We start from the raw sequence: 230,686 nt of genomic DNA on the forward strand, positions 1-230,686 counted from the left end.
GACTTAAATTAATGAAGGTGAACTGATGTATACGTTATTATTAATCATTTTTTCAATGATTGTCAGTTTAATACTTACTCCCATTGTCATAAAGGTTTCCCATAAATTGGGCGTTGTTGACCAACCTAATTTTAGGAAAGTACATAAAAAACCAACTTCTGTCTTAGGAGGTACTGTGATACTACTTTCCTTTTTATTGGGGATTTGGTTAGGGCATCCAATTGAAACAGAGGTGAAGCCACTTGTCATTGGAGCAGTATTAATCTACTTAGTAGGGTTAATAGATGATATCTATGATTTAACGCCAATCTTAAAATTATTAGGACAAGTGATTGCAGCACTGGTTGTCGTTTACTACGGCGTAACCATAGATTTCATCTCATTACCGATTGGACCGACAATACATTTTGGTATTTTAGGTGTTCCGATTACTGTGATATGGATTGTAGCGATTACCAATGCGATTAACTTAATTGATGGATTGGATGGTTTGGCATCTGGTGTAGCAACTATCGCTCTGATGACTATTGGTTTCATCGCAATATTACAGGCAAATATATTTATCATAATGATCTGTAGTGTGCTTATCGGTGCGCTATTAGGTTTCTTATGTTTTAATTTTCATCCGGCTAAAATATTTTTAGGTGATAGCGGCGCATTGCTTGTTGGTTTTATTGTTGGTTTTCTTTCGCTTTTAGGTTTCAAAAATATTACGTTTGTGTCTTTATTCTTCCCGATTGTTATTTTAGCAGTACCGTTCATAGATACTTTATTTGCTATGATACGACGTGTGAAAAAAGGGCAACGTATTATGCAAGCGGATAAATCGCATTTACACCATAAATTACTAGAATTAGGTTATTCACATCGTCAAACAGTAATACTGATATATTCAATCGCGTTGTTATTTAGTCTTTCAAGTATTATTTTGTATTTATCACAACCATGGGGTGTACTCATGATGCTTGTGCTCATACTCATTACGATTGAACTCATTGTTGAATTTACAGGATTAATCGATGATGATTATAGACCGCTCTTAAAATTAATTGAAAATAAAGAGCGACATAAAGAAGATGAATAGATAAACTACCTAATTAGAACCTGAGATATGAATATCTCAGGTTCTAATTTTATATGATTAACAATGATTTACAAAGTCACGACCGATAATACTTAATTTTTCAAATTATACATTCATCACATGCATCAATATATAGAGGTAAGTTTATGTTTACCTGATAATTGTATGATAGTTATGCATTTTTGAAAGGTCATAAACTGAAATGGAAATGGTTCAGTTTGTTGGTATCTCAAATGGTAACTTAATGATAGCTTGCTCATCTAAATCATAGTTACCAGAAGTGATTTTATTTAGAAAAGCAATAAAATCGTCATACTCCGCTTCTACCACGTCTATTTGATAACTCACTTTGTCTGTGTAGCTTGTGTTCCTTAAGAAGAATGATGTTTGCGCTAATTCATATTCAAATTTACCTGTAAGATCATAATCGATAGTGATTGTAGTTGGTATTGCTGAACGCAAAGCAACACGTCCTACTTCATAAATGACATCTCTCACAGCACCACTATATGCTCTTATTAAACCGCCGCCGCCCAATTTTATACCACCGAAATAACGCGTTACTACGACACAAACATTGTGAACTTCTAGTTTTTTTAATATTTCAAGCATTGGTACGCCTGCAGTTCCACTTGGCTCTCCGTCATCATTTGCTTTTTGAATATTCATCTGTGCTCCAACTGTATAGGCTGAACAATTATGTGTCGCTTCCCGATGTTCTGATTTTACCAAGTTGATAAAGTCTTTAGCGTCTGCTTCAGATTCAACAGGTTTGATATGGGCAATAAAGCGTGATTTGCTAATTACATTTTCTATCATATGTTCTTGCTTTATTGTTATGATTGATTCATCCATATTTAAACACTCCAGTCATAGTTTCGATCAATACCTATTATTATACACGGTTCTGAATTCAAGTTTAATGTAAAAATAAATTTTCTTTTAATATAAAATAATGTATCATAGTTGTGAGTATAATTGAGGAGGATTATGATGAAAATTGCTGTATTAACAGATTCAACGAGTTATCTATCTCAAACATTAATTGATAAATATAATATAAATATTGCCCCACTAAGTGTAACTTTTGATAACGGTGAAAATTTTGAAGAAAATGCATCTATTTCAGCAAATGAATTCTACGAAAGAATGAAAGCATCTAAAACAATTCCTACGACAAGTCAGCCGGCAATCGGTGAATTTGTAACTAAATACGAACAATTACGTGATGAAGGCTATACGGATGTCATAGGCGTTTTCCTTTCTTCAGGTATCAGTGGTACTTATCAAACAGCTACACAAGCGGGTGAAATGGTTGAAGGTATTAATGTTCATACGTTTGATTCGAAAATTTCAGCTATGGCAATGGGGAGTTTCGTATTACGAGCAATTGAATTAATTGAACAAAATGAAACACCGCACGCTATCATTAAAGAGCTTGAAGCAATGCGAGAAGTCACTGGTGCGAGATTGATGGTAGACGATTTAAAAAACTTGCAAAAAAGTGGACGTATTACTGGAGCCCAAGCGTGGATTGGTACGATGTTAAAAATGAAACCAGTCTTAAGGTTTGAAGACGGTTTAATTTTGCCAGATGAAAAAATACGTACTAAAAAACGTGCGCTTAAAGAAATTATTAATAAAGTGATTGATATCGTTAAAGATTATGAAGAGGTTACGTTATTAGTTATAGGTGGAGATGTTCAAGAGGATACAGACTGGCTGTACAATGAATTACAAAAAAACTATCCACAATATAAAGTACACCGTTCAAATTTAGGCCCTGTGGTCGCAGCTCATTTAGGTCCAGGCGGTATGGGCTTAGGTTTCACTGGTAGATCTATTCGTATAGACTAAATTATAGATTCAAAAGTATTATTATCATTTTTAAGAAAAGTAGTATTTTTTGCAAGAGATGTATAGTGAAACCAACATTTCGTTCAGTCATCGATGCCAACCATAATATGACAAATGAGTTGTTTAGCATTTAAATTACTGTACGACTAACAAATAAATCATTTATTTTATAGCGGGTCTTTGAAATTAAAGTGAAATTTAATTTTTGACTCGCTTTTTGGTTTGGAGGAAACATACAATTAAATATTATGGAAGAATGATTAATGATAAATCCTTATTAACAGATGAACGTATAAAGCAAACAACGAAAGGTGTGGTATTAGATAATGGCTATTGGACATGTGCGCAATGTCACTCACGCCGACAAACGCATTTTTACAAATATCTATCAACAGTGTTAGATAAGGAGATTGTCTACTGTAGAAATTGTATCAATATGGGTAGAATGGATAATATAACTGAAATCTATATCATAGAAAGTCAGCATGTCATGACACCTTGTCATTATCAATTACCATTCAAATTATCAGAACAACAACAATTTGCATCTGACAAAATTGTATCAGCGATTGCAGGCTTTCGTTCACTATTGCTCCATGCAGTTACAGGTGCAGGTAAAACTGAGATGATATTTGAAGGAATTAAATTTGCGCGGAACCACGGTCATAATGTCGCAATTGTATCTCCTCGAGTTGATGTTGTTTTAGAAGTCAGCATGAGGATTAAAGCAGCTTTTCACGAAGAAAAAATAGATGTATTGCACCAATCATCACAGCAACAGTATAATGGCCATTTTGTTATCGCCACAATTCATCAACTCTATCGTTTCAAACAACATTTTGATGTGATAATTGTAGATGAAGTAGATGCCTTTCCTTTACCTACAGAACCAACGTTAATACAAGCATTGCAGCATGCCTCGAAGTTAAAGCACTGTCATATATTAATGACTGCCACACCAACAAAAGCTTTAATGAAACAAATTAGCAATTTAGAAATTATTCAATTACCTGCGCGTTTTCATAGACATCCTTTACCCGTGCCTCAATTTAAATTCCTTAGAATCAATCCCAATAAAAAGCAATATAAATTATTACGATTTTTACAACATCAAGTCAATCAACGACGATATACGCTAGTCTTTTTCAACAATATTATTTTAATGAAACAACTGTATCAGTTATATAAAGCTGAAATTCCATCTTTAACATATGTCTACAGCAATGATGTATTTCGTTTTGATAAGGTGAAACGTTTGAGAAAGGGGGAACATACCGTTATTTTCACCACTACCATTTTAGAAAGAGGCTTTACTATGGCAAAACTCGATGTTGTAATCATAAACAGTCATCAGTTTGAAACGAGTGCCATCATTCAAATATCAGGAAGAGTTGGAAGAAAAGCAGAAGCACCTACAGGAAGTGTATTTTGTATGCATGAAGGGATCACACTATCTATGATTAAAGCTCAATATCATATAAGGAAAATGAATCAACTTGCACGAAAAAGAGGGTGGATAGATTGACTACGAAATGTTTATATTGTCACATCTATTATTCAGAACCTTTAAATGCATTTACGTTTTACAAAAAGGCTTCAAAATTGTGCGATGATTGCAATCATCTCTGGGAGGTAATGAAATTAAAGACGACGAATCGATGCGCAACATGTTTGAAGTTACGCAATGAAACTGAAATATTATGTTCGGATTGTGCCGAGTTAGCTTCGAAGTTTAAATTAATGAATAAATTGTATTGTCATTACCGATATGACGGTATTGTAAAAGAAATGATTCAACAATATAAATTTCAAAGAGATGTTGCAATCGCAGAAATAATCGCAGAAAAAGTTAAATTGCCTCATTACAAATATGATTACATTATCCCCATACCGTCCCCTTTATTTAGAGATAAAGAAAGAACATTTAACCCCGTACAACTAGTATTAGACATACAAAAAGTTAAGTATTATTGTCTGCTTGCCACACACTCACATATTAAACAATCAGAATTAAGTAAACAAAAACGTATGCAACGACCCAATCCTTTTGTAATGGAACAAAGTGTGGATTTAAAAGGAAAATGTATTTTATTGATCGATGACATTTATACTACGGGCTTAACGGTTCATAATGCGGCACAGCTATTACTTGATAGAAAAATCAGAAAATTCGATGTGTTTACGTTTGCACGCTAGGTTATTCGTGGTATTATAGAAATAAGCACTATTACCAATATAGAGGTTTTAAAGGAGTCGATTACTATGATCAGATTTGAAATTCACGGAGAGAACCTCACTATTACTGATGCGATTCGCAACTATATTGAGGAGAAAATTGGTAAATTAGAACGTTACTTTAACAATGTGCCAAATGCAACTGCACACGTTAAAGTTAAAACGTACCAAAACTCAGCAACTAAAATAGAAGTAACTATTCCATTGAAAAATGTTACGCTAAGAGCGGAAGAACGTCATGATGATTTATACGCTGGTATTGATTTAATTAATAGCAAATTGGAAAGACAAGTTAGAAAATATAAAACGCGTGTAAATCGTAAAAATAGAAAAAATGACGAACAAGAAGCTTTTGCATCATTACCTGAAGAACAAGAAGTAGAAAATCTTCAAAATGATGACAATGATAGTGAAATTGAGATTATTCGTTCAAAAAATTTCAGTTTAAAACCTATGGATTCTGAAGAAGCAGTATTGCAAATGGATTTATTGGGCCATGATTTCTTCATTTTTACAGATCGTGAAACAGATGGTACGAGCATAGTTTATAAAAGAAAAGATGGCAAATATGGGCTAATTGAAACAACTGAATAATTTAATTAAATTAGTATCATATTTATAAAAGTAGTAGCGTCCATGATTGAGTGAAATCATGGACGCTCATTTTTTGCTGTGTTATTATGTAATAATTTGAAAGTGAACATGTATGTTGTGTATATTTTAAATGAGTCAATATTATAATTTGTATTCAAAAACATGTAAGTAAATATAGTATAGATGGCACGATAAACGTAATAAGTGTAAATTTAGGCTTATAAATGATATTATAAATTGTTGTAAACTAAGAGTTATATAGCTAAAGGAGCGAACAGAATGGGTTTTTTATCAAAAATTGCAGATGGCAATAAAAGAGAAATAAAACGCCTTGGTAAATTAGCCGACAAAGTCCTTGCACTAGAAGAGGATATGTCGATATTAACTGATGAAGAAATTAAAGAAAAGACGAAAAATTTTCAAGCGCAAGTTCAAGCAGAAGACGATATTAAAAAGCAAAATAAAATTTTAGATGATATTTTACCAGAAGCCTTTGCATTGGTAAGAGAAGGATCAAAACGTGTATTCAACATGATTCCTTATAAAGTACAAGTTATGGGTGGTATTGCCATTCATGGTGGCGACATTTCTGAAATGAGAACTGGTGAAGGTAAAACGTTAACGGCGACAATGCCAGTTTATTTAAATGCGTTAACAGGACGTGGTGTACATGTTATTACAGTCAATGAATATTTATCTAGTGTACAGAGTGAAGAAATGGCAGAATTATATGAATTTCTTGGATTAAGTGTTGGTTTGAACTTAAATAGTAAAACTACTGCAGAGAAAAGAGAAGCTTACGCATGTGATATTACTTATAGTACCAACAACGAATTAGGATTTGACTACTTACGTGATAACATGGTGAATTATGCAGAAGAACGCGTGATGAGACCACTTAATTTTGCGATTATTGATGAAGTAGACTCAATCTTAATTGATGAAGCACGTACGCCGCTTATTATTTCAGGAGAGGCAGAGAAGTCAACGTCACTTTATACGCAAGCAAATGTTTTTGCTAAAATGCTTAAAAACGAAGATGATTATAATTATGATGAAAAGACAAAAGCTGTGCAATTAACAGAACAAGGTATTGATAAAGCAGAGCGTATGTTTAAAATTGATAACCTTTACGACGTGAAAAATGTTGATATCATCAGTCATATTAATACAGCGTTACGTGCGCATGTTACGTTACAAAGAGATGTAGATTATATGGTGAACAACGGCGAAGTATTGATTGTTGACCAATTTACAGGACGTACAATGCCTGGACGTCGTTTTTCAGAAGGATTGCACCAAGCGATTGAAGCTAAAGAAGGTGTGAAAATTCAAAACGAATCCAAAACAATGGCTTCAATTACATTCCAAAACTACTTCAGAATGTATAATAAATTATCTGGTATGACAGGTACTGCAAAAACAGAAGAAGAAGAATTTAGAAATATTTACAATATGACAGTTACACAAATTCCTACGAACAGACCAGTACAACGTATTGATAAGCCAGATTTAATTTATATCAGTCAAAAAGGTAAATTTGATGCAGTTGTAGAAGATGTCATTCAAAAGCACAAACAAGGTCAACCAGTCTTATTAGGGACTGTTGCCGTTGAAACAAGTGAATATATTTCTAACTTATTGAAAAAACATGGCGTACGTCATGATGTCTTAAATGCGAAAAATCACGAACGTGAAGCGGACATTATCGCAAGTGCTGGCCAACGCGGTGCAGTGACAATAGCTACCAACATGGCTGGCCGTGGTACGGATATCAAATTAGGTGATGGTGTTGAAGAAATTGGTGGTTTAGCAGTAATTGGTACGGAGCGCCATGAATCACGTCGTATAGATGACCAATTACGTGGTCGTTCAGGTCGTCAAGGTGACAAAGGTGATAGCCGTTTCTATCTATCGTTACAAGATGAGTTAATGGTGCGCTTTGGTTCGGAACGTTTACAAAATATGATGAATCGATTGGGTATGGATGATTCAACACCAATTGAATCTAAAATGGTTTCTCGTGCTGTTGAATCAGCTCAAAAACGTGTTGAAGGTAATAACTTTGACGCTCGTAAACGTGTCCTTGAGTATGATGATGTACTGCGTAAACAACGTGAAATTATCTATAGCGAACGTAATGATATTATTGACAGCGATGAAAGTAGCGAATTAATTAACGCAATGCTACGCTCTACATTAGAAAGAAGTATTCAATATTATGTAAATGAAGAAGATGACGATCCAGACTATGAACCATTCATCAACTATGTAGAAGACGTCTTCTTGAATGAAGGCGAATTAAAAGTTGAAGATATTAATGGAAAAGATAATGATGATATTTTTGAGGTTGTATGGTCAAAAATAGAAATAGCATTAAAAGAGCAAAAAGAAAAAATTGGTAGTCAGTTTGATGAATTTGAACGTATGATTTTACTTCGTTCTATTGACACACATTGGACAGACCATATCGATACAATGGATCAATTGCGTCAAGGTATTCACTTACGTTCGTATGGACAACAAAATCCACTACGTGACTATCAAAATGAAGGTCACCAATTATTTGATACTATGATGCAAAACATTGAAGAAGACGTAAGTAAATATATTCTAAAATCAGTGATTTCCGTTGAAGATGACGTAGAACGTGATAAGACAACTGATTTTGGTAAAGCTGAGCATGTATCAGCAGAAGATGGAAAAGAAAAAGCGAAAGCAGAGCCTTATGTTAAAGATGAACATATAGGTAGAAATGACCCATGTCCTTGCGGTAGTGGTAAGAAGTATAAAAACTGTCATGGCGCTTAAGTTTATCTAATATGATACACATGTGAGACAGGATTTCACTATTTGAATTATTTTTATATGTCAGGCATCTTTTACAGTTAGATTGTAGCGTTTAACTGTGAAAGATGTTTTTTTAATAACATAAGCTAGCAGCGATTTGGTGCTTAAGTTGAAATTAACAGTTTATATTTTGTATCATATTTATGATAGTCTAGTAATTAATTTAGTAATTATACTTCATTCGAAAAATTTAGGAGAGATGCATAATGGAATTATCTGAAATTAAGCGTAATTTAGATGCTTATAAAGAAAAGTTAGAACAACTTAGGGGGTCTCTTTGACTTAGAAGAAAAAGAGACAAACATACAAGAATACGAAGAAATGATGGCGGATCCTTCATTTTGGGATAATCAAGATAAAGCGCAAGACGTAATAGATAAAAATAATGCTTTAAAATCTGTTGTCAATGCGTACAGAGATTTAGAAGCAAATATAGAAGATATGGAAACGACACGAGAATTATTGTTAGAAGAAGACGATACGTCGATGAAAGACGATTTAGAAGCGAGCGTCACTCATTTTCAAAACGAATTAAACCAATTTGAACTACAATTATTGTTAGATGGGCCTTATGACGCGAATGATGCAATTATTGAATTGCATCCTGGTGCAGGTGGTACTGAATCACAAGATTGGACAAATATGTTGTTGAGAATGTATCAACGCTACTGTGAGCAAAAAGGCTTTAAAGTTGAAATCGCAGACTATTTACCTGGAGATGAAGCGGGCGTAAAAAGTGTAACAATGATTGTGAAAGGTCATAATGCATATGGTTTTTTAAAAGCGGAGAAAGGTGTACATCGACTCGTACGCATATCACCGTTTGATTCATCTGGTCGTCGACATACATCTTTTGCTTCATGTGATGTCATACCACAATTTAATAACACTGAAATAGAAGTAGAAATCAATCCTGATGATATTACTGTTGATACATTTAGAGCTTCGGGCGCAGGTGGTCAACATATCAATAAAACCGAATCTGCTATTAGAATTACCCATCATCCAACAGGTATTGTGGTAAATAACCAGAATGAACGTTCACAGATCAAAAACAGAGAGGCTGCAATGAAAACATTGAAGTCTAAACTATATCAATTAAAAATTGAGGAACAAGAACAAGAAATGGCCGAAATCCGTGGAGAACAAAAAGAAATCGGTTGGGGAAGTCAAATTAGATCTTATGTATTCCATCCATATGCAATGGTTAAAGATCATAGAACAAACGAAGAAACCGGTAAAGTCGATGCAGTCATGGATGGTGATTTAGGACCGTTTATCGAAGCTTATCTACGCAAGCAAATGAATCTGAATCATTCAGAAAAAGATTAATACTTAAATAGAACAATTATTATTCATAACTTTATGAGTGAGCTAGAAACCAATGTATAACTTATTGTTTTCTAACTTACTCATATTTTTTATAGCAGTATAAAGTAGGCAAGACTGACACGTTCATACGAAACGACTGCTTAATTTATTTCAGTAATTTTTAGATAAACTACTACTTATATGTAAAACACAAACTTAAATATTACAGTTAAAGTTAACAGATATTCAAAGGTGATTAAAACTATTGTGATAAAGATAAGAAAGCTATGATTAAAGCGTTAAAAGGGGATTCATTCAAAAATATCTTTTGCATTACAAAACGATAACAAGGGTAAAAGTATTCAGAGAATATGCTATATTATGATTGATTAAATATTGAATAAAATTAGACAGCAAAGGATTGAAATACATCATGAAGAAAGGCTTAACTTTTTCTGTAACTTCTGCAGCACTGTTTTTTGGAATGAATGGTCTAGCGTCAGCTGATCAAGTACATACAGTGAAAGAAGATACGGATTTATCAAATATAGCGCATGCATTCGCAACAACGACTCATACGATACAATCATTGAATCATATGGAATTTGTGCAGTCGGTTAAGGTTGGGCAAACGCTTGTATTACCTGACGAAGATATTGTAGAAGTTAAAGAAGGCGATACACTTCAAAGTATTGCGAATAAACATCACCTCAGTTTAAATGAACTTTATCAATTAAATCCATTCATTACTGAAACAATTTATCCTGGGCAACTCATTGCAGTTTCTGAAAAAGGATCGTCACATTTAGACAACCAACTACAGAGTGCATACGTACAAAGTGACTCGAATAATGATCCATTCACAACAGGGGTAACAACTGAAAACAGTAATGCTTTCACAAGATTAGCGAACGATTATACACCAGTAAAGCAGCAATCTTGGTCAAATAACAGTGTTGATGCGCGCAATACCACTTCAAATGGTCACAACCTTCACAATAATAGCTATCAATCAAAACACTATGTAGCCGGTGGGCAGAATTATTATGCTTGGGGGCAGTGTACATACTATGCTTTTGATAGACGTCAACAACTTGGTAAATCTATAGGCAATTTATGGGGCAATGCTAATAACTGGGCATCGGCTGCGCGTCAAAATGGTTATGTGGTTAATGCTACACCTGAAGTAGGTGCTATTTTACAGAGTAGCGCTGGAAATTATGGTCATGTAGGGATTGTAGAACGTCAAAACAGTGATGGCTCCATTTTAGTTTCAGAGATGAACATGCAAGGCTTGGGACAAAAATCCTATAGAACGATTTACAATTCAGGACAATATAATTATATTCATTAAAAAATAAAAACTTATATCTAGCAGTTTCATCTGAAATTGTAACAATATTCTTAATGTATAGCCCGGGACATAAACATGTCTCGGGCTTATTATCTTAAAGGTCCTGCATACAGTCTAAACGCCTCAGAGTCAGTATTTTTCACACTTAATATACTTTTCACTAAAATTTATTACAGTCTTATTTTTTTTGAATTTTGTAAAATGAGTAAAACTTGAAAGACAAAAAAGTAAGTTATATTTTAAAATTAGATCGATTTGATGATATTTAACGGCATTAAAAAGACATTTTACATATGGAATGATATTATAAAATCAAGTATAATCAATCATTAAATAAATGAGGAGGCGCTATCATGGGAGTACATCAATATTTTAAACGTTTATCAGACTTAGAAAAATTAATACGATTGCCTGGGAAATTTAAATATTTTGAGCATAATGTTGCTGCACATTCTTTTAAAGTGACTAAAATTGCTCAGTATTTAGGCACAGTAGAAGAATATCACGGTAATAAAGTAGATTGGAAAAGCTTATACGAAAAAGCCTTAAACCATGATTTCGCCGAAATTTTTACAGGAGATATAAAAACGCCAGTCAAATATGCGAGTGGAGAATTAAAAAAATTATTCTCACAAGTAGAAGAAGAAATGGTAGATCATTTTATAAACGAAGAAATACCAGAACAATATCAATCCATATATCGAGAGCGACTGCAAGAAGGAAAAGACGATTCGCTAGAAGGTCAAATCTTATCAGTTGCTGATAAAATTGATTTGTTATATGAAACATTTGGTGAAATTCAAAAACGTAACCCTGAACCACTATTTTTTGAAATATACGAAATGTCATTAGAAACAATCATGCAATTTGATCATTTGAATTCAGTACAAGATTTTATAGAAAATATTATTCCTGAAATGCTTACAGAGCGATTTATACCAAAATCGGAATTACGAGAAACAACGATGTCTATTTTAAATAATAGGAACGGGTGACATGAATGATCTGGTATATACTTGCATCTTTTTTTCCATGCATACTTGTCGTATTGTTTAGCGTACTGACTAGGAGTAAATGGGTAGGTACGATTTTAACTTTGATTTTAATAGGTACTTCAATTGAAAAAGGATTTTTTCATGATGAATGGATTATTTTTATAGATGTTGCTTCATTATTAGCAGGTTACTTAATTATTGACCAACTAGAACTCCATAAAAAAGAAGATGATTAAGTATTAAGCGTTAAGCAACTTAATTGTAATAGCATGATGAAAGGTATATAATTATTTAACTTCATTTTATCTGAATAAAAATTTATGAACGCAAACAAACATGGTATTATACTGTGTTTGTTTTTATTTAGTGAAATATCATTTTCGCGAACAAATGTTTGTATTGAAGGTAATAAATCTGTTAAAATGTAAACTGTTAATAGTATACTTAAGTAAAATATAGTTACAGCCACTATAGTAAGTCGCGTATTAAATGAGATATTTAAACTATGTTCGAACGGATAGAAATATAATAGGAGGCATGTGTCATTATGGAACACTACCCATTTAAATTACAATCGAATTTTGATCCTAAAGGTGATCAACCAGAAGCGATTCGACAAATTGTAGATGGTGTGAATGCGGGTAAGAGACATCAGACTTTACTTGGAGCTACGGGTACAGGTAAGACATTTACAATGAGTAATGTGATTCAACAAGTTGGTAAACCGACTTTAATCATCGCCCATAACAAAACGTTAGCAGGACAATTATATAGTGAATTTAAAGAATTCTTTCCTGAAAATAGAGTCGAGTATTTTGTCAGTTACTACGATTATTATCAACCAGAGGCGTATGTACCATCAACTGACACATTTATTGAAAAAGATGCGTCAATTAATGATGAAATTGATCAATTGCGTCACTCTGCGACAAGTGCACTATTTGAAAGAGATGACGTCATTATAATAGCTAGTGTGAGCTGTATCTATGGTTTAGGTAATCCAGAAGAATATCGGGACTTAGTGGTTAGTGTTCGTGTAGGTATGGAAATGGACAGAAGCGAGTTACTTAAAAAATTAGTAGATGTGCAATACACAAGAAATGATATAGATTTCAGACGCGGTACGTTCCGAGTTAGAGGAGATGTTGTAGAAATATTTCCTGCCTCTCGTGAAGAAATGTGTATTCGCGTTGAATTTTTCGGAGATGAAATAGATAGAATACGAGAGGTTAATTACTTAACTGGAGAAGTGTTGAGAGAGCGCGATCATTTTGCTATTTTCCCAGCTTCCCACTTCGTTACACGAGAAGAAAAAATGAAATCTGCCATCCAACGTATTGAAAATGAACTTGAAGAGCGATTATCAGAATTACGTTCTGAGAATAAATTGCTTGAAGCTCAGCGCTTAGAACAAAGAACGAATTATGATTTGGAAATGATGAGAGAGATGGGATTTTGTTCAGGTATTGAAAATTATTCTGTACATTTGACGCTTAGACCCATGGGTTCCACGCCTTATACATTGCTTGATTATTTTGGAGATGACTGGCTTGTGATGATTGATGAGTCACATGTGACATTACCACAAATTAGAGGTATGTATAATGGTGACCGTGCGCGTAAACAAGTACTTGTGGATCATGGATTTAGGCTACCAAGTGCTTTAGACAATAGACCGTTAAAATTTGAAGAATTTGAAGAAAAAACGAAACAACTCGTATATGTATCTGCTACACCAGGACCTTATGAATTAGAACATACAGATGAAATGGTGGAGCAAATCATTCGTCCAACAGGATTATTAGATCCTAAAATTGAAGTGAGACCTACAGAAAATCAAATTGATGATCTGCTTGGCGAAATACAAACGCGTATTGAACGAAATGAACGTGTTTTAGTAACGACATTGACTAAAAAGATGAGTGAAGACTTAACCACGTATATGAAAGAAGCAGGCATTAAAGTGAATTATTTACATTCAGAAATTAAAACTTTAGAGCGAATTGAAATTATTCGAGATTTACGTGTGGGTACCTACGATGTGATTGTTGGTATTAACTTATTAAGAGAGGGTATTGATATACCAGAAGTATCACTAGTCGTTATTTTAGACGCAGATAAAGAAGGCTTCTTACGCTCTCAGAGATCACTTGTCCAAACAGTAGGTCGTGCAGCCCGTAATAGTGGTGGTGAAGTGATTATGTATGGTGATAAAATTACGGATTCAATGCGCTATGCACTTGATGAAACAGAGCGTCGTAGATCGATTCAACAAGCATATAATGAAAAACATAATATTACACCAACTACTATTAATAAAAAAATTCATGATGTGATCAGTGCTACTGTTGAAACAGATGAAACAAACGAAGCAAAACGTACGGAAGTACCTAAGAAAATGACGAAAAAAGAGCGTGAGAAAACGATTGATAATATAGAAAAAGAAATGAAGCAAGCAGCTAAAGACTTAGACTTTGAAAAAGCAACTGAACTCAGAGATATGTTGTTTGAATTAAAAGCAGAAGGGTGACGAAAATGAAACAACCATCCATTGTAGTTAAAGGGGCACGTGCCCATAATTTAAAAGATGTTGATATTGAAATACCTAAAAATAAACTTATAGTTATGACAGGTTTATCTGGATCAGGCAAATCTTCATTGGCTTTTGATACGATTTATGCAGAAGGTCAACGTAGATATGTAGAGTCATTAAGTGCTTATGCAAGACAGTTTTTAGGACAAATGGATAAACCAGATGTCGATACAATTGAAGGTTTATCTCCTGCGATTTCAATAGACCAAAAAACAACGAGTAAAAACCCAAGATCTACGGTTGCTACAGTTACTGAAATTTATGATTATATTCGTCTGTTATATGCGCGTGTTGGGAAGCCATTTTGCCCTAATCATGGTATCGAAATTGAATCTCAAACTGTGCAACAAATGGTCGATCAAGTATTACAACTTGAAGAGCGTAGTAAGATTCAATTACTGGCGCCTGTAGTAACTCATAGAAAAGGTGCGCACGAAAAATTAATTGATGATATTAGTAAAAAGGGATATGTACGTGTGCGTGTTGATGGCGAAATTATTGATGTTAATGAAGTGCCGAATTTAGATAAAAATAAGAATCATACGATAGAAGTTGTCATAGATCGCCTTGTAATCAAGGATGGTATTGAAACCCGTCTAGCAGATTCTATAGAAACGGCGTTGCAATTAGCTGAAGGTAACTTAATCGTAGATATTATTGGTGGCGATGAGTTAAAATTTTCCGAAAATCATGCTTGTCCCATTTGCGGATTCTCAATCGGAGAATTAGAACCACGAATGTTTAGTTTTAACAGCCCATTCGGTGCTTGTCCAACTTGTGATGGTTTAGGACAAAAACTGATGGTCGATTTAGACTTAGTCGTTCCTGATAAAGAAAAATCATTGAATGAAGGTGCAATCGTTGCCTGGGAATCATCAAGTTCAGACTTTTATCCAACATTATTAAATCGTGTTTGTGAAGTCTATAAAATAAATATGGACAAACCATTCAAAAAATTAACTGAACGTCAAAAGGATATTATTCTTTATGGTTCCAAAGATAAAGAAATTGAATTTACCTTCAAGCAACGAAATGGCCAAACGAGAAAACGTACAATGGCGTTTGAAGGTGTGATTAATAATATCAATAGACGTTATCATGATTCTCCTTCAGAACTTGTAAGAGAAATGATGAGCAAATACATGACAGAACTCACTTGTGAAACTTGCCACGGTAAACGATTAAGCCGTGAAGCCTTATCAGTATATGTGGATGGGAAAAACATTGGTGAAGTGGTAGAACGTTCAATTAAAGATGCATTGTATAACTATGAACATATCACATTGTCAGAACAAGACAGGAAAATTGCCAATCAAATTCTAAAAGAGATTAATTCGAGATTAGAATTTTTATATAATGTAGGTTTAGAGTATTTAACGTTAAATCGTGCATCTGGCTCTTTATCAGGTGGTGAAGCGCAACGCATACGTTTGGCAACTCAGATTGGTTCTAGGCTTTCTGGTGTATTATATGTTTTAGATGAACCTTCTATAGGCTTGCATCAACGCGATAATGATCGGTTAATTAGCACATTAAAAGAAATGCGCGATCTAGGTAACACTTTAATCGTTGTTGAACATGATGATGATACGATGCGTGCTGCAGATTACTTAGTAGACGTAGGACCAGGTGCTGGTGAACACGGTGGTGAAATTGTTGCTAGTGGTACGCCTAAACAAGTTATGGCAAATACAAATTCATTAACAGGTCAATATTTGAGTGGTAAGAAAAAAATTGAGGTGCCAGAATCACGTCGTGAAGTTACGGATAGAAAGATTAGTGTTAAAGGTGCACGAAGTAATAATTTGAAAGATGTTAGTGTAGACTTTCCGCTTTCAACGATGAATGTTGTTACAGGTGTGTCTGGTTCTGGTAAAAGTACATTAGTCAATGAAGTATTGTATAAGTCATTAGCTAAGAAGATTAATAAATCTAAAGTCAAACCAGGAGATTATGATGAAATTAACGGTATAGACCAACTTGATCGTATTATTGATATTGATCAATCACCGATTGGTAGAACCCCACGTTCTAATCCAGCAACCTATACTGGTGTTTTTGATAATATTCGAGATATTTTTGCACAAACGAATGAAGCAAAAGTGAGAGGTTATTCTAAAGGTCGCTTTAGTTTTAATGTTAAAGGTGGTCGTTGTGAAGCATGTAAAGGTGACGGTATCATTAAAATAGAAATGCACTTTTTACCAGATGTTTATGTGCCTTGTGAAGTTTGTGGTGGTACTAGATACAATCGTGAAACGCTTGAAGTAACATACAAAGGTCAAAACATTGCAGATGTCTTGGCTATGACTGCCGAAGAAGCAACAAACTTTTTTGAAAATGTGCCTAAAATATATCGTAAATTGAAAACATTAGTTGATGTTGGTTTAGGTTATGTTACTTTAGGACAACCGGCTACGACATTATCTGGTGGTGAAGCACAACGTGTTAAACTTGCTTCAGAATTGCATAAACGCTCTACAGGTCGTTCTATCTATATTCTAGATGAACCAACCACTGGTTTACATGTTGATGATATTAGTCGATTATTAAAAGTATTAAATAAATTGGTTGATAATGGTGACACAGTTGTTATCATCGAGCACAATTTAGACGTTATAAAAATGGCTGATCACATTATTGATTTAGGTCCAGAAGGCGGTGATGGTGGTGGCACAATTGTTGCAACAGGCACACCAGAAGATATCGCAAAAGTGAAGGGTAGCTATACTGGTCAATATTTAAAACCAGTTTTAGAAAGAGATACTGTTCAAGCATAACGTTATATTGAATAAACTTTGTAATAACATATAAAATATTAGTTACTCCATACAAGTAGACATCATCATATGTCAGAATGTATGGAGTATTTTTTGATACCTAATATTTTAATTTATTTAAACATGTTGGGTGGTCAACGCAATAATTTAAAATGATTTAAAATAAATTAAATGTTTAAATCAGTGACAGTAATTTCATTCATAAATAATATAAGGTATGATGTTTACGATAGGATTTATTTTGGACTTCTGTACTTTTTTATATAGATTATCAGTCCTTTTTGATATGATAATGACATATGTAATTTCAGGAGAAATATTAATAGAGGTGAATCTATGTTAACAACAAAGAGTTTAATTGAACGCTTTAACCTTGAGCTTATAGCTGGAGAGTCAGGCTTAAATAAACAAATAAAAAACACAGATATATCAAGACCAGGATTAGAAATGGCTGGATATTTTTCTCACTATGCATCCGACCGAATTCAGTTGTTAGGGACAACAGAGTTGTCATTTTACAACCTACTACCTGATGAAGAGCGCAAAGGACGCATGAAAAAATTATGCCGGCCAGAAACACCAGCAATTATTGTGACAAGAGATTTAGAACCGCCAGAAGAGCTTGTAGCATCAGCTAAAGAGTTTGATACACCGCTTATCACATCAACAGTTGCAACAACGCAATTAATGAGTCGTTTAACGACTTTCTTAGAACATGAGCTGGCAAGAACAACTTCATTGCACGGTGTGTTGGTAGATGTGTATGGTGTCGGTGTGCTTATAACAGGAGACTCAGGCATTGGTAAAAGTGAAACAGCACTTGAATTAATCAAGCGTGGTCACAGACTTGTCGCGGATGACAACGTAGAAATTAGAGAAATAAGTAAAGATGAATTGATTGGTAGGCCACCTAAATTAATAGAGCATTTATTAGAAATTAGAGGTTTAGGTATTATTAATGTCATGACACTGTTTGGTGCAGGTTCCATTTTGACTGAAAAGCGTTTACGTTTAAATATTCATTTGGAAAATTGGCATAAAGATAAATTGTATGACCGTGTTGGCTTGAATGAGGAAACATTGCGCATCTTAGATACTGAGATTACTAAAAAGACGATACCGGTTAGACCAGGTCGTAACGTAGCAGTGATTATTGAAGTTGCAGCCATGAACTACAGACTTAATATTATGGGCATTAACACTGCTGAAGAATTCAATGAACGCTTAAATGCTGAAATTATGCGTAACGGTAGCAACAATAAGGAGAATCAATGATGTTATTGAATTATATTGATCCAATCGCATTTGAGCTTGGTCCTATTTCGGTTCATTGGTATGGCATTATCATCGCCGCAGGTATACTATTAGGATATTTTATCGCTCAAGAAAGTGTTAAACGCATAGGTTTTGATAAAGATATATTGATTGATATCATCTTTTGGAGTGCGATTTTTGGTTTTATCGCAGCCAGAATCTATTTTGTTATTTTTCAATGGCCATACTATGCACAACATCCAATAGAAATACCAATGATTTGGTATGGTGGTATCGCTATCCACGGTGGTCTAATTGGTGGTTTTATCACAGGTATTTTCGTGTGTAAACAAAAAAATATCAATCCATTTCAAATTGGTGATGTGATTGCGCCAAGTTTGATTTTAGGACAAGGTATTGGTAGATGGGGTAACTTTATGAATCATGAAGCCCATGGAGGTCCTGTGTCTAAATCATTTTTAGAAAATATCCATATACCGGACTTTATTATTGACAATATGTATATTGATGGCCAATACTACCAACCGACGTTTTTATACGAATCTATATGGGATATTCTAGGTTTTGTTATATTAATTTCATTAAGAAAACACTTACGTATAGGTGATACTTTCGCACTATATCTTATCTGGTATTCTATAGGTAGATTCTTTGTAGAAGGTTTGCGCACAGATAGTTTAATGCTCACTGGAGACATACGTGTTGCTCAACTGATGTCTGTCGTGCTTATAGTTGCTGGAATTGTCCTTATGATAGTTAGAAGAGTGAAATATAATGCACCACGATATAAAGATGTTGGCCCTTTAACATGGTCAAAGCAAAAGGTGAAGTGATAGAATATAATGCGTGACTTAAAAAAGTTAAAAGTTGACGGTGAAAATCCGTTGTGGCATATGTATCGTTATATAAGCCGCGTCAAAATGTTTAAGCAAACAGTGATTGTTGAAGTTTGTCGCTACTTACCTAATGTGAAATTAAAGCATTGGATGTATCGCAATTTATTAAATATGAATATAGGTAGACATAGTGCATTTGCATTTAAAGTCGTACCTGATTTATTGCATCCTGAATATATCACGATTGGTGAAAACTGTGTCATAGGTTATAATACAACTATTTTGACGCATGAATTTTTAGTAGATGAATTTCGAACAGGGCATGTTGATATTGGAAATCATACGTTAATCGGAGCCAATGTAACCATTTTGCCTGGTGTAAAAATTGGGGATTATGTGAAAGTTGGTGCTGGTACTGTAGTATCTAGAGATATCCCAAATCACACATTGGCGTACGGAAATCCAATGCAACTGAAACAATGACTAAATACAGGAGGTGAACATGGATGGCGCAAAACAACAATAAAATTATTTCAATGAAGCTTGACAGTCCTTTTTATAGGAAATTAGCGGACCAAAAATATCAACAACAAGATTATAAAAAGGCAGCAGAATACTATGAAAAAGTGCTTGAAATGTCACCCCAGGAATTTGATGTTTTTGAAATTAAAGTAAAATTATCAGAGTGTCTCGCACATCTTGGTTATAACAATAGAGCAGAACATATTTTTTATGAAATGATTGCAAAGCAAGAATCAGTCATGGATAGTTACTATCAACTCAGTCAACTGAATATTACACTAAATGAAGCAAATAAAGCCTTTTTATTTGGAATGAATTACGTCATTTTAGCAGAAGATGATGATTACCAAGAAGAGCTAGAAGAAATGTTTGAAGTTACTTATAACTCAGAAGAAAAGATAGAGATTGAATGTCAATTATTTGCTGTTCAACTCATTTTTCAATATTTATTCTCACAAGGTAGACTACCTGAAGCAAGAAATTTTATTTTGAATCAAAATGAAGCGATTCAAGATCATCGAGTGGTTAGAAATTTATTAGCTATGTGTTACCTTTATCTCAATGAATATGATACTGCTAAAGTAATGTTTGAACGTTTGCTTAATGAGGACAATACTGATGTACATGCGCTTTGCCATTACACATTATTATTGTATAACACTAATGAACAAGAAAAGTATCAACGGTATTTAAATATTTTAAGTAAAGTTGTACCTATGAATGATGATGAATCATTCAAATTAGGTATTGTTCTATGTTATTTAAAACAATATGAAGCTTCCCAAAAATTGTTACAACCTCTTTATAGAAAAGGGAAATTTCTTTCTATACAAATGTATAATGCGTTGAGCCATAATCATTATCATCTCAATCATATTGAAGATAGCAAATTTTTTTGGTCCAAGTTACAAGAAATATCTAAGGTAGATGTAGGTTATGCACCTTGGGTCATTGAACAAAGCAAGTCGTACTTTAACGAGCAAGTGTTACCACTATTATTAAGTGATGATAGTCATCATAGGTTATACGGGATTTTCTTGTTAAATCAATTAAAGGGTCGTGAAGTACTACTCACACAAGATATATGGGCTGTCTTAGAAGATATGAATGATTATGAAAAACTATATTTAACTTATCTTATTCAAGGTTTACAGTTAAATAAGTTAGATTTCATTCATAGAGGCATGTTAATGTTGTATAATATTGAATATTTGAAAAATAACGCAGAATTATTTATTGTATGGATTGATAAAGCAGAGGCAATTATAGCAGAACAAGCAGATTTAACATATGTAGATGATTATGTGGCAGCTTTTGTTTATATGTATTATCGTAGTATGGATGCTAAGATTACGAAGCAACAAGTATTGGAATGGTTTGATATAACAGCTTATCGTTTGAATAAAACGATAGATTATTTGGTAAGCATATAATTTTATGAAATGCAAGAAATCGTATATAATGCGTATAATGAATTAATAAACAGGAGGCAATTTAAATGGCTGAACAAGTGGATTTTGATGTTGCAATTGTAGGCGCAGGACCAGCTGGTATGACTGCAGCCGTATATGCATCGCGTGCAAACTTAAGTACTGTAATGATTGAACGTGGTATGCCAGGTGGACAAATGGCAAATACAGAAGAAGTTGAAAATTTCCCGGGTTTTGAAATGATAACAGGGCCAGATTTATCAACTAAAATGTTTGAACATGCTAAAAAATTTGGTGCAAAATATCAATATGGTGATATCAAATCAATAGAAGACAAAGGTCAATACAAAGTTATAAATCTTGGGAACAGTGAAATTACTGCACGAGCTGTGATTATATCTACTGGTGCTGAATATAAAAAAATTGGTGTGCCAGGTGAACAAGAATTAGGCGGTCGCGGTGTAAGTTATTGTGCAGTATGTGATGGTGCATTCTTCAAAAACAAAAAATTATTTGTCATCGGTGGTGGAGATTCAGCAGTTGAGGAAGGTACATTCCTTACAAAATTTGCTGATAGTGTAACAATCGTACACCGTAGAGATGAACTACGTGCGCAAAAAATCTTACAAGATCGTGCATTTAAAAACGATAAAATCGATTTTATTTGGAGCCATACTCTAAAAACAATCAATGAAAAAGACGGCAAAGTTGGTTCAGTTACTTTAGAATCTACTAAAGATGGTGCTGAACAAACATTAGATGCTGATGGTGTTTTCGTATACATTGGTATGAAACCACTAACAGCACCATTTGAAAATTTAGGCATTACAAATGAAGTAGGTTATATTGTTACTAATGAAGATATGAGTACGAAAATACCAGGCGTATATGCTGCTGGTGACGTACGTGCAAAAGGTCTACGTCAAATCGTAACTGCAACAGGCGATGGCAGTATTGCAGCACAAAGTGCAATTTCATATATTGAAGAATTAAAAGATGTTATAGAAGCATAGGCATAAACGCGTTATTTACTGTAATTAATTAAATAATAACGAGATTCAGACAGAGCTAGAATGTACCAACCTTACACGAATCATGTAGGTTGAGCATTCTAGCTTTTTTACATAATCGCATTTTAGGGTTAAAGTATTCGCTAGTTGTGCGTTTTAGTTTTATTATGCAGATGTATGCGTGATGATTTTTAAAACGTCGTAAAGGGATGCTGTTTTCATAAATGATGTGAATCGAAAAGGAGATAAAGGTCCTTTAACATTTTTGGCAACAACTTTGTTACTTTTAAGTCAGTCTGCAATAGCAGTTAAGGTGAATTAAGTGATAAAACTACTACCAAAGTCGTTTTTCATGTAAAATATAATGTGATAGCATAGTGGTCATAAACTGACTAAGTTAAAACGATTGCGTATATGGATAAAAAATTCCAATACTATAAATGGAATATAAAAAATAATCTTTGGATGGTGTAAAGTAATGCAACGAGAAGAAAAAGAAGTGACTAAAAGTGAATTATTAGTTGTGACTGGTTTGTCTGGCACAGGTAAGTCGGTTGTAATTCAAAGTTTAGAAGATATCGGTTATTTTTGTGTAGATAATTTACCTCCAATACTATTGCCGAAGTTTGTAGAATTAATGGGTCAAGGAAATCCTTCGTTGCAAAAGGTTGCCATTGCCATTGATTTAAGAGGGAAAGAACTTTTCAAATCATTGATTAAAGAAATCGATCAAATCAAAAGCAACTCAGACATTATCGTTGATATGATGTTCCTAGAAGCATCCAACGAAAAGTTGATTTCGCGTTATAAAGAGACGCGACGTGCACATCCATTAAACGAACAAGGCCAGCGCTCATTAATTGAAGCAATTGAAGAAGAACGCAGCTTACTCGCTGAAATTCAAAGTTTAGCAAATTATACGATTGATACATCATTTATGAAACCTAAAGAGCTTCGTAAGCGCATTGGAGATTACTTTAATCAAAGTAATTATCAAACATTTAATATCAATGTAACAAGTTTTGGGTTTAAACATGGTATTCAAATGGATGCAGATTTAGTGTTTGATGTGAGATTTTTACCAAATCCGCATTATGTAGATGAACTCAGACCATTAACTGGTGAAGACGAAGCAGTATATAATTACGTTATGAAATGGAAAGCAACAAATATTTTTTATGAGAAATTAATGGATTTATTAAAATTTATGATTCCAGGTTATAAAAAAGAAGGTAAATCACAACTTGTGATAGCGATTGGTTGTACTGGAGGCCAGCATCGTTCTGTAGCTTTAGCAAAACGTATTGGTGCAGAGCTTAATGAAAATTTTGACTATAATGTATATGTGCATCATAGAGATGCTCAAATTGAAAGTGGCGTGAAACGAAAAAATGAAAAGAATTAAACTTGTACTTATTGGCGGTGGTACAGGTTTATCTGTTTTAGCACGTGGTTTAAAAGACTTCCCGATAGATATTACGACGATTGTCACAGTTGCTGATGATGGAGGTAGTACGGGGAAAATCAGAAATGAAATGGATATTCCTGCACCAGGTGACATACGAAATGTAATTTCAGCACTCAGTGATTCTGAATCAACAATTGAAAGATTGTTTCAATATCGTTTTAAAGAAAATCAAGTTGAAGGTCATTCTTTAGGCAACTTATTGATAGCTGCATTAACGAATATGAATGATGATTTTGGCCATGCAGTAAAAGAATTAAGTAAAATTTTAAATATAAGAGGTCGTGTGATACCATCTACAAATTCTAGTGTACGCTTAAATGCAGTGATGGAAGATGGCGAAATTGTTTATGGTGAATCAAAAATTCCTAAAAAAAATAAAAAAATCGAACGTGTATTTTTAGAACCAGAAAATGTAGAACCTATGGAAGAAGCGGTTGAAGCGATAGAGGATGCAGACTTAATCGTTTTAGGACCAGGTTCGTTATATACAAGTGTAATCTCAAATTTATGCGTTAAAGGTATTGCGGATTCGTTATTAAATTGTGATGCGCCTAAGCTATATGTATCAAATGTTATGACACAACCTGGTGAGACGAATCATTACACTGCCTTAGATCATGTCGAAGCAATACATAATCACATGGGTCGTCAATGTATAAACTATGCTATATGTAGTACCCAAACTTTTAACATTGATGTCTTACAACGTTATAAAGAAGATGGGGCAGTTCCAGTTAAATGCAATATGAGTGATATGGAAGCACAAAACATCAAAGTTTTTACGCACGAAAACTTGGTGGAAGTATCACAAGAAAATTATGTTCGACACAATACAGAGGTCTTGTCTAAAATGATTTACGAGATCGCTATGAGAGAGACAGAAACGATTGAATTTAAACGAGATAAATAAAATCGTAAAAAACTAAGTATTAAACTTAGATAAGAAGGGGCTGAAGATGTATGAGCTTTGCATCAGAAATGAAAAATGAACTGACTAGAATAGAAGTAGATGAAACAAATGCAAAAGCAGAGCTCAGTGCGCTTATACGGATGAATGGTGCACTCAGTCTTTCCAATCAACAATTTGTGATTAATGTTCAAACTGAAAATGCTACGACAGCAAGACGGATATATTCCTTAATAAAAAAAGTGTTTAATGTTGAAATAGAGCTACTTGTAAGAAAAAAAATGAAATTAAAAAAGAACAATATTTATATTTGTAGAATTAAAGCACGTGCTAAAGAAATTTTAGATGAATTAGGTATATTGAAAAATGGTGTCTTTACGCATGAAATAGATGAAGCGATGATTCGTGAAGATGAAATGAAAAGAAGTTATCTACGAGGTGCTTTTCTTGCGGGTGGATCAGTGAATAATCCAGAAACATCTTCTTATCATTTAGAAATATTTTCATTGTATGAAGACCATTCCGAAGGTATTACGAATTTAATGAATGAATATGAACTCAATGCTAAACATCTAGAACGAAAAAAAGGAAGCATTGCTTATTTAAAAGAAGCTGAAAAAATTTCTGATTTCTTGAGTTTAATCGGTGGCTATCAGGCATTACTTAAATTTGAAGATGTGCGTATTGTTAGAGATATGAGAAATTCCGTAAATCGATTGGTCAATTGTGAAACGGCGAATTTAAATAAAACCGTTAGTGCAGCGATGAAGCAGGTCGAAAGCATTCAACTAATCGACCAAGAAATTGGTTTAGATAATCTTCCTGATCGATTACGGGAAATAGCGAAGTTACGCATAGAGCATCAAGAAATTTCTCTGAAAGAATTAAGCGAAATGATGTCTACAGGTACAATTTCTAAATCCGGTGTCAATCATCGTTTAAGAAAATTAAACCAAATGGCTGATAAAATTCGGAGTGGTGAAACAATTGAACTTTAATCATTTGTCTGTAAAAGAAAATGGTGCTTATTACCAATGTTAAAACTAATTTTAAAAATATATTAAAATGTTATTGAAAAAAACTGCTTTTTGATATTATAATATGCTAATTAGATTTATATATGACGCCTCATATGAGGTGTCTTTTTTTAATATGTTTCAAACGGAGTTGTATTTTCTGAAGCATCAATTTACTTTGTTGACACCAAATAGATTATGACGATTAAGCGTATGCTATTGCAGTCTAAGGTTAGGTACAGCTAAGTATCATATTTAGTACAGGTCATGGCAGATAGTCTATGACATGATTAAAATTTAAATGAAATAGAATGGGAGTGAATCAATGACAGCATTAATAAAAAATCATTATAAAAGTATCATCTTATGTTTAATTGGAACGTTTATCAACGCTATAGGTGTAAATTGCTTTTTACTTGGATCAAATTTGGGTGATGGCGGTACGGTGGGTATTGCGCTAGCCTTAAAATACACTTTGGGATTTTCTCCAGCTTGGTCTTCTTTGATTATTAATACCATAGTCGTTTTTATCGGCTGGAAGTATTTAAGTAAAACAATCGCTGTTTATACCGTTATTTCAAACACGGCACTCTCATTCTTTTTACGAGTAACTGAAAATATTAATTTAGGGATAGATGATTTTGTTATAAATTCTGTATTTGGTGGTGCAATTATAGGAATAGGTGCTGGACTTGTAATTTCTACAGGGAGTACCCTTGGAGGCACATCTGTAATTGCTAAAATTATAAGTAAATACTCAGAAATGAAGACATCTCAAGGTATTTTTATTCTAGATGGCATTGTCGTCTTATCATTCTTGATGGTGTTACCATTAAAGAGTGTCTTGTTTACGATTATTATGCTATTCATTACCGAAAGAGCGACTTCATTTATAATTGAAGGCTTTAATCCTAAAAAAGGCGTTACAATCATATCTAATAAGAATGAAATCATCAGTGACAAAATTAATTCCTTTACTGGTCGGGGCTCAACTTTATTAAATGGAAAAGGTGGTTATGCAAAAACGGAAACAACGATATTATATGTTGCTGTGCCGCAATCTCAGGTGACAAGAGTGAAAAAATTAGTCAATGAAGTAGATGAAAATGCCTTTTTAGTTATTCATGATGTGCGAGATGTCTTAGGCAGCACGTTTATCAATGTAAAGTAATAGTGTTATGCTTAAGTTATTAAATATTGATAAATAAATATAAAATCATTTTCACAAAATCTTAAACGCATAAATGTTGAAATTTAAGCGTTTTGAATAACAGCGAGTTTCAAATCTACTGGTTTGGTATTTTTCAAGGTGTGAAAATAAAAAAAGACTTTCATCAACGGATAGTAAATGTCAATGAAAGCCCGAAAACTTCAATGTTCAGTTTGATGGTTTTAAGGAAGATTATCCAAAATATCCCCTCGAAGGGAATCGAACCCCTATTCTAAGAACCGGAATCTTATGTGTTATCCATTACACTACGAGGGGTAAATAACAATAATATTAGTGTACAAATCTTATAAGTGTTGGTCAACAATAATTTATAATGTTTAATGAAATTCTAAGCGTTATTTTTTGACCATATTTGACTTTTAGGTTAAAATAAATTTATCAGTTAGAAATAAGGAGGCAATATTAATGAATTTAATACCTACAGTAATTGAAACTACAAACCGTGGGGAACGTGCTTATGATATTTACTCACGTTTATTAAAAGACCGTATTATTATGTTAGGTTCACAAATTGATGACAACGTAGCCAACTCTATCGTATCACAATTATTATTTTTACAAGCACAAGATGCTGAAAAAGATATCTATCTTTACATTAACTCACCGGGTGGTAGTGTAACTGCTGGATTTGCTATTTATGATACAATTCAACACATTAAACCAGATGTGCAAACGATTTGTATTGGTATGGCTGCATCTATGGGTTCATTCTTACTTGCAGCAGGAGCAAAAGGTAAACGCTTTGCTTTACCAAATGCTGAAGTAATGATTCACCAACCACTTGGTGGTGCGCAAGGTCAAGCAACTGAAATTGAAATTGCCGCTAATCATATTCTGAAAACACGTGCTAAATTAAATAAAATTTTAGCTGAGCGCACAGGTCAATCAATTGAACAAATTGAAAAAGATACTGACCGTGATAACTTCTTATCAGCAGAAGAAGCTAAAGAATATGGTTTAATCGATGATGTTATGGTGCCAGAATCATAATATATCGCGTAAGCTAATAATGACATACAAGTAACAAAAAACAAGTCACGACAATGTACGACCATTTCTAAAATGCATGATGCATATACGATGTGGTTGACATGTGTGGCTTGTTTTTTTAATAATATTTTGAAAGTATGATTAGTGTTTATTTAAGAGATTTTGTTTGCTTTTATAAATTAAAATAATCGAAATGACTAACGTCAATAATCCAATGATTACTAAAGACATAGAAATGACGATCATAATAGCAGGTTTTTCAAATGCCAAAATACCATTGGTGATGAGGAGTAAACCTGCAATGAATAATAAGATATGGCTAATACTATCTTGTTTCATTTTTAAATAGTCCCTTTCTTAATGAACTAAATTTTCTAGTGCTAGTTTCAGATTTGGGTATTTGAATTCAAAATCTAGTGCTTCCAACTTATTAGGTAAAACTTTTTGAGTATCAAGTACAACTGTCGACATTTCACCTAAGATAAGTCTGAGTGCAAATGAAGGTACCCATGTATAGTGTGGGCGATGAACTTCTCTTGCAATGGTATAACCAAACATATTTTGATGTTCTGCAATTGGTGATGTGAAATTAAATACACCGCGTGCTTTTTCATTATTTATGGTATAGAGTATCGCTCTTGTTAAATCTTCAATATGAATCCAAGAATACCATTGTCTACCACTACCTATTTTACCACCGACATTTAAATCATAAGGTAATTTCATCAACGGTAATGCACCACCTTGATTTGATAGTACCATTCCAAATCTGCCAATAATTACTCGTGTGCCTAATGATTCAAATTGACGTGCTAAACGTTCCCACTGATATACCACTTCAGATAAAAAATCAAATGGTAATGTTTGATACAGCTCAGTATATGTACGTGTTAAATCAGGTTTGTAATAACCTACTGCGCTGGCGTTAAAGAATACAGCTGGCTTTTGCTTTCTGTTTTTAAAAAGGTCGTATAGTGCCTGAGTAGATTGTAATCGACTTAACATAATATTTTGTTTATGTGAGGAGGTCCAGCGATTATTTAAGCTAGCACCGGCTAAATTGATCACGATATCAATATCTGAAATTTGGCTTTCCCAATTCGGTTCTGACCAGTTAACATATGTGATTTTAGGATGTGATGTAGCATTGTTTTGTCTTGTTAATATCGTGATTTTGGAATCACTTTGTTGTATTGCTTCGATTAGCTGAGTACCTACTAGACCAGTACCGCCTGTAATTAGATAGTGTTTCATAGTATCACCTCATAGAATTGTAGTATGGAATCGTTCAGGCTTTAAATGCAAGTAAATCTCATAAAGAGTATGACAAAATTTATTCGAATTTTGTTCAAAAATATGTCATTTACTATGTCAAAGATGTATTTAAAATAAAATCATATGTCGTTATAATAAAGGTACCTTCGATATTAATTAATCATCTCTTAATTATTTCGAGTATACCCCATAATATACTAGCGAAGGTAAAATTTTGACTCCCTTTAGTAGAGGCCTATACGATTATCGTGTAGGCCTAATTTTTTATGATTCTTAATATACATCATTGAATCGGCAGAAATTATTTTGATGTCATTATAATAGTGTAATTGAAGTACTACATATTATAAAATAAATAAGCCGATAATGCCAAAAGCGATTAAAAACAAAAATAGCACAAGTATAAAAAGTTTATAGCGCGTTTTAATTGGGATTTTTGATTCATCATTATCATTTACGCTCATCATATGACGCAAATGGGTAGGCTTTTGTTGTGATTGATTTGATTCATTAAATAAGTCGTACTTTTTCAAAATCTAGTCACATCCTGTTATGATATTATTGATAGTAAAAGAATAATTTAAATAAAAGTATTGAAACAATATTCGAAATTAGATTAGTATTAAGTTGAAGCTACAATAAAAGTGTTGTATGTGATTATTTTACTATAGTTTGGAAATCAAAGTAACAACTACATTAAAATGTGGTTAATAAGGTTGTTTAATCAATGAAATAGTGTAAAATATAGTTCTAACATGAAGTTAAATGCCATTTGAAAATGATGATTTGATATAAATTGAAGTGAGGGGAGCATATGCCTAAGCATAATCAAAATAACAATTTTGATGACAAAGATAATAAAAAAATGAGAGGTTTCGCAAAACTCATCAGTGGATTGATTGTCCTATTACTTATAGGTGGGTTAGTTTTTGCAATTTTTGCATTCGTAGATCATTCAAATAAAGCCAATGAACGTTTGGCAGACCAAAAACAAGAAGAAAAAGACAAAAAGAAAGAAAAAACTAAGGAACAAAAAGACAAGAAAAAAGAAAAATCAACTGAAGAAACAAACCAAACACAACAAACCCAACAGACACAGCAAACACAACAAGTTCCTCAGACACAACAGACGCAACAAACCCAACAGACACAGCAACCTAGAACACAAGAAAGAAGAACTACGGAAGAAAAAGATTCACCTGAAAAAACGAAGGAAGAACGTACTACTGAAGAACGCTCAACAGAGGAAAAAACAAGCGAACCTTCAACAGAAGAAAAAACAACAGAAGAAAAGACGAGTGAACCTTCTACTGAAGAGCGCACATCTGAGCCTTCAACAGAAGAGAAGACGAATGAACCTTCTACACAACAACGCAGTACGCAACAAAATACTCAACAACGTTCAACGCAAAATAATAATTCAAACTCAGAAAAAAGTTCGCAATCATCTGATGAAGATTAAATATAAAAAGAAAATTATATTTATAGAACACGCGCTGTCACATACAGTGCGTGTTTTTTTATAAATATTAATGTGAATTAAGCACTAGAATGAAACGCAGATTATCATTCGTAGTAAGAATCATATGAAACAAAGAAAAGAATGATTAAAATAATAAGCTCACTAAATATGAAATGAATGACAAAAGCAGTATGCTTGATAAGCAGCCACCTAAACAACCAAATGGACCTAAATGACAACCAATGTGTTTGTTGTAATTAAATGATTGATATGGATTTTTTTGAGAATGTTCTTTCGTTTGTTTAAAGTAATCGTCATCTTTGTATCTTTTATCTTCTGGGTCTATAACTTCTGGGTGTTTATTGTTAGACATGTATATTCCTCCTGAAAAATAACTCATTAAATTTATATTTATTTTAAGCATAATTGGAGATTGTTTCAAAGAAACGCATGTTGATGATGGTTTAACATATAATTAAAAAATGTCATGTGGAAAATGATTAATAAAAAAAGAAAATGGGTAAAATATTTCTATAGAGAATAGAACTATAAAAGTATAAATTTCACTTTATTTAAGACCGAAGTATTTCTCTTGCTTTTTTAAATGTATAGTAGTATTATAGCAAATATAAGAGGTTATATTTTTTTGTCCCAGTAGGGACGTAAAAAGTCAATCTATGGTTAGAACTTGACCCTTGTATATAGAAACGGAGGAGGTTAGTAGTGAAGAACTTGATAAAAATTCAACAAAAGCTTGTCCCAGAAATTGTTGAAAAGATGTATCGTCGTTTTTCAATACTCACTACTATCGCTCAGTATCAACCCGTCGGTAGACGTAGTTTAAGTGAATATATGGATTTAACTGAAAGAGTGTTGCGTTCTGAAACAGATGTTTTAAAGAAACAAGCACTTATCAAAGTTAAACCTACAGGTATGGAAATCACTGAAGCTGGTGAAACGACAGTACGCCAACTCAATAGTTATTTTAACGTTTATTCAGATGATCATCACCTTGCGCAAATTATCAAAGAAAAATATGGCATTAAAGATGTTTATGTCATTCCTGGTGATTCAGACACTGATAAAACGGTTAAAATTGAATTATCTAAACAAGCCGGACAGCTAGTTGAAGATGTTTTATACGATCATGCAACTGTAGCAGTTACTGGTGGCTCAACAATGGCATACGTAAGTGAAGCTATGCATCGGCAACCTTACGACGTATTTTTTGTACCTGCAAGAGGTGGGCTTGGTGAAAATGTTGTATATCAAGCCAATACGATTGCAGCCAGTATGGCTCAGCAAACAGATGGAGATTATACAACGCTTTATGTACCAGATAATGTCAGTGAAACAACGTATAATACACTTATGTTAGAGCCTTCAGTGATACACACTTTAGAAAAAATTAAAGAAGCAAATATTACAATCCACGGCATTGGTGATGCGCTGAAGATGGCGCGTAGACGTCAATCACCTAGTGAAGTTATTGAAAAACTTCAACATCACAATGCCTCGGGAGAAGCATTTGGATATTATTTCGATGAACAAGGGCAGATCGTTCACAAAGTAAAAACGATCGGACTTCAATTAGAAGACCTTGTATCGAAAAAGTTTATCTTTGCCGTTGCTGGGGGTAAATCAAAAGGAGAGGCAATTAAAGCTTATCTTTCGATTGCACCCCAAAACACTGTGTTAATCACAGATGAAGGAGCGGCAAGTATTATCGCGAATAATAGTAATAAAAAGTGATTCCACTTTTTAAATATCATTTTAAAGGAGGCCATTATAATGGCAGTTAAAGTAGCAATTAATGGTTTTGGTAGAATTGGTCGTTTAGCATTCAGAAGAATTCAAGATGTAGAAGGAATCGATGTAGTAGCAGTAAACGACTTAACAGATGATGAAATGTTAGCTCATTTATTAAAATATGACACTACACAAGGTCGCTTCACAGGAGAAGTTGAAGTTGAAGAGAATGGTTTCCGCGTTAACGGATTAGAAGTTAAATCATTTTCTGAGCCAGATCCAAGCAAATTACCTTGGGGAGACTTAGATATCGATGTAGTATTAGAATGTACTGGTTTATTTACAGATAAAGAAAAAGCAGAAGCACATATCAATGCAGGAGCTAAAAAAGTATTGATTTCAGCACCAGCTAAAGGTGACTTGAAAACAATCGTTTACAACACTAACCATGATACTTTAGATGGTTCAGAAGACGTTGTTTCAGGTGCTTCATGTACTACTAACTCATTAGCACCAGTTGCTAAAGTCTTGAATGATGAATTTGGTTTAATCGAAGGTTTCATGACTACAATTCATGCTTACACTGGTGACCAAAGCACACAAGATGCGCCTCATAGAAAAGGTGACAAACGTCGTGCACGTGCAGCTGCTGAAAACATTATCCCTAACTCAACAGGTGCTGCTAAAGCTATCGGCTTAGTAATTCCTGAAATTGATGGTAAATTAGACGGTGGAGCACAACGTGTACCAGTTGCAACTGGTTCATTAACTGAATTAACAGTAGTTTTAGACAAAAATGTAAGTATCGAAGACGTAAATAACGCAATGAAAAATGCATCTAACGAATCATTCGGTTATACTGAAGATGAAATCGTTTCTTCTGATGTAATCGGAATGACTTACGGTTCACTATTTGATGCAACTCAAACACGTGTTATGACTGTTGGAGATCGTCAATTAGTTAAAGTAGCAGCTTGGTATGATAACGAAATGTCATACACTTCACAATTAGTACGCACATTAGAATATTTAGCAAGTCACGCTAAATAATTTGATGCTCACTTTAGTTTAACAAGTATAGCGTTGTGAAATTGAATCAATAAGCTTAGGAGTAAGCGGGGAGCTCAACGCTTCTCCGCTTATTTTACTTTATTCATCCATCTAAAGGAGGAAGATTACATGACAAAAAAAATTGTATCTGATATCGAGTTAAAAGGTAAAACTGTACTTGTACGTGCAGATTTTAACGTACCTATGAAAGACGGTGAAATTACGGACGACAACCGTATCGTTCAAGCTTTACCAACTATAAAATATATTATAGAGCAAGGTGGTAAAGTCGTTTTATTCTCTCACTTAGGAAAAGTTAAAGAAGAAAGTGATAAAGCAGAATTAACTTTAAAACCTGTAGCTAATGCATTAGCTGAAAAATTAAATAAAGACGTGGCATTTGTTCCTGAAACACGTGGAACACAATTAGAGCACTCAATTAAAGATTTAAATGAAGGTGATGTGCTATTAGTTGAAAATACACGTTTTGAAGATTTAGAAGGTAAAAAAGAGTCTAAAAATGACCCTGAATTAGGTGAATACTGGGCATCTTTAGGTGATGTATTTGTAAATGATGCATTTGGAACGGCACACCGTAAACATGCGTCAAACGTAGGTATTGCAGCTCACTTAGAAACTGTAGCAGGTTATCTAATGGAAAAAGAAATTAGATATATCGGCGGCGTTGTAGAAAACCCAGATAAACCTGTAGTTGCAATTCTTGGTGGCGCTAAAGTTTCAGATAAAATTGGTGTAATCACTAACTTATTGAAAATAGCAGATAAAGTGCTTATTGGTGGCGGTATGTCATACACATTCTTCAAAGCGCAAGGTAAAGAAATCGGCTTATCTTTATTAGAAGAAGATAAAGTAGACTTTGCAAAAGAATTGTTAGAAAAAGCAGGAGATCAAATTGTATTACCTGTAGACTGTAAAGTTGCAAAAGAATTTTCTAATGATGCAAAGATTACAGAAGTTTCCGTCGATAACATTCCTGCCGACCAAGAAGCGATGGATGTTGGTCCGAAAACTGTAGAATTATTCAAAGAAAAACTACAAGGCGCTCATACAGTAGTTTGGAATGGACCTATGGGTGTATTTGAATTCAGTAATTTCGCAAAAGGTACAATTGGGGTTTGTGAAGCAATTGCTGAAATGAAAGATGCAAACACAATTATCGGTGGTGGCGATTCAGCTGCAGCAGCGATTTCATTAGGATATGCTGATGACTTTAGTCACATTTCAACTGGTGGCGGTGCTTCATTAGAATATCTTGAAGGTAAGGAACTGCCAGGTGTCGTTGCGATTGCTAATAAATAATCGTTAATTTACGAGCAAAACTTGATTAAAAATTAATCATAATTTACTAATAGGAGTGTATATAATGAGAAAACCAATTATTGCGGGTAACTGGAAGATGAACAAAACAGTTCAAGAGGCTAAAGATTTTATTAATGAATTACCAGCATTACCAGATACTAAAGAGGTAGAATCTGTCATTTGTGCTCCAACAATTCAATTAGATGCCTTAGTAACAGCAGTTAATGAAGGTAAAGCACAAGGTTTACAAATTGGTGCACAAAATGCTTTTTATGAAGATAATGGTGCATTTACAGGTGAAACATCACCAGTAGCATTAGCTGATTTAGGCGTAAAATACGTTGTTATTGGACACTCTGAGCGTCGTGAAATCTTCCATGAAACAGATGAAGATATTAACAAAAAAGCACATGCCGTATTCAATCATGGTATGACTCCCATTATTTGTGTTGGTGAAACAGACGAAGAACGCGAAAGTGGCAAAGCTAATGAAGTTGTTGGCAACCAAGTGAAAAAAGCTGTTGAAGGATTATCTGAAACACAATTGAAACAAGTTGTCATTGCTTATGAACCAATTTGGGCAATCGGTACTGGCAAATCATCAACTGCAAAAGATGCCAATGAAATGTGTGCATTTGTAAGAGAAATGATTGCAGACTTATCAGGACAATCAGTTGCTGATGCAACACGTATTCAATATGGCGGTAGTGTTAAACCTAACAACATAAAAGAATACATGGCAGAATCAGACATCGATGGTGCATTAGTAGGTGGCGCATCACTTAAAGTGGATGATTTTGTACAATTGTTAGAAGGTGCAAAATAATATGGCTAAACAACCAACTGCATTAATTATTTTAGATGGTTTTGCAAATAGAGAAAGTGAGCATGGTAATGCTGTGAAACTAGCTAATAAACCTAATTTTGACCGTTATTATAATCAATATCCAACAACACAAATCGAAGCGAGTGGCTTGGATGTTGGACTTCCTGAAGGTCAAATGGGTAATTCAGAAGTTGGACACATGAATATTGGCGCTGGACGCATTGTTTATCAAAGTTTAACACGTATCAATAAATCTATTGAAGATGGCGATTTCTTTGAAAATGATGTATTGAACCAGGCGATTCAACACGTAAAAGGCAATCAATCAGCACTTCATATTTTTGGTTTATTGTCAGATGGTGGTGTGCATAGTCATTACAAGCATCTATTTGCTTTATTAGAATTAGCCAAAAAGCAAGGCGTTGACAACGTTTATGTACACGCGTTCTTAGATGGACGTGATGTTGACCAAAAATCAGCACTTAAATATATCGAAGAAACAGAAGCTAAATTCAAAGAATTAGGCATTGGCCAATTCGCATCTGTTTCAGGTCGTTATTACGCAATGGATCGTGATAAACGCTGGGATAGAGAAGAAAAAGCTTATAACGCAATTCGTAACTTTGGCGGAGAAACATTTGAATCAGCTAAAGCTGGTGTTGAAGCAAACTATGCTAAAGATTTAACTGATGAATTTGTCGAACCATTTATCATTAAAGATCAAAATAATGGCGTGAATGATGGAGATGCAGTCATCTTCTATAACTTCCGTCCTGATAGAGCTGGTCAACTGTCTGAAATCTTTACAGATAAAGCGTTTGAAGGCTTTAAAGTAGACCAAGTTAATGACTTATTTTACGCTACATTTACAAAATATAATGATAATGTAGATGCAAAAATTGTTTTTGAAAAAGTCGACTTAACAAATACAATTGGTGAAGTTGCACAAGATAATGGCTTGAAACAGTTACGTATAGCGGAAACTGAAAAATTCCCGCATGTCACTTATTTTATGAGTGGTGGTCGCAATGATGAATTCGAAGGTGAACGTCGTAGATTGATTGACTCACCTAAAGTTGCAACTTATGATCTTAAACCAGAAATGAGTGCTTATGAAGTCAAAGACGCACTGATTGAAGAGTTGAATAAAGGTGACTTAGACTTAATCTTATTAAACTTTGCCAATCCTGATATGGTGGGGCATAGTGGTATGCTTGAACCTACAATCAAAGCGATTGAAGCAGTTGATGAGTGTTTAGGTGAAGTCGTAGATAAAATTATTGATATGGGTGGTCATGCCATCATTACAGCTGACCATGGTAACTCAGATATGGTACTCACTGATGATGAGCAACCAATGACAACACATACGACTAACCCTGTACCAGTGATTGTTACTAAAGAGGGTGAAACTTTACGTGAAACAGGTCGACTAGGTGATTTAGCGCCTACACTATTAGATTTGTTACAAGTAAAACAACCTGAAGACATGACTGGTGAATCACTTATCAAGCATTAAAATAATATAAACACAATATGGTCCAAAGACCAGAAATATAAGGGCGTGTCATTGTTTAAGATTTGCTTAAATGACTGATGGCACGCATAATCAAAATGAAGTAATTAAATTATTTGTATTTATAGTATTTATAGCTATAATAAAGATGAAATTTAATATTTCTAAACTACTTATTTATAAAGGAGATTACAAACATGCCAATTATTACAGATGTTTATGCTCGCGAAGTCCTTGACTCACGCGGCAACCCAACAGTGGAAGTAGAAGTATTAACTGAAAGCGGTGCATTTGGTCGCACACTTGTACCATCAGGTGCGTCTACTGGTGAGCACGAAGCAGTTGAATTACGTGATAGAGACAAATCACGTTATTTAGGTAAAGGTGTAACGAAAGCTGTTGAAAATGTAAATGAAATTATTGCACCTGAATTAGTTGAAGGTGAATTTTCAGTATTAGAACAAGTTTCAATTGATAAAATGATGATTCAATTAGACGGAACTGAAAATAAAGGTAAATTAGGCGCAAATGCTATTCTTGGTGTTTCTATTGCAGTAGCACGTGCAGCAGCTGATTTATTAGGCCAACCACTTTATAAATATTTAGGTGGCTTCAATGGTAAACAATTACCAGTTCCAATGATGAACATTGTAAATGGTGGTTCTCACTCTGATGCGCCAATCGCATTCCAAGAGTTCATGATCTTACCAGTTGGTGCAGAAACATTTAAAGAATCATTACGTTGGGGAGCAGAAATTTTCCACAACTTAAAATCAATCCTTAAAAACCGTGGTTTAGAAACAGCAGTAGGTGACGAAGGTGGTTTCGCTCCTAAATTTGAAGGTACAGAGGATGCTGTTGAAACAATCTTAGAAGCGATTAAAGCAGTAGGTTTAGAACCTGGTAAAGATGTGTTTTTAGGTTTTGACTGTGCTTCATCAGAATTCTTCGAAGATGGTGTTTATAACTATGCTAAATTCGAAGGCGAAAATGGTTCAAAACTTACAGCAGAACAACAAGTTGACTATTTAGAAGAATTGGTTAATAAATATCCAATTATTTCTATTGAAGATGGTATGGATGAAAATGACTGGGACGGTTGGAAAGTATTAACTGACCGTATCGGTGATCGTGTTCAATTAGTTGGTGACGATTTATTCGTTACAAACACTGTTAAATTATCAGAAGGTATCGAAAAAGGTATCGGTAACTCAATCTTAATTAAAGTTAACCAAATTGGTACATTAACTGAAACATTTGATGCTATTGAAATGGCTCAAAAAGCTGGTTATACAGCAGTAGTATCACACCGTTCTGGTGAAACAGAAGATACAACTATTGCTGATATCGCAGTTGCTACAAATGCAGGTCAAATTAAAACTGGTTCATTATCAAGAACTGACCGTATTGCTAAATACAATCAATTATTACGCATCGAAGATGAATTATTTGAAACAGGCAAATTCGATGGTATTAAATCATTCTACAATTTAGATAAATAATGTTTATCTAAAAATGAGTTCACGCGCTAACACGTAAACCCATAGGGTTTACGTGTTTTTTATTGGATAAAAAAACCATACGCTATGCGTATGGTGCAGTTAGGTTATTGCGATACCTGTCGATTTCAGTTATGATGACCAATTGTGTCAGAGAAACATACATATTAATGAAATACAAGATTTACATTGTTTAATTTGTTCATCTTTGTTTGTGAAACTGATATAATTAATAGTGTAAATTATAGAAGGAGCATTGACTGATTATGAAGGCACAACCTAAAACAAAAGAAATTCAAACAGGTCATTTTCTTGCATACACTTCACTAATTATAGCAATACTTTATGCGATTCATTTATTCGTTATTTTAGACGATAGTGTAATAAAACAAATGTTAATAAATAGTAGACAAAAGCCTTCTGAAAACGCAATTGGTGTGATAAAAAACAGTTTCCAATTTACAGGTATCATGTATGTGATTGCTAATTTAACAGGGATTATTGCGATTTGGAATAGGCATACTTATTTGTGGTGGTTTATGTTTGCAGTATTCACTTCACAAATTTTATATAATTTAGTTAATATCAATGCGGTTTATGAAGCGATATTAGATACAAAATCAATGATTAATATCTTACCGTTAACAATTGTATTGATCATGTCACTTATTTTAGCGATATATATGCTGGTTGTTTCAATTAAACGTAAAAGCACTTTTAATAGATAGAAGTTTGCTAAATAAGATAAACGTGTGATATAATGCGGTTCGTATATAATGAATGGAGGACAATTTTTATGCATACATTTTTCATGATCATTTTAATTTTAGATTGTATTGCATTAGTGACTGTTGTATTACTCCAAGAAGGTAAAAGTAATGGACTATCAGGTGCGATAAGCGGTGGCGCTGAACAGTTATTTGGTAAACAAAAACAACGTGGCGTTGATTTATTCTTGCATAGATTAACAATTGTATTGTCTGTCATTTTCTTCTTGTTAATGTTAGGCATAAGTTATTTTGGTTTATAAGGTCCGACAATGTAAAAGTCGGGCTTTTTTATTTATAATGGAAGTATTCGACTTTTAAATGATTCGAAGTAGGGAATATATTTTGAGTACAACTGATATCATAATTATTTTAATAGCTTGGATGAAGGGATTGAGTCACGATGCAAATTAGATTACCAGAACCATTCTTTTTTGAAGAAGGTAATCGTGCTGTATTACTTTTACATGGTTTTACAGGGAATTCTTCAGATGTAAGACAGTTAGGTAGATTCTTACAAAAAAAGGGTTACACTTCTTATGCACCACAATATGATGGTCATGCAGCACCACCAGAAGAGATACTGCAATCTAGTCCATTTGCATGGTATAAAGATGCAATAGATGGATACGAATTCCTTGTTGATAAAGGATATGATGAAATTGTGGTTGCTGGCTTATCACTGGGTGGTTGTTATGCATTAAAAATAAGCTTAGATAGAGATGTAAAGGGTATTATAACAATGTGTTCACCTATGCATATTAAGACTGAAGGTGCAATGTTTGATGGTGTCTTAACGTATGCGCGTAATTTCAAAAAATACGAAGGCAAAGATGAAGCGACAATAGAAAAAGAAATGGATGCGTTTCATCCAACAGATACGTTAAAAGATCTACAAGGTCAGATTCAAAGTATACGTAATCAAGTAGACGAGGTAATGGATCCACTACTTGTTATCCAAGGTGAGCAAGATCAAATGATTAATACCGACTCTGCTAATATTATATACAATGACAGCGAGTCTGATGATAAAGAAATTAAATGGTATGCGAATTCAGGACATGTCATTACAATTGATAAAGAAAAAGAAAAAGTTTTTGAAGATATATACCAATTCTTAGAATCATTAGATTGGTCCAAATAAATTTTTAGTATTTAATTATAGAAAGGAGGGGCATAATGAATTTAAAGCAATCCATAGAAGAAATTATTAAGCAACCAGATTATGAACCCATGTCTGTATCAGATTTTCAAGATGCATTAGGTTTAAATAGTGCCGACTCATTTAGAGACTTAATCAAGGTACTTGTTGAATTAGAACAAACAGGATTAATTCAACGTACGAAAACAGACAGATACCAACGTAAGGAATCTAAAAAATCAAAACAATCGAAATTAATACAAGGTACGCTTAGTCAAAATAAAAAAGGCTTTGCATTCTTACGTCCTGAAGACGATGAGATGGATGATGTCTTTATCCCACCTACAAAGATTAATCGTGCAATGGATGGAGATACTGTACTTGTCGAATTACAAAACTCTAAAGGTGAACATAAAGGTAAGCTGGAAGGTGAAGTAAAATCAATCGAAAAACACTCTGTTACCCAAGTGGTGGGCACGTACAGTGAAGCTCGACATTTTGGATTTGTCTTACCAGATGATAAACGCATTATGCAAGATGTGTTTATACCTAAAGGTCATAATTTAGGTGCGATAGATGGGCATAAAGTATTAGTACAAATCACGAAATATGCGGACGGTACCGATAACCCAGAAGGTCAAGTTTCAGCAATTTTAGGTCATAAAAATGATCCAGGTGTCGACATTTTGTCGATTATCTATCAACATGGTATTGAAATAGAATTTCCAGATAAGGTATTAGAAGAAGCTGAAGCTGTACCAGATGAAATCAAACCATCTGAAATCGAAGGACGTCGTGATTTAAGAAATGAGCTAACTATTACAATTGATGGCGCAGACGCTAAAGACTTAGATGACGCAATTAGTGTCAAGAAGTTAGATAATGGTCATACACAATTGACAGTGAGTATCGCTGATGTCAGTTATTATGTAACGGAAGGATCAGCACTAAATGAAGAAGCATACGACCGTGCAACAAGTGTATATTTAGTTGACCGTGTAATTCCAATGATACCTCATCGACTTAGTAACGGTATTTGTTCATTGAATCCACAAGTAGATAGGCTAACTTTAAGTTGCCAGATGGAATTAGATGAACGTGGTCATGTGGTTAATCATGAAATCTTTGATAGTGTGATTCATTCAAATTATCGTATGACATACGATGAAGTGAATGAAATTATTACAGATCAAAATGAAGATACGCGCAAACAATATAACGAAGTTACACCAATGCTTGATTTAGCTAAAGACTTATCTGAACGTTTAATCAACATGCGTAAACGCCGTGGTGAAATTGACTTCGATATCAGTGAAGCCAAAGTACTAGTCAATGATGAAGGCATTCCAACAGACGTAGAATTAAGAAAACGCGGTGAAGGTGAACGTCTCATCGAATCGTTTATGTTAGCAGCCAACGAAACGATAGCAGAACATTTCGATCGATTAAATGTACCATTCATATATCGTGTACACGAGCAACCAAAATCAGAACGTTTACGCCAATTTTTTGATTTTATTACTAACTTTGGTTTAATGATTAAAGGTACTGGTGAAGAAGTGCATCCATCAACTTTACAAAAAATTCAACAAGAAGTAGAAGGCCAACCAGAGCAAATGGTCATTTCTACTATGATGTTACGTTCAATGCAACAAGCACGTTACGATGATGTGAATCTAGGTCACTTCGGCCTGTCAGCAGAACACTATACACACTTCACATCACCGATTCGGAGATATCCAGATTTAATTGTGCATAGACTTATTCGTAAATATCTTATTGATAAAACAATGGATGGTAAAACACTTAATAAATGGGAAGAAGCATTACCAGAAATTGCTGATCATACATCTCAAAGAGAACGTAGAGCGATCGAAGCAGAACGTGACACCGATGAATTGAAGAAAGCAGAATATATGGTTCAACATATCGGAGAAGAATATGAAGGTATCATCAGCTCTGTAGCTAATTTTGGTATGTTTATCGAATTGCCAAATACAATCGAAGGTATGGTACATGTATCAGAGATGACCGACGATTATTATCACTTCGATGAACGTCAAATGGCAATGATTGGAGAACGCCAAGCTAAAGTCTTCCGCATTGGTGATCCAGTTAAAATCAAAGTTGTTAACGTAGATGTTGATGAGCGTATGATTGATTTCCAAATTGTCGGTATGCCATTACCGAAAAAAGAGCGTAGTCCAAGACCTTCACGTGGTAAGACGATTCAAGCGAAGCCACGCGGTCAATCATTAGATAACTCAAATAATGATAAAAAAGGCAAGAAGAAGCAACGAAAAGGTAAAAACCAACGCAATAAAAACAAACAAGCAAGTGGTAACACCAAACACAAGCCATTTTACAAAGATAAAAAAGTGAAAAATAAAGCTCGTAAGAAGAAAAAATAATTCAACAAAGAGGTGAAACTCAATGCCAAAGAAAAAATCACCAGGAACATTAGCTGAAAATCGTAAGGCCAGACATGATTTTAATATAGAAGATACGATTGAAGCGGGCATTGTGTTGAAAGGGACAGAAATTAAGTCCATTCGTCGTGGCAGTGCAAACCTTAAAGATAGCTATGCGCAAGTAAATCGTGGCGAAATGTTTTTAAATAATATGCACATTGCCCCATATGAAGAAGGAAATCGATTTAACCATGACCCACGTCGTTCACGCAAATTACTATTACACAAACGTGAAATAGCAAAATTAGGAGAACGTACTAGAGAAATTGGTTATTCCATCATTCCTTTAAAACTCTATTTAAAACACGGTCAATGCAAAGTTTTACTTGGTGTTGCAAGAGGTAAGAAAAAACATGATAAACGTCAGGCATTGAAAGAAAAAGCAATGAAACGTGACGTAGATAGAGCGCTTAAAGCGCGTTATTAAGCGAAAATATTGCCAAAGACTTCGATCTTTGGTAATATAATATGTGCTTTCTAAAAAAGATAGATGATTAAATCTACAGAAAGTACATTATATTATTAAGGGGACGTTTTTGGATTCGACAGGGGTCCCCGAGCTAGTTAAGCGTGTCGGAGGGTTGTCTCCGCACCAACACACACAGTTAAAAATTAACTGACAAATCAAACAATAATTTCGCAGTAGCTGCCTAATAGCACTCTGCATCGCCTAACTGCATTTCCTATGTGCAGTTAATGCGATTCAACCTTAATAGGATACGCTAGGCACTGCCGTTCGAAGTCTGCCTAGAAGAGATTAATCGAACTAGCATAATGTCGGCTGTCTATCACCTAACATTATGCGAAATACCTTGATAGACTACACACGTAGAAAGATTAGTATCAGGACCTCTGGACGCGGGTTCGAATCCCGCCGTCTCCATATTTGAGCCTTCAACCCATGTAGTTGTAGGCGTTTTTATTTTTGTTGCCCCAATATTGCCCCAGTTTTGCCCCAAGCATATAAAAAAGGTTGTCCCGAAATCAGGACAACCTCATAAATATTTTATAATTTCTTTTTGAGTGGAAGGGTACAAATGACCATAACGTGATGTGACTTCTTCAGTAGAGGTATGACCTAAACGTTGTGCTACTATCATAGGACTGGCACCATGATTAATGAGCATAGATGCATGGCTGTGTCTCAACTCGTGAATCACAATACGTGGGAATGTTTCACCTTCAGGCAATTCATCATCTAATATTTTAAGAGCGTTATTGAACCATCTATCAATCGTACCTTCACTAAACGCTTTAAAAAATGTTCCAAATAGTACATAATTAGATTTGTAAACATTATTATCTTTATACCAATTTAAATATTCTTGTAATTCGTCCATCATGTGAGTTGGCATATAAATATCACGTATGGACGCTTTCGTTTTTGGGGCTGTCACGATACCGTGATAGTCCGTTTTGTTTATATGGATAAATGCATCATCAAAGTTAATATCGTCCCATGTGAGCGCTCTAATTTCGCCTTTACGTGCGCCACTATAGAATAATAACTTGAAAAATAGTTTTTGTTGGATTGTAGATAATGCATCGTAGAATTGATTGAATTGATCTAACGTCCAATAATTTAACCGTTTCTGTGTCTCTATTTCAAAATTACCGACTAATGATGCAACATTTTGCTTTAGATTATGATACTTCATAGCATGGTTAAGTATAGATACCAAGAACACATGCATCTTTTTCAAATATTCTCCTGAATGAACTTCTTTCATCTTCTTATTCTGAAATTTCATCACATCTTGTGTGGTCATGTTGAAAACGTCCATTGCTTTAAAATAGGGTACTAAATGATTATTTGCATGTGTTTTAAGTGATTTCAAACTTGATGCCTTACGACGTGCAGAATACCATTCAATATATTCTTCCACTAGCTTATCAAATGGTAATTGATTAATCTTGCCTATACCTTCTATTTCGTCCATATAAGCGTTACATGCCTTCACAGCTTCCTTGCGTTGTTTATATCCAGTACGCTTAATTTCTTTGCGTTCTCCCGTTTTCTCGTAGTATTTAATACGGAAGTAATATGTACCACGTTTAGCATCTTTATAAATGTTGTGGGATAGTTTTAGGTCGTGTTGCATGGTGGGTCACCTACTTAATTTTTATATAAGCTTTTAAAAATTTATCAAAATCATTTTTTACATCTTTGTAAGCTTCTATATTATTAGAGTTCTTTTCACTTACAATAATTTGCAATAGAGACGCCATAAATAATACCGTGTTAGTATCTCCTTCATCTTCAATAAAAATCTCGTTATTTTCACCTTCTTCTATTAAAAAAGTATAAACATTCTTTAATAAAATTGTTTGTGGAAAAGTCATTTTATCTGTTAGCAATTCGATATATTTTTCTCTAACTTCGTTTTCATTATCGTTCGCATATTGTTTGAATTTTTTTCGTAATTTATTTAATTCATCTTTTTTGATGTTATCAGGTGTTTCTTTTAACGACACAAAAACTCCAGCTAACCTTGATAGTTCAAAAAAGTCGAAATTATAATATTTAGAAATTTTATTGATAACATCAACTGTAGGCTTTCTTTCTTTTCCTGATCTAGCATCATAACCTTTTTCTAAACTATCTAAATAAGTATGGCTGATTCCAATACCTCTGGCAGCTTTTCTAATTGATTTATCACCCCGAAGTTCTTTAATTTTTTGACTGAAATCATTCATGGTTTATACCTCCATGTATATTTTTATAAATTTTATTGTACTACACGTTTGACAGATTTTCCAACTTGTTATACTATTGTCTTACGAGGAGGTGGAATACATGTATAACAGAGTTAGAGAAACTAGATTATCTAAAAATATGACGGTTTTAGAATTGAGTAATAAAACAGGATTAAGTCGTAACACAATCTATTTATTAGAAGATGAAAAAACTGTACCTAGTTTAGAAACTGTCGCTAAAGTATCTAGTGGATTAGGCGTAAAAGCCGAAAAAATTTTTAACCTAAGTGTAACACAAGTATTACAAGATGGTTGTAAGGAGGAAAATAAATGACAAATTTAGCATATCCGATGTTATACATCGCAAGACGTGAGAAAGGTCACACTCAAAAAGAGGTAGCAAAGAAACTTAGCATTTCGCCACAACGTTACCAACTTAAGGAATCGAACAAAGCGACCTTCACACTACCAGAAGCAAAAATTTTATCTGAGTTATATGAAATGCCTATTGATGAATTATTTAGTAATTCAATCAAAGTAGGACAATAGGAGGCATAACATGAAATACCTATTATACATTTTAACGCTATCAATACTAACTGTATTAGTCGGCATAGCACTAGATATTTTTGTAGCATTTGCAATTTTTATTGTCGCAACAGCATATGGAATTAAATTTACAAATTTGGAGGAAATATAAAATGAATAAATTAAATAAACAGGATTATAAAAATATTGAAAATGTAGTGAGTTACGACCGTATTATTAAAGATAAAAAAGATAATGAGAAAATGACAGAATTATTGCAAAAACGCCATGATAAAGATGCGGCGATTATAAACAAGGAATATCCTAATTTGAATAATGATGAGATTTCAAAAATCCTTGATGATTATAGAATTTATAAAGAATTTGCGCAGGCGACAGAAATTTTTGCAGACTTTGCTATTAATTATGAAGATTCGAATGTACGTCATTTTATTACCGGAGACGATATTGAAGAATTAAAAACAGCTATTGAAGAAATAGAAAATTTTGTAAGAAATTTGGAGGTTGAATAAGATGACAAACCATGAAAATATTCCACAAATAGAAATAGTTAGAGAGTTTAAAAGCAAATACGGCAGAGAAATTGCACTAATGCTTATAAGTGAGCGCATTAATAATAGAGATTTAAGCAAAGAAGATAGAGATGTACATGAGATGCAACTTATTCAAGAGTATATGAAACAGCATGATGTGAATGATAAATATATTGGTGAATTAGACATTTTGGATATGATTCAAGATTTTGAAATGATGATTCAGATGTCAGTATATGCAACAAATATCTTAAAGAAAATGCAAGTTAAAAATTATGATATGTCAAATGAAATTAGTTACTTCTCACGAGAAGATGATTTGAATAATTTGTATCTTGCTAAGCTAGAAATTGAAAAGTTAATCAAAGCGATCGAGAAAAACAGACCAAATTACATTAATTTTTATAAATAAAGGAGTTTTAGAATGAATTGGAATCAAAAGGATTTAATATGTGAATTTGAATTATTGAAGGATAAAATCGATGATGTTGTAACTGCACATGTGTGGCATGGTGATGAGATGTTCACTAAAAGAGATTTAACAACTAAAGATGAAAAAATGCGCTATGCAATAGGTTATAACGAATCTCGTATACAACATGAACATACAACTGAGTTAATGTTAGCGTATCTAAAGCAATTCGAGAAGTTAATCGAAGATTTTAAGGCATTAGACATAGAAAAAGCGTCCCGTGAGAACTTTGACGAGGAATCACGAAACGCATAGAACGGATATTTAACAAAAAATATCTACTTAAAATACTAACATATATGAAAGGTTGATTGTATGGACGAAACAACACTTTATAAACAACATTTTGAATTTCATTCAAATTTAGATTATATCAATACAACAAGTTTATCCAGAATCAAGGAGATTAGTAAGCGAATTAATTTCGCTTCTATCTCTAGTGATAAACAAGTTTTTAATAACAAAGGCAATTTATATCATCGTGAAAAGAATGATATAGGCGATTATATTAATAACTTTACTTTAGATTATATCATAATTCCTAAAGAAATTGGAGTTATTTACGGAATTGTAAATACTAAAATTACAGAAAATGATAATGGTGAAGAAGAAAAGAAGGCAAGTTTCAAAGCAGATGCGTTCAACAATTATGCGAGATTTATTGCAGATCTCATATCAGATAAAGTGATTTATTCAGATGAATTAGATGCATTTTTAATAGTCAAAAGTAACACATATGAAGTAATAGACGACACAAATTTTGCCTTAAATTATCCAGTCGATAATAAGCATCAGATAAACGATTTTTTAGATGTGATGCTTGAAATGTACCGTGAACACCTAAATGTAGAACATGGTTACAATATCCTCCCTTATACCATCGCAGGTAATGATTGGATATACGATTGTAAAAACTTAGAGTTTAGGAAGAAAACACTTAATTCAGATGAATTATACGCTGAAAAATACGAGGTTAATGCGTCAGAGATTGATACAGACACACCTAAACGCTTCTATAATCTAGTTACCGAAAGTGATAAGAGTAAAAATAATTTAATGTTAGTACATGCTTATGCTATGTATCGCAAAATGAATCTCATACAAGCAGAAAAATGGTTTTTAATGAAAGACTTCGGACGTTCAGGTAAAGGGTTATTCATGACAACATTTGATGAATTGTTACAAGTTAATAAAGTAAACTTTGACAGCTTAATTTCAGGTGGATTTGAAGCATCTAACGAATGGATGAATTTTTACGGTGCAGATATTGCACATGCCAACGAAACAGGTGAAATCACAAAAAGTATGATGCGTATATTAAGAAAAATTGCGACTGGTGAAGTGATTTCGGGTCGTGGCATTGGTAGAAACGCATTCACATTCAAAAATAAATCCTTATTAGTTCTAGATACAAATGAAAGTGTTGATACAGGGGAAATTACAGCAAACACGACACGTACAATTAAGATTTCACTTAAAGATAGACCACTTAACGAAACAGATGAAGAACGTTATCAAATATTCAAGCCATATTGGGATTTCGTGCAACCAAACGGTAAAAAGTCAGTAGCAGCTGCAGTTTCATTCTTGATTGCAAGTTTAGAATATCTGAAAGAAATTGGCCAAGAATTTAATTTTAATGATGTGACACTTAAACACTACTTTAGTGAAGATGAATTGACTGAAACACAAGTTTCTTTATTGAAAGCATTATCTAGGCAAAATTTCATATTTGCTGGTGATGAAACATTACAAAAGTTAATTGAACAAGATTATAAAAGTTTACGCTACAAACAAGCTAAAGATGACATGAAAAAAATTGGTATCAGTCTTAATAATCAAAAAAAGATAGATGGTGTAAATACAAGGATTCATGAAGTAGGCAACACAGAACTATTCAATATGGCGTTAAATTTAATCAATAATAAGCGTTACCGTAACTCTTAGGTAACTCTTATAGTAACTCTTAAAACGTTGCAATAACAGTCGGTAACTCTTGTAACGCTAATTTCTATAGCGTTTTTTATAAATGAAATTATCTTTTACTACTATAGAGAAAATAAGGGTTACAAGCGTTACCGTAACTCTTAATTAGGAGGTATTCAATGACAGGTTATCATGTAGCAAAATATTTATTAAAAAAGAATATTCAAGTTATACCTTTAAATCAATATAAAAAACCTAGTGTTACTTTTGCAGATATAGAGATAACTAATGATTTCATTGAATACCATTCAAAAATGTATCATCGAACACATGTATTAGGTGTGCTTACACGAGGCGTGTGGTGTATCGATATTGATGTAAACCATGTTGAAGGTAAAAACGGATTTGAGAGTTTAAAGATGATTCCTTTTTACGATGAAATTGTTACTAATGCACAAAATACATTGGTACAAACAACGCCTAGTGGTGGAAAGCACATTATATTTAGAAAGCATGAAGGTATTGAATACGGTCAAAAAATAGACTACTTACCATCAGTAGATATAAAGGCACATGATAACAACTATTTTGTGTTAGCAAATAGTCGTACTAGGAAAGGCGTGTATCAACATAATGGAAAATTAGTAAGTAAATATGACGGTGAGTTTGAACAGCGTATATTCTCGAAGCACGGTAATTACACACAACAAATATTAGAACCGTATTCTATGAAACATGTGTTATCAGATCATAACTTTGACCACTTAGGCAATGGTAAAGGTGGGTTAGGTAAACAAGCATATCAGCGTATTGTAAACGGTGAAAGTGAATATAGGAATGATGATTTATACAAAGCAGTGAGTTATGCCAAGCAATATGACATAGATATTGAGCCACTTAGAGTATTGATTGGTGATGTGAAGAATGGCGATGAATTTAAGCAAAGGGAATGGGAGGCGACTGTAAGAAGTGCAGGCTACTAATATTGAAGTAAATTATGATGAACAAGCTAAAAAAATAGGGTTAATCGTTGGCATACCAGAAGAAGTGTATTTTTGCACAATCAGTAGAGTATCAGCAGTTTATGTTGAATACATTGATAATAGATGGGTTGCATGGCGTGAAAGTTATGTGCCGAATAGTAATAGGCGCACCAGTTATAAAGTGATTGCGCATGGTGGATTTGAGTTGGTAATGGCACGAATTAAAAACTATTTAGGATATATTAAAAAGAATAAAGGGTGATGATTATGATACACAAAAGGTTATCTCAAACATTCGCACTAAATAAACAAAGACTGAATCATCTGGATATCAATCAGTTAAAGACTAACAATAAACCTATCTGCCATATCTATAAAACTCATGGAAAGTATCAGTATTTAGAAATAGACTTCATCACATGTGACTGGTGTTTATCAAGTAAAGGTCAGGCATATCTTCAATCTAAACTGAATATGGAGCTACTGTTCTTATGGTTAAGAGGATACAACCTTAAGCTCCACTATACAAGCGTAGGACATATGACAATCTTCTTACGAGCAGACATAAAGACAATAGAGTTCCTTATCAATGAATTGAATGTGATGATTAGTAATAATGCATATTGGTATCAGTATCGTATAGGTAATCGTATGCAGCACATCGAGAGGGAAGTAAGTTATGTATCTCCTATTAAACATGTGAAGAACAATATGAACAAGGTCAAAGCGTAAGGGAGTATGACATGTCTAAAGATGAATTGAAAGTATATATTATCAACTATATTAAATACCATACCCATGTAACCTTTGTTGATTTAGAAGAACTCTTTGAATCATTGTGCATTGAGTATCAAGGTGAGTTTACATTCGTTCATGTAGACAATGAGAACATAGTGTTGTGGCATGGGTGGAGTATGGAAGTCATTAATATAGTAGGTAATTTACTAACATCAGAACAACTTGAACTAGAACGAACAGATGTAACAACTTATGCAAGACATGGTATGTATCTAGATCTACCTATTATGACAAATCCATTTGATTGTTCAGATACACGTTGGTTACCTGTGACACTGAAGTTAAGCGATACGATGAACACACTATTACATTAGGAGATGTTGCATGATGATATACAGTAAATTGATAGCACGTTATTTATTATATTGTGAAACATCTGAAAAATTTATTAAAGGGATTAGTTACAAACATTATCTAGATATGAAACATAAGCAATAGCAGGAGTTTTAATACACGCCCCCCATGAAATCAAATTACTGCTTTTTCCAAATAGAGGGAACGGCGAAGGTGTTTCGATCCCGTAATAATTTCGATTTATACACATATAACCCCTATCCCTGTATAAAAGCAACATATCTTGCGCTGACTTTATCAATTTGGTTAACAAGATAAATTTAAATAAAACAAAGGAGGTCGTGTAATGAGTAATATCAATATTTTTGAATGGAATCATGTGAAAAGCAAGATAAAAGAAATTCGTGAAGAAATTGATGATGTGAAACAACAGAATTCAATTGATAAAGCGAAGAATCGACAACTTACTAATGTACTTAGAGAATTAAGCGTAGTTGAGAATATGGTTAACGAACTAATGGATTATCAAAAAGAATATAGTGCAGTAAATAAAATTAAAAATTTAATTAAAAAGAATAAGGAGCGATATTATGGCAAGTAAAACAATCCCAAAACCAACGGTTAAAGAAATTTTCCCAATACATTTAGCAGTGATAAAAGATATGTTGGACCAAAGTAAACATATTAATAACAATGCTTCATATCAGGAGAGTATTAACGTATTGTACAATAAATTAGAAGAAGGAAACTTAAGTACACAAGAATATGAATTAACTTTAAATGAAATAGATGATTTAAGACGTGAAAAAGCTACAAATCCTAATGTGAATGGACAAATTGTAATCAATTTACCGAGTAATATTAAATCGCTAGATCAATTGCAGAAAGTAACACATAGTGAGACTGATAATGCTAATAAGGTTATTAAATCAGTTGAGAAAGAAAATGAAAGTATCAATCAACAAATCAATGAGCTTAAAGCTAAAATTGAAAGCAATAATAATTATATTGGTGAAATTCTCAACCAACAATCGTTAAATGATGTAGCTAAACCAATTATAGAAGGCGAGTCCAATCACTATGATGCAAAAAGATTCTATAGCGATTTTATGTGGCAAAAAGCAACTGGTTTATTGCAAAATAAAACATTCGGTAAAAAGGTGGTTAAATATCCCAATTTAGTATCAAGCAAAAAATAATATTTAAAGGCGTTGACTTTATTGTCAGCGTCTTCCTTCTACCTTTAAATCAAGGAGGTTGACCATGATATTAAAGCAAAGTAAATCAACATTGCATTATATAGAAGAACAAAAAATTTCAGAGTATGAACTGTTACTGAAATATAACCCACTTATTATAAACCGTAAAATTAAATCTATAGAGATGCAAATTGAAGAAAGTTATCATTTAAATGTATCGCACATGACTTGTGATGATGTGGATGGAGTTATCACAGTATCATATCCTCTAGAAAAATTAGTCATTTGGATAATTCAACAAAGAGAAGATTTAGAACGTTTTAAAAATAATAGTTTTAACAGAATAAATTTATTAAAACAGATTATTCATGGATATACAAAACAGGAACAAAAAGAGGTCATGGATTATATGCGCTCTCATGGACGTATAAAGGCATATGAGACGATTGATAAATTACAAAGAGATTTATATAAAATTAAGAATTATAACCATATTAACAGTGCTAGAAAAGATGAAAGAGCTACTGCAGTATAAGGAATGTGATAACTATATGAATTATGATAAAGCGACACTAAGGAAATTTATACTTAACTATCATAGTGTACAGAAAAATGATGAAGTGAGTGATAATAATGATAACTTGGATGATTTCTTTGAAATTAACAATCAAGAAGAAACTAATCTATTTGATGAAAATAATATCGAAGAAGTTATCTTTTATAATGAACTAGAGAACATTGTTGAGCGAGTTGGGACAGATAAAGAGTATTTTATATTTATATTGTTAGCAGAAGGGCATTCATATAAAGAAATTGGAAATGTATTTAATGTAACTGCAGGTAGAATAGGGCAAATGTTTAATAATTTATTGGAAAAGCTATCTTAAGAGGTAGCTTTTATTAATTTAAGGTGATTAGCCAATACATATAGAGCATTATACACGAAAGGAGCATAATAGATTGAATGATTTACAACTAAGCAATAATCTAACAACTATCGAAACTGAAATTAAAAGTTATCAAAACATTGCAGGTCAATCGATATTCGAGATTGGACGAAGATTAAAGCATGTGAAAGAACATGAAATCGCACCAAGAGGTTTTAGTAAGTGGCTTGAAAACATCAACTTTAGTAAATCACAAGCAAGTCAGTTTATTAAAATATTTGAAGAATTTAATGAAGAAAGTTTTCACGTGAAAACTTTAGGCGCTAGTGCATTATATCAAATTGCTACTTTACCCAAAGAAGAAAGAGAAAAAGAACATTTAACAAACAATGGAGAAAGTAAGAAACCAGAAGATATGACTTCTAGGGAATTAGAAAATTTAAAACGCGAATTAAAGCAACGTGACGAAGAAAAATCACAACTCGAATCTCAACTGGAACAAGCTCAACGTTCAGAATCGAAAACAAAGTGTATTTTTCCCAGTACGTTGGGAATCTATCTATATATATTGTTAGATAGGAAAGGTGGTTTTAATCTAACTCAGCTAAAATATGCTATATAGATGAGTGTTGCTACAAATGCGATACCAGCTATTACAAGGAAGAATGCTTCAGTATAAATACGAAGATTAGACATAGGCTCTATATTATAGTGCTTTTTTCTGTAATTATGATATTTGAATGTTATTTGCATACCTATATATGTGTAGACTGGTACAAAAATAATTCCTAATATTATCGCAACAGGTAAGCTCATAGTAATTCTCCTTTGACTTGTTAATTTAAAATTAGTAAAACAGTTCCAACGAGTATAAATAAATAAGCTAAATATGGTTTTGGACCACCTAGTAATTGAACAATTCCTGCACATATTAAAAAGATTCCAATTAATATTTGAGGTGAAAAATGTAACGAATAGATGTTGAATGCTGCACCGATATATATGTATAAACCTAATATTATGGCAAGAATTACAATGATAATGAATAGATATTTTTTCATGAAGAACCACCAATTATAATAGCGTTTTGACAATGATTATATCATTATGAATTAGATAATAAAATATCAATTACACACTCTAAAAACGAACATTAGTTCCGTTTGTGATATTGTGTGATTATGTATAAATATACTGTTTGAAGTCTTTGATGACAGTTATTTAAAGTGCAACAGATTATTAAATTGTCATGGTGGGACGATAACAACTACACAGACAACGTTATAGCTGATGTGATAGGTATAAGTGAATTGACGTTAAGACATGCGAAAGAAGTTATATTAAAGCGTGTTGCAAAGGCCGTAGATTATGTATGAAGTATGATAAAGCAACAGTGAAGGCGTTTATACTGAATTACCACAAGACGATGAATAATAATCATGAATGTGATGAGGATACAACTGTTGATGACTTCTTTAGTGTGAATGAACAAGTGGAAATAGTTTCTATAGACAATAATCATATTGAAGATAGCATATTTTATAATGAGTTAGAAATGTTAGTAGAACAAGTGGCCACAGATAAGGAGTATTGCATATTTTGGCTTTTAGCAGAAGGCAAGACTTATCAAGAAGTAGGGCGTATATTTGAAGTGTCTGCCGAAAGAGTTAGACAGATGTTCAATAAGTTGTTGGATAAAGTCTCATACTAATGATTAAGGTAGATAAAATTTTATGTTTATCCAATTTTTATAATACGTTTTAGCGATATATAAATGGGTTTATTGTAACTTAATAAACATGATAGATATTTTACTTTTTTTAAGTTTGTAGTTTATCCATATGATATTGTGGGAAGTAATAATATATAAGATTTTTGACGACAAGATATTATTATTTATTCCAATTATTTTATAAGACGGAGGGTTACAATGAGAAAAGTTCCATTCATTTTAGGCGCAAGTGTTTTATCTGGTGCATTATTATTTGGAAATGGTGTAGCTGATGCATCTACAGATGAAGAAACATTAAAAGATGATGCTGTTAATATAGTTTCTGAAAAATTTGGCTATGAAGAAGGTGGGCTACATCATACAGGAAAAGTGAACGAAAAAGGCAATTATTATGAAATCGCTGCCTATCAAGATACGGGAGTTGGTGGCTTAAAAATAATTAAGATAAATAAAGAAACTGGTGCTGTACAATACGGAGATAACGATTTAAAAGATTTTGAGTCTGCAGGATTTTTAAATCTTAGTGATTATGAAGACAATTAAATAATTACGAACTATACTTACTTATTTCTAAAATGAAAATAAGGTGAATATTTGCTAAGATTAAACTGAAAGAAGTTTTTCTCTTGCGTAATGAAGCAAACCCACTTGAGACAAGAACAGACAAATACAAAAGTTGTAGACTAATTTGTTATAATAAAACAGATATTATACTACTCAGGGCAGACACTTATGTGCTTGCCCTATTTTTGTGTGTTAGATTATATATAGGCTAAATTATAATTGGTACATATACATAAAATTTGCTAAAAAGGAGGTATACTTTGAAAGTATTTTTGTTTTTCATATACTTTTTTATTTCATTTTTTGTTGTGATATCTCTATTGGATTTAGTGTTGCCAATGGAATTTGATATATATGCAAATTTAATTTCTGCATTATTTTTCGCATTAGTTATGACACCATTTGCTCTTGTGTTAAAAAGTTTTAAAAATAAAAAGTAGAACACGCAATTACACGGAGAAAATTTATTGATTGTTAAAAGTAACGAGGCTCAGTGTCAATAAAACAATTGGAATAAAGTAATAGCTTAGTTTTTGTTAATCTAGTTTTTTATTTACTTTGGGAATGATATAAAAAAGTAAGGTACAGAGAATTAAACCTTGAATTATAAAAGACCAAAGAATAATGTTGTCGTTTTTTGTTATTAAAGCAAACATATCTAAAGCTAGAGGTATTAAAGCAAAATATAAACTATAATAAAAAAATTGCTTTGTGTATATTCCGTAAACAATTTGTGCTTTATCCCAATTTTTTTGGTTTTTCATTGATTTTTTCGTTCGGAATACATATATATGGTTTCTGTTTTTAGGTGGATTTTTAATAAAAATTATCCCTAATAAGATCATAAAAATACTTGAAGGAAATAAAAGCATTAAGTACATCCTTTTTTTTGTGTTTTAGAAACGAGTTTCTTATTGTCTTGATATTATATAATTTACCACCCAAGCATGTCACTAGGCAATTAATTTTTTGCAAACAACCTAGTTATATGTTATGTATAAATAAACACGTAAAAAACGTGTTAGTAAATATCTAAAATTATGAAAGCGACTCCCTTTCATAATGACTCTTTTTTAAATATATTATTTTGCCGCATCTTAATTGATGCGGTTATTTTTATGTCTAAATTCATATGAAGAAACTGGAATGGGCAAGTTAGATTTGAAAGATATTGTAGGTATAAAATAAATAAAAAAACCAAAATGTACAGGTTTGCTATAATTACTAAATTAGTGCATTTTGATTTAATTTAGTCATTCAATCTTTTAATATAGGTTTTAATTTGTATGAGTTAAATAAATTTTGTTTTGTTGTGTGTCTTAATGGGAAAATGTAATTGTAATCAACTTAGGAGGTAATATTTATGAAATCTAAAGGTTTAGCGTTGGTAACAGCATCAGCTATATTATTAACAGCATGCGGGAATGGGTCATCAGATAGTGGTACTAAATCTGAAAGCTCAAATAATAACGGTGATAACAAACAAGTTATTGCGTTAGATAAGATCAAAACAAGCCCTGAAGATGCTATTAAAAAAGCTCAAGATGTATATAGTGGCCAAAATTTAAAAGGTATATCTTATGAGAAAAGTAATGGCGAGTGGGCATATAAAATAGAACAACAAAAACAAGGTGAAGAATCTGAAGTAATTATTTCAGATAAAAATAAGAAAGTGTTAAATAAAGAAACTGAAAAAGAAGATTCAGTTAATAAAAATGATGAGTTTAAATATAGCGATGCGATCGACTATAAAGAAGCGATTAAAAAAGGACAAAATGAATTTGATGGAGACATAAAAGAATGGTCACTGTCAGAAGATGACGGCAAACTTGTATACGACATGGATATACAAAAAGATAAAACTAAACATGAAATCACAGTTGATGCTAAAAATGGAAAAGTATTAAATAACGAAGAAGATAGTTAAAATAAGCCCACCTAAATGTAAAGGTGGGTTGTTTAAAAAAAATATATTCAGCAGTGGTGACTGCAAGAAACCAAATTAATTTATTGGTTCTACTTCATCTAAAATTTCATCTTGTCGTTTTTCCATTGCTTCATACTCACTTTCACTTACATTATCTTCGTACATCTTGTCTGAAAGATCAAAATATTCATCTTGTAGTTTTGCTTCTTTTTCTTCTTGTTGTTTAGCCCACTCATTTTGATCATTAATCCATTTGTCATGAGATGATTGCTCTTCGGGAGTTCGATAAACACCATTATTTTCATAATCATATCTTTTTTCTTGTTGAGTATTCTGCTCTGATTGTTGAATTTGTTGTATGTTAGCGTTAGTTTGTTCTTCAGTGGCAACATGTTGCTCATTGTTTTGATTAGCTACGTTAGATTGTTGGTCATCACTATTGTGTGATTGACTGTCACTGTTAGAAGTCTGGCTTTTGTTATCAGAGTTATCTTCCTTATCGGTTTTCTTATCATTTGATTCCTTTTTATCGTCATTAGATTTCTTTTTACTTGATGATTTAGTTTCTTTCTTGTCATCTGATTTACTTTCCTCTTGGCCACATGCTGCTAAAACTAAAATACTTGTTAATAATAAAAATAAGACTTTTTTCATTTAATATTCTCCCTTAAAAATAATATATTAACTTAATTGTACTACACTTAAAAAATGATAGTGATAACAAAAAGTTATGAATAAAAAGTGTTTTATGTGAATTTGCTTATGCTTAATGATTAATCAAATGATATTATAGAACATCAAACGGACAATTATACGTAAATTAATTTCTCGATGCAGCACAGAGTGAATGTCAGAGTGTTCTTAGATGAAGATATTATAATTATTAAATTTTGTTATGTATAAGTCGAGTTATGTTATCATTTAATAGCAATATATATATAATTCGAATCAATTATTATTAAAGATAATAATATCAAGATAGACAATTGAGTTTTATCAGGGGAGTTATAATGAAGTTTAATTTAATTATGGTTATTAATAAAGATATGAATAAGTTACTATTTTGTTATAGAAAAAAGAAACCGTATAAATATAGATATAATTTTGTCGGAGGTAAAATTGAAAGTCATGAAAATAGTGTAAATGCTGCTTATAGAGAGTTGTTTGAAGAAACAGGTATCTCTATGGGTGAAATAAATTTAAAAAGATATATTGATTTAAATTATTGGTTAGAAGACGTCTTTATTGAAGTGTATTATGGAGTGTTGAAAGAGGACATTGAATTAGTCCCCGAAAAAAATGAGTTATTTTGGATAGATTTAAATCAAAATTTCTATGATAATGATATTTTTGCGGGAGAGGGACTTATTGGTCACATTATTGAACATTTGGAAATCTTAAATAAGTAAAATAATGAAAATATAGAAAGGGGATTAAAAGTGGCAAAATATGATGCATTTGAATTAGATATAAAAGAAGGTCAAATAGCTAACTTAGATAAACTAAATAATAAAAAAAAGAAATTAATAGAAAATGGAAATATAATATATATATATAAGTAATAAGCCTAAAAAGAAATATATAGGTCAAACTAAGCATTTTTTAAAAAGACATAAGCAGCATTTTAATGGAACTGAAGTAAAATTTAATGAAGCGAATTTTAACAAAGTGATAATTCTTACATCTCAATATTTTCATTTATCAGCTTTAAATGACGTTGAAAAACAATTAATTACATATTTTGCAGCTGATTTATCCAAAAACCAAAAATTAAATTATGATGATGACGAAGTGATCAACTTGACTAACGGAAATGCTGTAATTGATTACATAGAGAAAGAAAAAGTTGAAACAGAAGTTATATTACCATTTTGGGAAAATGAATTATATCCTTTATGGGTGAATACACCAACAATTGATAAATTAAAATCTAATGTTTTAGTAAAATATAGCCCTATAAAAACATTGACATTGGAACAGGTTAATTTAATTTCAAAAATATTAAATAAACCACATGAAGATTTTGTTATAAACGGAGATGCAGGTACGGGGAAAACAGTATTACTTACACATATTGTTGCTGAATTATTAGAAAACACAAATAAGAGAATTGCTATTGTGGTACAACCCAATTGGATTGATACGGCAGCGAATATTTTTAAAGTTTATAACTTGAAGAATGATAATTTGAAAGTAACGACATCAACATCACTAATAAATAATTATTTAAGTGAAAAAGAAATGTTTGATGTAGTTATAGTAGATGAGTCACATAAAATGTCTAGAAAGTATTCAAAACAGCATCCAACATTCAACAAAGTTTATCAAGATCAGTTTGAAGAAGCCGAAAATCATTTAGAGTGTATTAAGCAAATTGGAAAACAAATTATTCTAATGTATGATGTGTTACAAGGCATTAGGCCTGCAAACATTCAACGTTCTAAATTTATGGAAGAAACAAAAAATTTCCAAAAAGAATATTTAACAACTCAATTTAGAATTCAAGCACCAGAAGGTAAAAATTACAACTCAGATGATTATATAAATGGTATTAAGTATTTATTATATAAAGATACTGGACTTTTAGATATGACAAATTTTAATCCTGATTTTGATAGGGATTTATTTAGAGATAAAAGTGAAGATGCATATTTTGGTTATTTTGAAAATAAGCCTTTGAATAGTTTAATTGAATGGCTAGAAGATGATTTGAATTATCATCATAATCACGTAAATAGAGTTTTAGGTGGATTAGTTGAACCATGGAAACAAGCAGATGGTAACGACCCTAGTATTACACATTGGCATGAAGATGGTATAAAAAGACGGTGGAATTCTAAGCAAGAAAATTGGATTAATTCTTCTGATAAAGATGCCAAAGAACAAATAGGTTCAGTTTTTGCAGTTCAAGGAATTGATCTTAATAAAGTCGGAGTTTTAATAGGTGATGATTTGCAAGTTGATTCGAATGGTAAATTGTATGGAGAAACTAAGAATTTTTATAATGTAAATGGCGTTTTTCCAAAAAAAGATTTTACTCCTGAAAATGAATTTGAATTTACAATTTTTGTTCTAAATATCTATTACGTATTACTTACTAGAGGAATAGATGGAATTCGTATAGGATTTTGGAAAAATGAGAGGTTTAAGGACTACATGAAGCAAACGCTTGATATTAATTAGGTAGAAATATTTAAGGTGGCATACAAACTAAAAGTATTTTTGTAATTAGAATAATTACATATGTTGCCCCAAAATTATGTTGTTTTTGCAATTTTAACATTTTACACTAAACCATGAAAACAACGTAAACATTGCTATTATAATACTTATAGATGTTTTTAAATGTATAGATAATCGCTTTAATCAACTCCCGCCGTCTCCATATTAGAGCTCTCAACCACAACGGTTGAGGGCTTTTTTCATGTATGAAAATTTTGAAATTTATTGAAAGTTGTTCTAGAAAGATACGTGTGTAATTATCATAATATGGTAGATACTTATAAGAATCTACCTAGTGATATGGATGAACTTCAATATATGAACCTAAAATCGATTGTAGAGGACATTACAGAACTATACAACGATTGTGATATTAAAGTACAACAGATTATTAAATTGTCATGGTGGGACGATAACAACCATACAGATAACGTTATAGCTGATGTAATGGGTATAAGTGAATTAACGTTAAGACACGCAAAAGAAGTGATATTAAAGCGTGTTGCGAAAGCAGTTGACTATGTGTGATGTATGATAAAGGTACTGTAAAAGAATTTATATTAAACTACCATAAAACAATAGATAATAACGATACAAGCTTTGAAGATGTTATATTTTTTAATGAATTAGAGGCTATTGTTGAAAGAGTAGCGACTGAAGAAGAACATAATTTATTCTTATTACTTAGTAATGGTGTGAAATTTGAAGAAACTGGGAGTATATTTGGTGTGCAGTCACAAAGAATTAGGCAGATGTTTAATAGTTTATTGGATAAAATGAAGTAAATAAAAGGGGGCTGAAAACCACCCCTTTTTTATTTATTTTTGTTATTATTCATCTTTTGTCCAATTGTAGTAATTGTAAATACTATTATAAATAGACCAATTCCTATTAAGATAGAACTTAATGTCTGATTGGTAACTAAATTTAAAATTAGCAACGCATACAACGTGGATAATAAGGCTGATAAAAAAACAATTAAAATTTTAATAATAGAAAACACCTCATTTGCTACTGATTTACAACACTATCTACAGTACCATCAACTTTACCTTTAATTATAATGCCATTTTTAGGAACTGCATTACCGCCAAATGCATTAACTAGATACCCTGCAAACGAACCTGTAAAACCACCTGATACACCGCCAATTAAAGCTCCTAACGCACCAGCTGCACCAGACCCTCCAGCTTTTATTATACCTGTTGCTGCACTATGTGATAGGTATAAGTCTACTTTATCCGAATTTTTGCCTTTACCATATACTGCTTTTGTTACTCCGCCTTTCTTAGCGGCATAAGTATTGATACTATTATTACTTTCAGCTGATTCAAAACCGCTAGTATCATATCCTTTTTTATTTAATTCTGATTTTAACTCTTGATCTGAAATATATTTAACGTAGTGGTCTCCTTCTTTTTGTGCATCACTTGGTATGTTATTTATACTCAATTGTTGTTTTTGATGGACATTAATGTTTTCTTTACTCGCTTGTGTGATAGGTGAACCGGCTAAAGATAACGTAAATATTGATGCTAATACAATACTAGTAAACTTCGCATAATTGTTCATAATGAATACCTCCTTTGATTTATATAACTAACATAACAATATAATGTAAAATAAAATGGGATTTTTCATAAGTGTTGCAATATAATTCCAAACTGATAGTATTTACTAAAACCAATAAGTAATAAAATGATTTTAAATTACTAGAATAAGTTTTACCATTCCTTAATAGAGTGCTCTCTAATAATACTGTTTAGGATAGGCAATATGCGCTTTCCCTATTTTTTATGGTACAATATAAATGAGGAAACAGTGTTTAACACTGGCATACTATCATTTGGTTGTATGTTTTATTTTATTACGTGCAGTGGACTTACTTGCGTTTAGTAGTAAGAAGCTAACTGTACCGTTTTGATTTAATCCACCCACACTAGTCACTGGGTGGTTATTTTTTCATTTACATATGCGAACGAATGTTCCTTTGTGTTTAGTGAGGTGATACTATGATGCCAAATAAATATAAAAATGAAACTGACTATCGTAAAATACCACGTGAATATCTTAATCCACGCATACCAAAGGGCAGAGGAATGGTTAAATGGCAACCATTCAAGACGATGCCCGAACAGTACGAAAGATTAGAACAGTATATGAATGACCAAAATAAGATAGACAAGCCCACATTAAGAGACCACCAACTTGCTGATTTAAACGATACACTAATATTTAAAATGTAAAACCAACCATTAATTGATTTACGTTACTTTGAAGGTGGATATATTGAAACAAAAGTGAATTACATACACAAAATAGACCCGTAAACAGAAACTCTACAATTATATGAAGTAACTGGTTTAAGTGATGTTAATTTATTAGATATTGTGGAGATAAAATAAGCCCACCTAATCGTTTAAGTGGGTTGTTTTATAAAAGATATATGCACAAGTAGTGTAATCGTAAATATTATTGACTATATTTATTTTGATAATATTTTAATGCTGCAAGTTTTTGCTCTGCGTCTTCAACTTCATATTGATTATTTTCAATTGCATACATAGTTTGCTTTTCGCCAGATGAAAGACCATCCCCAGTGTTTTTACGCCATTCTTGGTCAGGCATATTCATATATGGATTATTAGGATCATAACCGTTAGCTTGTTGATTGTCTTGTTGCGGTTGTTGTGTGTTAGCGGTGTTTTGTTGTTGGTTAGCATTCATTTGTTTATTTTGTTGGTCTTGTTGATCTGAATTAGCTTGTTGTGTATTGCTAGTAGTTTGATTTTGATTATCTACGTTAGCTTGTTGGCCATCACTATTTTGTGATTGACTGTCACTGCTAGTAGTTTGATTATCGCTATCAGAGTTATCTTCTTTATCTGTTTTCTTATCCTTAGATGCATTTTTATCATCATTTGATTTTTTCTTATCATCTTTTGATGATGATTTTGTTTCTTTTGTATCTTCTGATTTATTTTCTTCTTTATTCCCACATGCTGCTAAAACTAGAAAACTTGCTAATAATAAAAATAAAAACTTTTTCATTTAATACTCTCCCTTAAAAATAAATTATTAACTTAATTGTACTATACTTAAAAAATAATAGTGATAACAAAAAGTTATGATTAACATTACTATTTGTGAATTTACTTATATTACATTTCGAAAAAAGGTAACGTAGTATTATCTATTTAATGTAGAGATTATTTTTGTGTTTATCTATGTTAGAATATTCTGTGAATTAAAAAGGATGTGTATTTATCATAGAACATAAATTAGTAGAATATCATTCACGTTATTGGGAACAAATTAATGAATTGAATAAACAAGAAGGATGGCAAAACCTTGTTGAAAATAAAGATATGTATAGAAAATCTTTAGAAAACTCTATAACAATTGTTGCAGTCGATAAAAGCAGTAATGTTATAGGATTTATTAGAGGCATAACAGACGGTTATACTACTTTGTTTATCTGTGAGTTGCTTATAATAGAACAGAAAAGAGGTAGGGCATAGGTAATGAGCTGATAAATCACTTACATAAAATGTATCCAGATACAAGAATTGATTTATTAGCAACAAACCGTTCAGCAAAATTTTACGAAAAACAAGGTTTTAGAAATTTTCATGGTTATAGAAAAAATTTTAATAACTAAATTTCTAATATGAGGTGATAATGTATGATTCAATCTATAAACCACGTGACTTATTCAGTATCAGATATTAAGACATCTATTGCTTTCTATAAAGATATATTAAAAGCTAAAATTTTAGTAGAGAGTGATAAGACAGCTTATTTTACTTTAGGTGGACTATGGCTGGCATTGAATGAAGAAAAAGATATACCAAGAAATGAAATTCAATACTCCTATACGCATATGGCATTTACAATTGATGAAAGTGAATTTAAAGAATGGTATCAATGGTTAAAAGTTAGAAATGTGAACATATTAGAAGGGCGTACAAGAGATATAAGAGATAAGAAATCAATATACTTCACTGATCCAGACGGGCACAAGTTAGAACTACATACAGGTACATTACAAGATAGGTTAGATTATTATAAAGAAGAAAAGCCACATATGAAATTTTATAAATAAGTAGGTTATATTATGAATGTAGAAACAAGATTATTTGATGAACGTGACTTAAATAAAATCGATGAATTGTTAGTTTTATATGAAGATTTAGGTTATCCAACAATAGAAGAGGATTTAGTTAATCGTTTGAACAAGATATACAGTCATGAAGATTATTATTTGTTACTTTTAATAAAAGATGATGTGATAATTGGTTTAAGTGGTATGTGTAAAATGTTGTTCTATGAAAAAAATGGTGAATATATGCGTTTACTAGCGTTCGTTATTAATTCTAGTTATAGAGGGAAAGGCTATGGAACACTTTTATTAAAAGAGTCAGAAATTTTAGCAACTCAATTAGGATGCAAAGCAATTACTTTAAATAGTGGTAACAGAGAAGAAAGAGATAATGCTCATAGTTTTTATAAAAGTAATGGGTTTGAAAATAAATCATTAGGGTTTTCAAAAAGTATTATATAAATAATGTTTTATAAATTTATGCTGTATTTAAGGGGAAGGTTGTTAAAATATGAATAAAATAATAGTTATTGGGTCGTCTGGATCTGGTAAATCTACATTATCAAGGCAACTATCGAATATTTTAGACATTCCAGTTTATCATTTAGATGCACTATTTTGGAAACCTAATTGGATTATGTCCAAAGAAAATGAACAAATAGATATTCAAAATTCATTACTAGAAAGTAGTGAATAGATTATTGATGGAAATTATACTGGAATTTTAGAAGATAGATTACAGTTAGCTGATACTATAGTATTTTTGAATTTACCAAGAAGAATTTGTTATTACAGAGTTTTCAAAAGGTTATTCAAAAACAAAGGTAAGACTAGATTTGATATGGGAAAAGACTGTAAAAAAAGAATAACTTTCACGTTTTTGAAATATATTTGGAATTACCCTAAATATCGAAAACCATTTTTATTGGATAGATTTAATGAGGTAGAAAAGCATAAAGATATATTTGTTTTAAATAGCATTAAAGAAATTAAGGAGTTTAAATTAAAAATAAGACAGTAGCAAACACCAAACAACTATACATATATTCACTACTCGATGCATCAGAGAGCGAATGTCAGAACTATATAGTTAGTTATTTAATGTAACAAAAGCTATTACTCAAAAATGAGTATGTAACAGTACACGGTCAAAAATGACCACGTACTATTGCTCAAGAATGGACGATAGCAAACGAACAAAATTGTCTGATTGTAGATAAATGAAAATGCAAAAGTAGGATTATTTTTGAACTCATATTGTATTAGTTTGCTTTTTAGAAGATAATTAAGCAAAATTAAAATAATTGAGGTGAAGTTATGAAAGATAAAAAGTTAATTATTATGATAAGCAGTATTTTAGGTGTTATGTTACTACTGTTTATGGTATTTGAAGTAGCAACTATGTTTAATTCTACATTAACTGAAAGTTCAAAGCGTAGTTTAGAAATTTCTATAGCTTTATTTGCAATGTTTGCTACATTTGGTGGTGCTTATCTAGGTGCAAAAATATCTGGGGAAAACGCTTTTAAAGTTGAAAAAGAGAGACAAAGACAGGATAAGTTTGATAAAGTTTATCAATTTAAAAGCTTATTAAAAATGAATTCCTTTCATCTTTACGATTTCCATCTAAAATTATGTGAATCATATAAAATAGACAAAGAGATATTTTTATCAGACCTTCAAAAATTTAGAAGTGAAATCTATGATGGATATATACCTAAAAATCTATATAGTAATGATAATATAAAATTCTTTGATAATCATTCTGATAATATGCGTAAAGAAAAAAAGAAAGTTTACTTTAATAAGCATGATTTAAAAAATATTGAGTATTTTTTAGAAATTATAAATGAGGTTAATATTGGTATATATTATTTTGATTCTGAATTTCAAGAAGTAGTTTTTGGATTAAAACAAGTTTTAAGTAAAATTTATTACAAAGTTGAATATTCTGATCAATACGATTTATATTATATTGATTTGTATGATAGTATGGAGAGATTGATTTTTAAAGCTGATTTTATGTGGCTAAGTCTATTGCATATTGATTTTTCAAAAGATATTACATAATGTAAATAACTTATTTTACAAGCATAAGTGGACGTATAGGAGCATGAAATAAAAATTAAAATAAGAATAAAATATTAGAAATTATATAGAGGAAATGAATACGTATAGAGTGCACAATTTTATGTTGTTTTTGTAATTTTAACATTTTACACTGAATCAGTAAGGCAATGTAAACGTTGATATGACAATGCTTATAGCGACTTTTAAATGTATACATAACTGCTTTAAAGAACTCCCGCCGTCTCCATATCCGAGCTCTTAACCACAACGGTTGAGGGCTATTTTCATGTATAAAAATTTTGAAATTTATTGAGAGTTGTTCTAGAAAGATACGTGTGTAATTATCATAATATGGTAGATACTTATAAGAATAAATCACATGATATGGAAAAAATTCAAGATATGAACTTAGGAACGATTGTAAAAGGTATTACAGCAGTTTATAACGATTGTGATATTAAAGTACAACAGATTATTCAATTGTCATGGTAGGACGTATATTTGAAGTATCAGATGAGAAAGTAAAACAAGTTTTTGATAGGGTAATGGATTGATTATCAAGGATATACACTTATGTGCTAGCCTTATTCTTTGTGTTAAAATAAAATTGATTCGTAGCTCAATGTCAATAAAGCAATTATATTGAAATTTTAAAGAATGGGTGATTTTGTGAAGATAAATCCTGAATTAGACACAAGTTATTTTATATCTATTTGGTTAAATATTTTATTTTTATTTGGTCTTATTTTTATTACACAATTAGAAAATTTGATTATATTAATACCTTACGTTCTTATAATGGGTGTAAATTCAATATACATAGTTATTAAAGCAATGAAAATTAGAAATAATCGTAGTTTATGAATGTTTTGTATAGTTAATTGAATATTTTTGTCTTTCTAATAAGCCATTCACACATGTCAATGGGTGGTTATTTTTTATTTACATATAATAACAAGTGTTCCGTCAATATTTATTGAGGTAATACTATGACTCCAGATAATTATAAAAATGAAACTGATTATCGTAAAACACTACGTGAATATCTTAATCACGAATACTACAAGAACATGGATTAGTTAAATTACATCTTTTCAAGTTTATGCTCGAAAAGTATGAAATGTTAGAATAGTATGTTGAAGATCAGAATAAAATAGTTAAGTCTTTATTTAGCGATAATCAACTATATGAATTGAATAAACTTTAACGTTCGAAATGCTCAATGATTCAGAAGTGATTATTAGTTATTATGAAAGTGGATATATTAAAAATATAGAAGGATATATTCGCAAAGTAGATGACTATGTACAATTGTTTTATTTATATGAATGAAATGGATTAAATAGAATTAGTTTGAAGGATATTGCGGAGTTAAAATAAAAAGGGCATAGTTTAATGCCCATATAAAAATATGTTAAATAGGATTATCAATCATATAATTCAAGATAACTATCCGTAAATTCTTCTGATGAAATTTCTCCATTGTCTCTTTGTTGTTGTAATTCTGCAGCTTTATTCTGAATTTCATCGTACTCTTCACGAGAATATCCTTGATTTTCCATCTCTTCATAATTTGCTTCTTCTTGGTCTTTTTGTTGTTCAGGTGTTAAACAACCACCAACTGTACAATAAGTACCATCTTCTTTATATTCACCAAACATTGCGTCACCAGCAGGTACATTTGATTGCTCTTTATTAGACACTTGTGAGTTTTGTTGTTGTTCAGATTCAGATTGTTCTGCTTTCTCTTGCGACTGAATAGGTTGTTGTGTCATCTGTTGCTTTTGTGTATTCACTTGTTCTTGTGATTGAACAGGTTGTTCATTAATTTCATTTTGTTACTTCATCATTAGAACTATCATTTGATTTGTCTTTGCTATCTTCAGATTGTTTAATATCATTCTTTTCATCATTTGATTTCTTATTACTTGATGATTTTGTTTCCTTACTATCATCTGATTTACTTTCTTCTTTATTGCCACATGCTGCTAATACTAAGAAACTTGCTAATAATAAAAATAAAATCTTTTTCATTTAATGCTCTCCCTTAAAAATAATTATTAACTTAATTGTACTATACCTAAAAAATAATAGTGATAACAAAAGGTTATAGTTAAATTTAATATTTGTGAGTATGCTTATGGTTATTTAATAAAGCGAAAACTATACGTAAATTCATTGCTCGATGTATTACAGAGTAAATGTCAGAAATATATATTAAGTAACTTAATGTATGATGGGTATGTAACGAAAGTTATTAATCTAAAGAAGAATAGCAGATTTAAAAATTGTAATCATTTTAGATAGTGAAAAATAATATGTAAATAATTAATGATAGGAGATTATATTTTTTGAATAACATTATTGTTGAATGAAAGTGAAAGAATGTTACAATATTCTTTGTTAAATTTTAAAACAGTATAAGGAGTAGTAATGAGGATAGAATGGATTTAATTGGAATTTTTACTATGTTATTAATATTACTTATAGGGATCGTTGTTACTGTTGTATTTTGGCTAGTAATCTTTAAAATATTGCATTGGGCTTTGGGTGATACTGGGTGTATTGTGGTTATGGTAATAATTGGTGGACCAACCATTGGATTAATATTATATGTTATATATAAATATTTTGGATATTAATATTTAATTATGTATTTTATGTTAAAAACATCTCTACTAAGTTATATGTACTAGGAATATAGATAAGAGTTTATTGTGAAATTAAAAGTTTGTTTATTTCAGCATTGGTAACTATAATTTTTTTGAGTGGATGTGATTTATAAGTCTGGATGATGTGAGGAATTCAAATGAATCCAATGAAGACCATAAAAAGTCGAATGAAAATGATGAAAGTAATTCAAAACATAACAAACAAAATGTCGATGATAAGTCACATGATTAAGGTGGAAAATTAACTATCAATCAAGCGAAAACAATTGCTAATGAAAAGTTATAAACGGAAAATCAAGTATTTTTTTAATAAGAGTGATTAATACATCACAAAGGCAAAAGTGACGAAAATCACTATTACATAGAAACACCTTTTTATGGTCAAAATGAGGCATCTTAAGCATAAGTAATTGTGGACAAAAATAAAGGAACGACTCTTGAAAATACATAAGAAAAACGTACAATTGGGAAGTCTATAAAAAAAGAGCAACATTCTGAAAATACAACCGATGAAAAAAGTGCTGAGCCAGCTACTCAAGAACGATTTAAAGAAACAGATTAATAACATTATTAAGTATTTAAGTAATTAACTCTTGCATGCGGGAACGAATACATTAAGAGTGCACAAATTTCTTTTGTTTTTGCAATTTTAATATTTTACACTACAGCATCAAGACAATGTAAACGTTGATATAGCAATAGTTATAAAAATGTATAGTTAATCGCTTTAACGAACTCCCAGCGTCTTCATAGCCGAGCCTTCACCCATTGCGGTTGAGGGCTTTTGTTTTATTAAAAATCTATATGCTATGTGCTTGTGCATTATTTTTGAAAGCAATTAAGTTATTGTAAAAATGTATTTCGATTTAGGAATGTATCTAATTTGCAATGCTAAGTAATTAGTTGGATAATTAATTTATAATACTTACACAGGGTGAATATAGATGGACGAAATTTTTGTTTTTAAAATAAAAGCGAGCGATGGAAATATGTTTCGTGAGTATGTAGAAAATATTTGGGAAATTAGTGAAGCATTGGCTTTAAAAAGGTTTGAAAAAGCAATTAAGAAACATGAATACTTTTACTTAAAAGACAGTGGTAGATATATCAATGTGAGTAATATTATTTCAATAGACGTAGAACTTTTGAACTAAAAAGATTAAATTATATAAAATAGAATACTTAAATAAGATTATCAATGTGAAATATAAAAAATATTGATATCATGAGTTGTTTTTCATTGACTTATGCATACAGTTAGACTATAAACTTTCTGTCATAATCAAGTTATAATATCATGAAAATTAGTAATTCAATGTGCCTAACTAATTAAAATGTATATTTGAGAATTTAATATGATAATGTCCAAAAGGAGCTATAAAATTGAAAAAGGTAATAATGTTAATTAGCGTGTATATTGTTGGAAAATTAGCTTCTGCAGTGACAAATTTTGTTAATGATATACGAAAAGGCAATAAAAGTAGTTTTAAACCGAACTCCCAATTTTTTAAAAGAGAAGATGGTTTAGCTGATAAAAACATTCTTTTTTTAGGTTCTTCAATTACATATGGTGCAGCTTCTCATGGGATTTCATTTGTTGAATTTTTAAATATAGAATTTCATATGAACACAACGAAAGAAGCACTTTCGGGTACAAGTTTGGCAGGAACAGAAAAAAATTCATATGTCCAAAGAATAAAAAAAGAGAAGTTAAGTAAAAACAAATTTGATTTGTTGATTTGTCAGTTATCAACGAATGATGGTGGGTTAAATAAATCTGTAGGTGAAATAAAGAAAGAATATGATCATACTGCTTTTGATGTAGAAACAACAATTGGCGCAATGGAATATATTATTAGTTACGCTAAATTAACCTGGGATACGCCTATATTATTTTATACTTGTATTAGAAAAGCAGATCCTTATTATGAATTTTTGGTATATAATTTATATAAACTAAAAGAAAAATGGGATATTGAAATTTTAGATGTTTGGGGCAATCAATGGGCAAATGAACAAATAAAATATGATAATACACTTTTTACTGATGATGCACACCCAACTTTAAAAGGCTATCGCTATATTTATACACCACTTTTTAAAGAAAAGATAAAAAATATATTGAGCAAAGAAATATAAAAATGAACTACTTTTTACGAATCAGAAAAGATAGCAGTTCATTTTGGATTTAATGCAGAAGGATAGGCAAATGAATGCCTATCCTTTTTAATTATCCAGTATTTATTTTTTAGGAAAAATGAACAAAGTAAAAATACTTAAGACAATAGAAATCATAGCTAGATAAACTGGTGCATTCTTAATTTAAGTATTAAAAATAAAGTGCTTTTATAACAGTTAGTCCTAAAGACAATAAAACTGTATTTGAAAATATATTTCACTATATAAATAATAGTAATTTTATTTATAATATTTTGCTATTAACTAAATTTTAAGTGAAAAAAGATAACAATATTGTAAGTACACTTAATTCATATTGATTGATAAAATAATTTTATATAACGAAAGGAATGATTTTAAATGAAAAAGATATTGATTTTAATGCCAGTTGTAATACTAGGTTTAGCAATAATACTAATAGGCATGTACATAGTATCTAATGGAAAAAAGCAAGAGGGAGAAATTGCCGGCATAATCAATCAAATTTAATAAATAATGTAGTTAATAAAAGTAGGTTGCACATTATTCCTTAAATTTTTTTAGCAGTGTGTACTTTACAAATGCATAGTCATAAAGTGATTAATAGATGATGCTTATGTTTCTTTTTATAAAACTAAATTTCAGTAAACAAACGCTCACCCATTGGTGGGCGTTTTTGTAATAAAAACTATTTTTAGAGTGGGTTTAATAGGTTAAGGCTAAATGAATATAATTATATGTATAATTTTAGAAGTAAAGATTTAAGCATGTGCTTTGAGAAGCATTAACTTTTTAATTACAAATTTACTTTTAACAATTTTTTGCGTTGTAATAAGAGATAAGTACGTTTGTCCAAAAAATCATTTAGCATATTAATCTTGTTGAGATCTTAAAATATAAAAATAAAAAACCAAAAATATGATGATTGATGGTGGTAAACTTATAGATATTGTTTTTATAAATTCGTTACTAATCAAAAGCAATGTATTGAAATTAGAAGCGTTCATAATTTCATTTATTTTTGTTTCTGATGGTCTGGTTAAAATTGTGATAAATGTTATTATCAAGAAAAAAATAGTAGAATATTTTAGACTTTTTTTAAATCTCATAAAGCACCTCATTTTGATTTAGCATATCATGATTTTGAAATAACTATGACAAATGAATTATTTGTTCATATTATATAATAATAATTTATTTATGTCACAGTGTTGCTGAATTTTACTATAAAAAGCGTTGATTAAACGAGCTCACAAAAACGGTTTAAAAGTTCATGTGTTTACATTGAATAGTCAAGAAGAAGTAAAAGAAATGAAAAAAATGGGTGTTGACGGTGGTTTTAATAATAACCCATAGATAAAATAATAAATTCATCCCACCAATGATATATATAACCACACTGTGTTTAGGTAGGGACTTGAATCCTTTAGAAGATTAAATTATTAATGAGAATACTAAAATTTAAATTTATATACTTATATACAGGGAAAATTTTTTACATAAATCGTTTATATGTATATCGTTTTGGCTATATTTAAGCATGTCTAAAATTGAAAGGTGTATTGAAATGGAAAAATTAAATCAAGTCATGCTATATGTAGATGATCAGTCAAAAGCTGTTGATTTTTGGAAAAATACCATGGGGTTTGCAGTTTTATCAGAAGAAGCATTAGCGGAGGGATATAAAGCAGTAGAAATTGCTCCCAATAATGAAGTTGAAACATCTATCTCTATTATGGAAAAAGAATTTATAAAAAAATATAGCCCAGGCGTTAATCTGGGAACACCATCACTGATGTTTAAAGCTTCTAATTTTGATGAGCTTTATACAAAATTAAAAGACATGGGTTTAACTGGACATGATATTATTGAAATGTCAGGAACGCGTGTATTTAATTTTCAAGATGGACAAGGTAATTATTTTGCAGTAAGTGAATAGCATTTAGTATTTCTTAAAATAAATAGCTGTGATCAAAAGGACTGAAATCAAGGCGATGAAATTCGTTGGTTTCAGTCTTTTTTAGTAATTGTAAGCATATTTATTATACCTTATAGGGGTATGTGTTATAATCGTTTATGTTAAGAGAATAACGATACACTTTGTAAGGAGGATATAATATGACAAGTTCCAATAATCATGAAGCACATGATAGTCATGAGCATCAGATGCACGAAGGACATCATACACATCATCATGAAGAACATGAAATGCATGAACACCATGGACATCATCATGGTAATTTTAAGCGTAAATTTTTTATATCATTATTATTTGCCATACCAATCATCATTTTATCACCAATGATGGGAATAAAATTACCGTTTCAGTTCTCATTTAATGGTTCTGATTGGATTGTATTAGTACTTGCTACAGTTTTGTTTTTCTATGGTGGCAAACCTTTTTTAACTGGTGCAAAAGATGAACTTGCGTCTAAAAAGCCTGGTATGATGACACTTGTTGCGTTAGGTATTTCTGTAGCATATGTTTATAGTTTATATGCATTTTATATGAATCATTTTAGCAATGTATCAGGACATGTAATGGACTTTTTCTGGGAATTAGCAACATTAATATTAATTATGTTATTAGGACATTGGATAGAAATGAATGCAGTTGGTAATGCAGGCAATGCTTTAAAGAAAATGGCAGAACTTCTACCTAACAAAGCAATAAGAATCATAGATTCAGAACAAAAAGAAGAAGTTTCTATTTCAGAAATCGAAGTGGATGATATCGTAGAAGTGAAAGCTGGAGAAAGCATACCGGCAGATGGTGTGATTATTCAAGGTAGTACTTCTGTAGATGAATCATTAGTCACAGGAGAATCTAAGCAAGTGGTTAAAAATGTACAAGATGAAGTGATTGGTGGTTCAATAAATGGTTCAGGTACGGTAAATGTCAAAGTAACTGCTACAGGTGAAAATGGCTATTTATCCCAAGTGATGGGGTTAGTCAATCAAGCACAAAATGACAAATCAGACGCTGAATTATTATCAGATAAAGTAGCAGGCTATCTATTTTATTTTGCAGTGAGTATTGGTTTAATATCATTTATCGTGTGGATGATTATCCATAATAATTTAGATTTTGCTTTGGAACGATTAGTGACAGTATTGGTTATTGCTTGTCCGCATGCATTGGGATTAGCAATACCACTTGTTACAGCACGTTCTACTTCTATTGGTGCACATCATGGCTTAATCATAAAAAATAGATCTTCTGTTGAATTAGCTCAGCATATTGACTATATTATGATGGACAAAACAGGGACTTTAACTGAAGGTGATTTTTCAGTTAATCATTATGAAAGCTATACACCTCAAAGTGATAATGAAGCAATCCTATCTTTATTTGCTTCATTGGAAAGTAATTCTAACCATCCACTTGCTTTAGGCATCGTGACGTTTGCAAAAAATAAAGGTATCACAATCAAAAATCCTCAAGAAGTAACAAATATACCAGGTGTTGGTTTACAAGGTATAATAGAAAATCAAAAATATAAAATTACCAATGTAAGTTATTTAGAAAAAAATAATTTGAAATATGATATAGAACAGTTTGAAAAACTTGCTAAACAAGGTAATTCAGTTAGCTTTTTAATTCATAATGAAGCAGTCATTGGAGTGATTGCACAAGGTGATAAAATTAAAGAAAGTTCGAGAAAAATGGTTTCAGATTTATTATCAAGAAATATTACACCAGTGATGTTAACAGGTGATAATAATGAAGTGGCAAATACAGTCGCTAAAGAACTAGGTATTAATGATGTTCATGCTCAACTATTACCTGAAGATAAAGAAAAGATTATTCAAGACTATCAAGCTGAGGGACATAAAGTAATGATGGTTGGTGATGGAATCAATGATGCACCTAGTTTAATTCGAGCGGATATAGGTATGGCTATTGGTGCAGGTACGGATGTTGCTGTTGAATCAGGAGATGTGATTCTTGTTAAAAGTGCACCATCAGACATTATTCATTTCCTTACACTTTCTAAAAATACTATGAGAAAAATGGTTCAAAACTTATGGTGGGGCGCTGGATATAACATTGTTGCTGTACCGCTCGCAGCTGGCGTTTTAGCATTTATTGGATTAATCTTATCACCTGCTATCGGAGCAATTTTGATGTCTTTAAGTACGGTTATTGTTGCCATTAATGCGATGACATTGAAATTGAAATAGCACTATAAAAATTTTGAATAAATGTGCGAATATAGTGACTTTGATAAAGTGGAACGACACTATCTTTTTAAAGGTAACGTGTTTGTTCCACTTTTTTTTAATTCGTAAACGAAAAATGAATTATGCTAAACTAGTGTTAATTTAAAGAGAGGGGGATGGCATGTCGTTAACACTAGAACCAATGACGCAACGAACTTTTGATAAAGTTTATGAAAAGAGCATACATGAATATGCACATGAACATATAAAAAGCGGTGTTTGGGAAACAGAAGGAGCTATTGAAAGGGCACGTTCAGATTTTGAAAAATTACTGCCCCACGGATTAGCTACTGATAATCAATATTTATTTACTGTTGTTTATTTGAACGAAACGATTGGATATTGCTGGCTGCATTTTGCGGAAAATAAAAAGATAAATAAGTGTTTTATTTATGATGTACATATTTTTGACAATTATAGAGGGAAAGGATTAGGTGAGAAAACTATGCTTTGTATCGAAGATTATTGTGAAAAAAATAATATACATCGTATCGGTTTATATGTGTTCGGTCATAATAGGCGGGTAGTGTCCTTGTATCATAAGTTAGGGTTTCAAACTACTAATTATAGAATGGAAAAAGTGATAGAGAATGATGATTAACATAAAACATTAATTTAAAAATAAGAGAATAATCTTGCAACTGGAATTTAAAAATTGGTAATCAAAGAAAATGAATACCGTAGTATTTTAGAATGAATTAATGATTGATTGATTTTTAATAGAATGGTGATTGACTGTATCCATAGGGGAAACGTGAACTTGAATTGATTCTCAAAGTTTGCCAAAAGGGTTAATCGTTCAACAGCATATCATTTTTTATAAAACAGAAGAAACGTGAATTTCTATTTCATCTCAATAGAAATTCACGTTTATGTACTCATTAAAAGTTATAAAAGACTAAAATTTTATCAATAGCTCTGATATACGAATGACCAGTATTAGCATATTTAGGACCAGCCAATTAATTGCGCAATTACCAATGTAGCTATAGAAATAAGTCCCCATATAATAAATAGTGGAAAGAAAAACTTGATCCACTTGGTATAAGACACGCCACCAATAGCTAATGCAGCCATGAAATAACCGCTTGTGGGGTAGAATACATGTGTGAAACCATCGCCTAATTGGAAATCCAAAACGGCTGTTTGGCGAGTAATACCTAGCATATCGGCTAAAGGTGCCATGATAGGCATAGTGACAAGTGCTTGACCACTCCCTGATGAGATGATGAAGTTAATTAATACCTGAACGATATACATACCAATGACTGCGACAGTCGGTGCGGCCCCCTCAATAACAGAACCTAATCCATAGACAATACTATCCATAATTTTACCATCTTCAAGAACGACCACGATAGAACGGGCAAGCCCAACAATGATAGCGCCCATCAAAACATCCTTAAATCCGTCGTTAAATGATTCGCAAATTTCACGTGTAGTCAACCCAGTAACTAATCCAACGACAATGCCCATAATGATAAATAAGCCGGACATTTCAACCATAAACCAACCTTGTGTAGTCACGCCATAAACAAGTATGACGAAAAAGGTTAATACTATAGCAATACCGATTTTTTGACGTTGAGTGGCAACCAATAGTTTGTGCTTCGTAATATCTTTATATGTCTGTCTTTTTTCTGTGTCTTCTTGATAAACTAAACTGATATTTGGATTTTGTTTTACTTTTTGAGCGTATCTCATTATAAATAATATTGTTACAAAGAGCACAATGATAAAGAGTGTGAGTCGTAAGCCAATACCAGAAAAAACAGGTACACCGGACAATTTTTGAGCCAATCCAGTGTTGATTGGATTTAATACACCAACTGTAAAACCGACTACAGTACCACATAACGCAATTGCAGTAGCCGTTATAGAATCATAGCCTAAGGCAATAATTAACGGAATGATAACTGGTATGTATACAAGCGAAAGTTCAGCTGTACCAATTAAAGTAGCAATAATTGCAAATACAGAGGTCAATACTGGAATGATAAAGATACTATGATTTAAAAATTTACGCGCGAGTTTATCAACACCAATTTCAATAATGCCAGTACGTCTTAATACCATAAACATACCACCAATAATAAGTGTGAAGAATACGATTTCACCTGCTGCTATGAGTCCTTTAGGAATAATGGATATAAAGTCTATTATATTGACTGGTGTAGCTTTTATGTAATGAAATGAATCTGCATCAACCATTTCTCTGCCTTCAGGTCCTTTAATTCGATTAAACTCTCCGGAAGGAATGAGGTAAGTGGAAATGGTAGCGATGGCACCAAATATAAATAATATGACATAAATATGAGGCATTTCGAACTTTTTTCTGTTTTTATTTGTTGTTTTCCCTTTGTTTTTTTAAAATTTCATTGATACACCCCTTTGAGTTAACAAAAATTTTGAACTAATATCATTATTTTATATAAAATAGAATCTTAATATTCTGAAAAATTATTTTAAACTTAATTATAACAAAATTTTTATAAAAGAATTAAATAAATATGATTTTAGTTGAAGAATGTAGTATGAATTAATGAGAATAAAAAAATCTAGTAAATGAACTTTGCAGATCATTTGCTAGACTTTGTTAGAAATATTGTATCTATTTGATAGTTAAAGACAGTTAAAAGAGCTGTCCTCTTAATAATTATAGGTATATATTACTTTGTTCGGTCAACATTAATACACAATATATTCAAATAACGATGAACATTTTGTGATGTTGTATCCTTTGGTAGAGCGTGGGAAAACGTATGTCCGTTATCCGTTTTAACAGTATAGATTATATCATAGTTACTAATTTTGAAATCAATAATTTTCATAAATATCCCCTTAACAATGGTCATTGTTTTAAAATTATGAAATTGCAAATGAAACTGTGAAATAGGTTGAAGTACAAAACTGACCATTTATATAATTGTACTATACATAAATCTTTTAAGTAATAAAAAGTATAACATATTTATGAAATTAACTTAAATAATACAAATAAAAAACACATTCAAATTTAAGAATATGTTTAATCATTAAGTAAATTTAATATTTCGTCGTACTTTTGTGCACTCAAGGTGCCTAAAGGACTTTGATTAATTTCAAATATTAAAAAATCATCATTTGAATTGAAAGCACTCTTTATATTTTCACAAATGGTATTTTGATCCAAGTCACTTTTTAATAACCACAGTCCTTTATAAATGTACAATGGTTTACCTACAAGATTTAACTTTGATGGTAACTTTTCATATCCATAAGAAATAGAATTTAAATTATAGGATAATATATATTTCGCCATTCATATCGCCCTCCAATATAATCATATCATTAACTAAGATTTAAAGGTTGAAAGAAGGTCGAGGTCAATCACCATTTACGAATTTATGGAATATTATAGGCAGATTAAGTTTGTTTTTAAGTTGAAAGGGGGACTTTAATAGTATAAATAAATTTATTTTTAATACTATGAGGTGAAGTGAAAATGAATTATATAAAATATGTATTGTCCAAAGATAACACGAAACTTTATACAAAAATAAATGAAGTTGAAAAGGCTAAAGCAAATATTATCATTGTCCACGGATTAGCTGAACATCTTGATCGTTATGATGAAATAACTAGTTATTTGAATGAAAATGAATTCAATGTCATTAGATATGATCAACGTGGGCACGGCCGTTCGGAAGGAAAGCAGACATTTTATAGTAATAAGGATGAAATCGTAGAAGATTTGTCTGCAGTGATTGATAAAGTTAAAGAAAATTATGAAGGTAAAATTTATTTAATTGGTCATAGTATGGGTGGATATACTGTAACTTTATTCGGTACACAACATCCGAATGAAGTAAGTGGCATCATAACATCAGGAGCTTTAACGAGATATAATAAAAAATTATTTGGTGAAGTAGACAAACAGATAGATATGAATAGTTATTTTGATAACGTGCTTAGTGAAGGACTATGCTCTGATCAAGAAGTTGTTGAAAAATATGCATTAGATGATTTAAACGCTAAACAAATTTCAATGGGACTAGTATCAACACTCATTGAGGGAATAAAGTATTTAAAAGAAAATGCCTCTAAATTTATTGATTCTACATTAATATTACATGGTAAAGAGGATGGTTTGGTGAGTTATAAAGATTCACTACAATTATTTGATGAAATAGGTTCAGAACACAAATCAATTCATATATATGATGGTTTACAACATGAAATATTTAATGAATCTTCTTTTAATAAGAGTATTTTTAAAGAAATTGTTGATTGGTTGGATAATGAAATGCAGTTATCATAAGTTTTTAAAGTATATTTACAAACTTTTTGTTTATTAAGTCTTCAAATATTTCAAAATGTTTGTTTCAGTAATTTGGAAGATTTATAATAAGAAAATAATTAATACAAAATAATAGAAGGAGACAAATATGTTTATTAAAACTTTGCATATGGAATACGAAGAAAGCTTTGAAGAATTTGATGGACGAGTGAACCAATTTTTACATGAAGTGGATGATAAACAACACTGGGAACTAGTTTCAGTGACACCTTCTGTTACGAACACTGTGGAAGGCGTAGATTATTTTATTACAATTGTTTATAAAAAGTAATGAATAACACTACAAAAAAGAGCCTGAAAATGTTTCAGGCTCAAACAACATACAGACTCTGAACAGTTAGAAAATGGCTATTATTGCATGACTTTCATTAACAATAAACATACATTAACTATCTGTGACTTTGCATGTCGACTAGACGATTTAATAAATGATAGTTGTCTAGTTTATATATAAATAGTGATACATGATAACAATCTAATCAATAATTATATAAATTCAATATTCGTACTAAATTCATATAATTATTGATTAAATGTTTTTTGAGATACGTTGAAATAATCAGCTAGTATTTTAGTGTCATTCTCTGATGGTTCTCTATATCCATGTTCCCAATCCCAAATTTGACATATTCTGTAATTTTTCTCATAACTTTTGTTTAAATTAATCGCTAATTTAGACAAACTTAAATGCTTTTTTTCGCGTAATTCAGTTAAAGCTTCCAAAATTTAAACCTCCCATAATTAAATACATAAGACTTACATTAGTTATTTTAGTACAGATAAAAGGTATGTTCAAATTACTAATAATTTAGTATTCATTGGCATTGTCATTACTAACAACTTTAATATTTTTAATTTAACTATGAATCATTGGTTGAATATTTAAAGTGTCAAGGGACAAGAATTGGGTATAAAAAGAAGACATTAAAAATATTTATAAATAAAGGAGGAAATAAATTGAAAATAATTGCTACGAGTATTTTTGTAGATGATCAAGAAAAGGCAAAACAATTTTATACAGAAAAGCTCGGTTTTGAACTTGTACATGATATGGAGATTGGTGGCGGGTTTAAATGGTTAACTGTAAAAGAAAACAATTCTGACAACCCGGTAGAAATTGTTCTTGAACCTAATGAGAATCCTATAGCAAAAACATATCAAAACGATTTATTTAATGCAGGTATTCCTGTCACAATGTTTGGCGTTTCTAATTTAGAACAAACATATCAGTCATTATCAGATCTAGATGTGAAATTCCACACAGTACCAAAAGAGGTTGAAGGAATTAAATTAGCAATCATTGATGACACTTGTGGTAATTTAATTCAATTGATTGAGCAATAATTATATATTTACGAATAGTTTCCGTAATTTTTTGTTAAGCACTAAATTTAATTTATGTTGATATAAATTAAACTTGATGCTTGTTATTTATTACATCAAAGTATTTTATAAAATGTGATTTCAGTATCAAACATTGTTAAAAAAGCATTATATAATATATAAAGACTCAGTTATGATGCCTAACCAAGCAGTAAAATAACGATGATACTTACGATGTAACCCCTTTGTCCATCGTAAACATCATCGTTCAAAATTTGATTATTTATTTTTTCATTTTATCAATATCCTCTGCAACTATTGTTAATAATTCTTCAGTTTCTGCATCGGTCAATTCGTCAGAACCTTTAATTCTAATAACAGAACCTTTATCGGTTTTAACATGGTAAATTGGTTCTTCGTCTTTATAAACTTTCCGTAATACTTTCATCTCATCACCCTTTTTTTCTATAAAACAATTCACTACAATATAAAATAATGCATAAATAGAAACATTACTTTTATAAGACGAATAAATTATTATTTTATAATTGAAATGATTAATACTTTAACTATAGGATAACTTTTTATTAAATTCTTTTCCACTGGTATGATTCAATTAATTTAATTAACTTGTTGAATCTTATTCAAAACAATGCATTTTTAACTGTTAATTATAATTCATGATAATTTTTTGGAAAAATTAGTTTTTTGTGTTTTTATTTTATAAAGAAGGGTATAACTAACCAAGCACAAAAAGTCCTCCAAACTTTAGTGTGGAATATATTTTCGAGATTGACGTCGCTTTTCGAAGCGGCGTTTTTGTTTTATACTGCATATAGTATAACTATTTATAAAAAGGGATGTATATTGTGAGATTATTGAGTATATTGTCATTTTTATGTAGCCTAGCGATAACGATTGTTGTTATATATGGCGTTATAATGATGGCTGGTGATTTAATGGGGCTAACAACGTTTAATAATCAATTATTAATTGTAGGTTTAGCATTTGTATTATTGAGTGGTTTGTTTGGAAAAAGTAAGCCAAGGCTATCAATGTTAGTGCTACTTATTGGATTTATCATTGTGCTTGTTAATTAATAAATAATAAAAGGAGTGAAAAGGAATCCATATTTTACTGATGGTTTCCTATTTTCACTCCTTTTTGTATGCATACATTTATTCAAAAATCACTAAGCTTTAAAAGATTCAACATTGCCTTGGAGTTTTTGATCCATGTCGTTAGCTATTTTTATTAATAAAAGTTTGTTATCTTTTGAAGTTAATTCATTATCAACAGTAACTTTAATAATTAAGCCTAAATCCGTTTTAATATGGAAAGTTGTACGGTTATTTTCAGATACGCTTCTTAAAATTTGCATCTTAATCACCCCGTTTTCAAATTAAAAAATTAGCGTTTGGCTAAAATGAGACAGAGTTCATGAACTATTTAATGAGAGTGGTGTAAAATGTTAATTATATATTAGTTTAATATATTTAAGAGTAAATGAATAATAATTAGCCTCTGATAAATAGTAATATAATTATTTAATGTATTTAGGTATCATTTTGATGTAGATAAGTTCGCCTAATAATTCACATAATGTTTGCGTAATAATGACAGTAGTTGCAATGGTTACCCAATGGTTTGGTAAACCTAAAGCTAAAGGTAAGACAACAAGTGCATTTCTTGTACTTGAACTAAAAGCTATCGTTCTTTTAGTTTCTTGTGTTACTTTAAATAATTTTCCACATAAAGTACCTATAAAAGGGGATACGATTAAAAAGCAAATATAAATAGGTATTACTGAAAAGACAATATTTAAGTTATAAATAATTTTATTTATTTGTGAACCTACAATTGAAAATAAAACCAGTGCCATGAAAATTTCGGGAAGCCAAGATGTTAACTTTAATATTTGATTTATGCTTTCAGATTTTTCACTGATATATTGTAATAAAAGTGCTGATAATAAAGGGAAAATTATGAACATTAAAAATGACTTTAAGAATGGCAAAATATCTATTTGTGAAAAAATATCAATGTTTAGAAACAACGTAAAATATAAAGGTAATAATAAAATTTGGCCTATAAACAGCAGTGGTGTAGCAAACAACATGAGTTGTTCATTTCCTTTTCCTAAAGCATTAAAAACGATTACGTAGTCAATACAAGGCGTTAGTAAAACAAGGTACAACCCTATGATGATAGGAACATTTGAAACATCAAACAATTGAATTAAACCAAAAACAAATAATGGTATAGCTATAAAATTTGATGTTAATAATGCCAAAATAGATTTTATATTAAGTAAGTTGTGTTTGATGTTAAAAAATGGAATTTGTGAAAACATACTAAACATAAGGATACACAAGCTAGCAGAAATAATAGTTTCTAATATATTAGCAAAAGCATTGGATATTAAGCCAACGATTATTCCACTAAAAAGTGCAATAAAATAAATATAAATTTGGTATTTTTCAATTTTGGATTTTATGTATTGCATAATAACCTCTCGTATATTAATTTTTGTTCTTGGATTTGGTACATACACAGTCAGTGATACAGAATAGTTGAAACAAAAAAAGTGGAGAGAAATCATGTATGACATTTGATTTCTAGTCCCACTTCTTATATGAACAGTTAGTTTAGATTTTATTTTTTGTTTTTATCTTGAACGCTCACTTTATTTTCGATTTTATCATCGTTTGTGTTATCAATACTTAAAAGTAATGCACGAATCACTAAAACGCCAGATATAAGTAGTAACAGATTTTTTAATAGTTTCATCTTTTCACCTACCTGTATGAATTTATATGTTTGTTTCAAAGTAATTATATTTATATATATCATACACTAATCATCGACTAATTGAATAAAAATACGGTGAAGTGAGCTTCTTTCATGTTTGGTTTGTTTAAAGGTCGAAGATATAAAGTGTTAAATTTTCTTCATCGACAGTTACTTTCAATTCATCACTATTATTTTCAATCGTAGTATTAACAACATTGCCTTGCTCAATCGTAAAATAAATTTGGCTTAAAATGCCCATCGCGTATTCATTAATTGGACTTACAAGAGAAATAGATGTTGTATCTTCTTGAATCATAAAATTTTTTTGACTTTGATTTATTATTTGCCATTTAGGTAAATAAGTTAACTTCATATTTTTCTCTCCTTATGATTGTGCTTTTTTTAAGATTTTTCTACAGTAGAATCTTAAATTTTGAATTAATTGAACTCGAAAGGGAATAAGTTCAATAAATATATTGATATGAGGTGATAGCATGATTGTTTTATTATCTATTATATTAGCATTAATTTTTGCTTTTTTAGCAACGATGCCATTTTTATTTATAAATACGAGGTTGCATGAAAATGTCAATCACTCTAAGGAAGAAATACGCCATGAAAAAATCAGAGCGATTAAACGTTTTATATATTTCTTTATATTAATTATTATTCTCTTAATGGTTTTTCATTTTATTACAAACTGAATCGATACGTTCGATACTTAAACATAGGTATAAGCATACCTGATTCGTTTTTTAAATGAGTTAAGGTTTTAGGAAGAAAAATGAACTTTAAATATTATATGAGCGAAAGCTTATACTAAAGCACCACTTATTTAATTTGTTTTAAGTGGTACCTCAAGAAGTTTATAATATCGTTTGGTTTAAGTTAAGCATGTTTGATCGCTACACTTTGCACGTATATTGAAAGTTTTAAAATGAACTAACCGAAAATGATAGTGAAGAGTATACCTACAACACCAAAAATAATTAAAATAACAGTCAGTCCGAGTAAAGATTCTTTTGTTTGTTGTGTACCTTTTAACTTATAGATTATTAAGGAAATAATTCCACAAACTAAAAATATGAGTGAAAGCCAAAATATAATCATGAAATGTAAACTCAAAGTCTTGTCCCTCCTTTGCATTTCATCTTAATTGTACAATTTGATGATTTTATTCAATAACTTAAAAATTAATTGTTTTTAGATTAGTAAGCTAGTTTGAGTCTTATTTTATCATTTATTCATAAGATGCCATAGTATAAGATATTCTAATGCGTTTAGTTTGAAAAGTGTCTGCGCATTAGAAAAGAATAAGCATATAGCATTAAAATTTTAGATTTTATTTAGTATAACATTGTATAATAGTAGTGAATCGAATAAGCAAGGAGATAGAAAATAATGAATGAAGTCAATAAAGTGATTTATATTGTTTTAGCAGTGTTTTTAGGAAGTTTTGGAATTCATAAGTTTTATGCTAGAAAAACCGGAATGGGTCTCTTGTTCCTTGTATTTTGTTGGACAGGTATCCCACAAATTTTAGCTATCATTGGTGCAATTATTACGGTATTCAAACCTGCAGATCAAAATGGTAATGTTTTAGTTTAAAATTATTGTATAAAAAACAGCCTAAGCGAAACAATTTCGCCTAGGTTGTTTTTATATTGTAAAAGAATAATGACTACAATAAAATTTAAGTGAAAAGATATAAAATTTTTATTGCTTTAGTAATGAAACCCATAAACTTTACAATATTTACAATTTTAGTTAAATACTATGGAAACAACAATTAAACTCATCATTTTTAATTTTAAAAATGAACAGTGATAGACAAATAAATATTATTTGTTATGATTATGAAAAGGCTTTAAATAGTAAGACATATAACGATTAAAATTTAAGTAATCGAGGTAATGCTTATGACATTTTATGATTTTATTATTGACTTTGTTAATGACGACACGCCACTTGGTCAACTTGCCTATTTTATAAATAAAGATAACAATTTCCCTAAACATGCAACTGGTTATCAGGAATTATATGCATACTTTAAAACGAATTATAATTACAATGAAGTAATGACATCTGCAAAAAGAGCATTAAGTTTATATCTGAATAATTTAAGTGTCAATTAAAATAAAGATTCAGTGTTCGTAATACCAATTTCTTATTTTTAATGCATGTTTAATGTCTTCAGTTCTAAAGTTAATTTCATTATTTCTTATTGAAAAAGGTTCAATAATATTTTGAGCCATCCATGTATTAATAAGTTCTGTAGGTAAACCATCCAATTCCATGTCACTTTTACTTAGAACAAAACATTCCCAATCGAGAGAAATTTTTGAAGGATTAATATATTTGCACTCATGAATCTGATCCATAAAAACACTCCTTAACATTGTAAATCCGACGTTAAGTTTTACCCAAGTACCCATAAAATAAAACGACAATTTTATGTTATTTGTCTACTTATTGATGAAAAAATAATAAATGATTGAAATTTGTTATTATGCAGTGTTTTAAAGCTTATATTTATCATCGTTAATATATAAATATAAGCACAGTACGAAAAACGTATCATCGACTAATTAACTTGGTGAGGCAAATTATTCATCTCGTATACAAATAAAGCACTCATCCAAACTAAAAAATTGGATGAGTGCTTTTTATATTCAAAAGCTAACGATTTTGTTTACTTTACATATATTCTAGTTGCAAGTTGTGAATTACATTTTACCACGGTATAATTCCTAAAATACAAGCAATTAAAATCATGAATAGACTAGAGCCAACTGCCCATTTTATTACAATACGCTGATTTTGACCGTATTCTATATCTAGCATACCTACAAGTAAATAACCAGCAGCATACAATGGACTTAATACATGTAAGGGTTGACCAAGAACTGAAGCTCTGGCCATATCAACTTTAGAAATGCCAAATTGTTGTGCAGATTCAGCTAAAATAGGTAATACACCATAATAGAAAGGATCATTTGCCATAAAGTATGTAAATGGTCCGCTCAGAATTGCAGTGATTAGTGCAAAGTGGTTACCCATAGCATCTGGTATAATTTGTACTAAGGTATTAGCCATTTCGTTAACCATTTTTGTCCCATTCATTACGCCTGTAAATATACCTGAAGCGAAAACAAGACTAATTACAGAAAGTACGTCGCCAGCATGTTTTTTCACAACAGAATTTTGGATACTTAAATTAGGATAGTTTAGTAAAATTGCAAAGCCAAACCATAGCATAAACATAACTGGTATTGGCATTAAGCCGATAACCAGACAGATGATTAATGAAATTGTAAGTATCGCATTTGGAATAAGCATTTTAGGTCTTTTTAATAAAGATTCTTCTTTTGTATCAGTAGGTTTTATATCGTTTAAATCAATATTTGTATTTGATGTGAGATATCTTTTTGAACGTTTTCCAAGTATGTAAGCAACTCCAAAAGCAAATAATATACCAGCAATCATTGCAGGAATGATTGGTACAAAGACTTCCTCAGTAGTTACTTGCAAAGATGAAATTGCACGTGCAGTGGGGCCGCCCCAAGGTAACATGTTCATAACACCGATAGATAAAAGTGCTAATGTAGATAAAGTATACAGACTCATACCAATTTTTTTATAAAGCGGCATCATTGCAGTTACAGTTATGATGAAAGTAGTGGTACCATCACCATCAAGTGCTACCATTGATGCTAATATTACGGTTCCTATTGCTATTTTTACTGGATCCCCTTTAACGACTTTTATAATTTGATTAATGACTGGTTCAAATAATCCCGCATCTATCATAACGCCAAAATAAAGTATGGCAAAAGTCAGCATAATTCCAGTTGGTGCAACAGTTTCTATGCCATCTAGCATAAACTTACCTAAACCTGAGTAGAAACCACCGATTAAAGCAAAAATGGTTGGTATAACAATTAATGCAGTCAAAGCTGACATTTTACGAGTCATAATTAATACCATAAAGATGATAATCATAATAAAACCGAGAATTGCTAAGTTCATATATTCAATTTTCCCCCTTTGTTTTAATCATTATATACTTTTCAGAAAATTTTTAAAATAAAATTTTTTCTTTTTTAAAAAATGTATATAGAAAAAACACTTCATAACTAAAATGTATAGCTATGAAGTGTTTTGATAATTAAATATTATAAAAAATATGTATTTATAAAATTAAATGAAAAAGTTTATTACATACGATTTCCAAAATGGATAACTTAATAATGCGAATGAAAATAACGATACCAACATTGCAAATATATTAGCAATACGATCCCCACGTAAACATGCATATAAATTAATGAGTAGTACGCCTAAAATGAATAATAGACCAGCTAATAATTGCATGTCTTCTTCTAAAATTTTATTAACAGCTAATAATGGGGTAGTTAATGTAATTAATGACAAGAACAGTGATAATAATGTCGTTGCATATTTCAAATTGTTCAGTCCTCTCTAAGAAATACTTTTATTAATCTAATGTTATAAATGATAGCTTAATAAAATAATATTTGCTTAACAATTTAATTGCAAGTCATTTTTAAATATGTCATAACATTTATTAAAAAGGTTATTAACAAAAATGCTAAATAATCATAGGTAGTGGAACGTATATTGATTGAAAGAGGTGGTTTCAATCAATAGGTCATATGTTATTCGAATAATGTCATATCTTCTCCGTTGAAATAATAAATCAACCAGTGTTCGTCAACATAACCCACTTCATATTTCCGAGCAAATTTTTCTATTGCAAGTAATTCAAAATTTAAATTGCTAAAAAAGACTTTGCCACTAATATTATTTGATATAAGTGAAGTCATTAGAATTTCAATTTGTTTTTTTTGACAGATTTGGAATACATATTCCATTAATTGTTTAGCAAGATATTCTCTAGATTCATGGTTTTCGCCCATAACACACATATTCTCAATAACTGCTTTGTGTGCCAAGCTATAACTCTGATTAAATATAAGTGTTACAGCACCTATCAAAACGCTATCTTGAAAGGCTCCAATGACAATTGATTTATTTGAATTGGTAGAAAGTAAATCTTGTAAATTTAGTTCGGCCAAGCAGCGATCATTTTGCAATTTCCATGCAAATACGTCAAGATCTTCATGAATGCCACGTTTTAATAATGTTCTATAGTTGGATATATCATCGATTGATAAGTAACGTATATTTGTCATTGAGTGCCTCCTAAATTTTATAAACCATTTATATAATAGTTTAATTAATTTTAACGCCGTATTAAATTTGATTTTAAGGGAAAAAGTAAAATTGAGCAACGCTATATTTAATTTTATTCAAAAACATGGAATCATGTTTATTTCGAAAGCCAAAAAAATATAAAATTATTAAGTGTATAATTGTATTTTATTTAATTTTTAAATGACGCGAATGGATAGGATGGTTATGGTATAATATGGTGAGTGATATATTATGAGCGGAGGCACGATAAGTGGAATCTTTAATGACTATTATAGTTTCGCTAATTTTGCTTATCTTGATTTCTTTTGCCATATTAATGATTTACATATGGATTAATTATAAAGATGAAGACAATTAAAAAAAGAGGAAATGATCAAAAGACATCACGACATAAGCATAAGCAGTACTAATTTAACAATAAAAGCCCCCAAAATTCTAATCGAATTTTGGGGGCTTTTATTGTTACTATTCTACTACTTGTACATTTAAATCTACGTCAATATTACCGCGTGTCGCTTTTGAATATGGGCAAAATTCGTGTGCATCTTGTAGATATTTTTCAGCATCTTCTTGTGATAAAACATTTTTAACTTTTGCATCTATTGAAACACTTAATTTAGGGCTTTCTGCATCTGGGTCATCTTCTAAACGTACTGTTAAAGTGACTTCAGGTTCAGCGCCTCTGACTTTGTTTTGTTTAAGAATTAAATCAAATGCACCATTAAAGCATGATGCATAACCTGCTGCAAATAATTGTTCAGGATTAGTACCTTTTTCAGCATCAGCTTGTGCTGGAGGAATGACTGCTACATCAATTGCTTTATCATCTGTTTGCACGTGACCGTTACGACCACCTGTATTCGTTGCTTTTGTTTCATAATTTACTGCCATTATATTACCTCCTAAATTACTTATATAACAACAATACCCTTAAAATTAAATTTAAATCATATAAAAGGTGAATGGATTTTTGTTATTTGTTTAAATGTACGCTTTAAAGATTGTGTAAGTTCTTAAGATTGTTATACAATAATTTTAATGTTGATTGAAAAGGAAGTTTTTAAAATGTCTGAAGTAAAAATTGCGGTAACGATAGAGCCAGAAAATAAAATTTCACAAACTTTTTTACATGAATTAGTAAAATATCAAACTTCTATCGATATAATAGAATTGAGAGTTGATCATTGGGCAACACCAGAGATAAATGATATAGCTAATGTCATTGATAAATTATATGAATTAAATTTAAATAAAAAACTTTTAGTTACGTATCGGACACAATCACAAGGGGGTAAAGGTGATTTGACGTTTGATTCGTACATTAAATTACTTGAAAGAATAATTAAAATAGATCACGTAGATATGATTGATGTAGAATTTGAAATTAACCAACAATCTCAATATATATTGAACTTGATTGACCAAGCACACAAAAATAATATTGAAGTTATATTGTCTTATCATGATTTTCAAAAAACACCAGCACTCACACAGCTAAAACATTTATATTTTAAAATGCATCAAATGAATCCAGATTACTTAAAAGTCGCGGTCATGCCTTTAAGTAAAGAAGATGTTTTAAATTTATTATATGCATTATCAGCAACAGTAGATACAGTTCCGCAACAAGTCATTGGCATTGCAATGTCGAAATTAGGCACCATTTCGAGAACTGCACAAGGTTTATTTGGAGGCGCAGTATCATATGGTTGTTTAGATAATCCTAAAGCACCTGGACAGATTCAAGTTGAAACTTTAAGCGCGCAATTAAAGTTATATCAGTAGTTTGAAAATCTTATCGTCCTGTCTTATAATTGAAAATAGTTATCAATAGTGAAAGGGCGATATTAGATGGAACTACAAGATGCAATAGCTCAACGAAGAAGTATAAAGGTCTTTAGAAGAGATATGAATATAGATGACGATGCTTTATATGAAGCGATACAGCGTGCTACAGATGCACCGAATCACGGTTTGAGAGCACCTTGGAGAGTGGTTCATATCGCAAAAGATAGATTGGGAGATATGAGTAAGCAATTAACTGAAATTGCTTTTCCTAATCTAAGAAAAAAACAGGAAGATCACTATAAAGTTGCTACTAATTTAGGTGGTATGCTTGCTTTAATCGTTAAAGAAGATCCAAGACAAAAAGAAAGTTTAGAGAATAATATGGCATTTGGTGCATTTGCGCAAAATCTCATGTTATTACTTTTTGAAGCAGGTATTGGTACATGTTGGAAGTCTCCGGCTTATATATTTAATCCTGAAATACGTAAAATATTTGGTGTGAAAGATGATGAGCGTTTAGTAGGGTTATTATATTTAACAGATTTGGAAGATTTAGAAAGAATGCCACACAGAGAACGCCAACACAATCAAATCATTGATAAGTTCTAATTATGAAAAAAGGGAGTGGGACTGAAATCTTTTAATAAAAAGATTTCAGTCCCACTCCTAATAATGTCTATTTTAAAATTTTGATTGTTTAAAAGTTAAAATGAAAGAATTAAAGCAAAAATTACTCAAATGTTTCAGCTAAGAATGATTCAACTTGTTCAGGAGATTTTGCATTTGCTGAATGTAAATGTGCTAATTTCTCCCCATTTTTAAAAACTAATAAACTTGGAATACCCATAACGTCATTTTCAGCCGCTGCATCTTCTAATTCATCGCGGTTTACAGTATACCAATTATAATTGTTGTATTTTTCTACAATTGGGTCAATCCACATGTCCATAGCTTTACAATCTGGGCACCATCCTGCTTCAAATTTAACGATGACTGGTGCGTCGCTTTGTATTGTGCTTTTAAATTGATCATTAGTATTAATAGATTCCATAATTAGACTCCTTTATAAAAGATATTAGTATTGACATTATAACTGACAAATTGCAGTAAATAAAAAAATCAGCTTAATAATTAGAGCGTTTTTGTTATAAGTTTGTTATATTAGTGTTAACTAAGCATAGGAGGTTCTGAAAAATGATAAAATTTTACCAATATCCTAATTGTACAACTTGTAAAAAAGCAGCTAAATTTTTACAAGAATACGGGGTAAGTTTTGAACCCATCGATATTGTGCAACATACACCAACTAAAAATGAGTTTAAAGAAATCATAAATACTACAGGTATAGATATCAATAAACTATTTAATACACATGGTGCAAAATATCGTGAACTAGGCCTTAAAGATAAATTGAAAGACCTTTCTGACGAAGAAAAACTAGATTTATTATCCTCAAATGGTATGTTAGTAAAACGACCACTCGCAGTATTAGGGGATAAAGTAACGGTAGGTTTTAAAGAGGAACAATACAAGGAAACTTGGTTGTAAACACACATGCTTTTGCAATTCATTTTTAACAACTTTTGAAAAAAATGTTATATACTTCAGAAAAGTTTTGTGCGATGAATTGTAAAACATGAGAAGTATTGTAAAATCAATTAAATAGTTGATTGTAAGCCTTTCATATGGCATCATGAATATGTAAAAACATTTAGGAGGGGATTCTCGTGGCAGTACCAAGCGAATTAAAATATTCTAAAGAACATGAATGGGTAAAAATTGAAGGAAATACAGTAACAATTGGTATCACTGAGTATGCGCAAAGTGAATTAGGTGATATCGTATTCGTTGAATTGCCTGAAACTGATGACGATATTGATGAAGGTGAATCTTTTGGCAGTGTTGAATCAGTGAAAACAGTTTCAGAACTTTATGCACCTGTTTCAGGAAAAGTTGTAGAAACAAATGATGAACTAGAAGATAGTCCAGAATTCGTTAATGAATCACCATACGAAAAAGCATGGATGGTTAAAGTTGAGTTAAGCGATGAAAGTCAATTAGACGAGTTAATGTCAGCTGACCAATATTCTGAAATGATCGGTGAATAATATGAAATCAAACTCCACGATACGATATATCATGGAGTTTTTATTTTTCTATAACAAAAGATTAAATTTCACTTGAATATATTAATTGATTTTGAAGTATCAAAAACATTAAAAAGTTCAATGGTGACAAATGAATGGTTCAATTATAAGATTTTAATAAGAAACTATAATAAATGTTTATGTTGATAATGTATGGTGTAGAACTAAATATAAAATTGAATTTACTATCACATTTAGAGGTGACTGTCATGGCGATATTAAACCAAGTTATAATTGTCGAAGGTAAAACAGACAAGAAACGGGTGAAGCAGGTGATTGACCAACCGATTGAAATCATTTGTACAAACGGTACTATGGGAATTGATAAGTTAGATGAGATGATAGAATCGTTATACGACAAGCAAGTTTATGTGCTTGCGGATGCAGATGATGAAGGTGAAAAGATACGTAAATGGTTCAAAAAATATTTAAGTGAAAGTAAACATATTCGCATAGAGAAACAATATGGTGAAGTAGCGAGATGCCCTAAAGCCTATTTGTCAAAAGTGTTAGCAAAACATGGTTTTATAGTGAAAGATGAAGAAAAAGTAGCAAAAGCCAAATTAGATTATATTGCTGAAAGGGTCAGTTTATTAACATGAATGTAAAGAATGAAACGCGTGTTAATGTTTTCGAACACGTAGATAAAGAGAAATATCTAATTTTTGGTTATACGCCAACTTGTGGCACATGTAAAGTGTCAGAACGCATGTTAGATATTGCGAATGAAATTTTAAAATTACCAATTACTAAAATAGATTTAAATTTTCATCCTGATTTTAGTCAACAACATGAGATACAATCGGTACCGATACTTATGCTTATGTCTAAAGGTGAAGAACAAAAAAGAATTTATGCATTTCAATCAGTGCCTTATTTGTTAGAAAATTTAAAATAATTATTGACGAATCTTTAGTACAATGGTAGGATTATGGATAATTAAATAATGTACTCTTATCACGAGAGGTGGAGGGATGTGCCCTATGAAGCCCGGCAACCGTCTGTAATAGAAATGGTGCCAATTCACATAAAGTAGATAAACTTTAGAAGATGAGAGAAGCGACATTGCTTTCTCTATTCTTCAGTGAAAAGAGAAAGCATTTTTTAATTGAATGAGCAATACAAGGAGGAAACGACAATGATTGAATTAAATCAAATCGTTAAGAGATACAAGACGAAAAAACACGATGTGTTAGCAGTAGATCATGTTGATTTAAGTATTCAATCAGGCTCGATTTTTGGTGTGGTTGGTTTTTCAGGTGCAGGTAAAAGTACTTTGATAAGACTTTTAAATAATCTTGAACAACCAACTTCAGGAGATGTCATCATTGATGGAGATACGATTGGGAAATTATCAAAATCAGAATTGAGAAAAAAACGTCAAAAAGTGAGCATGATTTTTCAACATTTTAATCTATTGTGGTCACGTAATGTTTTAAATAATATTACTTTTCCATTAGAAATTGCTGGTGTATCACGCAATGAAGCCAAAAAAAGAGCGATTGAACTGGTGGAATTGGTAGGACTAAAGGGTAGAGAAAACGCTTATCCATCAGAGTTATCGGGTGGACAAAAGCAACGTGTAGGTATTGCCCGTGCGTTAGCAAATGAACCTAATGTTTTACTTTGCGATGAAGCTACAAGTGCGTTAGATCCGCAAACAACGGATGAAATACTAGAATTATTGTTAAAAATTAAAGAAGAAAGAAATTTAACAATAGTTATTATCACACATGAAATGCAGGTCATAAGACGTATTTGTGATGAAGTGGCAGTAATGGAAAATGGTCGCGTCATTGAACAAGGACAAGTGTCAAATGTTTTCGAAAATCCACAGCATGAAGTAACAAAACGCTTTGTGAAAGAGGACTTAAATGATGAGTTTGATGAGTCTATTTCTGAATTAATCGAATTAGATGAAACTGCTTATATCGTACGATTGAATTTTACAGGAAATAATACAACTGAACCATTGGTATCATACATAACAAAGACACATAATATAGATGTTAATATTCTTGAAGCAAATATTAAGCATACTAAGGATGGTGCTCTAGGATTTTTAGTATTACATTTATTAGATGTGAATTCTGAAAAATTCGAAAAGTTCAAAAATGATTTAGCAGCACAACATGTTTCTGTGGAGGTGTTAAAGCATGGGTAGTTCATTCGGCGAGATTCTACAGGAAATGCTAACAATGCCTAATGTAAGTTGGGATGAAGTTTGGTTAGCTACATATGAAACAATTTATATGACATTGATTTCTACAATATTTGCTTTTATTTTTGGTTTGATACTTGGTGTGCTTTTATTCTTATCTGCTAAAAGCCAATCACCAGTAGCTAGAGTGTTTTACAGTGTCGTATCGTTTATTGTGAATTTATTCAGAGCAATACCATTCATTATTTTAATTTTACTACTTATACCATTTACGAGTTTAGTACTTGGAACAATTAGTGGTCCAACAGGTGCTTTACCTGCACTAATTATCAGTGCAGCACCATTCTACGCCAGATTAGTGGAAATTGCTTTTAAAGAAATAGACAAGGGTGTTATAGAAGCGGCTTGGTCAATGGGAGCTACAACATGGACAGTAGTTAAGAAAGTGTTGTTACCTGAAGCTATGCCAGCATTAATATCTGGAATAACTGTAACAGCAATAGCATTAGTAGGATCTACTGCAGTAGCTGGTGTGATTGGAGCTGGAGGTCTGGGTAACTTAGCATACCTAACTGGCTTCACACGAAACCAAAACGATGTCATATTCGTTTCTACAATTTTAATCTTAATTATTGTTTTTATCATCCAATTTATTGGAGATCAAGTTACTAATAAAATAGATAAACGTTAAGTTAAAGGGGACAATTATATGAAAAAATTATTTAGTTTAGCTTCAATCATCGCTTTAGCATTAGTATTAGCTGCTTGTGGTAATGGCGGCGGAGGTAAAGATAAGACAATTACAGTTGGCGCTTCTCCGGCACCACATGCTGAAATATTAGAAAAAGCAAAACCAATTCTAAAAGATAAAGGTTATGACTTAAAAATTAAAACGATTAACGATTATACAACACCTAACAAATTATTAGATAAAGGTGAGTTAGATGCAAACTTCTTTCAACATACGCCTTATCTAAATACTGAAAAGAAAGACAAAAACTATAAAATTGAGTCAGCAGGAAATGTACATTTAGAACCTATGGCTGTTTACTCAAAGAAATATAAAAGTTTAAAAGAATTACCAAAAGGTGCTACTGTTTATGTTTCAAACAACCCTGCAGAAGAAGGACGTTTCTTAAAATTCTTCTCTGACGCTGGATTAATTAAAATTAAAAAAGGTGTTAAAACTGAAGATGCTAAATTTGATGACATCGTAGAAAATAAAAAAGATATCAAATTTAATAATAAACAATCGGCAGAATACTTACCTAAGATTTATCAAAAAGAAGATGCTGACGCAGTAATCATCAATTCAAACTTCGCAATTGATCAAAAATTAAGTCCTAAAAATGATTCAATTGTTTTAGAAAAAGCAAAAGATAATCCATATGCTAACTTGATTGGTGTAAAAGAAGGCCATAAAGACGACAAAAAAATTAAAGCGTTGATGGATGTATTACAGTCTAAAGAAATTAAAGATTACATCAATAAAAAATATGACGGAGCCGTAGTACCAGCAAAATAATGTTATATTATGCAAAGAATCCTTTAACCGCAATGGTTTTAGGATTCTTTTTGTTTGGTTTTAATTAGAAAAAGGGCATAAAAAGGGCAGTGTGTGCAAATTATCGAATTTAAAGCATAAAAAATACGCCCAAATTTGAGCGCATTATCCAAGTTTTACCTGTTCAAGTTTGTTCATCATATCCTTATCCATCTGTTCAGTAACGTGTGAATAAATAGATAGGGTTGTACGGTGATCTGAATGGCCTACACGATCCATAATAGCTTTAAGTGATACACCTTGTTGAGAGAGTAATGATATGTGGCTATGTCTTAATATATGTGAAGAAATTTCTTTCTTGATACCAACATCTTTAGCAGACTCCCTAAGTATCTTATTGAATCTTTCTGTTTGCATAGGATTACCTTTGTGATTAGTAAATACAAAGTTTCTATCTAAGTAATTATCGTTCCATTTTGAATCTTTTTTGTTCTCCAGTATCGCTTTCCTTAGAATCTCACAACTTCTGCTACTTAATCCAATTGTTCTATAACTAGATTCTGTTTTTGTCGTATCTTTGATACCGAATCCACCAGATTCATCATGAAACCAATGTATTGTACCATTAATATTTAAACTTTTATTTTCAAAATCTACATCTTCATTTTGAATGGCTAACATTTCACCGATACGCATACCGTTTAACGCTTGAAATTCAGTCATGAGTGCAACGAAAGTATAAAACCGCTTATGAATACCCGAATGAAGTTTCTGTGCTTTTGCATTAATGCCTTTTATAATAGATTTAATTTCATTTACTTCAAGATACTTATTGCGCTTGTTCTTGATTTCATCATACGTTTTGATTTTTTTGTTTAGTGTAATATCTTTTAAGAATTCTAAGTTTTGTAAATTATAAATATGCCTTGCGTACTCAAATACATGTTTAAATATACTTAATGCTTCTTTGTTCACTTGGTACACATAACCTTTATTATCTATTTCATCAAATCCTTGTTGTGTTTGACAGTGTGATTTTATTGATTAAAATATCTTCATCTATAAATTTTTTTAAAGTGTTTAATTTACTCAACTTTGTTTTAATTGTTGTTCGTTTTGATCCAGATGTTTTAACGTAATTTTTAAACCACTCATCGCACGCTTGATGAAAGGTAAGTGTTTTTAGGTCTGTTGGGGTCTTGTCATTTAGTTTGTTCTCTATACGCTCATTTAAGAGCCTCTGAGCCTCTTTCTGCGATTGCACCATTCTTATTAAGAACAACGCTCACTCGCTTCTATTTGTCTGTGTATGGGTCTTTATACTTCTCATAGAAACGATACTTTGTTTGATTATGTTTATTTGTGAATTGTTCATACCACATTTTTTCATCCCTCCTTAAGATATCAAATAAATAGGATAGGCGTACTACCCTAAAAATAGTTTGTTATCATTTTGATTGGTCATTATTGTTGGTCGTCATTTTCAGCGTTTTCTTGAGTAGCCTCTTCTGTTGTTTGTTGTTCGCTTTCACCACTATTTTGTTGGCTATTTTCTTCTGTTGTTTGTTGTTCGTTTTTATCACTATTTTGTTGATCATTGTTAGAATTCTGTTGATTACTTTCTATTTCATTTTCTTTATTGTTTGATTGCTGATTATCTTTATTTTCTTGTTGATTACTTTGTTGTTTATTCTTTTCTGCTAATTCTTTTAACCTCTGTTGTCTTTCTTCTTCATTTTTCTTCAACATACTTTTGTATTCTTCCATTTGTTGCTTATTTGCTAGATTATTAGCTCCTATTTTTTCGCCAGTTTCTCTATTAATGATTACTTCGAATGGCATAGGCGTTGAAATTCCATTGTAATAATATTTTACATGATACTCATCTTGGTTAGTTCTGTCTTTATCTATATGGAAAGAATTCAAATCAATGTTTTGAACATCAATTACATCTCCACTAGGAAAGTCTTTAGCTTGTTCAATTGCTGCAGCTTCCCCTATATCATTTGCGCTGTTATCCGTAGAGGTATTAGTTTCATTGTCTTGATCGTTAGTGTTAGCTGTTTGCTCATTTGACTCTACATTATCTTTTTGGTTTGTGTTATTTGAAGAGGTGTTATTATTTGCACTTGTTTCGTTTTCTGAATTATTCTTCTGTGATTTATTATTAGATTTTTTTTCTGTTTTGTTGTCTGATTTGTTATTAGATTCTTTATCTGAAGAATTATCGTTATTGCATGCTCCTAAAATTAATGTACTAGTTAATAGAAAGATTAAAAACTTCTTCACTTTAAAATACTCCTTTAAATAATAATTGTTTTGTGAAAATACTTAATGAATTATTGCACATACTAAGATTTTTCATTCCACATTGCCCCTTTGTTATATATTATTCTTCTTTCTCTAAGCCTATAATAAGCATTATTACTACTGAAATTAGCATGAATGGTACGAATATAGATGTTACTAGAAAACCAGCAATCATAATTAGATAAAACTCGTCAATCTTGTACTTACCGAATTTCATAATATCCCTCCTATTTACGCTCCTCAAATCCGCATATTAAACAGATTAGAAATGCTACAAAAACTGCTGGTACAAATATAGATACTACTAAAAGTGGTATGGACATAATTAAATAGTTGTAATCGTATTTGTACTTACCAAATTTCATGAAAATCCTCCTTTTGCTATTTATTCTGCTTTTTATAATTCATATACGTATATGCTACAAGCGTCAGCATCGAAGTGAAGATCATTAGACTGAATATAGATAGACATGTAGCAACTACATCATCTTTAGTCAAAATGTTGTGAATAGACAGACCAATGAAGAATAAATGTAATGAAACAGTGATTGGTAACATTGTTTTGAACAATTTTGAATTTGGTTGATTCTTTTTTTGTTTCATAAATATCGACTCCTTTCAACGCTACTCAATTTAAATATTACTATGTATCTCACAACCTTAAAATAGGGCGTACGTGTGCAAAGACACGTAGTGGGTTGCTAATCCTTATTTTTCTTTCTTTCTTTAATAAACTCCTTAGTATACAAGTAACCATCGAGCATTGTGCTTAATATGAAATTTATGACTTTGATTATAATTCCTATAAGTATATCCATAGTAATGCTCCTTTGTGTAGGGGTTATTCATGCTCTGATTGTGGTGTGTCTTTAGTTGATTCCAAATATTTATTGATTCTTTCCAAGTCACTTAAATACTTATCATTCATATATTTTTCAAATAACGATTACAAATGCTTATATCAAGCATATAAAGGGGGTCGTGAAATACGACGTCATGATCTGGGGGGAACGAATCGTTCCTTCCCTAGCTTTTTATATTAGCTCATTATCAAAGAATCTTCTCGGAACGTTGGGAAGATAGAGAGATAGTTAGATCAGCAAGGTGGTTTTAAGCTAACTTAGCTAAAATATGCTATATAGATGAGTGTTGCTACAAATGCGATACCAACTATTACAAGGAAGAAGGTTTCAGTATAAATACGAAGATTAGACATAGGCTTTATATTATAGTGCTTTCTTCTGTAATTATGATATTTGAATGTTATTTGCATACCTATATATGTGTAGACTGGTACAAAAATAATCCCTAATATTATCGCAACAGGTAAACTCATATGAAATCTCCTTTTTGTATAAGGATAGCATTAAAAGTTAAAGTTGTTAACAACTCGAAAACGAACGTTAGTTCTGTTAGTGGTATAGTGTGGTTATGTATGAATATACTGTATAAAGTCTTTAATTGCAGTCTATTGAAGAATGATTAATAGTTTTGAAATAATGTAAAATAACGAACGTTAGTTCGTATTAAACGTGTAATAATGGTATAATTACTGTATAAAGTAAAAAGACTCGAGGTGATTAAATGACAACTTCAACGCCAGAAAAAAGAAGCAAACCTTACCCGATGACCACTTGCAGGTACTCAACGTGATAAGAAATGCTTCGAATAAATATATTACTAAAGAAAAGATATTAAATCAATTAGGTTATGAGATAAATAGTACGAATGAACGATGGATTAGATCAGTAATTAGTAACTTAATTGAACAACATGGATATGCGATTGGGTGTAGCTATAAAAAGGCACAGCGTGGCTATTACATGATTAGTAATAAGGAAGAACAAGAACAAGCTATGCTTAGCATACAAAGGCTTATAGATGGCAGTGTGAGACGATATGAAGCTATTAAGAAACTAGAGGTATAGTAGGTGAGTATTATTATTGATAATCAACCGGAGCTTGTATATGGCACATATGAGCCACCAGTGACATATGAAATAAAAAAAGAAGTTAGTGATTATGAATTACTTACAAGGTTTAATCCTTACTACATCTCAGAAAAGATAAGTGGCGCAGAAGAAGATATAGAAGCGATGTATGACCGTACTTATCCTCACTTAGCTAGTGATGAATACCTACATCAAATCTATTATGAAGCTTTTCCACTAGAGACTTTAGCAATAGAGATAATGGAACAAAAACAGAAGCTTGATAAGTTTGTGCGTAAGAGTCAAAGAGACCTAAAAGCTTTTTATAAGGTGATAGGTAAGTACAAGATTAATGAACAGAATGATATTAAGCGATACATGAAATTTAATGCTACTTATATATCGGATATTATAAATAGATTAAAGTTAGAATTATATGAACTAGTAACAGATGAACGCACAAAAAGAAATGAACTAAGAGAAATCAAACGACGTGAACGTAATGAAGCACATGCTAAACAAATTAAAGAAGAGGAGCGAGGTAGAATTGAACACAAATTACTTATCTAATGAACATTTAAATGAAATGATAGATGAACTAGAACTTACCGATATACAGCAATACCGATTAAATAAATTTACAGAAAAGAAGCAAGCAGAAATTGAAGAGCAAAAGAAACAGAATCCGAATGATCATTTAACTGATATTGAACGTAATGAAAAGCGTGAGAAAATCATGAACATAAAAGATGATAGTGAAAGAACAAACCAAATAGCTCAAAACAGAAAGCTGTTTCAGTATTAGGGAGGGTAATTCATGAAAAATAATGAAGCAATACAAAAAGCTATTCAATATGTATTGGATTATGAACAAAGTATTAAAGCTTTATCAAGAGAATTAGGTGAGCAAGAAGAAGCATTGCAACAATTAAAGAATAAGTATAAAGATTTTGTTGTTAATAATGAGATTGAAAAGTCTGAGGAATTACAAGAAAATCTGCAACAATTAGAAGATGAAATACAACGTAAATCAAGAAGATTTGCAGTTATGATTGATACGTTACCCGAAGTAATTCAAGTACAATCTAAAAAATAGCTAAACATGCACAATTATTGGAGCTTGAGTATCAAGGAAAATATGAAGAAGAAGCAAATACTTTATTGAACATTCGTAATGAATATCGTGAAGCTAAAAGTAAGGTGCTTGATTTAAGAGCGCAATATGATAATTCAATTAATTATGCTGATAGACAGATTAATCGTTTGGCTGATGAGTACAATGTTCAAAAGCAAATGATACATTACGGACAATCAGCAGGAAATACGCCATTCTATCACGAACTTTATACACCAACAGGCGAAGAAATTAAAGTATAAATGAGGTGATTAAATGAGCGAATTAAACCCAAGACAAGAGAAATTTGTATCTGAATATCTAAAGACTCTAAACTTAACGCAGTCGGCTATCAAGGCAGGGTATAGCCCACAGAGTGCCCACACACAAGGCCATAGGTTACTTAAGAATAAAAAGGTAGCAAACTATATAAATGAGGTTAAAAGCAAGGTTATAGATGATAACGTGCTTTCTGCAAACGAGATACTACATCTACTATCTAATGCAGCAATAGGGGAAGAAACAGAAATGAAAGAGGTCGTCACAAAACGTGGTGAATACGTTAAGAATCCAGATACAGGCAAGTACAATATTATTTATAACGAAAGTGTTGAGATGGCGGAAGTACCGATTAAAATAAGTGACCGTTTAAAAGCGCGTGATCTACTTGGCAAATACCATACACTATTTACAGATAAGCATGAACTCACTGGTGATACACCGGTAATCATAAATGTTGGTGAGTGGGATGATGAAGTAGAAGAGGAAATGGATAAGAAGTACCCGAATAGAACTAAAATTATAGATGATGTTCCGTTGGAGGATTAGAAAAACAACCACTATTTAAATATTAGTGGTTGTTTTTTATTATTCATATAAATAGGTATGGAATATACCTAAAAATAGGAGTTCATAATCATTTAATGACTGATCTAACATTTCAAAGTAATTTGATGTTGGAGAAGTTAATGGGTTTTTCCAACGTGCTAATCTATTACCGGTTTCTTTATTAGTTATATAAGCCCAATCTCCAATGTTTTTATGTAGTACATATTCAGTATTTAAAATAGCGAAGGTTGTATATTCAGATATTTTAAACCAATGTTTATCATTTATTTGTAAATTAATGGATGTATTATTTTTATCTGTAAATTTAATTGTGAAATTTCTATATTTAAATGGATTCTTCTGCTTTGATATAAAAACTAATTCTTTATTTTTAGTATACAATTTAACATTGTTAAAAAACTTTCCGTCTCCAATTAAATCAATAAGACGAGTGAAAATATTTGAATAATCCTTTTTAATATAGCCAACAATATGTTCTGTATCGTCGTTAATAATTTTTGAAAGTGAGGTGGATAGTTTGTTGTAAATTTTGTATTTATACATTGTGTTGTCCTCTCTAGTTCGATATTTAAGACAATCATGGATTAATTTGCGTCTCTAAAAATTTAATTTATCAACGTATCATAATTTTGGCACAAATATATCCGATTACAAAGACTAAAATGAAAATTACTAAGGGAATAAAAAGTTCGACAACTGTAATATGAGTCACCTCAATATATTTAGTATTAATAAAAAAATAGCATATATAGTATGTTGTAATCAATTGGATTATGAAATTTGATTATCATCAATATATGTTCTGGTGGGTGTTTTGTTGTTGTTACATATAATAATGCTGATAAGACGATTAGGAAGTTAATTTGTACATATAGGCAATATAAGTTTTTTAAGAGTATGTTAGTATGAAATTATATTTTAAGCGATATTTAGGAGGGAAATTATGAAACGAGTATCTAAATATTTAATTTCTGCTATTCTTTTTGCTGTAGGAACATTTATTTTGATAATGATATTTGATCATTTAGAAATGTCTCCTAATGATAGTGGTTTTCTTAATAATCTTAGCAATTTAGAATTAATTGGTTTGTATAACACTCCAGAGTTTAATGGCTTGTATACTTTGTGTTTATTTATTTCTATTTTAATTTTCATAATTGGCCTATTCAGTGCATGGAAGAAAGGATAAAAAATCAAGATCATTTGACCTCGTTACAATAACTATCGTAGTTATCTTCACTATTTTGAAAATCAATAAAACTAAATTGTCTGAGTAGTATTAAGATATTGTAAATAGCGTCGAACAATCTAATAGGGTGTAATACAATTGTATTCATGAAGTTCCTCCAGAACTTCATTCCCTTTTGAGCCATCCCTATGGGTGGCTACTTTATTAGATGATTGAATGTGAAATGATTGGGTACAATATAGTTGTAGTCGTTTAGACTATATTTTTTGTCACTACTTATATTCTATCTAGTCTCCACTAGAGAATACTGCTCGGGTAGGCGCTTATGTGCTTACCCTATTTTTGTTATATTTATATTAGAATTTAGATTAATTAAACTGAAATAAAGTTCACTTAAAAAGGAGGTTGTATTTTGAAGATCTTTTTGTCATTTATATATTTTTTTCTTTCATTTTTTGTTTTGTACTCTCTATTGGATTTAGTATTAGCAATTGAATTTGATATATATGCAAATCTAATTTCTTCATTAATTTTTGCATTCGTTATGACACCATTTTTCTTTGTGCTAAAAAAATTTAAAGATAAAAAGTAGCACACATATTTTTCTTGAAAAATTTATTGATCGTTAAGAGTACAGAGACTCAACGTCAATAAAGCAATTATGTTAATTTAAGAATTGTGGAGGTGTAAGTATTAAGAATAAACTTTTTAAGGCAATTAAAGACGTTATTATTATTATCGTAATTATTTTTTTAGTAGCGACTGTGTTAAATTACATAGATTTGAATATTAGTTTAAAAAAATATTGGAGTAAACTTGGAAATTTAGGATTAATAAATATTTACGAAAATAAAAATTTAAATGGGTTGGTAACATTAGGTTTTATATTAGCTGGATTATCTTTTGTTTACGATATGTTTTTTAAGAAAGAGTCTAAAGAGGTTAAGCAAAAATAAGAGAAGTCTAATTGGTTTTGATTTTAGGTTTTGAAACGATTTTCTTCTTGTCTTGTTATTATATATTAAACCACCCACACACGTCACGGAGTGGGTGGTTTGTGCGCAATACATAATTATTTGAATATATGTTAAAATATATTTGAATTTTACACTATATAACGAAGGGGGTTACAATTTGAGCAACTTCATTAAGTTAGAAAATGCATTTGTATTTATTGTCACGTTATGTGTTTACTTTATTTTTGATTTCTCATTATGGATATTTCTTTTATTTCTATTGTTACCTGATATATCTATGTTTGGGTATATTATAAATAAAGAAGTGGGTAGTAAAATTTATAATATTGGTCATACATATATATTACCTATATTAATCACTTTGTGTTATTTGTTAACTAAAGAGTCTATACTGTTACAAGTATCTTTGATTTGGATAGCACACATTAGTATGGATAGAACAATTGGTTATGGACTCAAATATGCTATTGGTTTCGATAAAACTACTATTCAAAAAGTTTAAGAAGTTGTTGTTCATTAATAATATCAAAGGAGAAAAACATGAAAAAAGCATTGTTTTTATTATTAGATGATTTTGCAGATTGGGAAGGCTCGCATCTATCTTCAATTTTAAATCAAAATGAAAAGTGGTCAGTGAAAACTATTTCTTTAAAAGAAAAAGTAATTTCTATTGGTGGATTTTCAGTATTAGTTGATTATATTATTGGTTTTGAACCTAAAGATTATGATTTGTTGATTTTGGTTGGAGGTAATTCTTGGAATATTAATGATCAAAGACTTTTTAAATTTATTGAAGAATCATTTAATAAAAACATCGTAATAGGAGCTATATGCGGTGCTGTTGATTACCTAGCTAAAAATGGTTTTCTAAATGACTATAATCATACTGGCAATTCAGTTTATTTATGGAAAAATCACGAGTTCTACACATCTGAAGATAAATTTTTGGAAATACAAGCAGTAAATGATAGGGGATTAGTTACAGCCAATGGCACGGCTCCTCTGGAATTCACTAAAGAAATTTTAAAAGAAATTAATTTTGATACACTTGAAAATATTGAAAAAACTATGTATATGAAAAGATTTGGATTTTATAAGTATTGTGAAAAATTTGGAAATCCATTTAATTAATAATATAACCCACTATCTCTGATCTGAGGAGTGGGTTTGTTATATCAACTATAATATTAAATATTTAAATTAGATATATTAGAATTTTTTTGAAGTTTGATTCATTAGTTTTTCGAAATCAGCATCGCTAATGTTTGATTGAGTAAGTGTGATTAAATGTCCGTCAGGATCTTTAATTGTCATTTCCTTAGCATTCCAAGATTGTTCTTCAAGTCTACTCACAACAAATTTTGGAGAAATAGTTTTAGATTTGTTTTCGATGTCCTTAACTAATAAATTTAAGTAAATTGAGTTTCCTACTTCAAAATTATTACTACAAATAAGCATTAAATCTTGATATTTTTCTAATCTTAAATGATTCATAAGTATCTCGCTTTTGTCATTTTTAATTTTAAATACACTTTTGAATCCTAATGTTTTTTCGTACCATTTTTCTGATTTTTCAATATCAGAGACTAATATTTTATTAAACATTGGCATTTGATAAAATTCCATTGTATTACCACCTTTTTTGAATTTATGTTTAGTGTAAAGTATTACGTTACGTTAAGTGCAAGAATAATTTTGGGAAAACATAGATTCTTATGTTCGCTTCTTACAGGTATATAAACAATTACCACTAGCAGAAATGTTGGTGGGTTTTGATTGCTATTTAGATAATACTTAATACCCTTTAATAATAAAATTATTTGAGTTATATTATATATAGAAATGTAAAAACACAATTGGGTTGGTAGTCCCAATGCAAATACGATTATTTGTCAGTAACCTTCCTCCTCAGGTCGTCCATCATTTCTGAATTAATTAAGAGGAGGGATAGCATGGAGCTATCTATATTTCATGACGGACAGTTTTTTATTGGTTTGATTGAATATAAATACGATAATAAATCAAAATTTGCTAAGTATACTTTTGGAACAGAGCCAGACGATGGAGAAATTCTCTGTTTTATTGATAATTATTTGCTAATATTGATAGAAAACACTCAAACTAGTGTCAGAACTAAAAGTCGAAAGCAAAGAGTTAATCCCAAAAGATTACAAAGGCAAGTAGCTAAGGAACAAAAAGCATCCAAAGATTTAACTAAAGCACAATTAGCCTTGAAAGAAGAACAAGAGTTAAAAAAGAAACAAAGTAAGAAGCGAAATAAAGCCAAAATAGATGCTTTCAAAGAGAGAAAAAGAAAAATCAAGAAATACAAAGCAAAAGAAAAACATAAAGGACATTAATTGATTGTGTATAAGGATGTGTGCAATTAGTAGAAAGTGTCTTGATTTGGTATAATAGAAGTGTGTAGTAGCAACCAATGTCTCCCCGATGTTGGTTGCGTTTTTTATAATCCCTATTCCTATTGTGCAAAACGTAATGTATAATTATGTCACTACACATAGAAAGAGGTTAAGGGGAAATGTTAAGAGATATACTAGAAAATGATTATGATGTATATTTATATTTTATATTTGGAAAACGTCTAGATGAAAATAGTACATACACAAACATACCAATAACAGATGCACTATTAAATGATATCAAAGATATTTGTGAGAAATATGTAGAGGAAATTGAACGTTTTGACCGAGTTGAAAATTACAATATTATAGGTGCTGATCAATCTATTATTGAAAGTTATAATTTAAATGAAAATTTAATGAATATACCAACTATAGATGAGCTTTTTACTAATACAAATAAATTAGTTAATATTAATAATGAAGAATTAAAAAATTACAATTATTTCATAATCGACGTGGTTTTAAATAACGAACATTTTTATTTTATTAGAAAACCATTTAAGCCCAACACTTTGAAAAAAGGGAAATTGTTAAGTGAACAAAGAGGGCAATTCGGATGGATTAATGAAACAAATTTGATAGTTTTTGATGATAAAATAGATATGATTATTACTAACGAAACACTATTTATATTTAATAGAACCTCATTCGAACACGCATATAATTTTTCTGAAATTTACGATTATTTGTCATACCAAGTTTTAGAAAATCAAGTATTAAAAGATAATATAGAAAATTTTGAAGAATTATTGATTGATATTGGAGAAACCGAAACTTTACAAAGAAGAGTTGCGAATTTATATGACAAAGAAAATATCTGCCTCTTTTTAGAACAAATTGAAATAACAAAAAAAATAAATGATAATTACAAATTAAATCTAACGTTTAATGGTAATCAAATAGTTTACGAAGAAAAGGCACAGGCCAAACATATAGTAGCTTTTATGCAGGATGCTTTTTATGAAACTTATTTAGGTAAAGAGCAAGGTACAGATACAAGAAGATAGAACAAATAACGATTTTGAAAAAAGGAGGAATAGATATTTATAAAATGAGTTTATATATATCCTCGTATATTCCAATATTTTTAATGATATTTATAAATGATATGGAATCTATCGGTTTTATTCAAATAAAAAATACTTTTTTGAAAAATTGGATTTTTTGGGCGATTATAACAGTAATTATTTTGGTATGTATAGTTGCATTGTGGGATTTTATAAAAGAATTAAAGAAAACTAAAAATAAAAACACCCCACCAGTTAAACTTACTGACAAAGAAATAAAAAGCCATGAAAGTGAAATATTAAACTACTTTGTAACATTTTTGATTCCGATTTTAACATTGGATCCAACTAATTGGCCCTCCATACTTTCTAATGCTATATTAATCTTTTTAGTAGGTATTTATTTTGTGAAAAACAATTTATTAAGTTTTAACATTTTACTAATTATATTAAACTTCAATATATACAAAGATCAATATTCTAATATCTATATAACTAAAGCAAGTATCAATGAAATTAAAATTAAGAAATTAAAAGCGTATCAATATAATCAGACAAATATTTTTTTTATACCTAAATAGTAAAAAATATATTTATTACAATGCTTTTATGTAACTAAGTATTATTTGGTATAGGATATTGATAAGGAGTATACAAACCGAATTAAATTTTATAAAATCAAGGGCAAAAAAAGGGCATAATTTTGATAATAAGGGCAAGGGTATGAACTAAAATTTAACGAAATATGCCAATAAATGCCTTTATAACAGTGTTTTACTTATTCATGAACTTCCTTGATAAACTACTCAATTATTCCAGCAAAATAATGTTAATTAAGGCAAAGAATCCTTTAACCACAACGGTTATGGGGTTCTTTTTATTTGAATTTAGTAAAAGGGCAGTGTGTGAAATTATCAATATAACTCGGAAAATTCGTCCAAACAGTTATATTGATCTAAATTTATTCACTCAAGATGATCATATTTTCTTATCAAAAACTATTTGATGCAAGTAACTTATGAAATATTGCTCTATGGGCTTAATGGTCTACAAAATGGCTTTTAAGTTGAAGCGGTATTCATTTGTTTTGTTTACAAGGTGATTTTATATAGAAAAAGTGCATATTTGAAAATTAAAGTTTTATAGACTAAAATTAAATTATGTTTGAGTGAATTGCTTTAAAGCACGAAAATATTGAAGGCGTTATTCAATATTATATTATCATTCAAACTGTGACAGGGAGAACTTAAAATTGTGCGTAACTTATATCATGATATAGGTTGCGTCATTATATATAAGCGTTCATCATATATCATTTCGCTGTTGATGTATAAGCATGAATGTAAAATAGCCCGGATATGGTATGGATTTGTAACTAAACTACTTAACTAGTTATTGCAACGAATCATTACCATTCCGGGCTTTTAATATTTTAATATGGGGAGAAATCAAATGTTATTACGTGATTTCAAAGTCAAAATCTTAGTAAGCTAGTGATAAATTAATATGATTTCTGCATAGAAGTATTAAAAATCATCACTCGTAATATGTCCTAGTTTATAGCTAATAAAGTAACCTGAAATTATTGTGATAATAGAAATAATCCATGTAGTAACATCGCTTGGTAACCCAGGAAATACTGCATACAGTGATCCTACAACAAAACCAATGATAATGGCATATGTTAAGTATGTGTAATGGTTTAAAAGGTACTGAATCAATTTACTAGAAAATAAGAAACCACAAATAATTCCAATACCTACAATCATTAAGATAGGTACAGCGTTAAAATTTAAAGACATAAATTCTGAAATTGAAAACATTACAGTACCATATACACCGAATACTAATAGCATAAAGGACCCTGAAATACCTGGTAGTAACATTGCACTAGAAGCACAAACACCTGCAATAAAATATTTAATAATAAGACCAGTTGATAATTCAAGTGTTTCTCCTGCATGTTTATCACCATCATTTAATAAGGTAATCACTACAATGATTATAATACCAAGTAAAACGAGTAAATAATGAGAAGTTTGAAATGTTTGTTTAACTCTTGCTGTGTTTAATAAATAAGGTATGATGCCTGCTATTAGACCAACAAATAAAAACATCGTTGGCACGGTATGTTCACTTAAAAGGTAATTAATTACTTTACTTAATAAACCTATGGCAATGACCATCCCTAACCCAATAGGAATCAGGAATTTTAAGCTTTCCCAAAACTTCTTTGAAAATATTCCACTAATAGAGCGTATAAAATCATCATAAATACCTAGAAGTAAAGCGATAGTTCCTCCGCTTACACCGGGTACTAAATCTGATGTGCCCATTGCAAATCCTTTCCATAGATTTGACCACTTAATTTTTGACATATCATAATCCTTTCTATCTAAAATATATTAAAAATGATAGCACAATTTGTCATAGAACTATATTAAAAACAAAAGTTAAAATGAATAAATGATTATAGAATATGCTTTGTTCATAATGAATAATATAGGGATAAATGAGTTGAGAACATCATATCTTATATTATCAGTTAAAGAATTCTTTAATGCACTAACAAAAATCATTGTATTTTGATAACAATTTTAATTTAGTACTTGAAAAGGTTTATATTCCAACACAACTGCGTTATAATTAGAAGGTGTAACAAGGGCTCAGTCTTTTGACTGTAGATTAAAATTATTATAAACTGGATAGGAAAAACATATCATATAATACGGAGGGAATATGTATGCCATCAACATTAGAAATTAAAGACCTACATGTGTCTATTGAAGATAAAGAAATTCTTAAAGGTGTTAATTTAACAATTAATACAGGAGAAGTACATGCAGTAATGGGACCTAATGGTACAGGTAAATCGACGTTATCATCTGCAATCATGGGACATCCTAGCTACGAGGTAACACAAGGTGAAGTATTATTAGACGGCGTTAACATTTTAGAGTTAGATGTTGATGATCGTGCTAAAGCGGGATTATTCCTTGCTATGCAATATCCATCAGAAATTACTGGTGTAACGAATGCAGACTTTATGCGTTCAGCGATAAACGCTAAACGTGAAGAAGGCGAAGAAATTAACTTAATGCAATTCATTAAAAAGTTAGATAAGGAAATGGACTTTTTAGATATTGATCAAGATATGGCACAACGTTATTTAAATGAAGGATTTTCAGGTGGGGAGAAAAAACGTAATGAAATTCTTCAATTAATGATGTTAGAACCTAAATTTGCTATTTTAGATGAAATAGACTCAGGACTTGATATTGACGCATTAAAAGTAGTTTCAAAAGGCATCAATCAAATGCGCGGAGAAACGTTTGGTTCATTAATCATTACGCACTATCAACGACTATTAAATTATATTACACCTGACCATGTACACGTTATGTACGGTGGCAAAATTGTTACTTCAGGAGGACCTGAATTAGCCAAACGCCTTGAAGAAGAAGGTTATGAATGGGTTAAAGAAGAGTTTAATGCTGCAGAATAAGTCTTAATTCATATGAAAAAATATTATAGATGAAGATTTAGGTTTTGATTTATACCGATGAGTTAAATCATACAATCATCAAATGGGAGGAAAAAAGTATGACGACTGAAACTTTGAACATTTCTGAAGCACAACTTGTTGAATATTCACAAGCCCATAATGAACCTTCTTGGTTAACTGAATTACGTAAAGAAGCGTTGAAATTAACTGAAACTTTAGAAATGCCAAAACCAGATAAAACAAAAATCACGAGATGGGACTTTGATTCATTTAAACAACATGAAACAACAGGTAGCGTATATGAGTCATTAGAAGAATTGCCAAGTGAAGTTAGAGAGATAATTGATGTTGAAAACACTGAAAATTTGGTTATTCAACATAATAATACTTTAGCGTTCACAAAAGTCTCTGATTCAGCTCAAAATGATGGAGTTATCGTTGAAGGCTTAGCAGATGCATTAATAAACCATCCAGATTTAGTGAAAAAATATTTTATGAATGAAACTGTTACAGTTGATGAACATAGATTGACTGCACTACATACTGCATTGTTAAATGGTGGCGTATTTGTATATGTTCCAAAAAATGTAGTAGTTGAGCATCCAATTCAATATGTAGTATTGCATGACGATGAAAATGCCAGTTTCTTTAATCATGTCATTATTGCAACTGAGGAAAGTGCTGAAGTAACGTATGTAGAGAACTACTTATCAATCGCCAGTGGAGAAGGCAATCAACTTAACATTGTTTCAGAAGTGAGTGCTGGTGCTAATTCGAAAATCACATACGGTTCAGTAGATTATTTAGATAAAGGTTTCACTGGGCATATTATTCGTCGCGGTGTTACTGAAGCAGATGCCACTATCAACTGGGCGTTAGGTTTAATGAACGAAGGTAGCCAAATCATTGATAATACAACGAATTTAATTGGTGACCGTTCTGAAAGTGAACTCAAATCAGTTGTTGTTGGTACTGGTAGTCAAAAAATTAATTTAACTTCTAAAATTGTTCAATATGGTAAAGAAACAAATGGTTACATCTTAAAACATGGTGTAATGTTAGAAGGTGCGCAAACAGTATTTAATGGTATTGGTTATATTAAACATGGCGGTACGAAATCTATTGCGAACCAAGAATCTCGTGTTCTGATGTTATCTGAGAAAGCACGAGGAGATGCGAACCCTATCTTACTTATCGATGAGGATGATGTAGAGGCTGGTCACGCTGCATCAGTTGGTCGTGTCGATCCTGAACAATTGTATTATTTAATGAGCCGTGGTATTTCACGTCAAGAAGCTGAACGTCTCGTTATTCATGGTTTCTTGGACCCAGTTGTACGTGAATTGCCAATCGAAGATGTTCAACGTAAGTTACGTGAAGTCATCGAATTAAAAGTTAATAAATAATAAACACTGAATACAATTGAACCCGCAGCAAAATAAGATTAAGAGAATGTTATTGAACATGACTATAAAATGCTCAGATTAAATGAAATAATATACGTTAGTTTGTTGTATTTCTTAAATTGCTACGGTTTCTTTATTGATTTTTTAAATTAAGAAAGGTCTGTGGATAATTTGACCCAATCATTAAATGTTAACGAAATATTAAAAAACTTTCCAATTCTCAACCAAAAAGTTAACAATAATCGCCTTGCTTATTTAGATACAACTGCTACTAGTCAAACACCAATACAAGTTATTGATGTTATAGCGGATTATTATAAGCGTTATAACTCTAACGTACATCGTGGTGTACACACACTTGGATCATTAGCAACTGATGGTTATGAAAGCGCACGTGAAACAGTCAGACGTTTTATTAATGCAAAATATTTTGAAGAAATTATCTTCACTCGTGGTACTACAGCATCAATTAATATTGTTGCACATAGTTATGGAGATGCGAATATTTCAGAAGGTGATGAGATTGTAGTCACTGAAATGGAACATCATGCCAATATCGTGCCTTGGCAACAATTGGCTAAGCGTAAGCATGCATCTTTAAAGTTCATTCCAATGACAGATGATGGTGAACTTACAATTGAAAATATAAAAGCAACAATTAATGATAATACAAAAATTGTCGCTATTACACACGTTTCAAATGTATTAGGTACAATTAATGACATTAAGACTATTACTGATATTGCTCATGAACATGGTGCTATCGTAAGCGTAGACGGTGCACAAGCAGCGCCACACATGGATTTAGATATGCAATCATTAGATGTTGATTTTTATAGTTTTAGTGGCCATAAAATGCTAGGGCCTACGGGTATCGGAGTATTATATGGTAAACGCGCCTTGCTAGATGAAATGGAGCCAGTCGAGTTTGGCGGAGATATGATTGACTTTGTTGAAAAATATGATGCTTCATGGGCTGATTTACCTACGAAATTTGAAGCGGGTACACCATTAATTGCGCAGGCGATTGGTTTGGCTGAAGCAATCCGTTATATTGAAAACCTAGGTTTTGATGCGATACAAGCACATGAACATGAGTTGACGACGTATGCTTATGATAAGATGTCTGAAATTGAAGGTATAGAAATATATGGGCCACCAAAAGACAGACGTGCGGGTGTTATAACGTTCAATATGACTGATGTTCATGCTCATGATGTAGCGACTGCAGTGGATACTGAAGGTGTTGCAGTTAGAGCAGGCCATCACTGTGCGCAACCATTGATGAAATGGTTGAATCAATCGTCAACTGCACGTGCAAGTTTCTATATTTATAATACTAAAGAAGATATTGATCAATTAGTAGAATCCTTGAAGCAAACGAAGGAGTTTTTCTCATATGAATTTTAATAATTTAAACCAGTTGTATCGTTCAGTCATTATGGATCATTATAAAAACCCTAGAAATAAAGGGCGTTTAGATACTGGTGCAATGACAGTTGATATGAATAATCCAACTTGTGGGGATCGCATTCATCTTACGTTTGATATTGAAGATGGTTTTATCAAAGATGCAAAATTTGATGGAGAAGGTTGTTCAATTTCAATGTCTAGTGCTTCAATGATGACTGAAGCAGTAAAGGGTCACTCTTTAGCTGAAGCAATGCAAATGAGTCAAGAATTCACAAAAATGATGCTTGGTGAAGATTATGAAATCAGTGAAGCAATGGGAGATATTGAAGCGCTGCAAGGCGTTTCTCAATTCCCAGCTAGAATTAAATGTGCTACTTTGGCTTGGAAAGCTTTAGAGAAAGGTACAGTTGAAAAAGAAGGAAATACAGAAGACTAATCCATGTTGATACGTTGACATTGTGTAAATTTCCATTCACACTAGACATAACACCAAGATTAGTTGTAATACGATGTAACTACAAACGAAGTTGTCTTGACGCGAGTCGTTTTAATATATAAAAGGAGTGATTTAAATGGCTAAAAAAGCACCTGATGTGGGTAATTACCAATATGGTTTCCATGATGAAGATGTTTCCATTTTTAGATCAGAACGCGGTTTAACAGAAAATATCGTCCGTGAAATTTCAAATATGAAAGAAGAGCCAGAATGGATGCTTAATTATAGATTGAAAGCATTAAAACAATTCTACAAAATGCCTATGCCTCAATGGGGTGGCGATTTATCAGAATTGAATTTTGATGATATCACTTATTATGTTAAGCCATCTGAACAAACTGAACGTTCATGGGATGAAGTGCCTGAAGAAATCAAACGTACATTTGATAAATTAGGTATCCCTGAAGCTGAACAAAAATACCTTGCCGGTGTTTCAGCCCAATATGAATCCGAAGTTGTTTATCACAATATGGAAAAAGAACTTGAAGAAAAAGGTATCGTCTTTAAAGATACTGATACTGCATTAAAAGAAAATGAAGACCTATTTAAACAATATTTCTCAACAGTTGTGCCAGCTGGAGATAATAAGTTCTCAGCACTTAATTCAGCTGTTTGGTCTGGTGGTTCATTCATTTATATACCGAAAAATATTAAGCTAGATACGCCATTACAAGCGTATTTCCGTATTAATTCTGAAAACATGGGACAATTTGAACGTACACTCATCATTGCAGATGAAGGTGCTTCAGTTAACTATGTAGAAGGTTGTACGGCTCCGGTTTATACAACAAGTTCACTACACTCAGCTGTAGTTGAAATTATCGTCCACAAGGATGCCCATGTGCGTTATACTACAATTCAAAACTGGGCTAATAACGTTTATAACTTAGTTACAAAACGTACATTAGTACATGAGAATGGTAATATGGAATGGGTTGATGGTAACTTAGGTTCTAAATTAACGATGAAATATCCAAACTGTGTACTTATGGGTGAAGGTGCTAAAGGTAGTACGTTATCCATTGCTTTCGCTGGTAAAGGTCAAGTTCAAGATGCTGGTGCAAAAATGATTCATAAAGCACCTAACACTTCATCTACGATTGTATCTAAATCAATTTCTAAAGACGGTGGTAAAGTAATTTATCGCGGTATCGTACACTTTGGTCGTAAAGCTAAAGGCGCACGTTCAAACATTGAATGTGATACTTTAATTTTAGATAATGAATCAACTTCAGATACAATTCCATACAATGAAGTATTTAATGATAATATTTCATTAGAACATGAAGCTAAAGTATCAAAAGTTTCTGAAGAACAACTATTCTATTTAATGAGCCGTGGTATTTCTGAAGAAGAAGCTACAGAAATGATTGTTATGGGCTTCATTGAACCATTTACTAAAGAGCTACCAATGGAATATGCTGTTGAAATGAATCGTCTTATCAAATTTGAAATGGAAGGTTCAATCGGCTAAAAATTGGTAATCAAAAATTTGGTTTTACAGTAAATGATTAAATATAAAACACGAGTGATACTATTTTGATACCCGTATACTTTTGGGATTCAAATTTGTATCACCTCGTGTTTTTTTATTCGTATTGTTTTGAAAACGTAGTTCTAATAGTTAGAAATGCGTTTATGCATTGTAATATGAGGGAATTGATACATATCGTTTAAAATTTTATAGAATACAAAAAGGAGTTATGCTTATATGATTATTGCTATAATCATACTTTTATTTGCTTCATTCTTCTTTTCTGGTAGTGAAACAGCTTTAACTGCTGCAAATAGGATGAAAATACAAACTGAAGCTGAAAATGGAGATAAAAAATCCGCTAAATTATCAAAACTACTTACAAAACCCAGTGAGTTTATTACTACAATTTTAATTGGAAATAATATTGCGAATATTATTTTACCTACATTGGTGACAGTCTTAGCAGTGGATATTGGCGTGAACGTTGGTATAGCTACTGCAGTGACAACGGTTGCTATCATCATTATTTCTGAAGTAATTCCAAAATCTGTTGCTGCAACTTATCCAGATCGTATGTCTAGATTGGTTTACACGCCAATTGCATTTTTTGTCATAATATTTAAACCAATTACGAAATTGTTAAACTGGTTAACGGATATGATTAATAATTTACTTTCCAAAGGACAAGAAGATCAACAACGGTTATCAAAAGAAGAAATTAGACAAATGGTTACAATTGCAGGTAGCGAAGGTGCATTTAATGAAATGGAACGAAATCGAATCCAAGGTGTTATGGATTTTGAACAATTAAAAATAACCAATATTGATACAACACCGAGGATTAATGTAACCGCGTTTCCGGCTGATATATCTTATGAAGATGCATATGATACTGTCGTGACGAATCCATATACACGTTATCCAGTATATGATGGTGATATCGATCATATTATTGGCATTTTCCATTCAAAATATTTGTTAGCATGGAGTAAAGAAAAGTCAAATGATATTTTACAATATACTTCAGAACCTTTATTTGTGAATGAACATAATAGAGCAGAATGGGTGCTCAGAAAAATGACTGTGTCGCGCAAACATTTAGCGATTGTATTAGATGAATTTGGTGGCACAGATGCCATTGTGTCTCATGAAGACTTGATTGAAGAGATGCTAGGTATGGAAATTGAAGATGAAATGGATGAACAAGAACGAGAAAAATTAGACGCACAAATGCAAGCTTATAATAAAAAATAAAAACTTTAGTAATAAATTTTCAGTGATATTTAGGTTATTGTATTTCAATAAAAGGAGTGTTTTGTATGCACTTTTCATCAAAGGTGACCAAAATGTTGAATATCAAGCTGCCAATCATACAGGCAGGTATGGCAGGTAGTACGACACCGGAATTAGTAGCTTCTGTCAGTAATAGTGGAGGACTTGGTACGATTGGAGCAGGTTATTTTACTCCAGAAAAATTAGATTCTGAGATAACTTATGTGCAAGAATTAACTGACTTACCCTTTGCCGTTAATTTATTTGTTCCAAGTGAACAATTATATATTCCAGAAAATGTAGAACACATGAATGCATGGTTAAAACCTTATAGAAAAGCTTTAAACTTAGAGGAACCTGTGATTGATATTAGTGAAGAACAGCAATTTAACGATGCCATAGATATGGTGATTGAAAAAAGGGTTCCTGTAGTATCATTTACTTTTGGGATCCCAAATCAAAATATTATCAAAAAATTGAAAGCGCGTCAGATTACTGTGCTAGGCACAGCAACCTCTGTTGAAGAAGCGAAAGCCAATGAAAGCGCAGGAATGGATGCGATTATTGCTCAAGGTAGTGAAGCGGGTGGTCATAGAGGTTCTTTCACTGTGACTTCTGGTGAACACACACCATTGGTTGGTACCATGTCATTGATACCACAAATCGTGGATAATATATCTATTCCAGTTATAGCAGCAGGAGGCATTATGGATGGACGTGGTGTGGTTGCAAGTATGGTGCTAGGTGCTGAGGCTGTACAAATGGGAACAGCATTTTTAACTTCAGAAGAAAGTGGAGCTTCAACATTATATAAAAATGCAATACAGCAGAGCAAAGAAACAGATACTGTTATCACAAAAGCCTTTACGGGAAAACCAGCTAGAGGTATCGATAATGAATTTATACACAAGATGGAAAGTTATGTTGATGATATTCCAGATTATCCTATTCAAAATCAATTGACGAATAGTATTCGTAAAACTGCAGCTGATTTAGGTAAGGAACAATGGACGCATTTATGGAGCGGACAAAGTCCAAGGTTATCCCAACCGAATTCAGCTGCTCAATTGATAGCTGATATCGTACAAGAAACAGAACGCATACTCAATGATGATTAATCTTTAGATGTTTTAATAAAAGTTGCTATTTAAAAAATGATAGCAACTTTTTTGATTTTTGTATCTATTGAATCTTTTAAAATGACCGTTGATTTTCTTAACTTTAACCGTTGAAATAATTGAAGAATAAAATTTAATCAAGTGAATCTTATAAATCATCTATGGTATCATGTAACTGGTGATACTATGATAAATATTGGTTTAACAGGTTGGGGTGACCATGATATTTTGTATGAAGATTTGCAACGTAAATCAGATAAGTTGATTACATATGCAAGTCATTTTCCCATTGTAGAATTAGATGCATCATATTATGCGATACAACCCGAAAGAAATATTAGGAAATGGATAAGAGAGACGCCTGAGAGGTTTCAATTTATTGTTAAAATTCATCAGGCATTAACACTTCATGCAGATTATCATGATTTTGCTGAATCAAGACAAATACTTTTTGATCAGTTTAAAGCGATGTTAGCGCCATTAAAATCTGAAAAAAAGTTAGCGATGGTATTAGTACAGTTTCCACCTTGGTTTGACTGCACAGTTCAAAACATTAAATATATTCGATATGTACGAGAACAGTTGAAGGATTTTCCTGTCTGTATAGAATTTAGACATCAATCCTGGTTTAATGATAAGTATAAAGAAGAAACATTAGCTTTTTTAACTGAACATGACATGATACATGCGGTATGTGATGAACCACAAGTAGGCCAAGGTTCTATACCATTAGTCAATCGTATTACAAACGAAACAGCATTTGTGCGTTATCATGGTAGAAACGAACATGGATGGACAAAAAAGGACATGACGGATGAAGCTTGGAGAGACGTTAGATATTTGTATGATTATAATAAGCAAGAACTTAATGATTTAGCGCAAAAAGTGAAATTATTAGAACAAAAAGCTAAAAATATTTATGTCGTGTTTAATAATAACTCCGGTGGTCATGCTGCACAAAATGCTAAAACATACCAAACATTATTAGGCATTGATTATGAAGGCTTAGCACCACAACAATTAAAATTATTTTAGGAGCGGTCAGATATGTTAACAATAATCATTTTGATTTTAATTGGTGGTTTATCAGCCATATTGGGTTCACTTGTGGGCATTGGTGGCGGTATTATCATCGTCCCAACTTTAGTTTATTTGGGCGTAGAAAATGATTTACTACATGGCATCACACCTCAGATTGCCATAGGAACATCTTCATTAATATTAATCGTGACAGGACTATCGTCAACATTAGGTTATTTAAAAACGAAACAAGTTGACGTCAAAAATGGTTCCATCTTTTTATTTGGTTTGTTACCAGGCTCTTTGGTTGGGTCAATTTTAAGTCGTTTTTTAACTTTAGACTCTTTTAATTTATATTTTGGTATTTTCTTAATATTCGTAGCAATTCTGCTTATGATAAGAAATAATATAAAACCAATGAAAATGTTTAATAAGCCTAAGTATGAGCGTACATATGTAGACGGTTATGGAAAAATACATCATTATAGTGTTCCGCCAATTGTGGCATTTATATCAACGTTATTTATAGGTGTTTTGACGGGATTGTTTGGTATTGGTGGTGGTGCACTTATGACACCGCTAATGTTAATTGTTTTTAGATTTCCACCACATGTCGCAGTTGGTACAAGTATGATGATGATATTCTTTTCCAGCGTGATGAGTTCTATTGGACATATTGCACAAGGACATGTAGCTTGGGTATATTCTATTGTATTAATCATCTCTAGCTATTTGGGTGCGAAAATTGGTGTAAAAGTCAACCAATCCATACAATCAAATACTGTGGTTATGTTATTAAGAACAGTTATGCTTATAATGGGACTATATTTAATTATTAAGTCATTTTTATAAACTAAGAGGAGGGTACCAAGGTGAAATTAACTATTTACCATACAAATGATATTCACAGTCATTTGCATGAGTATGCCCGTATTTCCGAATATTTAGCTCAAGAGAGACCAAAATTAAATCATCCCTCGCTCTATTTAGATATTGGAGACCATGTAGATTTATCTGCTCCTGTTACAGAAGCTACTATGGGAATCAAAAATGTTGAGCTTTTAAATCAAGCACATTGTGATATAGCAACTATTGGTAATAACGAAGGTATGACAATATCACATGATGCATTAAACACACTTTATGGCAATGCAGAATTTGATGTAACTTGTGCAAATGTTTTTGACGAACAGTGTGACTTACCTCGAAATATTACATCATCAATCATCAAAGAGATTGAAGGTGTGAGAATCTTATTTGTTGCAGCCACTGCGCCATTCACACCATTTTATAGGGCTTTGGATTGGGTTGTTACGAATCCATTAGAAGCGATTAAAGATGAAATTAGCGCACATCAAGATGCGTATGACTTATTGATTATTATGAGTCATGTGGGTGTGTTTTTTGATGAAAAATTATGCCAAGAAATTCCTGAAATTGATTTAATATTGGGTAGTCATACACATCATTATTTTGAAAATGGTGAAATGAATAATGGTGTGCTAATGGGAGCTGCTGGTAAATATGGTCACTTTTTAGGTGAAGTAACATTAGAGATAGACCAAAAAAAAGTTGTAGATAAACAAGCAGTGATTTATCCAGTAGACACTTTGCCGGAAGTAGAAACACATTTCGAAAAAGAAGGTAAGGCACTGTTAAGTGATCCAGTTATTAATAGACCAGTTGATTTGCCAAGAAGGACAGATGTAATAACAAAGACGTCTTATATGTTAGCTGAAAGTATATTTGAATTTACGAATGCTGACTGCACAATTATTAATGCAGGATTGATTGTAAAAGGTATTTCAGCGGCTCAAGTGACGGAATTTGATATACATCAAATGTTACCTCATCCTATTAATGCTGTTCGCATCCGCTTAAACGGTCTAGAATTAAAAAATATAATCATTAAAAGTCAAAAGCAAGAATATCTAAATGAACATGCACAAGGTTTAGGTTTTAGAGGGGATATATTTGGTGGTTATATACTTTATAATTTAGGATTAATCGAATCTGAAGCAAGATATTTTATCAACGGAGAAGAAATTGAAGACGATAAAAGTTATGTGCTAGGTACTGTTGATATGTATACATTTGGTCGTTATTTCCCAACGCTTAAAGAACAATCTATAGATTACTTAATGCCAGAATTTTTAAGAGATATTTATAAAGATAAATTGCTCGAATATTAAAATATTACATTTTACGTTTTAATTTAATCCGATTTTCGTTATAATGATTACAGATTTGAAATCAGGAGGAATTGTACGGTTATGGCTACTAAAAATGAAGAAATTTTACGTAAACCAGATTGGTTGAAAATAAAACTGAATACTAACGAAAACTACACTGGTCTTAAGAAAATGATGCGAGAAAAGAACTTACATACAGTGTGTGAAGAAGCAAAATGTCCAAACATACATGAATGTTGGGGCGAGCGTCGTACTGCGACATTTATGATTTTAGGTGCAGTTTGTACGCGTGCATGTCGTTTCTGCGCGGTTAAAACCGGATTGCCAAATGAGTTAGATTTAGATGAGCCAGAGCGTGTGGCAGAATCTGTTGAATTAATGAATTTAAAACATGTTGTTATAACAGCGGTTGCACGTGATGATTTAAGAGATGCTGGATCAAATGTTTATGCTGAAACAGTCCGTAAAGTACGTGAGCGTAACCCTTATACTTCAATAGAAATATTACCATCTGATATGGGTGGTGACTTCGAAGCTTTAGAAACATTAATGGCTTCAAAACCAGATATTTTAAACCATAATATTGAAACAGTTCGTCGTTTAACACCAAGAGTTCGTGCTAGAGCGACCTATGACCGTACTTTAGAATTCTTAAGACGTTCTAAAGAATTACAACCTGATATACCAACAAAATCTAGTTTAATGGTAGGACTAGGGGAAACTCACGAAGAAATTTATGAAACAATGGATGATTTACGTGCAAATGATGTAGACATCTTGACTATCGGCCAATATTTGCAACCTTCACGTAAACACTTAAAAGTTGAAAAATACTATACACCATTAGAATTTGGTAAATTAAGAAAAGTAGCAATGGATAAAGGTTTCAAACATTGCCAAGCTGGACCACTTGTGAGAAGTTCTTATCATGCAGATGAGCAAGTGAATGAAGCTGCAAAAGAAAGACATCGCTTAGGTGAAGAACAACTTAACATGGATTCTAATAGTTAAAATATAGAAATTGTATTTAAAGACTTAGTTCAATTAGAGCAATTAACGACGCACGTTAACTCACTTTGGGCTAAGTCTTTTATTAGCAATTATAAAAATAGATTACTAACCTTTTTAAGTCAGACACTGTATGGTTAAATTGAGTAATGAAAATTAGATTAGGTGAGTATAATGATAAAAGTTAATAGTTTTTATTTTGAAATTATAGAAGAATATAGAGAATGTTTTGATGAAACATTATTTGCAAATCGTTACGCAGACATTTTAGATAAATATGATTATATTGTAGGAGATTTTGGATATGATCAATTAAGGTTAAAAGGATTCTATAAAGATTCGAATAAAAAGGCTGAATTAAGTAAGCGCTTTTCGACAATTCAAGATTATTTATTAGAATACTGCAATTTTGGATGTCCGTATTTTATTTTAAGAAAAGTTCCTGAAAGTGAGATTAAATCCCGAATTGAAACAGAGGATGAAAATGCAGAGATACCTTTTGAAGAAAATAAATTACAAGATGTCAAAATCCAACCAACAATTCAAGATACTGAGCATTAAGTTGATGTAGATTTAGAGTTAGTTTCATCTTATTAATAAGTTAGGCTACGATATTGAACCGAGATTTAAGGTTTAGTATCGTAGCCTTTTTCTATGATTGAAATATGGTGCCTAATGAAAAAGGCTGATTATCGTAGGTGATTCAGCCTTATATCAAGCAGTTATTATTGAATGATTCATGACATTGTGACATATCATGTGCATTAATTTCATTAGCAATATTGGATAAACTAATTGCTGACAAATTGAAGTGATTTTATGCAAGCAATATTATCTTAAACATGTGCGTTTATCGTGGTAATTATTGTATAACTTGATTGAGGTATTCAGTGATTTCATTGCCTTCATTTTCAGTTACACCTAAAATATAAGCAATATAGCCTTCTTCTTCTAAATCATCTGTACCAATAATGCCAAATTTATTTGTTTGCATGTTTAAAACCATTGTTTTTCCAAAATGGCGATCAGTTTGTATGAGCATTAAATCATAACGACTATATTCTCCGACGAAACCTACAAATTGTACCTGTGATGATTCATCGTCGTCATAGAGGTACATATCTATCATAATAAACACCCTTTCATCATTGAGTTATTAAAGTTTTTTATCATTCGAATCATTTAATGAAATAAAAAGTCTTAATTTACAGTATAACCATAAATGAATTCGACTGCAAAGGTGTGGTATGATGAGAATGATAGGGGTGACATAGATGTATTTTGTTAATAAAGAAAAGTTAGATAAAAAAATAAATTACTTACAACAATTGGTAAATGATTATCCGAAATATAGAGATAATCACTATGCATTTGAAAGAATTTCACAAATGTTGATCGAATCATCGGTAGATATTGGTAATATGATTATTGATGGCTTTATTTTAAGAGATCCAGGCAATTATAAAGATGTCATCGATATTTTAGAGTTAGAAAATGTAATCACTAAAGATACTCAAAGTAATATTAACCAAACTGTAGATGTTAGAAAACAATTCGTTCATTATTATGACGAGCTCGATACTACAAAGTTAAAACCACTTTTTGATAAAACACTTGATTATTATCAACAATTTATCGATGAGGTAATACAATTTTTGAATAATGAAAATGTGCCTATAACAGCATTTGGACAAAAAGGAGAGAAGTAAGTTTTGATGAAACAGTACAAAGCATATCTCATTGATTTGGATGGTACGATGTACAAAGGAAATGAAAAAATTGATGGTGCAGCGCAGTTTATTGAATACTTAAACAAGCATCAAATACCTCATTTATTTGTTACGAATAACTCTACCAAAGAACCTACAGAAGTAGCAGAAAAATTAAAAGCGATGGGAGTTGATGCTACAGCAGATGAAGTCGTGACGTCTGCTCTAGCAACTGCAGAATATATTGCTGATGAACAACCAGGCGCTTCAATCTATATGTTAGGTGGCTCAGGTTTAGAAAAAGCGTTAACGCAACATCATTTGAAAATAAAAGATGATGAGTATGTAGATTACGTAGTTATTGGTTTGGATGAAGCTGTAACTTATGAAAAATTAGCAACTGCTACGCTAGGTGTTCGAAACGGTGCAAAATTTATTTCAACTAATAAAGATGTATCCATACCCAAAGAACGTGGATTCTTACCAGGTAATGGCGCGATTACAAGTGTTGTGTCAGTCTCTACTGGTGTTGAACCAATATTTATTGGTAAACCAGAACCTATTATTATGAATAAAGCCTTGGAAATTTTAGGGTTAGATCGCTCTGAAGTTGCAATGATAGGTGATTTATATGATACAGATATACTTTCTGGAATCAATGTTGATGTTGATACAATACATGTTCAAACAGGTGTATCAACTTTAGATGATGTTAATCAAAAAGCAATACCGCCAACATATAGTTTTAAAGATTTAAATGAAGTAATCAAAGAACTCGAAATTTAGGAGTGATTGAATGCAAAAAATCGTAGTTAGTAGAAAAATTCCACAGAAATTTATTAAGCAATTAGAGGACATCGGTGAAGTAGAAGTTTGGGATGCGTCATTGACCCCTATGCCACGAGAAAAGTTTTTAACTGCTTTAAAAGACGCAACTGCTTGTTTTGTGACATTAAGTGAAATAATGGATGAAGAAGTGATAGAAGCTGCACCAAATCTGAAAGTCATAGCAAACATGGCAGTAGGTTATGATAATATAGATATTGATTTGATGCAAAGTAAGGGTATTGTTGTGACGAATACACCAGGTGTTTTAACTGAAACGACAGCAGAATTAGGATTTACCTTAATGCTTGCAGTGGCAAGACGTGTAGTCGAAGCGGAAACATATGTTCAAAACGGTGAATGGCAGAGTTGGGGGCCGTATTTATTTGCTGGTAAAGATTTATATCAAGCTAATGTTGGTATTTATGGTATGGGGGATATTGGAAAAGCATTCGCGAGACGCCTAAAAGGTTTCAATACGAATATAATGTATCATAATAGAACCAGACATAAAGATGATGAAGAAGCACTTGGTGCATTATACGTTTCATTTGAAACATTATTAAAAGAGAGTGATTTTGTCATTTGTACGGCACCATTAACTGCAGAAACACGTGATAAATTTGACGATAAGGCATTTAAAATGATGAAAAAAGATGCGATTTTTATCAATATCGGTAGAGGTGCTGTTGTCGATGAAGAAGCATTAGTGAAGGCGTTGCAAAATGAAGAAATTAAAGCATGTGGTTTAGATGTTTTAAGAGAGGAACCCATAGATATGCAACATCCATTACTCTCAATGAACAATGCAACGATTCTTCCACATATTGGTAGTGCATCGGTTATAACAAGAGACCGAATGATACAACTGTGCGTAGATAATATAAAGTTAGTATTAGACGAAAAAGATCCTAAAACGCCCGTTGTATAAATGATTGAAACGAATTTAAGCTGCTTATTACCTGTTTAGCTCGGGTGATTGGCAGCTTATTTTTTAGGAACATTACATTAAATAGCGTAATTTGAACTTACTTAATAAATCGAGGATGCTTACCGCATTTGATAAAAAGGTCATTACGTTCATGTATATTACTATATCTTGGGTTAGAATAGTTAAAATTAATACACAATAAATTCTTTTAAATGAGTTTATTGTGTGTTTTTTTGAATTTTAAAATAATACTCTATTTATTTATATACTATCTAACAATTTTGTTATATATATGCACAAATATTTAATTTTAATGATGTAGAAAAAAATGTATAATTAATTGGTGAAAAAGTTGAATAACTTATATACAATAAGGTGTAAAATATAAAAAATATTTTAATGAAGATGATTAATGTTGAATTTATATAAATTTTAGAGGTGAAATATGCACAAAAACGATAAAGAACATACTGCTTTACAAAAATTCAAGCCATGGTTATTGACAGTAATGTACCTAGCTATATTAATTGCATTATATTTAATTTATGGTACAGGTGATACACACAATAACTTTATTTACAATGAATTTTAATTAAGGAGACTATCATGAAAGACATCATTCAAACTTTAATAGGACATGGAGAAAATTGTCCAAATCAAGTTGCAGTTAAACATAATGACGAAATTTTGACCTATGAAGCACTAAATCGGTTAGCCAACCAACTTGCAATGATATTAAAAGATGCTAAAACACCATTGATTTTATACGGGCATATGTCCCCGTATATGATTGTAGGAATGGTAGGTAGTATGAAGGCAGGTTGTGGTTATGTTCCCCTAGATACTTCTATCCCTCAAGATCGTATGCTATCAATTATAAATAAAATTGAGCCACAATATATATTTAATACTACTGATGAACAAATAGAAATAGAGCATATTTCTTTTATTTCAAAAGATTCATTATCAAGTGTAAAACAAGATGACACCACAGTAAGTAATATAAAAAATTCTGATATTGCTTATACTATTTTTACATCAGGTTCTACTGGAGCACCAAAAGGTGTACAAATCAGTTATGAAAGTCTCAATCTTTTTACAAATTGGATGTTAGAACTCAATCAAGTTGGTTCAAATCAACAATGGCTCAATCAAGCGCCTTTTTCATTTGATTTATCTGTCATGTCCATATATCCGTGTTTAATGACTGCTGGAACCTTAAACTTAGTAGATAAAGTAATGATAAATAAACCAAAATTATTAAATCAAATGTTAGAAGAAGCAAAAATAAATGTATGGGTATCTACGCCTTCATTTATGGAAATGTGTCTTATGCTGCCACGCTTAACGGAAACATATTATAGTAATTTGAAAGAATTTTTCTTTTGTGGTGAGATTTTGGCACATAAAACGGCAGAACTATTGCTTCAACGGTTCCCATCTGCATACATTTACAATACATATGGCCCTACAGAAGCTACGGTAGCAGTCACAAGTATATTAGTTACAGATGAAGTTTTAAATCAATATAATCCATTACCAGTAGGTATTCCTCAACCGGGAACGAAGTTATCGTTAACCGACGAAGGTGAACTTATCATTTCAGGTAAATGCGTAAGTGAAGGGTATGTCAAAGATGACATACGTTCAAAAAAGGTATTTACCAAATTGGATGGTGAGAAATCTTATTATACTGGTGACAAAGCACAATTGATTGATAACCAATGGTTTATTAATGGAAGAATAGATTATCAAATTAAATTAAACGGCTATCGTATGGAATTAGAAGAAATAGAGTTTCAATTGCGAAAGTTAGCAAAAATCAGAGATGCAGTTGTTGTACCAACTTATAAAAATAACAAAGTCATTCATTTAAATGCTGCAGTTATTTTAAGTGATTGCGAAACCCACGAAGACGTTCAAACTTTGACTCATGAAATAAAAACGGAATTAAAACATGTATTGCCCGAATATATGATTCCTAAAAAGTTAATATATATGAAGAAATTACCGCTTACGATGAATGGAAAATTAGATCGTAAAAAGATTGCTGAGGCTATAGAGAAATGATTCCATACGGCGATTTTACATTTTTTCTTATAGCATTTGTTATTTTGTTACCAGTTATTATATTAGGATTTATGGGTAAGCAGAGCAAAATTTATAATGGTTTGAGTACAGCAGTCATGATTATATTAATATTTTCATCGAATAAGCATCATCTATTTGGACAAGCTTTTTTGAGTTTAGAACTGATAAATTTTATCCTTTATTTAATTTGGCAAGTGTTGATTATTATATATTATTGGCATTCTCGGTCTAAAAATAATACAACAGCAAAATTTATATCGGTTATTTTTCTCTCTGTTTTGCCACTTATTGTTGTGAAAGTTATGCAAAGTTCGTGGTTTGGAATGGCACAGTTAAAACTACATGAGAGTAAAGTCATAGAATTTATCGGATTTTTAGGCATTTCGTATGTTACTTTTAAAAGCGTTCAACTATTAATGGAAATTAGAGATGGCTCAATCAAAGAGATTAAATTTTGGAAAGTCGTACAGTTTATATCGTTTTTTCCTACCATTTCCTCAGGACCAATTGATCGTTACAAACGTTTTGTGAAAGATGACAATAAAATTCTGAGTGGAAGTGACTATAATGGTTTATTTGTCAAAGCAATACATTACATTATGCTTGGATTTTTATACAAATATATTATTGCTTATTTGATACAAACATTTGCAATTAATCCATTAATGCTCGATTTTTCTGGTGTTATCACAAAATGGTTATATATGTACGCATACAGTTTATATTTATTTTTTGACTTTGCCGGATATTCACTTTTTGCTATAGCGTTTAGCTATATTTATGGTATTCAAACGCCACAAAACTTTAACCAACCATTTAAAGCTAAAAATATTAAAGATTTTTGGAATAGATGGCATATGTCACTATCATTTTGGTTTAGAGATTGTATTTATATGCGGTCATTATTTTTTATGTCAAAGAAAAAATTACTAAAAAGTCAATTTGCAATGTCGAATATAGCCTTTTTCTTAAACTTTTTAATAATGGGCATATGGCATGGTATAGAACTTTATTACATTTTGTATGGGCTGTATCATGCAGCGTTATTTATTGGATATGGCTATTATGAAAAATGGAGAAAAAAACATCGTCCACGTTGGCAGAACCAGTTTACAACTGCTTTGAGTATTGTTGTAACATTTCATTTTGTAACATTTGGTTTTCTGATTTTTTCAGGAAAACTGTTTTAAAATTAGGAGGAATAATAATGGAATTTAAAGAACAAGTATTAGATTTATTAGTTGAAGTAACTGAAAATAATATCGTGAAAGAAAATCCTGACATTGAATTATTTGAAGAAGGTATTATAGATTCATTTCAAACGGTCGGTTTATTATTAGAAATTCAAAACAAATTAGATATTGAGGTTTCAATTATGGATTTTGACAGAGATGAATGGGCAACACCAAATAAGATTGCAGCGGTATTAGAAGAATTAAGATGAAATTAAAACATTTTATACCAATTATCATCAGTTTATGTTTATTTGGGATTTTCTTAATATTACCTTCTAGTTGGTTTAGTGGATTAATTACTCAGAAAACGTTATATAATCAACGTACTTCACTCTCAGATCAAGTGTTAAAAGGTACGTTAATCCAAGAGCAGATGTTTAAGTCGAATCATTTTTATCCAATTTACGGTTCTAGTGAACTTGGGAAAGATGACCCGTTTAATCCATCTATATTGTTGCGCGATAAAAATATGCATGCTAAGCAACCATTTCTAATTGGCACAGGTGGTTCTACAGATTTAATTAATGCTGTGGAATTAGCCTCACAATATGATCATTTAAAAGGAAAGAAAATGTCACTTATTATATCGCCGCAATGGTTTACAAACCATGGATTAACTAATAAAAATTTTGATGCTCGTATGTCTAAAGCACAGTTGAACCGCTTATTTAAGCAAAAGCATTTAAGCCCAGAACTTAAACAGCGCTATGCCAAACGTTTATTAAGATTTAAAAATGTAGAAAATCGAAACTATTTAGAAAAAGTAGCTAAAGGTAAAATTAGTGACAATGACCAATATGTATCATCATTTAAAATGAATCAATTTGAAAAAATTGAGGCAATAAAGTCGAATTTACCTCTTGCAAATACTGAGTTAGCAGACATTACACCGGTAACTGCAGAAGATGACAGTTGGGGGATGCTTCGCAATAAAGCTGAATACTATGGTGCTAAACATTCACAATCAAATATATTTAAAATTAGAGATGAGTATTGGCAATTAATAAAAAAGCATAAGCGTAAAGTGAACAGAGATTATGAATTTAATAGTAATTCTCCAGAATTTAAAGATTTGGAGTTATTGGTAGATACTATGCGAGAGGCTGGTGCTGATATTGAATATATTAGTCTTCCATCAAATGGAAAATGGTACGATCACATAGGTGTAAATAAAGAAAAACGTCAAAAAGTATATCATAAAATTAAGAACACAGTTATTAGTCGTGGCGGGAAAATTTACGACATGACAGATAAAGATTATGAACCTTATGTTATCAGTGATGTCGTCCATATAGGATGGAAAGGTTGGGTTTATATTAGTGAGCACATTGCTCAGCACATGCGCAAATAACTATTTTCAAATTAACGATGAATGATTTGAATGATGATTAAAATGTTGACTAGGACAAGAAATCGCAACTATGGATTTTCTATCGTGTTTACTGATTTTATTTATCGATTCTGCCTTTAATTAAAAATGAACAGCGTGCTGATTTCGTCAGGAATGACTTGTATAAATTTAAGCAATAAAGTCAAATCACTTCGCTATCATACAATTTTCAATTTTATTTCTGGTTTTAATATAAAAATGCACTTTCATGTTTAAATGAAAGTGCATTTTGTTATAAATCAGATATTTGATGAAAGATTCATAAACGAAGAATTCTATAAAATTTGACGTTTTTGTTGTTTAATTTATTTATAAGTTGATCAACTAGAATACTTGCTCTACTTCTACTACTCCAGGTACTTCTTCATGTAAAGCACGTTCGATGCCTGCTTTTAATGTGATTGTTGAACTTGGGCATGTACCACATGCACCGTGCAATTGAAGTTTAACAATGCCATCTTCTACATCTACTAGCGAACAGTCGCCGCCATCACGTAGTAAGAATGGACGTAGTTTTTCAATTACTTCTGCTACTTGATCAAACATTGTTACGTTTTCAGTTGGCATGGAAATGCCTCCTTTCAAGTATATTATTTCATTTTCTGTCTATCTTTTTATTATAATAGATATATAAAGAAAAATCTATCAATCGAGATAAAAGGGGATAAGTAAAATGAATAAAGTAAGTGTAGTCGTTTATGGTGCAGATGTTGTTTGTGCAAGCTGTGTTAATGCGCCAACAGCGCGTAATACTTTTGATTGGTTGCAACCATTGCTCAAAAGAAAGTATCCAGATATCCAATTTGAGTTTACGTATATTGATATAGAAAAGGATACTGAAAATTTAACTGATCATGATCAACAATATATTGAGCGTATACAAGATGATGAATTGTTCTATCCGCTTGTAACGATGAATGATGAATACGTTTCAGATGGGTATGTACAATTGAGAGATATCACTCAATTTATGGATGCGCATTAATTTAATTATTTTAAAAAAACACGTACCTATACTTTTTACGCATGTTAATAAAGTATAGGAAGACGTGTCTTTATAATTACTGATTAAAATTTATCCATTGTGATATTTGTATAACCATAGCACACCAGATTTTAAGATTGAAGCTAAACGACCCGTAACGGTTCTATCCATGATGTAAGCAAACCCTTTTTTATCACCAAGGGAACCTAAGAAGCCTTGAACTTTGAGTTCTGGCATTTTTTCTGGTAGAGGTTTACCTTGCCATTGTAATTTCATAACATCAGCAATCTGGTCTCCCTGAACTTCAGCAAGTTGTGCACTAGGTGCATGAGGTAAATCTGCACAATCGCCAACTACGTATACATTTTTATAGGTTGGGATTTGATGGTATTGGTTTAGGATGACACGGCCATCTCTGCTAATATCAATTGGTAAATTTCTAACAATTTCCACAGGTTGAATGCCAGCAGTCCATACGATTAAATCCAATGGTTCAGGTACATCGTTATTGAAAATTTTACCAGGTTCCACACGATTAATATCAGAATTTGGAACTACCGTTACATCGTTTTTTTTAAACCAATTTTCTATATAACGACTTAGCTTTTCTGGAAAACGACGTAAAATACGTTCTCCTCGATCATATAAGTATATTTGCAAATCTTTACGGCTTTCGCGAAGTTCGCTCGCTAATTCGATGCCACTTAAACCCGCACCTACAATACCCACTTTTGCTCCATTTGGTAATTCACTGATATGATGAAATGTTTCCCGTGAACTTGATAACGTTTGGATACTGTGTGTGTATTCTGCTGCTCCTGGGACATTATGATATTTGTCCTCGCAACCAAGTCCAATGACTAATTCGTCATAATCTACTTTTGTGTTGCCAACTGAAATAATTTGATCTTCTAAATTAATATCATTGATTTCTCCGTACACAATATTAATACGTTCTGAATCGGGAAAATTCATACGAATATCTTTGTCTGATTTAGTACCAGCAGCTAATTCATAGAATTCTGGTTTTAAACCATGATAAGGCATACGATCAATTAATGTAATAGAATAATTTTCAGGAAGTGCCGATGGTAAAATATGAGACATAATGCGCATATTTCCATATCCGCCACCCAATAGTACTAAATTTTTCATTTATGATACCCCTTTAGTAAAAATATATTGAGCAATTTGATAAAAATACAGTTTATTTTTTGTAAATAAATAATATTTTTATCTCTTGTCGTCAATGTAAGTCAATAAATACAATTTGGTTAAATCATGTTCGTCTTCATTGAACGAAATACCAATTTCATAATAAGCTTACTTAGATATATTATATGCTTTTTTATATACTTCTACAAATAAACGTGATGAATTGTAATTTGTAAACATAAATCTTTAAAAATACAATATGATTATAACAATATAAAAAATTAGTGTGAATGGCATTTTATACGAAAACGTGTTTTGTTTTAATTGAATTGTTACAAAAACAACAAAATGAATGATTAATTCATATAAGCTAGTAAGTGGTCAAAAGTGATGTGATTTTGTTATAATTACTAAACTGATAATTAATTGAGAGGGTGTAATATGAATCCAATAGTTGAGTTCTGCATTTCGAATTTAGCGAAAGGTGGAGATTATGTATATAATCAACTTGAAAATGATCCAGGTGTAGACGTTTTAGAATATGGATGTCTGCAAAATTGTGGCATTTGCTCAAGTGGCTTGTATGCATTAGTAAACGGTGATATTGTTGAAGGAGAATCACCAGACGACTTATTACAAAATATTTATTCACATATAGAAGAAACATGGATTTTTTAGGGAGGTAATTTCAATGGCAGTAGTTGAACTAACAGAAGCGGCAGCATACGAAGTTAAAGATATGATGGAACAGAATGATATGCCAGATGGTTTTTTGAAAATCAAAGTTAATGGTGGCGGTTGCACAGGATTAACGTATGGTATGTCTGAAGAAGCTGAACCTAGTGAAAATGATGAAATATTTGAATTTCACGGCGTCAAAGTGCTAGTTGATAAATATGATATACCAGTATTGGAAGGTACAAAAATTGATTTCAAACAATCGTTAATGGGCGGTGGCTTCCAAATAGACAATCCAAATGCAATTGCATCTTGTGGTTGTGGAAGTTCATTCAGAACTGCAAAAGTTTCTGGTTCCCCAGAAGATTGTTAAAAATTATAAACCGAGTGTTTATGGACTATAGTTCGACTAAATGTGGTTAGAACTATAGTCTTTTATCTGTTTATGTGAAAAAATAAACAATATATGCGTTTCGGCTTGAAAATAAACTATAAAAACTATAAAATTAGTGTTGGATGAAAAATGTCTTTTTTGTGAATTTCTATGTAAATCAGTAAATTATAAAAAGACGATCGCAACAAAAAAATTATGAAAGCTTAGGTGAATGAAATGGCTCAAGAACGTAAAAAAGTTTTAGTTTTAGGCGCTGGTTACGCTGGGTTACAAACTATTACCAAATTACAAAAGCAACTTTCAGCTGATGAAGCTGAAATTACATTAATCAATAAGAATGATTATCACTATGAAGCAACTTGGTTACATGAAGCTTCAGCTGGAACAATTAGTTATGAAGATGTTTTATATCCAGTTGAAAGCGTAATCAATAAGAATAAAGTAAACTTCATTAAAGCAGAAGTTACAAAAATTGATCGCAATGCTAAAAAAGTAGAAACTGATGCAGGAATCTTTGATTTTGATATTTTAGTTGTTGCTTTAGGTTTCGAAAGTGAAACATTTGGTATTAAAGGTATGAAAGATCATGCTTTCCAAATCGAAAATATTTTAACTGCACGTAAATTAGCGCGCCACATTGAAGATAAATTTGCTAACTACGCTGCTTCAAAAAATAAAGATGATAAAGATTTAGCTATTATCGTTGGTGGTGCAGGCTTTACAGGTGTTGAATTCTTAGGTGAATTAACTGACCGTATCCCTGAGTTATGTAACAAATATGGTGTAGATCAAACAAAAGTTAAAATTACTTGTGTAGAAGCTGCTCCAAAAATGTTACCTCAATTCTCTGATGAATTAGTAAACCATGCAGTTAGTTATTTAGAAAGTAAAGGTGTTGAATTTAAAATTGCTACACCGATTGTTGCTGCAAATGAAAAAGGTTTCGTAGTTAAAGTTAATGATGAAGAACAACAATTAGAAGCAAATACAGTTGTATGGGCAGCAGGTGTTCGTGGTAGTAAGTTAATGGAAGAATCATTCGAAGGCGTTAAACGTGGCCGTATTGTTACAAATCAAGATTTAACAATCGATGGTTATAATGATATTTTTGTAATAGGTGATTGTTCTGCATTTATTCCAGCTGGTGAAGAACGTCCATTACCTACTACAGCACAAATTGCAATGCAAGAAGGCGAGCACACTGCTAAGAACATTAAAAATATTTTAGAAGGTCAACCTACTCAAGAGTTTGAATATGTTGATCGTGGTACAGTATGTTCTTTAGGTGCTAACGATGGCGTTGGTGTTGTTTATGGTAAAGATATCCAAGGTAAAAAAGCTGCATTTATGAAAAAAGTAATCGATACACGTGCAGTATTCAAACTTGGTGGTATTGGTTTAGCATTTAAAAAAGGTAAATTTTAATAACTGATAACCAATAGATAAGTATCTATTGACCATAAATATTGAGGCTGAGACATAAATTGTCTCAGCCTCAAATTTTATATATAGTATGATATAATCTATCATTTTTTATAATGATCCGACATTAAAATGATACAATGTGACAGAATAAATTGAAATGAGGGATGTTTGATGAAAACAGTTATAAATAACACTTCTAAGATTGAACAAGAAACAATTATTGTTGGTGTGCCTGAACATTTAAATCAATTAGAGTCGATACGAATTGCTGGAAATGACATAAAAGACTTATTATCCCCTTTAAAAGAACATCATATTTTCAGCACCAATGTTGGAGCGATTTCGAGTACATTTTTTAAAGTAGATGAGAAGGCACATAAACTGATTACTGTGGGCTTAGGAAATACTAAAACATTAGGATATAATGATTATTTAAAAATCTTCGGAAATTTATTTCAAACCTTAAATAGAAAAAGGATAACTAAAGCATCATTGTTGTTTAACACGTTTAAATCTCAAAAAGTAGAAACGGAATTAATAGCAGAAATTCTTGGTAAACAAAGTAAACAATCTATCTATCATTTTGATGGTTATAAAACTAATAAATCAGCGCCTTATCAATTAACAATAGAGATTCACACAGAAGAAGATCACATTGTCGAGTTTATTGAACGAGGAGAGGCTATTGCAACTGCTGTTAATTTAGCACGTGATTATAGTAATATACCACCTAACATATTGACACCAGCTTATTATGCAGAATTGATACAAAATCAATTTAATGACACTAGCGTATCAGTTGATATCAAAGATAATAAAACTTTACAAAAAGAAGGTTTTGGGTTAATTCATGCAGTTGGTAAAGGTTCTAAAAATGGTCCACGCGTAATAACGTTGACTTATAATGGTGGAAAACCAGGAGAAAATCCTATTGCACTCGTTGGTAAAGGCATTACGTATGATTCAGGTGGCTATTCAATCAAATCAAAAACAGGTATGCAGACCATGAAATTTGATATGTGTGGCTCAGCAAATGTAATAGGAATGATTGAAGCTGCTCGTCAATTAGCACTGCCACTAAATATTGTTGGAATTATTGCCGCTGCCGAAAATATGGTGAATGACGAAGCAATGAAACCAGATGATGTTTACACAGCACTTAGCGGAGAATCAGTAGAGGTATTAAATACTGATGCAGAGGGGCGCCTTGTTTTAGGTGACGCTGTATTTTATGCAAATCAATTTCAGCCAAGCATAATATTAGATTTTGCAACGTTAACTGGCGCTGCTGTAGCTGCGTTAGGTGAAGATAAAGCTGCTGTTTTTAATCAAAATGCTGACACTACGTTAAAATCTATTCTACAACAAGCACAAATGATGGATGAAAAAGTCTTTGAATTACCGATTACTGACACAGAACAAGCACTGATAAGAAAAAGTGAAGTGGCTGATTTAGTTAACCATACTAATGGTCAAGGTAAAGCATTGTTTGCAGCAACATTTATCAATCACTTTGCAAGTAATACACCACACTTACATTTTGATATCGCAGGGCCTGCTACTACGAATAAATCAAGTTATAAAGGGCCTGTAGGACCTACAGGTTATCTAATATCAACAATTGTACAATGGTTACGCGTACTATAGGTGTAACAATATTATCATTAAAAACAAAAACTTCAAGTTAATTTTAGTAGATTAACTTGAAGTTTTTTTAAACTTATATCACAAGGTTGGCAGGTTAATGATTCATGTTTCATCTAAATATAAAGAAAGGATTGACAATTTGATAAGCAATTGTTATTATAAATCTCGTGATACTTTAGTTCGATAACGTAATAAAGGAGTTGTGCTTTTGTGATAAATGCAGTTGTTATAGCAGTGGTACTGATGATTGTACTCTGTTTATGTAGATTAAATGTTGTTATAAGCTTATTTATCAGTGCACTAGTTGGTGGCTTAATCGCAGGTATGAGCGTCACAGACATTGTATCTGTATTTGGTAAAAATATTGTTGATGGCGCAGAAGTGGCATTGAGCTATGCTTTACTAGGCGGTTTTGCTGCGTTGATTTCTTATAGTGGTATTACTGACTATTTAGTAAATAAAATTATCAATGCTATTCACGCAGAAAACAGTAAAATGTCACGTATTAAAGTTAAAGTGGTTATTATCGGTGCACTCTTAATTATGAGTGTAATGAGCCAAAACTTAATACCTGTACATATTGCATTTATCCCAATTGTGATACCACCATTAATAAGTTTGTTCAATGAACTTAATATAGATAGAAGACAAATTGCAATTATCATTGGCTTTGGTTTATGTTGGCCATACGTATTATTGCCATATGGTTTCGGTCAGATTTTCCATCAAATCATTCAAAGCGGATTTTCTAAAGCAGATCATCCAATTGAAATGGGCATGATTTGGAAAGCGATGTTGATTCCTTCATTAGGCTATATTGTTGGCTTAATTGCAGGTATTTATTATTATAGAAAACCTAGAAAATATTCTGAACATAAAGATATTAAAGATATGAGTGAAATTGAAATTAGACCATATGTCCTCATAGTAACCATTATTTCTATTATTGCTACGTTTTTAGTACAAATGTTCACTGATTCTATGATATTTGGGGCTTTAGCTGGCGTGCTTGTATTCTTCATCTCACGTGCATACAAGTGGACTGAGTTAGACCAAAAATTTGTAGATGGTATTAAAATTATGTCATTTATAGGTGTCGTAATCTTATCGGCAAATGGATTTGCAGGTGTAATGAATGAAACAGGAGATATCGGTAATTTAGTAAGTGGGCTTAGCGATGTTATTGGTGAGAATAAATTATTTAGTATTATTGTCATGTACATTATTGGTTTGGTCGTAACATTAGGTATCGGTTCATCATTTGCTACAATACCTATTATTGCAACGTTATTTGTGCCATTAGGTGAATCTTTAGGATTAAGTACTATGGCATTGATTGCGTTGATAGGAACAGCAAGTGCATTAGGTGATTCAGGATCACCTGCAAGTGATTCAACATTAGGACCTACGGCAGGTTTAGATGTTGATGGTCAACATGATCATATTCGTGATACATGTATTCCAAACTTTGTTTTCTATAACATTCCTCTAATTATTTTTGGAACAATAGCGGCTATGATATTATAAATCTAAGAATAAAAAAAGAGGTGTCTTAAATGGCAAATATGCTTGATGCTTTAAAGATAAAGGTAGAACGGCAAGAACATGGACTTATGGTTATGTCCATGCCAGTAACAGATGAAGTGAAACAACCCTTTGGCTATTTACATGGAGGGGCGAGTTTAGCGCTCGGAGAAACAGCATGCTCTATGGGGGCTGCTGAAATCATTGACACAGAGCATTATATTCCCCTAGGTTTAGAAATGAATGCGAATCATATAGGTTCGACAACTGAAGGGACAATATTTGCGACTGCTACAATCATACATGAAGGTAGTACGACTCAAGTTTGGAACATAGATATCAGAGACCAAAATGATAGATTGATTTGTGTAATGAGAGGAACCGTTGCTATTAAACCACGTAAACGGCAATGAGCAATTAAAGTATTAGATTAGTGATTTTTATTTTAATGATTAGCATGTATTCAAGATAATTATTATTACATGTAAACTATATATGAGCTTGGGATAAAAACCTAGAAAAATAGCACGCAGATGATTTAATTAATGCATCTGCGTGCTTCTTTGTTATTCAATATTTCGTATGGTTGGCTCGCTTTCTTAGGAGACAGCTTCAGATTGTCTTGTTTCCTCAATCGACACGCCAAAATACAATGTATTCATATGTCATTTCACATTAAAATACTTTAAAAACAAGGTCTTATATTAATCAAAATGATGTTAATAATTATTCTACATGCATACACCAATCTGTATACACTGATCGTAAAATAGAAAAAATGCTTAATAATCGTATCTGAATGATGTAGCTCTCACAAAATCAAACACCTTTTTATAAAACAATGAATCGTTTTAAAGTAAATCTTAAAGTAGATGTCTTATTAGTATCTTTATTTCTTGGTCTTAATGGTATTTAATATGAGCAAAGTAGCAACTCAATGAGTTAATTATTATTTCAATTGAAATTGGCTTTTTCACATGTCCAAGCACTTTATGTCCCAGATTCTTTTGAATATGTTTATTTGTTGTTAAATATATCTTATGTTCAATACGGTTTTTTTGATAATACAGCAGTTGCAATTTTTGCTGCTGCTTCACGGCCACCCATGATGTTGCGAGCAAAGGGACCGAGTTCTAAATCTGCTAGACCACCTGTGACGAATAAATTCGGTAACCATTCTAAATGAGATGAAATAGAAGGCAGTCCCGCGTCTGACACAGGTGCATTAAAATTTTTAACGAGCTGCTTGATAATTGGTTGTTGCATTAGTGTATCTTCGAAACCTGTGGCTAATACTACGCTATCATAGAACATACAATATTGTTCTGTACAAATATGATGATGATGTATATCTTTTAATTCATTGATATGCATTATTAATTTACCTTGCTTTATGTGTTTTTTGAGCCTCAATGCTAATTCTTTAGGCATAGAACCTTTATGGCGCTCTTTTTGAATGATTTTCAGTTTGGTTTTAGAGTCAGTTAATGCACTAAAGTTTGACATTTTTTTGGGACCTAACCAACCTGGATCTGCGTCGAAGTCATGTACGTCAATAACTTTATTTGTCCAAAGATGAATGACTGATTGCGGTTGATGTTGTAGTAATTTTAAAGTGACATGTGCTGCAGAAATCCCACTTCCGACGACATGAGAAGTTTGTTTATGTAAATTTAATCGTGAATCAAAAATATGATATACATCTGGTGTATGTTTAAAGTTATGTGGAATATAGGGTACGTGATTACAACCTGTTGCAATCACCAAGTAATCTGATGTAATCCAATTGTGTTGTGATAATTGTACATGCCATTGTTTTTGGTTGAAGCTGATTTTATTAGCAAAACCGACAATATGGTTCTTGTTCAAATTGAATTTATGTAATAGATGGTGAATATGGTCTATAAATAACGCTCGATTTGGTCTTTTATACGGTCCATAACTGGCATTAATATATTGATGACATTTAGCAAATTGATTTAAATGAAAGGGATTAGGATGTATATGGTGGACACACGGCGAACGTAAATAAGGCATTTGAATGCGTTGAGTATAATCCTCGAATTGCTCGCATAAACTTTGATGTGGATCAATAATTGTTAGTTCGTGGTCTTTGATACCTATGGATTTTAATTTTATTGCGATTGTAATTGCTTGGATACCGCCACCGATTATGGTCCAAGTAGACATATTTTCAGCTCCTTTTAAAACGTAATAATTACGATTTAATATATCATCACACACCGAATTTAGCAATCATTAATTTTATAAAATAAAAAACGCATCCCAGTTAATTGGAATGCGTAAGTTAATGACTTTACAATTTTGTATCTTTTAGGTCTTTTTGTGTATCATCACGTTTTGTTCTTTTGGAAGCGGGTGTTCTCAAATTATATGCGGATTTAATAATAAGGTGACTTGCTAGTGGACCTGTTATCAGAATAAATAATATTCCAATAAGTAATTGCATATTTACGTAACCTTCACGCCCGATGAAATATAAGAAAACACCACTTATAAGTAACATTGCTCCCAATGTAGCGGCTTTACCAGCAGCATGTGCGCGCGCATATACGTCATCTAAACGCAAGAGGCCAATCGCAGCTAGTGCACTTATGAGTGAGCCGAGGATAACTAAGATAAGCGCTATGCTAATGATGATCGTTGTTATCATGTTCAATCACCTTACCTTTATCCATATATTTTGCAAACACTGCGGTTCCTAAAAATGCTAAAATACCAATTAACAAAATAGCAACCATCATATATTTAGTACCTAAGAAAATACTAAATAGTGCTACAATCGCCATTAGTTGGATACCCATTGCGTCGAGTGCCACAACCCTATCCGCAAGAGAAGGGCCGATAATGACACGAACAAGCATACCAAACATAGACAATGTTACGATAACTAATGCCACGATTAATATTACGTTGTAGTTCATTAATATTCGCCTACCTCTCTTACCACTTTTTCAAGTGATGATTTAATACTTTCTATTTCTTCTTCCTTAGTACTAAAATCAATACTGTGAATGTATATTTTTGTGCAATCATCACTAATGCCTAGAACAATTGTGCCTGGTGTCAGTGTAATCAAATTTGATAACAACACAATTTGCCAATCTTTTTTTAAATCGGTCGGATAAGTAAAAAAGGCGGGTTCGTTGTTGATTTTAGGCTTAGTTACGATTCTAATAACATCAATATTTGCTTTAATCAATTCTACTAAAAAGACGATAAATAATTTAATAATTTTATAAATAGTAATAATATAAAATCTACCGGGTAAGACACCGCGCATTAGGAATACTAACAAAAGACCAAAGATATAACCTAAAAGGAAATTATTAAATGTATAACTGCCGGTAACGAATAGCCAAAACACAGATAAAATTAAATTTACTAATATTTGAATTGCCATACTATTTACCCCCCAATACGCTGTCTATATATACACTAGGATTATAGAATGTTTCAGCAGCATCTTTTATGATTGGTTGTAAAAAGTCAGCGGATAGGCCAAATATTACTGATATGGCAACTGCAATGATAGCTACTGTTAAGATACCTTTGTACTGCAGTTTAGGATTGACTTCATAACCTTCAGATTCACCGAAGAATCCTTTTAAGAAAATACGAATAACAGAGTAAAGTACGACTAAACTAGATAGTAATATGATTATACCGCTTAAATAAAATCCTTTTTCGAAAGTAGCTTGAACGATATAGTATTTACCATAAAAACCACTTAACGGCGGAATACCAGCTAAACTTAAAGCAGCGATAAAGAAAGACCAACCTAATACAGGATAATGTTTGATTAAGCCACCATATTTGCGTAAATCGTGTGTTTTGGTGATTTTATACATCACACCAATTAAGAAAAATAGTGCAGTTTTTATCAACATATCGTGTAAAGTATAATAAATTGCGCCCATCATGCCAGCCTGATTCATCATTGCTACGCCTACTAAAATGACACCAACAGCAATCATAATATTATAAATGATAATTTTTTTAGTATCAAAGTAGCTTACTGCACCCACACAACCAAAAATAATTGTAAGTAAGGCTAAGAATAGAATGGTGTACAGCGAAAAATTAGAGGAATCGCCAAAGAAAAGGCTTGCTGTTCTAGCTATTGCGTAAACCCCAACTTTTGTTAATAATGCACCAAAGAAAGCGATAATTGCTATAGGTGGCGCATAATAAGCACCTGGTAGCCAGATATACATTGGAAACACACCAGCTTTTGTAGCAAAAACAAAGATGAACATAATAAATATAATACTGATAATTCCTTTGTCTTGTGTTGATAGTTGGCTTAATTTTTCACTGATATCTGCTAAATTCAATGTACCGACGACAGAATAAAGCATTGCAACGGCTATAACAAAGAAAGCAGAAGATGTCACATTCACAAGCACATATTTTATCGTTTCACTCAATTGAACTTGTGTGCCACCAATAACTAATAAAATATAAGATGCCATTAAAAATACTTCAAAGAATACGAAAAGGTTGAAAATATCACCAGTTATAAATGAGCCTATAACACCTGTGAGCATAAACATTATGGCAAAATAATAATAATATGTTTCACGTTCGATACCTACTGATTGATATGAATATAAGATAATCAACATTGTTACAATTAAACTTGTAATCACAAGTAAGATACTAAAAATATCTGTAACAAAAACAATACTATACGGTGCATCCCATGAACCAAGCTCGAGTTTTATAGGTCCATCTCTGAGAACATTCTTTAGATTTATAAAAGCAAAAATTAATGTAACTGCAGTACCTGTTAATGCAACGTAGCGTTTAATTTTAGGGCGTTTACCAATAAAAATTAATGCAATAATTGTTAACATTGGTATGACAAGTAATGAAATAATAAGATTACTCTCTATCATTATCTAGCACCCCTTTCATGCTTTCTACGTTGTCTGTACCTAGTTCTTTATAGCTTCTAAAAGCCAATACTAAGAAAAAGGCTGTTACTGAAAATGAAATTACAATTGCTGTTAATATGAGTGCTTGTGGAATTGGATCCACATATGAAGTAAACCCTTTTTCATAAATAGGGACTTCACCTTTTTTAAGACCACCCATCGTTATTAAAAATAAATTAGCTGTATGTGTTTGTAATGTAGTCCCAATAATGATGCGTATCAAACTTTTAGAAAGAATGAGATAGACGCTCATTGCAGTGAGAATACCACAAACAAAAATCATCACTATTTCCATTACTCATTCTCTCCAATCGCTAATATTATAGTCATTATTGTGCCAACCACCGCACATAAAACACCTAAATCAAAAAATGTGGCAGTGTGCATTTCTATAGGTTTTAAAATACCTAATGGAATTTCAAAAGGTGTATGCGTAAAGAAGTTTTTATTGTATAGCCAACTCGCCATCGGTGTAGCTAAACAAAAGAACAACCCGATACCAATGAGTTTTTTGAAGTCCCATGGGTATATTTTACGCATCGTTTTAATATCATAAGCAACAGCTACAATCACAAGTGAACTTGATAGTAGTAAGCCACCGACGAAACCGCCACCAGGTGTATAATGTCCTGTTAGAAATAGGTGTAAACCAAACATAACGATTAAGAAGAAAATCACAATGGCAGAGTATTGGAATATTAAATTATTTTTCTGTCTTTTCAATGTGAGTTCCTCCTTCATCATTTGGTTTATTTTTATAACGAAGTTTAATCATTGTGTAAACACCTAATCCAGCAATACCTAATACTGAAGATTCGAATAAAGTATCCGTACCACGGAAATCAACTAGGATAACGTTGACCATGTTTGTACCATGAGCTAAATCATATACATGCGCTTTATAAAATTCTCCAATTGAGCCAAAGTGTCTATTTCCGTATGTGATTAAACCTAATACTGTTACAACAGTACCAGCACCGATGGCAATCAAAATATTCAGCCACTTATATGAAGTGGACTCGTTATGTCGATTTAGATTTGGTAAGTGATAGAAACATAATAAGAACAATGCAGTAGATATAGATTCTACAACAAATTGCGTCAGCGCTAAGTCTGGCGCACCAAAGAAAATAAAGAAGATTGCTACTGCATAACCTACTGCACTTGCCATGATAATACTGAATAGACGTGAGCGAGCAAAAATAATCATTGAAGCTGCCGTAATAATAATGACTACGATGATCAATTCGAATGGTCTGATTTCACTAACATCTTTAAAGTTAACACTGAATGGTGTTACTAATAACGTCACAAGTGTAATTACGATTAAAGACGCAAAAATGATTAATAAGTTATTACGTGTAAATCCAGTAACATAAGTGTTGGTAAATTGACTAGAATAGCCTGGGAATACCGTTCCAACTTTATCATACCAATAATTGATTGTTAGTTTTGTAGGTTGTGCTTTTAATAAACTAATCCAATAACCAAAGCTAAATATTAACAATATACCAGCTACATAAATGCCCAATGTGGAGAAAAAGGCTGGTGTAAATCCATGGAACATATGAAACTCAGCTGTTGCATTTGTATTATTACTGATGGCGTTGACAGCTGGTTCAATAATCGTACCTGTCAATATTGAAGGGAAGAACCCAAAAACAATGACGAGTAGTGCTAAAATACCTGGAGAGATTAGCATTAATTTTGAAACTTCATGAGCTGATTTTGGTAAATTATCTGGTTTATAACTACCTAAGAAAATTTGACCAATAAATCTAACTGCATAAACAAAAGTGAATACGCTACCCAAAATGGCTACGATAGGTATGAGTATGCCAATACTATTTAAACTGAAGATATTAGCATGTGTAACTTCAATCATACTTTCAAGAAATTTCTCTTTAGATAAGAAACCATTAAACGGTGGAATACCCGCCATACTCAATGATGTAATTAATGTAATCGTAAAAGAAATTGGCATGATTGTTACTAAGCCACCCAATTTATTGACATCACGTGTTCCTGTACTGTGATCAACAGCACCAGTTACCATAAATAATGCACCTTTAAATGTAGCGTGATTTATAAGGTGAAACACAGCCGCTGTAAACGCAGCAACATAAATTTGACTATCTGCACCTTCGAAATGATAACTTACTGCCCCGATACCTAACATTGACATAATCATGCCTAATTGTGAGACAGTTGAAAAAGCTAAAATGCCTTTTAAATCTTGTTGTTTTGTGGCATTCAAAGATGCCCAGAACAGCGTGATTAAGCCGACTGCAGTAATCGTCCAAATCCAACCTTGAGAAAGTGCGAATATTGGTGTCATACGAGCAACTAAGTAAAGACCAGCTTTAACCATCGTTGCAGAATGCAAGTAAGCACTAACGGGTGTCGGTGCTTCCATAGCATCCGGTAACCAAACGTAAAATGGAAACTGAGCTGATTTAGTCATCGCTCCAATGATTACAAAAATCATAGACAATATAAAGTAAGGGCTTGTCTGAATTTCAGACGCATGATTGATGAGCGTTTGAATACTGGTAGAATTACCTGCAAGTGATAGTAAAATAAGGCCACCTAGCAGAGAAAGACCGCCCAAAACAGTTATGAGCATTGATTTTTGTGCACCATAAATAGATGCTTGTTTTGTTCTCCAAAATGAAATGAGTAGAAAACTTGAAAATGAAGTTAGCTCCCAAAACAGATATAAGATAATGATATTATCTGATAATACGACCCCTAACATGGCACCCATAAAAAGCAAAAGGTAACAATAAAAATGACCCAATTGCTCTTGTCGACTTAAATAACTAATGGAATATAATACAACCAAGCTTCCGATACCAGTTATTAATAAACTGAATAATAAGCCTAAGCCATCAACGTATAAATCGAAATTCATGCCAAAATGAGGCATCCAATTTGCTTTATGTACTACGTTTTCACCTGACATTGTTGTCGAAATGATTGATATAAAATATATAAATAAGACGACGGGGATAGGTAACACAAACCATCCTAAATGTATCCGCTTATGTACGCGATATACAATTGGAATAATGAGTGCAAATATTAACGGTAATAACACCGCTATATGTATCAAACTCATTATTTTATCCTCCTTTTAAAAATAGTATAAGGTCATTATACATGAATAAGACTATTCTGAAAAACCACGCTAACCCTTGTGGAGCTTTAATTTTAAGTTTGTTTTAAATAAGAAGAAACACGGTATTTTTATTCAAAATTTTGTTTGTATTGAATTGAATAATCTTTTTTTAATTGTGCTAAATTAGCACGTGAGCATTGTGCAAATTCGGTATTTTCTTCTTTTAATTTGTTTTCTAAATTCGTAATGGCAAATTGTAAAGATTGTATATAATCCAGTTCTTCTACATTAAAAGGTCTAAGTTTGGATTTTGAAGTATAGCGCTTTTCAAATTGACTTAAAGCTTTGCGTTCGTGAAAAAAGACATTGTTCGTTTCGTTTGGGTGATGTAAGTCTCCTTGTTTTGGATGTTTAATGACCTGTTCAATTTGAACAAGTACTTGATTGCCATCTTCTTCTATAATAGATACACCATAACTTCCAGTTTTATGTGCAAAACGATATAACATAATTCAATACACTCCTCATTTTATGTTAGAATACATATATCATCTTAACATGAAATGGAGAATAAAAATGTCGAACTATCCTCAGTTAAATTCAAAAGTAAACGAAAATGAAATAAAAATGGTTATGCATACAAATAAGGGTGATATGACTTTCAAATTATTGCCTGATATTGCGCCTAAAACTGTAGAAAACTTTGTTACACATGCAAAAAATGGCTATTATGATGGCATTTCTTTTCATCGAGTAATCAATGACTTCATGGTACAAGGAGGCGACCCAACAGCAACTGGTATGGGCGGTGAAAGTATTTATGGAGGTCCGTTTGAAGATGAGTTTTCACTAGAAGCATTCAACTTATATGGTGCTTTATCGATGGCAAATTCTGGACCGAATACGAACGGTTCACAATTCTTTATTGTTCAAATGAAAGAAGTACCAGAATCTATGCTTAGCCAACTCGTAGATGGTGGTTGGCCAGAACCGATTGTGAAAGCTTATGGTGAAAAGGGTGGTACACCTTGGTTGGATCAAAAGCATACTGTTTTTGGTCAATTATTAGAAGGTGATTCTACATTAGAAGATATTGCGGCTACTAAGGTAGGGCCACAGGATAAACCTTTACATGATATCACGATTGATTCAATAGATATTATTGAAAAATAAGGTAAAATAAAGTTTGAAAGATGGTGAACTCTAGCAAGGATTTAACCATTTTTAAATTGTTTTTAAATACCTGTTATATTAAAAATAAAAAATGTTTAAGAGGTTGAGACAAATTCATTGTTTCAGCCTCTTATTTTATTTTGACAGTTTTAGTTATCTCTGTGGGAACGTGATAGTGTAATATATTCAATTAAATACCATTATAGGCAAAAACTTAAGAATTTTTATTTTGAAAGCATTGATGCAAGTAACAGTTCTTGGGAATGGATTAAAAGCCTTTGTATAGTGAGATATAAGTGAAATTCAATCCGTGGTTGTGTAACTTGATTTTTGATAAATCGTGAAATTTTTCTAGGTAATATTAGTACCATTGAATGATTTATGCTATTATGAACATGTTAAGTAAAACGAATTAAGGGGTTATCACGTTGAATAATCACTATAAAGTAGGTCAACATATCAAAGTTCGTGTGACTGGTATTCAACCGTATGGCGCTTTTGTAGAAACCCCTGACAATACTGAAGGATTAATCCATATTTCTGAAATTATGGATGATTACGTCCATAATTTAAAAAAGTTTTTATCGGAAGGACAAATTGTAAAAGCAAAAGTCATTTCAATTGATAAAGAAGGAAAGTTAAATCTTTCTTTAAAAGATAACGACTATTTTAAAAATTATGAGCGTAAAAAAGAAAAGCAATCAGTATTAGATGAAATTAAAGAAACCGAGAAATATGGGTTTCAAACAATTAAAGAACGCTTACCGGTTTGGATTAAACAGTCCAAAAACGCGATAAAAGATGAACAGTCATCTTTTAAAAAACACTAACATTTTATTTTAAGATGTTAGTGTTTTTTATTTATAAGCTAAAATTTATTGGAAGAGTAGCAATATAAAATTATATGCGTGAGCATATAATTTTATATTTAAAACTAAGGAAGTTAGAATTAGAAACACTTAAAGTGATTATGTAATGACATTTAAGTATTTTGTATTTTAGGAGGATTTAATTTAATGGATAAAAAATTTCAACCGTTATTTGAAAAATTAAAATTACCAAATCAAGTTGTTTTAGACAATCGATTTGTACTAGCACCTTTAACACATGTTTCATCTAATGACGATGGCACAATTTCTAATGAAGAGGTTGTGTATATGGAACAGCGTTCAAAAGATGTTGGTCTAGCAATTTCAGCTGCAAGCAATGTAACAGATTTAGGTAAAGCTTTTCCTGGACAACCTTCAGTAGCGCATGATTCTAATTTAGAAGGTCTAAAGCGTTTGGCAAAAGCTATGAAAAAAAATGGTGCAAAAGCGGTTGTTCAAATACATCATGGTGGCGCGCAATCTTTACCTAATTTAACACCTAATGGGGATGTTGCGGCGCCAAGCCCGATATCATTAAAGAGTTTTGGTGAACAAGAAGCACATGATGCACGTGAAATTACAAAAGAGGAAATTGAATCAACAATAAAAGCTTTCGGTGAAGCAACTAGAAGAGTCATTGAAGCTGGATTCGATGGTGTTGAAATTCACGGTGCAAACCATTACTTAATCCATCAATTTGTATCTCCATATTATAATCGTCGTAATGATGAGTGGGGACAAGACCGTTATAAATTTGCTACAAGCGTGGTAGATGAAGTGACAGATACTGTTAAGAAATACGGAAGTAAAGATTTTATCGTTGGCTATAGATTTTCTCCTGAAGAAGCTGAATCTCCAGGTATAAGCATGGAAATTACTAAAGAGTTGATTGAATTATTAGTAGAAAAACCTTTAGATTATTTACATGTATCGTTAATGGATATTCACTCACAAACGCGTGAAGGTCAATACAAAGGCAAAGAGCGTATTAAACTTATTTTAGAGTGGATGAATGGACGTATGCCACTCATAGGTATAGGATCTATTTTCACAGCTGAACAAGCTATTGAAGCAATTGAGTCAACTGGTGTAGAACTAGTCGCACTAGGACGTGAAATCTTGTTAGATCATAATTTTGTAAGTAAAATTAAAGATGGCAAAGAAGATGAAATTCTATCTCAATTTGATCCGCAAAGAGCAGATAAACATCACTTGCCACCAAAATTATGGGAACAATTTAATAAAGGTTTTTATCCATTGCCTAGAACTGATAATAAATAAAAGTTTTGAATGCGTAAATACTAACTTTATTAACCCTATCTAACTGCCAAAGTGAGCACAAGTTATAAATATTTTACTAGCAAAAAAACGTCAATTTCTATTGAAAAAATTATAGAAATTGACGTTTTTTGTTTGTATAAAATTTTAAATTAAGAACACTAGAATTAGCATAAATCTTGTAATCTGGATTTAAATCAAGAAGAATTTTTAAATTTATAAAAATTGGCTTGTGTAAACAGTCGAGAATGTGTCATTATATTAATGTAAAGGCTTACATTTTGACGGTTATATTCTAAATTTAACGTTTAAAAGTTGTAATGTAAGTTCTGAATCGATGATTTTATAGTATTTTCGGAAAATAGTTTTCGTAAGTGAATAAATACGTTATGCTATGAATGAGTAATGCCAATAAATTATTATATAATTCATGCAAAGGGGAGATATTATGTCAAGATCTGAAGAAATCATTGAATTAACAAATCATTACGGTGCCCACAACTATGTGCCACTTCCAATTGTAATTTCAGAGGCAGAAGGTGTATGGGTTAAAGATCCTGAAGGAAATAAATATATGGATATGCTGTCTGCTTATTCTGCAGTAAACCAAGGTCACAGACATCCTAAAATCATTCAGGCTTTAAAAGATCAAGCTGACAAAGTGACTTTAGTATCACGTGCGTTTCATAGTGATAACTTAGGGGCATGGTATGAAAAAATATGCAAGTTAGCCGGTAAAGATAAAGCCTTACCTATGAATACAGGTGCTGAAGCTGTTGAAACAGCACTAAAAGCAGCACGTCGTTGGGCTTATGATGTGAAAGGTATTGCACCTGATAAAGCTGAAATTATTGCGTTCAATGGTAACTTCCATGGCCGAACAATGGCGCCAGTATCATTGTCATCTGAACCAGAATATCAACGAGGATACGGCCCATTATTAGATGGTTTCCGTAAAGTTGATTTTGGTAACATAGATGCTGTTAAAGAAGCAATTAATGAAAATACTGCTGCTATTTTAATTGAACCTATTCAAGGAGAAGCAGGTATCAATGTCCCACCAGAAGGTTATTTAAAAGAAATTAGAGAATTATGTGATGAGCATAATGTATTATTTATTGCTGATGAAATTCAAGCAGGACTAGGGCGTTCAGGAAAGTTATTTGCCACAGATTGGGATAATGTAAAACCAGATGTCTATATTTTAGGTAAAGCATTAGGTGGAGGTGTATTCCCAATTTCTGTTGTATTAGCTGACGAAGAAGTGTTGGGCGTATTTACACCCGGTTCTCACGGGTCAACGTTTGGTGGTAATCCATTAGCGTGTGCTGTATCAATTGCAGCGTTGGATGTATTAGTTGATGAAGATTTAGCAGGGCGTTCATTAGAGCTAGGTGAGTACTTTAAATCAGAATTAGAAAAAATAAATCACCCAGCGATTAAAGAAGTGCGTGGTCGTGGATTATTTATTGGTATAGAACTAAATGAAAATGCTAGACCTTACTGTGAAAAGTTAAAAGAAGAAGGATTATTATGTAAAGAAACACATGATACAGTAATTAGATTTGCACCACCTCTTATTATTTCCAAAGAAGAATTGGACTTTGCATTGGATAAAGTAAGAAATGTTTTTAAATAAAAATGTTCTGTAACTTAAGTTTTGAAAACCCTTTAAAAAGCAAAATCTTATGTTACAATTATCGTGAAAGCGAAATCATTAGTAACGAAAAAGAGGCGAAATGAATCATGACTGAGAATAATAATTTAGTTACTTCTACGCAACAAATTATTAAAGAAGCATTGCATAAATTGGGATTTGATGATGGGATGTATGATTTAGTAAAGGAACCATTAAGATTCCTTGAAGTCCGCATTCCTGTACGTATGGATGATGGTACGGTTCAAACATTTAAAGGTTATCGTGCTCAACATAATGATGCAGTTGGACCAACAAAAGGTGGGGTGCGTTTCCATCCAGACGTTGATGTCGAAGAAGTTAAAGCATTATCTATGTGGATGACATTAAAATGTGGTATCGTCGACTTGCCATATGGCGGCGGTAAAGGTGGTATCATCTGTGATCCTAGACAAATGAGTATACATGAAGTTGAACGTTTATCTCGTGGTTATGTACGTGCGATATCTCAATTTGTTGGACCTACAAAAGATATCCCAGCACCAGACGTATTTACTAACTCACAAATCATGGCTTGGATGATGGACGAGTATAGTTCATTAGATAAATTTAATTCACCAGGGTTTATTACTGGTAAACCGATTGTATTAGGTGGATCACAAGGTAGAGACCGTTCTACTGCACTGGGAGTAGTTATTGCCATAGAACAAGCTGCTAAAAGAAGAGGTCTAGATTTGAAAGGTGCACGTATCGTTATTCAAGGATTTGGTAACGCAGGTAGTTTCTTATCTAAATTCCTTTATGATATGGGAGCAAAAATTGTGGGTATTTCAGATGCTTACGGTGCTTTACATGACCCAGACGGTCTTGACATTGATTATCTTTTAGATAGAAGAGATAGCTTTGGTACTGTAACAAATTTATTTGAAGAAACAATTTCTAATAAAGAATTGTTTGAACTTGATTGTGATATTCTTGTACCTGCAGCGATTGCTAATCAAATCACAGAAGACAATGCAAATGAAATTAAAGCTGATATTGTGGTTGAAGCGGCTAATGGCCCGACAACACCAGCTGGTACACGTATTTTAACTGAACGTGGTAAATTGCTCGTACCTGATGTATTAGCAAGTGCAGGTGGCGTAACAGTTTCTTACTTCGAATGGGTACAAAATAATCAAGGTTATTATTGGACAGAAGAAGAAGTAAATACAAAATTACGTGAAAAACTTATCACAGCTTTCGATACAATTTATGAGTTATCCCAAAATAGAAAAATTGATATGCGCTTAGCAGCTTATATTGTAGGTATTAAACGTACTGCTGAAGCTGCACGTTATCGTGGTTGGGCTTAATTAAATATTTAACTTTTAGAAAAAGAAGAAGTTCTTGAACCAAAGAACTTCTTCTTTTTTGTTATTTGTTTTTTTGTTCATTATCTAGAACGACTTGTTTATATAAATCAGGATAATTTGTAAAAACGCCGTCAACACCATATCGATTTAAGCGGTGCATATCGGCTTCATTATTAACGGTGAAAGGATGTACGAGCAGACCAGCTCTTTTAAGATTTTTAACATTTTGTTTAGTTAAGTCTGTATATTCAGGGCCGACACCAATTGCGTATTGACGAATTTGATTAAAATCTTGTTGGGTTAACGCGGGTAATTCACCTTTATCTAATAACCTTATCAATGGGACATTGCTATTTAAACGATGTAATTTACTTAAGCTTTCAGGTGAAAATGATTGTAATAAGACATGCCCTTGATTTAATGATTGCTCATTAAGCATTTTGTGATTGTTTAGTGTTTTTAATACTGCTTCTTCCATCCCTGGATACACATCTGGTGATTTAGTTTCAATATAATAATTTGCATTCGGACCATATCGTTCTAAAATTTCATCTAATGTAGGAATTTCAGCACCTACATAATTTGAATTAGCATACTGAGGGTTTGTGGCATTAAATTTACTACCAGCATCTAATTGCTTTAATTCTTTTAGTGTATATGAATCAACTCTACCTGTACCGTTTGTAGTTCTATCAACTGTTTCATCATGCATGGCAACTGGATGACCATCTTTAGTCATCTGAAGATCGATTTCGATATATGATGCTCCCATTGCATTGTGACTTTTATCATATGAATAAAAAGTATGTTCTGGTGCATAACCACTGGCACCTCTATGAGCAATCGTTGCATATTTTTCACCTGTTAGATTTTGAGCTCTGTTTGGGTTGTGTGAGTTGTTACCTTGTTGCTTTGAGGGTGTGGCAGATGATTGTGTATTAATATTGTGGTTATTTTCACTTGCAGTTGCTATAGATGTCGTTCCAATCAAAGCTAGAGATAACGTTGCTAGACTCGTTGATAATGCTTTTTTAAAATTTTGCAAAAATGGGTCACTCCTCGATATGTATTTACATATCAACCCTACAAAATAAACGTTTGTTTGAGAATGACATTTACACGATTAAAATTTAAGATTTAAAAAGTTAATATTGTTATAACAATATATTAAACTAATTAAAATTTTTTCTAGCATATATAGAATGTATTAGTTTAATCACGTTAACTTCATATGTCTATATATAAGTTCAAACCAACAAAAAGCGTCAATTTCATTTGAAACGGACGCTTTGGCGTAGTCAAAGCTGCTGTGCCGGTGACTTAATACATTTATTTGGTTTTAAAATTTTCAATTGCTAATTTAATTTCGTCTCTAACACGTTGAAATTCAGTCCAAGTTTTTCCAGCTGGATCATCAAAACCCCAATGTTCTTTTTTTACATTCGGTGGTAAAATTGGACAATTTTTATCTGCATCGCTACATAATGTTACGATTAAATTTGCTTGCTTTAAAATATCATTATCAATCAAGTCTGACGTATGATTTGATATATCAATACCTACTTCATTCATAGCATCTATCGCTTTAGGGTTAACACCATGTGTCTCAATACCAGCAGAATAGACATGCCATGTTTCACCTAATATATGCTTTCCCCAACCCTCAGCCATTTGGCTACGACAAGAGTTACCAGTACATATAAAATAAATTATTTTCTTCTTCATAATTAAGACCTCTTTTCTTAAAAAATAACGAGCGTGAAATATAAACCTAACAAGGTAACAAATAGTACTGGAATGGTAATGACGATGCCTGTTTTGAAATAGGTACCCCAAGCAATTTTTACATCTTTTTGTGTTAAAACATGAAGCCACAATAATGTAGCTAAAGAACCAATAGGCGTGATTTTAGGGCCCAAGTCAGAGCCAATGACATTCGCATAAACCATACCTTCTTTCAAAGTGCCAACGACATTGGATTGGCCAATAGCAATTGCATCTATTAAAACGGTAGGCATATTATTCATGATTGATGATAAAAAGGCCGATATAAAGCCCATTCCGATAACACTACTGAATAGTCCATAACTTGAAATAATGGATAATACGTCGGCTAAAATTGTGGTAATACCCACGTTTTTTAACCCAAATACGACGAGGTACATACCAATGGAAAATAACACTATATTCCATGGAGCACCTTTAATTACTTGCTTAGTATGAACTGCATTAGATTTACGAGCTAAGCATACAAAGACAAAAGCAATCATACCTGCAATGATTGATACAGGTATTTGGATAAATTCACTTACAAGATAGCCTACGAGCAGTACGGCTAATACAATCCATGAAATCTTAAATAATTTAGGATCTTTAATAGCATCTTTAGGTACTGAAATGTTTTCAGTATCAAATGTATGTGGTATAGATTTTCTAAAATAAAGCCACAATACGAGAATACTAGCTAGTAAAGAAAATATATTAGGGATTATCATACGACTAAAATACGCAATGAATCCTATATCAAAATAATCTGCAGAAACGATATTTACTAAGTTACTTACAATCAGGGGCAATGATGTCGCATCAGCGATAAATCCACTGGCAATAATAAAAGGGAAGATGACTTTTTTATTAAATCCTAAATTTCTCACCATGGCTAATACGATAGGCGTTAAGATTAAAGCAGCACCATCATTTGCGAAAAATGCTGCTACAACTGCCCCTAATAGCATGATGAAAACAAACATTTTTAACCCGTTACCATTTGATGCTTTAACCATATGTAGTGCAGACCATTCAAAGAAACCAATTTCATCTAATATTAATGAAATAAGAATAACAGCAACAAAAGTTAACGTGGCATTCCAAACGATGCCTGTTACTTCTAATACATCGGAAAAGCTAACTACACCTGTAATTATTGCTACGATAGCCCCAGCTAAAGCAGTAATACCAATATCTAATCCCTTAGGTTGCCATATGACAAAAATTAATGTTAAAAGAAAAATTAATATAGCTAAAATGGTCATTGATTAACATTCACCTGATTTCATATTATGACATGCGCAATGTTGGTTCGATGTGTGAATTATATTGAGACTTTGATTGATTTCATCTAAAATAACATGATTAAGCTGGTACAAACGCTTATTTCCATTTTTACGTGTATGCACTAACTCATAATCCACTAATGTTTTCATGTGATGGCTTAGCGTGGGTTGCGAGAATTGAAAGTGCTCCAACAAATCGCATGCACATCGTTCACCATAAGAAAGTAAATCTAATATTTCTAATCTGTTTGAATCTGATAAAACTTTAAGCAATGCTGAAAGTTTTTTATAAGACATAATGATACCTCCTAAGCATTAAATAGACTAACATCTATATAGAAAAGTGTCTATATAGATTTGAGACATATAAATAAATAGCTTTATCTATAGGATTCAAGACATGGTGAGTTGGGTACTGTTAATACATTTATACAAACATATGTTGAGGGAGCTAAGTAAAATGTGAAATGGATTAAAACGTTGGACTATGAATAGAAGAAAAAACCGGAAGTTAAGTAATGGTTTAACTTCCAGTTTTTAAAGGTTTATTAATTTGTATTTAGATGTTGCTTGATAACTGATAATTGATGTTCTACCGCTGATTGTCCAGTTGAGCCATAACTAATTCTACGACTAACGCAATTTTCTGGCTTTAAATAATCATAAATATCTGAATCAATACGTTTATGCGCTTTCTGATATTCTTCCAACGGCACATCTAATAAATAGACATTATGTTGAATTGACCACAGTACGATTTTTCCTACAATCTCATGTGCTGATCTAAACGGAACACCTTTATTTACAAGGTAATCAGCCAATTCAGTAGCGTTTGAAAAATCATTGTAAACAGTTTGTTGTAGATGATCGACATTCACAGTCATTGTATCTATCATGCCAGCAAAAATTCGTAAGGAGCCCTTAATCGTATGCACCGCATCAAATAGCCCTTCTTTATCTTCTTGCATATCTTTGTTATAGGCAAGTGGTAAACCTTTGAGCGTCATCAAAATGCTCATTAGGTTTCCTGTCGTACGTCCTACTTTGCCTCTTATTAACTCTGCCATGTCAGGATTTTTCTTTTGAGGCATAATTGAGGAACCTGTTGAGAATGCATCCGATAAAGTTACAAAATTGGCTTCTGCTGATGACCAAAAGATAATTTCTTCAGCAAAACGTGATAAATGTATCATTGTTAATGATATATTGTGCAATGTTTCTACTATATAATCTCTATCACTTACAGCATCTATACTATTTTCATAAACAGAGCCGAAATTCAATAAAGATTGCGTTTCATGACGATCGATTGAATAAGTCGTTCCACTTAGAGCAGCAGCACCAAGTGGTGAAATATCGATTCGCTTCAAACTATCTTGAAAACGCGATTTATCTCTATCTAACATCCAGTAATAAGTCAGTATATGGTGTGCAAATGAAATAGGTTGAGCTCTTTGCAAATGTGTATAACCAGGCATAATTGTATTGACATGTTGTTCTGCGATATTGACAATTGTTTGTTGCAACTCATTGACGAGCTCAATAATTTGAGTAACTTCTTCTTTAGTATATAGGTGCATATCAGTAGCAACTTGGTCATTTCTGCTACGTCCTGTATGCAACCTACCACCTGCATCACCGATACGTTTAATCAATTCATGCTCAATGTTAAGATGAATATCTTCTAAAGAAACATCGAATGATAAATTACCTTGTTCATAATCATTTAAAATCGTTGTTAAACCATTGATTATTTGCTGACAGTCTTCATCGGTTATGATATCTTGTTTAGCTAGCATTTTAGCGTGAGCAATACTTCCTTGCACATCATATTGAATGAGCGTTTTATCAAAGTGAATGGAGGCATTAAATTCATCGACCCAGTCTTCGGGTTGCTCACTAAATCTTCCACCCCAAGCTTTATTACTCATCTGAATATCCGCCGTGTAACATAGAATTAACTTTTGTAGGTAAACCAAAGATATCAATAAAACCGACTGCAGATTCTTGATTAAATGCATCTTCTTTTGTATAAGTCGCTAATTTTTCATTATATAGTGTATGCGGCGATTTTCTACCATTTACAACGGCATTACCTTTAAATAATTTAAGACGTACGTCACCAGAAACGAATTTTTGTGTACTATCTACAAACGCTTTTAGGCTATCAGTTAGTGGAGAAAACCAAAGTCCATTGTACGTTTGTTCCGAAAATTGTTTTTCAATAACAGGTTTAAAATGAGCGACATCTTTAGTTAAAGTGATCGTTTCGAGTACTTTATGCGCTTTGATTATAACCTCTGCTGCAGGTGTTTCGTAAACTTCTCTAGACTTAATACCGACGAGTCTATTTTCTACATGATCAATTCTTCCAATACCATGTTTACCCGCTAATTTGTTTAAATCCAAAATTAATTGGCTTAATTTATAGGATTTACCGTTTAAAGCGGTAGGTAAGCCTTGTTCGAATGTAAGTACGACTTCATCTGCTTCGTCAGGTGTATCTTCAATTTCATTCGTTAAGTCAAATGCATCTTTTGGTGGTGCTGCATATGGATCTTCTAAAATGCCACATTCATTACTTCTTCCCCATAAATTTTGGTCAATAGAATATGGTGAATCATGTTGGATAGGTACTGGAATATTATGTTTGATTGCATAGTCAATTTCTTCTTCACGGCTCCAAGCCCACTCCCTTACTGGAGCAAATACTTTTAACTCTGGATCCAATGCTTTTATGGCCACTTCAAAACGAACTTGGTCATTACCTTTGCCGGTACAACCATGTGCAATACCTATTGCATTTGTTTTGTTAGCAATTTCAACTAATTTTTTTGAAATTAAAGGTCTTGATAATGCAGATACAAGGGGATATGTGCCTTCATACATTAAATTGCCTTTGATTGCATATGAAACAAAATCTTCACTAAATTCTTCTGTGGCATCAATAATGTGACATTCAACTGCGCCCATATCTAAAGCTTTTTGATGCACTAAATCTAAATCTTTACCCTCGCCGACGTCCAGACAACAAGCTACGATATCATAGCCTTTATCTATCAACCATTTCACTGCAACACTTGTATCTAAACCGCCCGAATATGCTAAAACTATTTTTTCCTTCATACCGTTACACCTCAATTGAATTTTTTAATATGTTGTTTATAAATTTGATATTAGTAAGTATAGCAGAAGGATAATGAAAATAAAACCATTTTTATACATAAATATGCAAATTGTAGAAATTTCTTACAATTTAACCGTCTGTTTGTATATTGAATTATAGGTGTTTTGGAGTTATATGCGTTTTATGAAGATGTATATATAAGTGAATATATGATTAGATGTTCTGTCTGTTGTATAAGAAATGAATAAGCTAAAATAATTATAAAAAATTTTGTTTTGTAGGCTAGTTGTTTGAATAGTCAAAATAAACTTAGTAAAATATGTATGAAATCAAAAACACTGGAGGCAATTTAGATGACTCATATTCAATTAGATTATGGTAAAACTTTAGAATTTTTCGGCGAACATGAATTAAAACAACAAAAAGATATTGTTAAATCAATTCATCATACAATTCATGAAGGAACAGGTGCTGGTAGTGATTTCTTAGGTTGGATTGATTTACCTGTTAATTATGATAAAGAAGAATTTTCACGTATATTAGAAGCTTCAAAACGTGTCAAAAATAATTCAGATGTATTTGTTGTAATTGGTATTGGTGGTTCATATTTAGGTGCACGTGCTGCAATTGAAATGTTGACACCGGCATTTAGAAATAGTAATGAATATCCTGAAATTGTCTTTGTAGGTAATCATTTATCTTCGACATATACACAAGAGTTAATTAGTTATTTAGATGGTAAAGATTTTTCAGTAAATGTTATTTCTAAATCTGGTACTACAACAGAACCAGCAGTTTCATTTAGAGTATTTAAACAAATCTTAGAAAATAAATATGGTAAAGAAGAAGCAAAACAACGTATTTTTGCTACTACTGATAAAGAAAAAGGTGCATTAAAACAATTAGCAACAAATGAAGGCTATGAAACATTTGTAGTGCCGGATGATATTGGTGGACGTTATTCAGTTTTAACTGCAGTAGGTTTATTACCAATCGCTGTCGCAGGTATTGATATTGAAGCAATGATGGGCGGGGCTGCAAAAGCGCGACAAGAGCTCTCTTCTGAAAACTTAGAAGATAATATTGCATATCAATATGCTAGTATCCGTAACATTTTATATGCTAAAGGTTATGACACTGAAATGTTAATCAATTATGAACCTTCAATGCAATATTTTAACGAGTGGTGGAAGCAATTATTTGGTGAATCAGAAGGTAAAGATTACAAAGGCATCTATCCATCCAGTGCAAATTATACAACTGATTTACATTCACTTGGACAATATGTACAAGAAGGTCGTCGTTTCTTATTTGAAACTGTTGTCAAAGTAAATACACCAAAGCATAATATTACAATTGAAGAAGATAATGACAATTTAGATGGTTTAAACTATTTAGCAGGTAAAACAATTGATGAAGTGAACACTAAAGCCTTTGAAGGTACTTTATTAGCACATACTGATGGTGGCGTGCCAAATGTAGTGATCAACGTTCCACAATTAGATGAAGAAACATTTGGTTATCTAGTTTATTTCTTTGAAATGGCTTGCGCAATGAGTGGCTATCAACTTGGTGTAAATCCGTTTAACCAACCTGGTGTAGAAGCATATAAACAAAATATGTTTGCATTATTAGGTAAACCAGGTTTTGAAGATAAAAAAGAAGCATTAGAAAAACGTCTATAATTTTATCTGTGCATTAGATTAATAAGTGACTGAGAAAATGATTTCCGCATTGAAAATGCGGAAATTTTTTTATGTGCTATTTTATAAAAAAACTTATCATTTGTGTGTAATGTCATTTACTGTTTTGGTACTTGAGACTGATATTTACACAAAAGTATACATAATTGTTTTAAAATCGCTATAATACACTTATAATAATCGTTGACTAACATTGGTAGGGATTGATGAAATGACTCAAGAACAAGTGCAGTATTGGTTTGATTTATTTGGTAGTTTAGGTTATATCGTAGGATTTTTATTGCCTTTTATTGAAGCATTTATCCCAGTACTACCTATTATTGTATTTGTGATTGTGAATGTGAATGCATTTGGATTTTTGATGGGTACATTATTAGCATGGTTGGGTACTGTTTTAGGAAGTTATCTTGTATTTTTAGGATTTCGCAAATTGAACCATACACGTTATATGAAAAAATTACAGCGACGCACCTCGGTTCAAAGGTTAATACATTTTATAGATAGAAAAGGCGTTATTCCTATTTTCATTCTATTATGTTTCCCCTTTACCCCAAGTGCATTAGTAAACTTGGTCGTAAGCTTGTCGCATATCAGAGCACACGTTTATCTGGTAGTATTGTTCAGTTCGAAATTGATAATGATTGGTTTGATTGGATGGTTAGGCAATGATATTACGACGCTATTTACACAGCCTTTAAGGTTGGTCATCATCATTATTGTTATTATTGTCGTTTGGTTTATAGGTAGAAAACTTGAACGATATTTTATGCATTCTCCAGAGGAGTGACAATTTGAGTAAGGTAGTAAAACATTTGATTTCTATAATATTTGCGATTATTATTGTAATATTGATTCAGACTTTTATTATTACAGGAGCAGTCATACAAGATAAAAGTATGACGCCAACGTTGAAACAAAATGATCGTGTGATTATTAATAAAATCAAGACGACTTTTAATATGTTAAAGCTTAACGATATCATCATGTACCATAAAGGTGACAATGTACATATTGGTAGAATTATCGGGAAGCCTGGCCAATCTATAACCTTTAAAAATAATCAGTTGTATAGAGATGACAGACAAGTAGATGAAATGTATACTGAGTCAAGTATGAAAGATTTATCTCTCAGAAATATTAAAGGCTCTGAAGGAGATATAATTCCACCAGGCGAATATTTTGTACTGAATGATAATCGGGAACTAAAAAACGATTCAAGAACAGAGGGTTTTGTTCGACAAGAGGACATTATTGGTGATGTAAGTTTAAGGTATTATCCTTTAAGCAACTTCACAGTAAACTTTAAATAAATAGACGAGGTGTAAAAAGTGAAAAAAGAAATACTAGAATGGATTGTGTCAATTGCTGTCGCAGTAGCGTTAGTCCTATTGATTACAAATTTTGTTGCAAAATCATACACAGTCAAAGGGGATTCTATGGACCCAACCTTAAAAGATGGTGAACGCGTAGTTGTAAATATGATTGGTCAAAAACTAGGACATTTAGAAAAGGGAAATGTCATTGTATTCCACGCTAATAAGGAACAAGATTATGTGAAACGTATTATTGGTACATCCGGAGATAACATCGAATATAAAAAAGATCAATTATATGTTAATGGTAAAAAAGTTGATGAACCTTATTTAGATTACAATGAAAAACACAAACTAGGTGAATATATTACAGGTACTTATAAAACAAAAGAAATCAATCAGGTTGATGGAAAAAACAAAATTCCAAAAGGGAAATTGTTAGTATTAGGCGATAATCGAGAAGTGAGTAAGGATAGCCGCTCATTTGGTTTGATTGATGAAGATAAGGTAGTAGGTAAAGTTTCATTTAGATATTGGCCATTAAATAAAATGACATTTGGATTTAACCCAGATGTTAGTTATGAATAGATAGCATATGTGTATACTTCCTGAGACATAAAAATGTCTCAGGTTTTTCTATATATTATTATTGTTCAATTTGTGCTTCGTGAACCTTTTGAATCACCTTTCCAATATTAAACATACACAGTAAATCATTCATTTATGAACTTAAATGTAGGTAAATCACATAGACTATTAAACAAAGTGTAATGCCTAATATGTTAAAATATGAATCAAAGGAGTTGTTGCACGCAATGGAATTTAATGCTTATATTGGGAGAGCTGGCACTGGTAAATCGCACAGTGTAATAGAAGAAATAAAAACTAAAATGAAACAAAATCCATTAGGTGATCCTATTATCTTAATCGCACCTACACAAAACACGTTTCAGTTAGAGCAAGCTTTTGTAAAAGATCCATCATTATATGGCAGTTTGAGAACTGAAGTGCTCCATTTTGAACGTTTAAGTCACCGTGTTTTTCAAGAAGTTGGTGGATTAACAGAACAACAGTTATCCAAAGTTGGTACTGAAATGATGATTTATGACATTATTCAACAACATCAGTCAGAATTGAAATTATATCAATCTCAAGTAAAATACTATGGCTTTAGTGAAAAATTATATGAGCAAATTCAAGATTTTAAAAAATATGCAGTTTCTCCACAACATATTGAAGATTATATAGCAACCAACCACTTACAAACGAGGACTAAACACAAATTAGAAGACATCGCGTTAATATATAAATATTTAGAAGATAGGATTCGTGGCGAGTATGTTTCTACTGAGGATAGTTTGCAACGATTTATTGAGGTGATGAACCAATCCGATTGGTTGCAACGTGCTGAGATTTACATTGATGGATTTCATAACTTTTCTACAATTGAATATCAAATCATTCGTTCATTAGTTCAGCATACCAAGCAAGTTACGGTTGCTTTAACTACAGATGGAGATAAAGATGTTTTTAGTTTATTTAGAAAGCCGTCAGAATCATTAACACAAATGCAAGCCATCGCAAATGATTTGAATATCCATTTAAATGTTAAACCATTTTATCAACAACAAAGATTTATTCATAATGACTTATCGCATTTAGAGAAAAATTTTAATGCATTGCAATTTGAACCTATTGCATCAACAGGTCATATCTCTATCCTAGAATCACCTGTGATGCGAGAAGAAATAAATGAAGTTGCTAGAAGGATTTTAAAAGAAAACCGTGAATTAGGTAGACGTTTTCAAGATATTGCTATTTTATATAGAGATGAATCATATGCCTACTTAATGGAATCGATATTACCACAATACGATATACCTTATAACATTGACGTCAAGACTTCTATGACTCATCATCCTATAATGGAAATGTTTCGCTCGTTAATTGAAGTGCTTCAGACAAATTGGAACTTTGAGCCTCTAATGCGTTTGTTTAAAACGAATATTTTAACTAAAAAATTTAAAGACAGCCAGTACTTAATTGATATTTTAGAAAATTTTGTATTAGAACGTGGTATTTATGGAAAACGTTGGATAGATGATAAATATTTCCAAGTTGAACAATTTAGGAAAATGGGTTTAAAACGACAACCATTAACAGAAGAAGAACGTGAAACATTTGAAAGGGTTATTCAGTTAAAAACAGATGTGGTAGATAAAATTATGCGCTTTGAAAATCAAATGGCTGATGCAACCACAGCTGTTGATTTTGCAACAGCGTTTTACGAAGCTATTGAATCGTTCGATTTGCCCAGTCAGTTAATGACAGAACGTGATACGTTAGACGCTGAAGGCGAGCACCGTAAATCAGAAGAAATTGATCAAATATGGCATGGATTTATTCAAACATTAGATGATTTAGTTACGGTTTTTGGAACTCAAAATTTAACAAAAAGTAGATTTTTAGAGTTATTAGATATTGGTTTGGATCAATTGGAATTTGTAATGATTCCCCAAACACTTGATCAAGTTAGCATTGGTACAATGGATCTAGCAAAAGTTGATAATAAAGAACATGTGTATTTAGTTGGGGTCAATGATGGCGTTTTACCACAGACTGTGAATGCTTCAGGCTTAATAACAGATGAGGAGAAAAAATATTTTGAAGAACAAGCTGATATCGAATTAAGTCCAACATCAGATATATTACAAATGGATGAAGCATTTGTTTGCTATATTGCTATGACACGAGGGCGTTCAGAGGTGACATTTTCATATTCCTTAATGGGATCAAATGGGGATGAAAAAGAAGCGAGCCCATTTTTAGGTCAAATTCAGCAATTGTTTACAGATCTTGAAGTACAAAACATCCATCGTCAACATCAAGCAAATCCGCTAACGTTAATGGAACATCCACATCAAACAAAAATTGCATTATTTGAATCACTTAAAGCTTGGCTTGATGAAGAAATCGTCGCAGATACGTGGTTAGATACATACCAAGTTATGAGGGATGATGAGCAGTTAAATGAAGGGCTTACTTATTTGTTATCAGCACTCACATACGATAATAAAACTGTACAATTAAGTGAATCTTTATCAAAAGATTTATATGGTACGACTATAAATGCTAGTGTATCACGTTTTGAAGGGTATCAATCATGTCCATTTAAGCATTTTGCTTCACATGGTTTACGACTTAATGAACGAACAAAATATAAACTAGAAAACTTTGATTTAGGTGATATATTCCATCAAGTATTAAAATTTATCTCTGAAAAAATTAATGGCGACTTTAAGAATTTAAACATCAAGCAAATTCACAAATTGACGAGTGACGCGTTATCTGAAATCCTACCAGAGATACAATTTAATCTATTAAATTCAACAGCTTATTATCGCTATTTGTCACAGCGCATTGGTTCAATAGTAGAAACAACTTTAACGGCGTTAAAATATCAAGGTAGTTATAGTAAATTCACACCGCAACGCTTTGAAGCCAGTTTCAGAAAAAAACCTAGGGACAATCAAGAACTGTATGCGCAGCCTTTACAAACTAAACAAGGGGTTCCTATCAACATTCGAGGACAAATTGACAGGATAGATACGTATAACCACGGAAATGAAAGTTTTGTGAATATTATTGATTATAAATCATCAAAATATAGTGGGACCTTAGATTTAACAAAAGTTTATTATGGCATGCAAATGCAAATGATGACTTATATGGATATTGTATTACAAAATAAAGCAAGGCTCGGCCTAACCAATATGATTAAGCCGGGTGGGTTATTGTACTTTCATGTCCATGAACCACGTATTAAACTTGCGTGGAATGAATTAAATGAAACGAAAAGGGATTTAGAATTTATCCAATCCTTTAAATTAAGTGGCTTATTAAATAGTGACGAAGCAGTATTGGATGCTTTTGATACTCGAATAGAACCTAGCTATAATTCAGATATTGTACCTTTAGGTTTAAAAAAAGATGGAGGCATTAAATCTAATAGTAAGGTCGCGGACGAAAAGACGATTTATAAATTAATTCAACATAATAAGCAAAATTTTATAGAAACAGCATCTAATATTATGGATGGTCACACAGAAGTAGCGCCAATGAAATATAATCAAACACTGCCATGTGATTTCTGTAACTATAAACCAGTCTGTCATGTTGATGGCATGATTGACAGTAAACGCTATAGAACCGTAGACGAAACAATCAACCCAATTGAAGCAGTACAAAATATGGAGTTAGAAAGTGAGGAAGAAGAATGATCAGTGAGATTCCTGTAAAACCAGCTGGCACAAGATGGACCGATAATCAGTGGAAAAGTATCTTTGCAAAGGATCAAGACATACTTGTAGCAGCAGCTGCAGGTTCTGGTAAAACAGCGGTTTTAGTAGAACGCATCATTCAACGCATTCTTAGAGATAAGGTCGATGTAGATCGTTTATTAGTCGTAACGTTTACTAATGCAAGTGCAAGAGAGATGAAGCAACGTGTAGATCAACGAATACAAGAAGCATTTATTGAATCACCTGATAATACGCATTTAAAGAATCAGCGCATCAAAATTCACCAAGCTCAAATTTCTACACTACACAGTTTTTGTTTAAAGTTAATTCAGCAACATTACGATGTATTGGATATTGATCCAAACTTTAAAACAAGTGGTGAAGCGGAAAATATTTTATTACTAGAACAAACCATAGATGAGGTTTTAGAACAACATTATGACATCTTAGACCCTCATTTTGTTGATTTAACTGAACAGTTGTCCTCAGATAGGAATGATGAACAGCTCAGAGACATTGTAAAAAAAATGTATTTCTTTAGTGTTGCTAACCCCAATCCTTTGAATTGGTTAAGCGGTCTTGCAACACCATATAAAGATGAAGTGGAGCAGGAAGCGTTATTAAAATTACTTAATGAGTTGGCCATGATATTTATGGAGTCTGCCTTAGAGTCATTAAATAAAAGTTATGATTTATTTATGATGCTGGAACAAGTCGATAAACAAATTGCAGTTATTGAAAAAGAACAACAATTTTTAAACAAAGCTATGGAAAATGGCCATATCAATCATGAAGCAATCGTACAACACGAATTTGAAAAAACATTTCCTCGAAAAGATAAAAAAATTAAAGAAGCAAACGAAATGATGATAGATGCTTATGATGATGGTAAAGCATATTATGATAATTATAAAAAATTAGTGTCAAAAGTTAAGAATGATTATTTTTCAAGGTCTTCAGAAAATCTAAAAGAAGATATGCAACGTTTAGCGCCTAGAGTGTCTTATCTTAGCCTTATTACAAAGGATGTCATAGAACTTTTTAATCAAAAAAAGCGCAGTCGAAATATTTTAGATTTCTCGGATTATGAACATTTTGCTTTGAAAATTTTAACAAATGATGATGGTTCACCTTCAATGATTGCACAATCTTATTGTGAACAGTTTGAAGAAATATTAGTAGATGAATATCAAGACACAAACAGAGTACAAGAAAAGATTTTGTCATGTATTAAACGTGGTGAGGAATATGATGGCAACTTATTCATGGTAGGGGACGTCAAACAGTCGATTTATAAATTTAGACAAGCAGATCCTAGTTTGTTTATCGAAAAGTATAATCGCTTTACTGTAGATGGTTCATCATATGGCTTACGTATAGATTTATCACAAAATTTCCGTTCAAGATTAGAAGTGTTAACGACAACTAATTATTTATTTAAGCATATGATGGATGAATCTGTAGGAGAGATTAACTATGATGATGCAGCACAGTTATATTATGGAGCTCCCTTTGACAACAATCCATATGATGTGAATTTAAATATGTTAGTAGAAGATGCATCTTCTGAGTTAAATGGTTCTGAACAAGAAGCAGAATATATTGTACAACAAGTTGAAAAAATAATGAATACACGTGAAATCTTTGATATTAAAGCTCAACAATATCGAAAGCCTAACTACAAGGACATTGTTATTTTAGAAAGATCATATGGGCAAGCACGAAAAATACAACAAGCATTTAAGGATCATAATATTCCGTTCCATGTTAATAGTAAAGAAGGTTATTTTGAACAAACAGAAGTGCAACTGATATTGTCTTTTTTAAGAACGATCGACAACCCACTACAAGATATTTATTTAGTCGGTTTAATGCGTTCAGTTATTTACCAATTTACAGAAGATGAATTATCAAACATTAGAGTATTTAGTCCTCATGATGATTATTTTTATCAATCTATCCAACATTATATGAAAAATGACGTGGCAAATAAGAAATTGGTCAAAAAATTAGAAGTATTTTTAAAAGATATAGCTATGTATCAATCTTACAGTCAAAATCATCCTGTATATCAACTTATTGATAAATTTTACAATGATCACTATGTTATACAATATTTTAGTGGACTTATTGGTGGCAAAGGTCGACGTGCGAATTTATATGGTTTGTTTAATAAAGCAGTAGAATTTGAAAATTCTAGTTTTCGTGGTCTATATCAATTTATTCGATTTATTGATGAACTTATGGAGCGAGGAAAAGATTTCGGTGAAGAAAACATCATAGGTCCTAATGATGATGTTGTGAGAATGATGACAATCCATAGCAGTAAGGGGCTAGAATTTCCATTTGTTATTTACTCTGGCTTATCGCGTAAGTTTAGAAGAGATGACTTACATAAACCTGTGATTTTAAATCAAAATTATGGACTTGGAATGACGTATTTTGATGTAGAATCAAATTTAGCTTATCCTTCATTATCATCAGTCACTTTGAAAGCAATCGCAGAAAAAGAAATGGTCTCAGAAGAGATGAGATTAATTTATGTGGCATTGACACGTGCTAAGGAACAATTATTTTTGATTGGCCGTGTTAAAGATGAGAAAGAATTAACACAATTAGAGCAGGTTTCTGTTTCGGAAACACATTTACCAGTCAGTTATCGGATTACAGCCCAAAGACCGATTGATATGATATACCCAATATTAGCAAAATATCAATCATCATCTTTACCAAGAGAGATGCGTTTTGAGCAATCAATAGAAGATGTTGATTCAACGATGAAACCTTATGTGAATTTGACTACAGAATTTTATGAAGATATTGCTTCAGAACAAGTTATTTCAGATAGTGAACAGCGTACAGTTAGTGATATTGAGTATATAAATAGTGGCAATGACACATTAAAAACGCAAATACATCAGCAATTAAGTTACGTCTATCCATATCAAGAAGCTATGATGAAACCTTCAAAACAGTCCGTTTCTGAATTAAAACGACAATTAGAAACAGAACAAGCGGATACAAATTATGATAGAGTTCGTCAGTATCGTATTGGCACAACTTCATATGAAAGACCAGCTTTCTTAAGTCAACAAACAAAGAGAAAAGCAAATGAAATAGGGACATTAATGCATACGGTAATGCAGCATTTACCATTTAAAGAAGAAAGGCTGACAGCAGAAGAAATTGGAATATTTGTTGACCAATTAATAGTTAAAGCGATCATACCTAAAGATGCAAAAGCTGATATTCAATTTGATGATATTTATAAATTTGTTGAGAGTGATTTGTATCTTACGATTGCTCAAAGTGATTATATTTATCGTGAATTACCTTTCGTTGTGAATCAAGCAAAAGTAGACCAGTTGAAAGATTTAGAAACAGATGCATCAATCATTCAAGGAATGATTGATTTGATTTTTATTAAAGATCAGCAATATTACTTTGTTGATTATAAAACAGATGCATTTAATAGACGCTTGCATATGTCAGATGAAGAAGTTGGAAATCAATTGCGTGCGCGTTATAAAATACAAATGGAATACTATAGAAATACCTTACAGACCATACTTGGCGAACCTGTTAAAGGTTATTTATACTTCTTTAAATTTGGTCAGCTTTCAATAGATGATAAATCGATTAAATAATGCTTTGATAAAGGAGTGCTAAACAGTGTCGACACAGCAGAGAATATTCGAACTGGATGCATTACGTGGATTCAGTTTGTTAGGTATTGTATTGATGAATATATTGACATTTAGTATGCCATATGAGGAATCATTTTTACCGGATTTAGTGAAAGGGATAGATCAAAGTATATTAAGAGTTATTACACTGCTTGTAATCAGTTCTTTTTATCCTATTTTCACCTTTTTATTTGGTTATAGTTTAGCCATTATGTACAAACATAGTCAGAGAAGAGCGATGAAATATTATCCCTTTATTTATAGAAGATTAACTTTTTTATTAATATTAGGTGCATTACACGGTTTTTTACTATTTTCAGGAGATATTTTGTTCAGTTATGCATTTACAGGGATGATTGCAGTATTATGTATTAAAAAAAGTAGCAAGAAACTCTTTAAAATAGGTGTTATTTTATATGCAATAAAAGTATTTATCTTAATTTTACCTACTTTTTTAGTAACATACTTAGATGATCCATATAGTACTATTAATATAAGCGGATTTAATGTTTCTGAAATCGTCAATCTAAAGCAAAGTGGCGAATATTTTAACTATTTAAAAGTAAATGTTATAGAAAATACCTATAATATTATAGATACAATAACTTTTTCTGCATATTTTGAATTTTTACCGTATGTGTTTTTAGGAATGTCAGCACAAAAATACAACTTGGTTGAAAAGGTACAATTCGCACAAAATCGTCATCGTCACGTTTTATATGCATGCCTTATGTTAATTGTTGGATACGCTTTTAAAATGCCATATGTAGTGGACATTGGAAACCAAGCTTTTGCAATCATTAGTGCTATGATTGGTGGGCCACTTGTAGCGTTTGGCTACATATTATTATTTATCTATTGTTGCCGATTTAAGCAGTTTTCCAAAACCGTAAATATCTTTAAATACCCAGGTAAGTTGAGTCTAACAGTATACTTAATGCAAAGTTTTATTTTTACATTTATTTATGTAGGTTTAGGTTTATATAATAAGTTACCACTGTATGAATCTTATTTAATCGTGTTGGTTGTTTATAGCTTACAACTAATTTTCTGCTATGTGTATCTGAAATTTTATAGGTACGGCCCTATTGAATGGTTGTGGCGTAAAGTGACTTATTTAAAATAACGATACAATATCATGTCTATGTTTATTGAATTTTTTGAAAATAATGGGTATTTATTTGTGATTTGTTACTAAATATAGTTATAATATGTAATAAGATATAGATGAGGAGCTGATATTGAATGAAATTTCTATCATTCAGACATAATGAACAGACATCTTATGGTGTGAAAGTTAAAAGAGAAGAAGCTGCTTGGGACTTGAAAAAAGTCTTTGCAGATTTTGCGGAAGGGGACTTTCATCCTAAGACATTATTGAATGGTCTTCAACAAAACCAAATATTAGATTTCCAAGAACAGGTTCGTAAAGCAGTCGTTGCGGCAGAAGATAGTGGTAGAGGTGAAGAATATAAAGTCGCATTTGCAGATATTGAATTTTTACCACCGGTCACGCCAACAAATAATGTGATTGCTTTTGGACGTAATTATCAAGACCATGCTAGTGAATTAAATCATGAAGTACAGCGTTTATACGTCTTCACAAAAGCAGCTTCATCGTTAACTGGTGATAATAGTGTAATACCAAATCATAAAGATATTACAGATCAGTTAGATTATGAAGGTGAGCTGGGTATTGTGATAGGTAAATCTGGTGAGAAAATTCCTAAAGCTTTAGCACTTGACTATGTATATGGCTATACAATCATTAATGATATTACTGACCGCAAAGCCCAAAATGAACAGGATCAAGCATTCTTATCTAAAAGTTTAACTGGTGGTTGCCCAGTTGGTCCATATATAGTAACTAAAGATGAATTACCGACACCTGAAGATGTAAATATTGTAACTAAAGTAAACAATGAAATTCGTCAAGATGGTAATACAGGAGAAATGATTCTTAAAATCGATGCATTGATTGAAGAGATTTCAAAATATGTAGCATTACATCCTGGTGATATTATTGCTACTGGTACACCAGCTGGTGTAGGGGCAGGTATGACACCGCCTAAATTTTTACAACCAGGTGATGAAGTAAAAGTAACGATTGATAATATTGGTACTTTAACAAATGTCATAGCAGAAAAATAATAAACGAATTAGGCTAATTATAATAAGTTAGCCTAATTTTTTTGATACAAATTAATGATGTTGCTATAAATTGAAAATGAAGATAAAATGTGAAGTGCAGAACTTTTTTTGAAAAATATTTACTTTTTCAGTATGATTAAAAAAGTACGCTTTTAATTTTATAATTAAAAGTAACAATGTATTGATATTTTTATAAAGTAAAAATAGTGTGGGGGTATTAAATATGTTACATATGCATATTGCAAGTTGGGTATTGCTAATTATCTTGTTTTTCGCTGCTTATTTTAATTTCTCAGAAAAGCAAGGTGCGACACCTTATTTTAAACCAATTCATATGTTATTAAGGTTATTCATGGTTTTAGTCTTAATTTCAGGATTCTGGATTTGGATTCAAGCATTTGGTGATGGAAATTCAGGTGGGCACATGTTATTAACATTGAAAATGATTTGTGGTGTGGCTGTCGTAGCATTAATGGAAGTTACAGTTACAAAACGAAAAAAAGGACAAGCAAGTCATGGTATGATGTGGAGCACGATTGCAGTTATTATAATCACTATCATTATTGGGGTTATTTTACCGCAAGGCCCAATCACACAAATGTTTGGTATGTAATATAAAAAGCGGAGATATTAAGCTGTCTCCGCTTTTTATTTTCACGTATTAAATTAGCTGAAATTATTTGTTGCGCGCTTTATAACCAATCATATTGATGATATCTTTTGGTCGACTATAAGGTGGGGCATAGGAAACTTCAAACTCAGTAAGTTCATCTATTGTCAACTTATGCAACATTGCCATAGATAAAACATCTATACGTTTATCTGCACCATTTTTTCCTACTGCAGCAGCTCGAATAATGCGTCTGCTTGATTTATCGAAATAAACACGTAAATGTAACTTAGTATTTCCTGGGTAATAGCCCGCGTGTTCTCCTTGGTTAGCTTCTACCATTACGTAATCAAAGTTATCTAATTCTTGTGGTGTTACGCCAACGCTGGCAAACGTATAATCAAAGAATTTTACAATATTTGCACCCAAGTAACCTTTAAAGTGTATAGATGCATTACCAGCTAGTTGTTCTGCTATAATACTCGCTGCTCTATGAGCACCCCATGCTAATGGTACGTGTGCATTTAAGTCCACATGACGATAATGTGAAGTAATAATATCACCTAAAGCATAAATGTTATCAATGTTAGTTTGGAACTGATCGTTTACTGGAATATAACCCTTACTGTCTAAACTTACATTTGATGATTGAATAAATTCGGAATTAGGTTTTACTCCAACCCCTTCAATAATCAAATCATAGTTTTCAACTTTACCAGATTTGAAATGAACTGTATTACCATCCACTGATTGAATTTCTTCATTTAAACGATAATTGATATCTCTCGCTTCCATTTCATCAAAAATGGGTTGATTCATATCGCTATCCATTAACTTGTTTACATGAGTTGAACGGTGTATCAATGTACTTTCGATACCTCTATGGTGTAAATTGTCTAATATTTCTAAACCTATATATCCTGCACCAACGACAAGGGCAGTTTTAACGTTTTGCTGTTCTATAAATTTTTCAATGGCATCAGTATCTTCCATATTTCTTAATGTAAAACTGATATCACTGTTTAAGTTTAAAGTATTCGCACTGCACCCTGGACTTAAAATTAAAGTGTCATAATCTTCTTCAAACGTTGTATTGTCACGTTTATTATAAACAGTAATTGTTTGCGCTTTGTCATTAATTGCAGTTACCTCGTGATAAGGTTTAACAACAATTTTTTTAGAATCATAGAAAGACTCGGGTGTAGCTTCTAATACTTTGTCTCTTGAATCTACGACATTTCCTAAATAATAAGGTAGTGCACAGTTAGCAAAACTCATATCTCTATCTTTTTCAAAAACAGTTATTTCACTCTCATGGTCTAGTCTTCTGATTTGGCTAGCAACGGTTGCACCTCCAGCAACAGCACCCACCACTACAATTTTATTCATAGTATATTGCCCCCTATAAATTTAGTGTTTAAATATGTGATTCTACTACTGTTTCATACGATATATTTAAATGAAAGAAATCGTTTAAATAGCGACCAATGCCATCTTCATTATTTGAATAAGTCACATGATTGGCTACATGTTTTAGTTCATCTAAACCATTTCCCATAGCAATACCATGTTTTGCATATTTTATCATTTCTAAGTCATTATCTTCATCGCCGAATGCAATAATATGGTTTCTGTCTACATCTAAATAAGTTTTCACATAATCTATGCCTCTAGCTTTACTAATTCCTTGTTTTACGATTTCGATTACTGGGAAAGGTGAGCCCCATCTTCGGTGTTCAATATTTTCTGCATAGAAACGGGTTAGCATTTGTTTGATTCTAGGAATCATAAATTCTTCAGCTTCAACTAAAATGGAAGTAGGCGATTCATTTAAGGAGTAAAGTAAGTCACCAGTTTCAATTTTAGGATTTCCCATTGAAAAACCATCGAATAATTTTTGGTCAAAATTATTTAAAAAAACATAATCTTTTACTTCAGCAATAATATTGGAGACACCAAAGTTGTTCAGTGACTGAATGATCTCATGTGATAAGTCTAAATCCAGTACTTCATGTTTATTTTGGAAATGATCATCTTTTGGATGGTGAACGAATGCACCATTAAAGTTAACTACAGGAGTATCCATATTTAGTTCATGGTAATAAATTTGACTGGCTCTGTATGGTCTGCCTGTTGCTATCATTAGTTTGTGTCCTTGCTTTTGCAATGTAGTTAAAACCTTTTTTGTATAAGGTGTAATTTTCTTGTCATCGTTTAATAGTGTTCCGTCTAAGTCTAAACAAATTAAATAAGAACTCATGTAAATCTCCTTTGAATTTAATAAATGATGTATGAACATCATAGCATTTTATTGGCGTTTTGTAAGATATTTGATATATTGTTAGTATGATTAAATACGAAGAGGTGAAAAGTATGGACGAAGGATTAAAAGATAGCATACTAAATGCTTTAGAGATGGTCATAGACCCTGAGTTAGGAATCGATATTGTAAACTTAGGTTTAGTATATAACGTAGATGTTGATGATGAAGGTTTATGTACAGTGGAAATGACGTTAACTTCTATGGGTTGTCCGCTTGGACCGCAAATTATGAACCAAGTAAAAATGGTCTTAGCAGAAATTCCAGAGATTTCAGATACAGAAGTAAATATTGTTTGGAGTCCACCATGGAGTAAAGAAATGATGTCACGCTATGCAAAAATAGCGCTAGGCATAGGTTAATATATAGATTAGAGAACTAGTTTAAGTAACAATGCGATGAGATACGTATTGCTAACTTAAGCTAGTTTTTTTATTTAAACAACATATACCCACTTTGTGTCAGGCTATTTTAAAATTATTTATTTCTATCGCTCAATTCATTAAAATAATTGCAGTTGTATTACATTAGTATTACAATGGCTAGGTAAATAAAATAGATGTTTATGTAATTTTAGGAAAGTTTGTGGGAAAATGAACAATAATCTTGAAAATTGTCGTGTGAAACGTAGCACGCGATACATGCCAGGTTTAGATGGTTTAAGGGCAATTGCAGTGATTGGTATTATTATTTACCATCTAAATAGGCAATGGTTAACCGGTGGATTTTTAGGTGTTGATACATTTTTTGTTATTTCGGGATATTTAATTGCTAGCTTACTGTTAAATGAATATGAAGAAACAGGGATAATTAATTTAAAAAACTTTTGGATACGACGATTTAAAAGATTGATACCTGCAGTATTAACTTTAGTATTTGTTGTCATTGTGGTAACACTGGTATTAAAACCAAACGAAATTATTAATATTAAAAAAGATGCAATAGCAGCAATTTTTTACTTTTCAAATTGGTGGTACATCGCTACAGATGTCAATTATTTTGAACAATTTGCTTTCATGCCATTAAAACATTTGTGGTCTTTAGCAATTGAAGAGCAATTTTACATAGTTTTTCCAATTCTTTTTATATTCCTTTTATTAGCTTTTAAAAAATATCGTAATGTTGTTTTGATATTTTGGATTATTTCGTTAATTTCTTTACTAGTGATGATAAGCATTTCACAACCACATATGTCTCATTCTCGAGTTTATTTTGGTACAGATACAAGACTTCAAACTATGTTATTAGGTGTCATATTAGCGTTTTTATGGCCTCCGTTCAAGTTGAAAAAACATCCGAAAAAGACATTAACGCATATCATAGATGGTATTGGTGTTTTTGGTATTTTCATTTTGCTTTTACTTTTTTATAAAGTTAATGATAATAGCGATTGGATTTATAATGGTGGTTTTTATTTAATATCTGTAATGACATTATTTGTCATAATGAGTGTTGTTCATCCATCAGGTTACTTTGCTAAAGTCATAGGAAATCCTATTTTTGTTATGATAGGTAAAAGGTCCTATAGCTTATATTTATGGCATTTTCCAGTGATTAGTTTTGTACATTCATATTATGTTGATGGACAATTACCGAGTTATGTGTACTTATTAGATATCATATTGACAATTATTTTAGCAGAATTATCGTATCGTTATATTGAAACGCCTTTTAGAAAAAAAGGTTTCAAAGCACTTTCTATAAAATTAAATAAAAAAATACCATTAGTGAGAACAGCTATTTTATTAATTTTTATGATTCCAAGTTTATTTGTTTTAGCTGGTAGCTTTGATAAATTAGGAAAAGATATGGTTTCAGATAAAAAAACTACGTTTAAGACTAATGAATTTGATAAACAAATAGTGAGGCCTATACCAATTGATGATGTAAACTTTTTTGGTAAATCAAATGCTAAAAAAACCTCCAAATCAGAAGTTTTTACAAATATTAAACCACTGCTCATTGGTGACTCAGTGATGGTTGATATTGGTGAGAATTTTAAAAAAAGGGTGCCCAATGCACAAATTGATGGTGAGGTTGGTCGTAATCTTTACGATGTCGCTCCACTTGTAGAAAAACATTATCATTCGTTTAATAAAAAATCAGATAAAATTGTACTAGAGCTTGGTACAAATGGAGATTTTAGTAAAGAACAATTAGATACGTTAATCAATAAATTCGGGAATGCTCAAATTTATTTAGTGAATACGAGAGTTCCGAGAAGTTATGAAGGCCATGTGAATAAATTGATGACAGATGCTGCAAACACACACAAGAATGTAACGCTTGTTGATTGGTACAAACGCTCTGAAAATCATACAGAATACTTTGCACCAGACGGTATTCATTTCGAACCAAAAGGTGTAGAGGCATTGACGGATGAAATTTTAAAGCATATAGCTAGCAATGCAAAATAAATTAAAAACTTAGAGAAATATGAAATCAATGAAGCTTAACTAACGCGTAAACGCCAATTTTTGTTAAAATTGGCGTTTACTTTGCTTTTGAACATCTATAAAGAAAACTGTCATTTGAAGATGTACTTTAAATGACATATATTTACCATTAATGAATTAGCATAGTTGATATTAATACTTTCTATCTTGTTTCTTGATTGGGTAATCGTTTGCGCTCATATCTCTTCTAGTCATGAGTCCATGGCTATTAAATTCCCAATGTTCATTACCATGGGTACGCATCCATTGAGTTGTTGAAGCATCATACCATTCATACTCAAATCTAACTGAAATACGGTTATCGGTGTAACACCATAATTCTTTCATCAATTTGTAATGAAGTTCTTTATTCCATTTTCTATATAAAAAAGATTTGATTGCTTCTCGGCCTTCAAAAAACTCATTACGATTTCTCCATTGTGAATCAAGTGTATAAGCGAGACATACTTTTTCAGGATCTCTAGTATTCCATGCATCTTCCGCCAATTTAACTTTTTCTAAAGCTGTCTGTTTATTAAACGGCGGCGTTGGCTTTTTGATTACATCTTTCATATAGATAACCTCCAATCTTGTATATTTACAATAATGCTAACATAGCTTTAAAGTATGAACTGCACCCTGTCAAGTAGACAGTGAAAAAAACAAAATGTTTATGGCTACCTTATATTTACGATATAAGGGTAGCCATTTTTAATGTTATTCTTTCTTGATTAAAAAATTCTATATATGAATTAATTGCTTTTATTGCTGTAGCCTTGTCTTTAAAAATCACTTTTTTTCTTCCTCTAAACAATTCACTTTTAATAGTTCCCCATACACCTTCCATAGGTCCATTATCTATGCAACATCCTGGTCGTGACATACTTTGTTTTATACCAAGTTGCTCTAACGTAACTTTAAATAATCTGCTTGTATATTGATATCCTCTGTCGCTATGCAAGAGTATACCTTCGGTATTCGGCACAAGTTTGACTGCTTTTTTGAGCGTATCTAATACAAATTTATTGTTATTTGAGGTACTTAATTTATGACTGATAATCTGTTTGCTGCCTAAGTCATAAATAGCACTTAAGTAAAGTTTTTTACCATTGCTGAGTTTGAATTCTGTAACGTCAGTTAACCATTTTTTATTTGGGATTTGTTCTTCAAATTTTCTATTTAATATATTATGTGCTGTAATTTCAGGTGTTGTTTTAATATATCGTTTTCTTTTAGGGCGGATAGTAGATTTTAGATTAAGTTGATTCATCAATCTATAGACACGTTTATGATTTACTTTTTGATGTAGTTTAAGTCTTAAATATATGTATATACGACGATATCCATATATGCCTTTGTATTTATTGTAGATATCAACGATATCTTTGATCAATTTTTGGTTTTCAATTTCTTTATTTGATGGTTTGCGATGTAACCATTTATAGTAACTTGAACGTGATATCTTTAATACTGAACATAACCAAGCTATCGGATAAAGGTTTTTAAATGCTTTTACCGTTTGGTATGATGCTTTTTGTCTGATGCCTGTTTCATCAACTTCCTTTCTATTTCTTCTTCCTTTTTTAAAACGTCATTTTCCATTTGAAGAAATTTATTTTTCTCTTTAAGTATCTTAATTTCAGCTTTTAATGCCTCTTCAGGTGTTAATACAGACTGGGGTTTCCCTTTTCCACGTCCATCTTTAAGCCCATCATACCCATGCAAGTTGTACTTTTTTACCCAGTTATATACTTGGCTATAATTGATGTTAAAATGATTTGCTGTTGTCTTATACGATTGACCATGATTCATATAATAATCAACGATTTCCACACGATCTTCAAATGTTAATGATTTATATTTCAATTGATACACCTCGGGTTTTGGAGAATATGTTTTTAATATTTTACCCGATAAATACTTTGAAATCCATTTGTTTACAGTTGAAGTAGTGGGGATATTATATTTAACTACTAAATCAGTTAAAGATAGGCCATCATTTATATATTCGTGCACAACTTTAAGCTTAAATTCATTTGAGTAGGTATTATTTCTCTGAATTGGTAAAAGCACCTTTATTCCATGCTTCTTAAATTTATAATAGTTAATCAATAATGTTCTAGGAGAACAATTTAAATTTAATTTTTGAATTACATTTTTCATACTATATCCTTCTTCATATAAGCTGAAAGCTTTTTGATAAGTTTCAGGTGATAATTTTCTATGAGTCATAAAAAAACTCCCTTCAAAGTTTACATTTTTAAGTGTCTACTTTGAAGGGAGCATATCAGTAATGAGGAATGTCCTATTGTTGAAAATATAAATATTACTATAGAATTTAATAGCTTTATATTATTTATCTAGATGTTTTAACATATAAGTATCTGGTAAAAGTTATGATATAGTAAGCGTTCAAAACTAATAAAAATAATTGAAAAACCAACCCTTTATTGTTGATTATTACCGAGAAGCGTAATATAATATAGATAAGGTCAAAGAAAGTCAAAGTCAAACTTACTTTATTGATCAATCATTAAATGGTGAGGTGAATCAATTTGGATATCAATCAAATGACCTATGCAGTCCAAAGTACATTACAAAATGCTATTGAACTGGCTAAAATAAATGAAAATCAAAATATTGAAATTGAAGCTGTATTATCAGCGGCATTAACAGAAAGTGAAAGTTTATTTAAAAGTATTTTTGATAGAGCGCATATAGACACTGATAAATTAGATCAATCATATAAAGAAAAGCTTAAAAAATATCCATCCGTTCAAGGAGATAATGTCCAATATGGCCAATATATAAGCCAAAATGCTAACAATTTATTAAATAAAGCTGAATCTTATATGAAAAAATATGAAGATGAATATATATCTATGGAACACATCGTATTAGCTGCTATTGATATAGATGATACGACTAAACAATTTGTAGCAAATAAAAAAGAAGTTATTGAAGAAATTATTAAAAAAGTTAGAGGAGGCAATCACGTGACATCACAAAATCCAGAAGCAAATTATGAAGCTTTAGAAAAATACGGTCGTGACTTAGTTGAAGAAGTACGTCAAGGAAATATGGACCCTGTCATTGGTCGTGACGAAGAAATTCGTAATTCAATCCGTATATTAAGTAGAAAAACTAAAAATAATCCTGTTTTGATTGGTGAACCAGGTGTAGGTAAAACAGCAATCGTCGAAGGGTTAGCGCAACGTATCGTTCGTAAAGATGTGCCAGAATCATTGTTAGATAAAACAATTTTTGAACTTGATTTAAGTGCACTTGTGGCTGGAGCTAAATATCGAGGAGAATTCGAAGAAAGATTGAAAGCAGTACTTAAAGAAGTCAAAGACTCTGACGGCAGAATTATTTTGTTTATTGATGAAATTCATATGCTTGTAGGTGCTGGTAAAACTGAAGGGGCTATGGATGCAGGTAATATGCTCAAACCGATGTTAGCTCGTGGTGAACTACATTGTATTGGTGCGACTACATTAAATGAATATAGAGAATATATTGAAAAAGACTCAGCTTTAGAGCGTCGTTTCCAAAAAGTAAATGTATCTGAGCCTAATGTAGAAGATACAATTTCTATCTTACGTGGTTTGAAAGAACGTTACGAAGTATATCACGGTGTTCGTATACAAGATAAAGCATTAGTAGCAGCAGCTGAATTATCAGATCGGTATATTACAGATCGATTCTTACCGGATAAGGCAATAGATTTAGTAGACCAAGCATGTGCGACGATACGTACTGAAATGGGCTCAAATCCAACAGAATTAGATCAAGTGAATCGTCGTGTTATGCAGCTGGAAATTGAAGAGTCGGCATTGAAAAATGAATCTGATAATGCTAGTAAACAGCGTTTACAAGAGCTACAAGAAGAACTAGCGAACGAAAAAGAAAAACAAAGTTCTATTCAATCACGTGTTGAAGAAGAAAAAGAAAAAATAGCTAAGTTGCAAGAGAAACGTTCAGAATTAGATGAAAATCGAAAAGCTTTAGAAGATGCTGAAAACAACTACAATTTAGAAAAAGCAGCGGAATTACAGCACGGTAAAATTCCACAATTAGAAAAAGAATTACGTGAACTAGAAGATGCTTTCCAAAATGAACAAAATGAAGACAATGACCGCATCATTCGTGAAATTGTTACCGATGAAGAAATTGGTGATATTGTTAGTTCTTGGACAGGCATTCCAGTATCAAAATTAGTTGAAACTGAAAGAGAAAAACTCTTGAACTTATCTGATATACTTCATGAACGTGTTGTGGGACAAGATAAGGCTGTAGATTTGGTTGCAGACGCAGTTGTCAGAGCACGTGCTGGAATTAAAGATCCTAACAGACCCATTGGCAGCTTCTTATTCCTAGGCCCAACTGGTGTGGGTAAAACAGAATTAGCGAAATCTTTAGCATCAACTTTATTTGATTCAGAAAAACATATGATTCGTATTGATATGAGTGAATATATGGAAAAACATTCTGTCTCACGTTTAATAGGTGCGCCTCCAGGTTACGTTGGACATGAAGAAGGCGGTCAACTGACTGAATCAGTACGACGTAATCCTTATTCAGTCATTCTGTTAGACGAAATAGAAAAAGCACATTCAGATGTGTTCAATGTGCTGCTTCAAATATTAGAAGAAGGTCGTTTAACTGATTCACAAGGTCGAGAAGTAGACTTTAAAAATACAATAATTATCATGACGAGTAATATAGGTTCACAAATTTTATTAGAAAATGTAAAAGATACAGGTGTAATAACTGAATCAACAGAAAAAGCAGTTATGAATAGTTTAAATCAATACTTCAAACCTGAAATCATTAATCGTATGGATGATATCGTATTATTTAAACCATTATCTGTAAATGATATGAGTTTAATTGTTGATAAAATTTTAACACAATTAAACATTAGACTGATGGAACAACGTATTTCAATTGAAGTTTCTGACAAAGCTAAGACTTGGTTAGGTGAAGAAGCATATGAACCACAATTTGGTGCAAGACCACTTAAAAGATTTGTTCAAAGACAAATTGAAACACCACTTGCACGCAAAATGATTAGAGAAAATCTACCAGAAGGTACGTTAATAAAAATAGATTTATCTGATGATGGTTTAACATTTGAAGAAATTAAACCAGAAATGATATAAGAAGAAATAAATAGAAAATAGTGTTTGCGCATCATCGCTATTGAAATATGCTCATAAATGATTTGGAGAAATTCATTTATGGGCTACTATTATATTAGTGTTGGATTAATTAAAAAATTTAGTACATTTAAAATCTTAGAAATTTTCTATAGCAAAAAAAGGCAATCTCTAAATTGATAACTTAGAGATTGCCTTTTTAAATTCGTTCGAGATATTTTCGTTTCGAACGCTTCTTAAAAATGTGTATGCGATAAATAATTAGTGTTGTTCTTTCGTTTCATGCTTTGAAGGTTTAATAATCAAGTCAAATAATACGACAATGATTGTAAATACAATAGCACCAATAATAGGGGTGATCAAATTAAGTGCGCCCCCACCTGAAAGACTGTTAAGCACGAAATTTACCATTTGTAATAAGACAATAGACCAAAATAACACTGCGAGGTATTTCATTATGTAATGCCTCCAATTTAATATATATATACATTTATTATAAATAAGAATGTGATATTTGTATAGTAGTAAGTTATAAAGTGTAGATTTTAATTGTACTAATTTTCACTATAAATTATAATAATAAATGTGATTTTAATGAGTATACTAGGTGAAGTTCTTGTATTGGAATTATGTATTATGTTAAATTAATACCTGGTATTAAAAAATTATTAAGAAGGTGTACAACCATGAACGTGGGTATTAAAGGTTTCGGCGCATATGCGCCTGAAAAAGTAGTAGAGAATGCCTATTTTGAATCGTTTTTAGAAACTTCAGATGAATGGATTTCGAAAATGACAGGTATTAAAGAAAGAAGATGGGCTGATGAAGATGAAGAGACGTCTGATTTAGCTTATCAAGCAAGTGTTAAAGCTATTAATGATGCTGGTATTGAACCAACGGACATAGATATGATTATTGTTGCAACATCTACAGGAGATTTTCCATTTCCAACTGTGGCTAACATATTACAAGACAGACTTGGCATCGGAAAGGTTGCTTCTATGGATCAGTTAGCTGCATGTAGTGGTTTCATGTATGCAATGATTAACGCTAAACAATTCGTACAATCAGGCGATTATAAAAATATTTTAGTTGTAGGTGCAGATAAATTATCTAAAATCACAGATTACACAGACCGTTCAACCGCTATTTTATTTGGTGATGGTGCTGGTGCAGTCGTTATCGGCGAAGTGTCTGAAGGCCGAGGTATTTTAAGTTATGAACTTGGATCAGACGGTTCTGGAGGCGAATATTTATATTTAAATCCAGAAAATGGTAAGATATTTATGAATGGACGAGAAGTGTTTAAATTTGCTGTTAGAATCATGGGTGAAGCCTCTAATAATGCAGTTGCAAAAGCAAATTTAGAACCAAACGATATCGATATGTTTGTGCCACATCAAGCGAATATTAGAATTATGGAATCTGCAAGAGAACGATTAGGTATACCTAAAGAAAAAATGAGCGTCTCAGTGGATAAATTTGGTAATACTTCTGCAGCTTCAATTCCATTAAGTATCGCACAAGAATTAGAAAATGGTAAAATTAAAGATGATGATGTTTTAGTACTAGTAGGATTCGGTGGCGGTCTTACTTGGGGTGCTGTAACAATAAGATGGGGAAAATAGGAGGATAATATATGAGCAAGGAACATCGTGTCGTCATTACTGGTATGGGTGTTTTATCACCAATCGGTAATGATGCAAAAACTTCATGGAAAAATGCACTAAATGGTGTTAGTGGTATAGATGAAATAACACGTATAGATACATCAGCATATAAAGTTCATTTAGCGGGTGAATTAAAAGACTTTGATATTGAAGATCATATAGATAAAAAAGAAGCGCGTCGTATGGATCGATTCACACAGTATGCAGTAGTCGCTGCAAGAGAAGCGGTTAAGGATGCAAAACTAGATATTAATGAAGATACAGCTAATAGAATTGGTGTTTGGATTGGCTCAGGTATCGGTGGCATGGAAACATTTGAATTATCACATAGCCAATTGCTAGAGCGTGGCCCTAGACGTGTCAGTCCTTTCTTTGTTCCGATGTTAATTCCTGATATGGCTACAGGCCAAGTATCTATTGATTTAGGTGCAAAAGGGCCGAATGGTGCTACGGTTACAGCATGTGCTACAGGTACAAACTCAATTGGAGAAGCTTTCAAGATTATCCAACGCGGTGATGCCGATGCTATGGTTACAGGTGGTACTGAAGCGCCAATTACACATATGGCAATCGCAGGCTTTAGTGCAAGCCGTGCTTTAACAACGAATGAAGATAAAGAAACAGCTTGTCGACCATTCCAAGAAGGCCGCGATGGCTTTGTAATGGGAGAAGGCGCAGGTATTGTTGTACTTGAATCTTTAGAGTCAGCCAAAGCACGTGGTGCAGAAATTTATGCTGAAGTAGTTGGTTATGGTTCAACAGGTGATGCTTATCATATTACAGCTCCAGCACCTGAAGGCGAAGGCGGCTCACGTGCGATGCAAGCAGCGATTGATGATGCAGGCATTGAGCCCCAAGATATTCAATATTTAAATGCTCATGGTACGAGTACGCCAGTTGGCGATTTGACTGAAATTCAAGCGATTAAAAATACATTTGGTGAAGCAGCTAAAAACTTAAAAATTAGCTCTACAAAATCAATGACTGGTCACTTATTAGGTGCAACAGGTGGTTTAGAGGCCATTTTCTCTGCTTTATCTATTAGAGATGGCCGCATCGCGCCAACCATCCATGCTGAATCTCCAGACCCAGAGTGTGATTTAGACATTGTTCCAAATAAAGCTGAAGATTTAGATATTACTTACGCTATGAGTAATAGTTTAGGATTTGGTGGCCATAATGCCGTCCTTGTTTTGAAAAAATTTAACGACTAAATCATATGTAATGATAAAAGGCTGAGACAATTCATTTGTCCAGCCTTATTTATTTTGGCTGAAATTATTTAACAGATACGGAGTGATATGAATAAGCGATGATATCGATTGAAGATAGTTTTAATTTTTAAATAATATATATTTTAATAGTAAAATACATAATTAAATTTGATATATTGTATATTTATAGTGTGCATCTAGTGTATAATGTGCTTTATATTTACTTCAAAAGGAGGCAGTCAAGATGAAACGCTTTTCAACTTTGTCAACAACTTTGAAAACACGAATGATTGCAGATTTTATCTTGATTATAGCAAGTCAAGCCATCATGCCTTTTATAGCACTTTATTTAACGAGCAAGGTGAACGCAGTTTTTGCAGGGACATTTTTAATTATAAATATTATAGTGAGTTTTATAGTGTCTTTTTTAGGTGGATATTTAGGTGATAATTATAATAGGAAGAAAACGGTGAATTATATTCACTTTTTATATGCAATTTGCCTAATTATTCTAAGTATTACGGTTACTATGGACGGTACTGGTTTAGTTATATTTTGTATTGCTATTTTTGTTTTTCAATTATTATTTGCTGCAAGTGAACCTATATTTGAAGCGGCTATTATGGATGCTATATATGAAGATGTTAGGGCATATGTATATCAACTCAATTATTGGATGTTTAATATCGGTACAGCCATCGGTATGGCGTTAGGTGCATTATTATATTTGGGGCATAAACATTTATTATTTATTCTTTTCTTTGTCGCTATGTTAGTAAGTTGGTACTTATTTGAGAAGTATTATGATGTTAAACAAGTTATTAGTAAAAAGGGCGACGTTACGACTAAGTTTAAACATTTTTTTGAAAGCTATCGAGATGTAGTTAAAGATAAATATTATATGATGCTAAATTTGGGCTATATGATGGTCATCATGGCTGAATTGAGTTTAAATTCTTATGTCGTGGTAAGGTTGAAAGATGCTTTTGAACCATTATCGATTTTAGGTTTTTATATAGATGGTGTCAGAATGTTTACGGTCATTATGATTATTAATACAGTAGTTGTCGCCACTTTAACATTTACTGTCAACAGAATTGTCGCAGCGACTTCGACTAGAATTGCATTTATGATTGGGATTGTCTTGTATACATTAGGATACAGTGTATTGACGTCTGCAACATCGTTTTGGATTTTATGCTTATTTTCAATTTTGGCTACTTTAGGGGAATTAATATATTCACCTATACAAAATGCACAACGATTCTTGATGATTCCTGAAGATAAACGAAGTACGTATAGTACATTTGCAATGGTTTCATTTTACGGCGGAAATATTTTAGCACGGCTAGGACTTATTATTGGCGCATTTATATTGCCATGGATGATGTCTATCTACGTGGCAGTCATTGTTTTGTTGGGTTTTATCCTACTTTATTATGCACTTTTCTGTAATCCCAATATTGATAATCAACAGAAAAAAAGGCTGGATTAGTTATTGTTATTAAATACAATTACTAATCCAGTCTTTTTATATAGCAAATGATATTAAAATAGAGATAATGACATAAATGAGATTACAAAGAAAAGCAATTTTCACCCAAGATGAAACAATATAAATATCTTTTTTAGGTTTAGTAGGCTTAAAAAACGTATCATCTTCAAGCGAGCTTCTATGTTTCTTTCTCATCAATTGATATTTTAATCTTCTAAAACCAAAGCTTGTAGGATCTAAAACGCCTTCTTGTACAATCAAAATGATAAAAGAGAATATTGCTAAGAAGATAGAGACATAGAATATAATATTAATAAAGTTTATCCAATTATGGTTTGAAAATAACCATAAAATAAATGAAATTATAGGTGTAATAAGTAAAAATAATACGAGATGTTTTAAATATTTCATGTCGTTGCCCCCAAAAAAAGAATTAAATTAATTGTAACTTAAGTTAACTAAAAAATGAATAAAAATTACTATAAATTCGTTAACAACAGTATTTAATTAGAAGTTTAAAATTAATTAATTTTTAATTTCTTTAATAAAGTAAAGCAATAGAATATTGATTAAAATCTTAACTAAACGTATAATGTTATTAAATATTCTGAATATTGTGAAGGGAATGTTTAATTCGATTCAAAGGGGGATACAATATGCTTAAATATGTTTTAAAGCGATTGGGTTATATGTTTTTGTCATTATTCATTATCATTACCATTACATTTTTCTTGATGAAACTTATGCCAGGTTCACCATTTAATGATGAAAAATTAAATGATGAACAAAAGCAAATTCTAAATGAAAAATATGGTTTGAATGACCCAGTACCAGTTCAGTATGCGAGTTATTTGAAGAATGTTGTTACGGGGGACTTTGGTAACTCATTCCAATATGATAACCAGCCAGTTTGGGATTTAATCAAACCAAGGTTATTACCATCTTTAGAGATGGGTTTAACAGCGATGGTGATTGGTGTCATACTCGGTCTGATTTTAGGGGTCATTGCGGCAGTCCGGCAAAACACCTGGGCTGACTATACAGCTACAGTAATTTCAGTTATAGCAGTATCGGTACCATCATTTGTATTAGCTGTTTTATTACAATATGTATTTTCAGTAAGATTACAATGGTTCCCAGTAGCAGGTTGGGAAGGTATTTCAACAGCAGTGTTACCATCTTTAGCACTATCAGCAGCAGTTTTAGCGACGGTAGCAAGATACATAAGAGCAGAAATGATAGAAGTGTTAAGTTCAGATTATATTTTACTTGCACGTGCCAAAGGCAATTCAACAATGAGAGTATTATTTGGACACGCATTAAGAAATGCCTTGATTCCAGTAATTACAATTATTGTGCCAATGTTGGCGAGTATATTAACAGGTACTTTGACAATTGAAAATATTTTTGGGGTGCCAGGGTTAGGGGATCAATTCGTAAGATCGATTACTACGAACGATTTCCCAGTAATTATGGCGACAACTATTTTATTCAGTACACTATTTATAGTTTCTATTTTCCTTGTAGATATATTATATGGTGTTATTGATCCACGTATACGTATACAAGGAGGTAAAAAATAATGGCTGATAATAAAAATGAAAATTTAAATCAAGATTATTCAAATGCAGTTATGTCACATACCTCAGAAGCAATACCAGCATCAGATTTTATTAGAAGTAACAATGATATTGAAAAAGAGCCTGAAATACAGAGAGAAAGTAAAAACTTTTGGCAAGATGCATGGACACAATTAAAGCGTAATAAATTAGCAGTAGTTGGTATGATAGGGTTAATTATTATCATTATTTTAGCGTTAATTGGACCATTATTTAGTGCGCATGACTATGCTGAACAAGATGTTGAAAGACGTAATTTACCAGCTAAAATACCTGTGCTAGATCAAATTTCATTTTTACCATTTGATGGTGAAGGTGCTCAAGGTAAAGATGCCTATGAAGAAGCTGGAGTGAAAGAAAATTTCTGGTTTGGTACAGACCAATTAGGTAGAGATTTATGGTCACGTACTTGGCAAGGTGCACAAGTATCATTATTTATTGGTGTTGTTGCAGCATTGCTCGATATTTTTATTGGGGTCATTTATGGCGCGATTTCAGGATTTTTTGGAGGACGACTTGATAATGTGATGCAACGTATTATTGAAATTGTTGCGTCTATACCAACATTGATTGTTGTTATTTTATTCGTGTTAATCTTTGAACCATCTATATGGACGATTATATTAGCGATGGCAATCACAGGCTGGATTGGAATGAGTCGTGTTGTCAGAGGGGAATTCTTAAAATTAAAAGGTCAAGAATTTGTATTAGCTTCAAAAACATTAGGTGTATCTAAACTTAAATTAATATTTAAGCACATATTACCTAACACACTAGGAGTTATAGTTGTTACATCTATGTTTACAGTGCCGAATGCAATCTTCTTCGAAGCATTCCTAAGCTTTATTGGTATTGGAGTGCCAGCACCAAGAACATCACTTGGTTCACTTGTAAATGATGGTCGCGCAATGTTATTGATTCATCCACATGAATTATTTATTCCGGCTATTATTTTAAGTTTATTAATATTATTCTTCTATCTATTTAGTGATGGATTACGTGATGCATTTGATCCGAAAATGCGTAAATAAAAAGGGGGCAACATTTTATGTCAGAAAGAATATTAGAAGTTAACAATTTGCATGTTTCCTTTGATATTGACGCAGGGGAAGTGCAAGCAGTACGTGGCGTGGATTTCTTTCTAGATAAAGGAGAAACACTAGCGATTGTTGGTGAATCAGGTTCTGGGAAATCAGTGACAACAAAAGCTATTACGAAATTATTCCAAGGTGATACAGGGAGAATTAAAAAAGGTGTTATTAATTTCTTGGGTGAAGACTTAGCTCAAAAATCAGAAGAAGAGTTAATTAAATTACGAGGAAAAGATATTTCTATGATTTTTCAAGATCCGATGACTTCGCTTAATCCTACAATGAAAATAGGCAAGCAGGTTATGGAACCACTAATGAAACATAGAAATTACAATAAAGTAAATGCGAAAAAAAGAGCATTGGAAATATTAAACCTTGTCGGTTTACCAAACGCTGAAAAACGTTTTAATGCCTATCCACATCAATTTTCAGGGGGACAAAGACAGAGAATAGTCATTGCGACAGCACTTGCATGTGAGCCTAAAGTATTAATTGCTGATGAGCCAACTACTGCACTTGATGTAACGATGCAAGCTCAAATATTAGAATTGATGAGAGAGTTACAAAGTAAAATAAGTACTTCAATCGTTTTCATCACTCATGATTTAGGTGTTGTTGCTAATATAGCAGACAGAGTAGCTGTTATGTATGGTGGTCAAATGGTTGAAACCGGGGACGTAGATGAAATATTTTATGACCCTAAACACCCGTATACTTGGGGACTATTATCATCGATGCCTGATTTAACGACTGGTTCAGAAACAGAATTATTAGCTATTCCAGGTACACCACCAGATCTTTTACACCCGCCTAAAGGAGATGCGTTTGCTGAACGTAGCCAATATGCATTAGATGTGGATTTTAAAACACCGCCACCATGGTTCAAAATATCTGATACACATTTTGTGAAATCTTGGTTACTTGACGAGCGTGCACCTCATGTTGAACCACCAGAAATGGTACAAAAACGTTTACGTAAGATGCCAAATAATTACGATAAACCGCAACAAGTAGAAAGGGTGGCGTTTGATGATGCAAAATAAAGACATACTTTTACAAGTGAAAAATGTTAAACAATATTTTAATGAAGGAAAGCGTAACGAAGTGCGTGCAGTTGAAAATATTTCATTTGATATTTATAAGGGGGAAACATTTGGGTTAGTTGGTGAATCTGGTTGTGGAAAATCTACTACTGGTAAAGCCATTATTAAACTTAATGATGTAACTGATGGAGAAATACTTTATGAAGGTATCGATATTCAAAAAATAAAAAACCGTAAAGATTCTTTAAAGTTTAATAAAAAGATGCAAATGATTTTCCAAGATCCGTATGCTTCATTAAACCCAAGGTTAAAAGTCATGGATATCGTAGCAGAGGGGATAGATATTCATAAGCTAGCTAGTGGGACAAAAGACCGAAAAAGAAGAGTGTACAACTTATTAGAAACAGTAGGTCTTAGCAAAGAACATGCCAATCGTTATCCACATGAATTCTCAGGCGGTCAAAGACAACGTATCGGTATTGCACGTGCATTAGCAGTAGAACCAGAATTTATTATTGCAGATGAGCCAATATCAGCGTTAGATGTGTCAATACAAGCCCAGGTCGTTAATTTGCTATTAAAGTTGCAAAGAGAACACAATATTACGTTTTTATTTATTGCCCATGACCTTTCAATGGTGAAATATATTTCAGACAGAATAGCAGTAATGCATTTTGGTAAAATTGTCGAATTAGGTTCTGCAGATGAAATATACAATCATCCGTTACATCCTTACACGAAATCGTTGCTTTCAGCAGTACCACAACCGGATCCTGAAAGTGAACGTTCTCGAAAAAGAACAGTGTATAAAGAAGACACATCCAAAAATAATCAACGGTCATTAAATGAAATACAACCTGGCCATTTTGTATTTACTACGGATGAAGAAGCAGAAACATTAAAATCTCAAATGCAAGCACCATCAGTATAAGGGGAAGGGGGATTAATATGAAAAGGATTAAACTATTTATAGTTTTATTAGCTTTAACGGTGATTACAGCGGGATGTAGCAGTGCTGAAGGTATCTACTCGGACAAAGGACAAGTATTTAGAAAAGTGATACCACAAGATATTTCTTCATTAGACTCTGCACTAGTGACCGACACGGTATCTTTTGATTTATTCAATCAAGTCTATGAAGGTCTTTACACTTTGGATAAGAATGATAAAGCACAACCAGGTGTCGCTAAAGAAATGCCAAAGAAAAGTAATGGCGGTAAGACCTTGACAATTAAATTGCGTAAGGATGCAAAATGGTCTAATGGGGATCCAGTTACTGCACAAGATTTTGTTTTTGCATGGAAACGTGTTGTCAATCCAGATACAGCTTCAGAATATGCTTACATAATGTATGACTTAAAAAATGCTGAAGACATTAATATGGGTAAAAAAGATGTTGATAAATTAGGTGTAAAAGCGCTAGATGACCACACATTAAAAATTGAACTAAATAAGCCAATACCATATATTAATGAAATGCTTGCATTTGGCACATACTTGCCACAAAAAGAAAAAGTTGTGAAAAAGCATGGTGAACAATATGCTACAACTGCAGATAAAACAGTGTTTAATGGTCCGTTCAAAGTTCAAGATTGGAAAGTTGAAGATAAAATTCAATTAGTTAAAAATGAAGATTATTGGGACAAGAAAAAAGTTCATTTAGACCGTGTAAATTATAAAGTGTTAAAAGACCAGCAAGCAGGAGCATCACTTTATGACACTGGTTCTGTAGATGATACTACTATCAGTGCAGACCAAGTGGATAAATATCAAGGAAATCCTGGTTTGAAAAAACGTTTGTTGGCTAGTACGTTCTATATGAAGTTAAATCAAGATAATGTACCTGAATTTAAAAATAAAGATTTACGAATTGCAATTTCACAAGCGATTGATAAAGAAGGCTATGTGAATTCAGTTTTAAATAATGGATCTGAATCGACAGATGGGTTCACAGCTAAATTAACGGCAGAAACACCTGACGGCAAAGACTTTGCCGAATCTATAGATTCACCACTTGCATATAATCCGAAAGCAGCTAAGAAACACTTAGAAAAAGCGAAAAAAGATTTAGGTGTGAAAGAATTGACGTTTACCATGAATACTGAAGATACACCAGGATCAAAAGTATCAGCAGAATATATAAAATCAGAAGTAGAGAAGAATTTACCAGGTGTAACGATGAAAGTTAAACAATTACCGTTTAAACAGAGAGTAAATCAAGAACATTCTGAAACATTTGAAGCATCGTTATCAAGTTGGGGGCCAGATTATCCAGATCCTCTAACATTCTTGGAAATTATGACAACAGGTAATCCTTCAAATAATACCGCTTGGGGTAGTAAAAAATACGACCAACTCGTTAAAGATGCGAATGGTAAATTATTGAAAAAACCGGAAGAACGTAATGCAGCGATGAAAGAAGCGGAAGAATTATTACTCAATGATGCACCTGTAGCACCTATATATCAAAAAGGGGAAGCACATTTAACCAATCCACAAGTCAAAGGTTTATTCTATCACCAAATTGGTGGTGATACTTCGCTAAAAGAAGTAAGCATTGATAAATCAATTGACCGTGAAACTGGTAAAAAGAAATAAAATAAGTGAAAAATGAAATTTGAGTACAACTTATCGAAATAATGAAAATACGTCACTTTCTATGTCATTATATAGAGAGTGGCGTATTCTTTGATATCATACATTTTTGATCCTTGTTAAATAATTACTTTCCAACAGAAGGATTGACAATAAATGATTATTGGTATTGTAAGACCTAATTGATATATTTCAAAAATTACGGTGTTAATGTAGCATTCATCAACTAAACAAAATTGTAATTTGCTAAAATCACGCGGATAGTTGTAGAAGGAATGATGAAATTTGAGTACAACCAGATTAATATATGTATAGAAAGTTGAAAAAACAGACTAATCCTTTAATTTGGATTGGTCTGTTTTAGAATGAGATGTATGCCAATTTTTTTGATTTTTAGATTATCTTTTTCGACCTAAGCCCATTGCTTTTTCCATTTTTTTTAATGTTTTAAATGAAGCTTTTTGAGCTTTCTCTCTACCATTATCTAAAATTGTATCTAATTCATCTGAGTTGAAATAATACTCATATTTTTCTTGGAACTGAACTAAAAAGTCTTTTACAATTTCAGCTAAATCTGATTTAAATTCACCATAGTTAGAATCTTTATACTGTGTTTGGAGTTCATCAATTGTTTTATCAGTTAAACTTGAATAGATAGATAATAAATTTGAAATGCCAGGCTTATTTTCACGATCAAATTTAATAATACCATCTGAATCTGTTACTGCACTTTTTATTTTTTTAGCGCCAACATTGGGTTCATCTAACAATGAGATATAATTTTTTTGGTTATCATCACTTTTACTCATTTTTTTCGTTGGGTCTTGTAAACTCATAACACGACCACCAACTTTTGGCATGCGTATTTCTGGTTTTACAAGAACATCGTTGTAACGTGAATTGAATCGGTCTACTAAATTTCTAGTTAATTCAATATGTTGTTTTTGGTCGTCTCCAACAGGAACGATGTTTGTGTTATAAATAACGATATCTGCTGCCATTAATGGAGGATATGTAAGTAAGCCAGCTGGTATACCTTCCGTTTGTTTTACTGCTTTATCTTTAAATTGTGTCATACGTTCTAATTCACCAATTGATGAAATAGTTGTTAACATCCAGCTAGCTTGCACATGCGCTGGCACTTCAGATTGTATAAATAATGTTGATTTTTCTGGATCAATGCCTGAAGCTAAATAAATCGCTGCTAGTTGTCTTGTTTGTTTACGTAGTTTTAATCGATCTTGTGGAATTGTAATTGCGTGTTGATCCACGATGCAGAAGAAACAATCATAGTCTTCTTGGACTTCACCAAATTGCTTCAACGCACCAATATAATTACCAAGCGTTGGGATGCCGCTAGGTTGGATACCAGAAAATAAAGTTTCCATTTTTTGATGCCTACCTTTTTAATAATTTAATTTATCTACTTTAGTAATAGTATAACAGTATTTCAATCATTTGTAAGTTATGTTAAACTGTATACATATCAATATTTCTAACTAAATTGATTGGGAATTAAGCTTATTTGAAAATTTTTTAAAAAATTAGAGAATTCTCATTTAATTTTAATGTTGATAGGGTATACTTTAATTGTAAGGTTAAGATAGGTAAAAATGACTTAGTAATTTCTTAATCATATAAAAATTGAAATCTAATGAATTTATATTCATGAAAAATAGGAGAGTGAGATGTATGGTAACATTATTTACTTCACCAAGTTGCACATCTTGCCGTAAAGCGAAAGCATGGTTACAAGAACATGACATTCCGTATACGGAGCGTAACATTTTTTCAGAACACTTAACAATCGATGAAATTAAACAAATTTTAAAAATGACTGAAGATGGAACAGACGAAATCATATCTACTCGTTCTAAAACTTATCAAAAATTAAATGTAGATATTGATGCTTTACCACTTCAAGACTTATATTCAATTATCCAAGATAATCCAGGTTTGTTAAGACGTCCGATTATCTTAGATGATAAACGTTTACAAGTTGGTTATAATGAAGATGAAATCAGACGTTTTTTACCTAGAAAAGTACGTACGTTCCAATTGCAAGAAGCGCAACGTATGGTTGATTAATTTATAAATAGAGCGATTAAGCCATAAAGTAATGTTATTGTGATGTTGCTTTGTGGTTTTGTTGTGTTTACCATAACAGATAAATGTATACTTACGTCAAACAAATCGATTATTCGATTGTGAATAATTATTGACTAAATTCAAACAGCACTCTATAAAAAGTGCTGTTTTTTGGCCTTTTATAAGGGTATATGTTATTATAAGAGACCAAATAGAAAATAGTAAAAATTAATCAAACAAATTAATTGTAATTCTTACTACGTTCTAATACAATAATGATTACTATTCATCGACTGTAAGGAGTGAGATGATATGAGAATAGAGCGAGTTGACGATACTACCGTTAAACTATTTATAACATATAGTGATATAGAAGCAAGAGGTTTTAAACGAGAAGATTTATGGACTAATCGCAAACGTGGAGAAGAATTCTTTTGGAACATGATGGAAGAAATCAATGAAGAAGAAGATTTTGTTGTTGAAGGTCCTTTATGGATTCAAGTACATGCTTTTGAAAAGGGCGTTGAAGTAACAATTTCTAAATCTAAAAACGAAGATCTTATCAATATGTCTGATGAAGACAATGACCAATTAGATCATCAAGTTAATGATTTATTATCACAAACATTTGATCAAGATGATAGTTTAGAGGATTTATTTGAACAACGACAACAACAAAAAGAGACACAACAAGATCAAGAACGCAACAAACGTAAGCCGCAAAATACACGTACTGTTATAGTTAGATTTAATGACTTGGAAGAAGTAATTGATTATGCTTACCATAATAATCAAAGAACAGATGAGTTTGAAGATTTATTATATAGTTTTAATAATGTATATTACTACGCTGTTCACTTTGATGAAACAGTTGGACAAGAAACAATTAACGATAGTTACAGTCAATTACTTGAGTTCGCATATCCTACTGATAAATCAGAAGTATATTTAAACGATTACGCAAAAATTATTATGAGTCATAATGTCGCTTCACAAGTACGTCGTTATTTTCCTGATACAACAGAATAACTACGATAAAGAAACTAATATAAATTATTATCAACAATGATTATGATTTGATTAGTAGATTAATTTGAGACTGACAGTCTGGGACATAAGGTTCTTGGACAAATGAAAAAAGGCAATTTCTATTGAAATCATATAGAAATTGCTTTTTTCTGTATTGTTTTAAAATAAGGCATTTGATTCTGTGAGAGCTACATCATTCAGATACCATTATTGACCTTTTTCTATTGTACGACCAGAGCATACAGATTGGGTGTTACATGTAGAATAATTGTTAACATCATTTTGGTTGATATAAGCCGTTGTTTTTAAAGTATTTTAATGTGAAATTACGTATGAATACGTTGTATTTTGGTGAGATGCTGAAGGAACAGGATAAGCTGAAGACTGCAGTATGAAGCTGTTTTCTAAGAAAGCAAGCCAACAATACGAAGTATTGAATAATAAAGAAGCGCGCAGATGAATTGAATTAAATCATCTGCGTGCTATTTTTCTAGGATTTATGTCTCAGATTCTTTATGTAATAACAAGGTGATTTCTAAATAAAGTATAGTAATTTGTTGGCTTCTCACGTGTAATTAAATGAGGTGAAGAAATGTTATACGCGAACAATAATCGAAATCAGGCCGTTTGGGCAAAAGATGCGATAAAAAATAAGCATTATCGTTGCCCATTTTGTAAATGCAAAGTGATATTAAAAAAAGGAACATACAATACACCTCATTTTGCGCATATCCGTAATGATCGTTCATACTGTCATAAAAATGAATCACAAGAACATTTTAATTTAAAATACCATATTGCTCGAGAGTTAAAAGGCTTAAATCACAAAGTTAACATTGAACCTTATGTACCACAAAGTTACCAATATCCTGATTTAATCATTGATGATGAAATTGTATTAGAAATACAATTTTCAAAAGTAACGACAGCATGTATTTCGAAACGCAGTAAAACTTTACAAAATGCTGGGTATAAAGTGTATTGGATAACAAAAAAAGTTAAATATAATAAAAGTAATAGTGTTTTGTATTTATCAAAATACGAAAGAAATTTTATTAATATTCATAATAGATTATTATTATCGTGGGATACAACACATAAAATTCTTTTTGGTTATAAAGTGATTAATTTTTTAGGAGGGCAACAATTTATTGCCCAAAGGCATTATATGACATTTGCACAATTAATTAATCAAATTCAAATAGAGCGTGTTTATCATGCGCCAACACAGCCCTTAAAATTATCCAAAATTGCTATAAGCACTTATTTGAGAAACTGCCGTAAAACACACTCAGTTTTAGAACCAAGTTTAAGTGTGATGTATAATTTAAAATTAACGGATGCATGGGTAAATAAATATATAGGTATAATTTACCCAGAACAAATTTATATTAAGTCACATCCTGTGTATTGGCAATTACAACTTATATATTTGTGGCGTACACACACTTTTAACATGACACGATTTAAACAACTGATAGAATTAAATCATTTTTATAATGTTGAAATAGATAAAACGCAAATAAGCCATAGCGTTGTTCAAAAGTTCAAACAATTCTATAATAATCATGGGTGTTATAGCGTGCAAAAATAATCATGACATGAGAAAATTATACTAATAGACTTTATAGGAGGTTTACTAGATATTATGACACAACAATTAACAAGAGAAGAGCAAGAACGTAAATATCCAGAATATACTTGGGATTTATCTACCATTTTTGAATCTGATAATGCTTTTGAAGATGCATTTAAAGAAGTAGAAAATAATATCGGCAAAGAACAACAATATGTCGGTCACTTAGCTGATAGCTCATCTACACTATATAATGCATTAGCACTAGAAGATGAATTAGGTTCTAAGTTAGAAAAAGTATATGTATATGCACATTTAAAACAAGATCAAGATACAGCGAATGATAAATACACAGGTTATGAATCTAGAGCACATCAATTAATTATAAAATTCAGCTCAGCATGGAGTTTCTTAGTGCCAGAAATTCTACAAATAGATGAAGCAACGATACAAAAATTTATTGATGAAAATGATGATTTGGAACGTTATAAATTTGATTTAAAATTAATTAATGAAAAAAGACCGCATGTATTGAGTGCAGATAAAGAAAGATTACTAACTGAAGCACAAGATGCATTGTCTACACCTGACAATGTGTATGGCATGTTTAGTAATGCGGATTTAGAATTTGAAGATGTGATAGATAGTGAAGGCCAACGACATTCATTAACACAAGGAACATTCATTAAATGTCTGGAATCAGATGATCGCGTATTACGTCAATCTGCTTATGAAAATTTATATAAAGCATACGGTGCTTATAATAATACACTAAGTGCGACGCTCGCTGGAGAAGTTAAGAAAAATGTTTTTAACGCTAGAACACATAACTATAAAACAGCAAGAGAAGCAGCGTTAAGTAATAATCACATTCCAGAAGCTGTATATGATAATTTAGTGAAAACAGTTCATAAATACTTACCTTTACTTCATCGCTATACTAAATTGCGCAAAGAACTATTGGGCTTAGATGACATGAAAATGTATGATGTTTACACACCACTTGTTAAAGATATTAAATTTGAAATGCCGTACGAAGAGGCTAAAGATTGGATGTTGAAAGCATTACAACCGATGGGTGAAGAATATATGAAAGTTGTAGAAGAAGGATTAAATCATCGATGGGTAGATGTCTTTGAAAATAAAGGTAAACGTTCTGGAGGTTATTCATCAGGTGCACACTTAACAAATCCGTTTATTTTACTAAATTGGTCAAATACTGTTTCTGATTTGTATACTTTAGTACATGAATTTGGTCATTCAGCACATAGCTACTTTAGTCGTCAAAATCAACCATCTAATTTAAGTGATTACACTATTTTCGTTGCAGAAGTTGCATCGACTTGTAATGAAGCACTATTAAGTGATTATATGGATAAACATTTAGATGACAAGCGCAGATTATTACTATTAAACCAAGAACTTGAACGTTTCCGTGCAACACTATTTAGACAAACAATGTTCGCAGAGTTTGAACATAAAATCCATCAAATAGAAGAAGCAGGAGAACCATTAACAGCTAACCGTATGAATGAAGAATACGCAGCGCTCAACAGAAAATATTTTGGAGATTCTGTTGAAACAGATGAAAATATTAGTAAAGAATGGTCTAGAATACCACACTTTTATATGAATTATTATGTGTATCAATATGCAACCGGATACAGTGCAGCTCAAAGTTTAAGTCATCAAATTTTAACAGAAGGTAAACCTGCTGTTGAGCGATATATCAATGAATTCTTGAAAAAAGGTAGTTCAAATTATCCTATTGAAATCTTAAAAAATGCAGGTGTAGATATGACAACTCCAGAACCAATTGAACAAGCTTGCCAAGTGTTCGAACAAAAATTAGACGCTTTTGAAAAGTTAATGAAAGCTTAGTATGAATGTATTCGTTTACAATATGACAAGTTTGTGACAAAGGAGATTTATTTAATTTTAAAGGTTGAAAGGTATATAACACCGTGTTATATTATATACATGAATTTAATCACATAACAAACATACCCCTTTGTTTGAAGTGAAAAAATTCTCCCATCCCCTTTGTTTAGCGCCGTGTAATCAGACACGGCGTTTTTTTATGTTCATTTTTAAAGACTTTTATATGTATAAGAAATTGAATAACTATTCAGATATTTCAGCATATATTTTGACTGGAATTTTATATAAAACATGAATGTATATTGAAAATAATGATTAACAATTAGCAACTACTAAGCAAGTAATTGCAAGTATATATTATACAAAAAAGTGATTGAGTGATCATAACTAGGAATGATAAATAAAAATGCCAACTTCTTTAATACTCATATAGAAGTTGGCATTTCTTTACTTTTATGAAATTTTGTAATTCTATCTACTATGATATTAGCGTATATTCAAAATGTTTATTTAACTTTTATAAGTTTATGAAACATTTTCTAGATAAATCATTAACCTATATAAAATCTTTTAAAGTCATTTTATTTTGACTTATGCTTTTAGCTTTTGATTCGGAAAGTAAGCATGTTGTATGTCACAAGTTTTTAACCATAAAATATACTACGTTTTATGGTGCAGTATATTGATATAGATATGAACAAAATTAATATTTCAAACTTTTGACTTCCAAAATTTACCTTCTGGTGAGCTAAGTTTTTCTATTTTTTGCTGTAATGCTAATTTTTTCAGCTCTTTATTCAATAATTTTTCAGGCCATTCATAAATAGTCAGTAATTCTTCTTTGGTTACTAATTGTTGTTGATAGATGTAAGTTTCCAAACTTGGTGGGAGTTCTTTTTCAATCGGTGAACCAATCAGTTCGTTTATGATGTACGTATATATGTGATAAGGGTACAAGCCTTCGACTTTTAAACCTTCTTCATGAATATCTTCATTAAAGAATACAAGAGAGGGTGCTTCTTCAATTTCCATTTCTCGAGCGATATGCAAGTCAACTTGTAAGCTTTCCTTTAAAGCACTTTTATGTAAGTCTTCTTTAAAGACTTCATAATCAAGGCCAGCATTACTTATACAATTATTGACCATCTCTTCAGTGATAATATCTCGTTTTGGTATTATCTCATTTTGAACAAGATGGATAAAACGCTCTGCCCGTAATCGACCTTGGAGTTCGGCGGCCTTATAGGCAAGTGCAATATTATCTAAATTTGATGTACTTTGTGCTTGGCATTTTGTTAATACACGTAAAGAAGGGTTTAAAATATGTCTAATACTTATATATTGTTTATACTCAAGTCGTAATTTTGAAAGTATCGCAGACAATTTAAAGCACTCTTTACTGAATGGATCGAAAAAGGAATAAATTTCAATCTTACTCAAAGGTGAAAGATTTGCATCTTCACGACTATTAGCATTTATCAATTTTAATTCTTCAGCCATGTTTTTTCACCTACAATTAATTTTCGGAATTAACCATGTGATTCGCTGTTAAACGTAATCGTTCATATAAATAATCCCCGACGCCTGCAGAAAAATCTGCTTGTTGAATAGCTTTATACATATTTTCAAGCCATGCGTCACGTTCGTATGTTGTTATTACAAATTCCAAGTGTCTTTTTTTTAACATAGGATGACCATGTTCTTCTGTATACAGTTGAGGTCCGCCTAAAAATTGTGTTAAGAATTGTTTTTGTTTTCTGCTTGTTTCTTCAAAATCTCCAGGAAACAAATGATTGATTCTATCATCACGTTTAACCATATCATAAAAATGGTCAATCATTTTAAATAAGGCGTCTTGTCCGATAACCTCGTAAGCTGTTTGAGTCATAGTATCACCATATCCTATTAATATAATACTAATATAACATGAATTTTTACATTTGGAAGTAATTCGACTTCTTAATATTGTGCGCAATTAACTGTTGTTTAATTTACGTTTGCGATTGAAAAATCTTTGGACTTTATTGTTTGGAATTTCATGATTGATATTAAATTGATTAAGAATCGATTTAAATTGAACTAATCCTTCATTATAAGCATTTACTTCATATTCAAGTTCAAAGTCCTGGAAATCCAAGTAATAATTTTTATCTAAAACAAGTAGATTTCCGTTAATTTCTTTTTCTATACGTTCGGTAGTTAGGTCTCCTAATACGATTAATGCATCAATATCTACGTCCATTTTTAGGAGTTGGTTTAAAATATCTTGGGGCAGATCCTGACTTTTGATGTGCTTGTTTAGTTTTGGTTCAACGATTGTATCGAAATTATACTCCATCAAACCAATTTCAGCTGGTACTTTTAACGTCATTTCGTATGCATCATCTTTAACGCGAATTCTCAAAGCTGATTGATGAGATTTTAAATCGAAATTTAATGTGTCGATGTAATAATTAGTTTGACAAAATGGTTTGATATTTAAAAAATAGGTGTTGTATATAGCTTGATAATCGTCTTCAGACAATAACTGTTTAAATTCAATTTCATTATTAGTTGCCACGCGTTACACTCCTTAAATATATATGATAATTCATTTTAAAGGACTTGTAAGTTAATTTAAATTAGATTGCATTATACACTGAAAATTATTATATTTACGTTAAGTCAATTGATGACATAATAATAGTCATGTAACGTGTTATGTACGTCTTAATTATGTTAAAATAATGAAGAATAAGGAGGAACAAGCATGCGTATTTATGTGAATGAAATTAAAGTAACAGAAGATAGTTTAAAGTGTTATACAGAACAATCTACAGAAGGCTTACAAGAAGCAGGACAAATGCTTGTTGATAGTGATAATTATAGCTTTGCATATATCTTAGATGACGGCCAGTCATATTCATATTTGATTTTTGTTCAAGAAACCTGGTCTATGCTACATGAAAATAAAAATAAAAAGATTATCGTTAATGATCATTTAGAACTAAAACAATTCGATAGAGAATTTAATTATATATTAGAAAATATTCAAGGTAATTCAAACTATGGTAAGGAGTTTGTTTCTGTTGTGGAAGATACTTTCGAATTAGAGTGAAGCGGAGTGAAGCACAATGAATCAATGGGATCAGTTTTTATCTCCATATAGACAAGCAGTTGATGAATTAAAAGTAAAATTAAAAGGGCTTAGAAAACAATATGATGTAGAAGATAATGCTTCACCGATTGAATTTGTGACGGGTCGTGTTAAACCTATGACTAGCATTATTGATAAAGCAAATAAAAGACAAATCTCATTTGATCGATTACATGAAGAAATGTATGATATAGCAGGTTTGAGATTAATGTGTCAATTCGTCGATGATATCGATATTGTGGTCAATCTCTTGAGACAACGTCAAGATTTCAAAGTAGTAGAAGAACGCGATTATATCAGTAATACAAAACAAAGTGGATATCGTTCATATCATGTAATTATTGAATATCCAATCGAAACACTTAAAGGTGAAAAGTCAATTTTAGCAGAAATTCAAATCAGAACATTAGCCATGAATTTTTGGGCAACAATCGAGCATACTTTGCGGTATAAATATGATGGAGATTATCCGCCAGAAATTCAGCACCGACTAGAACGTGCGGCTGAAGCAGCGTTTTTACTTGATGAAGAAATGTCAGAAATTAAAGAGGAAATTCAAGAAGCTCAAAAATACTATTCCAAAAAACGTGCTAAAAAGCATGATAATGACTAGGAGGTGCAATCATGCGCTATACAATTTTATCTAAAGGTGATTCAAAGTCGAACGCTTTAAAGCATAAGATGATTAATCACATGAAAGATTTTGAAATGGTTGAAGATACGGAAAATCCTGAAATAGTCATATCAGTTGGTGGAGATGGTACTTTATTACAGGCTTTCCATCAGTATAGTCACATGTTATCGAGGTGCGCATTTGTAGGGATACATACTGGACATTTAGGGTTCTATGCAGATTGGTTGCCACATGAAGTAGAGAAATTGATTATTGAAATTAATAATTCAGAATTCCAAGTTATAGAATATCCACTATTAGAAATTATAGTGCGTTATAACGATAATGGATATGAGACGAGATACTTAGCATTAAATGAGGCGACGATGAAAACTGAAAATGGTTCTACACTTGTTGTGGATGTGAATATTAGAGGAAACCAATTTGAACGCTTTAGAGGAGATGGACTGTGTGTGTCAACACCATCAGGTTCTACTGCATATAATAAGGCGTTGGGTGGTGCGTTAATACATCCTTCTTTGGAAGCGATGCAAATCGCCGAAATCGCTTCTATTAATAATAGAGTATTCAGAACGGTTGGGTCACCATTAGTATTGCCCAAACATCATACATGTCTGATTACACCAGTGAATCATGATAAGATTTTAACGACCATAGATCACGTCAGCATAAAACATAAAAATGTTAATGCAATTCAATTTAGAGTGGCAAATGAAAAAATTAGATTTGCTAGGTTTAGACCATTTCCATTTTGGAAAAGAGTACATGATTCCTTTATTTCAAGTGGAGACGATGAATAATGCAATTTACGTATATGATTAGAGACCCTCAAATGCTAAGAACTTTTTTACAGGAGCAAGGGTATTCTAAGAATACAATTAGCGCCATTAAGCATAATGGCGCTTTAATTGTTGATGGACAAGCAGAAACTGTGCGTAAGCAATTACAGAACGGCGATATAGTGGAGGTACATTTAGGTTACGAGACAGCTAGTAATAATTTAATCCCATTCAATAAGCCTTTAAATATTTTATATGAAGATGCATACTTGTTAATCGTTTCTAAAAAAGCTTTTCAAAACTGCGCACCATCAAGGGAACATAAACATTTTAGTTTAGCTGAACAAGTTCTAGGTTATTTTAAACAATCAGGACAAAACATCGTACCGCATATTGTCACTAGGATTGACCGAAATACTTCAGGTATTGTTGTGATTGCTAAACATGGTTTTTTACATCATCTGATGTCAAACGTACATATTGATAAAACCTATTTATGCGTATGCTATGGTGAATTGCAATCACAGGGAATCATAGATGCACCTATTGCTCGAGATCCTGCTAGTATTATTACAAGACAAGTCAATTCAAATGGTAAACAAGCAAAAACAAAATATAGATGCTTAGACCATAAAAATAATTACAGTTTATGTGAAGTTACTTTATTAACAGGCCGGACACATCAAATTCGCGTCCATCTTCAGCATATAGGACATCCTATTGTGGGTGATGATTTATATGGAGGAGAACATTCGTATTTTAAACATCAGTTGTTACGATGTTTTAACATATCTTTTATACATCCAATCTATGATCAAAAGATTGAAATACAAGATAAATATGATGCAATAGAAAACATATTTAATATGATATAATTTGAGTAACTATGGAGGTGGGACTTTTGGCAAATGAAAAAGACCAAATCGTTTTAGAAGATGAGCAAGTATATGATCAAGAAATGCTAGATAAATTACTGCATGAAAATCATATTGGTGAATTTAGAGAAGAATTCTTAGCGATGCACACATATGAACAAAGTGAATACTTTGAAGACAGCGATGAAGATATTAGACAAAAAATGTTTGAAGTATTGTCCCCTGAAGAAGTAGCAGATTTTTTTGAACAATTAGAAATTGATGAAGAAGCGTATGAAGCGCTGTTCGATACTATGGATGCTACATATGCTAGCAAAGTGTTAGAAAATATGTCATACGATAACGCAGTAGACATTATGAATCAATTATCTAAGCAGAAAATTGTTAGCTTGTTGACACTGATGAACCGTGAAGATGCAAAAGAAATTAAAGCATTATTACATTACGAAGAGGATACTGCTGGCGGTATCATGACGACGGAATATATTTCTTTAAAATCAACAATGCCAGTGAAAGAAGCTTTAATGCATGTTAAAGAACAAGCGCCAGATGCTGAGACAATTTATGTCATATTTGCAGTGAATGAGCATAAACAATTAGCTGGGGTTTTATCACTAAGAGATTTAATCGTAGCAGAAAATGATGCTTATATAGAAGACATAATGAGCGAACGTGTGATTAGTGCTAATGCTGCTGATGACCAAGAAGATGTTGCGCAGAAAATGCGTGATTATGATTTTATCGCTATGCCAGTTGTCGATTATCAAGATCACTTATTAGGTATTATTACAATCGATGATATCTTAGATGTTATGGATGAAGAAGCGAGTGAAGACTACTCTCGTTTAGCCGGGGTATCTGATGTTGATGCAACCAATGATTCAGTCATTAAAACTGCTAAGAAACGTTTGCCATGGCTAATTATTTTAACGTTTTTAGGAATGATCACAGCCACGATACTTGGATCATTTGAGGATACTTTAGCACAAGTGTCATTATTGGCAGCGTTTATTCCAATTATCAGTGGTATGTCTGGTAATTCTGGGACACAATCACTTGCCGTATCAGTACGTAATATTTCAACTGGTGAAATTGACGAACAAAGTAATTTTAAAGTCGCATTGAGAGAAGCAGGTAGCGGTTTTTTAAGTGGTTTGATTTGTGCTATATTGCTGTTTATTATTATAATGGTGCTTTATGGACAGCCAATTTTAGCTACGATCGTGGCAAGCAGTTTAACAATTGCTATGACAGTAGGTACATTAGTGGGATCAATGATTCCATTAGTTATGAATAAACTAAAAATTGACCCTGCAGTTGCTAGTGGTCCATTTATAACTACAATCAATGATATTGTGAGTATGTTGATTTACTTTGGATTAGCAACTTCATTCATGTCTTACTTATTATAGGGGGTTACATGGAATTTTTATCACTTGTTGTCGTTGTAATGGCAGCATTCCTTACACCGATACTAATCAATAGATTGCGAATTACATTCTTGCCTGTTGTTGTAGCAGAAATATTAATGGGTATTCTTATTGGGCACTCTTTTTTAAACATAGTAGAACGTGATGCTATGTTAAATATTTTATCTACATTAGGCTTTATATTCTTAATGTTTTTGAGTGGTTTAGAAATTGATTTTAAAGCATTTAAAAAAGACAAAGGCTCATTAGAAGATAATGAAAAAAGTAAAGAACCCGGTCATTTACAATTAGCACTTACTGTATTTTTATTTATAATGGTTATTTCAATTGTATTTGCATATGCATTTAAATGGTTTGGTTTAATTGATGATGTTTTATTAATGATTATTATTATTTCTACTATTTCATTAGGTGTTGTAGTACCTACACTAAAAGAAATGAATATTATGCGTACAACTATCGGACAATTCATATTATTAGTAGCAGTATTAGCTGACTTGGTGACAATGATATTATTAACTGCGTACGGAACACTACACGCTTCAGGTGGCACATCACTTTGGTTAATAGGTAGTTTAGTAGTATTTGCGCTTGTTTTTTATTTCCTAGGTGGATTATTTAAGAAAGCACAATTCTTGCAAAAACTGATGGATGGTACAACACAAATTGGTATACGTGCGGTATTTGCGTTAATTATCATGCTAGTTGCTTTGGCGGAAGGCGTTGGTGCAGAAAATATTCTAGGCGCTTTCTTAGCCGGCGTGATTGTTTCTTTACTGGGTCCTGATGAGGATATGGTAGAGAAATTAGATTCCTTTGGTTACGGATTCTTTATTCCAATATTCTTTATCATGGTTGGTGTAGATTTAAATATACCAATGTTAATAAAAGAGCCTTCATTATTACTTATCATTCCATTTTTAATATTGGCCTTTTTAATATCTAAATTAATACCAGTATTTTATATACGTCGATGGTTTGATATGAAAACAACAATTTCTTCAGCTTTCTTGCTAACGTCAACTTTATCGTTGGTTATTGCTTCTGCAAAAATTGCTGAAAAACTTGGAACAATATCATCTGAAATATCAGGTATTTTAATATTAAGTGCAGTTATTACATGTGTTTTTGTACCAATTATATTTAAGAAAATGTTCCCGATGCCTGATGAAGCAACAAGACAGATTGAAGTGAGTTTAATAGGTAAAAACCAATTAACCATACCAATTGCTCAGAATTTAACATCACAGCTTTATCAAGTTTCGTTATATTATAGAAATGATTTAAGTGATAAACGTAAATTATCAGATGCAATTTCGATGATTGAAATTGCAGATTATGAAGAACCATTATTAGAGCGTTTAGGTTTATTTGAAAGAGATATTGTTGTTTGTTCTACAAATGATGACGATATTAATAGAAAAGTGGCTTTAATGGCCAAAAGCCATGGTGTAAATCGAGTTATATGTAGGTTAGAAGCGAGTACTGGTGATGAAGGTTTACAAAGTGAAGGTATAGAAGTATTTAGTGGCTTTATGAGTAATAAGATACTCTTGAAAGGTTTAATAGAAACACCAAATATGCTTAATCTTTTAAGTAATGTGGAAACATCTTTATATGAAATTGCAATGCTAAATCATAAATATGATCAAATTCAATTACGTAATTTCCCGTTTGATGGGGATATCATATTTGTGAGAATCATTAGAAATAATGAATCGATTGTACCACATGGTGATACTCAATTACGCTATAAAGACCGTATTATTGTAACGGGATCTAAAGAATATGTTGATGAGTTAAAACGTGAATTAGAATTTTATTATTAACATCTATATCTAGGATAATATTGAAGTCCTAAAATATGTATTAATAGATAGTGAAAGAACGATATGCAAGCTACTTTAAGCTGTTAGTACTGATTAATTGAATGAAGCGTTGGTCAAAATTTCAACTCGAAAGAAAGCAAAAAACGATGAATTCGTTTATAGAATGTAAAATGAATTGTTTAAACAATGAAACCAATGTTAAAATAAAGTTTGTTAGAATTGGCATCGAGCAAAGTGATAGGAAGTATGATTATAACATCTCGAACCAATTTACAATGAAAATTTAAAAAAGGAGTTATTTTCATGTTAAATTTAGAAAATAAAACATTCGTCATTATGGGTATTGCTAATAAACGTAGTATCGGTTTTGGTGTAGCAAAAGTATTAGACAAATTAGGTGCGAATTTAGTTTTTACATATCGTAAAGAACGTAGTAAAAAAGAAATGGAAAAACTTGTTGAACAGTTAGATCAAGAAACAATTAGAATGTATCAAATAGACGTACAAAAAGACGAAGATGTTATCAATGGTTTTGCAAAAATTGGAGAAGAAGTAGGTAACATTGACGGTGTTTATCATTCGATTGCTTTTGCTAACATGGAAGATTTAAGAGGTCGTTTTTCAGATACATCTCGTGATGGCTTCTTATTGGCACAAGACATTAGTTCATATTCATTAACAATTGTTGCTAGAGAAGCAAAAAAAATCATGCCTGAGGGTGGTAGTATTGTTGCTACTACTTATTTAGGTGGCGAGTATGCTGTGCAAAATTACAATGTGATGGGTGTAGCTAAAGCGAGTTTAGAAGCAAATGTACGTTATTTAGCATTAGATTTGGGTGAAGATAATATCCGTGTCAATGCGATTTCAGCTGGTCCAATTCGTACACTTAGCGCTAAAGGTGTTGGTGGTTTTAACACAATCATGAAAGAAATTGAAGAACGTGCGCCATTAAAACGTAATGTAGACCAAGAAGAAGTAGGTAAAACTGCAGCTTACTTATTGAGTGATTTTTCAAGTGGAGTTACAGGTGAAAATATCCATGTAGACAGTGGTTATCATATCGTTAAATAATTAAAGATATTTAATTATTAACATATAAAAAGACTGTTCGTTTCAACAACTGAAACGAATAGTCTTTTTGTTTTATATCATTATTTTATTCTTTGACGTCACTATTGGCTTTTGCAATAATTTCTTGTCTATAACGGAATACGTTTCTGACAACGGTTTTAATGACAGCATATAATGGAACAGCTATTAAGATTAGACCGAAACCGCCGAGATTACCTGCAGCTAATATCACTACAATAATTGTTAAAGGATGAATACTAAGTGATTTACCCATTACATTAGGTGTAATCACATTACCTTCTAATTGTTGTGCAATCAGCGTGATAATACATACCCATATAAATGTTGTAGGGCTTTGAATAATTGCAATGACTGCAGCAGGTGCAAATGCCATCCAAGGACCTAAGAACGGTATCATATTTGCTACACATGCAAACATAACGAGTAATAATGTGTAGTTAAGGCCTACAATTGAATAACCAATATATAAGATAATACCAAGAATGATACTTACTGTAACTTGGCCTTGAATATAGGATTTAACAGTTTCATTTAAATCTTTTAATAATTCTACAGTGAAAACTTTTCTGTCTCCTTTAAATAGTCTTGCGATGAAAGGGATAAAACGTTCATGATCTTTTAACATATAAATTAAAAAGAACGGAACCATTATCAGTAAGAAAAGTGTTGAAATAAATGATGTTAAGTAACCTAAAGAGTTAGATAAAATATCAGCAGTACTGTCGCTGATAGATTGTACCATTTTATTAATGCGATCTGTTACATCATTAGGCAATCTTTCCATTTGATCTAGAGCAAAATTAATGATGTTTTGGACTTCATGTTGTAATGCAGGTATTTGAGTTACTAAGTTTTCAATTTGTTCTGCAATTAACGGAGCTAATACCCCAACAACAATACTAATAATTATGATTAAGCCTATAAAGATTAGAGTAATGCTACCCCAGCGTGGCACATGATTCTTTTCAAGTATTTTTTGAAAAGGCAAACAAATGTAAAACAAAAAGCCACTCAATAATAATGGCAGTAACACAGATTGAAGGATAATAATGAATGGTGTGAAAATACTATGTACTTCCATAATCAATTTGATTAGTAAAAACAGGATTAATAAAGCGATACCTGTTCTAAACCATACTTTGTTAAGCATAGAATGGTTCCTCCTATAAAACTTTATTTGAATTTATAATTCAGTATATCTTAAAAAAAGATAGAACAAAAGGTAAATTTGGGAAAGTTTGTACTTAGTCGCACCGTGTGGTTGACTGCAATTTCAGGTAAGTAACAATGGATATTCAATAATAAGTAGTACGTTATAAGATAATATAAGTATTAAATATATTAATGTTATTTATATAAAAAATTCATAACGCATTATATAAATTGTGAAAATAATAACTTATATAATGCGTTGCGCGGAACATAACATATGTGTATAATATTAAAAAATATCATTTTCTTTAATGGTATAACAAGGGGGATACGTTATGATAGAAGGTTTTTTAACTTGGCTTTATGACATAGTATGGAGCAAACCATTAGTTTATGGTTTATTAATCACTGGTATATTGTTCTCACTATTTATGAAATTTTTCCAAGTCAGACACTTTAAAGAAATGATTCGACTTATGTTTCAAGGGGAAAAGTCACCAACTGGTATTTCAAGTTTTCAAGCAATCGCCTTATCGTTAGCAGGTCGTGTAGGTACTGGTAATATTGTAGGTGTATCAACAGCAATATTTATTGGTGGACCAGGCGCCGTATTTTGGATGTGGGCTACAGCATTTTTAGGAGCAAGTAGCGCCTTTATAGAATCGACACTAGGACAAATATATAAACGAGAAGAGAAGGGACAATATAGAGGTGGACCAGCATTTTATATTGAATATGGTATAAAGGGGAAACTGGGCAAAGTATATGGATTGATCTTTGCAATTGTCACTGTAATTTCAGTCGGATTATTATTGCCAGGTGTTCAATCCAATGCTATATCCAGTTCTATGAAAAATGCGTTTCAATTAAATCCATGGGTTGTAGCCATATTTTTAGCAATCATTATCGGATTAATTATTTTTGGGGGAATCAAATGGATTGCTAATGCAGCGACAGCAGTTGTACCATTTATGGCAGTGTTTTATATATTAATGGCGGTTATTATCATTATACTTAATATTGAAGCGGTTCCTGCATTGTTTGCATTAATTTTCAAATCTGCATTTGGCATGCAAGCAGCATTTGGTGGGATTGTAGGTGCAATGATTGAAATAGGAGTCAAAAGAGGTCTTTATTCAAATGAGGCTGGTCAAGGTACTGGGCCACATGCAGCCGCGGCAGCAGAGGTGTCACATCCAGCAAAACAAGGTTTGGTGCAAGCGTTTTCAGTTTACGTTGATACTTTATTCGTCTGTACTGCAACCGCATTAATCATCTTGCTTTCTGGTACATATAATGTAACGGATGGCGGCAACACACCTAGTGATAAAGCGAGTTTGATAAAAGATAATGGTATCTTTGTTGAAATGTCAAATGGAGATAAAGATTATTCTGGTACAGCAATGTATGCTCAAGCAGGTATAGATAAGGCTTTACAAGGAGGAAGTTATCATTTTGATCCATCATTCTCTGGATTCGGATCTTACTTTATAGCAATTGCATTATTTTTCTTCGCTTTTACTACTATATTGGCTTATTACTATATTGCAGAAACCAATATTGCATACTTAACGAGAACTGCAAATTATAGAACTTCCTTTATATTTATCAATATAACTCGTATTGTATTGATATTAGCAACAGTTTATGGCGCAGTGAAAACGGCAGATATAGCATGGTTAATGGGAGATTTAGGTGTAGGCATGATGGCCTGGCTTAATATCATAGCAATTTGGCTATTACACAAACCAGCTATAAACGCATTGAAAGATTATGAATTGCAGAAAAAGCGTTTAGGATCTGGTAGAAAAGCGATTTATAAACCAGACCCAGAAAAAGTACCCAATGCTGTTTTTTGGCTAAAAGATTATCCTGAACGCCTTAAAAAAGAGAATATTAACGATTAAAAAATAATATCTTACTTTGCTAAATAAAAAGGAGTTATTTTAAAATATTGCGTCTCTTGATACAATGTCATTAAGACTATGAGGGGGCGCATTATTTTATGGACAATTTTCAAGCAGGACGAATTAATAAAATTAATTTTTCAAGCGACATATTAGATAGAGATATCACACTTTCTATTTATTTACCTAAAGATTTCACAGAATTATTTAAATACAAGGTCGTCTTTTGTTTTGATGGTTTGGATTTTTTTAGCTTTGGTAGAATACACAGAACGTATGAAAAATTATGGGAAGCAAATGAAGTAGAAAGAGCAATCTTTGTGGGTTTTCATTATGAAGATGTTGAAAAAAGAAGAGCAGAATTTCATCCTCAAGGAGCAAAAACAGCACTAACTGTAAAATGTATGGCGAATGAAATTTTACCGTTTATAGACGCTCAATTCCCAACATATAAAGTAGGAAATGGCAGAGTCATTTTAGGTGATAGTTTAGCTGGAAGTGCAGCTTTGATCACAGCCTTATCCTATCCAAGAATTTTTAGCCAAGTAGGTCTATTGAGTCCTCAACATGATGAGGTAATACAAACATTAATTGAACGATGTCAATTTCAAGAACAATTGACGATTTGGCATACAGTTGGATTAGAAGAAAAAGACTTTGCTTTACCAACGACCGGAAAGCAAGCGGATTTTTTAACACCTAATCGTCAGCTGAAATCGATTATCGAACATAGTGATATAACCTATCACTATGCAGAGTTTGATGGGGGACATAGATGGAAATCTTGGAAACATTTACTAGATGATTTATTAAAATATTTTTTATCAGATAATATTTCTTTTTAATTATCTGTAGGAAATTTAGTTAAAAGTAACGAATTTTTGTGAAATTTGATATAATGTAGTTATGTTAAACAAAGGAGGAATTTAAATGATTTTAGGATTAGCATTAATTCCGTCAAAAGCGTTTCAAGATGAAGTAAATGCATACCGTAAACGTTATGATGCTCACTATGCAACGATTATGCCACACATTACGATTAAAGAGCATTTTAAAATAAACGAAGGTGATCTTGACGCTGTCAAAGAGACAATCAAATCAAGAATCGAGGGGATACCACCGATTGAAGTACACGCGACAAAGGCATCAAACTTTGCGCCAATTACAAATGTAATTTATTTTAAAGTTGCCAAAACGGACAATTTAGAAAAATTATTTAATCAATTCAATAGTGGTGATTTTTATGGTCGTCCAGAACATCCATTTGTACCACATTTTACAATTGCACAAGGCTTGACTAGTCAAGAGTTCGAAGACATTTTTGGTCAATTGAACTTAGCGGGTATTGACTATAAAGAAGCAATTGAGCAACTTTCTTTAGTTTACTATGATGAAAGTGCAGAAAAATGGAAAGTATTAGAGAATTTTAATTTTGCATAATTTTTTTATATAAAGTCATCATTTTAATCGATGATAATATTGAAACTTTAAAAGCGTCGCTATCATATTTTTAGATAATTTCTAAAATGATAGCGACGCTTTTGTATGTTGAAACGTACTCATATACTTAAGTGTGATTGTGTTGTTTTTTATTTTTAATAAAATACAAGCCATAAAATATTGCTAAAAATAAGAACACTAATGCTGAAAAATAAAATGTATTATTAATAGATTTAGAGAATTCTGTAATTAAACCACCTACGAGTGGACCAATCATAGACCCGAAACCTTGAACACTATTGAACACGCCCCAAGTCTCTTCTTGTTCATCCATATGGATATGACTTGCCATAAAAGTATTCCATGCAGGTAATAAGATACCATACATTAGGCCAATAAATAATGCTAAGCCCCAGACTAGTTTAATATCTGTAATAATAGATAAAGCAAATATCATTATAGTGTATAAAACAAAACCACCAAAAATGATACTGTACATAAATAATGTTCCATTTTTATCTATAATTTTAGATAAAAATAGCATAGAAATGGCACAACCTATACCACCAATGATAATTGCTATTGTATATTCTACGGTTGAAACGCCGACAACTTTTGTCGCATATGTAGGTAATATTGGGACTAAGGCGGTGATTGAAGCACCTTGTAATAAAATACCTGGAAATAGAATGAGATGACGTTTGGTCACGTTTACAATTTGTCCTAATTGTTGCTTAACAGGTCTTGTATTGTAGTTAGTAAGCCTGATTTTAACGAAATAGTATAAAATCCATGCAATCAATACGACTAATGACATCATAAACGCAAAGCGTGTTGGGTGGAATTTAAAGATTAAGTTCATTCCAACCATCCCGACTAATAAGCCTAGTAGCCAAGAGAAATAGACATATCCCATTTGTTTACCACGGTTATTTTCATCAACACTTGCAAGCATAATGACCCAAATCGGACTCACTGCGATACCTAGTAATATCGCACTTGTGATTAATACGATTGGTGATGTAGGAAACCAAATGACTAAAAACAAACTACCAAAAGCTAATAAAAATCCAAGTGTTAAAACAAGTTTAGTACCTAAGCGTTTAAGTAAAAAACCAATGACAAAGTTTGTTGTTGCATCAGCAATAAAGTGAATAGAAATAGCGATAGATGTAACACCTACCGCAATAGAAGTTGCCGTTGGAAGTAAGGCTAAGTAACTCAATACATACATACCTCTAGCAAACTCCATTAAAAATAAAATAATCAACATAATAATAAAATTTGTGCTTGAATTGTAGTTAGTATTATTTAACGAAGAGCTTTGCATATAAAGGAACCTTTCCATAAACTTCTTCATAACGTGTCGAATGGTCTAGAAGTTCTAACAAATCTTTGCATAATTTATATGTTGAATATGGAATGCGCGATTCACTCATTGCTTCAGACATTTCCACTAGTGAAGTTGGATGATTTGTTAATGAGGCTACTTGTTGTATAGCTTCATCGGGTGAATAAGCGATTGTACCATAACCTTTTTCTTCAAAATAGAGCGCGTTTTCTAACTCTTGTCCTGGCGCAGGATCTAAGAAAATCATTGGTATTTGTCGCGTTAGTGCTTCAGAAATAGTGATGCCACCTGGTTTTGTTATCATCAACTGACTTGAAGCCATCCATTCATTCATTTGTTTTGTATAACCTAAAATCAGTACGTTATCATAATTTTTAAATTGGCTAGATAATGTGCGCTTCAAATCTTTGTTTTTACCACAAACCATGACGACTTGCGAGTGTGGACTTTTAGTCAAAATATCGCTAATCATTTGATCGAATCCTTTAGAAACACCAAAAGCACCTGCTGACATAAGGATTGTTGGTTTGTCAGGATTCAAATTATTTTGGCGTAACCATGCAGATTGGTCGATATCTTGTTCGAATTTATCAGAAATTGGAATGCCTGTAACCTTTAATTGATTTCTTGGAATACCTAATTCAGCAAATTCATCTTTTAATTCCTCAGTTGCCAAATAATATCGTTGAGAATGTGGTGTAACCCAATTCTTTTGTAATCTATAATCTGTCATAACTGTGGCAATGGGAATATTCATATCAAATTGCTCAGTTAATACAGACATCACTGGCGTAGGGAAGGTAAGTAGAATTAAATCTGGCTTTTCTTTTAGTAATAAATTAATTAATTTATTCAAACCATAATATTTGTAGAAACATTTGTCTATTTGGTCAGGTTTACTATAGTAAAAAGACTTGTACATATTTCTGAAGTACTTAAAGCTATTGATATACCACTTTTTACATATAGAAGTCAAAATTGGGTGAGCTTCTAAAAATAAATCATGTTCAATGACAGTTAAATTGTCTAGATTCATTTCGTTGAATTGGTTTACTACGCTTTGAGTAACCTGTAAATGTCCGTTACCAAAAGAACCAGTAATAATCAATATTTTTTTGTTACGAGTAACCATTTTGAGTCACCCTCCAATAGTATAAATTTAGCTCATGCTAAGTTTAACGCATTTTGTTGTCATGCGAAAGAAAAAACATAATTAATAGAGATTATATCATTTTACAAACGCATAGAAAATAATTCATACTTATTTTTAAAAATTATATCATGATAAATTTAGATTGTTCTATATTTATACCATACCACGCATGCTTTTAAAATAAGTCATCTTAAAAGAAATTAAACAAATAAAAAAGAAAATCTACATAATTAATTACATATGATTAACATTTTAAATCTAGTTTATACTTACGGTAATTATAATGTTTTTAAATAAAAACGAAAAAAAATATATAATGGTAGAGAAAAGGCAAAATGCAATATTAGTTTCTATAAAATCACTTGAAAATGTGTATAATAGAAGTATTGGAAATAAAGGAGCGGTTAATGTTGAATGCAAACGAGTTGTTTAAAAAAATTAGAGTTAAACAAGTGATTGGAACATTAGATATGAATGTGAATGATATAACAACGGACTCGCGTACAGCTAAAGAAGGCAGCATATTTGTTGCTTCTAAAGGTTATACCGTCGATAGTCATAAATTTTGTCAAGATGTTGTGAATCAAGGCTGTAAAGTTATTGTGGTAAATCATGAACAACTGTTGAAAGGTGATGTAACGCAAGTTATCGTTCCTGACACGTTGCGTGTTGCTAGTTTACTCGTAAATGTATTATTTAATTATCCAAGTAAACAACTTACTACATATGGTGTTACCGGGACAAATGGCAAAACATCTATAGCAACAATGATACACCACATATATAGAAAATTAGGTAAAGGTAGTGCTTATTTAGGTACAAATGGTTTTCAAATTAACGAAGAAAAATCTAAAGGTACAAATACAACTCCTGAAACAGTTGCGTTGACGAAAAAAATTCATGAAGCTGTAGAACAACAAGCACAAGCTATGACTTTAGAAGTATCAAGCCACGGATTATCATTAGGACGCTTAAGTGGTGTTAATTTTGATGTTGCTGTGTTTTCAAATTTAACGCAAGATCATTTAGACTTTCACGGTACAATGGAAGCTTATGGTCATGCCAAATCATTATTATTCAGCCAGTTAGGTGAAGATTTATCAAAAGAAAAATATGTTGTTTTAAATCAAGATGATGAATTCTCAGAATATTTAGCTTCAGTTACACCTTACGAGGTGTTTACGTATGGCATCAAAGAACATGCACAATTTAAGGCTGAAAATATTCATGAGTCTTTACAAGGTGTAACATTTGATTTTAATACACCTGAAGGTACATTTCCTGTGAAGTCACCATATGTAGGCATTTTCAATGTCTCTAATATTATGGCAGCAATGATAGCTGTTTGGGCAAAAGGTGCTACTTTAGAAGAAATTATTCAAGCGGTAGAAAACTTAGAACCAGTTGAGGGTCGACTTGAAGTTTTAGACCCAAAATTACCAATTGATTTAATTATAGATTATGCACACACAGCAGATGGTATGGATAAACTTATAGATGCAGTGAAACCTTTTGCAAAACAGAAATTGATTTTCTTGTGTGGAATGGCTGGAGAAAGAGATATGGGGAAAACACCTGAAATGGGTCGTGTCGCTTGTAGAGCGGATTATGTTATTTTTACGCCTGACAATCCAGCAAATGATGATCCAAAAAAATTAACAAGTGAACTTGCTAAAGGCGCAACGCATAGTAATTATGTTGAATTCGAAGATCGTGCGGAAGGGATTCGTCATGCTATTGAAATTGCTAATCCTGGTGATACAGTTGTCTTGGCGTCAAAAGGGCGTGAGCCTTATCAAATTATGCCTGGTCATGTAAAAGTACCGCATCGAGATGACTTAATCGGTTTAGAAGCGGCTTATAAAAAGTTTGGCGGTGGTCCTGTTGAAAATTAAGCCTATAAGTCTGAATGGTGTAACAGTTCGTAGTTATATTTATAAAAATGATGACGCTGATGTCTTACTTATGGCAATACCAGACCTCAATTGGTCATTAGAAATTGATACTTCGTTAAATGATGATGATATCAAGGAGGAACTTGTGATACACTTGTTTACGTTACTTGATGAGTCAACAGCAGTACAAATTGCTGATGATATTGGTCAATCGATATTTGAGAATTAAAGGAGAGAACAAATGAGTATAAAGGAAGAAGTAGAATCCAGAAAAACTTTTGCGATTATTTCACATCCTGATGCTGGGAAAACCACATTAACAGAAAAGTTACTGTTATTTGGTGGGGCAATAAGAGAAGCAGGGACCGTAAAAGGTAAAAAGAGCGGTAAGTTTGCGACAAGTGACTGGATGAAAGTTGAACAAGAACGTGGTATCTCAGTAACGAGTTCAGTGATGCAATTTGATTATGATCATTATAAAATCAACATTTTAGATACGCCAGGGCATGAAGACTTTTCCGAAGACACATATCGAACATTAATGGCAGTGGATAGTGCTGTAATGGTTATAGACTGTGCAAAAGGTATTGAACCTCAGACTTTAAAACTATTCAAAGTTTGTAAAATGAGAGGTATTCCTATTTTTACGTTTATCAATAAGTTAGATAGAGTAGGAAAAGAGCCATTTGAATTGTTAGATGAAATCGAGTCTACACTGGAAATCGAAACGTATCCTATGAATTGGCCAGTGGGTATGGGACAAAATTTCTTTGGTATCATTGATCGAGATACACATACGATTGAGCCATTTAGAGATGAACAAAATGTACTACATTTAAATGATGATTATGAACTGGAAGAAGATCATAATATTAAAAATGATAGCGCCTTTACACAAGCAATCGAAGAATTAATGTTGGTAGAAGAAGCAGGAGAAACATTTGATAATGAAGCTTTGAGAAATGGTGATTTAACACCAGTGTTCTTTGGATCAGCATTAGCGAACTTTGGTGTAGAAAATTTCTTAAATGCTTATGTTGATCATGCACCTATGCCAAGTGCACGACAAACGAAAGAAGATATTGAAGTTACACCTTACGATACGGATTTTTCAGGCTTTATTTTCAAAATTCAAGCCAATATGGATCCCAAACACAGAGATAGAATTGCTTTTATGAGGGTAGTTAGTGGCGCGTTTGAACGAGGTATGGATGTTACCTTACAAAGAACGAAAAAGAAACAGAAAATAACACGTTCGACTTCGTTTATGGCTGATGATAAAGAAACAGTTAATCACGCAGTTGCTGGAGATATCATAGGTTTGTATGACACAGGTAATTACCAAATTGGAGATACATTAGTAGGTGGCAACCAAAAATTCAGTTTCCAAGAATTACCGCAGTTTACACCAGAATTATTTATGAAAGTTTCTGCCAAAAATGTCATGAAGCAGAAGCATTTCCATAAAGGAATTGAACAATTAGTTCAAGAAGGCGCAATTCAATACTATAAAGCATTGCATACCAATCAAATTATTATTGGTGCGGTAGGTCAGTTACAATTTGAAGTATTTGAACATAGACTTAAAAATGAATATAATGTCGATGTCATCATGGAACCAGTTGGTCCAAAAATTGCAAGATGGATTGAAAATGAAGAAGATATTAAAGATAAAATGAGCTCTTCTCGTTCTATTCTTGTTAAAGATGTTTATGATAATTACGTTTTCTTATTTGAAAATGAGTTTGCAACGAGATGGTTTGAAGAAAAATTTCCAGAAATTAAATTATACAGTTTGTTATAATATGATTAATTGTGTATAATACTATATTATTAATAGAATACCTATGACTTTGTAGTCGGAGGGGAGTAACTCAACTGTTTTTAAAGAGATATATGAGATAGTAATATTTTTGTGAAATGTCTGTTTTATATATCTTTTTAACATAGTCATTTTGTCGTCATTACGAAACGTTAAACGTTTCCGGTAAAATGGGCAGAAAAATACTGTCGAGTGAGACCTTTGCTTATAAATGTTACAAACATACAAAATATATAAAGCTAAAAGTTTAATTTACTATAGGCGTGTATATGATTGAAAATGTGTGTAGCATTTACTTAGCTTAGGTCTCTATTTTTATGTAAAAAACTAAAGGAGTTGTCCTAAATGGATCCGAGTTTAATTTTACCTTATTTATGGGTTCTAGTAGTACTGGTATTTTTAGAAGGATTATTAGCAGCAGATAATGCTGTCGTAATGGCAGTCATGGTTAAACACTTGCCTCCAGAACAACGTAAAAAAGCATTGTTTTATGGACTGTTAGGCGCATTTATTTTCCGTTTTATTTCTTTATTTTTAATAAGCATTATTGCACATTTTTGGTGGATTCAAGCATTGGGTGCAATTTACCTATTATACATGTCCATTAAGAATCTCATATCATTCTTTAATGAAAAAGATCACCAAAAAGAAGATGGTACGGATGACCACCATTATGATGAATCAGGTGAGGAAATACATGCAAGTCCAAAAGCATTTTGGGGTACAGTATTAAAAGTAGAATTTGCAGATATTGCCTTTGCGATTGACTCTATGTTAGCTGCACTTGCTATTGCAGTAACTTTACCTACTGTTGGTATACACTTTGGTGGTATGGACCTTGGACAGTTTGCAGTCATGTTCTTAGGTGGTATGCTAGGTGTAATCATCATGCGTTTTGCTGCCACTTGGTTTGTAAATCTATTGAATAAATATCCTGGTTTAGAAGGTGCTGCATTTGCAATTGTCGGCTGGGTAGGTATTAAATTAGTAATAATGGTGTTAGCGCACCCAGATATTAAAATATTACCGGAACACTTCCCACACAGTGTATTATGGCAATCTATTTTCTGGACGGTTATGATTGCACTTGTGATTATTGGTTGGTTAACTTCTGTTAAAAATAATAAAAAAGAACATAAATAATATAAATAAGTCTGAGCATAAAAAACTATGTCTCAGGCTTTGTTTTATTTTTTATGAGATAAAGTTAGAATTTTTTAATAAAAGAGACTATAATCTGTAGTATGCTAACTTTATATGACAAAATAAAGCAGAAAAATTATATTTGATATGTCATAATAGAATTGCAATCAAAAGTAATAGGGGGGCTTATTGTGACGCAAAATAAAAAACATGTCATCCCAAAAGTAAAGTATGGACGCAAACGACGTGAGTACTTTCATAACGAGGAACGGGAACAACGTGTGCAACAAGAACGTCAAGCTAGAAAACAGCGTGAAGAAAAGGCTGAAATACTTGCTAAAAATAATGAAGAGCGTGTGAAAGAAAATTTAAGAAAAGCACGTATTGAAAAGCTTACACAAGAAGAAATTCAGCAACAACAAGCCATAGCTGCTGCGCGGAACTCAAAACATACACCAGAGAGAACAGAAAATGATGAGTCAACCTCAGCGGACAATATCAATCATCCATACAATGAAAACGAGAACATAGCGGATGAAAAAAATAATATAAATTCAAAATCATCACATGTTGAGAATGTGGATCAAAATAACAGTGCACAATCAAATGAACAACATGTCCCAGCTGAAAAACAGCAGGAAGAAAACTTTTACTCAGAGAATGCACAACAATCTAGAGTCGATGATTATTTGAGTAATGATGAACAAACATCTTTCCAAATGAAGCACCAAAAAAGTGCCAGTGAACATTCGAATCGTAACAATGAAACTAAGCATGAAAGCACAGCTAATACTTCTGATAAAGTTAAGGCTTTCTTTATTGAACATTGGGCTAAAATTTTAATTGTTGTTGCAGTTATTGTTTTACTTACACTCATACAAGCTATATTCAAAAATGTTGATGAAAATGGTACTTTAAATGATAGCGTGTTTAACGATAATCAAAATAAAGATAAAACTTATACAACAACAATGAAAAGTGCAAACAGTGCAATTCATTCAGTAGTAACTGTTGAAAATGATACAAGTGATGATAGAACTTCTGCCGAAAAAGAGACACAAGAAGCAGGTAAAGAAAATGAATTAGGTTCAGGTGTCGTCTACAAAAAAGTGGGCGACTCTATTTTTATTATGACCAACGCACATGTGGTTGGAGATAAAAAAGAACAGAAGATTACATATGGTTATGATGACTATGCGATTGGAAAAGTTGTTGGCACGGATAAGTATTCAGATATCGCCGTTGTTAAAGCTAAAGTAAAATCGGATAGTAAAGTGAAACCAATTAAAATAGGCGATTCCAGTACTTTAGTACTAGGTGAACCAATTATAGTCGTAGGAAACCCTCTAGGTGTAGATTTTAAAGGAAGTATTTCTGATGGTATTATTTCAGGTTTGAACAGACACATACCAGTGGATATCAATAAAGACGATCAATATGATGTGTTAATGAGTGCTTTCCAAATAGATGCACCTGTAAATCCGGGCAACTCAGGTGGAGCCGTGATTGATAGAAATAGTAAGTTAGTAGGTATAGCATCCTTGAAAATAGATATGGATAATGTTGAAGGTATTGCCTTTGCCATACCGGTCAATGACGCTGAAGACATTGCCAAGCAATTAGAAGATAAAGGTGAAGTTAAATATCCTAATACAGGTGTGAAGATTGCTAATATTAGTGAGGTTGATGAAGCTACCAAACAATCTATTAATTTACCAGAAGATGTTAAAAAAGGCGTGCTAGTAGGTGATGTTAAAAAAGATTCATTAGGTGAAAAATCCGGGTTGCAAAAAAATGATGTCATAGTAGAATTAGATGGTAAAGCATTAGAAGATAATCTTAGATACAGACAAATTATTTTTAATCATAAAGATGATTTAAAAACGCTACCAGCTAAAATATATAGGGATGGTAAAGAAAAGGATATTAAGATTAAACTGAAGTAACGTTGAGGTGAAGAAACGTTGTCCATTTTCAACCAATTGTTAAAAAAATCAAGTCCTCAACAAGGGATTGTAATGTATTATATCGCGGCAATTATCGTGGCATTTTTAATGCTGAACTTGCCGTTTGTCCATAAGTCCAATGTCTCTGTAGATCCAATTGATTCCTTGTTTGTTGCTGTGTCAGGTGTCAGTGTAACAGGCCTAACGCCAGTTAACATTATTGATACTTACACAACATTTGGCCAAGTGGTTATCATGCTGATACTAAATTTAGGTGGTATTGGTGTTATGGCCATTGGAACTATGCTGTGGGTTGTCTTAGGTAAACATATTGGTATGCGTGAACGCCAATTAATCATGCTTGATAATAATAAACATACGATGAGTGGTACTGTGAAATTGATTTTAGATATTGTTCGAACAATCATTATCATAGAACTTGTTGGTGCATCATTATTAGCATTTTATTTCTATAGAGATAACCCCGACATTCAATATGCAATTATGCAAGGATTATTTGTATCGGTATCAGCAACAACAAATGGTGGGCTTGATATAACTGGACAATCACTTATACCATATGCAAATGACTATTTTGTGCAAACTATTGTTATGTTTTTAATCATGTTAGGTTCAATTGGCTTTCCTGTATTGATAGAAGTGAAAGCATATATCAAAAATCGAATTCCTAATTTTAGATTTTCATTATTTGCAAAAATCACAACGGTCACTTATTTTGGTTTGTTTATTTTCGGCGTATTAATTATCCTTTTATTCGAACATAACCAAGCTTTTCAGAATATGAGTTGGCACAAATCGCTATTTTATGCATTATTCCAATCAGCTACCACAAGGAGCGCGGGGCTTCAAACTATTGATGTAAGTGGTTTTGGAGAAGGTACGAATATTGTTATGGGTATACTGATGTTTATAGGTTCATCCCCTAGTTCTGTCGGTGGGGGAATTAGAACTACGACGTTTGCGATTTTAATATTATTCCTTTTAAACTTTAGCAACCAACCTGAAAAAACGTCTATCAAAGCATTTAATCGTGAAATTCACATAACTGATGTTCAACGTTCATTTGCTGTTTTTATCATGGCTAGCATATTAACTTTTACGAGTATGATTTTTATACTGGTTGTTGAAAATGGAAAGGTTTCATTTTTACAAGCGTTTTTTGAAGTTATGTCGGCATTTGGAACTTGTGGATTATCATTAGGTATTACTGGTGATGTGAATGATATGAGTAAAGGTGTCTTGATGGTGTTGATGTTAATTGGCCGTGTTGGTTTAATCAGTTTTATTATTATGATTGGTGGACGTAGAGAACCTGATAAATTTCATTATCCTAAAGAACGCGTACAAATTGGTTGATTGTTAAATGTAAATCTGAACTGAATAGTTTGTGAAACAATGGTGCCAGTACATCTAACAAATGATGTACTGGTGCTTTTAGTTTCAGGATAAAAGCGTATAGTTGGCAAATATTCACTGTTGATGATATATGTTTATTATTATTTCAAGCTATTTTAGAAACGTGTTAGACTAATATTAATGAGGGGAGAGGCGTATGAAAAAAAGTGAAAAAATCGCAATAGACATTATCACTACTTCTGATATGCATAGTTATTTTCAAAGTGGTGAGAATAATTCCAATATTTATAGAGCAGGATCATATGTTAAAAGCATTAGAGAATCAAATGATCACGTTATTTTATTAGACAGTGGAGGTAGTTTAGCAGGTTCGTTAGCAGCATTTTATTATGCAGTTGTAGCACCTTATAAACGTCATCCAATGATAAAATTGATGAATGCTATGCAATACGATGCAAGTGGTATTAGTCCTAATGAATTTAAGTTTGGCCTGTCATTCTTTTCAAGGGCAGTATCATTGTCTAGGTTTCCATGGTTATCGGCAAATATTGAATATAAACGCACAAAAGAACCATATTTTTCTACACCATATACAATTAAAGAAATAGAAGGTGTAAAAATCGCAATAGTGGGTTTGACTTCAGATGGGCTAATGGAGCGTGAACATTTTGAAATGGAAAATGATGTACGAATTGAAAAAACATTGCGATCTTCTAAACGCTGGATTCGATTTATTCATGAAAGCGAAATGCCAGACTTTTTAATTGTTATATACCATGGTGGTCTAAATCAACTAAATAAAACCTCTAATGAGCGTGAGCAAAATGTAAATGAAGCGGAAAAAATCATGCAAACCCTAGGCGTTATTGATTTATTAATTACTGGTCATCAGCATCAAACATTTATCGGTAGAGATGACCAGACGCTTTATGTACAAGCAGGACAAAATGCTGAACAACTTATACATGTGAAGATTAACTTTAAAAAACGCACAAATTCGTATGAATTAGAAGATGTCAATTCTAAAATTGTGGATTTAAATCATTATCCAGAAGACCAAGCATTATTAGATTTAACTTTTTATGATAGAAAAACAGTTTTTAATTGGAGTGAAGAAAGCATAAACGAAAATGCTTTGTCAGCAGAGGTAAATGGTTTGAGTGATGTTATAACAAAACCTCATCCATTCACACAGTTATTACATGATAGTATTCGATTAGCCTATGATTATGATATATCTTGTGTACACTTACCAACGAGTGGTGAAGAGGGGCTCAATGGTATCATTACAAATGAAGATTTATTTAATGCCTATCCTCATCCAGATGTCCCAGTTGATTTAACAATGAAAGGTCAACAGATTCATGATATTTTAGAGTATTGCTATTCACATATAGCTTTTAGTGACGGCGCATTGAGCTTAACAATCGTAGATGAAACCTTATGTACGTTTTGGCAAGGTGTTAACTATACAATAGATATGAATGCAGAGCCATACCATCGTGTGACATTGGAAAATATTAAATTAGACCACATGTATCGTGTAAGTATGACTGATTACTGCTATAGAAACTATAAGCAATATTTAGAAGATGCTGTCATTCATGAAACGGGTGAAATTACGATGGTTGAATTAATTGCTAGAAATTTAAAAGATAATGACTACCACATCGAACAAAAACAAACATTTAATGTTATTATTTGATAAAATTTATGTGATATAAAAATCTCTTAAAACCAAAGAAAACGCCAATTTCTATATTATTCAATAGAAATTGGCGTTTATTTTCATTCAGAGACCTTTTATGCCCTCATCTCTTTCAAACTGTGGGGTATAAGCTGTAAAATCTTAATCTTTTTTACATCATTCATAAGCTTGTGTTTCTATTTCAATTTATCCGTGGAAAATTAATAGAATAACTACTGCAACAATTTGTGCTATGACAGTCGTAGCAATTCTACGCGTATAATAATAACTTAATGAAAGCGCAATTTGAACGATGAATACAAAGAAAACAATCCACATTTTATCTAGATAGAAAAATAAAGAAGCAGAACAAATTGCTGTTATTAATACGCTTAACCACATTGGAATGTTTAATTTGAGTAGTTCTTTTTGTAATACAGTTCTCATATAAAGTTCATGACACGGTATCACAAATAATAAAGTAACTAACATTTGCCATTTAAAGTATACACCTGTTCGCGTTAACTCTTTAATCAGTGATGCGTACTGAATATCTGATGAGATAGCTGCTAAAACTAGCTGTATAATAATGAGTACGATACCCGTAATAATACCTATCCCTAGAGATGTTAATAATCTTTTTGATTCAATATCTCTTTGGTAAAATATATAACTGATACCTGCGATAAGCATGATACCAGTATAAAGGTACCAGTATTCTTGCTTTTCACCCCACATGATATATAAAATAATGTGAAATACGATGAAGCTTACAATAAACCAGATTAAAGCGTTTGAAATTCTATTCATATAAACTATCCTTCTTGTTCGACGATTGTATATCGCTTGTGATTGATGACAGTTTTTTCAGGCAGGTCTAGATCATTGAAGTTTTCCATAATTGTTAAATCTACAATTACAGAGTTATCATTAATTTTTTCTACGCGGCCTTTTAAACCGTCATAAAATTCTACTATATTTCCGACTTCTGCGACAGTCATATTGAATCCTCCCTAGAAATGCTAACTAGATAGTATTATACAAAAAAACGACAGACAAATAAACAAATAACCTTTAAATATACAGTTATCATTCTTTTTTTAGAAAAATTAGTATAAATTAGTTAAATGATTGGCATTTTTAATGAAAATATTGCATAAATAAGGTAAGGGTATTAAGAGGAAAAGGAGTGCAGTATATGAAATTTATTAGTAATAATGATATTACAGATCCAACATTAAATTTGGCAATGGAAGAATATGTATTAAAGCACATGCCGAATGACGATAGTTATTTTCTGTTTTATGTCAATCGTCCTTCAATTATTATTGGCAAAAATCAGAATACGATTGAAGAAGTGAACCAACCTTATATTGATGAACATGGTATAGATGTAGTCAGACGTATTTCAGGTGGCGGTGCCGTGTACCATGATACAGGCAACCTAAACTTTAGTTTTATAACGGATGATGATGGCAATAGTTTTCATAATTTTAAAAAGTTCACTGAACCTATAGTGGAAGCATTGAAATCACTTGGATTAGATGCAGAAATGAGTGGCCGAAACGATATTCAAATCGGTAAAGCTAAAATTTCCGGTAATGCCATGGTCAAAGTAAAAGATAGAATGTTTAGCCATGGTACTTTAATGTTAAACAGTGAATTAAATGAAGTTCAAAATGCCTTGCGTGTGAATCCAGCAAAAATTAAATCGAAAGGTATTAAATCTGTGAGAAGTAGAGTTGCTAATATCTCAGAATTCTTAACTGAACCATTAGATATTGATACTTTTAAAGAAATTATTTTAAAAACAATATTTGGTGAGGCTACACAAGTTGAAGAATATAAGCTTTCAGACGAAGATTGGGCAAATATAGAGCAATTAAGTAATGAAAAATATCGTACTTGGGAATGGAATTACGGTAGAAATCCGAAATATAATTTTGAACGAGAAGAAAAATTTGAAAAAGGATTTGTTCAAATTAAATTAGATGTTAAAAAAGGAAGAATTGAACATGCTAAAATTTTCGGTGACTTCTTTGGTGTGGGAGACGTTACTGAATTAGAAC

246 protein-coding genes, 1 tRNA gene, 1 other RNA gene, 3 pseudogenes and 1 riboswitch (1 of these 252 cut by a window edge) are annotated in these 230,686 nt (G+C 31.9%); of the genes and pseudogenes, 177 read left to right on the forward strand and 74 right to left on the reverse strand.

Going from position 1 to position 230,686, the window contains the following annotated elements; all coding sequences use genetic code 11:
• Positions 1-25 precede the first annotated feature (25 nt).
• On the forward strand, positions 26-1,084 hold the full coding sequence (locus MUA21_RS02425) for a glycosyltransferase family 4 protein (protein ID WP_070039105.1): 1,059 nt from the start codon (positions 26-28) through the stop codon (positions 1,082-1,084).
• A gap of 213 nt (positions 1,085-1,297) precedes the next feature.
• On the opposite strand, the gene MUA21_RS02430 is transcribed toward MUA21_RS02425, so the two are convergent.
• The gene (locus tag MUA21_RS02430) at positions 1,298-1,939 is read right to left on the reverse strand and encodes a YigZ family protein (RefSeq protein ID WP_262561739.1); all 642 of its coding nucleotides are present in this window, start codon (positions 1,937-1,939) and stop codon (positions 1,298-1,300) included.
• 138 nt (positions 1,940-2,077) lie between these two features.
• On the opposite strand from MUA21_RS02430, the gene fakB1 reads away from it, so the two are divergent.
• From fakB1 to MUA21_RS02530, 20 genes are all read left to right on the forward strand, one after another.
• A complete protein-coding gene (fakB1, locus tag MUA21_RS02435) occupies positions 2,078-2,941 on the forward strand; it encodes a fatty acid kinase binding subunit FakB1 (protein ID WP_046207425.1) in 864 nt (287 codons plus the stop codon).
• 256 nt (positions 2,942-3,197) lie between these two features.
• On the forward strand, positions 3,198-4,466 hold the full coding sequence (locus MUA21_RS02440; protein ID WP_262561740.1) for a DEAD/DEAH box helicase family protein: 1,269 nt from the start codon (positions 3,198-3,200) through the stop codon (positions 4,464-4,466).
• A 215-nt stretch (positions 4,467-4,681) separates the two neighbouring features.
• Positions 4,682-5,137, forward strand: a complete 456-nt coding sequence (locus MUA21_RS02445; RefSeq protein ID WP_262561741.1) for a ComF family protein — start codon at positions 4,682-4,684, stop codon at positions 5,135-5,137.
• A 66-nt stretch (positions 5,138-5,203) separates the two neighbouring features.
• The gene (gene hpf / locus MUA21_RS02450; protein ID WP_262561742.1) at positions 5,204-5,770 is read left to right on the forward strand and encodes a ribosome hibernation-promoting factor, HPF/YfiA family; all 567 of its coding nucleotides are present in this window, start codon (positions 5,204-5,206) and stop codon (positions 5,768-5,770) included.
• 279 nt (positions 5,771-6,049) lie between these two features.
• The gene (secA, locus tag MUA21_RS02455) at positions 6,050-8,581 is read left to right on the forward strand and encodes a preprotein translocase subunit SecA (protein ID WP_046207429.1); all 2,532 of its coding nucleotides are present in this window, start codon (positions 6,050-6,052) and stop codon (positions 8,579-8,581) included.
• 245 nt (positions 8,582-8,826) lie between these two features.
• Positions 8,827-9,952 (forward strand): peptide chain release factor 2 gene (prfB, locus tag MUA21_RS02460; RefSeq protein WP_107360125.1). Its coding sequence is split into 2 segments (ribosomal slippage): positions 8,827-8,898 and positions 8,900-9,952, totalling 1,125 coding nucleotides; the frame shifts between segments, so codons are not numbered across the junction.
• Between the two features lie 412 nt (positions 9,953-10,364).
• The gene (locus MUA21_RS02465; RefSeq protein ID WP_262561743.1) at positions 10,365-11,285 is read left to right on the forward strand and encodes a CHAP domain-containing protein; all 921 of its coding nucleotides are present in this window, start codon (positions 10,365-10,367) and stop codon (positions 11,283-11,285) included.
• A 353-nt stretch (positions 11,286-11,638) separates the two neighbouring features.
• The gene (locus tag MUA21_RS02470) at positions 11,639-12,280 is read left to right on the forward strand and encodes a YfbR-like 5'-deoxynucleotidase (RefSeq protein WP_019469491.1); all 642 of its coding nucleotides are present in this window, start codon (positions 11,639-11,641) and stop codon (positions 12,278-12,280) included.
• Between the two features lie 5 nt (positions 12,281-12,285).
• Positions 12,286-12,516: a CsbA family protein gene (locus MUA21_RS02475; RefSeq protein WP_019469490.1), complete on the forward strand. Its 231-nt coding sequence runs from the start codon at positions 12,286-12,288 to the stop codon at positions 12,514-12,516.
• Positions 12,517-12,824: 308 nt separating this feature from the next.
• Positions 12,825-14,810 carry an excinuclease ABC subunit UvrB gene (gene uvrB / locus MUA21_RS02480; RefSeq protein WP_174894801.1) on the forward strand — a complete coding sequence of 662 codons (1,986 nt, stop codon included), beginning with the start codon at positions 12,825-12,827 and terminating at the stop codon, positions 14,808-14,810.
• 5 nt (positions 14,811-14,815) lie between these two features.
• A complete protein-coding gene (uvrA, locus tag MUA21_RS02485; protein ID WP_107525908.1) occupies positions 14,816-17,653 on the forward strand; it encodes an excinuclease ABC subunit UvrA in 2,838 nt (945 codons plus the stop codon).
• A 336-nt stretch (positions 17,654-17,989) separates the two neighbouring features.
• Positions 17,990-18,928: an HPr(Ser) kinase/phosphatase gene (gene hprK, locus MUA21_RS02490; RefSeq protein ID WP_046207434.1), complete on the forward strand. Its 939-nt coding sequence runs from the start codon at positions 17,990-17,992 to the stop codon at positions 18,926-18,928.
• The gene (lgt, locus tag MUA21_RS02495; protein WP_107525910.1) at positions 18,925-19,761 is read left to right on the forward strand and encodes a prolipoprotein diacylglyceryl transferase; all 837 of its coding nucleotides are present in this window, start codon (positions 18,925-18,927) and stop codon (positions 19,759-19,761) included. The genes hprK and lgt overlap by 4 nt, the downstream gene beginning before the upstream one ends.
• A gap of 9 nt (positions 19,762-19,770) precedes the next feature.
• Positions 19,771-20,247 (forward strand): acyltransferase, encoded by a 477-nt coding sequence (locus MUA21_RS02500; RefSeq protein ID WP_064209499.1) that lies wholly within the window; start codon positions 19,771-19,773, stop codon positions 20,245-20,247.
• A 23-nt stretch (positions 20,248-20,270) separates the two neighbouring features.
• Positions 20,271-21,719 (forward strand): tetratricopeptide repeat protein, encoded by a 1,449-nt coding sequence (locus MUA21_RS02505; RefSeq protein ID WP_046207437.1) that lies wholly within the window; start codon positions 20,271-20,273, stop codon positions 21,717-21,719.
• Positions 21,720-21,784: 65 nt separating this feature from the next.
• Positions 21,785-22,729: a thioredoxin-disulfide reductase gene (trxB, locus tag MUA21_RS02510; protein ID WP_046207438.1), complete on the forward strand. Its 945-nt coding sequence runs from the start codon at positions 21,785-21,787 to the stop codon at positions 22,727-22,729.
• A 475-nt stretch (positions 22,730-23,204) separates the two neighbouring features.
• On the forward strand, positions 23,205-24,131 hold the full coding sequence (rapZ, locus tag MUA21_RS02515; protein WP_262561746.1) for an RNase adapter RapZ: 927 nt from the start codon (positions 23,205-23,207) through the stop codon (positions 24,129-24,131).
• Positions 24,118-25,104, forward strand: coding sequence for a gluconeogenesis morphogenetic factor MgfK (mgfK, locus tag MUA21_RS02520; RefSeq protein ID WP_262561747.1), 987 nt, complete (start codon positions 24,118-24,120; stop codon positions 25,102-25,104). The genes rapZ and mgfK overlap by 14 nt, the downstream gene beginning before the upstream one ends.
• Positions 25,105-25,154: 50 nt before the next feature.
• Complete coding sequence (gene whiA, locus MUA21_RS02525; protein ID WP_262561748.1) at positions 25,155-26,099, forward strand: DNA-binding protein WhiA; 945 nt, start codon at positions 25,155-25,157, stop codon at positions 26,097-26,099.
• Between the two features lie 343 nt (positions 26,100-26,442).
• Positions 26,443-27,288 carry a YitT family protein gene (locus MUA21_RS02530; protein WP_262561749.1) on the forward strand — a complete coding sequence of 282 codons (846 nt, stop codon included), beginning with the start codon at positions 26,443-26,445 and terminating at the stop codon, positions 27,286-27,288.
• 243 nt (positions 27,289-27,531) lie between these two features.
• On the opposite strand, the gene MUA21_RS02535 is transcribed toward MUA21_RS02530, so the two are convergent.
• Positions 27,532-27,603, reverse strand: a tRNA-Arg gene (locus tag MUA21_RS02535).
• A gap of 150 nt (positions 27,604-27,753) precedes the next feature.
• Between MUA21_RS02535 and clpP the strand changes: the two genes are divergently transcribed.
• Positions 27,754-28,338 (forward strand): ATP-dependent Clp endopeptidase proteolytic subunit ClpP, encoded by a 585-nt coding sequence (gene clpP / locus MUA21_RS02540; protein WP_046207443.1) that lies wholly within the window; start codon positions 27,754-27,756, stop codon positions 28,336-28,338.
• Positions 28,339-28,479: 141 nt separating this feature from the next.
• Here clpP and MUA21_RS02545 read toward each other — a convergent pair whose 3' ends face one another.
• The 3 genes from MUA21_RS02545 to MUA21_RS02555 all read right to left on the reverse strand — a co-directional run bounded on the left by MUA21_RS02545 (position 28,480) and on the right by MUA21_RS02555 (position 30,146).
• Positions 28,480-28,677 carry a hypothetical protein gene (locus MUA21_RS02545; protein WP_107525914.1) on the reverse strand — a complete coding sequence of 66 codons (198 nt, stop codon included), beginning with the start codon at positions 28,675-28,677 and terminating at the stop codon, positions 28,480-28,482.
• An 18-nt stretch (positions 28,678-28,695) separates the two neighbouring features.
• Positions 28,696-29,592, reverse strand: a complete 897-nt coding sequence (locus tag MUA21_RS02550; protein ID WP_107525915.1) for a TIGR01777 family oxidoreductase — start codon at positions 29,590-29,592, stop codon at positions 28,696-28,698.
• Positions 29,593-29,957: 365 nt separating this feature from the next.
• A complete protein-coding gene (locus MUA21_RS02555) occupies positions 29,958-30,146 on the reverse strand; it encodes a hypothetical protein (protein ID WP_046207446.1) in 189 nt (62 codons plus the stop codon).
• Between the two features lie 281 nt (positions 30,147-30,427).
• Between MUA21_RS02555 and MUA21_RS02560 the strand changes: the two genes are divergently transcribed.
• Positions 30,428-31,075: a DUF4887 domain-containing protein gene (locus MUA21_RS02560; protein WP_262561751.1), complete on the forward strand. Its 648-nt coding sequence runs from the start codon at positions 30,428-30,430 to the stop codon at positions 31,073-31,075.
• A gap of 145 nt (positions 31,076-31,220) precedes the next feature.
• Here MUA21_RS02560 and MUA21_RS02565 read toward each other — a convergent pair whose 3' ends face one another.
• Complete coding sequence (locus MUA21_RS02565) at positions 31,221-31,448, reverse strand: hypothetical protein (protein ID WP_107525916.1); 228 nt, start codon at positions 31,446-31,448, stop codon at positions 31,221-31,223.
• A 404-nt stretch (positions 31,449-31,852) separates the two neighbouring features.
• Between MUA21_RS02565 and MUA21_RS02570 the strand changes: the two genes are divergently transcribed.
• The 12 genes from MUA21_RS02570 to ssrA all read left to right on the forward strand — a co-directional run bounded on the left by MUA21_RS02570 (position 31,853) and on the right by ssrA (position 44,300).
• Positions 31,853-32,827, forward strand: a complete 975-nt coding sequence (locus MUA21_RS02570; protein ID WP_438873805.1) for a sugar-binding transcriptional regulator — start codon at positions 31,853-31,855, stop codon at positions 32,825-32,827.
• A gap of 39 nt (positions 32,828-32,866) precedes the next feature.
• Entirely contained in the window at positions 32,867-33,874 is a 1,008-nt protein-coding gene (gene gap / locus MUA21_RS02575; RefSeq protein WP_019469448.1) for a type I glyceraldehyde-3-phosphate dehydrogenase, read from the forward strand.
• Between the two features lie 129 nt (positions 33,875-34,003).
• Complete coding sequence (locus MUA21_RS02580) at positions 34,004-35,194, forward strand: phosphoglycerate kinase (RefSeq protein ID WP_046207450.1); 1,191 nt, start codon at positions 34,004-34,006, stop codon at positions 35,192-35,194.
• 64 nt (positions 35,195-35,258) lie between these two features.
• Positions 35,259-36,020: a triose-phosphate isomerase gene (tpiA, locus tag MUA21_RS02585; RefSeq protein WP_262561755.1), complete on the forward strand. Its 762-nt coding sequence runs from the start codon at positions 35,259-35,261 to the stop codon at positions 36,018-36,020.
• Position 36,021: 1 nt separating this feature from the next.
• Entirely contained in the window at positions 36,022-37,539 is a 1,518-nt protein-coding gene (gene gpmI, locus MUA21_RS02590; RefSeq protein ID WP_046207452.1) for a 2,3-bisphosphoglycerate-independent phosphoglycerate mutase, read from the forward strand.
• Positions 37,540-37,733: 194 nt separating this feature from the next.
• On the forward strand, positions 37,734-39,038 hold the full coding sequence (gene eno / locus MUA21_RS02595; RefSeq protein WP_262561757.1) for a surface-displayed alpha-enolase: 1,305 nt from the start codon (positions 37,734-37,736) through the stop codon (positions 39,036-39,038).
• A 263-nt stretch (positions 39,039-39,301) separates the two neighbouring features.
• Positions 39,302-39,763 carry a hypothetical protein gene (locus MUA21_RS02600; protein ID WP_107525919.1) on the forward strand — a complete coding sequence of 154 codons (462 nt, stop codon included), beginning with the start codon at positions 39,302-39,304 and terminating at the stop codon, positions 39,761-39,763.
• A gap of 68 nt (positions 39,764-39,831) precedes the next feature.
• Positions 39,832-40,065, forward strand: a complete 234-nt coding sequence (gene secG, locus MUA21_RS02605) for a preprotein translocase subunit SecG (protein ID WP_019469442.1) — start codon at positions 39,832-39,834, stop codon at positions 40,063-40,065.
• A 140-nt stretch (positions 40,066-40,205) separates the two neighbouring features.
• A complete protein-coding gene (locus MUA21_RS02610; RefSeq protein WP_046207455.1) occupies positions 40,206-40,946 on the forward strand; it encodes an alpha/beta hydrolase in 741 nt (246 codons plus the stop codon).
• 35 nt (positions 40,947-40,981) lie between these two features.
• Positions 40,982-43,354, forward strand: coding sequence for a ribonuclease R (gene rnr / locus MUA21_RS02615; protein WP_145395306.1), 2,373 nt, complete (start codon positions 40,982-40,984; stop codon positions 43,352-43,354).
• 22 nt (positions 43,355-43,376) lie between these two features.
• A complete protein-coding gene (gene smpB / locus MUA21_RS02620; RefSeq protein ID WP_046207457.1) occupies positions 43,377-43,841 on the forward strand; it encodes an SsrA-binding protein SmpB in 465 nt (154 codons plus the stop codon).
• Between the two features lie 99 nt (positions 43,842-43,940).
• Positions 43,941-44,300: a transfer-messenger RNA gene (gene ssrA / locus MUA21_RS02625) on the forward strand.
• A gap of 109 nt (positions 44,301-44,409) precedes the next feature.
• Here ssrA and MUA21_RS02630 read toward each other — a convergent pair.
• Both MUA21_RS02630 and MUA21_RS02635 read right to left on the reverse strand, forming a co-directional pair.
• The gene (locus tag MUA21_RS02630) at positions 44,410-45,516 is read right to left on the reverse strand and encodes a site-specific integrase (RefSeq protein ID WP_262561761.1); all 1,107 of its coding nucleotides are present in this window, start codon (positions 45,514-45,516) and stop codon (positions 44,410-44,412) included.
• A 10-nt stretch (positions 45,517-45,526) separates the two neighbouring features.
• Entirely contained in the window at positions 45,527-46,111 is a 585-nt protein-coding gene (locus tag MUA21_RS02635; protein ID WP_262561762.1) for a helix-turn-helix domain-containing protein, read from the reverse strand.
• Positions 46,112-46,211: 100 nt separating this feature from the next.
• Between MUA21_RS02635 and MUA21_RS02640 the strand changes: the two genes are divergently transcribed.
• The 15 genes from MUA21_RS02640 to MUA21_RS02710 all read left to right on the forward strand — a co-directional run bounded on the left by MUA21_RS02640 (position 46,212) and on the right by MUA21_RS02710 (position 54,374).
• Complete coding sequence (locus MUA21_RS02640; RefSeq protein ID WP_262561763.1) at positions 46,212-46,445, forward strand: helix-turn-helix transcriptional regulator; 234 nt, start codon at positions 46,212-46,214, stop codon at positions 46,443-46,445.
• Positions 46,442-46,660, forward strand: a complete 219-nt coding sequence (locus tag MUA21_RS02645; RefSeq protein ID WP_262561764.1) for a helix-turn-helix transcriptional regulator — start codon at positions 46,442-46,444, stop codon at positions 46,658-46,660. The genes MUA21_RS02640 and MUA21_RS02645 overlap by 4 nt, the downstream gene beginning before the upstream one ends.
• Positions 46,661-46,670: 10 nt before the next feature.
• On the forward strand, positions 46,671-46,811 hold the full coding sequence (locus MUA21_RS02650; RefSeq protein ID WP_262561766.1) for a hypothetical protein: 141 nt from the start codon (positions 46,671-46,673) through the stop codon (positions 46,809-46,811).
• 1 nt (position 46,812) lies between these two features.
• Positions 46,813-47,172: a pathogenicity island protein gene (locus tag MUA21_RS02655; protein ID WP_262561767.1), complete on the forward strand. Its 360-nt coding sequence runs from the start codon at positions 46,813-46,815 to the stop codon at positions 47,170-47,172.
• A gap of 1 nt (position 47,173) precedes the next feature.
• On the forward strand, positions 47,174-47,605 hold the full coding sequence (locus MUA21_RS02660; RefSeq protein WP_262561769.1) for a hypothetical protein: 432 nt from the start codon (positions 47,174-47,176) through the stop codon (positions 47,603-47,605).
• 12 nt (positions 47,606-47,617) lie between these two features.
• A complete protein-coding gene (gene tscT / locus MUA21_RS02665; protein WP_262561771.1) occupies positions 47,618-47,920 on the forward strand; it encodes a type II toxin-antitoxin system toxin TscT in 303 nt (100 codons plus the stop codon).
• A gap of 60 nt (positions 47,921-47,980) precedes the next feature.
• Complete coding sequence (locus MUA21_RS02670; protein WP_262561772.1) at positions 47,981-49,612, forward strand: phage resistance protein; 1,632 nt, start codon at positions 47,981-47,983, stop codon at positions 49,610-49,612.
• A 158-nt stretch (positions 49,613-49,770) separates the two neighbouring features.
• Positions 49,771-50,574 carry a bifunctional DNA primase/polymerase gene (locus MUA21_RS02675; RefSeq protein WP_262561773.1) on the forward strand — a complete coding sequence of 268 codons (804 nt, stop codon included), beginning with the start codon at positions 49,771-49,773 and terminating at the stop codon, positions 50,572-50,574.
• Positions 50,561-50,836, forward strand: coding sequence for a pathogenicity island protein (locus MUA21_RS02680; protein WP_262561775.1), 276 nt, complete (start codon positions 50,561-50,563; stop codon positions 50,834-50,836). Before MUA21_RS02675 ends, MUA21_RS02680 begins: the two co-directional genes overlap by 14 nt.
• A gap of 481 nt (positions 50,837-51,317) precedes the next feature.
• Positions 51,318-51,686 carry a hypothetical protein gene (locus tag MUA21_RS02685; protein ID WP_262561777.1) on the forward strand — a complete coding sequence of 123 codons (369 nt, stop codon included), beginning with the start codon at positions 51,318-51,320 and terminating at the stop codon, positions 51,684-51,686.
• A 326-nt stretch (positions 51,687-52,012) separates the two neighbouring features.
• Entirely contained in the window at positions 52,013-52,267 is a 255-nt protein-coding gene (locus tag MUA21_RS02690) for a hypothetical protein (RefSeq protein ID WP_071562162.1), read from the forward strand.
• Complete coding sequence (locus tag MUA21_RS02695; protein ID WP_262561778.1) at positions 52,257-52,865, forward strand: hypothetical protein; 609 nt, start codon at positions 52,257-52,259, stop codon at positions 52,863-52,865. Before MUA21_RS02690 ends, MUA21_RS02695 begins: the two co-directional genes overlap by 11 nt.
• Positions 52,866-52,929: 64 nt before the next feature.
• The gene (locus MUA21_RS02700; protein WP_262561779.1) at positions 52,930-53,400 is read left to right on the forward strand and encodes an encapsidation protein CP3; all 471 of its coding nucleotides are present in this window, start codon (positions 52,930-52,932) and stop codon (positions 53,398-53,400) included.
• Positions 53,378-53,752, forward strand: a complete 375-nt coding sequence (locus MUA21_RS02705) for a sigma-70 RNA polymerase sigma factor region 4 domain-containing protein (RefSeq protein WP_233422163.1) — start codon at positions 53,378-53,380, stop codon at positions 53,750-53,752. The genes MUA21_RS02700 and MUA21_RS02705 overlap by 23 nt, the downstream gene beginning before the upstream one ends.
• A gap of 73 nt (positions 53,753-53,825) precedes the next feature.
• The gene (locus MUA21_RS02710) at positions 53,826-54,374 is read left to right on the forward strand and encodes a DUF3102 domain-containing protein (protein ID WP_262561780.1); all 549 of its coding nucleotides are present in this window, start codon (positions 53,826-53,828) and stop codon (positions 54,372-54,374) included.
• Here MUA21_RS02710 and MUA21_RS02715 read toward each other — a convergent pair.
• Positions 54,353-54,568 (reverse strand): hypothetical protein, encoded by a 216-nt coding sequence (locus MUA21_RS02715; RefSeq protein ID WP_262561781.1) that lies wholly within the window; start codon positions 54,566-54,568, stop codon positions 54,353-54,355. The genes MUA21_RS02710 and MUA21_RS02715 overlap by 22 nt on opposite strands.
• Positions 54,569-54,588: 20 nt before the next feature.
• Complete coding sequence (locus MUA21_RS02720) at positions 54,589-54,813, reverse strand: hypothetical protein (RefSeq protein WP_262561782.1); 225 nt, start codon at positions 54,811-54,813, stop codon at positions 54,589-54,591.
• Between the two features lie 311 nt (positions 54,814-55,124).
• On the opposite strand from MUA21_RS02720, the gene MUA21_RS02725 reads away from it, so the two are divergent.
• The 3 genes from MUA21_RS02725 (at position 55,125) to MUA21_RS02735 (ending at position 56,488) form a co-directional block, all read left to right on the forward strand.
• Complete coding sequence (locus tag MUA21_RS02725) at positions 55,125-55,463, forward strand: sigma-70 family RNA polymerase sigma factor (RefSeq protein WP_262561783.1); 339 nt, start codon at positions 55,125-55,127, stop codon at positions 55,461-55,463.
• Between the two features lie 219 nt (positions 55,464-55,682).
• Positions 55,683-56,027 (forward strand): hypothetical protein, encoded by a 345-nt coding sequence (locus MUA21_RS02730; RefSeq protein WP_262561784.1) that lies wholly within the window; start codon positions 55,683-55,685, stop codon positions 56,025-56,027.
• A gap of 281 nt (positions 56,028-56,308) precedes the next feature.
• Positions 56,309-56,488, forward strand: a complete 180-nt coding sequence (locus MUA21_RS02735) for a hypothetical protein (RefSeq protein WP_262561785.1) — start codon at positions 56,309-56,311, stop codon at positions 56,486-56,488.
• A gap of 96 nt (positions 56,489-56,584) precedes the next feature.
• Here MUA21_RS02735 and MUA21_RS02740 read toward each other — a convergent pair whose 3' ends face one another.
• Entirely contained in the window at positions 56,585-56,929 is a 345-nt protein-coding gene (locus MUA21_RS02740; protein ID WP_336606223.1) for an SdpI family protein, read from the reverse strand.
• A 482-nt stretch (positions 56,930-57,411) separates the two neighbouring features.
• On the opposite strand from MUA21_RS02740, the gene MUA21_RS02745 reads away from it, so the two are divergent.
• Positions 57,412-57,975 carry a PepSY domain-containing protein gene (locus MUA21_RS02745; RefSeq protein ID WP_262561787.1) on the forward strand — a complete coding sequence of 188 codons (564 nt, stop codon included), beginning with the start codon at positions 57,412-57,414 and terminating at the stop codon, positions 57,973-57,975.
• A 75-nt stretch (positions 57,976-58,050) separates the two neighbouring features.
• Here MUA21_RS02745 and MUA21_RS02750 read toward each other — a convergent pair whose 3' ends face one another.
• The gene (locus MUA21_RS02750; protein WP_262561788.1) at positions 58,051-58,629 is read right to left on the reverse strand and encodes a hypothetical protein; all 579 of its coding nucleotides are present in this window, start codon (positions 58,627-58,629) and stop codon (positions 58,051-58,053) included.
• Between the two features lie 356 nt (positions 58,630-58,985).
• Here MUA21_RS02750 and MUA21_RS02755 point away from each other — a divergent pair, with 356 nt between their 5' ends.
• The 5 genes from MUA21_RS02755 to MUA21_RS02775 all read left to right on the forward strand — a co-directional run bounded on the left by MUA21_RS02755 (position 58,986) and on the right by MUA21_RS02775 (position 61,982).
• Positions 58,986-59,384, forward strand: coding sequence for an NUDIX hydrolase (locus tag MUA21_RS02755; RefSeq protein ID WP_069796282.1), 399 nt, complete (start codon positions 58,986-58,988; stop codon positions 59,382-59,384).
• 30 nt (positions 59,385-59,414) lie between these two features.
• Positions 59,415-59,537, forward strand: a complete 123-nt coding sequence (locus MUA21_RS02760) for a hypothetical protein (protein WP_262561790.1) — start codon at positions 59,415-59,417, stop codon at positions 59,535-59,537.
• 19 nt (positions 59,538-59,556) lie between these two features.
• A complete protein-coding gene (locus MUA21_RS02765) occupies positions 59,557-61,158 on the forward strand; it encodes a DNA/RNA helicase domain-containing protein (RefSeq protein WP_336606225.1) in 1,602 nt (533 codons plus the stop codon).
• A gap of 357 nt (positions 61,159-61,515) precedes the next feature.
• Positions 61,516-61,725: a hypothetical protein gene (locus MUA21_RS02770; protein WP_262561792.1), complete on the forward strand. Its 210-nt coding sequence runs from the start codon at positions 61,516-61,518 to the stop codon at positions 61,723-61,725.
• Positions 61,725-61,982, forward strand: coding sequence for a sigma-70 family RNA polymerase sigma factor (locus MUA21_RS02775; protein ID WP_438873806.1), 258 nt, complete (start codon positions 61,725-61,727; stop codon positions 61,980-61,982). The genes MUA21_RS02770 and MUA21_RS02775 overlap by 1 nt, the downstream gene beginning before the upstream one ends.
• A 226-nt stretch (positions 61,983-62,208) precedes the next feature.
• Here MUA21_RS02775 and MUA21_RS02780 read toward each other — a convergent pair whose 3' ends face one another.
• Positions 62,209-62,769, reverse strand: coding sequence for a hypothetical protein (locus MUA21_RS02780; RefSeq protein ID WP_204180528.1), 561 nt, complete (start codon positions 62,767-62,769; stop codon positions 62,209-62,211).
• 440 nt (positions 62,770-63,209) lie between these two features.
• On the opposite strand from MUA21_RS02780, the gene MUA21_RS02785 reads away from it, so the two are divergent.
• Positions 63,210-63,443 carry a YolD-like family protein gene (locus MUA21_RS02785; RefSeq protein WP_245336307.1) on the forward strand — a complete coding sequence of 78 codons (234 nt, stop codon included), beginning with the start codon at positions 63,210-63,212 and terminating at the stop codon, positions 63,441-63,443.
• Positions 63,444-63,669: 226 nt separating this feature from the next.
• On the opposite strand, the gene MUA21_RS02790 is transcribed toward MUA21_RS02785, so the two are convergent.
• Positions 63,670-64,248 carry a hypothetical protein gene (locus MUA21_RS02790; RefSeq protein WP_262561795.1) on the reverse strand — a complete coding sequence of 193 codons (579 nt, stop codon included), beginning with the start codon at positions 64,246-64,248 and terminating at the stop codon, positions 63,670-63,672.
• Between the two features lie 272 nt (positions 64,249-64,520).
• Here MUA21_RS02790 and MUA21_RS02795 point away from each other — a divergent pair, with 272 nt between their 5' ends.
• The 6 genes and pseudogenes from MUA21_RS02795 (at position 64,521) to MUA21_RS02820 (ending at position 67,861) form a co-directional block, all read left to right on the forward strand.
• Entirely contained in the window at positions 64,521-64,718 is a 198-nt protein-coding gene (locus tag MUA21_RS02795; RefSeq protein WP_262561796.1) for a hypothetical protein, read from the forward strand.
• 164 nt (positions 64,719-64,882) lie between these two features.
• A complete protein-coding gene (fosB, locus tag MUA21_RS02800) occupies positions 64,883-65,302 on the forward strand; it encodes a FosB/FosD family fosfomycin resistance bacillithiol transferase (protein ID WP_262561797.1) in 420 nt (139 codons plus the stop codon).
• 12 nt (positions 65,303-65,314) lie between these two features.
• Entirely contained in the window at positions 65,315-65,761 is a 447-nt protein-coding gene (locus MUA21_RS02805) for a GNAT family N-acetyltransferase (RefSeq protein WP_262561798.1), read from the forward strand.
• Between the two features lie 49 nt (positions 65,762-65,810).
• A pseudogene (locus MUA21_RS02810) lies at positions 65,811-66,320 on the forward strand (DNA topology modulation protein).
• A gap of 296 nt (positions 66,321-66,616) precedes the next feature.
• Positions 66,617-67,369 (forward strand): hypothetical protein, encoded by a 753-nt coding sequence (locus MUA21_RS02815; RefSeq protein ID WP_262561800.1) that lies wholly within the window; start codon positions 66,617-66,619, stop codon positions 67,367-67,369.
• A 351-nt stretch (positions 67,370-67,720) separates the two neighbouring features.
• Positions 67,721-67,861, forward strand: a complete 141-nt coding sequence (locus MUA21_RS02820) for a hypothetical protein (protein ID WP_157948021.1) — start codon at positions 67,721-67,723, stop codon at positions 67,859-67,861.
• Positions 67,862-68,796: 935 nt separating this feature from the next.
• Here the strand turns inward: MUA21_RS02820 and MUA21_RS02830 are convergent.
• Together MUA21_RS02830 and MUA21_RS02835 are read right to left on the reverse strand one after the other, a co-directional pair.
• Complete coding sequence (locus tag MUA21_RS02830) at positions 68,797-69,144, reverse strand: hypothetical protein (RefSeq protein ID WP_262561802.1); 348 nt, start codon at positions 69,142-69,144, stop codon at positions 68,797-68,799.
• A gap of 55 nt (positions 69,145-69,199) precedes the next feature.
• Positions 69,200-69,403 carry a hypothetical protein gene (locus MUA21_RS02835; protein ID WP_262561804.1) on the reverse strand — a complete coding sequence of 68 codons (204 nt, stop codon included), beginning with the start codon at positions 69,401-69,403 and terminating at the stop codon, positions 69,200-69,202.
• Between the two features lie 410 nt (positions 69,404-69,813).
• Between MUA21_RS02835 and MUA21_RS02840 the strand changes: the two genes are divergently transcribed.
• The 7 genes from MUA21_RS02840 to MUA21_RS02870 all read left to right on the forward strand — a co-directional run bounded on the left by MUA21_RS02840 (position 69,814) and on the right by MUA21_RS02870 (position 77,023).
• Entirely contained in the window at positions 69,814-70,011 is a 198-nt protein-coding gene (locus MUA21_RS02840) for a hypothetical protein (protein WP_046207459.1), read from the forward strand.
• Between the two features lie 974 nt (positions 70,012-70,985).
• Positions 70,986-71,195: a hypothetical protein gene (locus tag MUA21_RS02845; protein WP_262561805.1), complete on the forward strand. Its 210-nt coding sequence runs from the start codon at positions 70,986-70,988 to the stop codon at positions 71,193-71,195.
• A gap of 229 nt (positions 71,196-71,424) precedes the next feature.
• A complete protein-coding gene (locus MUA21_RS02850) occupies positions 71,425-72,180 on the forward strand; it encodes an SGNH/GDSL hydrolase family protein (RefSeq protein WP_262561806.1) in 756 nt (251 codons plus the stop codon).
• A 1,254-nt stretch (positions 72,181-73,434) separates the two neighbouring features.
• Complete coding sequence (locus MUA21_RS02855; protein WP_145395313.1) at positions 73,435-73,554, forward strand: glycerophosphodiester phosphodiesterase family protein; 120 nt, start codon at positions 73,435-73,437, stop codon at positions 73,552-73,554.
• Between the two features lie 211 nt (positions 73,555-73,765).
• Positions 73,766-74,137, forward strand: coding sequence for a VOC family protein (locus MUA21_RS02860; protein ID WP_046207467.1), 372 nt, complete (start codon positions 73,766-73,768; stop codon positions 74,135-74,137).
• 179 nt (positions 74,138-74,316) lie between these two features.
• Entirely contained in the window at positions 74,317-76,383 is a 2,067-nt protein-coding gene (locus MUA21_RS02865) for a heavy metal translocating P-type ATPase (protein WP_107526345.1), read from the forward strand.
• A gap of 160 nt (positions 76,384-76,543) precedes the next feature.
• Complete coding sequence (locus MUA21_RS02870) at positions 76,544-77,023, forward strand: GNAT family N-acetyltransferase (protein ID WP_262561809.1); 480 nt, start codon at positions 76,544-76,546, stop codon at positions 77,021-77,023.
• 347 nt (positions 77,024-77,370) lie between these two features.
• Here MUA21_RS02870 and MUA21_RS02875 read toward each other — a convergent pair whose 3' ends face one another.
• Together MUA21_RS02875 and MUA21_RS02880 are read right to left on the reverse strand one after the other, a co-directional pair.
• Entirely contained in the window at positions 77,371-78,744 is a 1,374-nt protein-coding gene (locus MUA21_RS02875) for a YfcC family protein (protein WP_262561811.1), read from the reverse strand.
• A 706-nt stretch (positions 78,745-79,450) separates the two neighbouring features.
• Positions 79,451-79,723 (reverse strand): hypothetical protein, encoded by a 273-nt coding sequence (locus tag MUA21_RS02880; RefSeq protein WP_073342953.1) that lies wholly within the window; start codon positions 79,721-79,723, stop codon positions 79,451-79,453.
• Between the two features lie 183 nt (positions 79,724-79,906).
• Between MUA21_RS02880 and MUA21_RS02885 the strand changes: the two genes are divergently transcribed.
• Together MUA21_RS02885 and MUA21_RS02890 are read left to right on the forward strand one after the other, a co-directional pair.
• The gene (locus MUA21_RS02885; protein ID WP_262561812.1) at positions 79,907-80,722 is read left to right on the forward strand and encodes an alpha/beta hydrolase; all 816 of its coding nucleotides are present in this window, start codon (positions 79,907-79,909) and stop codon (positions 80,720-80,722) included.
• A 127-nt stretch (positions 80,723-80,849) separates the two neighbouring features.
• The gene (locus MUA21_RS02890) at positions 80,850-81,032 is read left to right on the forward strand and encodes a hypothetical protein (RefSeq protein ID WP_064209478.1); all 183 of its coding nucleotides are present in this window, start codon (positions 80,850-80,852) and stop codon (positions 81,030-81,032) included.
• A gap of 251 nt (positions 81,033-81,283) precedes the next feature.
• Here MUA21_RS02890 and MUA21_RS02895 read toward each other — a convergent pair whose 3' ends face one another.
• Positions 81,284-81,484, reverse strand: a complete 201-nt coding sequence (locus tag MUA21_RS02895) for a helix-turn-helix domain-containing protein (protein WP_046207474.1) — start codon at positions 81,482-81,484, stop codon at positions 81,284-81,286.
• A 234-nt stretch (positions 81,485-81,718) separates the two neighbouring features.
• Here MUA21_RS02895 and MUA21_RS02900 point away from each other — a divergent pair, with 234 nt between their 5' ends.
• A complete protein-coding gene (locus MUA21_RS02900; RefSeq protein WP_046207475.1) occupies positions 81,719-82,105 on the forward strand; it encodes a VOC family protein in 387 nt (128 codons plus the stop codon).
• A 262-nt stretch (positions 82,106-82,367) separates the two neighbouring features.
• Here the strand turns inward: MUA21_RS02900 and vraX are convergent, their stop codons facing one another.
• Positions 82,368-82,532 carry a C1q-binding complement inhibitor VraX gene (vraX, locus tag MUA21_RS02905; protein WP_164996921.1) on the reverse strand — a complete coding sequence of 55 codons (165 nt, stop codon included), beginning with the start codon at positions 82,530-82,532 and terminating at the stop codon, positions 82,368-82,370.
• A gap of 412 nt (positions 82,533-82,944) precedes the next feature.
• On the opposite strand from vraX, the gene MUA21_RS02910 reads away from it, so the two are divergent.
• On the forward strand, positions 82,945-83,184 hold the full coding sequence (locus MUA21_RS02910) for a hypothetical protein (protein ID WP_262561814.1): 240 nt from the start codon (positions 82,945-82,947) through the stop codon (positions 83,182-83,184).
• A 92-nt stretch (positions 83,185-83,276) separates the two neighbouring features.
• Here the strand turns inward: MUA21_RS02910 and MUA21_RS02915 are convergent, their stop codons facing one another.
• The 4 genes from MUA21_RS02915 to MUA21_RS02930 form a co-directional block, all read right to left on the reverse strand.
• Entirely contained in the window at positions 83,277-83,465 is a 189-nt protein-coding gene (locus MUA21_RS02915; RefSeq protein WP_046207477.1) for a hypothetical protein, read from the reverse strand.
• A 162-nt stretch (positions 83,466-83,627) separates the two neighbouring features.
• On the reverse strand, positions 83,628-84,590 hold the full coding sequence (locus MUA21_RS02920; RefSeq protein ID WP_262561815.1) for an arsenic resistance protein: 963 nt from the start codon (positions 84,588-84,590) through the stop codon (positions 83,628-83,630).
• A 149-nt stretch (positions 84,591-84,739) separates the two neighbouring features.
• Complete coding sequence (locus MUA21_RS02925) at positions 84,740-84,874, reverse strand: hypothetical protein (RefSeq protein ID WP_256277551.1); 135 nt, start codon at positions 84,872-84,874, stop codon at positions 84,740-84,742.
• Between the two features lie 127 nt (positions 84,875-85,001).
• Positions 85,002-85,250, reverse strand: a complete 249-nt coding sequence (locus MUA21_RS02930; RefSeq protein WP_046207479.1) for a hypothetical protein — start codon at positions 85,248-85,250, stop codon at positions 85,002-85,004.
• A 121-nt stretch (positions 85,251-85,371) separates the two neighbouring features.
• Here MUA21_RS02930 and MUA21_RS02935 point away from each other — a divergent pair, with 121 nt between their 5' ends.
• Positions 85,372-85,581: a hypothetical protein gene (locus MUA21_RS02935; RefSeq protein WP_046207480.1), complete on the forward strand. Its 210-nt coding sequence runs from the start codon at positions 85,372-85,374 to the stop codon at positions 85,579-85,581.
• A gap of 238 nt (positions 85,582-85,819) precedes the next feature.
• On the opposite strand, the gene tsaT is transcribed toward MUA21_RS02935, so the two are convergent.
• Positions 85,820-86,002 (reverse strand): type II toxin-antitoxin system toxin TsaT, encoded by a 183-nt coding sequence (tsaT, locus tag MUA21_RS02940; protein WP_064209474.1) that lies wholly within the window; start codon positions 86,000-86,002, stop codon positions 85,820-85,822.
• Positions 86,003-86,278: 276 nt separating this feature from the next.
• Here tsaT and MUA21_RS02945 point away from each other — a divergent pair, with 276 nt between their 5' ends.
• Both MUA21_RS02945 and MUA21_RS02950 read left to right on the forward strand, forming a co-directional pair.
• A complete protein-coding gene (locus MUA21_RS02945; protein ID WP_019467917.1) occupies positions 86,279-86,485 on the forward strand; it encodes a TM2 domain-containing protein in 207 nt (68 codons plus the stop codon).
• A 311-nt stretch (positions 86,486-86,796) separates the two neighbouring features.
• Positions 86,797-87,012 (forward strand): sterile alpha motif-like domain-containing protein, encoded by a 216-nt coding sequence (locus MUA21_RS02950; RefSeq protein ID WP_046207482.1) that lies wholly within the window; start codon positions 86,797-86,799, stop codon positions 87,010-87,012.
• A gap of 9 nt (positions 87,013-87,021) precedes the next feature.
• Here the strand turns inward: MUA21_RS02950 and MUA21_RS02955 are convergent, their stop codons facing one another.
• From MUA21_RS02955 to MUA21_RS02975, 5 genes are all read right to left on the reverse strand, one after another.
• Positions 87,022-87,258 (reverse strand): hypothetical protein, encoded by a 237-nt coding sequence (locus MUA21_RS02955; protein WP_046207483.1) that lies wholly within the window; start codon positions 87,256-87,258, stop codon positions 87,022-87,024.
• Between the two features lie 352 nt (positions 87,259-87,610).
• Positions 87,611-88,906 carry a CitMHS family transporter gene (locus MUA21_RS02960; RefSeq protein ID WP_070039157.1) on the reverse strand — a complete coding sequence of 432 codons (1,296 nt, stop codon included), beginning with the start codon at positions 88,904-88,906 and terminating at the stop codon, positions 87,611-87,613.
• A 171-nt stretch (positions 88,907-89,077) separates the two neighbouring features.
• Positions 89,078-89,344, reverse strand: coding sequence for a hypothetical protein (locus tag MUA21_RS02965; protein WP_046207485.1), 267 nt, complete (start codon positions 89,342-89,344; stop codon positions 89,078-89,080).
• Between the two features lie 212 nt (positions 89,345-89,556).
• Complete coding sequence (locus MUA21_RS02970) at positions 89,557-90,093, reverse strand: GNAT family N-acetyltransferase (RefSeq protein WP_145395321.1); 537 nt, start codon at positions 90,091-90,093, stop codon at positions 89,557-89,559.
• Between the two features lie 487 nt (positions 90,094-90,580).
• Positions 90,581-91,006 (reverse strand): organic hydroperoxide resistance protein, encoded by a 426-nt coding sequence (locus tag MUA21_RS02975; RefSeq protein WP_046207487.1) that lies wholly within the window; start codon positions 91,004-91,006, stop codon positions 90,581-90,583.
• A gap of 174 nt (positions 91,007-91,180) precedes the next feature.
• Here MUA21_RS02975 and aroD point away from each other — a divergent pair, with 174 nt between their 5' ends.
• Positions 91,181-91,900 (forward strand): type I 3-dehydroquinate dehydratase, encoded by a 720-nt coding sequence (aroD, locus tag MUA21_RS02980; protein ID WP_262561816.1) that lies wholly within the window; start codon positions 91,181-91,183, stop codon positions 91,898-91,900.
• A 66-nt stretch (positions 91,901-91,966) separates the two neighbouring features.
• Entirely contained in the window at positions 91,967-92,512 is a 546-nt protein-coding gene (locus MUA21_RS02985) for a nitroreductase family protein (protein ID WP_046207489.1), read from the forward strand.
• A 121-nt stretch (positions 92,513-92,633) separates the two neighbouring features.
• On the opposite strand, the gene MUA21_RS02990 is transcribed toward MUA21_RS02985, so the two are convergent.
• Entirely contained in the window at positions 92,634-92,954 is a 321-nt protein-coding gene (locus MUA21_RS02990) for a thioredoxin family protein (protein ID WP_046207490.1), read from the reverse strand.
• Positions 92,955-93,097: 143 nt separating this feature from the next.
• Between MUA21_RS02990 and MUA21_RS02995 the strand changes: the two genes are divergently transcribed.
• The 7 genes from MUA21_RS02995 to MUA21_RS03025 all read left to right on the forward strand — a co-directional run bounded on the left by MUA21_RS02995 (position 93,098) and on the right by MUA21_RS03025 (position 97,736).
• Positions 93,098-93,451: an arsenate reductase family protein gene (locus MUA21_RS02995; RefSeq protein WP_046207491.1), complete on the forward strand. Its 354-nt coding sequence runs from the start codon at positions 93,098-93,100 to the stop codon at positions 93,449-93,451.
• 179 nt (positions 93,452-93,630) lie between these two features.
• Positions 93,631-94,011 (forward strand): glycine cleavage system protein GcvH, encoded by a 381-nt coding sequence (gcvH, locus tag MUA21_RS03000; RefSeq protein ID WP_046207492.1) that lies wholly within the window; start codon positions 93,631-93,633, stop codon positions 94,009-94,011.
• Positions 94,012-94,259: 248 nt separating this feature from the next.
• On the forward strand, positions 94,260-94,652 hold the full coding sequence (locus tag MUA21_RS03005) for a toprim domain-containing protein (RefSeq protein WP_046207493.1): 393 nt from the start codon (positions 94,260-94,262) through the stop codon (positions 94,650-94,652).
• Positions 94,649-94,948 carry a thioredoxin family protein gene (locus MUA21_RS03010; protein ID WP_046207494.1) on the forward strand — a complete coding sequence of 100 codons (300 nt, stop codon included), beginning with the start codon at positions 94,649-94,651 and terminating at the stop codon, positions 94,946-94,948. Before MUA21_RS03005 ends, MUA21_RS03010 begins: the two co-directional genes overlap by 4 nt.
• A gap of 53 nt (positions 94,949-95,001) precedes the next feature.
• Positions 95,002-95,107, forward strand: a riboswitch (SAM riboswitch).
• Between the two features lie 81 nt (positions 95,108-95,188).
• Positions 95,189-96,214, forward strand: coding sequence for a methionine ABC transporter ATP-binding protein (locus MUA21_RS03015; RefSeq protein ID WP_046207495.1), 1,026 nt, complete (start codon positions 95,189-95,191; stop codon positions 96,212-96,214).
• On the forward strand, positions 96,207-96,902 hold the full coding sequence (locus tag MUA21_RS03020; protein ID WP_046207496.1) for a methionine ABC transporter permease: 696 nt from the start codon (positions 96,207-96,209) through the stop codon (positions 96,900-96,902). Before MUA21_RS03015 ends, MUA21_RS03020 begins: the two co-directional genes overlap by 8 nt.
• An 18-nt stretch (positions 96,903-96,920) precedes the next feature.
• Positions 96,921-97,736, forward strand: a complete 816-nt coding sequence (locus MUA21_RS03025; protein ID WP_046207497.1) for a MetQ/NlpA family ABC transporter substrate-binding protein — start codon at positions 96,921-96,923, stop codon at positions 97,734-97,736.
• A gap of 144 nt (positions 97,737-97,880) precedes the next feature.
• Here MUA21_RS03025 and MUA21_RS03030 read toward each other — a convergent pair.
• From MUA21_RS03030 to MUA21_RS03055, 6 genes and pseudogenes are all read right to left on the reverse strand, one after another.
• A pseudogene (locus MUA21_RS03030) lies at positions 97,881-99,097 on the reverse strand (tyrosine-type recombinase/integrase).
• A gap of 82 nt (positions 99,098-99,179) precedes the next feature.
• Complete coding sequence (locus tag MUA21_RS03035; RefSeq protein ID WP_262561817.1) at positions 99,180-100,004, reverse strand: hypothetical protein; 825 nt, start codon at positions 100,002-100,004, stop codon at positions 99,180-99,182.
• Between the two features lie 100 nt (positions 100,005-100,104).
• Positions 100,105-100,242 carry a hypothetical protein gene (locus MUA21_RS03040; protein WP_262561819.1) on the reverse strand — a complete coding sequence of 46 codons (138 nt, stop codon included), beginning with the start codon at positions 100,240-100,242 and terminating at the stop codon, positions 100,105-100,107.
• 10 nt (positions 100,243-100,252) lie between these two features.
• Complete coding sequence (locus tag MUA21_RS03045; protein ID WP_262561820.1) at positions 100,253-100,390, reverse strand: hypothetical protein; 138 nt, start codon at positions 100,388-100,390, stop codon at positions 100,253-100,255.
• A gap of 16 nt (positions 100,391-100,406) precedes the next feature.
• A complete protein-coding gene (locus tag MUA21_RS03050) occupies positions 100,407-100,628 on the reverse strand; it encodes a hypothetical protein (RefSeq protein WP_262561821.1) in 222 nt (73 codons plus the stop codon).
• Between the two features lie 517 nt (positions 100,629-101,145).
• Positions 101,146-101,361, reverse strand: coding sequence for a hypothetical protein (locus MUA21_RS03055; protein ID WP_204179753.1), 216 nt, complete (start codon positions 101,359-101,361; stop codon positions 101,146-101,148).
• A gap of 313 nt (positions 101,362-101,674) precedes the next feature.
• Here MUA21_RS03055 and MUA21_RS03060 point away from each other — a divergent pair, with 313 nt between their 5' ends.
• The 6 genes from MUA21_RS03060 to MUA21_RS03085 all read left to right on the forward strand — a co-directional run bounded on the left by MUA21_RS03060 (position 101,675) and on the right by MUA21_RS03085 (position 103,898).
• Entirely contained in the window at positions 101,675-101,953 is a 279-nt protein-coding gene (locus MUA21_RS03060; protein ID WP_262561822.1) for a pathogenicity island protein, read from the forward strand.
• 3 nt (positions 101,954-101,956) lie between these two features.
• On the forward strand, positions 101,957-102,526 hold the full coding sequence (locus tag MUA21_RS03065) for an encapsidation protein CP3 (RefSeq protein ID WP_262561824.1): 570 nt from the start codon (positions 101,957-101,959) through the stop codon (positions 102,524-102,526).
• Positions 102,504-102,761: a hypothetical protein gene (locus MUA21_RS03070; protein WP_262561825.1), complete on the forward strand. Its 258-nt coding sequence runs from the start codon at positions 102,504-102,506 to the stop codon at positions 102,759-102,761. The genes MUA21_RS03065 and MUA21_RS03070 overlap by 23 nt, the downstream gene beginning before the upstream one ends.
• A gap of 12 nt (positions 102,762-102,773) precedes the next feature.
• On the forward strand, positions 102,774-103,052 hold the full coding sequence (locus MUA21_RS03075) for a hypothetical protein (protein WP_262561826.1): 279 nt from the start codon (positions 102,774-102,776) through the stop codon (positions 103,050-103,052).
• 65 nt (positions 103,053-103,117) lie between these two features.
• Positions 103,118-103,333: a hypothetical protein gene (locus MUA21_RS03080; RefSeq protein ID WP_262561833.1), complete on the forward strand. Its 216-nt coding sequence runs from the start codon at positions 103,118-103,120 to the stop codon at positions 103,331-103,333.
• 13 nt (positions 103,334-103,346) lie between these two features.
• Positions 103,347-103,898: a terminase small subunit gene (locus MUA21_RS03085; RefSeq protein WP_262561834.1), complete on the forward strand. Its 552-nt coding sequence runs from the start codon at positions 103,347-103,349 to the stop codon at positions 103,896-103,898.
• A gap of 39 nt (positions 103,899-103,937) precedes the next feature.
• Here the strand turns inward: MUA21_RS03085 and MUA21_RS03090 are convergent, their stop codons facing one another.
• The gene (locus MUA21_RS03090) at positions 103,938-104,462 is read right to left on the reverse strand and encodes a tubby C-terminal domain-like protein (RefSeq protein WP_262561835.1); all 525 of its coding nucleotides are present in this window, start codon (positions 104,460-104,462) and stop codon (positions 103,938-103,940) included.
• A 400-nt stretch (positions 104,463-104,862) separates the two neighbouring features.
• On the opposite strand from MUA21_RS03090, the gene MUA21_RS03095 reads away from it, so the two are divergent.
• On the forward strand, positions 104,863-105,108 hold the full coding sequence (locus MUA21_RS03095) for a hypothetical protein (protein ID WP_224395946.1): 246 nt from the start codon (positions 104,863-104,865) through the stop codon (positions 105,106-105,108).
• Positions 105,109-105,118: 10 nt separating this feature from the next.
• On the opposite strand, the gene MUA21_RS03100 is transcribed toward MUA21_RS03095, so the two are convergent.
• Positions 105,119-105,256: a hypothetical protein gene (locus tag MUA21_RS03100; RefSeq protein ID WP_262561836.1), complete on the reverse strand. Its 138-nt coding sequence runs from the start codon at positions 105,254-105,256 to the stop codon at positions 105,119-105,121.
• Between the two features lie 264 nt (positions 105,257-105,520).
• Between MUA21_RS03100 and MUA21_RS03105 the strand changes: the two genes are divergently transcribed.
• The 3 genes from MUA21_RS03105 (at position 105,521) to MUA21_RS03115 (ending at position 107,216) form a co-directional block, all read left to right on the forward strand.
• Complete coding sequence (locus MUA21_RS03105; RefSeq protein WP_239436872.1) at positions 105,521-105,700, forward strand: hypothetical protein; 180 nt, start codon at positions 105,521-105,523, stop codon at positions 105,698-105,700.
• Positions 105,701-106,242: 542 nt separating this feature from the next.
• Complete coding sequence (locus MUA21_RS03110) at positions 106,243-106,587, forward strand: DUF4260 domain-containing protein (protein ID WP_204179761.1); 345 nt, start codon at positions 106,243-106,245, stop codon at positions 106,585-106,587.
• Between the two features lie 38 nt (positions 106,588-106,625).
• Positions 106,626-107,216, forward strand: coding sequence for a type 1 glutamine amidotransferase family protein (locus tag MUA21_RS03115; protein ID WP_262561839.1), 591 nt, complete (start codon positions 106,626-106,628; stop codon positions 107,214-107,216).
• Between the two features lie 78 nt (positions 107,217-107,294).
• Here the strand turns inward: MUA21_RS03115 and MUA21_RS03120 are convergent, their stop codons facing one another.
• Positions 107,295-107,711 (reverse strand): VOC family protein, encoded by a 417-nt coding sequence (locus MUA21_RS03120; protein ID WP_262561841.1) that lies wholly within the window; start codon positions 107,709-107,711, stop codon positions 107,295-107,297.
• Positions 107,712-108,037: 326 nt separating this feature from the next.
• On the opposite strand from MUA21_RS03120, the gene MUA21_RS03125 reads away from it, so the two are divergent.
• From MUA21_RS03125 to MUA21_RS03135, 3 genes are all read left to right on the forward strand, one after another.
• Positions 108,038-108,445: a YjdF family protein gene (locus MUA21_RS03125; RefSeq protein WP_262561843.1), complete on the forward strand. Its 408-nt coding sequence runs from the start codon at positions 108,038-108,040 to the stop codon at positions 108,443-108,445.
• Positions 108,446-108,624: 179 nt separating this feature from the next.
• Positions 108,625-109,515, forward strand: a complete 891-nt coding sequence (locus tag MUA21_RS03130) for a Kiwa anti-phage protein KwaB-like domain-containing protein (RefSeq protein WP_262561844.1) — start codon at positions 108,625-108,627, stop codon at positions 109,513-109,515.
• A 14-nt stretch (positions 109,516-109,529) separates the two neighbouring features.
• Entirely contained in the window at positions 109,530-110,096 is a 567-nt protein-coding gene (locus MUA21_RS03135; RefSeq protein ID WP_262561845.1) for a KwaA family protein, read from the forward strand.
• Positions 110,097-111,041: 945 nt separating this feature from the next.
• On the opposite strand, the gene popT is transcribed toward MUA21_RS03135, so the two are convergent.
• A complete protein-coding gene (popT, locus tag MUA21_RS03140) occupies positions 111,042-111,893 on the reverse strand; it encodes a polyprenyl-phosphate transporter PopT (RefSeq protein WP_070039165.1) in 852 nt (283 codons plus the stop codon).
• Between the two features lie 365 nt (positions 111,894-112,258).
• Here popT and sufC point away from each other — a divergent pair, with 365 nt between their 5' ends.
• The 12 genes from sufC to MUA21_RS03200 all read left to right on the forward strand — a co-directional run bounded on the left by sufC (position 112,259) and on the right by MUA21_RS03200 (position 124,983).
• Positions 112,259-113,020: a Fe-S cluster assembly ATPase SufC gene (gene sufC / locus MUA21_RS03145; protein WP_046207499.1), complete on the forward strand. Its 762-nt coding sequence runs from the start codon at positions 112,259-112,261 to the stop codon at positions 113,018-113,020.
• 98 nt (positions 113,021-113,118) lie between these two features.
• Complete coding sequence (gene sufD / locus MUA21_RS03150; RefSeq protein WP_046207500.1) at positions 113,119-114,426, forward strand: Fe-S cluster assembly protein SufD; 1,308 nt, start codon at positions 113,119-113,121, stop codon at positions 114,424-114,426.
• Between the two features lie 171 nt (positions 114,427-114,597).
• Positions 114,598-115,836: a cysteine desulfurase gene (locus MUA21_RS03155; RefSeq protein ID WP_438873807.1), complete on the forward strand. Its 1,239-nt coding sequence runs from the start codon at positions 114,598-114,600 to the stop codon at positions 115,834-115,836.
• On the forward strand, positions 115,826-116,275 hold the full coding sequence (gene sufU, locus MUA21_RS03160) for a Fe-S cluster assembly sulfur transfer protein SufU (protein ID WP_046207502.1): 450 nt from the start codon (positions 115,826-115,828) through the stop codon (positions 116,273-116,275). Before MUA21_RS03155 ends, sufU begins: the two co-directional genes overlap by 11 nt.
• A 136-nt stretch (positions 116,276-116,411) precedes the next feature.
• Positions 116,412-117,809, forward strand: coding sequence for a Fe-S cluster assembly protein SufB (gene sufB, locus MUA21_RS03165; protein ID WP_046207503.1), 1,398 nt, complete (start codon positions 116,412-116,414; stop codon positions 117,807-117,809).
• 237 nt (positions 117,810-118,046) lie between these two features.
• On the forward strand, positions 118,047-119,066 hold the full coding sequence (locus MUA21_RS03170; protein WP_046207504.1) for a hemolysin family protein: 1,020 nt from the start codon (positions 118,047-118,049) through the stop codon (positions 119,064-119,066).
• Positions 119,067-119,131: 65 nt separating this feature from the next.
• On the forward strand, positions 119,132-120,202 hold the full coding sequence (locus tag MUA21_RS03175) for an NAD(P)H-dependent flavin oxidoreductase (protein ID WP_262561848.1): 1,071 nt from the start codon (positions 119,132-119,134) through the stop codon (positions 120,200-120,202).
• Between the two features lie 186 nt (positions 120,203-120,388).
• Complete coding sequence (locus tag MUA21_RS03180) at positions 120,389-121,237, forward strand: DUF72 domain-containing protein (RefSeq protein WP_046207506.1); 849 nt, start codon at positions 120,389-120,391, stop codon at positions 121,235-121,237.
• A gap of 12 nt (positions 121,238-121,249) precedes the next feature.
• The gene (locus MUA21_RS03185) at positions 121,250-122,074 is read left to right on the forward strand and encodes a sulfite exporter TauE/SafE family protein (protein WP_046207507.1); all 825 of its coding nucleotides are present in this window, start codon (positions 121,250-121,252) and stop codon (positions 122,072-122,074) included.
• Between the two features lie 20 nt (positions 122,075-122,094).
• Complete coding sequence (locus tag MUA21_RS03190) at positions 122,095-123,414, forward strand: bifunctional metallophosphatase/5'-nucleotidase (RefSeq protein ID WP_262561851.1); 1,320 nt, start codon at positions 122,095-122,097, stop codon at positions 123,412-123,414.
• An 81-nt stretch (positions 123,415-123,495) separates the two neighbouring features.
• The gene (lipA, locus tag MUA21_RS03195) at positions 123,496-124,425 is read left to right on the forward strand and encodes a lipoyl synthase (RefSeq protein WP_046207509.1); all 930 of its coding nucleotides are present in this window, start codon (positions 123,496-123,498) and stop codon (positions 124,423-124,425) included.
• Positions 124,426-124,596: 171 nt separating this feature from the next.
• The gene (locus MUA21_RS03200) at positions 124,597-124,983 is read left to right on the forward strand and encodes a YutD family protein (RefSeq protein ID WP_064209465.1); all 387 of its coding nucleotides are present in this window, start codon (positions 124,597-124,599) and stop codon (positions 124,981-124,983) included.
• 301 nt (positions 124,984-125,284) lie between these two features.
• Here the strand turns inward: MUA21_RS03200 and MUA21_RS03205 are convergent, their stop codons facing one another.
• Positions 125,285-125,551 (reverse strand): DUF3055 domain-containing protein, encoded by a 267-nt coding sequence (locus tag MUA21_RS03205; protein ID WP_046207511.1) that lies wholly within the window; start codon positions 125,549-125,551, stop codon positions 125,285-125,287.
• 145 nt (positions 125,552-125,696) lie between these two features.
• On the opposite strand from MUA21_RS03205, the gene MUA21_RS03210 reads away from it, so the two are divergent.
• From MUA21_RS03210 to dltD, 8 genes are all read left to right on the forward strand, one after another.
• On the forward strand, positions 125,697-126,131 hold the full coding sequence (locus MUA21_RS03210) for a DUF86 domain-containing protein (RefSeq protein WP_046207512.1): 435 nt from the start codon (positions 125,697-125,699) through the stop codon (positions 126,129-126,131).
• Between the two features lie 6 nt (positions 126,132-126,137).
• Positions 126,138-126,917 carry a 5' nucleotidase NucF gene (gene nucF, locus MUA21_RS03215; RefSeq protein WP_145381522.1) on the forward strand — a complete coding sequence of 260 codons (780 nt, stop codon included), beginning with the start codon at positions 126,138-126,140 and terminating at the stop codon, positions 126,915-126,917.
• Between the two features lie 10 nt (positions 126,918-126,927).
• Positions 126,928-127,887: a 2-hydroxyacid dehydrogenase gene (locus MUA21_RS03220; protein WP_046207514.1), complete on the forward strand. Its 960-nt coding sequence runs from the start codon at positions 126,928-126,930 to the stop codon at positions 127,885-127,887.
• A 445-nt stretch (positions 127,888-128,332) separates the two neighbouring features.
• Positions 128,333-128,479, forward strand: a complete 147-nt coding sequence (locus MUA21_RS03225) for a teichoic acid D-Ala incorporation-associated protein DltX (RefSeq protein ID WP_070039178.1) — start codon at positions 128,333-128,335, stop codon at positions 128,477-128,479.
• 14 nt (positions 128,480-128,493) lie between these two features.
• A complete protein-coding gene (gene dltA / locus MUA21_RS03230; RefSeq protein WP_107526031.1) occupies positions 128,494-129,957 on the forward strand; it encodes a D-alanine--poly(phosphoribitol) ligase subunit DltA in 1,464 nt (487 codons plus the stop codon).
• Positions 129,954-131,168, forward strand: a complete 1,215-nt coding sequence (gene dltB, locus MUA21_RS03235) for a D-alanyl-lipoteichoic acid biosynthesis protein DltB (RefSeq protein ID WP_103161299.1) — start codon at positions 129,954-129,956, stop codon at positions 131,166-131,168. The genes dltA and dltB overlap by 4 nt, the downstream gene beginning before the upstream one ends.
• A gap of 17 nt (positions 131,169-131,185) precedes the next feature.
• The gene (gene dltC, locus MUA21_RS03240; protein WP_046207518.1) at positions 131,186-131,422 is read left to right on the forward strand and encodes a D-alanine--poly(phosphoribitol) ligase subunit 2; all 237 of its coding nucleotides are present in this window, start codon (positions 131,186-131,188) and stop codon (positions 131,420-131,422) included.
• Positions 131,419-132,564, forward strand: a complete 1,146-nt coding sequence (gene dltD, locus MUA21_RS03245) for a D-alanyl-lipoteichoic acid biosynthesis protein DltD (RefSeq protein ID WP_107526032.1) — start codon at positions 131,419-131,421, stop codon at positions 132,562-132,564. Before dltC ends, dltD begins: the two co-directional genes overlap by 4 nt.
• 363 nt (positions 132,565-132,927) lie before the next feature.
• Here the strand turns inward: dltD and MUA21_RS03250 are convergent, their stop codons facing one another.
• Positions 132,928-133,170 (reverse strand): NifU family protein, encoded by a 243-nt coding sequence (locus MUA21_RS03250; protein ID WP_019469675.1) that lies wholly within the window; start codon positions 133,168-133,170, stop codon positions 132,928-132,930.
• A 106-nt stretch (positions 133,171-133,276) separates the two neighbouring features.
• On the opposite strand from MUA21_RS03250, the gene MUA21_RS03255 reads away from it, so the two are divergent.
• Positions 133,277-133,588 (forward strand): YuzD family protein, encoded by a 312-nt coding sequence (locus MUA21_RS03255; RefSeq protein WP_064209460.1) that lies wholly within the window; start codon positions 133,277-133,279, stop codon positions 133,586-133,588.
• Positions 133,589-133,678: 90 nt separating this feature from the next.
• Here MUA21_RS03255 and MUA21_RS03260 read toward each other — a convergent pair whose 3' ends face one another.
• Positions 133,679-134,743 (reverse strand): NAD(P)/FAD-dependent oxidoreductase, encoded by a 1,065-nt coding sequence (locus MUA21_RS03260; RefSeq protein WP_145395326.1) that lies wholly within the window; start codon positions 134,741-134,743, stop codon positions 133,679-133,681.
• A gap of 441 nt (positions 134,744-135,184) precedes the next feature.
• On the opposite strand from MUA21_RS03260, the gene MUA21_RS03265 reads away from it, so the two are divergent.
• From MUA21_RS03265 to MUA21_RS03295, 7 genes and pseudogenes are all read left to right on the forward strand, one after another.
• On the forward strand, positions 135,185-135,421 hold the full coding sequence (locus MUA21_RS03265) for a YuzB family protein (RefSeq protein WP_019469672.1): 237 nt from the start codon (positions 135,185-135,187) through the stop codon (positions 135,419-135,421).
• 13 nt (positions 135,422-135,434) lie between these two features.
• Positions 135,435-135,794 (forward strand): HesB/IscA family protein, encoded by a 360-nt coding sequence (locus MUA21_RS03270; protein ID WP_262561854.1) that lies wholly within the window; start codon positions 135,435-135,437, stop codon positions 135,792-135,794.
• A gap of 237 nt (positions 135,795-136,031) precedes the next feature.
• On the forward strand, positions 136,032-137,240 hold the full coding sequence (locus MUA21_RS03275) for an NAD(P)/FAD-dependent oxidoreductase (protein WP_046207523.1): 1,209 nt from the start codon (positions 136,032-136,034) through the stop codon (positions 137,238-137,240).
• 171 nt (positions 137,241-137,411) lie between these two features.
• Positions 137,412-138,887, forward strand: a complete 1,476-nt coding sequence (locus MUA21_RS03280) for a leucyl aminopeptidase family protein (protein WP_262561855.1) — start codon at positions 137,412-137,414, stop codon at positions 138,885-138,887.
• Positions 138,888-139,097: 210 nt separating this feature from the next.
• Positions 139,098-140,414, forward strand: a complete 1,317-nt coding sequence (locus MUA21_RS03285) for a Na+/H+ antiporter family protein (RefSeq protein ID WP_262561856.1) — start codon at positions 139,098-139,100, stop codon at positions 140,412-140,414.
• 29 nt (positions 140,415-140,443) lie between these two features.
• Positions 140,444-140,824, forward strand: coding sequence for a hotdog fold thioesterase (locus MUA21_RS03290; RefSeq protein WP_192946136.1), 381 nt, complete (start codon positions 140,444-140,446; stop codon positions 140,822-140,824).
• 297 nt (positions 140,825-141,121) lie between these two features.
• Positions 141,122-141,309, forward strand: a pseudogene (locus tag MUA21_RS03295) (transposase); the annotation flags it as partial.
• Positions 141,310-141,455: 146 nt separating this feature from the next.
• Here the strand turns inward: MUA21_RS03295 and MUA21_RS03300 are convergent.
• The 9 genes from MUA21_RS03300 to kapB form a co-directional block, all read right to left on the reverse strand.
• Positions 141,456-142,601, reverse strand: a complete 1,146-nt coding sequence (locus MUA21_RS03300) for an NAD(P)-binding domain-containing protein (protein WP_262561857.1) — start codon at positions 142,599-142,601, stop codon at positions 141,456-141,458.
• 127 nt (positions 142,602-142,728) lie between these two features.
• Positions 142,729-143,085, reverse strand: coding sequence for a Na+/H+ antiporter subunit G1 (locus MUA21_RS03305; RefSeq protein ID WP_262561858.1), 357 nt, complete (start codon positions 143,083-143,085; stop codon positions 142,729-142,731).
• Positions 143,063-143,356 carry a Na(+)/H(+) antiporter subunit F1 gene (locus tag MUA21_RS03310; RefSeq protein WP_046208018.1) on the reverse strand — a complete coding sequence of 98 codons (294 nt, stop codon included), beginning with the start codon at positions 143,354-143,356 and terminating at the stop codon, positions 143,063-143,065. The genes MUA21_RS03305 and MUA21_RS03310 overlap by 23 nt, the downstream gene beginning before the upstream one ends.
• A complete protein-coding gene (locus tag MUA21_RS03315; protein WP_262561859.1) occupies positions 143,356-143,835 on the reverse strand; it encodes a Na+/H+ antiporter subunit E in 480 nt (159 codons plus the stop codon). The genes MUA21_RS03310 and MUA21_RS03315 overlap by 1 nt, the downstream gene beginning before the upstream one ends.
• Position 143,836: 1 nt before the next feature.
• Positions 143,837-145,333, reverse strand: coding sequence for a Na+/H+ antiporter subunit D (locus tag MUA21_RS03320; RefSeq protein WP_262561861.1), 1,497 nt, complete (start codon positions 145,331-145,333; stop codon positions 143,837-143,839).
• Positions 145,320-145,667 carry a Na+/H+ antiporter Mnh1 subunit C gene (mnhC1, locus tag MUA21_RS03325; protein ID WP_040030166.1) on the reverse strand — a complete coding sequence of 116 codons (348 nt, stop codon included), beginning with the start codon at positions 145,665-145,667 and terminating at the stop codon, positions 145,320-145,322. The genes MUA21_RS03320 and mnhC1 overlap by 14 nt, the downstream gene beginning before the upstream one ends.
• Positions 145,667-146,095 (reverse strand): Na(+)/H(+) antiporter subunit B, encoded by a 429-nt coding sequence (locus MUA21_RS03330; protein WP_080760407.1) that lies wholly within the window; start codon positions 146,093-146,095, stop codon positions 145,667-145,669. The genes mnhC1 and MUA21_RS03330 overlap by 1 nt, the downstream gene beginning before the upstream one ends.
• Positions 146,076-148,493: a Na+/H+ antiporter subunit A gene (locus MUA21_RS03335; protein ID WP_107526040.1), complete on the reverse strand. Its 2,418-nt coding sequence runs from the start codon at positions 148,491-148,493 to the stop codon at positions 146,076-146,078. Before MUA21_RS03335 ends, MUA21_RS03330 begins: the two co-directional genes overlap by 20 nt.
• A gap of 128 nt (positions 148,494-148,621) precedes the next feature.
• Positions 148,622-149,002, reverse strand: coding sequence for a sporulation phosphorelay system protein KapB (gene kapB / locus MUA21_RS03340; RefSeq protein WP_107526041.1), 381 nt, complete (start codon positions 149,000-149,002; stop codon positions 148,622-148,624).
• A gap of 67 nt (positions 149,003-149,069) precedes the next feature.
• Here kapB and MUA21_RS03345 point away from each other — a divergent pair, with 67 nt between their 5' ends.
• The 5 genes from MUA21_RS03345 (at position 149,070) to MUA21_RS03365 (ending at position 154,804) form a co-directional block, all read left to right on the forward strand.
• Entirely contained in the window at positions 149,070-149,666 is a 597-nt protein-coding gene (locus tag MUA21_RS03345; RefSeq protein ID WP_262561866.1) for a peptidylprolyl isomerase, read from the forward strand.
• 428 nt (positions 149,667-150,094) lie between these two features.
• Positions 150,095-150,496 (forward strand): S1 domain-containing post-transcriptional regulator Ygs, encoded by a 402-nt coding sequence (gene ygs, locus MUA21_RS03350; RefSeq protein ID WP_046208025.1) that lies wholly within the window; start codon positions 150,095-150,097, stop codon positions 150,494-150,496.
• A gap of 186 nt (positions 150,497-150,682) precedes the next feature.
• On the forward strand, positions 150,683-151,816 hold the full coding sequence (locus MUA21_RS03355; RefSeq protein WP_107526043.1) for an NADH-dependent flavin oxidoreductase: 1,134 nt from the start codon (positions 150,683-150,685) through the stop codon (positions 151,814-151,816).
• Between the two features lie 445 nt (positions 151,817-152,261).
• The gene (locus tag MUA21_RS03360; protein ID WP_107526044.1) at positions 152,262-153,452 is read left to right on the forward strand and encodes an ornithine--oxo-acid transaminase; all 1,191 of its coding nucleotides are present in this window, start codon (positions 152,262-152,264) and stop codon (positions 153,450-153,452) included.
• A 107-nt stretch (positions 153,453-153,559) separates the two neighbouring features.
• The gene (locus MUA21_RS03365) at positions 153,560-154,804 is read left to right on the forward strand and encodes a Glu/Leu/Phe/Val family dehydrogenase (protein WP_019469653.1); all 1,245 of its coding nucleotides are present in this window, start codon (positions 153,560-153,562) and stop codon (positions 154,802-154,804) included.
• Positions 154,805-154,865: 61 nt separating this feature from the next.
• Here MUA21_RS03365 and MUA21_RS03370 read toward each other — a convergent pair whose 3' ends face one another.
• From MUA21_RS03370 to MUA21_RS03395, 6 genes are all read right to left on the reverse strand, one after another.
• A complete protein-coding gene (locus MUA21_RS03370; protein WP_145395334.1) occupies positions 154,866-155,849 on the reverse strand; it encodes a glycerophosphodiester phosphodiesterase in 984 nt (327 codons plus the stop codon).
• A 284-nt stretch (positions 155,850-156,133) separates the two neighbouring features.
• Positions 156,134-156,529, reverse strand: coding sequence for an arsenate reductase (thioredoxin) (gene arsC / locus MUA21_RS03375; protein WP_070039204.1), 396 nt, complete (start codon positions 156,527-156,529; stop codon positions 156,134-156,136).
• Positions 156,530-156,546: 17 nt separating this feature from the next.
• On the reverse strand, positions 156,547-157,836 hold the full coding sequence (gene arsB, locus MUA21_RS03380) for an arsenite efflux transporter membrane subunit ArsB (protein WP_262561867.1): 1,290 nt from the start codon (positions 157,834-157,836) through the stop codon (positions 156,547-156,549).
• A gap of 3 nt (positions 157,837-157,839) precedes the next feature.
• The gene (locus MUA21_RS03385) at positions 157,840-158,154 is read right to left on the reverse strand and encodes an ArsR/SmtB family transcription factor (protein WP_262561868.1); all 315 of its coding nucleotides are present in this window, start codon (positions 158,152-158,154) and stop codon (positions 157,840-157,842) included.
• Positions 158,155-158,405: 251 nt separating this feature from the next.
• Positions 158,406-159,788: an argininosuccinate lyase gene (gene argH / locus MUA21_RS03390; protein WP_262561869.1), complete on the reverse strand. Its 1,383-nt coding sequence runs from the start codon at positions 159,786-159,788 to the stop codon at positions 158,406-158,408.
• Positions 159,781-160,983 (reverse strand): argininosuccinate synthase, encoded by a 1,203-nt coding sequence (locus MUA21_RS03395; RefSeq protein WP_262561870.1) that lies wholly within the window; start codon positions 160,981-160,983, stop codon positions 159,781-159,783. Before MUA21_RS03395 ends, argH begins: the two co-directional genes overlap by 8 nt.
• 354 nt (positions 160,984-161,337) lie before the next feature.
• On the opposite strand from MUA21_RS03395, the gene MUA21_RS03400 reads away from it, so the two are divergent.
• From MUA21_RS03400 to MUA21_RS03440, 9 genes are all read left to right on the forward strand, one after another.
• Entirely contained in the window at positions 161,338-162,669 is a 1,332-nt protein-coding gene (locus MUA21_RS03400; RefSeq protein WP_262561871.1) for a glucose-6-phosphate isomerase, read from the forward strand.
• A gap of 229 nt (positions 162,670-162,898) precedes the next feature.
• Positions 162,899-163,474 carry a TVP38/TMEM64 family protein gene (locus tag MUA21_RS03405; RefSeq protein WP_105873816.1) on the forward strand — a complete coding sequence of 192 codons (576 nt, stop codon included), beginning with the start codon at positions 162,899-162,901 and terminating at the stop codon, positions 163,472-163,474.
• Positions 163,475-163,478: 4 nt separating this feature from the next.
• The gene (gene lepB, locus MUA21_RS03410; protein ID WP_107525707.1) at positions 163,479-163,997 is read left to right on the forward strand and encodes a signal peptidase I; all 519 of its coding nucleotides are present in this window, start codon (positions 163,479-163,481) and stop codon (positions 163,995-163,997) included.
• 18 nt (positions 163,998-164,015) lie between these two features.
• Positions 164,016-164,588: a signal peptidase I gene (gene lepB / locus MUA21_RS03415; protein WP_064209440.1), complete on the forward strand. Its 573-nt coding sequence runs from the start codon at positions 164,016-164,018 to the stop codon at positions 164,586-164,588.
• A gap of 227 nt (positions 164,589-164,815) precedes the next feature.
• Entirely contained in the window at positions 164,816-168,280 is a 3,465-nt protein-coding gene (addB, locus tag MUA21_RS03420) for a helicase-exonuclease AddAB subunit AddB (RefSeq protein WP_262561873.1), read from the forward strand.
• On the forward strand, positions 168,277-171,948 hold the full coding sequence (gene addA / locus MUA21_RS03425) for a helicase-exonuclease AddAB subunit AddA (RefSeq protein ID WP_262561875.1): 3,672 nt from the start codon (positions 168,277-168,279) through the stop codon (positions 171,946-171,948). Before addB ends, addA begins: the two co-directional genes overlap by 4 nt.
• 25 nt (positions 171,949-171,973) lie before the next feature.
• Positions 171,974-173,113, forward strand: a complete 1,140-nt coding sequence (locus tag MUA21_RS03430; RefSeq protein ID WP_262561876.1) for a DUF418 domain-containing protein — start codon at positions 171,974-171,976, stop codon at positions 173,111-173,113.
• A 119-nt stretch (positions 173,114-173,232) separates the two neighbouring features.
• Complete coding sequence (locus MUA21_RS03435; protein ID WP_262561877.1) at positions 173,233-174,138, forward strand: fumarylacetoacetate hydrolase family protein; 906 nt, start codon at positions 173,233-173,235, stop codon at positions 174,136-174,138.
• Positions 174,139-174,361: 223 nt separating this feature from the next.
• Positions 174,362-174,751, forward strand: coding sequence for a YisL family protein (locus MUA21_RS03440; protein ID WP_046208041.1), 390 nt, complete (start codon positions 174,362-174,364; stop codon positions 174,749-174,751).
• 63 nt (positions 174,752-174,814) lie between these two features.
• On the opposite strand, the gene MUA21_RS03445 is transcribed toward MUA21_RS03440, so the two are convergent.
• Both MUA21_RS03445 and MUA21_RS03450 read right to left on the reverse strand, forming a co-directional pair.
• Positions 174,815-176,137 carry a CoA-disulfide reductase gene (locus tag MUA21_RS03445; RefSeq protein WP_145395343.1) on the reverse strand — a complete coding sequence of 441 codons (1,323 nt, stop codon included), beginning with the start codon at positions 176,135-176,137 and terminating at the stop codon, positions 174,815-174,817.
• Positions 176,138-176,165: 28 nt separating this feature from the next.
• Positions 176,166-177,008: a Cof-type HAD-IIB family hydrolase gene (locus tag MUA21_RS03450; RefSeq protein WP_046208043.1), complete on the reverse strand. Its 843-nt coding sequence runs from the start codon at positions 177,006-177,008 to the stop codon at positions 176,166-176,168.
• Positions 177,009-177,121: 113 nt separating this feature from the next.
• Here MUA21_RS03450 and MUA21_RS03455 point away from each other — a divergent pair, with 113 nt between their 5' ends.
• Positions 177,122-177,430, forward strand: a complete 309-nt coding sequence (locus tag MUA21_RS03455; RefSeq protein WP_019469047.1) for a metal-sulfur cluster assembly factor — start codon at positions 177,122-177,124, stop codon at positions 177,428-177,430.
• A 231-nt stretch (positions 177,431-177,661) separates the two neighbouring features.
• Positions 177,662-179,485 (forward strand): acyltransferase family protein, encoded by a 1,824-nt coding sequence (locus MUA21_RS03460; RefSeq protein WP_262561878.1) that lies wholly within the window; start codon positions 177,662-177,664, stop codon positions 179,483-179,485.
• 171 nt (positions 179,486-179,656) lie between these two features.
• Here MUA21_RS03460 and MUA21_RS03465 read toward each other — a convergent pair whose 3' ends face one another.
• Both MUA21_RS03465 and MUA21_RS13310 read right to left on the reverse strand, forming a co-directional pair.
• Positions 179,657-180,076 (reverse strand): nuclear transport factor 2 family protein, encoded by a 420-nt coding sequence (locus tag MUA21_RS03465; protein ID WP_064209435.1) that lies wholly within the window; start codon positions 180,074-180,076, stop codon positions 179,657-179,659.
• Positions 180,077-180,191: 115 nt separating this feature from the next.
• Positions 180,192-181,735 (reverse strand): IS3 family transposase gene (locus MUA21_RS13310; RefSeq protein ID WP_437129139.1). Its coding sequence is split into 2 segments (ribosomal slippage): positions 180,192-181,058 and positions 181,061-181,735, totalling 1,542 coding nucleotides; the frame shifts between segments, so codons are not numbered across the junction.
• 323 nt (positions 181,736-182,058) lie between these two features.
• Between MUA21_RS13310 and clpB the strand changes: the two genes are divergently transcribed.
• On the forward strand, positions 182,059-184,668 hold the full coding sequence (clpB, locus tag MUA21_RS03480) for an ATP-dependent chaperone ClpB (protein ID WP_064209434.1): 2,610 nt from the start codon (positions 182,059-182,061) through the stop codon (positions 184,666-184,668).
• Between the two features lie 258 nt (positions 184,669-184,926).
• On the opposite strand, the gene MUA21_RS03485 is transcribed toward clpB, so the two are convergent.
• Entirely contained in the window at positions 184,927-185,121 is a 195-nt protein-coding gene (locus tag MUA21_RS03485) for a YjzD family protein (RefSeq protein WP_046208047.1), read from the reverse strand.
• A 230-nt stretch (positions 185,122-185,351) separates the two neighbouring features.
• Here MUA21_RS03485 and MUA21_RS03490 point away from each other — a divergent pair, with 230 nt between their 5' ends.
• The 3 genes from MUA21_RS03490 (at position 185,352) to MUA21_RS03500 (ending at position 189,044) form a co-directional block, all read left to right on the forward strand.
• Positions 185,352-186,293, forward strand: a complete 942-nt coding sequence (locus MUA21_RS03490; RefSeq protein ID WP_040030149.1) for a beta-ketoacyl-ACP synthase III — start codon at positions 185,352-185,354, stop codon at positions 186,291-186,293.
• A gap of 11 nt (positions 186,294-186,304) precedes the next feature.
• Positions 186,305-187,549 carry a beta-ketoacyl-ACP synthase II gene (fabF, locus tag MUA21_RS03495; protein WP_073342619.1) on the forward strand — a complete coding sequence of 415 codons (1,245 nt, stop codon included), beginning with the start codon at positions 186,305-186,307 and terminating at the stop codon, positions 187,547-187,549.
• A 244-nt stretch (positions 187,550-187,793) separates the two neighbouring features.
• Complete coding sequence (locus MUA21_RS03500; protein WP_064209432.1) at positions 187,794-189,044, forward strand: MFS transporter; 1,251 nt, start codon at positions 187,794-187,796, stop codon at positions 189,042-189,044.
• A gap of 36 nt (positions 189,045-189,080) precedes the next feature.
• Here MUA21_RS03500 and MUA21_RS03505 read toward each other — a convergent pair whose 3' ends face one another.
• Positions 189,081-189,455: a DUF3899 domain-containing protein gene (locus MUA21_RS03505; RefSeq protein WP_073342615.1), complete on the reverse strand. Its 375-nt coding sequence runs from the start codon at positions 189,453-189,455 to the stop codon at positions 189,081-189,083.
• Between the two features lie 245 nt (positions 189,456-189,700).
• On the opposite strand from MUA21_RS03505, the gene opp3b reads away from it, so the two are divergent.
• From opp3b to MUA21_RS03530, 5 genes are read left to right on the forward strand one after another with little or no spacing between them, the layout of a single operon-like run.
• Positions 189,701-190,627: an oligopeptide ABC transporter permease gene (opp3b, locus tag MUA21_RS03510; protein WP_107525699.1), complete on the forward strand. Its 927-nt coding sequence runs from the start codon at positions 189,701-189,703 to the stop codon at positions 190,625-190,627.
• Entirely contained in the window at positions 190,627-191,694 is a 1,068-nt protein-coding gene (opp3C, locus tag MUA21_RS03515) for an oligopeptide ABC transporter permease (RefSeq protein WP_210129021.1), read from the forward strand. The genes opp3b and opp3C overlap by 1 nt, the downstream gene beginning before the upstream one ends.
• A gap of 17 nt (positions 191,695-191,711) precedes the next feature.
• Entirely contained in the window at positions 191,712-192,797 is a 1,086-nt protein-coding gene (locus MUA21_RS03520) for an ABC transporter ATP-binding protein (RefSeq protein WP_046208053.1), read from the forward strand.
• Complete coding sequence (locus tag MUA21_RS03525; protein ID WP_198644455.1) at positions 192,787-193,728, forward strand: ABC transporter ATP-binding protein; 942 nt, start codon at positions 192,787-192,789, stop codon at positions 193,726-193,728. Before MUA21_RS03520 ends, MUA21_RS03525 begins: the two co-directional genes overlap by 11 nt.
• A gap of 17 nt (positions 193,729-193,745) precedes the next feature.
• Entirely contained in the window at positions 193,746-195,395 is a 1,650-nt protein-coding gene (locus MUA21_RS03530; protein ID WP_262561884.1) for a peptide ABC transporter substrate-binding protein, read from the forward strand.
• Between the two features lie 395 nt (positions 195,396-195,790).
• Here MUA21_RS03530 and trpS read toward each other — a convergent pair whose 3' ends face one another.
• Entirely contained in the window at positions 195,791-196,780 is a 990-nt protein-coding gene (gene trpS, locus MUA21_RS03535; protein WP_107525697.1) for a tryptophan--tRNA ligase, read from the reverse strand.
• A 304-nt stretch (positions 196,781-197,084) separates the two neighbouring features.
• Between trpS and spxA the strand changes: the two genes are divergently transcribed.
• From spxA to pepF, 4 genes are all read left to right on the forward strand, one after another.
• Positions 197,085-197,480, forward strand: a complete 396-nt coding sequence (spxA, locus tag MUA21_RS03540; RefSeq protein ID WP_040030144.1) for a transcriptional regulator SpxA — start codon at positions 197,085-197,087, stop codon at positions 197,478-197,480.
• Between the two features lie 312 nt (positions 197,481-197,792).
• Complete coding sequence (gene mecA, locus MUA21_RS03545; protein WP_064209428.1) at positions 197,793-198,509, forward strand: adaptor protein MecA; 717 nt, start codon at positions 197,793-197,795, stop codon at positions 198,507-198,509.
• A 592-nt stretch (positions 198,510-199,101) separates the two neighbouring features.
• Positions 199,102-200,103, forward strand: a complete 1,002-nt coding sequence (locus tag MUA21_RS03550; RefSeq protein ID WP_262561886.1) for a competence protein CoiA — start codon at positions 199,102-199,104, stop codon at positions 200,101-200,103.
• Positions 200,104-200,157: 54 nt separating this feature from the next.
• Complete coding sequence (gene pepF, locus MUA21_RS03555) at positions 200,158-201,966, forward strand: oligoendopeptidase F (RefSeq protein WP_107525695.1); 1,809 nt, start codon at positions 200,158-200,160, stop codon at positions 201,964-201,966.
• A 711-nt stretch (positions 201,967-202,677) separates the two neighbouring features.
• Here the strand turns inward: pepF and yjbH are convergent.
• The 3 genes from yjbH to MUA21_RS03570 form a co-directional block, all read right to left on the reverse strand.
• Positions 202,678-203,466, reverse strand: a complete 789-nt coding sequence (gene yjbH / locus MUA21_RS03560) for a protease adaptor protein YjbH (protein WP_064209425.1) — start codon at positions 203,464-203,466, stop codon at positions 202,678-202,680.
• Positions 203,467-203,482: 16 nt separating this feature from the next.
• Positions 203,483-203,854, reverse strand: coding sequence for a globin domain-containing protein (locus MUA21_RS03565; protein WP_064209424.1), 372 nt, complete (start codon positions 203,852-203,854; stop codon positions 203,483-203,485).
• An 87-nt stretch (positions 203,855-203,941) separates the two neighbouring features.
• The gene (locus MUA21_RS03570) at positions 203,942-204,526 is read right to left on the reverse strand and encodes a CYTH domain-containing protein (RefSeq protein WP_262561887.1); all 585 of its coding nucleotides are present in this window, start codon (positions 204,524-204,526) and stop codon (positions 203,942-203,944) included.
• 189 nt (positions 204,527-204,715) lie between these two features.
• Between MUA21_RS03570 and MUA21_RS03575 the strand changes: the two genes are divergently transcribed.
• From MUA21_RS03575 to fabI, 7 genes are all read left to right on the forward strand, one after another.
• Positions 204,716-205,063: a UPF0738 family protein gene (locus MUA21_RS03575; protein ID WP_046208063.1), complete on the forward strand. Its 348-nt coding sequence runs from the start codon at positions 204,716-204,718 to the stop codon at positions 205,061-205,063.
• A gap of 16 nt (positions 205,064-205,079) precedes the next feature.
• On the forward strand, positions 205,080-205,715 hold the full coding sequence (gene yjbM, locus MUA21_RS03580; RefSeq protein WP_046208064.1) for a GTP diphosphokinase: 636 nt from the start codon (positions 205,080-205,082) through the stop codon (positions 205,713-205,715).
• Positions 205,716-205,726: 11 nt separating this feature from the next.
• On the forward strand, positions 205,727-206,536 hold the full coding sequence (locus MUA21_RS03585) for an NAD kinase (RefSeq protein WP_019469071.1): 810 nt from the start codon (positions 205,727-205,729) through the stop codon (positions 206,534-206,536).
• Entirely contained in the window at positions 206,536-207,390 is an 855-nt protein-coding gene (locus tag MUA21_RS03590; RefSeq protein WP_262561888.1) for an RluA family pseudouridine synthase, read from the forward strand. The genes MUA21_RS03585 and MUA21_RS03590 overlap by 1 nt, the downstream gene beginning before the upstream one ends.
• Positions 207,391-207,401: 11 nt before the next feature.
• On the forward strand, positions 207,402-208,802 hold the full coding sequence (gene mgtE / locus MUA21_RS03595) for a magnesium transporter (RefSeq protein WP_103161403.1): 1,401 nt from the start codon (positions 207,402-207,404) through the stop codon (positions 208,800-208,802).
• 8 nt (positions 208,803-208,810) lie between these two features.
• Entirely contained in the window at positions 208,811-210,649 is a 1,839-nt protein-coding gene (locus MUA21_RS03600; RefSeq protein ID WP_107525692.1) for a monovalent cation:proton antiporter family protein, read from the forward strand.
• Between the two features lie 303 nt (positions 210,650-210,952).
• The gene (gene fabI / locus MUA21_RS03605; RefSeq protein ID WP_107525691.1) at positions 210,953-211,723 is read left to right on the forward strand and encodes an enoyl-ACP reductase FabI; all 771 of its coding nucleotides are present in this window, start codon (positions 210,953-210,955) and stop codon (positions 211,721-211,723) included.
• An 85-nt stretch (positions 211,724-211,808) separates the two neighbouring features.
• On the opposite strand, the gene cozEa is transcribed toward fabI, so the two are convergent.
• Positions 211,809-212,894 (reverse strand): lipoteichoic acid biosynthesis protein CozEa, encoded by a 1,086-nt coding sequence (cozEa, locus tag MUA21_RS03610; protein WP_107525690.1) that lies wholly within the window; start codon positions 212,892-212,894, stop codon positions 211,809-211,811.
• Positions 212,895-213,231: 337 nt separating this feature from the next.
• Here cozEa and MUA21_RS03615 point away from each other — a divergent pair, with 337 nt between their 5' ends.
• The 3 genes from MUA21_RS03615 to MUA21_RS03625 all read left to right on the forward strand — a co-directional run bounded on the left by MUA21_RS03615 (position 213,232) and on the right by MUA21_RS03625 (position 216,243).
• Positions 213,232-214,803 carry an alanine/glycine:cation symporter family protein gene (locus MUA21_RS03615; RefSeq protein ID WP_073342597.1) on the forward strand — a complete coding sequence of 524 codons (1,572 nt, stop codon included), beginning with the start codon at positions 213,232-213,234 and terminating at the stop codon, positions 214,801-214,803.
• A 98-nt stretch (positions 214,804-214,901) separates the two neighbouring features.
• On the forward strand, positions 214,902-215,648 hold the full coding sequence (locus tag MUA21_RS03620) for an esterase family protein (RefSeq protein ID WP_145395355.1): 747 nt from the start codon (positions 214,902-214,904) through the stop codon (positions 215,646-215,648).
• An 85-nt stretch (positions 215,649-215,733) separates the two neighbouring features.
• Positions 215,734-216,243, forward strand: a complete 510-nt coding sequence (locus MUA21_RS03625; RefSeq protein WP_019469079.1) for a YjcG family protein — start codon at positions 215,734-215,736, stop codon at positions 216,241-216,243.
• Positions 216,244-216,370: 127 nt separating this feature from the next.
• Here MUA21_RS03625 and ltaA read toward each other — a convergent pair whose 3' ends face one another.
• Positions 216,371-217,573: a lipoteichoic acid biosynthesis MFS flippase LtaA gene (gene ltaA / locus MUA21_RS03630; RefSeq protein ID WP_262562235.1), complete on the reverse strand. Its 1,203-nt coding sequence runs from the start codon at positions 217,571-217,573 to the stop codon at positions 216,371-216,373.
• Complete coding sequence (locus MUA21_RS03635) at positions 217,551-218,726, reverse strand: diglucosyl diacylglycerol synthase (protein ID WP_046208073.1); 1,176 nt, start codon at positions 218,724-218,726, stop codon at positions 217,551-217,553. The genes ltaA and MUA21_RS03635 overlap by 23 nt, the downstream gene beginning before the upstream one ends.
• Before the next feature lie 431 nt (positions 218,727-219,157).
• On the opposite strand from MUA21_RS03635, the gene MUA21_RS03640 reads away from it, so the two are divergent.
• The 7 genes from MUA21_RS03640 to MUA21_RS03670 all read left to right on the forward strand — a co-directional run bounded on the left by MUA21_RS03640 (position 219,158) and on the right by MUA21_RS03670 (position 228,635).
• The gene (locus MUA21_RS03640) at positions 219,158-220,642 is read left to right on the forward strand and encodes a UDP-N-acetylmuramoyl-L-alanyl-D-glutamate--L-lysine ligase (protein WP_046208351.1); all 1,485 of its coding nucleotides are present in this window, start codon (positions 219,158-219,160) and stop codon (positions 220,640-220,642) included.
• Positions 220,623-220,871: a YueH family protein gene (locus MUA21_RS03645; RefSeq protein WP_261789502.1), complete on the forward strand. Its 249-nt coding sequence runs from the start codon at positions 220,623-220,625 to the stop codon at positions 220,869-220,871. The genes MUA21_RS03640 and MUA21_RS03645 overlap by 20 nt, the downstream gene beginning before the upstream one ends.
• 12 nt (positions 220,872-220,883) lie before the next feature.
• Positions 220,884-222,446 (forward strand): peptide chain release factor 3, encoded by a 1,563-nt coding sequence (locus MUA21_RS03650; RefSeq protein WP_046208075.1) that lies wholly within the window; start codon positions 220,884-220,886, stop codon positions 222,444-222,446.
• 363 nt (positions 222,447-222,809) lie between these two features.
• The gene (locus MUA21_RS03655) at positions 222,810-223,607 is read left to right on the forward strand and encodes a TerC family protein (protein WP_046208076.1); all 798 of its coding nucleotides are present in this window, start codon (positions 222,810-222,812) and stop codon (positions 223,605-223,607) included.
• Positions 223,608-223,798: 191 nt separating this feature from the next.
• A complete protein-coding gene (locus MUA21_RS03660; protein ID WP_262561889.1) occupies positions 223,799-225,553 on the forward strand; it encodes a S1C family serine protease in 1,755 nt (584 codons plus the stop codon).
• A gap of 18 nt (positions 225,554-225,571) precedes the next feature.
• On the forward strand, positions 225,572-226,930 hold the full coding sequence (locus MUA21_RS03665; RefSeq protein WP_046208078.1) for a TrkH family potassium uptake protein: 1,359 nt from the start codon (positions 225,572-225,574) through the stop codon (positions 226,928-226,930).
• A 196-nt stretch (positions 226,931-227,126) separates the two neighbouring features.
• A complete protein-coding gene (locus MUA21_RS03670; RefSeq protein ID WP_107525685.1) occupies positions 227,127-228,635 on the forward strand; it encodes a bifunctional metallophosphatase/5'-nucleotidase in 1,509 nt (502 codons plus the stop codon).
• A gap of 189 nt (positions 228,636-228,824) precedes the next feature.
• Here MUA21_RS03670 and MUA21_RS03675 read toward each other — a convergent pair whose 3' ends face one another.
• Together MUA21_RS03675 and MUA21_RS03680 are read right to left on the reverse strand one after the other, a co-directional pair.
• The gene (locus tag MUA21_RS03675) at positions 228,825-229,427 is read right to left on the reverse strand and encodes a CPBP family glutamic-type intramembrane protease (protein WP_107525684.1); all 603 of its coding nucleotides are present in this window, start codon (positions 229,425-229,427) and stop codon (positions 228,825-228,827) included.
• Positions 229,428-229,432: 5 nt separating this feature from the next.
• Positions 229,433-229,618 (reverse strand): YkvS family protein, encoded by a 186-nt coding sequence (locus MUA21_RS03680; RefSeq protein WP_002508073.1) that lies wholly within the window; start codon positions 229,616-229,618, stop codon positions 229,433-229,435.
• 197 nt (positions 229,619-229,815) lie between these two features.
• Here MUA21_RS03680 and lplA point away from each other — a divergent pair, with 197 nt between their 5' ends.
• On the forward strand, positions 229,816-230,686 hold the 5' portion of the coding sequence (gene lplA, locus MUA21_RS03685) for a lipoate--protein ligase (RefSeq protein WP_046208081.1). It continues 119 nt past the right edge of the window; 871 of the gene's 990 nt are visible here — the first part of the coding sequence; its start codon is at positions 229,816-229,818; its stop codon lies off the right edge, out of view.

Origin of the sequence: Staphylococcus ureilyticus, assembly GCF_025558845.1 — a bacterium.
Lineage (GTDB): Bacteria > Bacillota > Bacilli > Staphylococcales > Staphylococcaceae > Staphylococcus > Staphylococcus ureilyticus.

Coding starts and splice junctions, on each gene's coding strand:
- MUA21_RS03075 (WP_262561826.1), top strand. CDS start 102,774: ATGAAAAATAATGAAGCAATACAAAAAGCTATTCAATATGTATTGGAT.
- MUA21_RS03450 (WP_046208043.1), bottom strand. CDS start 177,008: ATGAGTTCTTATTTAATTTGTTTAGACTTAGACGGAACACTATTAAAC.
- MUA21_RS03300 (WP_262561857.1), bottom strand. CDS start 142,601: ATGTCTACTTGGACCATAATCGGTGGCGGTATCCAAGCAATTACAATC.
- rapZ (WP_262561746.1), top strand. CDS start 23,205: ATGCAACGAGAAGAAAAAGAAGTGACTAAAAGTGAATTATTAGTTGTG.
- MUA21_RS02545 (WP_107525914.1), bottom strand. CDS start 28,677: ATGAAACAAGATAGTATTAGCCATATCTTATTATTCATTGCAGGTTTA.
- MUA21_RS03045 (WP_262561820.1), bottom strand. CDS start 100,390: ATGAAATTTGGTAAGTACAAATACGATTACAACTATTTAATTATGTCC.
- aroD (WP_262561816.1), top strand. CDS start 91,181: ATGTCTGAAGTAAAAATTGCGGTAACGATAGAGCCAGAAAATAAAATT.
- MUA21_RS02725 (WP_262561783.1), top strand. CDS start 55,125: ATGAAGTATGATAAAGCAACAGTGAAGGCGTTTATACTGAATTACCAC.
- MUA21_RS02930 (WP_046207479.1), bottom strand. CDS start 85,250: ATGAAGTTAACTTATTTACCTAAATGGCAAATAATAAATCAAAGTCAA.
- addA (WP_262561875.1), top strand. CDS start 168,277: ATGATCAGTGAGATTCCTGTAAAACCAGCTGGCACAAGATGGACCGAT.
- arsC (WP_070039204.1), bottom strand. CDS start 156,529: ATGAAGAAGAAAATAATTTATTTTATATGTACTGGTAACTCTTGTCGT.
- MUA21_RS02890 (WP_064209478.1), top strand. CDS start 80,850: ATGTTTATTAAAACTTTGCATATGGAATACGAAGAAAGCTTTGAAGAA.
- argH (WP_262561869.1), bottom strand. CDS start 159,788: ATGAGTAATAAAGCTTGGGGTGGAAGATTTAGTGAGCAACCCGAAGAC.
- MUA21_RS02700 (WP_262561779.1), top strand. CDS start 52,930: ATGATATTAAAGCAAAGTAAATCAACATTGCATTATATAGAAGAACAA.
- MUA21_RS02670 (WP_262561772.1), top strand. CDS start 47,981: ATGGACGAAACAACACTTTATAAACAACATTTTGAATTTCATTCAAAT.
- MUA21_RS03090 (WP_262561835.1), bottom strand. CDS start 104,462: ATGTATAAATACAAAATTTACAACAAACTATCCACCTCACTTTCAAAA.
- opp3C (WP_210129021.1), top strand. CDS start 190,627: ATGGCTGATAATAAAAATGAAAATTTAAATCAAGATTATTCAAATGCA.
- MUA21_RS02975 (WP_046207487.1), bottom strand. CDS start 91,006: ATGGCAGTAAATTATGAAACAAAAGCAACGAATACAGGTGGTCGTAAC.
- MUA21_RS02440 (WP_262561740.1), top strand. CDS start 3,198: ATGATTAATGATAAATCCTTATTAACAGATGAACGTATAAAGCAAACA.
- MUA21_RS03575 (WP_046208063.1), top strand. CDS start 204,716: ATGCGTATTTATGTGAATGAAATTAAAGTAACAGAAGATAGTTTAAAG.
- MUA21_RS03405 (WP_105873816.1), top strand. CDS start 162,899: ATGACTCAAGAACAAGTGCAGTATTGGTTTGATTTATTTGGTAGTTTA.
- MUA21_RS03200 (WP_064209465.1), top strand. CDS start 124,597: ATGATAAAAGTTAATAGTTTTTATTTTGAAATTATAGAAGAATATAGA.
- MUA21_RS02840 (WP_046207459.1), top strand. CDS start 69,814: ATGGATTTAATTGGAATTTTTACTATGTTATTAATATTACTTATAGGG.
- MUA21_RS03335 (WP_107526040.1), bottom strand. CDS start 148,493: ATGAGTTTGATACATATAGCGGTGTTATTACCGTTAATATTTGCACTC.
- whiA (WP_262561748.1), top strand. CDS start 25,155: ATGAGCTTTGCATCAGAAATGAAAAATGAACTGACTAGAATAGAAGTA.
- fabF (WP_073342619.1), top strand. CDS start 186,305: ATGAGCAAGGAACATCGTGTCGTCATTACTGGTATGGGTGTTTTATCA.
- MUA21_RS03095 (WP_224395946.1), top strand. CDS start 104,863: ATGAAACGAGTATCTAAATATTTAATTTCTGCTATTCTTTTTGCTGTA.
- MUA21_RS03625 (WP_019469079.1), top strand. CDS start 215,734: ATGATTTTAGGATTAGCATTAATTCCGTCAAAAGCGTTTCAAGATGAA.
- MUA21_RS02925 (WP_256277551.1), bottom strand. CDS start 84,874: ATGAAACTATTAAAAAATCTGTTACTACTTATATCTGGCGTTTTAGTG.
- MUA21_RS03100 (WP_262561836.1), bottom strand. CDS start 105,256: ATGAATACAATTGTATTACACCCTATTAGATTGTTCGACGCTATTTAC.
- MUA21_RS03130 (WP_262561844.1), top strand. CDS start 108,625: ATGTTAAGAGATATACTAGAAAATGATTATGATGTATATTTATATTTT.
- MUA21_RS03520 (WP_046208053.1), top strand. CDS start 191,712: ATGTCAGAAAGAATATTAGAAGTTAACAATTTGCATGTTTCCTTTGAT.
- trpS (WP_107525697.1), bottom strand. CDS start 196,780: ATGGAAACTTTATTTTCTGGTATCCAACCTAGCGGCATCCCAACGCTT.
- MUA21_RS03455 (WP_019469047.1), top strand. CDS start 177,122: ATGGACGAAGGATTAAAAGATAGCATACTAAATGCTTTAGAGATGGTC.
- MUA21_RS03180 (WP_046207506.1), top strand. CDS start 120,389: ATGATAAATATTGGTTTAACAGGTTGGGGTGACCATGATATTTTGTAT.
- MUA21_RS03440 (WP_046208041.1), top strand. CDS start 174,362: ATGTTACATATGCATATTGCAAGTTGGGTATTGCTAATTATCTTGTTT.
- MUA21_RS02530 (WP_262561749.1), top strand. CDS start 26,443: ATGACAGCATTAATAAAAAATCATTATAAAAGTATCATCTTATGTTTA.
- MUA21_RS02780 (WP_204180528.1), bottom strand. CDS start 62,769: ATGAACAATTATGCGAAGTTTACTAGTATTGTATTAGCATCAATATTT.
- MUA21_RS02875 (WP_262561811.1), bottom strand. CDS start 78,744: ATGCCTCATATTTATGTCATATTATTTATATTTGGTGCCATCGCTACC.
- MUA21_RS03205 (WP_046207511.1), bottom strand. CDS start 125,551: ATGATAGATATGTACCTCTATGACGACGATGAATCATCACAGGTACAA.
- MUA21_RS02630 (WP_262561761.1), bottom strand. CDS start 45,516: ATGCAACACGACCTAAAACTATCCCACAACATTTATAAAGATGCTAAA.
- vraX (WP_164996921.1), bottom strand. CDS start 82,532: ATGAAAGTATTACGGAAAGTTTATAAAGACGAAGAACCAATTTACCAT.
- MUA21_RS02690 (WP_071562162.1), top strand. CDS start 52,013: ATGAGTAATATCAATATTTTTGAATGGAATCATGTGAAAAGCAAGATA.
- MUA21_RS03680 (WP_002508073.1), bottom strand. CDS start 229,618: ATGACTGTCGCAGAAGTCGGAAATATAGTAGAATTTTATGACGGTTTA.
- MUA21_RS03290 (WP_192946136.1), top strand. CDS start 140,444: ATGGCAAATATGCTTGATGCTTTAAAGATAAAGGTAGAACGGCAAGAA.
- hprK (WP_046207434.1), top strand. CDS start 17,990: ATGTTAACAACAAAGAGTTTAATTGAACGCTTTAACCTTGAGCTTATA.
- MUA21_RS03270 (WP_262561854.1), top strand. CDS start 135,435: ATGGCAGTAGTTGAACTAACAGAAGCGGCAGCATACGAAGTTAAAGAT.
- MUA21_RS02430 (WP_262561739.1), bottom strand. CDS start 1,939: ATGGATGAATCAATCATAACAATAAAGCAAGAACATATGATAGAAAAT.
- MUA21_RS02505 (WP_046207437.1), top strand. CDS start 20,271: ATGGCGCAAAACAACAATAAAATTATTTCAATGAAGCTTGACAGTCCT.
- MUA21_RS02740 (WP_336606223.1), bottom strand. CDS start 56,929: ATGTACTTAATGCTTTTATTTCCTTCAAGTATTTTTATGATCTTATTA.
- MUA21_RS02950 (WP_046207482.1), top strand. CDS start 86,797: ATGACATTTTATGATTTTATTATTGACTTTGTTAATGACGACACGCCA.
- nucF (WP_145381522.1), top strand. CDS start 126,138: ATGAAACAGTACAAAGCATATCTCATTGATTTGGATGGTACGATGTAC.
- MUA21_RS03220 (WP_046207514.1), top strand. CDS start 126,928: ATGCAAAAAATCGTAGTTAGTAGAAAAATTCCACAGAAATTTATTAAG.
- MUA21_RS03210 (WP_046207512.1), top strand. CDS start 125,697: ATGTATTTTGTTAATAAAGAAAAGTTAGATAAAAAAATAAATTACTTA.
- MUA21_RS02870 (WP_262561809.1), top strand. CDS start 76,544: ATGTCGTTAACACTAGAACCAATGACGCAACGAACTTTTGATAAAGTT.
- mecA (WP_064209428.1), top strand. CDS start 197,793: ATGAGAATAGAGCGAGTTGACGATACTACCGTTAAACTATTTATAACA.
- rnr (WP_145395306.1), top strand. CDS start 40,982: ATGAATTTAAAGCAATCCATAGAAGAAATTATTAAGCAACCAGATTAT.
- MUA21_RS03365 (WP_019469653.1), top strand. CDS start 153,560: ATGACTGAGAATAATAATTTAGTTACTTCTACGCAACAAATTATTAAA.
- MUA21_RS02805 (WP_262561798.1), top strand. CDS start 65,315: ATGAATGTAGAAACAAGATTATTTGATGAACGTGACTTAAATAAAATC.
- MUA21_RS03260 (WP_145395326.1), bottom strand. CDS start 134,743: ATGAAAAATTTAGTACTATTGGGTGGCGGATATGGAAATATGCGCATT.
- MUA21_RS02475 (WP_019469490.1), top strand. CDS start 12,286: ATGATCTGGTATATACTTGCATCTTTTTTTCCATGCATACTTGTCGTA.
- MUA21_RS03055 (WP_204179753.1), bottom strand. CDS start 101,361: ATGAGTTTACCTGTTGCGATAATATTAGGGATTATTTTTGTACCAGTC.
- fabI (WP_107525691.1), top strand. CDS start 210,953: ATGTTAAATTTAGAAAATAAAACATTCGTCATTATGGGTATTGCTAAT.
- MUA21_RS03585 (WP_019469071.1), top strand. CDS start 205,727: ATGCGCTATACAATTTTATCTAAAGGTGATTCAAAGTCGAACGCTTTA.
- dltB (WP_103161299.1), top strand. CDS start 129,954: ATGATTCCATACGGCGATTTTACATTTTTTCTTATAGCATTTGTTATT.
- MUA21_RS03530 (WP_262561884.1), top strand. CDS start 193,746: ATGAAAAGGATTAAACTATTTATAGTTTTATTAGCTTTAACGGTGATT.
- MUA21_RS03280 (WP_262561855.1), top strand. CDS start 137,412: ATGAAAACAGTTATAAATAACACTTCTAAGATTGAACAAGAAACAATT.
- MUA21_RS03315 (WP_262561859.1), bottom strand. CDS start 143,835: ATGGCAATTCAAATATTAGTAAATTTAATTTTATCTGTGTTTTGGCTA.
- MUA21_RS03485 (WP_046208047.1), bottom strand. CDS start 185,121: ATGAAATACCTCGCAGTGTTATTTTGGTCTATTGTCTTATTACAAATG.
- MUA21_RS03435 (WP_262561877.1), top strand. CDS start 173,233: ATGAAATTTCTATCATTCAGACATAATGAACAGACATCTTATGGTGTG.
- MUA21_RS02820 (WP_157948021.1), top strand. CDS start 67,721: ATGGTAGATACTTATAAGAATAAATCACATGATATGGAAAAAATTCAA.
- lipA (WP_046207509.1), top strand. CDS start 123,496: ATGGCTACTAAAAATGAAGAAATTTTACGTAAACCAGATTGGTTGAAA.
- MUA21_RS02985 (WP_046207489.1), top strand. CDS start 91,967: ATGGAACTACAAGATGCAATAGCTCAACGAAGAAGTATAAAGGTCTTT.
- MUA21_RS02745 (WP_262561787.1), top strand. CDS start 57,412: ATGAAATCTAAAGGTTTAGCGTTGGTAACAGCATCAGCTATATTATTA.
- MUA21_RS02885 (WP_262561812.1), top strand. CDS start 79,907: ATGAATTATATAAAATATGTATTGTCCAAAGATAACACGAAACTTTAT.
- arsB (WP_262561867.1), bottom strand. CDS start 157,836: ATGACCATTTTAGCTATATTAATTTTTCTTTTAACATTAATTTTTGTC.
- MUA21_RS02960 (WP_070039157.1), bottom strand. CDS start 88,906: ATGAACTTAGCAATTCTCGGTTTTATTATGATTATCATCTTTATGGTA.
- yjbM (WP_046208064.1), top strand. CDS start 205,080: ATGAATCAATGGGATCAGTTTTTATCTCCATATAGACAAGCAGTTGAT.
- MUA21_RS02835 (WP_262561804.1), bottom strand. CDS start 69,403: ATGAAAAAGATTTTATTTTTATTATTAGCAAGTTTCTTAGTATTAGCA.
- uvrA (WP_107525908.1), top strand. CDS start 14,816: ATGAAACAACCATCCATTGTAGTTAAAGGGGCACGTGCCCATAATTTA.
- spxA (WP_040030144.1), top strand. CDS start 197,085: ATGGTAACATTATTTACTTCACCAAGTTGCACATCTTGCCGTAAAGCG.
- MUA21_RS03015 (WP_046207495.1), top strand. CDS start 95,189: ATGATTGAATTAAATCAAATCGTTAAGAGATACAAGACGAAAAAACAC.
- MUA21_RS02785 (WP_245336307.1), top strand. CDS start 63,210: ATGATGCCAAATAAATATAAAAATGAAACTGACTATCGTAAAATACCA.
- MUA21_RS02815 (WP_262561800.1), top strand. CDS start 66,617: ATGAAAGATAAAAAGTTAATTATTATGATAAGCAGTATTTTAGGTGTT.
- MUA21_RS02655 (WP_262561767.1), top strand. CDS start 46,813: ATGAATAAATTAAATAAACAGGATTATAAAAATATTGAAAATGTAGTG.
- secG (WP_019469442.1), top strand. CDS start 39,832: ATGCATACATTTTTCATGATCATTTTAATTTTAGATTGTATTGCATTA.
- MUA21_RS02610 (WP_046207455.1), top strand. CDS start 40,206: ATGCAAATTAGATTACCAGAACCATTCTTTTTTGAAGAAGGTAATCGT.
- hpf (WP_262561742.1), top strand. CDS start 5,204: ATGATCAGATTTGAAATTCACGGAGAGAACCTCACTATTACTGATGCG.
- MUA21_RS02565 (WP_107525916.1), bottom strand. CDS start 31,448: ATGTCTAACAATAAACACCCAGAAGTTATAGACCCAGAAGATAAAAGA.
- MUA21_RS03310 (WP_046208018.1), bottom strand. CDS start 143,356: ATGAACTACAACGTAATATTAATCGTGGCATTAGTTATCGTAACATTG.
- tpiA (WP_262561755.1), top strand. CDS start 35,259: ATGAGAAAACCAATTATTGCGGGTAACTGGAAGATGAACAAAACAGTT.
- MUA21_RS03655 (WP_046208076.1), top strand. CDS start 222,810: ATGGATCCGAGTTTAATTTTACCTTATTTATGGGTTCTAGTAGTACTG.
- sufU (WP_046207502.1), top strand. CDS start 115,826: ATGAATTTTAATAATTTAAACCAGTTGTATCGTTCAGTCATTATGGAT.
- MUA21_RS03400 (WP_262561871.1), top strand. CDS start 161,338: ATGACTCATATTCAATTAGATTATGGTAAAACTTTAGAATTTTTCGGC.
- MUA21_RS02830 (WP_262561802.1), bottom strand. CDS start 69,144: ATGACACAACAACCTATTCAGTCGCAAGAGAAAGCAGAACAATCTGAA.
- fakB1 (WP_046207425.1), top strand. CDS start 2,078: ATGAAAATTGCTGTATTAACAGATTCAACGAGTTATCTATCTCAAACA.
- dltC (WP_046207518.1), top strand. CDS start 131,186: ATGGAATTTAAAGAACAAGTATTAGATTTATTAGTTGAAGTAACTGAA.
- cozEa (WP_107525690.1), bottom strand. CDS start 212,894: ATGCTTAACAAAGTATGGTTTAGAACAGGTATCGCTTTATTAATCCTG.
- MUA21_RS03635 (WP_046208073.1), bottom strand. CDS start 218,726: ATGGTTACTCGTAACAAAAAAATATTGATTATTACTGGTTCTTTTGGT.
- MUA21_RS03385 (WP_262561868.1), bottom strand. CDS start 158,154: ATGTCTTATAAAAAACTTTCAGCATTGCTTAAAGTTTTATCAGATTCA.
- MUA21_RS03085 (WP_262561834.1), top strand. CDS start 103,347: ATGAGCGAATTAAACCCAAGACAAGAGAAATTTGTATCTGAATATCTA.
- MUA21_RS02650 (WP_262561766.1), top strand. CDS start 46,671: ATGAAATACCTATTATACATTTTAACGCTATCAATACTAACTGTATTA.
- MUA21_RS02865 (WP_107526345.1), top strand. CDS start 74,317: ATGACAAGTTCCAATAATCATGAAGCACATGATAGTCATGAGCATCAG.
- MUA21_RS03490 (WP_040030149.1), top strand. CDS start 185,352: ATGAACGTGGGTATTAAAGGTTTCGGCGCATATGCGCCTGAAAAAGTA.
- MUA21_RS03250 (WP_019469675.1), bottom strand. CDS start 133,170: ATGCCAACTGAAAACGTAACAATGTTTGATCAAGTAGCAGAAGTAATT.
- MUA21_RS02470 (WP_019469491.1), top strand. CDS start 11,639: ATGGGAGTACATCAATATTTTAAACGTTTATCAGACTTAGAAAAATTA.
- MUA21_RS03115 (WP_262561839.1), top strand. CDS start 106,626: ATGAAAAAAGCATTGTTTTTATTATTAGATGATTTTGCAGATTGGGAA.
- MUA21_RS02705 (WP_233422163.1), top strand. CDS start 53,378: ATGAAAGAGCTACTGCAGTATAAGGAATGTGATAACTATATGAATTAT.
- MUA21_RS02635 (WP_262561762.1), bottom strand. CDS start 46,111: ATGAATGATTTCAGTCAAAAAATTAAAGAACTTCGGGGTGATAAATCA.
- MUA21_RS02425 (WP_070039105.1), top strand. CDS start 26: ATGTATACGTTATTATTAATCATTTTTTCAATGATTGTCAGTTTAATA.
- tscT (WP_262561771.1), top strand. CDS start 47,618: ATGAATTGGAATCAAAAGGATTTAATATGTGAATTTGAATTATTGAAG.
- MUA21_RS03005 (WP_046207493.1), top strand. CDS start 94,260: ATGGCGATATTAAACCAAGTTATAATTGTCGAAGGTAAAACAGACAAG.
- MUA21_RS02660 (WP_262561769.1), top strand. CDS start 47,174: ATGACAAACCATGAAAATATTCCACAAATAGAAATAGTTAGAGAGTTT.
- MUA21_RS02755 (WP_069796282.1), top strand. CDS start 58,986: ATGAAGTTTAATTTAATTATGGTTATTAATAAAGATATGAATAAGTTA.
- MUA21_RS02860 (WP_046207467.1), top strand. CDS start 73,766: ATGGAAAAATTAAATCAAGTCATGCTATATGTAGATGATCAGTCAAAA.
- MUA21_RS03020 (WP_046207496.1), top strand. CDS start 96,207: ATGGGTAGTTCATTCGGCGAGATTCTACAGGAAATGCTAACAATGCCT.
- ltaA (WP_262562235.1), bottom strand. CDS start 217,573: ATGCAAAGCTCTTCGTTAAATAATACTAACTACAATTCAAGCACAAAT.
- MUA21_RS03565 (WP_064209424.1), bottom strand. CDS start 203,854: ATGACTCAAACAGCTTACGAGGTTATCGGACAAGACGCCTTATTTAAA.
- MUA21_RS03305 (WP_262561858.1), bottom strand. CDS start 143,085: ATGATAACAACGATCATCATTAGCATAGCGCTTATCTTAGTTATCCTC.
- dltD (WP_107526032.1), top strand. CDS start 131,419: ATGAAATTAAAACATTTTATACCAATTATCATCAGTTTATGTTTATTT.
- addB (WP_262561873.1), top strand. CDS start 164,816: ATGGAATTTAATGCTTATATTGGGAGAGCTGGCACTGGTAAATCGCAC.
- MUA21_RS03505 (WP_073342615.1), bottom strand. CDS start 189,455: ATGAAATATTTAAAACATCTCGTATTATTTTTACTTATTACACCTATA.
- MUA21_RS02970 (WP_145395321.1), bottom strand. CDS start 90,093: ATGACAAATATACGTTACTTATCAATCGATGATATATCCAACTATAGA.
- MUA21_RS02935 (WP_046207480.1), top strand. CDS start 85,372: ATGATTGTTTTATTATCTATTATATTAGCATTAATTTTTGCTTTTTTA.
- MUA21_RS03170 (WP_046207504.1), top strand. CDS start 118,047: ATGATTATTGCTATAATCATACTTTTATTTGCTTCATTCTTCTTTTCT.
- MUA21_RS02750 (WP_262561788.1), bottom strand. CDS start 58,629: ATGAAAAAAGTCTTATTTTTATTATTAACAAGTATTTTAGTTTTAGCA.
- mnhC1 (WP_040030166.1), bottom strand. CDS start 145,667: ATGGAAATAGTGATGATTTTTGTTTGTGGTATTCTCACTGCAATGAGC.
- gap (WP_019469448.1), top strand. CDS start 32,867: ATGGCAGTTAAAGTAGCAATTAATGGTTTTGGTAGAATTGGTCGTTTA.
- MUA21_RS02445 (WP_262561741.1), top strand. CDS start 4,682: ATGAATAAATTGTATTGTCATTACCGATATGACGGTATTGTAAAAGAA.
- MUA21_RS02685 (WP_262561777.1), top strand. CDS start 51,318: ATGTCTAAAGATGAATTGAAAGTATATATTATCAACTATATTAAATAC.
- opp3b (WP_107525699.1), top strand. CDS start 189,701: ATGCTTAAATATGTTTTAAAGCGATTGGGTTATATGTTTTTGTCATTA.
- MUA21_RS02465 (WP_262561743.1), top strand. CDS start 10,365: ATGAAGAAAGGCTTAACTTTTTCTGTAACTTCTGCAGCACTGTTTTTT.
- MUA21_RS02990 (WP_046207490.1), bottom strand. CDS start 92,954: ATGGAATCTATTAATACTAATGATCAATTTAAAAGCACAATACAAAGC.
- fosB (WP_262561797.1), top strand. CDS start 64,883: ATGATTCAATCTATAAACCACGTGACTTATTCAGTATCAGATATTAAG.
- MUA21_RS03175 (WP_262561848.1), top strand. CDS start 119,132: ATGCACTTTTCATCAAAGGTGACCAAAATGTTGAATATCAAGCTGCCA.
- MUA21_RS02880 (WP_073342953.1), bottom strand. CDS start 79,723: ATGGCGAAATATATATTATCCTATAATTTAAATTCTATTTCTTATGGA.
- smpB (WP_046207457.1), top strand. CDS start 43,377: ATGCCAAAGAAAAAATCACCAGGAACATTAGCTGAAAATCGTAAGGCC.
- sufC (WP_046207499.1), top strand. CDS start 112,259: ATGCCATCAACATTAGAAATTAAAGACCTACATGTGTCTATTGAAGAT.
- MUA21_RS03010 (WP_046207494.1), top strand. CDS start 94,649: ATGAATGTAAAGAATGAAACGCGTGTTAATGTTTTCGAACACGTAGAT.
- MUA21_RS02790 (WP_262561795.1), bottom strand. CDS start 64,248: ATGAAAAAGTTTTTATTTTTATTATTAGCAAGTTTTCTAGTTTTAGCA.
- MUA21_RS02715 (WP_262561781.1), bottom strand. CDS start 54,568: ATGAGCTTACCTGTTGCGATAATATTAGGAATTATTTTTGTACCAGTC.
- MUA21_RS02640 (WP_262561763.1), top strand. CDS start 46,212: ATGTATAACAGAGTTAGAGAAACTAGATTATCTAAAAATATGACGGTT.
- mgtE (WP_103161403.1), top strand. CDS start 207,402: ATGGAGGTGGGACTTTTGGCAAATGAAAAAGACCAAATCGTTTTAGAA.
- lgt (WP_107525910.1), top strand. CDS start 18,925: ATGATGTTATTGAATTATATTGATCCAATCGCATTTGAGCTTGGTCCT.
- MUA21_RS03225 (WP_070039178.1), top strand. CDS start 128,333: ATGCACAAAAACGATAAAGAACATACTGCTTTACAAAAATTCAAGCCA.
- MUA21_RS03650 (WP_046208075.1), top strand. CDS start 220,884: ATGAGTATAAAGGAAGAAGTAGAATCCAGAAAAACTTTTGCGATTATT.
- eno (WP_262561757.1), top strand. CDS start 37,734: ATGCCAATTATTACAGATGTTTATGCTCGCGAAGTCCTTGACTCACGC.
- MUA21_RS03185 (WP_046207507.1), top strand. CDS start 121,250: ATGTTAACAATAATCATTTTGATTTTAATTGGTGGTTTATCAGCCATA.
- yjbH (WP_064209425.1), bottom strand. CDS start 203,466: ATGGCTGAAGAATTAAAATTGATAAATGCTAATAGTCGTGAAGATGCA.
- MUA21_RS03500 (WP_064209432.1), top strand. CDS start 187,794: ATGAAACGCTTTTCAACTTTGTCAACAACTTTGAAAACACGAATGATT.
- MUA21_RS02730 (WP_262561784.1), top strand. CDS start 55,683: ATGAGAAAAGTTCCATTCATTTTAGGCGCAAGTGTTTTATCTGGTGCA.
- MUA21_RS03040 (WP_262561819.1), bottom strand. CDS start 100,242: ATGAAATTCGGTAAGTACAAGATTGACGAGTTTTATCTAATTATGATT.
- MUA21_RS02720 (WP_262561782.1), bottom strand. CDS start 54,813: ATGAAAAAATATCTATTCATTATCATTGTAATTCTTGCCATAATATTA.
- MUA21_RS03265 (WP_019469672.1), top strand. CDS start 135,185: ATGAATCCAATAGTTGAGTTCTGCATTTCGAATTTAGCGAAAGGTGGA.
- MUA21_RS02550 (WP_107525915.1), bottom strand. CDS start 29,592: ATGAAACACTATCTAATTACAGGCGGTACTGGTCTAGTAGGTACTCAG.
- MUA21_RS03120 (WP_262561841.1), bottom strand. CDS start 107,711: ATGGAATTTTATCAAATGCCAATGTTTAATAAAATATTAGTCTCTGAT.
- MUA21_RS03445 (WP_145395343.1), bottom strand. CDS start 176,137: ATGAATAAAATTGTAGTGGTGGGTGCTGTTGCTGGAGGTGCAACCGTT.
- gpmI (WP_046207452.1), top strand. CDS start 36,022: ATGGCTAAACAACCAACTGCATTAATTATTTTAGATGGTTTTGCAAAT.
- MUA21_RS03465 (WP_064209435.1), bottom strand. CDS start 180,076: ATGAAAGATGTAATCAAAAAGCCAACGCCGCCGTTTAATAAACAGACA.
- secA (WP_046207429.1), top strand. CDS start 6,050: ATGGGTTTTTTATCAAAAATTGCAGATGGCAATAAAAGAGAAATAAAA.
- MUA21_RS02560 (WP_262561751.1), top strand. CDS start 30,428: ATGCCTAAGCATAATCAAAATAACAATTTTGATGACAAAGATAATAAA.
- MUA21_RS03590 (WP_262561888.1), top strand. CDS start 206,536: ATGCAATTTACGTATATGATTAGAGACCCTCAAATGCTAAGAACTTTT.
- MUA21_RS03670 (WP_107525685.1), top strand. CDS start 227,127: ATGAAAAAAAGTGAAAAAATCGCAATAGACATTATCACTACTTCTGAT.
- trxB (WP_046207438.1), top strand. CDS start 21,785: ATGGCTGAACAAGTGGATTTTGATGTTGCAATTGTAGGCGCAGGACCA.
- popT (WP_070039165.1), bottom strand. CDS start 111,893: ATGTCAAAAATTAAGTGGTCAAATCTATGGAAAGGATTTGCAATGGGC.
- MUA21_RS03620 (WP_145395355.1), top strand. CDS start 214,902: ATGGACAATTTTCAAGCAGGACGAATTAATAAAATTAATTTTTCAAGC.
- MUA21_RS03360 (WP_107526044.1), top strand. CDS start 152,262: ATGTCAAGATCTGAAGAAATCATTGAATTAACAAATCATTACGGTGCC.
- dltA (WP_107526031.1), top strand. CDS start 128,494: ATGAAAGACATCATTCAAACTTTAATAGGACATGGAGAAAATTGTCCA.
- MUA21_RS02645 (WP_262561764.1), top strand. CDS start 46,442: ATGACAAATTTAGCATATCCGATGTTATACATCGCAAGACGTGAGAAA.
- MUA21_RS02845 (WP_262561805.1), top strand. CDS start 70,986: ATGGACGAAATTTTTGTTTTTAAAATAAAAGCGAGCGATGGAAATATG.
- mgfK (WP_262561747.1), top strand. CDS start 24,118: ATGAAAAGAATTAAACTTGTACTTATTGGCGGTGGTACAGGTTTATCT.
- MUA21_RS02945 (WP_019467917.1), top strand. CDS start 86,279: ATGAATGAAGTCAATAAAGTGATTTATATTGTTTTAGCAGTGTTTTTA.
- clpP (WP_046207443.1), top strand. CDS start 27,754: ATGAATTTAATACCTACAGTAATTGAAACTACAAACCGTGGGGAACGT.
- MUA21_RS03025 (WP_046207497.1), top strand. CDS start 96,921: ATGAAAAAATTATTTAGTTTAGCTTCAATCATCGCTTTAGCATTAGTA.
- MUA21_RS02500 (WP_064209499.1), top strand. CDS start 19,771: ATGCGTGACTTAAAAAAGTTAAAAGTTGACGGTGAAAATCCGTTGTGG.
- MUA21_RS02775 (WP_438873806.1), top strand. CDS start 61,725: ATGTATGATAAAGGTACTGTAAAAGAATTTATATTAAACTACCATAAA.
- MUA21_RS03255 (WP_064209460.1), top strand. CDS start 133,277: ATGAATAAAGTAAGTGTAGTCGTTTATGGTGCAGATGTTGTTTGTGCA.
- MUA21_RS02995 (WP_046207491.1), top strand. CDS start 93,098: ATGATAAAATTTTACCAATATCCTAATTGTACAACTTGTAAAAAAGCA.
- MUA21_RS02910 (WP_262561814.1), top strand. CDS start 82,945: ATGTATATTGTGAGATTATTGAGTATATTGTCATTTTTATGTAGCCTA.
- MUA21_RS03050 (WP_262561821.1), bottom strand. CDS start 100,628: ATGAAACAAAAAAAGAATCAACCAAATTCAAAATTGTTCAAAACAATG.
- MUA21_RS02580 (WP_046207450.1), top strand. CDS start 34,004: ATGACAAAAAAAATTGTATCTGATATCGAGTTAAAAGGTAAAACTGTA.
- MUA21_RS02920 (WP_262561815.1), bottom strand. CDS start 84,590: ATGCAATACATAAAATCCAAAATTGAAAAATACCAAATTTATATTTAT.
- MUA21_RS03345 (WP_262561866.1), top strand. CDS start 149,070: ATGTCGAACTATCCTCAGTTAAATTCAAAAGTAAACGAAAATGAAATA.
- MUA21_RS03460 (WP_262561878.1), top strand. CDS start 177,662: ATGAACAATAATCTTGAAAATTGTCGTGTGAAACGTAGCACGCGATAC.
- MUA21_RS02955 (WP_046207483.1), bottom strand. CDS start 87,258: ATGGATCAGATTCATGAGTGCAAATATATTAATCCTTCAAAAATTTCT.
- MUA21_RS02915 (WP_046207477.1), bottom strand. CDS start 83,465: ATGCAAATTTTAAGAAGCGTATCTGAAAATAACCGTACAACTTTCCAT.
- MUA21_RS03395 (WP_262561870.1), bottom strand. CDS start 160,983: ATGAAGGAAAAAATAGTTTTAGCATATTCGGGCGGTTTAGATACAAGT.
- MUA21_RS03550 (WP_262561886.1), top strand. CDS start 199,102: ATGTTATACGCGAACAATAATCGAAATCAGGCCGTTTGGGCAAAAGAT.
- MUA21_RS03320 (WP_262561861.1), bottom strand. CDS start 145,333: ATGATAGAGAGTAATCTTATTATTTCATTACTTGTCATACCAATGTTA.
- pepF (WP_107525695.1), top strand. CDS start 200,158: ATGACACAACAATTAACAAGAGAAGAGCAAGAACGTAAATATCCAGAA.
- MUA21_RS03275 (WP_046207523.1), top strand. CDS start 136,032: ATGGCTCAAGAACGTAAAAAAGTTTTAGTTTTAGGCGCTGGTTACGCT.
- sufB (WP_046207503.1), top strand. CDS start 116,412: ATGGCTAAAAAAGCACCTGATGTGGGTAATTACCAATATGGTTTCCAT.
- MUA21_RS03525 (WP_198644455.1), top strand. CDS start 192,787: ATGCAAAATAAAGACATACTTTTACAAGTGAAAAATGTTAAACAATAT.
- MUA21_RS03615 (WP_073342597.1), top strand. CDS start 213,232: ATGATAGAAGGTTTTTTAACTTGGCTTTATGACATAGTATGGAGCAAA.
- MUA21_RS02675 (WP_262561773.1), top strand. CDS start 49,771: ATGACAGGTTATCATGTAGCAAAATATTTATTAAAAAAGAATATTCAA.
- MUA21_RS03125 (WP_262561843.1), top strand. CDS start 108,038: ATGGAGCTATCTATATTTCATGACGGACAGTTTTTTATTGGTTTGATT.
- MUA21_RS02570 (WP_438873805.1), top strand. CDS start 31,853: ATGTATCGTCGTTTTTCAATACTCACTACTATCGCTCAGTATCAACCC.
- MUA21_RS02770 (WP_262561792.1), top strand. CDS start 61,516: ATGAACCTAAAATCGATTGTAGAGGACATTACAGAACTATACAACGAT.
- MUA21_RS02695 (WP_262561778.1), top strand. CDS start 52,257: ATGGCAAGTAAAACAATCCCAAAACCAACGGTTAAAGAAATTTTCCCA.
- sufD (WP_046207500.1), top strand. CDS start 113,119: ATGACGACTGAAACTTTGAACATTTCTGAAGCACAACTTGTTGAATAT.
- MUA21_RS03675 (WP_107525684.1), bottom strand. CDS start 229,427: ATGAATAGAATTTCAAACGCTTTAATCTGGTTTATTGTAAGCTTCATC.
- MUA21_RS02600 (WP_107525919.1), top strand. CDS start 39,302: ATGAAGGCACAACCTAAAACAAAAGAAATTCAAACAGGTCATTTTCTT.
- MUA21_RS03600 (WP_107525692.1), top strand. CDS start 208,811: ATGGAATTTTTATCACTTGTTGTCGTTGTAATGGCAGCATTCCTTACA.
- MUA21_RS03355 (WP_107526043.1), top strand. CDS start 150,683: ATGGATAAAAAATTTCAACCGTTATTTGAAAAATTAAAATTACCAAAT.
- kapB (WP_107526041.1), bottom strand. CDS start 149,002: ATGTTATATCGTTTTGCACATAAAACTGGAAGTTATGGTGTATCTATT.